Here is a 230,686-nt window from a genome sequence, read left to right as displayed (position 1 = left end):
AGGCGCTGGCCGTCGACCTCGATGGCGTCGATCGGCAGGTTGCGGTCCAGGTCCAGCTCGATCTGCCGCAGCGGCGCGCGCGTGCCGAAGGTCAGCAGCACGTCGCCGCGGATGCTGCGGCTGGCCGGTTCGATGCGCAGGGTGATGTCGGCTTTTTCGAAGTCGAGCGCTTGCTGTTCAAGGCTGCGCTCGGCGCCGGTACCGGTGGTGTACGCGGTCAGGGGCGACTGGGTGGCGCAGGCCGCCAGCAGGAGGGGGAGGCTGGCGGTGGCGATTCTTCTCATGGCGTGCGCAAAGGGGAGGTTGTTGATGTGATCTGGCGAAAGATATCACATGGGCAACCATTGCACCCAGCTTCACTCCCACGCCAGCACCCGTCCCAGGGCGCCAACGCGGCAATTGCCCTCGACGCCCTCCATCCGCCCGCCAGATCCAGGAAATGTCCATCCCGTGGATGCGCCTGGATGGCGACGACCTCCCACTCCAGCCATACTTCTTCGTCAGCAAAGACCGGCGGCAACAATTCCGTGCTGAACCTGATCCCGACGACTTGCGCCAGCGTCGACAGATGGGACGCGACTAAACACCTACAGCCGGCCCCTTACACCACCGAACCCAGCTTAAAGATCGGCAAATACATCGCCACCACCAGCCCGCCAATGAGCGTACCCAGGATCACCATGATCATCGGCTCCATCAGCGACGACAGCGCCGCCACCGCTTCATCGACCTCGTCCTCGAAGAAGTCCGCGACCTTGCCCAGCATGCCGTCGAGCGCGCCGGATTCTTCGCCGATGGCGACCATTTGCGTCACCAGGCTGGGGAACACGTTCACGTTCTGCATCGCCACCGTCAGGCTGGTGCCGGTGCTGACTTCGGTCTGGATGCGGCGGGTGGCGTCGAGGTAGACGGCGTTGCCCGACGCCCCGCCGACCGAGTCGAGCGCTTCGACCAGGGGCACGCCGGCGGCGAACATAGTCGCCAGGGTGCGGGTCCAGCGTGCGATGGTCGCCTTGCGGATGACGTCGCCGAAGATCGGCAGGCGCAGCAGCAGGCGGTCCATGGCTTGCTGCATTTTCAGCGAGCGGCGCCAGGACTGGAAGAAGAAATAGATCGAGCCGAAGAGCGAGCCGAAGATCAGGTACCACCACTCCACAAAAAATTCCGACATGCCCATCACGATCATCGTCGGGGCCGGCAAATCGGCGCCGAAGCTGGCGAACACGGATTTGAAGGCGGGGACCACCCAGATCATGATCACGGCGACCACGATAAAGGCGACCGCCAGGATGGCGATCGGGTAGGTGAGGGCGGACTTGATCTTGCTTTTCAATGCCAGCGTCTTTTCCTTGTAGACGGCAAGGCGGTGCAGCAGGTCTTCCAGGATACCGGCCTGTTCGCCGGCGCCGACCAGGTTGCAGAACAGCGGATCGAAATAGCGCGGGTACTTGCGGAAGGCGTTATTGAGGCTGGTGCCGGTCTCGATGTCACCGCGGATGTCGAGGATGAGCTTGGACATCGATGGGTTCGCATGGCCCTTGCCGACGATATCGAAGGCTTGCAGCAGCGGGACGCCGGCCTTCATCATCGTCGCCAGCTGGCGCGTAAACATGGTCAAATCTTTGTCCGTGATCTTCTTGCCGCTGCGGTAGACGCGCTTCTTGACCTTGGTGACCATGATGCCCTGGCGCCGCAGGGTGACATTCACGATCGCCTCGCCGCCCGCGCGCAGTTCGCCGCGCACGGTCTTGCCGGACTTGTCCTTGCCTTCCCAGGCGTAGACCGCTTCCTTGATTTGCGCGCCGCCGCGGCTGCGGGTGGTGAGGGAGGTTGCCATCATCTAATCCTATTCGTTGGTGCAGCCGAGCACTTCTTCGAGGCTGGTCAGCCCCTGTTTTACTTTCAGCAGGCCCGAGCGGCGCAGCGAGTTGACGCCATCCTTCTCGGCCTGGGCGGCAATCTGCATCGAGTTGCCGCTGGCCAGGATCAGCGCTTCGATGCTTGGGCTGATCGGCATGATCTGGTAGATGCCGACGCGTCCCTTGTAGCCGGACCCGAGGCACCGTTCGCAGCCGACCGGGCCATAGGGTTTCCAGTCATCTTGAAGGTCGCCTTCGCGGTAGCCGGCCGCGAGCAGGGCGTCGCGCGTCATCTCGAGCGGCTGCTTGCAGGTGCACAAGCGCCGCGCCAGGCGCTGGGCCGTGATCAGGATCACCGAAGAGGCGATATTAAAACCGGCCACGCCCATGTTCATCAGGCGCGTCAGCGTCGAGGGCGCGTCGTTGGTGTGCAGCGTACTGAACACCATGTGCCCGGTCTGCGCGGCCTTGATCGCAATGTCCGCCGTCTCCAGGTCGCGGATCTCGCCGACCATGATGATGTCCGGATCCTGGCGCAGGAACGATTTTAATGCGACCGGAAAGGTGAGGCCGGCGCGGTCGTTGACGTTGACCTGGTTCACGCCCGGCAAGTTGATCTCGGCCGGGTCTTCCGCGGTCGAGATGTTAATGCCGGGCTTGTTCAGCACGTTCAGGCAGCTGTACAGCGAGACCGTCTTGCCGGAGCCGGTCGGGCCCGTCACCAGCACCATGCCGTAGGGGCGGCTGATGGCATTCAGGAGCAGGTCGCGCTGGTCGGGGTCGTAGCCGAGCGAGTCGATGCCCATCTGCGCCTGGGTCGCATCCAGGATACGCATGACGGTCTTTTCGCCGAACAGCGTCGGCAGGGTGCTGACGCGGAAGTCGATGGTGCGCGTGGCCGACAGGATCAGGCGCATGCGGCCGTCCTGCGGCACGCGCTTTTCCGAGATGTCGAGCTTGGCGAGCACCTTGATGCGCGAGACCAGCTTGTCGCGGATCGACAGCGGCGGCATCGCATGGTCGCGCAGCACGCCGTCGACGCGCATGCGGATCCGGTAGTATTTTTCGTAGGGCTCGAAGTGGATGTCCGACGCCCCCAGGTTCACGGCGTCCATCAGGATCTTGTTCAGGAAGCGCACGATCGGCGCGTCCTCGACCTCGTTGGTCGCTTCCATCGGCGCCGCTGCCTGTTCTTCTTCGGCGAACTCGATGTCGGCATCGTCGCCGACCATGTCGGCCAGGCTTTGCTCGGAACTCTTGGTCAGGCTTGCCAGTAGCGCCAGCAGGGTGTCGTGGGCGACGATCACCGGCTCGACCGCCGCTTCGCTCTGGAACTTGATCTGGTCCAGCGCTTGCGTGTTGGTCGGATCGGAAATCGCCACCGACAACCGGTTGCCGCGCTTGGCCAGGGCGACTACGCGCTGCGCCGCCATCAGCTTGGCATCGATGGCGCCGGCCGGCAGCGCCTCCACGCTGAAGGTGGCGAGGTCGAGCAGCGGGTAGCCGAAGGTCTCGGCGCAGAAAGCGGCCAGCGTGGCGGCGTCGATGGTGCGCTCGGCGAGGATGGCGTCGATGAAGGCGGTGCGCTCGAGCGTCGCCTTCTTTTGCAAGCCGTCGGCCTGCTGCGCGCTCAGGCGGCCAGCTTGTACCAGCGCGCGCGCAAGTCCGGACATCGGAGTGCCTGGGGTCGCGTGCGGGAGGACTGCTGCCATATGAGCCGTAAGAATAGGGGGAAGGACAAGAGAGCCGCGCGAGGCTGTTTCGAGGCGGCAGACTCCTCGGATGATGCCTACAGGCATCAATTTTGTAAAGCGTTTCGACGGTGAGAGATGCGTGCGCGCCACGTAGACGAAATGCCATGACGCCCCGCGCACGGGAGTTTGTTGGCGTTTAGATTACGGGTGTTGGCGGTACGTCAACCATGTAGGGTGGGCGCCCCGTGCCCACGCGTAAACGTTGCAAGGTGTTGGCTTTGTTTTATAAAAGACCCCGCCAATACGATGCCGGCTTCACGCGTGGGCACGTAATTGAGGCCACTGGCCTCAATTACCCCACCCTACTACCGCAGCGCCAGCCGCGCCGTCCGCCCACCCGGCGCCGGCGCATCCGCCTGCGCGGCCAGCTTGAACACCGACAGCGCCCCATTCAATTGCCCGGTCTGCTCGGTCAGCGATTCGGCCGCCGCCGACGCTTCCTCAACCAGGGCCGAGTTCTGTTGCGTCATCTCGTCCATGCTGTCGATCGCGCGGCCGATGTCTTCGATGCCTTCGCTCTGGCGCTGCCCGGCGAGCGTGATCTCCGCCATGATGTCGTGCACCTTCCTGACCGAGTCGACGATCTGGCCCATCGTCACACCGGCCTGGTCGACCAGCGCGCTGCCGGCGTTGACCTTGGCGACCGAGTCGCCGATCAGTTCCTTGATTTCTTTCGCCGCCGCGGCGCTGCGCTGGGCCAGGTTGCGTACTTCTCCCGCCACGACCGCGAAGCCGCGGCCCTGTTCACCGGCGCGCGCCGCCTCCACGGCCGCGTTCAGTGCCAGGATGTTGGTCTGGAAGGCGATGCCGTCGATGACCGCGATGATCTCGACGATCTTCCTGGCCGAGCTGTTAATGTCGCCCATCGTGCTGACCACGCCACCCACGACTTGCCCGCCACGACTGGCGATGTCGCTGGCCGACACCACCAGCGCATTCGCTTCATTGGCGTTGGCCGCGTTCTGGCGCACGGCGCCGGTCAGTTCGTCCATGGCACGTGCGGTGCGCTCCAGGTTCGAGGCCTGCGATTCGGTGCGGCCGGCCAGGTCGGCGTTGCCGCTGGCGATTTCGGCGCTGGCGACCGCAATCGTCTCGGCCGAGGTCTTGATCTCGGCGACCATCGTCGCCAGGCGCGTGCGCATGTCCTTGAGCGACGCCAGCAGGCTGGTCTTGTCGTGCGCGCCGGTGTGGATCTCCATGGCCAGGTCGCCCGCGGCCACGGCGCCGGCGATCTGGCGCGCATATTCCGGTTCGCCGCCGAGCTGCTGCCAGATGGCGCGCACCACGATCCACGACACCAGCGCCAGCGACGCGACCACCACCAGCGCGGTCAGGATCATGGTCCACAGCACGCGGCGCACGTTCGCTTCGCTGCTGGCGATGCCGGCCTTGAACTGCGCCTTCGCGCTGGCCTGGGTCTGCTCCAGGTCCCTGGTGAGCGTGGCGAGCGTGGTCTGCATTGCCGGCACCACGGCTTGCGGGTCGCCCTGTTCGAGTTCGAGCATGATGCGCGCGGCGGACAGCGCCGGCGCATAGTAGTCGTTGAATTCCTTGAGCAGGCGCGCGCCGTTCGCGGCCTGGCCGTCGATGCGGCCGAACTGTTGCAAGTGGGTGCGGACCGCCTCGGCCTGCTTGCCGACCGCGCCGATGCGTTCTTTGTCGCCTTCGCTGACCGCGTCCATCAGGCCGTCGGTGATGTCCTTCACCTCGAGCGTGAGCGCCTTCGCGGCGTCGAGCACCGGATAGTCGATCCGTTCGGTGGAGTTGATCGATTCCAGGGCCTGGTTGGCGATGGTCGCGGAAATGCCGACGCCGAGGCCGAAGATCAGGGTCGAAATGACCGGTAATGCCCAGATCCTGCGTTTGATGCTCATGTTCTCGTCTCTTTCAACGTGCGGCTGACAATGGATGGCGCAAGCTCCCTGCGCTTTCAGGCGGAAAGCCCTGCCGGCTGATGAGCGGGCAGGGCTGGCTTCTTGATAAAGCGCGCTGTTACGGCGCGCTGAAGACCACCTTGACGCTGGCGTCGACGGCGCTCTTTTCGATGTAGCCGATCGCCTTCGGGTTGGCGGCAACGGCAGCCTTGACGGCGGCGCTGTTGGCGGCTTCCTTCGGCAGCGTGGCCTTGCCGGTGAAGACCAGCTTCGACCACAGGGCCTTAGCCTGCGAGGCTTCCTTGTCGGTCACCTTTTTGTAGAATTCGGCGCGGACCGGCGCGTCTTCCGGCTGGTCGATCGGGGTCATGCTGCTCGATTTACCGAGGAAGAACTGGGCGATCTGCTCTTTCGACAGCGTCGATTCGGCCGCCTTCGGGTTGACCACGACGACGACTTCGGCGAATGCCGGCAGCGAAGCGCCCAGGACTGCTGCGGCGATGGCCGCTTTCAACAGGGTGTGCATGGCGGCTCCTTAAAAGACGAAGTCGATGGCGACGGCGCCGACGGTCACGTCGCGGTTGAAGCCGGGTGCGGCGTTCAGCAGCAGGCCGCTGCCGCTGGCCGGCTTGATGCGGTCGACCTGCGCCTTGAATGCCAGCGACGGGTAGAAGTCCCAGCGCACGCCGATCGAGGTCGTGCTCTGTTCGCCCTGGCCGATGCCGCTGTAGGGCAGGCGGTTGGCGCCGGCGCGCAAGGCGGCCAGGGTCGGGCCGCAGGCGGCCGGATAGCCGGCCGGGCAGGCGGCCGGCACGGCGTTGGCCGGGAAGCCGTCGATCGTCACTTTGCCCTGGATGAAGTAGGGCAGGACCTTGCCGATGCGGTAGCCGCCCATCACGTACCAGGAGGTAGTGTCGTTGACGTAGCTGTCCGTTTTGCGCTTGGCGAATTCGGTCTGGACGACGACGTCGTTCCAGTCCATGCCCAGACCCAGCGAGGTGAACGAGGCTTTCTTGTCGGCCGGGTCGATCTGGTCGGCCATCGCGTTCAGTTGCGGCAAGCGGTAGCCGCTGCCGGCGGCGCGCAGGCCGCCCAGCAGCGTGGCCAGCGTGGCCGAACCGGTGATCGAGATGTCGGCATCGACGCGGCCGAAGCGGGCGGTGAACGGCCCATGTTCGGCGACGATATTCAGGGCCGCCATGTGCTTGCCCTTGCCGGTGACGCCGCCGGCGATCTTCGCTTCGGTGGCGCCATAGGCCAGTTGGCCGGTGACGCTGGTGTCGCCGAAGCTGTGCTGGTACGTCGCGTCGATGCCGTCGAGACTGTTGAACGGCACTTGCGAATACATCTCGCCCGGCGGACGCAGGAAGTTGTTGGCATAGCCGACGTTGCGGTAGTCCGAAATCATGAATGCCGGCAGGCCGATGCGGCCCACGCGCACGCTGAACTGGTCGTTGATGCGGGCCTTGGCGAAGGCCCAGGCCAGTTCGGCGCCGAAGTCGTCTTCGGCATCGCGGCGCACCAGGCCTTGCGCGGTGAACGAGAGCCAGCTGTTGACGCCGATGTCGGCTTGCAGGCCGAGGTTCGAATCGACGCCAGTGCGCGGGCTTTTACGGGCGCCGGCGGCCTGGTTGGGACGGCCGAATTCGGCCTGGTCGGTATTGGTCCAGGTAAGGGCGCCGGTACCGAAGCCGCTGATCTTGACCGTTGGGCCTTGCGCGTCCTGCGCGAAAGCCGATGACAGTGCCAGCGGCAGGGCCAGCACGGCCACAAAAAACTGCTTATTCATAAGACGGCCTGTAACGGATGCAGAGTTTATAAAAGGTACTTCTTGATGAGAGCGTCAGCGCCCGAAAGCGTGATTTGACTGAAATCATTGTATCCACACGGAAAAAGTGATGACAAGCAAAAGCCCACCGCAAGTCAGCAAAACCCGGCGTTACAATGTGTGATGTTGTTTTGTAGAAACAGGAGAAGCGCAGAGTAGTGTATTTACGCTAATTTATTGATTTTTAGCAACTATATAAATCAATTCCACCAGTGCGAAGTGGCGCCCATCTCCGGCAGGCGCGCCTGCACCGCTTCATGGATCAGCCCGGCGCGCACGGCTTGCTCGGCCGTATAGATGCGCGCATTGCCGAACAGGTGAGGGCGGATGTCGTGCGCTTCGGCCGCGCCGCGCGTGGCTTCGTCGTAGATGGCGGCATAGCGTTCGGCGTCGAAGTCGAGGCATTCGCGCCACTCCGACACGCGCGAATGGTCGGCCGCCACCAGGTTGCCGAAGCCCCAGTGCAGCGGGTGCACCAGGAAGCGCGCGCCCGGACAGGCAAAGCGTTTCGCGCCGGCCAGGAAGATGACGACGCCGACCGATTCCACGCTGCCGATATTGAAGGTGGTCAGCGGGATCGGCAGCGATTTCAGGAAGTAATACAGGGCGAAGCCGGAGGTCATGTTGCCGCCTTCGGTCGACATGTGCAGCTCGATCTCGGTGGCCCCGTTCTGCAACGCCTGCAGGCACATGTTGCGCACGCTGCAGGCCGACTGGTGGTTGATCGGTCCGATGAAATGAACAATGTGCAAAGCCATTGGTCCCTCCTGTCGTGAACGCTCAGGATAACAATGTTTTGTCGGAAAAGGGACCTAATAAAACTTCGCCACGGTGCCTCGAATTCCAAGAATGTAGGGTGGATTTGCCATTGAAGCCACTGGCTTCAATGGCTCCACGGCCTTCTTTTGCACGCCTATACGCCAGCAAACACCCAGCGATATGCAAACCGCTTAACTCCCCCGATACGTCGAATACGACCACGGCGTCACTACCAGCGGCACATGATAATTCTGCCCCGGATCGGCCACCCCAAACGCAATCGTCACCCGATCGACAAAACGCGGCTCGGGCAAATCCACCCCTTGCGCCGCAAAATAATCGCCGGCAGCAAACACCAGTTCGTAGCGTCCCGCCTGCAAGGCCTCGCCGGCCAGCAGGGGCGCATCGCAGCGCCCATCGGCATTGGTCGTTGCCTGCACCAGCAGGCGGCGACTGTCGCCGTCAACGGCATACAGCGCGATCGCGACGCCCGCGGCCGGCCGGCCGTGCGCGGTATCGAGCACATGGGTGCTGAGTTTGCCCATCGTTTCCCCTATATGTAGGTGCTGAACCTGTGTATCTGGTCGATCATATACCGGTGCTGATCCATCAATATATGATCGACGATATACCTTTCATTCCCGGCTCCCCCATGCATCCAGATTATCCGCGCGACATGACCGGCTACGGCCGCACGCCACCGCATCCGCAATGGCCGGGCCGGGCGCGCATCGCCCTGCAGTTCGTGCTCAACTATGAGGAGGGCGGCGAGAACTCGACCTTGCACGGGGATCCGAATTCGGAGACTTTTTTATCCGAAATCATAGGGGCGCAAGCTTTTCCGATGCGCCACATGAGCATGGAATCGCTCTACGAATACGGTTCGCGCGCCGGCCTGTGGCGCCTGCTGCGCATGTTCGAAGAGAGAAAGTTGCCGCTGACGGTGTTCGGTGTGGCAATGGCGCTGCAGCGCAATCCGGAAGCGGTGGCCGCTTTCCGCGAACTCGGCCACGAAATCGCCTGCCACGGCCTGCGCTGGATTTCGTACCAGAACGTCGACGAAGCCACCGAGCGCGCCCATATGGCGGAGGCGGTGGCCATCCTGCGCGAGCTGACCGGCGCGGCGCCGCTCGGCTGGTACACCGGGCGCGATTCGCCGAATACGCGGCGCCTGGTGGTCGAGCATGGCGGCTTCGCCTACGACGCCGATTACTATGGCGACGACCTGCCGTTCTGGCAGCAGGTGACGCACATGGGGCCGGACGGCGCCGCGCGCACCACACCGCATCTGGTCGTGCCCTATACCCTCGACACCAACGACATGCGCTTTGCCGCGATGCAGGGTTTTAATTCCGGCACCCAGTTTTTCGATTACCTGAAAGATGCCTTCGACGTGCTATATGCGGAAGGCGACCCGCAAGGCCTGAACGCGCCTAAAATGCTGTCGATCGGCCTGCATTGCCGCATCGCCGGGCGGCCGGCGCGCGCCGCCGCGCTGGCACGTTTCCTCGATTATGTGTTGCAGTACGAACAGGTATGGGTCACGCGCCGCATCGACATCGCCGAGCACTGGAAAAACACCCATCCGTTCGCCGGTTGATATGTCGATTTGACGATAATCAAAATCATTAATTCGATATAGTTGCCCGAGGCCCGGACAGGGTATCCTGCACGCTGCTACCAATCCGAGGCAAGCATGGCCGAACCGATCCGCTTTTATTTCCGCAACGCCGTCCACGAAGTGACCGGCGTGGCGCCGACGCAAACCATCCTGCAACACCTGCGGGAGGATTTGCGCTGCACCGGTACCAAGGAAGGCTGCGCCGAAGGCGACTGCGGCGCCTGCACCGTGGTGGTCGGTTCGCTGGAAAATGGACAACTGGAACTGAAGGCGGTCAATTCCTGCATCCAGTTCACGCCCACGCTCGACGGCAAGGCGCTGTTCACGGTCGAAGACCTGCAGCTGCCCGACGGCCGTTTGCACCCGGTGCAGCAGGCGCTGGTCGAATGCCATGGCTCGCAATGCGGTTTCTGCACGCCGGGGTTCGCGATGTCGCTGTGGGGCATGTATTTGAAACAGGAAGGACAACAGCCTTCGCGCTGCCAGGTCGACGATGCGCTGTCCGGCAACCTGTGCCGTTGCACCGGCTACCGCCCGATCATCGAGGCGGCCGGGCGCATGCTGGAATTGCCGCGCGCCGAATTCGACCGCGCCGCGGTGGCGGATGCGTTGCGGTCGCTGCAGCGTGGCGAATTGCATACGTATGCTTTCGAAGGCCGCAGTTTCCACGCACCGCGCACGCTGGATGAACTCGTCGCGCTGCGCAGCGCCAACCCGCAAGCGCTGATCCTGGCCGGCTCGACCGACGTCGGCCTGTGGGTCACGAAGCAGATGCGCGAACTGAACGACATCATCTACATCGGCAACGTCGCCGAATTGAAATCGGTGGCGGAGCGGGACGGCGTGCTCGAGATCGGCGCCGGCGTCACGCTGCAGGACGCCTACGCGGCCGTCTGCCGCCACTATCCGGCCGAACTGGCGGAGATGTGGCAGCGCTTCGCTTCGCTGCCGATCCGCAACGCCGGCACCCTGGGCGGCAACGTCGCCAACGGCTCGCCGATCGGCGATTCGATGCCCTGGCTGATCGCGCTCGGCGCGCGCCTGGTGTTGCGCGGTGGCGCCGGCGAACGCGAACTGGCGCTGGAAGATTTTTATCTTGGCTACCAGCAGAAGGATTTGCAGGCCGACGAAATCGTCGCCGCATTGCGCGTGCCGCTGCCGCGCACGGAGGTGCGCTTCCGGACCTATAAACTGGCCAAGCGCTTCGACCAGGACATCTCGGCCGTCTGCGCAGCGTTCGCATTGACGCTCGACGGCGCTACCGTCACGGAGGCGCGCATCGCCTTTGGCGGCATGGCCGCAACACCGAAGCGCGCCGCCAGTGCCGAAGCGCTGTTGAACGGCCGTGTGTGGAACGAAGCAGCGCTGCAAGAGGCAATGGCCGCGCTGGCCCAGGATTACGCACCGCTGTCCGACATGCGCGCATCGAGCGCTTATCGCATGAAGACCGCGCAAAACCTGCTGCGCCGCTTCTGGCTCGAAACCCGCCTCGATAATCCGCTGCCGCCAAGCGCAGTCAACGCATTCGCTGCCACGGCGTAAGGAGAGATCATCATGAACGACGCAGGCGCACCAGCAATGAAAGCGGCGGCGTGGGCAGCGGTCGGCCGCGCCCGCCCGCACGAATCGGCAACTTTGCACGTGCTCGGCCAGGCCACCTATACCGACGACATCGCCGAAGTCGCGGGCACGCTGCATGCCGCCTTTGGCTTGTCGAGCAAGCCGCACGCCAATATCGTCGCGCTGGACCTCGCGCCCGTGCGCGCCGCGCGCGGCGTGGTGTCGGTGCTCACCGTCAAAGACATCCCCGGCACCAACGATTGCGGCCCGATCATCCACGACGACCCGATCCTCGCCGACGGCAAGGTGGAATACGTCGGCCAGCCGGTCTTCATCGTGATCGCCGACACCCACGACAACGCCCGCCGCGCCGCGTGCCTGGCGAAAGTGACATACGAAGAACTGCCGGCCATCCTCACTCCACAGGAAGCGCACGCCGTCCAGTCGTATGTGGTGCCGCCGATGCGCCTGGCGCGCGGCGACGCCGCAACCGCATTCGCGAATGCGCCGCACAAGGTCGCCGGCAAGCTGTACGTCGGCGGCCAGGAGCAGTTTTACCTCGAAGGCCAGATCGCCTACGCGATCCCCGGCGAAGACAACGGCATGCTGGTCCAGTGCTCGACCCAGCATCCGAGCGAGATGCAGCACGTCGTCGCGCATGCGCTCGGCCTGCATTCGCACCACGTCGTGGTCGAGTGCCGCCGCATGGGGGGCGGCTTCGGCGGCAAGGAATCGCAATCGGCCTTGTGGGCCGCCGGCGCCGCGATCGCGGCGCACAAGCTGAAGCGTCCCGTAAAACTGCGCGCCGACCGCGACGACGACATGCTCGTTACCGGCAAGCGCCACTGCTTTTATTACGAATACGAAGTCGGCCATGATGACGACGGCCGCATCCTGGCCGCGAAAGTCGACATGGTGTCGCGCGCCGGCTTCTCGGCCGACCTGTCCGGCCCGGTCGCCACGCGCGCCGTCTGCCACTACGACAACGCATACTATTTGTCCGACGTCGACATCCGCGCGGCCTGCGGCAAGACCAATACCCAATCGAACACCGCCTTCCGCGGCTTCGGCGGCCCGCAGGGCGCGATCGCGATGGAATACGTGCTGGATGAAATCGCGCGTAATTTAAAGGTCGACCCGCTCGACATCCGCAAGCTGAACTTCTACGGCAAGACCGAGCGCAACGTCACGCCCTATGGCCAGGCCGTGGTCGACAACGTCATCCACGAACTGGTGGCCGAGTTAGAGACCTCGAGCGAATACCGCGCGCGCCGGGAAGCCATCGACGCGTTCAACGCCAGCAGTTCCGTGCTCAAAAAAGGCCTGGCGCTCACGCCGGTCAAATTCGGCATCGCCTTCAACGTCACCCACCTGAACCAGGCCGGCGCGCTGGTGCACGTGTACGTCGACGGTTCGATCATGGTGAACCATGGCGGCACCGAGATGGGGCAGGGCATCAACACCAAGGTGATGCAGGTCGTCGCGCACGAACTCGGCGTCGACATGGACCACGTGCGCGCCACCGCCACCAATACCAGCAAGGTCGCGAATACCTCGGCCACGGCCGCATCGACCGGGGCCGACCTGAACGGCAAGGCGGCGCAGGATGCAGCGCGCCAGATCAAGGAACGCCTGGCGGCGTTTGCGGCGAAAGAATACGGCGGCGAGGCGGCGGACGTGCGTTTCGCGGCCGATACCGTGTTCGTCAACGCAATGGAAGTGCCGTTCCCGCATCTGGTACAGAAGGCTTACCTGGCGCGCGTGCAGCTGTGGTCGGACGGCTTCTATGCGACGCCCGGCCTGTCGTGGGATGCCAAAACCATGAACGGCCGCCCGTTCTCCTACTTTGCCTACGGCGCGGCGACCGCCGAAGTGGTGGTCGATACGCTCACCGGCGAATGGAAGCTGCTGCGCGCCGATGCGTTGTACGACGCCGGCAATTCGCTCAATCCTGCCATCGACATCGGCCAGGTCGAAGGCGCATTCATCCAGGGCATGGGCTGGCTGACCACCGAAGAACTGTGGTGGAACCCGGGCGGTAAACTCATGACGCACGCGCCGTCGACCTACAAGATTCCGGGCGTGTCCGACTGTCCGCAGGATTTTCGGGTGCGCTTGTTCGAGAACCGGAATGTCGAAGACAGCATCCACCGCTCGAAAGCCGTGGGCGAGCCGCCGCTGCTGCTGCCGTTCTCGGTGTTCTTTGCGATTCGCGATGCGATCTCCTCGGTTGGCGGCCACCAGGTCAATCCGCCCCTGAATGCGCCGGCGACGAGCGAGGCGATCCTCGACGCCATCGCCGCGGTTGAAACCGCAGTCCAGCAGCGCGCGTGATGGACGATTGGCTCACCGCCGCGCTCAGGGCGCCGGCCGTGCTAGTCACGGTCGCCATCGTCGAAGGCTCCGTGCCGCGCGAGCCGGGGGCGAAGATGCTGGTCACGGCGAACGGTTTTGCCGGAACGATCGGGGGCGGGCACCTAGAGCACCGGGCGATCGAGCTGGCGCGCGTGATGCTGCAGGAGGGCGGGGCGCCGCGGCTGGAGCGCTTTGCGCTGGGTCCCAGTCTGGGCCAGTGCTGTGGGGGGATTGCGCACCTGGCGTTCGAGGTGGCGGATCGGGATCAGATGGCCTTGCTCGATGCGCGCCGTCATCTTGATACCTGGCGCATCGTAGGGTGGACGGCTTCGCCGTCCACGCGTTCAACCGGCGGTGGTGCGGTCAAGGAATCGGATGTTCGTACGTTCGTTGAACGCGTGGACGGGAAACCCGTCCACCCTACATCCGACACCTGGGCCTTGTTTGACGGCGATGGCGTTCACATCGCTGGCGATCCTGTTCCCCCCTTCGACCGCGCCTTGGGCACCCACGTCTTCACCGACCCCACCGGCCGCCGCTGGCTCGCCGACGCCGTCTTCGCCCCGCGCGCCCACCTGATGCTGTTCGGCGCGGGCCACGTCGGCGCAGCCATCGTGCGCACGCTGGCCGAGCTGCCGTGCCGCGTCACCTGGGTCGACGAACGCGACGACCTGTTCCCGGCCGAAGTACCCGCCAACGTCACGGTCGAAGCGACCGACATCCCCGAGGCGCTGGCCGAACAGGCCGCGCCCGGCACCACCTTCCTGGTGATGACACACAGTCATGCACTTGACCTGCGCCTGTCAAACGCGATACTGTCGCGTCCCATAATGACGCAACTGAGAGACTGGTTCGGCCTGATCGGCTCCGATACCAAGCGCCGCCAGTTCGAACACCGCCTGCGCGAGCGCGGCATCGCCGACGCGCGCATCGACGCCATGGTCTGCCCGATCGGCCTGCCCGGCATTGCCGGCAAGGCGCCGGCCGTGATTGCCGCCTCGGTCGCGGCGCAACTGCTCACCGTCTGGGAGGCCGCGGCCACCAGCCAACTTCAAGCTTCTTCGGAATCCACCTGATGTCCACCGCACCCAACACCGTGCAAGCCTACCGTGCGAGCTTGCTGCATTTTCACGCCGACCCGGCTTTTACCGAGGACGCGTATGCCTGGCACGAAGACGGCCTGCTGGTCGTCGAAGACGGCCGTGTCAAGGCCGCCGGCGACTATGCACAGCTAGCCGCGACGCTGCCGGCCGGCCTGGCGCCGCACGACTACCGCGGCCAGATCATCACGCCCGGCTTCATCGACACCCACCTGCATTATCCGCAGACGGACATGATCGCCTCCCCGGCGCCGGGCCTGCTGCCCTGGCTGGAAACCTATACCTTTCCGACCGAGCGCCAGTTCGCCGACCCGGTGCACGCCCGCGCCACCGCCGAATTCTTCCTCGACGAGCTGACCCGCTGCGGCACCACCACGGCCGTGGTCTACTGCACCGTGCACCGCGAGTCGGTCGACGCCTTTTTCGAGGCCAGCGAAGCGCGCAACCTGCGCATGGTGGCCGGCAAGGTGCTGATGGACCGGAATTGCCCGGACTTCCTGCGCGACCTGGACGGCAGCATCGGCGAGAGCGAAGCGCTGATCAACAAGTGGCACAAGCACGCGCGCTCGCTGTACGCGATCACGCCGCGCTTCGCGCCTACCTCCAGCCCGGCGCAGTTGGGTGCCATCGCCGAACTGGCGCAAGCCTATCCGGACACCTTCATCCAGACCCACGTTTCTGAAAACCAGGACGAGGTGAACTGGGTACGCGAACTGTATCCGCAGGCGCGCAGCTATCTTGATGTGTACGACGGCTACGGCCTGATGCGCCCGCGCGCACTGTTCGGCCACTGCATCTGGCTCGACGATGAAGACTTCGCGCGCATGGCGGCGACCGGTTCGGCGGCCTCGGTGTGCCCGACCTCGAACCTGTTCCTCGGCAGCGGCCTGTTCGACTTCGAAAAGGCCGACGGCGCCGGCGCCCTGGTCACGCTCGGCACCGACGTCGGCGCCGGCACCTCGTTCTCGATGCTGCAGACGATGAACGAAGCCTATAAAGTGGCGCGCCTGAAGGGCAGCTACCTGCCGGCGCTGCGCATGTTTTATCTCGCCACCCTGGGCGCGGCGCGCGCGATGGACCTGGAAGGCACGATCGGCAGTTTCGCGGTCGGGGCGGAAGCCGATTTCATCGTGCTCGACCCGAAATCGACGCCGCTGCTGGCGCGGCGCAGTGCGCACTGCAATTCGCTGGAAGAGCAGCTGTTCGCGCTGGCGCTGCTGGGGGATGACCGCGCAATCCGCGCGACGTATGCGGCGGGTGTGAAGGTGCACGAGCGCAGTGGGGCGGGTGCCTGAGACGTTATCGGTGTTTTGGGTGTTTGCGCGGGCATGCCCGCCCTACGTTACGCAACGGTCAACAATGTTCGATGTAGACCGGGGTGCTCCGTAGGGCGGGCATGCCCGCGTGAGACTCTGCGCCCCAATATCGTCACGGCCTCCCGCCAGCACAAGAACACCGCATTGCCAATCCGGAACGAAGCCGTTACAGTTGCGCAGCCGCGCCGGCGGCCACGTCAACCCAACACGAAAGTCCTTTCATGCAGAACCTATTGCGCCGCAGCCTGCTCGTTGCCCTGGCTGTCGCCGCCGCGCCAGCCGCTATGGCGAAAGAGCCGGCGACCGCATCGCGCCAGGCCAACGAAGCGGCCACCAGCCGTCATTACGCCGCGCTGATCGCCGGCGCCGAGCCGAAGCTGGCCGAGCTGACCATGTTCTTCACGCAGATGCCCAAGGGCGGCGACCTGCATCACCATTACTCCGGTTCGATCTATGTCGAGCAATACCTCGACTTCCTCGACCGCCAGGGCCTGTGCGTCAACAAGCAGACCTACCGCGTCGAGACCGACAAGGCCAAGGTTGCCGCCGAGCGCGCCAAGGCGCCCAAGGAACGCAACTGCCTGAACAGCACCGAAGTCTATGCCGACGACCACACCTGGCGCGAGCTGGTGCAGCGCTGGTCGAACAAGGACTTCGATAACCACGGCGTGATCAACCCGCCGCCGGACCGCCTGTTCTTCCAGACCTTCGGCTACTTCGGCCCGGTCTCGAACGCGAATTTCGCGGAAGGCCTGCAGGAACTGAAAAAGCGCGCAATCGCCGAAAACGTCAGCTATATCGAGACCATGTTCAAGATGGCGCCGGCCGTCGCCAACGCCGAGTTCGACGACAAGGCCTGGCAGCTGGTGAACGACGACGCGGGCCTGAATGCAGAACTGCAGAAAGCCATGGAAGGCTTCGATCGTGATCCGGCCTTTGCCAAATCGGTCGCCGACTTCGTCGCCAAGATCGACCAGGCCGCCGCCGGCATCGACGATGAACGCTTCACCATGCGCTACCAGACCTACGTGCTGCGTTTGCTGAACCCGTCGCAGGTGTTTTCCTCGATGGTCGCCGCCTTTAAATCCGCCTCGATCGGCGGCAAGGTGGTCGGCGTGAACATCGTCGGCCAGGAAAGCACCAACGTGTCGATGCGTGACTATGCGCTGCACATGAAGATGTTCGGCTTCCTCAAAAAAGCCTACCCGCAGGTCAAGGTGGCCATGCACGCTGGCGAACTTGGCCTCGGCGAAGTGCCGCCGGAAGGACTGAAATTCCACATCGACCAGGCCTTGACGGTGGCCGGCGCCGACCGCATCGGCCACGGCATCGACCTGGCGCACGAAGCGAATGCGCCGGCCATCCTGCGCACCATGCGCGAGAAGGATATCCCGGTCGAAATCAACCTGACCTCGAACGGTTTCATTAGCGGCATCAAGGGCGAAAACCATCCGGTCACCATGTACCGCAAGTACGGCGTGCCGTACGTGATCTCGACCGACGACGCCGGGGTCACGCGCCACACGCTGTCGCAGGAATACGTGCTGTTCGCCAGCCGCTACAAGCCGGACTATGCGGAACTGAAGAAGACTTCGTACAACAGCGTGCGCTACGCCTTCCTGCCGACCGCCGACAAGACGCGCCTGACGCGCCAGCTCGACGCCCGCTTCGCCGCCTTCGAAGCGACGATCGCGAACCTGGCAAAAACCGTTGTGCCGGTACGACGCACGACGAAATAATGAGGTTAATTAACAACGGCAGCACGGCTGCCGTTGTTAAGGCTTTTTCACGATTGCACCTTGCGCTGCACCATCGTGGACACGACAAAAGTTAGCGCAAAGCTAACATCTGTGGCGAGGTCGCCACAGATTCCCGCAGCCGCCATCGGGAATGTCGAAAATATTTATCAAAATATTTCAGTGAAGAATGCCTTCCGTATAATCCCGCCTGTGATTTGCGCGGGGAAATCCTCCTGCAGTACGGCACAAAGCACGGTTTTGGGGCGATTCAGAGGCTGACGCTATAAATACGGAACAAAAAACGTATTTGTCCGGTCCCTGGCACTCATGCATATTCGGTTAGGTAATCAATATGCTTGTTGTTCTTTCAAGGGCGGTAACGGAGGTGACATATTTCCTCCTTACAATCCGCCCGGTCTCACCGATGGCCGTTTGTGCCGTTGCAGGCTCGCAGCAACCAGGGTTGCAGTACTTGTAAAGAGGGAAGCCGTACCACGGCGTCCACATAACTATTAAGTCTATTTTGGGGTTTTAATAATGATCACTCAACAACAGATCCGGCTAACCAAGCTGGCGCTGGCTTTGTCGATTGCGTTGGCGGCAGCGCCGACCTTCGCACAGAACACCACCTCGGCCATCGGCGGCCGGGTTTCGGGTGCGGATGGTGCGCCGGCGGCTGGTGCGGCGGTGCAGATCGTCCACACCGAGTCGGGTTCTGTCAGCAACGTCACCACCGACGCTGAAGGCCGTTACATCGCCCGCGGCCTGCGTGTCGGCGGTCCGTACACGATCATTATCACCAAGAACGGCACCACGGAAAAGCGCGAGAACGTGTTCATCGAGCTGGCCGAAACCGCCGCCATCGATGCGACCCTCGGCCAGCAGATGCAGACCGTGTCCGTGACCACGAACCGCGCGCGCAACGAGATCTTCTCGAACAGCGCGATGGGTTCGGTCACCACGCTGACCCGCGCCGACCTGGAAACCCAGGCTTCGATCAACCGCAACCTGCAGGACTTCGCGCGTTTCGACCCGCGCGTATCGCAGACCGACAAGGAACGCGGCGAGATGTCGGTGGCCGGCCAGAACTCGCGCTACAACTCGATGACCATCGACGGCGTCGCCATCAACGACACCTTCGGCCTGGAAGCCAACGGCAGCCCGACCGCGCGCCAGCCGATCTCGATGGAAGCGATCCAGTCGGTGCAGGTCAACGTCGCCAACTACGACGTGACCCAGCGCGGCTACACCGGCGCCAACGTCAACGCCGTTACCAAGTCGGGTACCAACGTGTACCACGGCGGCGCCTACTACATCGCTCGTAACGACAAGCTGGTCGGTGACCGTTTCAACTCGACCACCGGCGACTACACCGAAGCTCCGGATTTCAAGGAAAACACCAAGGGCGCGTGGGTCAGCGGCCCGCTGATCCAGGACAAGCTGTTCTTCTTCGCCCTGGCTGAAAAGCACGAAAGCAGCCGCAGCTCGCCTGAGTTCAGCGCCATCGGCGCCGCCAGCGGCACCACCGTCGGCATCAGCCCGACCCAGATCGCGCGTATCCGCGACATCGCCCAGAGCCGCTACGGCTTCGACATCGGCAGCAGCGACGTGCCGAGCGGCACCAAGCTGAAGTCGGACGAGCAGACCTTCAAGGTCGACTGGAACATCAACGACGACCACCGCGCCAACTTCCGCTACTCGAAGACCTCGCAGAACGAGCCGATCTTCCCGGGTTTCTCGCAGAGCGGCGTGGCGCTGAGCTCGCAGTTCTACAACCAGGACAAGACCATCGAAACGATGGTGGCCCAGGTGTTCTCGGACTGGAGCGAGAATTTCTCGACCGAATTCAAGGCGTCCCGCCGCGATTATGATTCGGTGCCGATCAACAACGCGCAGCTGCCGACCATGTCGTTCTCGTTCACCGGCCCGCTGCCGTCGGACGCGCCGGCCGGCACCCGTACCGGCACCCGTTTCCTGAACACCGGTACCGAAAGCAGCCGTCACAACAACGTGCTGGGCACCAAGACCATTGACCTGTACGGCGGCGCCAACTACAAGTGGGGCGACCACGAGTTCAAGCTCGGTACCGACTACACCTCGAACAAGGTCTATAACGCGTTCCTGCAGAACATCTACGGTAACTACACGTTCCAGTGCGATAACAACTTCACGTACACCTTCGGCACGATCAATTGCGGCGCTACAGGCACCACCGCGGCCCAGATCGAAGCGGCAATCTACGAGAACTTCCTGCGTGGCCGTCCATCGTCGTACACCGTGCAGCTGCCAGCCACTGGCGGTTCGCTGAGCAACGCGATTGCCCAGTTCACGATGAAGAACACCGGTTTCTTCCTGCAGGATAGCTGGACCGTCAACAAGAACCTGACCATCAATGCCGGCGTGCGCGTCGACATGACCGACGTCGAAGGCCGTCCGCTGCAGAACACCGCCGTGGCGGCGCCGACCATCAACGGTGCCGGCCAGTTTGGCCGCCAGACCGGCGGTTATGGCCTCGACAATCAGCAGACCTTCGATGGCGACAAGCTGTGGCAGCCACGCGTCGGCTTCAACTACAAGTTCGACTCGGCACGTCCAATGCAATTGCGTGGTGGCGCCGGCCTGTTCCAGGGCGCCGCGGCAACCGTCTGGATGTCGAACCCGTTCTCGAACCCGGGCATCGCTACCCGCACGATCACCTGCTCGGCCACCAGCGCGACCCGCTGCCCAACCACCGACGGCACCTTCACGCCTGACGTCAATGCACAGCGTACCGTTGCCGGCGCCACCCCTGCGTCGAACGTCGACATCCTGTCGCCGGACCTGAAGCAGCCATCGATCTGGAAAGCCAACCTGGCGTTCGAACATGAACTGCCATGGTACGGCCTGGTGTTCGGCGCCGAGCTGCTGGCGACCCAGAACAAGAACGCGATCTTCTACCAGAACCTGAACATTGGCGCAGCAACCGCGACCGGTACCGATGGCCGCGAACTGTACTACAACGCGAATGGCCTGTCGGCAAACTGCTACACCTTCACCAACAACACGGTGAACAACGTCACTGGCTGCCAGAACACCAACAAGGCGCGTTCGAACCTGAGCTACGGCAACGTGCTTCTGGCGAAGGGCACCGACAAGGGCGACGCCCAGCTGGTGACCGTGTCCCTGACCAGCCCGACCCGCCAGGGCTTCGGCTGGTCGGTGGCCTACACCCACACCAACGCGACCGAAGTCTCGCCGCTGACCTCGTCGACCTCGAACTCGAACTGGTCGGGCCGTTCGGTCTTCAACCCGAACGAAGAAGTCGCAGCTAACTCGTCGTACCTGGTGAAAGACCGCGTCAATGCGCGTCTGTCGTGGGAAAAGCGTTTCTTCGGCAACTACCGCACCCGTCTGGGCGTGTTCTATGAAGGCCGTGAAGGCAAGCCATACAGCTGGACGGTCAACAACGACCTGAACGGTGACGGCCTGGCCGGTAACGACCTGATGTACATCCCGTCGGCACCAGGTTCGGGTGAAGTCGCCTTCTACGGCACGACCGCCGCGGCACGCGCAGAAGCCGAAGCACGCTTCTGGGATGTGGTCAACAACAACAAGGTCCTGAGCAATGCCAAAGGTGGCGTGGTCGAGCGTAACAAGGACTTCTCGCCATGGACCAACAGCTTCGACGTGAAGATCACCCAGGAAATCCCGGGCTTCTCCGAAAAGCACAAGGCCAGCTTCTCGCTCGACATCCTGAACTTCGGCAACCTGCTGAACAAGAAGTGGGGCCGTATCGAAGAAGTGGGCTTCCAGTCCGCTGGCGCGCAGGCACGCAGCTTCGTCGACTACGTCGGCCTCGATGCACAGGGCCGCTACACGTACGCAGTGCGTAACAACGTGGAAGACCTGGCCGTGCGCCAGTCGAAGGGCGAATCGCAGTGGGCCATCCAGGCAACCGTCAAGTACGAGTTCTAATACTTGATGTCATGCCTGTAAGGTGATGAACGGCCGGTGGCGACACCGGCCGTTTTTTATGGCGGGGCAGGGTGCGATGGGGCTGTAAAGATAGTCGCGCTCTGGCCTACGTGCAATAATTCCGTTTGCCCACGCGGGGCTGTCCCCGTCTTCAATCAGTAAAGGTCATCATGTCCGTTTTTCCGCGCGCCCGCGCCGGTTTGTCCCTGTTGGCGCTGGCCCTGCTGGCCGCCGGCTGCACTACAGCGCCCCGTGCCCCGGTCACCCTGAACCTGGTCGCGATCAACGATTTCCACGGCAACCTCGAGCCGAGCAAATACACCTATACCAGCGCCGCCACGGGTAAAAGCGACACCCTGCGCGCCGGCGGTATCGAAGCCCTGAGCGGCGCGCTGGCGGCCTGGCGTAAAGAAGACAAAGACTTGCTGTTCATCGGCGCTGGCGACCTGATCGGCGCCAGTCCGGCGCTGTCGTCGATGTGGGCCGACGAGCCGAGCATCGAGGCGATGAACCTGCTCGGCCTGCGCCTATCGTCGGTCGGCAACCACGAATTCGACCAGGGCCGCAAGGAATTGCTGCGCCAGCAGGCCGGCGGCTGCGATTCGCCGCGTCCGGCGAAAGCCTGCCGCTTGAACCCGAACTACCGCGGCGCGCAATTTACTTATCTTGCCGCGAATGTGCTCGACAGCAGCACCGGCAAGCCCTTCATGCCCGGCTACCGCGTCGAAGACGTCAAAGGCGTGAAAGTGGGCGTGGTCGGCGCCGTACTGCAGGGCACCGCCTCGGTCGCGGTCGCCTCGGCGATTGCCGGCCTCGACTTCATCGACGAAGCCGACGCCATCAACAAGTCTTTGCCGCAGATGCGCGCCGATGGCGCCAAGGTCTTCATCGCCCTGATCCACGAAGGCGGCCGCACCGACGAGTCGCCCGACCAGCCCGGCTGCAAGGGCTTGACCGGCGGCGTGGTCGACATCGTCAAGCGCCTCGATCCGGCGATCCGCCTGGTCATTACCGGCCACTCGCACCAGGGTTACCTGTGCACGGTGGATGGCCGCGTCGTGACCCAGGCCGATGCGGCCGGGCACCTGCTGTCGCGTATCGCGCTGAAAGTCGATCCAGCCAGCGGCGCGATCGCGGATATCGACGTGAAGAACGTCGTGATGAATCCTGACCTGTTCCCGGCCGATCCAAAAGTGGCCGCCTACTTCGCCGGCGTGAAGGAACGCAGCCGCGCGGCGCTGGCGCGTCCGCTCGGCAAGCTCGGCAAGGCCACGGTTGCGCGCAAGGCCAGCGATGCCGGCGAGTCCCCGCTGGGCAACCTGATCGCCGACGCCGTGCTGGCCGCCACCCGCACCCATGGCGCCCAGATCGGCTTCATGAATAATGGCGGCATCCGCAAGGACCTGGAAACGTCGGATGCCGCGCTGACCACCAATTTTGGTCACGCCCAGGCGGTGCTGCCGTTCGGGAATACGCTGGTGGTGCTGGACCTGACCGGTGCGCAACTGCGCCGTCTGCTGGAGCAGCAGTGGCAGCGTCCGAGCGCGTCCGGCGCCACGGTGCTGCAAGTGTCGCAGGGCCTCACCTACACCTGGGACGAGAAGCGCCCGCTCGGCCAGCGCCTGGTGCCGGGCAGCCTGAAGTTCAATGGCGCGCCGGTCGATGACACTACAACCTATCGCGTGGTGGCGAATAACTTCCTGGCCGAAGGCGGAGATAACTTCCCGGAATTTGCCAAGGGCACCAACCGGGTCGATACGCAAATCATCGATCTCGACGCGCTGAGCGAGTACATCGCTAAAAACCCGGGCACTGGCGGCGCAGCTGCCGGACTGGCCCCAACGGTGCGCATCGATAAAGTGCGCGCGCAATAACGCAATCATGCAGTACTGCACTAACGGAGAATCCATGAAAAAATTAGCCTGTGTCCTCGCGCTTGCCGGCGCCTTCGCTTCGAACGCTGCCCTGGCCTGGGGCGGCGACGGCCACCGCGCGGTCGGCGCCATCGCCGATAAACTGCTCAAGGGCACGAATGCGCAAAAGCAGATCGCCGCCTTGCTGCTGCCGGGCGAGACGCTCGAATCGATCGCCAACTGGCCGGACTGCGTGAAGGGCACGTATTGCGGCCCGCAGTCGCCGGAAATGGTCGAGTACACCAACGCCAATCCGAAGCACAGCGAGTACCACTACACCGACGTGCCGTTCCAGCTCGAGCGCTACCATGACCATGGCGTCGGCACCAGCGACGTCGACATCGTGCAAACCCTGAAGCAGGCCATCGCCGTGCTGCAAGGTAAGACCGATCCGGCCCTGAACCCGCACAAGTTCACCAAGCGCCAGGCGCTGATCCTGCTGACCCACATGACCGGCGACATCCACCAGCCGCTGCACGTGGGCGCGGCCTTCGTTTCCAAGGACGGCAAGTTCGTAGTGCCGAAGACGCATGCGGAAGTCGACGAAGCGGCGATCTTCGACTCGCGCGGCGGCAATAATCTGCTGCTGGACGACGAAAAGCTGACCCAGCTGAGTGCCAACCTGATTCCGCCAGGCGAGCCGAAGCCGATCCGCGAAGGCGTGCCGAAGTCGCTCACAAAACCGTTCCACTCGTACTGGGATAGCACCACGGTCGACTACGCCTTCCGCCGCGTGCAAACCAAAACCCCGGGCCAGTTCGCCCAATTTGCCATCGACAGCAAGCCGGCCATCAAGGCCAACAGTGGCGACCCGACCACCTGGCCTTACCAGTGGGCCGATGACGCGCTGGTGGTGTCGAAATTTGCCTACGCCGACGTGGTGCCGGGCAAGATCACGCCGCAGACCAGCAAGAAGGGCGAGACCTATTACACCTTCGCGCTGGAAGTGCCGACCAACTATCCGGTGCCGAGCTCGCAGATCGCCAAGGAGCAATTGATCAAGGGCGGTTACAAGCTGGCTGAAGTGCTGAAGGCGATTTACGGCTAACAGGTTTGCGCCGAACCGACGGGGGAACACCCCGTCCCTGAACGGGGCCGCAGCGGATCGCTGCCGGCCCCGTTTTTTTGCACGGGCGTTGGTCTGTTCATCCTGTCTTGCCGCTTGGCGCCATTCCGCAGCCTGGGATGACATATTCGCCATAAAGTGCGGCCGGGCTGCCCCGGTGAACGCTAAAATGGCGGTTTCGGCGCGCCGCGCCGTCACTTCCGGATACCGCATGAACCTTTACCTTCTTGCCGGCGCAAGCCTCGTTTGCCTCGCCGCGACCACTGCCCACGCCCAGGTCTCCAACGCGCCTGCCCAGCCGCTCTGGGAAATCGGCCTGGCCGGCGGCGTCGTCAGCACGCCTTCGTATCCGGGCGCCGACGACCGCGAAACGCGCGGCCTGGCGCTGCCGACCGTCATGTATCGCGGCAAGATCTTCCGCGCCGACCAGGGCGGCATCGGCGCGCGCCTGTTCAAGAGCGATACCGCCGAACTCGACGTCGGCCTGGCCGCCTCGCTGCCGGCGCGCTCGGACGACGTCGCCGCCCGTGCCGGCATGCCCAACCTGGGCGCACTGGCCGAATTCGGCCCGCGCCTGAAACTGCGCCTGGCGCGCTTCGATGCGCAAAGCGGCCTGCGCGCCGACTTGCCGCTGCGCGCGGTGACGGAAGTGCGCGGCGGCGTGCGCCACCAGGGCTATACGTTCGAGCCGCGCCTGGTCTACGAACGTCGCAGCCTCGACGGCAAATGGGTATTCGACAGCCAACTGTCCGCAGTCGTCGGCGACGCCAAGATCAACCGTTATTTCTATGAGGTGCGGCCCGAGTACGCCACCGCATCGCGCGCCGCCTACAGCGCCGACGCCGGCCTGATCCTGGTGCGCGCCGGCGTGTTCGCGGCGCGCGTGATCAACCCCGACCTGCGCGCCTATGCCTTCCTGCGCGCCGAAAACTATGGCGCCGGCGCCAACAAGGACAGCCCGCTGCACCTGCGCGACAACAGCGTCTCCGCCGGCTTCGGCCTGTCGTGGACCTTCAAGCGTTCGGCGAGACTCGCCAGCGATTAAGATGTTGGCAGCGGCGCACCGTAGGGTGGACTCTTGAGTCCACGCGGTCGAACCGTGGCATGTCGATAAGACTCTCTCGGTCGGAACAGACTGACTTTTAGCAAGATCTTGTTCCGCCGCAACCCGCACTGATCCCCACACGGAAGAATGGTTGTCTTACGTCCTTCCCTAGAACGATCATGCGCCTCCGCACCCTCTATCTCTGTTACTGCCTGTCCGTGGTCGGCGTGCTGCTCGCGCTGCCCGCCGCGGCCGCCACCTCCGACCCCTGGCTCGACCACAACGGCCGCCTTCCTGCACGCGCCGACCATGCTGGCCCGCTGTTCACGCTCAGCCACGACTACCCGGCCGGACTCCCCGTGCCCGCCATGCTCTGGCGCAGCGCCATCGGCAATGCCCCGATCAGCACCGCGAACGCCGCCGCCTATACCCAGTCCCTGAAAGACCACGTCGCGCGCGACATGGTGGCGCTGCTGGCCGGCGACGGTGACTGGGATGCCGGCCGGCGCGGCTGGTACAACGATCCCTGGCTGGGATCGCAGCGCGAAGCGATCAAGGGCATGCTGGTCGGCGGCGAGCGCATCGACGACAGCATGTTCCCGAAGAGTGGCCTGAGCAAGCCGTTCACGACCTACGTGATCACCTATTACAACCGCACCGGGGCGCAAACCCTGGGCGCCATCTGGCGCGATCCGCATGCGCCGCAGCTGGGCGGAAACGCCACCCAGTATGCCGAAGGCTCGATCACCATCAAACTCGCTTTTACCACCGCCGGCCCCGCCGAATGGCCGGCCATGCGCGGCGCCCTGAGCTGGCCAATGATGATGACGGCCAACGCCACCACCGGCCAGTTCGACCGGGCAACGCTGGGCAGGGGGTACCTGATGCAGGTCGATATCGTGGTCAAGGACACCCAATCGGCGCCGCAGACCGGCTGGGTGTTCACGACCCTGGTCTACGACCGCGCGACGCGCCCGGGCAGCCGCGGCATCTGGGACCAGATGGTGCCGCTGGGTGCGCAATGGGGCAACGACCCGCGCGTGGACAGCGCCGCCAATCCGCGTGCGCCGCTGCAGGAGACCTGGATCAACCCGAACGCGCCGCTGTACGCCACCGAGACGCTCGGCTGGGGAGGGCGCCTGTCCGGACCGAACGACCACGGCGTGAACGACATCTCGGTCCTCACGCAAGGCCGCCGCAGCCTGGTGCGGCGCGCGCCGAATTCGTCTTGCCTCAGTTGCCATGGCAGCTCGCAGTGGAACGCCGCCAATCCGGCGAAAGGGATGGCGTCGTTCCTGATGCCGCTGGTGCCGCCCGAGCCGGGTGGCGCACCGAATGCCGGCGCCCCTTACCTGAATTCGCCCGCGCCCGGCTCCGCCGCCTGGCTGCGCTGGTTCCAGAACCGGCGTGGCGACGAGCCGATGGACACCGGCAGCGTCGCCGGCGACTACGACCTGGCGCTGACCTTCCGCGTGCTGCCGGCCTGGCACCAGGCCAGGAGCGGCAAGAAGCACGCGCTGCAAAAGCTCGACGCCGGCGGGACGGCGCTGCAGCGCGAATGAACTCTGCATGCAGGAGGCGGTAGGGTGGGCGCCCTGTGCCCACGCGGAACGATGCGTCGTGTTATCCCGGATCGCGGTGCGAACAAACAGGCCAACACGATGCAACGTTTACGCGTGGGCACGGGGCGCCCACCCTACATCTATGCCAAAAAAAGGGCGGCCCGCAGGCCGCCCTCGATCAACACCGAACGCGAATCAACGCGACTTCACGAATGGCTTGCCCACCGCCTTCGGCGCCACCGACTTCGCCATCAGGCCGGCCAGCACGATCACGGTCACGACGTACGGAATCATCTGGATCAGCGAGCCCGGGATGCGGCCCACGACCGGCAGGTCGACGCCTTCGATCTGGATCTGCACGGCCGAGAAGAAGCCGAACATCAGGCAGCCGAGCACGGTCTGCACAGGGCGCCAGTTGCCGAACACGAGGGCGGTCAGGGCCAGGTAGCCGGCGCCGGCCGACATGTCGCGCAAGAAGAAGCCACTCTGGACGATCGACAGATAGGCGCCCGAGAACGAGCACAGCACGCCGGCGACCAGCATCGCCAGGTAGCGCGTGCGTTCGACCGAGACGCCGGCGGCGTCGGCCGCATGCGGGTTTTCGCCGCAGGCGCGCAGGCGCAAACCAAAACGGCTGTGGTAGACCACCCAGTGCACGACCGGCAGCAGCAGGAAGGCGAGGTAGACCAGCGGCGAATGGCCACCGAGCAGGCTGTTCCAGATCCAGCCCAGCACCGGCACGCCGGAAAGCAGCTCCGCGCCCGGCAGCACCACGTTCGACAGGCGCGCCGCGCCCAGGTCCGGCGTGCGGCCGCCCTGCTGGAAGATGTACTGGGCGACGACGAAGGTCAGGCCGCTCATGGCGATGTTGATGGCGATGCCGGCCACCAGCTGGTTGCCCTTCTGGGTGATCGACACGAATGCCTGCACCATGGCCAGGGCCACCGAGACCGCGATGCCGGCGGCGATGCCGGCCCACGGGTTTTGCGTCGTGTAGCCGACCGCGGCCGAGACAAAGGCCGAGGCGAGGATCTTGCCCTCGAGGCCGATGTCGACGACGCCGCTGCGTTCGGCGAACAGGCCGGCCAGCGCGGCGAACATCAGCACCGGCGCGTTACGAATCGTCGAGACGACGATATTGGCGATATCAAAGCCTTCCATGTTTATCCCTTGCGTGTTGCGTTGATCAGTTTCAGGACTGCCGGGGCGTAGAAATTCTCCATCGCGCCGCAGAACAGGATGATCAGGCCCTGGATGAAGACAAAGGTCTCGACCGGGATGTTCGGTTTTTCTAGCGACAAGTCAAAACCGCCCTGGATCAGTGCGCCGAACAGCACCGAGGACAGGAAGATGCCGACCGGATGCTGGCGCCCCATCAGGGCAATCGCGATGCCCACGAAGCCGGCGCCGGCCGGGAAGTTCAGGCTCAGGTAGTGGGTCGAACCCATGATCGAATTCACTGCGGCCAGGCCGGCGAGGGCGCCCGAGATCAGCATGGCGACGATGATCATGCGGCTGATGCGCACGCCCGCGTAGTGGGCCGCGTGCTGGTTCAAGCCGGTGGCGCGCAGCTGGTAACCCCAGCTCGAGCGCGAGACCATCACGCCATAGATGACCAGGGCCACGATCGCGATCGGGAAGCCGATGTTCAGCGGCGTGTCGCCGAAGACCGGGAACCAGGTGTTCAGCGTCGGCAGGGCTGCCGCTTCCGAGAACACGCGGCTGGCCGGATTCTGTTCGCCTTCGGGGATCAGGTATTTGACGATGATGAAGTTCATCAGGCTGGCGGCGATGAAGTTGAACATGATGGTCGTGACTACCACGTGGCTGCCGCGCTTGGCCTGCAGGTAGCCCGGCAGGAAGGCCCAGAGGGCGCCGAACAGCGCGCTGCCCAGCATCGCCAGCGGAATCAGGAGCCAGGGCGACAGCGTCGCGTCGAAACTCAGCACGGCCAGGGTCAGGCCCAGGCCGCCGAAATACATCTGGCCTTCGGCGCCGATGTTGAACAGGCCCGCCTTCATGGCGATCGATACCGCCAGGCCCGTGAAGATGAAAGTGCTGGCGTAGAACAGGGTGTAGGCCAGGCCTTCCGGATTGATGACGGCCGAGTCGATCAGGATCTTCATCGATTCGACCGGGCTTTCGCCGAGCAGGTGGATGACCAGCGCGGCGACAAGCAGCGCCGACAGCAAATTCAACAGCGGCAGGACGATCCCTGTCGCCCAGCGTGGCAGTTCGGTGGTTTTCATCTGTTTCATGACTTGTGCATCCCGCCCATCAGGAGGCCGATGCGGGTGGTGTCGAATTCGTCGATATTGAGTTCGCCGGTGACGCGGCCGCCCGACATGACGACGATGCGGTCGGCCAGGGCGCGTACTTCTTCCAGCTCGACCGACACCAGCAGGATCGCCACGCCTTCGTCGCGCAGGCGCAGCAATTGGGTGTGGATCGATTCGATGGTGCCGATGTCGACGCCGCGGGTCGGCTGGCCGACCAGCATCAGCTTCGGCTGTGCCGACACTTCGCGCGCGATCACGACCTTTTGCTGGTTGCCGCCCGAGAGCAGGCCGATGCGCAGGTCCGGATTATTCGGACGCACGTCGAAGGCTTGCAGCAGGTGCGCGCAGCGCTTGGCGATCTTGTCGAAGTCGAACAGGCCCCAGCGGTTCTTGACGCGTTCCTGGTAGCCGAACACGGTGTTTTGCATCACCGAGAAATCCTTGATCACGCCATCGCGCAGGCGGTCTTCCGGCACGTGGCCGATGCCGAGGTTGCGGAAGGTGGCGGGCAAGCCATCGGCATTCGTGCGGCGGCCAAAGGGCAGGGCCTTGCCTTCGAGTTCGATCTGGCCGGAGGTCGGCAGGCGCATGCCGGCCAGGATTTCCATCAGTTCGCTCTGGCCGTTGCCCGAGACGCCGGCGATGGCGACGATCTCGCCGGCACGCACGTTCAGGTCGATGTCGGCCAGCAGCTGGACGCCATTCGCATCTTTCAGCTGCAGGTTTTTCACGTTCAGCACCGGCGCGCCCGGATTGAACGGTTTGCGCGGCAGGTTGCCTTCGATCGGGCGGCCGACCATCATGTTGGCCAGCTGTTCCTTCGAGGTTTCGACGGTCGCCACCGCGCCCGACACGCGGCCGGCGCGCAGCACCGTCACCTGGTCGGTGATGTCCATGATCTCCTGCAGCTTGTGGGTGATCAGGATGATGGTCTTGCCTTGCTCCTTGAACAGGCGCAGGATCTCGAACAGCGACGCCGTTTCCTGGGCGGTCAGGACTGCGGTGGGTTCGTCGAGAATCAAAATGTTGGCGCTGCGGTAGATCTGTTTTAGGATCTCGACGCGTTGCTGGGCGCCCACCGACAGATCGTGGATGGTCGCGAGCGGATCGACGTCGAGGCGGTAGCGGCTGCAGATCTCGCGCAGCCTGGCTTCGACTTCGGCGCGCTTGGTGGCGAGCTTGAAGCCGCCTTCGGCGCCGAGCATCACGTTGTCGAGCACGGTCATGTTCTCGACCAGCATGAAGTGCTGGTGCACCATGCCGATGCCGAGGTCGATGGCTTCCTGGCTGTTGCGGATCGAGCGCGCCTGGCCGTCGATCAACAGCTGGCCACTGTCAGCGTGGTAGTAGCCGTACAGGATGCTCATCAGGGTGGATTTGCCGGCGCCATTTTCACCGATGACGCCGTGGATGGAACCCTTGGCGATCGTGAAGCTGACGTCAGCGTTCGCTTGCACCGGCCCGAAGGCCTTGCTTATGTTGCGAAATTCTACGGCTGGCTGCATAGCGATGAGTAGTGAAAAGTAAATGCTTGTATTCAAAAGCGCGCCGGACCGGAAACCCGGTGCGGCGCGCCTCTTTTGAAACGGAAAAAATCAGACCGGGCAGCTGCTGCCGGCGCGGTAGTCGATGACCTTGATCTTGCCATTGACGATGTCAGCCTTGACGCCGTTCACGCGCTTTTCGATCTCGGGCGAGACCACCTTGCGGTTGTCCTTGTCCAGCACCCAGTCGACGCCGCCTTCTTTCAGGCCCTTGTAGGTCGTGCCACCCTTCCAGGTATTGTTCTTGACCTGCATGAACGAGTCGTAGATCGCCAGGTCGACGCGCTTGACCATCGAGGTCAGCATCGAACCCGGATGCAGGTAGTTCTGGTTCGAATCGACGCCGATCGCCAGCTTGCCCTTCTCTTTGGCCATCTGCAGGGCGCCCATGCCCGAACCGCCGGCAACGGCGAAGACGACGTCGGCGCCGCGGTCGAATTGCTGGCGTGCCAGCTCGCCGCCCTTGGCCGGGTCATTCCAGGCTGCGCTGGTAGTGCCGACCATGTTCGACATGATCTCGATCTTCGGCTGCTGGGCCTTGGCGCCCTGGCTATAGCCGCAGGCAAAGGCGCGGATCAGCGGAATGTCCATGCCGCCGACGAAACCGATTTTCTTCGATTTGGACGCCATGGCGGCGGCGACGCCGACCAGGTAGGAGCCTTCCTGTTCCTTGAACATGATCGAATTCACGTTCGCGCCCGGCGCGATCGAATCGATCAGGACAAATTTGACTTTCGGGAATTCTTTGGCGACCTTGGCCACGGCCTGGGTCTGCGAGAAGCCGATGGCGGCGATCATGTCGAGCTTCTTGCGCGCGAGGCCGCGCATCACCTGCTCGGCCTGGGTATCGCTGTTGGCCTGGACTTCGATGTAGGGGATGTTCGTTTCTTTCTTGAAGCGCTCGGCGCCTTCGAAAGCGGACTGGTTGAACGACTTGTCGAACTTGCCGCCGGCATCGTAGACGATGCCCAGCTTGGGTGCGCCGGCAGGGGCGGCCGCGCTCGCGCTGGCAGTGATGCACAGCGCCGCAATCGTCATGCTGAGTTGCTTGAATTTCATGAATGAGCTCCTGGAATTTCGATATTGTACCCGGCGCAACGGCTGCGTTGGGAGGGACTGCCTAGAGGCAACGCTCGGCACACCATCACGATTCATGCGTGGCGCGGCCATGATGCCGTGCGGATTGTGTCAGTCCCGGACGTTTCATTGGGTTACGATTTGTATCGGAACCTTTCCCAAAAGCGCTGCAGGCGCGAATGTCGCGCCGTCACAACAACTGAGCGGGGAAGGTCGGTCATGCACCGCGTAGCGCCTGAAATGATCTGCGCAGCTCAACCTGTCAAATATGCATCAGCCTGCCGATGCAAGGCAAATACGATTTTACTTGGCAATTTATTCGATGGAAATATAAATGCCGACAACTTTCGGCATTTTTTTCCACTACGCCACAGTTTGGATGAGCTCGGGGGCAGGCAGGGGCTGGCTGAAGCGGCCCGCGAGGAAGCCGGCGATGCGGCTTTGCGTGGCTTCGAGGTAGGGAATGTTCATGTGGTCGGAGCCGGGCACGACGTCGTCGAGGATCAGGTTGGCGAGCTTCTGGCATAACTGGTCGGTGTGCGAATGCGGCACGACATCGTCGTTCTCGGCGCGTAGCACGTAAGTTGGCACCTTCAGCGCCGGCGCATGCTTGATCGACTCGAAGCGGTGGCGCAGCATGTATTCGATTGGCATCGCGCGGAACTTGCGCTTGGCGATCGCCAGGATCGAATCGTAGGGCGTGATCAAGACCACCGAGTGGGCGGCGCGTTCTTTCGCCACCTGCACCGCTACGCCGGAACCGAGGCTGCGCCCGATGACGGCGATGCGGCGCGTGTCGACCTGGCCGAGGGCAGCCAGCCAGTCGAACAGGGTGCAGCCGTCTTCGACCAGTAGGGTTTCATCGGGAATGCCGTGCGAATTGCCGTAGCCGCGGTAGTTCAGCGCCAGTACCGTCATGTTCGGGAACAGATTGCCGGCATCGCGCACGACCCAGGACACTTCTTCGGAGCGGCCGCCGAAATACAGTACGCCGGGATGGATGCCGGGCGTGCGCGGCGTCATCAGCCAGCCGCACAGGCGGGTGCCGTCTCGCGCGCGCAGGACGACCGGCCGGGTACGGTGGCCGCTGCTGCGCGGGCTGTTCACTTCGGGAACGATGGTCGGGTTGAACACCAGCCGGCGCTGGTTCGCGGCGACCGCAGCCGTGAGCCCCAGCCACAACACGCTGGCAAACCCCGCCATTCCCGCCGCCATTTTTTTCGAAGTGTTCATGGATTCAGTCTACCTCGTCGGTAGCAAAGGTTCTGTGCGCCATGTCGCCATGCATTGCAGCATGAATGTTAGTCGTCGGGGAAGTGTGCTTTTCGCTACACAAGGTCGCAGGAGTCAGCCGTCCACCCTACATCCACGGGCCACGATTGTTGCGGGGAGGCCTCGCGGCATCGGGTAACATGGGCAGGTCCCGTGCCAATCCAATCATGAAGGAATCCCCGTGCATTTCCTGCTGACCTATGACCTCGCGCCCGATTACCTGGAGCGCCGCGCCGAATTTCGCAATGCCCACCTGAAGCTGGCCTGGGAAGCGCAGGAACGCGGAGAACTGGTGCTGGCCGGTGCGCTCGACGAGCCGGCCGACACCGCCCTGCTGGTGTTCAACTGCGATTCGCCAGAGACGCCCCAGCTTTTCGCCGCCATCGATCCGTATGTGACCCACGGCCTGGTGCGCGCCTTTCACGTGCGTCCATGGAAGACCGTCGTGGGCGATATCGCTGCCACGCCGGTCCATCCGGAATAGACACACCGCTCGCTCAGCGCGGCACCGTCTTCAACACCAGGTCCTGCGCCGTCACCGCCAGCGCGCCGGCGCCGAAGACGGCGATGCCGCGCGGCGCGTTCAGGCCGCCTGGCAGCGGCCCCAGCACATTGTTCTGGTTGCCCGCCACCCCGATCACGGTGCTGACCGCGTTGGAGATGGTGATCCGGCGGATCGTGCCGTTGCCGGTATCGGCCACGAACAGGCTGCCGGCGCCGTCGAGCGCGAGGCCGGCGGCGCGGCACAGGCGCGCATTGTTTTCCACGCCGTCGGCGCTGCCGCATTGCCCGGCGGCGCCGGCGATCGTGCGTACCTCGCCCGCAGGAGAGATTTCGCGGATGGTCGAATTGGCGGTGTCGGCGACGTACACATAGCCGGCGGAATCGACCTCGATGTCCTGCGGCTCGCAAAAGCGCGCCGCGCCGCCGCGCCCATCGCTGCTGCCGCAGGCGCCCGCCGCCCCGGCAATCGTGGTGACCACATTGGCGCGGTCGATGCGCCGGATCGTATGGTTCAGCGTGTCGGCCACGTACAGGATGCCCTGGCGGTCGATGGCGATGCCTTGCGGCGAGCAAAAGCGCGCCGTACGCGCGTCGCCGTCAAGACTGCCGCATTCGCCGGCGGCGCCGGCCAGCGTGGTGACGGCGCCCGCCGCGCTGATGCGGCGGATGGTCGAATTGCCGGTATCGGTCACGTACAGGTTGCCGTCGGCATCGGCTTCGATCCGGGTCGGTGAACTGAAGCGCGCGCCGCTGCCGGCGCCATCCTGGCTGCCGATGGCGCCGACGCTGCCGGCAAAAGTCGTCGCGACGCCCTGCGGCGAAACGCGGCGGATCGTGGCGCTGGTCTTCTCGGCCACGTAGAGGTTGCCGTCGGGGGCGGTGACGATGCCCTCGGGAGCGTCGAAGCGCGCGTTCGAGCCGGAGCCGTCGAGCGAGCCGCCGCAGGTGGGACACAGGCCGCCGGCGACCAGGAAGATGCCGGGTTCGCCCATGGGAGGCAAGGGGCGATCCGGCCTGTCGTAATAGTCGTCATCGTAGTCCGAATAGCCGAAGCCGATTGCCACCCCACCGCCGCAGGCGGCGAGCGTCCCGCACAGGAAGATGGGACCGAAGCGCCTGGCACAGCGGCGGAAAGCCTGCACACAGGCTCGAAGAGTGGCGTGCAAAACGTCGGGCAGGCCCATGGTGTCTCCTTGTGGATGGCGGGATTCCCCGCCGTTCGTGCCCCGAGATTAATGGCGGGACGTGCGTCACGTATGAGCCTAATCAAGCGTGCGCGGGTGCGCAACGCGATGCGGGTGGGCTGCGGCGGTGAAACCACACAGTGCCCATCTTTTCTGAACGCGTCATCCCAGGATGTTTCGTCCATGCAAACCTGGGTCGGTTACACTCGTGCGGCTAATTACCTGAGCCGGAGAATGCATGCAAGCTGCCGTCAACCTGTGGCCACTGCTGGGCGTGGCCGTCATCGCCGCCGGCTTCCTGCTGCGCGCCAATCCCGTGCTGGTGGTGGTGGCCGCCTGCGGTGTCACCGGGGCCGCCGCCGCGATGCCGCTCATGCACGTGCTCGAGTCGCTCGGCACGGCCTTCCTGAAAACGCGCAACCTGCCGCTGGTGCTGCTGCTGCCGCTGGCGGCGATCGGGCTGCTGGAGCGCTTCGGGCTGAAGGAGCACGCAATGGCGAGCATCGCGAAGATCCGTTCGGCCACAAGCGGACGCCTCTTGATCGTCTATCTGTTCCTGCGCGAAGTATCGGCCGCGGCCGGGCTGACCAGCCTGGGCGGACAACCGTCGATGGTGCGTCCGCTGGTGGCGCCGCTGGCCGAAGGCGCGGCCGAGGCGCGCAATGGCAATCTCTCCGATGCGCTGCGCTACCGCATCCGCGCCATGGCGGCGGCCACCGACAACGTCGGCCTGTTCTTTGGCGAGGACATTTTTGTCGCCTTTGGCGCGATCGTGCTGATGCAGACGATCCTGCGCGCGGAAGGCATCGAGGTCGATCCGCTGCACATGGCCTTGTGGGGTATTCCGACCGCGGTGTGCGCCTTCGTCATCCATAGCTGGAATTTGCGGCGGTTGGACGCCGCCATCCGCCGCGAAGGAGCGGCCAAATGATTTTTTCCCTGTCGCTGCTGTATCTGCTGGTCGGCCTGCTGCTGGCCTTTGTCGCGCTGCTCACCGCCCTCGACCGCGATCACCCGCGCCGCGTCACGTCCGCGCTGTTCTGGGGGCTGTATGCGGCCGTGTACCTGGTCGGCGACTTCATGCCGGCGGCGCTGGCCGGCGCGGTCATGATCGCGATGGCGCTGCTGGCCGGCTGCGGCCTTGTGAAACCGGGCCGGCACGGTACGCTGGAAGAGGGTGCGCGTCGCGCCAGTGCCGCGCGCCTGGGCAACCGCCTGTTCCTGCCGGCGCTGGTGATCCCGCTGGTGACGGTGCTCGGCGCAACGCTGCTGAAGGACTTGCATATCGGCGAGCTGGCCCTGTTCGACAAGGCGCACCTGACCCTGGCCAGCCTCGGCCTGGGCGCCTTGCTGGCGCTGGGCGCGGCCTGCTGGCTGACCCGCGCCAGTCCGCTGCAGGGGGTGCGCGAAGGGCGCCGCCTGGTCGACGCCATGAGCTGGGCGGTGACGCTGCCGCACATGCTGGCCGTGCTCGGCCTGCTGTTCGCTGAAGCCGGTGTCGGCAAGGCGGTGGCGCAAGTCACCACCGCCTGGTTCGCCGTCGATTCGCGCTTCGCGGCGGTGGCCTTGTATTGCATCGGCATGGCGCTGTTCACCATCATCATGGGCAATGGCTTTGCCGCTTTCCCCGTGATTGCCGGCGGCATCGGCATACCCGTGCTGGTTGGACAATACAATGCCAATCCTGCTGTAATGGCTGCCATCGGAATGTTCAGCGCGTATTGCGGCACATTAATGACGCCAATGGCGGCGAATTTTAATATCGTCCCCGCGGCCTTGTTGGAGTTGCCTGACAAAAATGCTGTGATCAAGGCGCAAATCCCGACGGCGCTGCCCTTATTGGCGGCAAACATCGTCCTCCTCTACCTCTTGATGAATCGATAACAGGCCATGAAAAAAATTGTGCTGCTCACCGGTTTCGAACCTTTCAACGGCGCCACGGTCAATCCGGCCTGGGAGGCGGTGCGTTCGTTCAAGGGCTGGATCGACGAGGACTACATGGTCGAAATCCTGCAACTTCCCTGCGTCTTCGGCCAGGCCAACCGGGTCTTGTGCGGCGCCGTCGACGAGATCCGGCCCGACATCGTGCTCTGCGTCGGCCAGGCCGGCGGGCGCGCCGACCTAACGGTCGAGCGGGTGGCGATCAATGTCGACGACGCGCCGATCGTCGACAACGACGGCCAGCAGCCGGTCGACGCACCGATTGCGCCGGATGGGCCGGCCGCGTATTTCGCGACGCTGCCGGTGAAGGCGATCGTCGTTGCAATGCGCGAACGCGACCTGCGCGCCTCGGTGTCGCAGACCGCGGGCACCTTCGTGTGCAACCACGTGTTCTATGGCTTGATGCATCACCTGCAGGACAAGGAGGTCACTGGCGGCTTCATTCACGTGCCGTATTTGCCGGAGCAGGCGGCATCCATCCAAGGCGCGCCGTCGATGGCGTTAACCGACATCATCACTGGATTGAAAGTGGCGATGGAGGTGGCGGTGCGGGGTGGTGATGCCGTAGTCGACGTAGCGGGAGCTACCCACTAATGTAGGGTGGACTCCGTCCACGCGGTACGGCGTGTGATATGTAGCGGCATTTGAAACGAACGGTTCGCACGCGTCACGGATTACGCTTGGTGGCGCCGCATATCAACCGGTGATCCGCGTGGGCGGAGCCCACCCTACGTGCTACGGTGCGCCGCCGTCTCCATCAGGTTTTACTATCTTCAAAAACGCCCGCACCACCGGCGCATCGTCCTGGCTGGTGTACGTAATATACAAATTCGCCGACGGCGCATCCGCCCGGATCGGCACGAACACCACCCCCGGCCAGCCGATGCGGCTGGTCGTCTCCGGCATCAGCGCCACGCCCAAGCCGGCGCCGACCATCGCCAGCAGCGTCTGCGGTTCGGCCGCTTCCTGGAAGATGGTCGGCTGGAAGCCGGCGTTGATGCAGCACTGGATCAGGTAGCGCGGTTCGGCCGACTGGCTCAGGTGCAGGGTCAGCATCGGTTCGTTGGCGATGTCGACCAGGTCGATCGCCTCCCGTCCCGCCAGCGCGTGGCCCTGGTGCACGGCCACGCAGACGTTCTCGCGAAAGCACAGCTCCTGGTGCAGGTGCGCGCTTTTGAGGGCTTCTTCTTCCAGGCGCGGCTCGCGCCAGAAGCCGACGTCGATCTGCTTGGTGCGCAGCGCCTCGAACTGTTCGTCCGGCCCGAGTTCGTGGATGGTCCAGGTCACCTTCGGGAATTCGCTCTGGAAGCGTTCCAATAAACTCGGGATCGGCCCCCACATCGCCGAGCCGACGATGCCCACGCGCAGGCGGCCGACTTCGCCGCGGTCGATCTGGCGGATGGTGTCGATCGTCATGCGCATCCGCCCCAGCAGGTCGGACGCTTCCGCCATCAGCGCCTTGCCGGCCACGGTCAGCTCGAAGCTGCGCGTGGTGCGCGCGAACAGGCGCACGCCGAGTTCGGACTCGAGCTTCATGATCTGCTGCGAGAGCGGTGGCTGCGAAATGTGCAGGCGCTCGGCGGCGCGGCTGAAGCTTTTTTCCTCGGCCACGGCGAGGAAGTATTTCAGCTGTTTCAGGTCGATCGACATGGTTTATAAAAATTATGCATTCAGCGCCACGGCCAGGCGCGCGCCAACCAGGGCGTTGTGTTCGACCAGCGCGATGTTGGTCACCAGGCTGCGTCCTTCGGTCAGCTCCTTGATGCGCGCCAGCAGGAAGGGCGTGACCTTCTTGCCCGTCACGCCCTGTTGATCGGCTTCCTGCAAGGCCTGTTCGGTGATGCGGTCGATTTCATCTTTGGGCATCGCGAACTGCTGCGGCACCGGATTGCTGACCACGACGCCGCCGTTCAAACCGAGTTGCCACTTGGTGCGGATGAAGTTCGCCTGCTGTTCGGCGCTGTCGAGCTGGAAGTCCGCATTGAAGCCGGATTCGCGCGTGAAGAAGGCGGGGAAGCCGGGCTGGCCGACGCTGACCACTGGCACGCCATGCGTTTCCAGGTATTCGAGCGTCAGCCCGATGTCGAGAATCGATTTGACGCCGGCGCAGACCACGGCGACGCTGGTCTGGGCCAGCTCCTGCAGGTCGGCCGAAATATCAAAACTGGTCTCGGCGCCGCGGTGCACGCCACCGATGCCGCCGGTGACGAAGACGTCGATGCCGGCCAGCTGCGCGCAGATCATGGTCGCGGCGACGGTGGTCGCGCCAAGCAGGCGCTGCGACAGCACATAGGCCAGGTCGCGCCGGCTGACTTTGATCGCGTCGGATGCGGTGCCGAGGGTTTCGAGCTGTTCGCTTGATAAGCCGATGCAGATCTTGCCATCCATGATGGCGATGGTGGCCGGCACGGCGCCGGCGTCGCGGATGATTTGTTCAACCTTGCGTGCGGTCTGCACGTTCTGCGGGTAGGGCATGCCGTGCGAGATGATGGTCGACTCCAGCGCGACGATGGGACGGCCGGCGCTGCGGGCGGCGGCGACTTCCGGGGAAAACAGGAGGAATGCGTGCATGGTAGATCCAATCAAACTTGGGTAAGGGCGCCGAAGGTTTCGGGCGTCAGTTGCGGGCAGACCGTCTCGCGGCAGCCGATGGTCAGTTTCGCCAGTTGCAGGCCGCGGCGGCAGGCCAGGGCCAGGTCGCTGGCGCCGTCCTGCAGCGACAGGCAAACGGCGGCGGCAAAGGCGTCGCCGGCGCCGGTGACGTCGACCACCTCGGCCGGCGGCGCCGCCAGATGGTCGACGCCGGCGGCGGTGGTGAACAGCACGCCACGCGCGCCGAGGGTGACGACGACGTCGGCTACGCCCTGCGCCCGCAGTTCGGCGCAGGCGCCAGCCAGGTCGGCGTCGCCATGGAGAACGCGTTTCAAACGCGCGGCCAGTTCGCCTTCGTTCAGGATCAGGAGGCGCACGCCGAGCAGGGAGGCCGGCAGCCGGTTCATCTTCGGCTCCGACACCGCGACGATGACCAGGTCGACGCCATCGCGCGCCGCATCCTGCTGCAGCGTTTCGATGGCATCGTGCGTCAGGTTCAGGTCGGCCACGATCAGCGAGGCGGTGGCGCGCTGCTGCTGGCGCAGGGCGAGGAAGGCCGGGGTGATGCGGTCGTACAGCGCCATGTCGGCCAGGGCGACCGCCATCTGGCCGCCGGCATCGAGCACGGCGGTATAGGTACCGCTGCCGGCATCATCGAGGCGCAGGGCGCCGCGCGTGTCGATGCCGGTTTCCTGGGCGTGGGCGAGCAGGGCGCGTCCGGCCGTGTCGTTGCCGACCGCCGTGATCAGGCTGACCGCCGCGCCCAGGCGCGCCAGGTTCTCGGCGATGTTGCGCGCCACCCCGCCAAACGATTCGATGGCACTGGCCGGGTTCGAGGTACCCATTGCCAAGGGACCCAAAGCGCGCAGCTTGCGGTCGAGATTGGCCGCGCCGACGCAGACGATCGGCCGGTCGTCGGGCAGCACGTAGGCGCGCCCGAGCAGGCGCCGCTCGCGCACCAGGCTGGCGATGTAGCCGGCCACCGCCGAACGCGACAGCTTGAGCTCGGCGGCGATCTCTTGCTGCGCGATGAACGGGTTCGCGCGGATCAAGGCGTACAGCTGTTCTTTTTTCGAGAGTTCGGTCACGGTGAGAGGTGCGCTATTCAACAAATGTTTGTCAATGCTAGACAAATGTTTGGCGCGAGTCAACCGCTACATGTCGACGAGACCCGGACTGAATACCCGACGATTTAGTCGATCGCGATATAAATGAGCAAGAGAAATGGTATTTGCCATACATATCCACGATAATGCATAGTTATACCAATTTCTGGCACTACTGCGCCCCTTCTGCGGCGCCGGGCCACTTCTCCGCAAGCCGTAGTACAAAGCCTCCCTCATTTCAAGAATCACGACAAGGAAACCTCATGTCCAGCAATACCCCATTCGAAGCCGCCGAGATCATTCGCGCCCGCAAACCAGGGTTTGAGCCGCGCGTGGCGATGATCCTCGGTTCCGGCCTCGGCGTGCTCGCCGAACAGATGCTGGACGCAGTCTCGATCAGCTATAGCGAACTGCCGGGCTTCCCGATCAGCACCGTGCACGGCCACGCGGGCGAACTGGTGCTGGGCACCCTGGCCGGCGTGCCGGTCGTCTGCATGAAGGGCCGCGGCCACTTCTATGAAGGCTATGGCGCGAACGTCATGACCTCGGCCGTGCGCACCTTCAAGCTGCTCGGTTGCGAAATGCTGCTGGTGACGAACGCCGCCGGCTCGCTGCGCACCGAAGTCGATGCCGGCAGCGTCGTCGTCCTGACCGACCACATCAACCTGCTGCCTGGCAGCCCGATGGCCGGCCCGAACGACGACCGCTTCGGCCCGCGCTTCTTCAGCATGGCCAATGCCTACGACGCCGACCTGCGCAACCTGGTCAAGGAAACCGCGGCAGCGAAAGACATCACCATCGCCGAAGGCGTCTACCTGGCCGCGCCGGGCCCGAACTTCGAAACCGCCGCCGAAATCCGCGCGTTCCGCACGCTCGGCGCCGACGTGGTCGGCATGTCGGTGGTGCCGGAGGTGATCTCGGCGCGCCACTGCGGCCTGAAAGTGGTCGGCATCTCGGCCATCACCAACCTGGCCGAAGGCCTGTCGCCATTCGCGCTGTCGCACGAGCAGACCCTGAAGTACGCGGCCATCGCGGCGAAAGACCTGGTTACCCTGATCCATTCGTTCACCGAGCGCCTGGGCACCATCCCGCGCGCCGAAGCCTGATTACTGTCGAGGACATCCATGTCACGCGCATTCATCCTCCTGCTTGACTCCTTCGGCCTGGGCGCGCTGCCCGACGCCGACAAATACGGCGATCTTGGTGCCAACACCTTCGGCCACATCGCCGCGTGGGCAGCGAAGGAGGGCAAGCCGATGTCGCTGCCGAACCTCGAGCGCCTCGGCCTGGCCGCCGCTGCCCACAAGGCGAGCGGCGAATGGGCCGCCGGCTTCGATCAGCGCGACGGCTTCAGCGGCGCCTGGGGCGTCGCGCGCGAACAGTCGACCGGCAAGGACACGCAGAGCGGCCACTGGGAAATCGCCGGCGTGCCGGTGCTGTTCGACTGGGGTTACTTCCCGAAGACCGTGCCGTCGTTCCCGCAAGAGCTGACCGATAAACTGCAGGAGTTGACCGGCGTTCCCGGCTGGCTCGGCAACTGCCACGCTTCGGGCACCACCATCATCGACGAACTCGGCGACGAGCACGTCGCCAGCGGCAAGCCGATCCTGTACACCTCGGCCGACTCGGTGCTGCAGATCGCCGCGCACGAAGAAAGCTTTGGCCTCGAGCGCCTGTACGCAGTCTGCGAAGCGGCCTACGAGCTGGTCAAGCCCTACAACATCGGCCGCGTAATCGCGCGTCCTTTCCTGGGCGCGAACGGCAAGTACAAGCGCACCAGCAACCGCCACGACTACGCCGTGCCGCCAACCGCGCCGACGCTGCTCGATCACGTGAAAAACGACGGCGGCGAAGTCATCGCCCTGGGTAAGATCAGCGACATCTTCGCGGCCCAGGGCGTGACGCGCCTGATCAAGGGCGTGGACAACATGGCGCTGTTCGACCGCTTGCTGGAAGTGGCGGACGAAGCGCCGGAAAAGTCGCTGAGCTTCGTGAACTTCGTCGACTTCGACATGCACTTCGGCCACCGCCGCGACGTCGCCGGCTATGCGAATGCGCTGCACGAACTGGATGCGCGCCTGCCCGAATTCATGGCCAAACTGAAGGATGGCGACCTGGTCGTGATCACCGCAGACCACGGCTGCGACCCGACCGCACCAGGCTCGGACCACACCCGCGAACACATCCCGATGATCTTCTTCGGCCCGAACGTGCCGGCGCAGGAACTGCCGACCGCGTCGACCTTCTCCGACATCGGCGCCACGCTGGCCAAGCACCTTGGCGTCAAACCTCTCTCCAACGGAACCGCACTGCTATGACCCAGAACCTGGACTTCAAACGTAACACCGCCGTCGGCCTCGACCTCGGCTGGGTGAACAGTATCAAGGTCAACCGCAATGCGGCCGACCGCCGCGCCGCCAGCCTGGCGAACCGCCGCACGGTGAAAAAGGAATACCAGGCCGCCTGGCTGATCCGCGCCGTGCAGTGCATGGACCTCACCACCCTCGGTGGCGACGACACCCCGGGCCGCGTCGAGCGCCTGTGCATGAAGGCGATGCGCCCGCTGCGCGCCGATTTGATGCAGGCACTGGGCCTGGAGTCGCTCACGACCGGCGCCGTCTGCGTGTACCACGAGATGATCACGCCGGCCGTGAAAATCCTGCAGGGCCGCTTGCCGATCGCCGCCGTGTCGACCGCGTTCCCGGCCGGCCTGTCGAGCCTCGAGACCAAGCTGCGCGAAATCGAGCTCTCCGTCGCCGCCGGCGCCACCGAGATCGACATCGTCATCACGCGCCAGCACGTCCTGACCGGTAACTGGCAGGCGCTGTACGACGAAATGGTCGCCTACCGCGCCGCCTGCGGCGAAGCGCACGTCAAGGCGATTCTCGCCACCGGCGACCTGGTCACGCTGGACAACGTGGCGAAAGCTTCGTGGGTCTGCATGATGGCCGGCGCCGATTTCATCAAGACCTCGACCGGCAAGGAAGGCGTCAACGCCACCATCCCGGTGTCGCTGGTGATGGTGCGTGCGATCCGCGAATACTACGAGCAGACCGGTTTCCAGGTCGGCTACAAGCCGGCAGGCGGCGTGAGCACCGCGAAGTCGGCGCTGCAGTACCTGACCGTCATGAAGGAAGAGCTGGGCAACGACTGGCTGCAGCCGCACCTGTTCCGCATCGGCGCGTCGAGCCTGATGACGGACATCGAGCGCCAGCTCGAGCACTACGTGACCGGCGCCTACTCGGCCGCACATCGCCACGCGCAACCTTAAACACCGAACGGATTCGTCATGCCAACAATTAACGAGATTTTGCAAACTATGGATTACGGCCCCGCACCTGAAAGCACCAAAGAAGCACAGGCGTGGCTGGACCAGCATGGACGCCGTTTCGGCCTCTTTATCGACAACGCGTGGAGCGAGGGCCTTGACACCTTCGCATCGAACAACCCGGCCGATGGCGTCGAGCTGGCACAGGTAACGCAAGCGACCTCGCAAGACGTCGACCGCGCCGTCGACGCCGCGCGCCGCGCGCAGCCGGGCTGGGTCGCGCTGGGTGGCCATGGCCGCGCGAAAATCATGTACTCGATCGCGCGCCTGCTGCAAAAGCATTCGCGCCTGTTCGCGGTGCTGGAAACGCTCGACAACGGCAAGACCATCCGCGAAACGCGCGATGCCGACCTGCCGTTAGCGAGCAGGCATTTCTACCACCACGCCGGCTGGGCCCAGCTGCAGTCGGAGGAATTCGCCGACTACCGCGCCGTTGGCGTGGTCGGCCAGATCGTTCCCTGGAACTTCCCGGTGCTGATGCTGGCATGGAAAATCGCACCGGCGCTGGCCGCCGGTAACACCATCGTGTTCAAGCCGGCCGAGTACACGTCCTTGACCGCGCTGCTGTTCGCCGAAATTTGCCAGCAGGCCGGCATGCCAGCGGGCGTCGTCAACATCGTCACCGGCGACGGCCGCGTGGGCGAAGCGATCGTGAACCACCCTGGCATCGACAAGCTGGCATTCACCGGTTCGACCGAAGTCGGCCGCATCATCCGCAAGGCCACCGCCGGCAGCGGCAAGAAGCTGTCGCTGGAATTGGGCGGCAAGTCGCCGTTTATCGTGTTCGACGACGCCGACCTGGACGCGGCGGTGGAAGGCCTGGTCGATTCGATCTGGTTCAACCAGGGGCAGGTCTGCTGCGCCGGTTCGCGCCTGCTGGTGCAGGAATCGGTCTACGACCGCTTCATCGCCAAGGTCAAAGTACGCATGCAAAACCTGCGCGTCGGTTCGCCGCTGGATAAGTCGAACGACATCGGCGCGCTGGTCGATCCGGTCCAGCAGCAGCGTATCCACGGCCTGGTGGAAGCCGCCCGTGCCGAGGGCTGCGAAATCTGGCAGCCAAGCTGCGCAGCGCCTGCCGCCGGCTCGTGGTACCTGCCGACCCTGATCACCGGCGCCTCGACCTCGGCCGCCGTGGCCCAGACCGAAATCTTCGGACCGGTGCTGGTCGCCATGAGCTTCCGCACCCCGGGCGAAGCCGTCCAGCTGGCCAACAACACCGTGTACGGCCTGGCCGCCTGCGTGTGGTCGGAATCGATCTCGCTGGCGCTGGACGTTGCGCCGCAAATCAAGGCCGGCGTCGTATGGATCAACACGGCGAACCAGTTCGATGCGGCCTGCGGTTTCGGCGGCTACAAGGAATCGGGTTTTGGTCGCGAAGGCGGCAAAGAGGGCATGTACGAGTACCTGACGCCGCTGGCGGAAGATGCACGCCCAGCCGCGCCTATCAAACCTGAACAAGGTAAAGTGCGCGCCTCGGAAGGCGGCAGCCCGTTCGCCGTCGACCGCACCGCCAAGATGTACATCGGCGGCAAGCAGGCGCGCCCCGACGGCGCCTACAGCCGCGCCATCAACGGCGCCAACGGCGCCTTCCTGGCCGACGTCGGCGAAGGCAGCCGCAAGGACATCCGCAACGCCGTCGAAGCCGCCCACAAAGCGGCCGGCTGGTCGAAAGCCACTGCGCACAACCGCGCGCAAGTGCTGTACTACATCGCCGAGAACCTGGCGATCCGCGCCGAGGAATTCGCCGCGCGCCTGACCGCCATGACCGGCGTGCGCGATCCGCAGCGCGAAGTCGCCGCCTCGATCGAGCGCCTGTTCTACTGGGCCGCCTGGTGCGACAAGTACGACGGCGCGGCGCACCAGCCGCCGATGCACGGCATCACCGTCGCCCTGAACGAGCCGGTCGGCGTGATCGGCGTGATCTGCCCGAACGAGAACCCGCTGCTGGGCTTCATCTCGCTGGTCGCTCCGGCACTGGCGTTGGGTAACCGCGTGGTCGCCGTGCCATCGGAAGCCTATCCGCTGTCGGCAACGGACTTGTACCAGGTGCTGGACACCTCCGACCTGCCGGGCGGCGCGCTGAACATCGTCACCGGCAGTGCTGACGAACTGGCACGCACGCTCGCCACCCACGGCGACATCGATGCCGTCTGGCGCCACGACGGTTCGGCCGAGGGCTGCGCCGAAGTCGAGCGCCTGTCGTCGGACACCCTGAAGCGCACCTGGGTCGGCGGCGCCAAGGGCCGCGACTGGTTCGATGCCAAGCAGGCCTGCGGCCGCGTCGTGCTGCAGCATGCGAGCCAGGTGAAAAACGTCTGGATTCCGTACGGCGTGTAAGACAATAAATAAGACGGTCACGTTAGCAAAGTGACCGGTAGGGTGGGCGGGTTCCCCGCCCACGCGGTGATAGTTAGCGGCTCCGATTTCGTGCTCGGTCCGGCATACGTCGACTATCACCGCGTGGGCGGGAGACCCGCCCACCCTACGTCGTTTTAATCAGATGTTAGCGGCAGCGCACCGTAGGGTGGGCGCCCCGAGCCCACGCAGAAGCCAGCGACACGTACTACCAAATTTGAAAGCGAGTACCCCATGTTCCTCCCCCAAGAAATCATCCGCAAAAAACGCGACGGCGGCACCCTGAGCGCCGAAGAAATCCAGTTCTTCGTGCGCGGCATCCCCGGCGGTGAAGTCACCGAAGGCCAGATCGCCGCCCTCGCCATGGCTGTCTACTTCAACGACATGAGCATGGACGAGCGCGTCGCCTTTACCCTGGCCATGCGCGATTCCGGCCAGGTGCTGGAATGGAAATCGATGAACCTGCCCGGCCCGGTGGTCGACAAGCACTCGACCGGCGGCGTCGGCGACGTCGTCTCCCTGATGCTCGGACCGATGATCGCCGCCTGCGGCGGCTTCGTGCCGATGATCTCGGGCCGCGGCCTCGGCCACACCGGCGGCACGCTGGACAAGTTCGACTCGATCCCCGGCTACAGCACCGTCCCCGACCCGGAACTGTTCCGCAAGGTCGTCAAGGACGTCGGCGTCGCCATCATCGGCCAGACCGCCCAACTGGCGCCGGCCGACAAGCGCTTCTACAGCATCCGCGACACCACCGCGACCGTCGAATCGGTGGCGATGATCACCGGCTCGATCCTCTCGAAGAAGCTGTCGGCGGGCCTCGACGCGCTGGTGATGGACGTGAAAGTCGGCAGCGGCGCCTTCATGCCGACGCCGGAAAAGTCGCTGGAGCTGGCCGAGAGCATCGTCAGCGTCGGCAACGGCGCCGGCACCCGCACCTCGGCCATCCTCACTGGCATGGACGAGTCGCTGTGCCACGCCGCCGGCAATGCGGTCGAGGTGCGCGTCGCCATCGACTACCTGACTGGTAAATCGCGTCCGGCGCGCCTGCACGAAGTGACGATGGCGCTGTGCGCCGAAATGCTGGTCATCTCGGGCCTGGCGTCGAACGACCTCGAGGCCCGCGCCAAGCTGCAGGCGGCGCTCGATTCGGGCGAAGCGGCCGAACGCTTTGCGCGCATGGTCGCTGCCCTGGGTGGCCCGGCCGACCTGATGGACAAGCCGGACGCCTATCTCGAAACCGCCCCGGTCATCGTGCCGGCGCCAAGCCTGCGCGCCGGCTACGCTACCGCCGTCGACACCCGCGGCCTCGGCCTGGCCGTGGTCGCGCTGGGTGGCGGGCGCGTGCGTCCGCAGGATGCGATCGACTTCGCCGTCGGCCTGACCGGCCTGATCGAACTGGGCGACAAGATCGAAGTCGGCCAGCCGCTGGCCATGGTCCATGCCCGCACCGTCGAGGCAGCCGAGCAGGCCGTGCGCCAGGTGCAGGCCGCCTACCAGTTCGGCGCGGAGAAGGCAGCCGCCGCACCGATGATCCACCGCACCATTCGTCCGGCATAAGGAACATCATGCGCTACGAAAAACTGATCGAGGAGGCGCGCGCCGCACGCGAACTGGCCTATACGCCGTACTCGAAATTCCAGGTCGGCGCCGCCCTCGAATGCAAGGACGGCCGCATCTTCCGCGGCTGCAACATCGAAAATGCCTCCTATGGCCTGTGCAATTGCGCCGAACGCACCGCGTTCTTTAGTGCCATCGCCCACGGCTACAAGCCGGGCGACTTCACGGCCCTGGCCGTGATCGGCCAGACCGACGGCCCGATCGCCCCCTGCGGCGCCTGCCGCCAGGTCGTGCTGGAGCTGGGCGGCAACGAGCTGCCGGTCGTGCTGACCAACTTGAAGGGCGACATCTTCGAGACGACAGCGGCGGCCCAATTGCCAAACGCGTTTGGTGGGTGGGATTTGAACAAGTAATTGCAGGTGCGCCGATGCCTTCACAGGCATGCGGCTTCATCGTTGGTAAAAGCGCTGCCACGGATTGCCCGTCGCAGCGCTTTTTATTTTGAAAATCGGACCATTCCGAACGGCTGACTTCGCTCTTCCCGACAGCGCTGTGGCGCGCATGATGCACTGAATGCCTGTAGGCAAACGGCCTGATCTTTCTCAACTGCAAACACACGATCCAGACGTGTAATCGCTGGGTTCATTTGTGCGTGCGCATGCAGTCGCAGCGTCGCCGCCATGCATATGCAGCATTCATGGGAGAGATCAATGCCGGACAAATTCGACGCCGCCGGTCTGCTCGCGTCGTTCAACCGATTTACGCAAGACACACGCCTGCTCAGGCTGACCACGCCTGCCGGCGCCGATTTGCTCGCGGAATGCGTGCGTGGCGAGGAGAGCATCAGCCGCGGCTACACCTTCAGGATCGACGCCCTGTCGCTCGACGCCCGCATCCCCCTGAAAAGCCTGCTCGGCCAGCCTGCGCTGCTGCAATTGCTGACCGTCACCAGTCACGACGCGCTGCGGCCATTCCACGGCCACATCACGGCAGCCGAGATGACCGGCGCAAATGGCGGCTTCGCGCGCTACGTGCTGACGCTCGAACCCTGGACCTGCTTCCTCGCGCTCGGTCGCGACAGCCGCATCTTCCAGGATATGACGGTCCCCGACATTCTCGATGTTGTCTTCAAGAGCTATGCAGGCCGCGGCACGCTCGTGCCCGCCTGGCGCTTCGAACTCGCCGACCGCAGCGTGTATCCGCAACGCAGTTTGACGACCCAGTACCAGGAAAGCGACCTGGCCTTTGCCGAACGTCTCATGCACGAAGAAGGGTTGTTCTACTTCTTTGAACACAGCGGGGCGCCCAACAACGCATCGCTCGGCAGCCACACGCTGGTCATCGCCGACCACAACCGCGCCTTCAAGCCGAATGCCCAGCCCACGGTCGCATTCACGCAGCCGGGCGCGGTGATGAAAGCCGACAGCATCGATCGCTGGCGCTTCACATCGCGCCTGTCGACCAATGCGATCGAACTCGGCAGTTGGGACTACCGCACGCTACGCCAGCGCCAGGCGTACATCGGCACAGTGAATTCCGACGCGCCCCTGCTCAGCAGCCGCGATGTGCCCGGTATGTACGCCTGGCCGAACCGCGACCAGGCGCAACGCATCGCGCGCAACCAGATCGAGGCCCTGGAAGCGGCGCAACAGGTGCACACTGCCGCCGGCACGGTCCGCAGCTTCGCCCCCGGCACGACGTTTACGATCCGCGGCCACGCCATGCTTGATGAGTTGGACCATGACGACGCCCGCACGTTCACGATCGTGCGCACGGTTCACCTGATGCATAACAACCTGGGTGCCGACGTACTAAGTAGCGTGGCCAAACTGCTGGGCAAGGGCGTCGTGGCACAGGCCGCCGCGGAAGAACCCGGCGTGCGCGCGATGCGGCCATCAGGCGAAGACCGGCCCCTGTACCGCAACCGCATCGACGCCATTCCGGCCAGCAAGCCATACCGCAGCAGCGGCGCCGACGCGCACGGCCGCCTGTTGCATCCGCGTCCCACCGTGCATGGACAGCAGACGGCGATCGTGGTCGGCCCGCCGCGTGCGGCCATCCACACCGACCGCGACCATCGCATCAAGGTGCAATTTCACTGGGAGCGCGGCGACGCCAGCCACAGCCGTGCCTTGCATCCGCATCCTGACGGGCACACCGGTGCGCCGGGCACTGACAGCGCCGGCACCTGGGTGCGCGTCGCCACGCCGCTCGCCGGCGCCAACTGGGGCAGCCACATGGTGCTGCGCGTTGGCCAGGAGGTACTGATGGATTTCCTCGACGGCGACATCGGCCGGCCCGTCGTGATCGGCAGCCTGTACAACGGCTGCGGCCAGCCCGATGCCCAGCACAACCAGGTGGCATATGGAGGCGGCGCCGCAACCGGCAATGCAATGCCGTGGTTCCCCGGCGAGAGCGCCGGCAATGCACACCCGGCTGTGCTATCCGGAATCAAAACGCAGGCCATGCAGACCAGCCAGGACGGCACTGGCGCCTACAGCCAGCTCGTCTTCGACGACACCGCCGGCAAATCACGCCTGGCCCTGCAACGGCATGCCAAGGCACACGACGGCATGGCCGAACTGAACCTCGGACAGTTGCGCCACCAGAGCGACAACGCTCTGTTGCATCCAACGGGATTCGGCGCCGAATTGAAGACCGCGCAGAGTGCAGCCGTACGGGCAGGGCAGGGATTGCTGCTGTCGTCGGACGCGCCCAATGGCGGCAGCGGCAGCCAGCTCGACACGCGCGAAGCGCTGGCGCAGATCGAAGAGAGCCTGCAACTGCAGACCGGCCTGGCGACCCAGGCGCAGAAGCACAATGCCAGCCTGAAGAATGAGCCGGAACCGGCTGAACTTCTCGCTTTGAAGCAGATGAATCGCAGCATCGAGGTCGTCAACGCGGTCGATGGCGGCGAGCAAGAAAAAGTCGCCGCCTACAGCGAGCTGCACCTTCAACTGTCGAGCCTGGCCGGCATCGTCGCCAGCACACCTGCCGACGTCATCCTTTCGGCCGGCACCACCGGCAGCATCGGCGCCGGGCAGGACATCAACTTTGCCGCGCAAGCTAATTCATCCACGTTGGTCGTTGGTGGGATTAGCTTGTTTACTTATGGGAAAGCATCGAACAAGACGAAGCCGAACCAGGAGGTTGGTCTCAAGCTGCATGCTGCCAGCGGGAAGGTAAGTAGTCAGAGCCAGGATGGGCCAACACGCATAACTGCAGACAAGACTGTCACTGTCGCCAGCATTGCTAAAACTGTAAGCATCGCTGCGGCGGAGCATGTGCTCTTAACGGCACAGGGAGCATATATCAAGCTTCGAGGCGGAGATATCGAACTGCATAGCCCCGGAAAAGTCGATTTCAAAGCATCAGCAAAAGAGCTTGCCGGGCCTCAAAGCAGTTCTTTCCCCCGAACGAAATTTTTTTCAAGCGTTATCAAACCCAGCTCCCTGGTTATCGAACGTCGGTATCACGATGATGAGCCACTCGTCGGAGCTCCGTTCCTTGTTCGGTTCCCGGATGGAACTAGCCGTTCCGGTACCCTCGATGGTGATGGGAGCAGCATCCTGAGTAATGTTCCATCCGGAGCTGCCGAGGTATGGTTCGGTTCGATGCCGGGAGCGTATCGACGGAAGGATATGACGCCTATGCCCAATCATAAGCCTGCTCCCAGCACACGAGATATTGACAGTTTGATTGCCAAATACGCGCCGGACATGAAAGGTAAAGCATGAATGACTCTTCCTCTCCACCCGGCGCCCTATCCGCTAAAAAGTTTAGACTTGCTGCAACTGAGGTTGGGCAGTGGTTATGGGGAACCGTGCAGGGCGCCTTCAACGAAAAGCAAACCGTTTCTCAAATTATTACTGATGCTGTAATCGGCATGATCCCGCTGGTCGGCGACGTCACTGCGGCCCGGGACTTGATCGCCGTTGGTAGCGGATTAGCCAACGATCCACGAAAACGCGAGGAAACGGCCGAGTGGGTTCTCCTCGTCGTATTGATTTTTGCCCTCATCCCCGTCATTGGTGGAGTGATCAAGGGGGTTGGGCGTCTTGCCTTGAATGTGGCGAACAAGAGCGCAGCAAACAGTAAACTTGTTGCGCAAGTAGCTACTGATATCGTTCATTTCCTAAATCGTATCGGGCATAAAAACGCGGAAGCATGGTTTAAGAGCTTGAATATCCTCTCGTATCAAGCCGAAGTTTTGTCGAAGTTCCGTGCGTTCTGCGACGTATTCATCGTCACTACCTTTCGTTATGGGCTACGTTTTCGGTCTGTTTTGCCTAATGGATTTGTAGCGCGAATGGAACAGTTGTCTCGCAGTTTTGAACAACTGAAGATGCTCGGAGACAAGATGATTCCGCTGGCGCTGCGTGAACTTCATTCCCACCTTGAACAACTGCAAAAGCTTGTTCGGTCAGGTGGGAAGCCGGTGCCGAGTAGCACTGATGTAATGCTTGCACAAACTGGAAAAAAAACAATTACGTATGTTGAAGAAGCGAGGTTGTTGGAAGGTAAAACGGCAAAGCTCGTAAGACATGCGGGAAAATACCCGCAAAACCTGGCGCCTGTAAGCAACGCCAAGGAAGTAGCTAAAGTATACAAATATGAGCCTGGATTTCCAAATCTTCTGGACCGTATTTCAGATGACGGAGTTTATTATCCAAAAATCGCTGCTGCATCCGGGCGAATAACGAATGAGATGTTGAGCGGTACAACCGTGTACCGCTCATTCGGGCCAGCAGGTATTACTCATGGGGTCACGGTAGGCGAATCCTATTCCGTAGGAGCCTTTTGGGGATTAGGGCCGGCCCATCTTCCGCGGCAGAGTGGCGTGGTCCAACGGCTGTGCTGGATGAGTGGAACCACAACGGATACTTGTGCATCATGCATATACCATCAAGCGTAAAAGTACCCGGATGCGTCAGTACGGTATCGGAGCAATATAGCAAATCCATTACAGGTCAGTATCTTGAGGGTGGAAGCCGTCAGGCAGTCATTGATTTCAAACCGCCGACCTTTGGCCCGGCAGACTTTGATACTGTCAACAAGCTGGCAAAATCCGGTGGTGGAACGGTTTTGCTCTCGAATGGCATAACTGTCGAGGTGCGCGCCAGTGGATGGAGCGGGCACAACGGAGTCATCGGTTATGGGGAAAATGTTATTCCTTCTGCCTCTGCTGTGGAACGGCTCGGCGTGACCGAAAAGCAAAGCAAAATAGCCCAGCAAACGGCGCAGGCAACGGTCAAGAATGAGCGCGCAAAATAGAGGAAATATAGTGAGTATCTTTAATATATTCAAACCAAAATGGGCTGCAAAGCACATGAGTGAAAATGACCGGCGCAAGCTGTTCTGGTACCTCAAGCGCAAAAGTAGTTATACAGCCTGGGAAGGCAGAGCGGCTGCATTCGATACTTTTGCTGAGGTGTTCGAGCGTCAGGTAAAAGAAGAACCGGTTTTTGTGGAAGCTGGGGTAGATTCAGAATGGGCAACTCACTGGGATCAATTCTATATGCAGGTGTTAAAGGCGCAAGTTTTATATGAACAAGGTTTGGCTCGGCTACGGGTTGGGGACCGCAGCGTATGGCGTTATAACGAGCGCGGCGTGTTTCTTGATGCCTTGAACATTCAAAATTATTGGTGGACCGCCTTGGTCAATCACGGACCATATGGTGATGTACATTTCCAAGGGAAATATGTTGAGGAAATGACCAAAGCGATCGACAACGCGTCGTCGTATGTAAAAGCGACAGCAGGCATTGTAGAATCCATGCAGGCAGAACCTCCAGCACATGAGTTCTGGAGTGAGGAGGCGATGGATCGCCTTATCAGAACTGTGCCATTTCCTGAAAATCTTCCAGACGTTTCAGCGGCTGTTACGGACGTGACTGTTCATACCGGCCATCCGGTACCTTGCTATGGAATCTATGAGCCGCAGGTTCCTGACGGTTGCATGAACTATCTGTTGGAAGGCGCTTTTGCCCCGCAGGCTGTCAATGTGGACGAGGCTGACGGAGGCTTAATCGTACGTCATGCAGTATGGCGCCTGATCTGGGAAGATACTCGGTATCTCGACGGCATAATACCTGTCGAAGAGCAAAGCTACTTCCCGCTCGCAGCACCCATGAAGGCTACGCCCCCCATTTTTGTTGACCACGATCCTCTTATACAGCAAGGCAGCGATCAGTTGGCATCTAGGACGGGAGTTTGGGTACTTGTCCACAAAATTGATGTGCGACAACACTTTCGAGCCGGTGAAAAGCTCCCCCAGTACGAAGGTCGTGACGTTACCTGGATCTGGACTGAAAAGGGCTAAGATCGAATCAGGTCGCCTCTGCATCCATTTCCATCATCCCAAATATATTCCCATCCGGATCCTTAAAATACGCCAGCCACCCAACCCCGGCAATCGCCATCTTCGGCACACACAACATCCCTCCGCAACCTTGCGCCTTCGCCATCGACGCATCGAGGTTATCGACATCGACCGTGATCACAAACGCATTCGGCGACGCCATCGGCCCCGGCCCCGGTCCGGGGCGCGGCAGCAGGCCGCCGTTGATGCCCGGCTGGCTGTCCGGCCCCGTGTTGATCATCCAGTATTCACCCGCCGGGAATTTGGTGAACGACCAGCCGAACAGATTGATATAAAAATCGATCAGCAGCTGCGGCTGGTTGGCGTGGATTTCGAAATGCACTGCGCGTGACATGAAGGCTCCTTTTCAGGCAACGATTCCGGTATCGCGTCGAAGACTCAGGATGACCCGTCGGCCTGCCACGGATCATACGTGCCGACGCTCCAGACATGCCCTTCGAGATCGCGGCAAGTGAAGCCGCGTCCGCCATAGTCTTCGTCGACCAGTGGAATGACGATGGCCGCGCCCGCATTCAGCGCGCGCGCGTGGACGGCGTCGGCATCGGCGACGACCAGATAAATGGTCTGGGTCTGGCGTCCGCCGATCTCGTCGGGCTGGACTAGCATGTCGCCGTAGGCGGAACCGCCGCGCACCGAGCCGAGCATGATCATGGCGCCATCGAGCGCCAGTTCGGCGTGAGCGACGGTGCCGTTTTCGCCGTCGACGACCAGGTGCCGCGTGAAGCCGAACACGTCGCACAGCCAGGCGATCGCCTTGTGGGCATCGCGGTAACGCAAGCAGGGAACGACAGCGGCCATTGCATCCTCCGGTAGCGAAACGTTAACCGATACTACACCCGCCGGCGAGCAACAATCACATCTGCTGGAACAGATGCGAATGATTGCGGCTGACCTCCAGCTCATGCGGGTAATTGCGCACGCGCAGCATCTGGCGCCCGCGCAGGTCGCGCGAGACTTCGGCGATAGCATCCACCCGCACCAGGGTCGAGCGGTGGATGCGCCAGAACTCGTCGGGGTCGAGCTCGTCGGCCAGTTCTTTGAGCGTTTTACGGATCAGAAGTTCGGCCGTGGCCGTTTGCACGCGCGTGTATTTTTCGTCGGACTGGAAAAACAGGATTTCGCGCGTGCTCACCATGCGCAGGCTGCCGCCCACCTGCGCCTGGATCCAGCGCAGGTAGGATGGTTTCGGCTTTGTCCCCTGCTGCTGCAGCAGGCTGCCCAACTGCGCCAGCTGGGCGCCGATGTCCTGCGGCGTTTTCTGCAGGCGCTGGCGCAGGCGTTCGCAGGTGGTGGCGAGGCGCTCGGCGCTGACGGGTTTGAGCAGGTAGTCGATCGCGCCGTGCTCGAAGGCGTCGACCGCGTACTGGTCGTAGGCGGTGGCGAAGACGATGTGGCAGCGGTCGTACAGCTGGCGCGCCGCTTCGATGCCGCCCATGCCGGGCATGCGGATGTCGAGGAAGGCGATCTGCGGCTGGTATTTATTCGCCATTTCCACCGCTTCGATGCCGTTCGAGGCGAGCGCGACGACGTCGAGTTCTGGCCAGACTTCGAGCAGGCGCGCACGCAATTGTTCGCGCATCGCGGCTTCGTCGTCGGCGATCAGGGCGATTGCTCGCATTATGCTCCCTCCATCATCTGGTATGGAATGCGCACCGAGGCGCAGGCGCCGCCGCCGGGCGGGGCTTCGATCACCAGCTCGGCGCGGGTGCCGTACAGCAGGTGCAGACGCTCGCGGATGTTGGCCAGGCCCACGCCGTCGTCTGCATGCAGGTCGATGCCGACGCCATCGTCGCAGACGTCCACGATCAGGATGGCGCCGTCGACCCGTGCCCGTACGGTGATGGTGCCGCCCGCGATCTTCGGTTCCAGACCGTGTTTGATGGCGTTCTCGATCAGGGTTTGCAGCATCATCGGCGGGAAGGGGGCGCTGCCGAGGAAGTCGGGCACCTCGAAGCGCAGCGCGAGCCGTTCCTTCATGCGCGCCTGCATGATCGCCAGGTAGGCGCGCGACAGTTCCAGCTGCTTGCCGAGGGTGGCGCCGCCGTTCGAGCGCATCTGTGGCAGGCTAGAGCGCAGGTAGGCAATCAGGTGGGCGTGCACCTTGGCCGCTTCCGGCGGATCGGTCTCGATCAGGCGGCCGATCAGGGCCAGGGTGTTGAACAGGAAGTGCGGCTCGACCTGGGCCTGCAGGGCCGCCATCTGCGCCTCGGTCAGGCGCCGCTCGAGGGTGGCGACTTCGGCTTTCAAGGTTGCGTCCTTGGCCACCAGTTCGGCGCGGCGCTTGCCGCCGGCCAGGACCTTGATACCGAACGAGATAACGAAATACCAGAGCGCCGGCTCGGGCGTGTTCAGCATGCCGAACAAGACGAGCGTGAGCAGCCAGGTCACGGCCAGCTTGCGCCAGTCGACCACCGCGACCCAGTCGAAAAACGCCCACCACAGCTTGCTCACTTCGGTGAGGGTTTCGCGCATGAGGTCGAGGGCACGGTTGATCTGGCTTGCTTGCATGGTCAGTCCTCGAGCGGGGTGGTCTTGTCGCCGTTGATGGCCAGCACCGCGTATTTGATTGCCAGGAAGATGGCGAACAGCACCAGCGCGGTCGGGATGACGGCGATTGCGCAGGCGGTCAGGAAGGCCGCCAGCAGCAGGGCGGGCCAGGGCAGGGCGGCGAAGGTGCGCAGGCCGCCGCGCAGCAGGCGCAGGCAGCGTGCGGCGGCGTCTTCGAGTTCGGCGGCGAAGGATCGGAAGGTGGTCGTTTTCATGGGTGTGCTCCTCGTGGTGAAGGTTGATGGAGGCACTGTAACCCTGCCGGCATAGGGCGGCGAGCCCCATCCGACGAAGTGCCGGTTCCGCGGGCTAACCGGTAGCGCCGGGCGACGAACGGGACAGCACACGCTCGTCCCGGTAGCGTCTGAGCAGGCCATAGTAAGCGGTATCGGCGAACTCGCCATGGACGAACCAGCGTTCCGGCATGGTGCCCTCGTAGCGAAAGCCGAGGCGTTCCAGCAGGCGCGCCGAGGCCGTGTTGCGCGGATCGATGTCGGCCTCGATGCGGTTCATGTCGAGGTTTATAAAGGCATAGCCGAGCAGCGCATCGAGTGCCTCGAAGGCATAGCCGTAGCCCCAGTGGGCGCTGCCCAGCGCATAGCCGAGTTCGCAGCGCCGGTTCTGCGCGAAGAAGCCGCGCAGGTTGCAGATGCCGATCAATTCATCGGTGGCGGCGAGCGCAATCGCATACCGGCTCAGTCCGCCTTCGCGGTAGGCAAGCATGGCTTCCTCGATCATTTGTTCGGCCTGGGCGAGCTCGGTCCAGGCGCCGGTCGACCAGAATCGCACGACCTCGGCGTCGGAAAACACGCGGAACAGCGCCGCGGTGTCGTTGTGCGTGAACGGACGCAGCCGCAGGCGCGCGGTTGTGAGAACAGGTGGCAGGATGTCGGGCATGACGTTTCTCCATCAGCCTCACGATTTGTTTATCCGCGATGGCTGAGTTTGCGTTAGATCAAAGGCATTGGCATTCTCATACTGGCTGCACGCCGGGTGATTTAGCATGCACCTTCGTCGCGGTTGACTTCGCATATATCCAAATCGATATGACTGCATCAGGGCGCGCGTTTATATTACCGGATCGGCAGGAAGTTTTGCATTTTTGCAACGACGCATGCCTGGATCGGCAGGCCCGGGACTTTACATTCGCGGCGCCGGCGTGCATTGTTAAGATTGCCTCATCGTTTTGACTAAAAACAAGGGAGAGCCTGCATGAACGAGTCCAGACCCGAATCGATGTCCGCCTTCTGGATGCCATTCACGAACAACCGCGACTTTAAGGCCAATCCGCGCCTGCTGGTCTCGGCCGAAGGCATGTACTACAAGGACGTGGACGGCAACCAGATCCTCGACGGCACCGCCGGCCTCTGGTGCGTTCCCTGCGGCCATGCCCAGCCGAAGATCGTCAGCGCGGTGCGCGAGATGATCGGCCAGCTCGATTTCGCGCCTACTTTCCAGATGGGCCACCCGGCCGCCTTCGACCTGGCCGAGCGGTTGATGGACTACACCGGGCACAAGTTCGGGCATGTGTTCTACACCAACTCCGGTTCCGAGGCGGTCGATACCGCGCTGAAGATCGCGCTGGCCTACCACAAGGCGCGCGGCGAGGGCGGGCGTACCCGCCTGATCGGGCGCGAGCGCGGCTATCACGGCGTCGGCTTCGGCGGCCTGTCGGTGGGCGGCATCGGCCCCAACCGCAAGCATTTCGGCCCCTTGCTGCCCGGCGTCGACCACTTGCCGCACACGCACAACCTGCTGAAAAACGCCTTCTCGCGCGGCGAGCCGGACTTCGGTGTCGAACTGGCGGACGAACTCGAACGCCTGGTCGCGCTGCACGATGCCTCGACCATTGCCGCCGTGATCATCGAGCCGGTGTCCGGCTCCACCGGCGTGCTGGTGCCGCCGAAGGGGTACCTGAAGCGCCTGCGCGAGATCTGCACCAAGCACGGCATCTTGCTGATCTTCGACGAAGTCATCACCGGCTTCGGCCGCCTGACGACGCCGTTCGCGGCCGACTATTTCGAGGTCGAGCCGGACATGATGACCACCGCAAAGGGGCTGACTAATGGCGTGATCCCGATGGGCGCGGTGTTCAGCAAGCAGTTCATCCACGACGCTTTCATGGATGCGCCGGCGGGCATCGAACTGTTCCACGGCTATACGTATTCCGGCCACCCGGTCGCCTGCGCCGCCTCCCTGGCCACGCTCGAGGTGTTCAAGGAACAGCAAATACTGGAACATGCCAAGGGCATGCAAGCCTACTGGGAAGACGCGGTGCATGCCTTGAAAGGGCTGCCGCACGTGATCGACTTGCGCACCATCGGCCTGATCGCCGGCATCGAGCTCGAACCGATTGCCGGCAAGCCCGGCGCGCGCGCCTTCCAGGCTTTCAAGAAGGCCTTTGCCGACGGTATCCTGATCCGCACTACGGGCGACATCATCGCGCTGTCGCCGCCCCTTATTCTCGAGAAACAGCACATCGACGAATTGTTCGGCAAGCTGGCTACCGTATTGAAGAACCTGGACTAGAAGAGACAACACATGAATCAACTTGAGGTGATTGGCCACTTTATTGGCGGCCACGTCGTCGACACTGCGGGCGAGCGCTATGCCGACGTGTTCAATCCGGCGCAAGGCGAACCTTGCGCCCGTGTGACGCTTGCCAGTGTGGATGAAGTCAACGCGGCCGTCTTCGCCGCACAGGCGGCATTCCCGGCCTGGGCCGCCACGCCGCCGCTGGCGCGCTCGCGCATCCTGTTCAAATATCTGCAGCTGTGCCAGCAGCACACCGACGAATTCGCCGCGATGATCACGCGCGAACACGGCAAGACCTTCAGCGACGCGCAAGGGGAAGTGGCGCGCGGGATCGAAGTCGTGGAATTCGCCTGCGGCATTCCGCAATTATTAAAAGGCGAATTCACCGACCAGATCGCGCGCGGCATCGACGCCTGGTCGATGCGCCAGCCGCTGGGCGTGGTGGCCGGCATCACGCCATTTAATTTCCCGGTGATGGTGCCGATGTGGATGTTCCCGGTGGCGATCGCCTGCGGCAATACCTTCGTGCTGAAACCGTCGGAACGCGACCCGTCGCCCTCGCTGCTGCACGCGCGCCTGCTGAAGGAAGCCGGGCTGCCGGACGGTGTCTTCAACGTGGTGCAGGGCGACAAGGTGGCGGTCGACGCGCTGCTCGACAACCGCGACGTGCAAGCCATCAGCTTCGTCGGTTCGACGCCAATCGCCGAATATATCTATGCGCGCGGCAGCGCCAACGGCAAGCGCGTGCAGGCTTTGGGTGGCGCCAAGAACCACATGGTGGTCATGCCCGACGCCGACATGGAGATGGCGGTCGACGCCCTGATCGGCGCCGCCTACGGTTCCGCCGGGGAGCGCTGCATGGCGATCTCGGTGGCGGTGGCCATCGGCGACGCCGGCGACAAGCTGGTGGCCACGCTGGCCGAACGCACGAAAAACCTCAAAATTGGCGACGGCATGGGCGCCGGCATGGAGATGGGCCCGGTCGTCACGCAGGCGGCGCGCCAGCGCATCGAGCGCCTGATCGGAGAAGGCGTGGAGCAGGGTGCGACGCTCGTTGTCGACGGCCGTGGCCACCAGGTCGCCGGCTGCGAGAACGGTTTTTTCGTCGGCGGCACCCTGTTCGATCACGTCAAACCCGAGATGAGCATCTACCAGGAAGAGATCTTCGGCCCGGTGCTGTGCGTGGTGCGCCTGCCGGATGTCGGCAGCGCGGTCGAACTGATCAATGCCAACGAGTACGGCAACGGCGTCGCCGTGTTTACCCGCGACGGCGGTGTGGCGCGCGAATTCGTGCGCCAGATCCAGGTCGGCATGGTGGGCGTGAACGTGCCGCTGCCGGTGCCGATGGCCTTTAACAGTTTCGGCGGCTGGAAGCGCAGCATGTTCGGCGACCACCACGCCTACGGCCCCGAAGGCGTGCGCTTCTACACGCGCCACAAGGCGGTGATGCAGCGCTGGCCGAACACGGCGAGTGCCGGCGTCGAGTTCGCGTTCCCGCAGATGAAATAAACCTTACCGCGTAGGGTGGGGTAATTGAGGCCAGTGGCCTCAATGACGTGCCCATGCGGACGTCCGCGTTGCAATACGTCCGAGCATAGGGACGTAGGGTGGGCGGGGTAATGCAGGCCAGTGGCCTGCATTACGGCCCACGCGGTGATAGTTATAGCGAGATCAGCCACACGACAAATCGGAGGACAGGTATCACCGCGTGGACTCAGGAGTCCACCCTACGCCCTTCGATCAAATAGCAGTCCAGCAAAGGTATCGATTCCAGCAGCGTCCGCAACACCAGCAACACCGTATGAAGCAGTCGAACACCAGCACTCCAACAATAAAACAGGGATGCACATGATCGAGACTCTCCAGCACCTGCCACCGGCCGCCGACTCGCACGGCGCGCTCGCGGCGCAATTCACGGACCTGGCGCCGCCCCTGACAGATCGCCAGGCGGCCATCGAGGCGGCCCGCTGCCTGTACTGTTACGACGCGCCCTGCATGCGTGCCTGTCCCACCGGCATCGACGTCGCCAGCTTCATCCGCAACATCCACGACCAGAACATCAACGGCGCCGCCATCGGCATCCTCAAGGCCAACATCTTCGGCGGCAGCTGCGCCCGTGTCTGCCCGACCGAGATCCTGTGCGAGGACGCCTGCGTGCGCAACCACTACGCCGAACGCGAGCCGGTGAAAATCGGCCTGCTGCAGCGCCACGCGATCGACAATGCCAGCTTCGCCGGCCACCCGTTCGCGCGCGCACCCGCGACCGGCAAGACGATCGCCGTGGTCGGCGCCGGCCCCGCCGGCCTGTCGTGCGCGCACCGCCTCGCCATGCTCGGCCACGACGTCGTCGTGTTCGAAGCGAAGCCGAAAGCCGGCGGCTTGAACGAATACGGCATCGCCAAGTACAAGCTGCCCGGCGAATTCGCCCAGCAGGAAGTCGATTTCCTGCTGTCGATCGGCGGCATCGACATCCAGTATGGCCAGGCGCTGGGCGACAACTTGCAGCTGCAGGACCTGCACGCGCGCTTCGACGCGGTCTTTCTCGGCCTCGGGCTCGGCGCCAGTCGCCGCCTCGGCCTCACCGGCGAAGACGCCCCCGGCCTGATGGCCGCCACCGACTACATTGCCGCGCTGCGCCAGGCGAGCGATCTCTCGACCCTGCCGGTGCCGCGCCGAGCGATCGTCATCGGCGCCGGCAATACGGCGATCGACATGGCGGTGCAACTGAAACGCCTTGGCGCCGACGAAGTGACCTTGGTCTACCGGCGCGGCTTCGACGCCATGAGCGCGACCGGCCACGAGATCGAAATCGCCAAGACCAATTTCGTGCGCATCAAGACCTGGGCTTCGCCGCTGGAAGTGCTGTTCGACGAAGGCGGCCGCGTGGCCGGCATGCGCTTCGAGGAAACGCGCATGGACGAGGGACGGCTGGCGCGCACCGGCACCTTTATCGAGATCGCGGCCGACGCCGTCTTCAAGGCCATCGGCCAGGCGATGGCGCCGCCGCCGGAACTCGACGCGCTGGCCCAACATCTCTGGCGCGATGGCGAGCGCATCGCCGTCGACGCCGCGCTGCGCACCAGGGTGCCTGGCATCTACGCCGGCGGCGACTGCGTCGCGCTCGGCCAGGACCTGACGGTGCAGGCGGTCCAGCACGGCAAACTGGCCGCGCTGGCCATTCACAACGACATCGCAGCGGGGGCAGCATGGCCGACCTGAGCATCGATTTTTGCGGTATCAAAAGCCCGAATCCATTCTGGCTGGCCTCGGCGCCGCCGACCGACAAGGCATATAACGTGGTGCGCGCCTTCGAAGCCGGCTGGGGCGGCGTGGTGTGGAAGACGCTGGGCGAAGATCCGCCGGCCGTCAACGTGTCGTCGCGCTACTCGGCCCATTACGGCAAGAACCGCGAAGTCATCGGCTTCAACAACATCGAGCTGATCACCGACCGCAGCCTGGAAATCAACCTGCGCGAAATCACCGCCGTGAAAAAGGCCTGGCCCGACCGCGCGATGGTCGTTTCGCTGATGCTGCCGTGCGAGGAAGCGCCGTGGGCGGCCATATTACCGCTGGTGGAAGCGACCGGCGCCGACGGCATCGAACTGAACTTCGGCTGCCCGCACGGCATGCCCGAGCGCGGCATGGGCGCGGCCGTGGGCCAGGTGCCGGAATACGTGCAGATGGTCACAAGCTGGTGCAAGAAGCACACGCGCCTGCCCGTCATCGTGAAGCTCACGCCGAACATCACCGACGTGCGCGCCCCGGCACGCGCCGCGCTGGCCGGCGGCGCCGATGCGGTCTCGCTGATCAACACCGTCAATTCGATCACCCATCTCGACCTCGACCGCATGATCGCGTTCCCGCAAGTCGGTAACGCCAGCACCCACGGCGGTTATTGCGGTTCGGCCGTGAAACCGATCGCCCTGAACATGGTGGCCGAGATCGCGCGCGATCCGATCACCGCCGGCCTTCCGATTTCCGGCATCGGCGGCATCGGCAACTGGAGAGATGCAGCCGAATTCATCGCGCTGGGCGCCGGTTCGGTGCAGGTGTGCACGGCGGCGATGCTGCACGGTTTCCGCATCGTCGAGGAAATGAAGGATGGCCTGTCGCGCTGGATGGACGAGAAGGGCTATGCCAACATCGCCGCTTTCTCGCGCAAGGCCGTGCCGAACACCACCGACTGGAAATACCTGGACATGAATTACCAGGTGATCGCCCGCATCGACCAGGACAAGTGCATCGGCTGCGGCAAGTGTTTTGTCGCCTGCGAAGATACCTCGCACCAGGCCATCGCGCAATTGGTGCTGGAAAACGGCGCACGCCGCTACGAGGTGATCCGCGACGAATGCGTCGGCTGCAACCTGTGCGAAATCACTTGTCCGGTCGAGGCCTGCATCGCCATGGTGGCGCAGGAAACGGATAAGCCGTACATGAACTGGACGCAGGATCCGCGCAATCCGCGGGCGGAGATCCGGCCGGCGCCGGGCGTGACGGAAGCGGTCGCGGCGATCGAGCCGGCCTGAACGGGGGGCAGGGCGCGGGCGGTTAGCCGCTCGCGCCTGCATAAATGTTTGCGCTACACTGGGTTGAACCAGCAACCTGTTTGGAGATACCCGTTTGGAAAAGTCTACCTTGACGCAACACCCCGTCAGCAACGAACTCTGGAATCACGACCTGGCGCCCACCAGCGCCGCCCAGCGCACCTGGCGCTGGTACCACTTCGCCGCACTCTGGGTCGGCATGGTGATCAGCATTCCGGCCTACATGCTGGCCTCGAGCCTGATCGAAGGCGGAATGTCGGCCTGGCAAGCCGTGATGACCGTGTTCCTCGCCAACGTGATCGTGCTGTTGCCGATGCTCCTGATCGGCCATGCCGGCACCAAATACGGCATTCCCTACGCGGTGCTGGCGCGTGCTTCCTTCGGCACGCGCGGCGCGCGCCTGCCGGCGCTGATGCGAGCGATCGTCGCCTGCGGCTGGTACGGCATCCAGACCTGGTTCGGCGGCAGCATGATCTATACGCTGCTGGGCGTGCTGCTGGGCAGCCCGATCGGTGGCGACAACCTGCCGGGCCTGGGCATCAATGGCGGCCAGCTGGCCTGCTTCCTGGCCTTCTGGGCGATCCAGATGTATTTCGTCGTGCACGGCATGGAGTCGATCCGCAAGCTGGAAACCTATACGGCGCCGCTGAAGATCGCGATCTGCTTCGTGCTGCTGTGGTGGGTCTACGACAAGGTCGGCGGCTTCGGGCCGCTGCTCGACCAGCCTTCGCAGTTCGTCGAAGGCGGCACGAAAGCCGGCCTGTTCTGGTCCGTGTTCTGGCCTTCGCTGACCGCCATGATCGGCTACTGGGCCACGCTGGCGCTGAACATTCCCGACTTCACGCGCTTCGCCAAGAGCCAGCGCGACCAGGTCATCGGCCAGTCGCTCGGCCTGCCGCTGCCGATGGCGTTGCTGGCGGCGCTGGCGGTGACCGTCACCTCGGCCACGATCGTCCTCTACGGTAAAGCCTTGTGGGACCCGGTCGACGTCGCCAGCCGCATGACCGGCGTGGCGGTGCTGGTCGCCTTATTGATCCTGCTGATCGATACCGCCAGCGTCAACCTGGCCGCCAACCTGGTCGGGCCGGCCTACGATTTTTCGGCGCTGTCGCCGCAGCGCATCTCCTACCGTGTCGGCGGCTACATCACGGCCGGCATCGCGCTGGCGATGATGCCCTGGAAAATCCTCGAGTCCTCGCAAAACTACATCTTCATCTGGCTGACCGGCTATTCGGCGCTGCTCGGACCGATCGCCGGCATTATGATCATCGACTATTACTTCATTCGCAAGACCGAACTCGACGTCGGCCAGTTGTACCGCGACGAAGGCGCCTACACCTACCGCGGCGGCTGGAACATCGCCGCGATCGTCGCCTTTGCCGCCGGCGTGCTGCCCAACCTGCCGGGCTTCCTGAACGCGGCCTTGCCGGCCTCGTTCCCGCACGTGAGCGAGGCGTTCAAGACGATCTATACCTATGCCTGGTTCGTCGGCGTCGTCATTGCCGCCATCGTGTACGGCCTGATGATGAAGGGCCGCACGACGCAGGCAGTACGCACGGCGGCCCGCTCTCCAACCTGATTCCCCAACCTGACAATGGAGTGTCCATGACGACGATCATCCGCGGCGGTACCATCGTGAACGCCGACCGCGCTTTCCGCGGCGACGTGCTCTGTTTCGGCGACAAGATCGTGGCCGTCGGCGAGAGCATCGACGCGCCTGCGAATGCCACCGTCATCGACGCGGGCGGCCAGTACGTGATGCCGGGCGGGATCGATACCCACACCCACATGCAGCTACCCTTCATGGGCACCGTCACCGCCGACGATTTCTTTACCGGCACTGCGGCGGGCCTGGCCGGCGGCACCACGACCATCATGGATTTCGTGATTCCCGACCCCAAGCAGCCGCTGATGGAAGCCTGGCGTAACTGGCGCGGCTGGGCGAGGAAAGCGGCCGGCGACTATACCTTCCACGTGGCCGTGACCTGGTGGGACGAATCGGTGCATGCCGACATGGGCACGCTGGTGCGCGAGCATGGCGTCAACAGCTTCAAGCACTTCATGGCGTATAAAAACGCGATCATGGCCGACGACGAAACGCTCGTGAAAAGTTTCAGGCGCGCATTGGAGCTGGGTGCGATCCCGACCGTGCACGCCGAGAACGGCGAACTGGTCTTCCAGTTGCAGCAGGAGCTGCTGGCACGCGGCATCACCGGCGCGCGCGCGCACCCGCTGTCGCGTCCGCCCGAAGTCGAGGCCGAAGCGGCGAATCGCGCGATCGCGATCGCCAACGTGCTCGGCACCCCGGTGTACATCGTGCACGTGTCCTGCGCCGAATCGCTCGATGCGATCACCCGCGCCCGCGCCAAGGGCCAGCGCGTGTATGGCGAAGCGCTGGCCGGGCACCTGGTCATCGACGACAGCGTGTACGCCAGCGAAGACGAGGACTTTGCCCGTGGCCACGTGATGAGCCCGCCGTTTCGCGGCAAGCACCACCAGGCGGCGCTGTGGCAGGGCCTGCGCGGCGGCAACCTGCACACGACGGCGACCGACCACTGCACCTTCTGCGCCGAGCAAAAGGCGGCCGGCGCCGGCAACTTCACGCGCATCCCGAACGGCTGCGGCGGCGTCGAGGAGCGCATGGCGGTGGTCTGGGATGCCGGCGTGAATTCCGGCACCCTGACACCGTCGGAATTCGTGCGCGTCACCTCGACCAACGCCGCCCAAATTTTTAATATGTACCCGAGGAAGGGCGTGATCGCGGTCGGGGCCGACGCCGACATCGTCGTCTGGGACCCGCACGGCAGCCGGACCATCTCGGCCAAAACACAGTTCGCGAAAGGCGGCTTCAACGTCTTCGAGGGCCGCACCGTGCGCGGCATCCCGACCCACACGGTCGCCGCCGGCAAGCTCGTCTTCGAACGCGGCGACCTGCGCGCCGAAGAGGGCGCCGGCCGCCACATCGACCGGCCGGCGTTTACGACGCTGTAGGGTGGACGGCTCTGCCGTCCACGCGTTCAACGAACATCTGCACACCGCACCGCGATTCAACACCGCTTTTTGGAGAAACCATGCCCGACACCCTGCGCATCAACGGCCAACGCCTGTGGAACTCCCTGATGGAACTGGCCCAAATCGGCGCCACCCCGAAAGGCGGCGTCAAGCGCCTCACCCTGACCGACCTCGACCGCCAGGGCCGCGACCTCGTCGTCGGCTGGGCCAGGGAAGCCGGCATGTCGGTCACGGTCGACAAGATCGGCAACGTCTTCATGCGCCGCCCCGGCCGCAACGACAATCTGCCGCCGATCGTCACCGGCAGCCACGTCGACACCCAACCGACCGGCGGCAAGTTCGACGGCAACTACGGCGTACTGGCCGGCATCGAGGTGGTGCGCACGCTGAACGACCACGGCATCGTCACCGACGCGCCCATCGAAGTCGCGTTCTGGACCAACGAAGAAGGTTCGCGTTTCGTGCCGGTGATGATGGGGTCCGGCGTCTTCTGCGGCGCCTTCAGCCTCGAGAGCGCCTACGCGGCGAAGGACGTCGACGGCAAGACGGTGCGCGAGGAACTCGAACGCATCGGCTACCTTGGCGAGGAAGAGCCCGGCGAGCACCCGATCGGCGCCTATTTCGAAGCGCACATCGAGCAGGGCCCGGTGCTGGAAGACGCCGACAAGGTCATCGGCGTGGTGCCGGCGGTGATGGGTCTGTCCTGGTACGACTGCCTTGTTACCGGCATGGAGGCGCATGCCGGCCCGACCCCGATGGGCTTGCGCCGCGATGCGCTGCAGGTGGCCACCACCATCATGCAGGAGGTGGTGGCCATCGCCAACCGATATCCGCCTTACGGCCGAGGCACGGTCGGCATGGTGCAGGTCTTCCCGAACAGCCGTAACGTGATTCCGGGCCAGGTGAAATTCAGCATCGACCTGCGCAACGTGAACGACGAACTCCTGAACACCATGCACGAGGAGATGCTGGCCTTCGTCGCAAGGACGCGCCTTGATACCGGCCTCGGCATCGAGATCGAACGCGTCTCGTACTACCCGCCATGTCCCTTCCATCCCGATTGCGTCGACGCGGTGCGCGCCGCCACCGACAAGCTCGGCTATTCGACGATGGACGTGGTCTCGGGCGCCGGCCATGACGCGATCTATACGGCGCGCGTGGCGCCATCAGGCATGATTTTCGTGCCCTGCAAGGATGGCATCAGCCACAACGAGATCGAGGATGCGCAACCGGCGCACCTGGAGGCCGGCTGCAACGTACTGTTGCACGCGATGCTGCATCGTGCCGGCATACCGGAGCAGGCCGCATTGGCCGAGAACGAATCGGACGCGGGGCTGGCAGCCTGAGGTCCTGGACTGCGGGCTCGGTATGCCCGCGTGCACTAGCCGTGTGAAAACGCGGCTACAATCCCCGCATGCCGAGCAAAACCCCTACCTTTCCCGGTCCGCAGACGGCGCGTGGCGCCGTGCTGGCCGTGCTGCTGTCCGACGACGACCAGACCGGCGCCGAACCGCTGCGCGGCCGCGTCACGCTGGCCGCCATCGTGCGCACCCTGAAGCGCAAGTACAACTGGCCGATCGAGACCACCAGTTTCCCATCCAACGGCGCCGATGGCCGCGCCACCTGGGCCACCGTGTACAGCCTGCCGCCGGCAGTGGTGGCGCGCGCCCTGAACGCGGGCGGGCGCGACTGGCTCAAGAGCCGCACCAGTGCCAGGCGCGTGCCGCCGCCCGAAGTCGAGTAATACGCCGCCGGCGCTGATCCAGGGTTTACACTGGACCTCCACTTTGCCGGAGAGACGCCATGCGCGACCGCGCCGCTGCACCGCCGCACTGGGCCACGCTGGCCCTGACGGCGGCGTCGATGCTGGCCTTTGCCGCCAATTCGCTGCTGTGCCGGCTGGCGCTGGCGGGCGGCGGCATCGATCCGGCCAGTTTCGGCGCGATCCGCATCGTCGCCGGGGCACTGGCGCTGGCGCTGATCGTGCGCCTGCATGCCGGAAGCCACAGCGGACCTGGCGCAGGAACCGGCGGCGACTGGATCTCGGCGGCAGCGCTGTTCGCCTATGTCGCCTTCTTTTCCTTTGCCTACGCCGGCCTGGCGGCGGGGACCGGCGCGCTGATCCTGTTCGGCGCCGTCCAGTTGACCATGTTCGGCTGGGCACTGCGCGGCGGCGAGCGTTTTACGGCGCCGGCCTGGTGCGGCCTGGCGCTGGCGGCGGCCGGTTTGATCTACCTGATGCTGCCGGGCGTGAGCGCGCCGCCCTTGCCGGGCGCGGCGTCGATGGCATTGGCGGGTGCGGCCTGGGGCGTGTATTCGCTGCGCGGGCGCGGCTCCGCCGACCCGCTGCGCGCCACCGCCGGCAACTTCCTGCGCGCGGCGCCGCTGGCGCTGGTGCTGTGGTTGCCGTTTGCCGGCGCCGCCCATGCCGACCGTACGGGCGTCGTGCTGGCAGCCGTGTCGGGCGCGGTCACCTCGGGCGTCGGCTATGCCTTGTGGTACAGCGCACTGCGTGCGTTGACGGCGATGCGGGCAGCGACGGTGCAGTTGTCGGTGCCGGTGATCACGGCATTCGGGGCGGTGCTGGTACTGGGCGAGGCGGTGACGCTGCGGCTGGTGCTTGCCTCGATAGCGATCCTCGGTGGCATCGCCTTGGTGCTGGCGCGGCGAACAAAATAAAGCGTACCGTTGGCTGTCGCGTACCGTAGGGTGGACTCCCGAGTCCACGCGTTTGCAGCGTCGGCTATTCAGCGAACCCGTTATGTTCGGACCGGTAGCGCTCCACGAAGAGCAGCAGGTTTGCAGATGTCGTAACGCGTGGACTCGGGAGTCCACCCTACGTACTACGATGCGCCACTGTTGGTAGCAAGATCAGCCGAGCAGCTTTTCCATGAACACCGACGGAATCTCGACACCCGACCGGTGCGGATACATCTCTTCGCGCACGGCCACAAAGCCGGCGCGCCGGTAGAAGGGCACCGCATTGAGCGACGCCGACAGAAACAGCCGCTTACAGCCCGCAGCACGCGCCGCGTCCTCGACGGCGCCCAGCAGCAACCCTCCGATCCCGCGCCCATGCTGCGCCGGTTCGACGAACACCGCGTCCACCTCGGCGCCGGCGTCCAGCACGGCGTAGCCGAGCACCTGTCCCGCTTCCTCGGCAACCAGGCCGCCGCCTTGCGCCAGCAAGCACTGCAGGGAATCCGGCGCCGGTGCGTCCAGCCAGGCCGTCAGCACGGCTGCGCTGTAATGCCCGGCGCAGGCGGCGGCCACCGCGCGCGTGCGCAGTGCCCAGAGGAGGGCAAGTTCACCAGTGTGTGCCGGTCGCAATTCGATCATGTGTGTTCCTTGACACTGGCATCGATGTCTCTAAGCTGGGCGTGACAGCAATCACCACTTCGCGCCGGCGGCCACGTACGCTTTTCCTGGTGCATGCGCCTCAACCGATGAAGGAGCCACCATGGAAATGATCCATTGCCCGGGCTGTGCCAGCGGCGCCGGGCACGGCAGCACGGCCTGTCCGGTGTGTGGCGCGCCGCGCGCGGCCAGCGCCGCCATCGCCGCGCCACGCAATCCGTTCAAGCTGATCGCATGCTGCGTCCTGTGGGCAGTGGCGTTCTGGTTCGCCTTTCTGTTCCTGGCCGGCGAGCGCCTGGGCGGGTTTCTCCTGCTGGCCTCGATCGGCCTGTCCATCGCCCTCACGGTAGGCGGCAAGCTGCCCGGCACCACCCGGCCTTAAGTTCCGAACCGGCGCAGGAAATCCAGCAGCACCTGCGCCGCCGCTTCGGCATCGTCCGCCGTCATCGTCTCCAGCGGATTGTGGCTGATGCCGCCATTGCCGCAGCGCGTGAACAGCATCGCGACCTCGGTCAGCTGCGCCATCTGCATGGCGTCGTGGCCGGCGCCGGAGAGCAGGTCGAAGCGCGGCAAGCCCTGGCGTTCGACTGCGGCGCCCAGCATGTCCATCAGTCGTGGCGCGCAGGGGGCGGCATCGGCCTCGACGATCTTCCACAATTTTTCCTCGATGCCGCGCCGCGCACAGATCGCGGTGATGCCGGCCAGGATGTCGTCCACCGCCGCCAGGCGCACGGCGTCGCTTGCTGCGCGGATGTCGAGCGACAGGCGGCAGGCGCCGGGGATCACGTTCACCGAACCGGCCGGCACCTCGAGCTGGCCGACGGTGCCGACCAGGGACGCGGTGCCGCCACAGCGTTCTTCGACCAGCAGCACGATTTCGGCCGCGGCCGCGGCGGCGTCGCGGCGCATGCCCATCGGCGTGGTGCCGGCATGGCTGGCCACGCCGCTCAGTTCGACCAGGTAGCGTGAGCTGCCGGCGATCGCCGTCACCACGCCCACCGGCAGGCCGCGCTCGAGCAGCACCGGTCCCTGTTCGATGTGGACCTCGACGAAGCCGAGCAGGTCCTCGGCTTTGCGCGCGATGGCGCCGATCGCGTCCGGGTCCTGGCCCGCGGCGCGGATGGCGTCGCGCAAGGTGATGCCCTCGGCATCGATGGCATCCAGCAGCGCCGGGTCGAACTGTCCGGTGATCGCGCTGCTGCCGAGGAAGGTGCTGCGGTAGCGCACGCCTTCTTCCTCGGCGAAGCCGACCACGTCCAGGTGGAAGGGCAGGCGTTCGCCGCGCGCGTGCAGGTGGGCGACGATGGCGATCGGCAGCAGGATGCCGAGGCGGCCGTCGTACTTGCCGCCGTTGCGCACGGTGTCGTAGTGCGAACCCGTCATCAGCGTCCTGGCCTGCGGGTCGTTCGAGGCGTAGCGGCCGACCACGTTGCCGACCGCGTCGACGTGCGCGTCCATGCCGGCCGCGCGCATCCAGGCGGCGAGCTGCGCGGCCGTTTTTCGGTGCGCCGGCGTCAGGTAGGCGCAGGTGAGGCCGGTGTCGGCGTCGCTCCAGGCGCCGATGGTTTCGCACCAGTCCATGATGCGTTCGCCCAGTTCGGGCTTGACGCCGAGCAGGGCGTTCAGGCGGATCTCGGCGATGCGGTGCACCTGGCGCAGCGCTTCGGCCAGTTCGTCGGCGCCCGTGTTCTTCAGGCGCCGCGCAAAGGTCTCGATGATGCTGGTGCGCGTGAGTCCGCGTCCGGTCGGGCCCTTGACGGCCAGGATGAAGGGAAAACCGAACTTGTCGTTGTAGTCGCGGTTGAGCTGATGCAGGCGCGCGTATTCGTCGGCGCTGCACAGGTTCAGGCCAGAGGCCGCCTGTTCGCCCGTGGACTCTTGCGTGAGTTCGCCGGCGATCGCCGCCTTGCCCGCCAGTTCCGGGTGGGCGCGCAGCAGCGCCAGTTGTTCGTCCGCGCTGGCGGCGTCGACGACCTCCTGCAAGGCGCGTTTCAACCCAGATAATGTAACTAACGGACGCATGTCAGCGGCGCGGGCGGCGATCCAGGGCGAGTGTTCGTAGATGCCGTTGAGCGCGGCGACGAAGGCGGCATCGTCGAGGGTATTCAGGCTTGCAAGCGTGGTCATGGTCGGCCTCGGGTGGTCAAGCGTTCGATGATAAATCCTCCGTGTGCTTCGCTCATAAGGCTGCGCATATAGCGCCAACTGCGCCGCTACTTCGACACCAGCCCCCGCGCCGCCTGGCCCACCAGGTCGCGCAGCCATTTGTGTTCCGACGACTGGTGCACGCGCTGGTGCCACAGCTGATAAAAGCGCATCGGCGGGAATTTCAGCGGCATCGTAAACGTCTTCAGCGGCAGCGTCTTTTCGTAGGAGCGCATGAACTGGCGGCCGGTGGTGAGCACCAGGTCGGTCTGGGTCAGCATGTAGGGAATCAGCCCGAAATAGGGCGACTCGACCGCGATTTTCCTGTGCATGCCCTGGCGTGCGAGGAAGGAATCGATGACGCCGTGGTAGCCCGGCAGCGTCTGCGAGGGCGCCACGTGCGGCAAACTGAGGTAGTCTTCGATGGTCATTGCGTCGGCCGCCGTGCGCCGCGCATACGGGCTGTCGGCGCGCATGGTGCAGACGATCGGGTCTTCGAACAGTTTCGAAATGTGCAGGTGCGCCGGCGGCTCGTCCCAGTTGGCGATCACCAGGTCCATCTCGCCATCGGACAGCATGCGCAGGTAATCGGCGCCGGCGCCCATGCCGTGGATCGCCACCCGGCTGTTGGGCGAGCCGCGCCGCACCGCCGCGACGACGTTCGGCAGGAACTGGGTGTCGAGGTAGTCGGGCGCGGCGATGTGAAAAGTGCGCGCCGCTTCTTCCGGCACGAAGGCGGATTTTTTTACGAACAGGCTCTCGGTTTCGTCGAGGATGCGCTTGGCCGGCTTCAGCAGGCTTTCGCCGTGCTGGGTCGGCACCATGCCGCGCGCACCGCGCACCAAGAGCGGGTCGCCCGTGAGTTCGCGCAGTTTGCGCAGCGAGGCCGAGATCGAGGGCTGCGGCTGGTTCAGTTTCAGGGCCACGCGCGAGACGTTTTTCTCCACCAGCAGCAGGTAGAGGATACGGATCAGGTGAATATCCAGGTGCTGGGGCAGGGCGGACATGTGAATGAGCGTGTTGTATATCTGAACGGGTATGTCGAATATACGCCACCTTTCATGTTGTGCAAAAAGAAATCGGTTTATCTTGAATGAAATTTTGACAAGGACTGCGCATGGACGTGTTCGGACACCTGGCCCCCTATGGCCTCGAATGGCTCAACCTGCTCGTGCGCTGGCTGCACATCATCACCGGCATCGCCTGGATCGGCGCCTCCTTCTATTTCGTCTGGCTCGACAACACCATCAGGCCACCTGCACCCGGCTCCGACCTGGCGCAAAAGGGCGTCGCCGGCGAACTCTGGGCCGTGCACGGCGGTGGCTTCTACAATCCGCAGAAGTATCTCGTCGCTCCCGCTGAACTGCCAAAAGAACTGCACTGGTTCAAGTGGGAAGCGTATTCGACCTGGCTGTCCGGCTTTGCGCTGCTGTTTATCGTCTACTACCTGAACGCGCAGGCGATGATGGTCGACCGCAGCGTGGCCGATCTGTCGAGCGGGCAGGCGGTCGGCATCGGCCTGGGCAGCCTGGTGGTGAGCTGGCTGGTCTACGACCTGCTCTGCAAATCCCCGTTGGGCAAGCATGACCTGGCTTTCGGCGCCGTCATCTTCGTGTTCCTGGTGGCTGCCAGCTATGTGCTCACGCACCTGCTCAGTGGACGCGCGGCCTACCTGCACATCGGCGCCATGATCGGCACCATCATGGTGGCGAACGTCGCCCACGTGATCATTCCCGGCCAGCGCAAGATGGTGAATGCCATGATGGCCGGCCAGAAGCCCGATCCCGTGTACGGCATCCGCGCCAAGCAGCGCTCGGTCCACAACAATTATTTTACGTTGCCGGTGCTGTTCCTCATGATCAGCAACCACTATGCGATGACCTACCGCCACGAACACGCCTGGGCGGTGCTGGCCGTGATCATGGCCGCGGGCGTGTTGATCCGCCACTTCTTCAACCTGCGCCACAAGGGCCGTATCGAGTGGAAGTACCCGGCCGCCGGCGTCGCGCTGCTGGCGGTGCTCGCCGTGCTGATCGCGCCACGCGCACCGCTGGCGCAACAGCCGGGCGTGGACGTCGCCGCCCAGTTCACGCAAGTAAAAACCATCGTCGACCAGCGCTGCGTCAGCTGCCACGCGGCCACCCCGACCCAGCCGGGCTTTGCCGCCGCGCCGGCCGGCGTGATGCTCGATTCGCCGGAACTGGTCGCCCAGCACGCGGCGCGCATCTACCAGCAGACGGTGCAACTGAAGGCAATGCCGCTGGCGAACCTCACCCACATGACCGATGCCGAACGGGCGCAGGTCGGCGCCTGGTTCGAAGCCGGCGCAAAGACTGGAAAATAAGCAGAAAAATAAGCCGGAAAACAAGGAAGACCATGGACACCAAACAGCAGCTCATCGACTGGATCGACGCCCACTTCGACGAACAGGTCGCTTTCCTGCAAGCGGTGGTGCGCATCCCGACCGATACCCCACCCGGCAACAACGCACCGCATGCCGAAGCCGTGGCGGACATGGTGTCTCAGTTCGGCTGGCAGGCCGAGCGCCACGCCGTGCCGCAGCAAGCGGTGCGCGACTACGGCATGGAAAGCATCACCAACCTGATCGTGCGCCGGCCCTACGGCGACGGCGGCCCGACCATCGCCCTCAACGCCCACGGCGACGTGGTGCCACCGGGCGAAGGCTGGACCCATCCGCCCTATGGCGCCGCGATCGAGGACGGCTTCCTGTACGGGCGCGCCGCGGCCGTCTCGAAGAGCGACTTCGCCACCTACATCTTCGCCGTGCGCGCGCTGGAGGCATTGGGCGCGCCGCTGAAAGGCGGGGTCGAACTGCATTTCACCTACGACGAGGAATTCGGCGGCCTGCTCGGCCCCGGCTGGCTGCTCGAACAGAACCTGACGCGGCCCGACCTGGTGATCGCGGCCGGCTTCGGCTACCAGGTCGTCACCGCCCACAACGCCTGCCTGCAGCTGGAAGTGACGGTGCACGGCAAGGCCGGCCATGGCGCCATGCCCGAGACCGCGATCGATGCGCTGCAGGCGGCCACGCGCATCCTGAACGCAATTTACGATCAGTTGCCGGAGTTAAGAAAAATTAAATCGGGCGTACCGGGCATCGACTCGCCGACCATGCTGGTCGGGCGCATCGACGGCGGCACCAACACGAATGTCGTGCCGGGCAAGGTGGTGCTCAAGATGGACCGGCGCATGATTCCCGAGGAAGATCCGGCCGCGGTGGAGGCGGGCGTGCGCGCACTCATCGAGAATGCGGTGGCCGGCCTGCCCGGCATCCGGCTCGAGATCCGGCGCCTGCTGCTGTCGCAGGCGCTGCGCCCGCTGCCTGGCGCCGACGCGCTCGTGGCCAGCCTGCAGCGCAACGCGCAGGCCGTGCTCGGCGAAGCGATTCCCGCCGTCGGCACGCCGCTGTATGCGGACGCGCGCCTGTACGGTGAGCGCGGCATTCCGGCGGTGATGTATGGCGCCGGTCCGCGTACGGTGCCGGAGTCGAATGCGAAAAAGGCGGACGAACGGCTGGCGCTGGAGGATTTGCGGCGGGCGACCAAGGTGGTGGCGTTGACCTTGTTCGATTTGCTGGCGCTGTAATACTGCTGCCGTGCGTTGAACGCGTGGGCGGCGTTCACGCAGCATCGACGCGCATGTTCGGGTATAGCCGTCCACCCTACGGCCTGCTGCACTTGACGTGTGATAACTCGTAGGGTGGGCGTCCCGAGCCCACGCGGATGCTGTGCCCCATTCCGCGTGGGCACGGGGTCCTACGCGGCCCGGCCCACCCTACAGGTAGGTTACGGCTGCCCCGCCTGTCCCGCCTTGCCCAGCGATTCCGTCAGCCGCACCAGCCGGACGAATTCGGCGCGGTAGCCTTCCGTATCGGCGCCGCGCGCGCCGTTGGCGAGGTCGGCGATGTCGGCATAGCTGTAGTCCGCCACCTGCGGCTCGCCGCGCAGGCGCTGGCCGAAGGCGGCGACCGCCACCGCGAAGCGCTGGTCGAGCGGCGCCGCCGCCAGCGCGCTGCGCGCCGACCCGGCGCGGACCGGCTGCTCGACCAGGCGGCTGTTCGACTCGCCCGGCAGCTTGTAGCGCACCCGCACGAAACACAGCTCGTCGCTCTTCGACGCGAACGCAGGCGCAGGCGCGGGCTGCTTGCCGGCGCCGTAGCGCAGCGGATCGACCAGGTTGCCGGCCGCGGCGGCGGGCGTGATCTCGTAGATCGCGGTTACCGTGTGGCCGGCGCCCATGTCGCCGGCGTCGACCTTGTCGTCTTTAAAATCCTGGCGCGACAGCATGCGCGTTTCGTAGCCGATCAGGCGGTAGGCGGCGACGCGCGCCGGATTGAATTCGACCTGCATCTTGACGTCGTTCGCGATCGGGAACATGGTCGAGCCGAGTTCCTCGCCCAGGGCTTTCCTCGCTTCCAGCAGCGAGTCGATGTAGGCCGCGTTGCCGTTGCCCGATTGGGTCAGGCGCTGGATCAGCGCGTCGTTCAGGTTGCCGCTGCCGACCCCGAGGATCGATAAATAGACGCCGCTCTTGCGCTTGTCCGCCACGAATTTTTCGAGTTCGCGCGGATCGGTGATGCCGACGTTGAAGTCGCCGTCGGTGGCGAGGAGGATGCGGTTGACGGCGCCCTTGTCGAAGTGGCGCTCGGCCAGCGCATAGGCGCGCTGCAGGCCTTCGCTGCCGGCCGTCGAGCCGCCCGCGCCGAGGGCGTCGATGGCGTCGATGATCTTCTGCTTGTCCTGGCCGGTGGTGGGTTCGAGCGCCACCGCGGTGCCGCTGGCGTAGGTGACGATCGCGACCCGGTCTTGCGGACGCAGGCCGTCGGCCAGCAGGCGGAAGCCCTGTTTCAGCAGCGGCAGGCGGTCGGGCGGTCCCATCGAACCCGAGACGTCGACCAGCAGCACCACGTTCAGCGGCGGCCGCGCGGCTGCCTGCAGGTCGAAGCCGCGCACGGCGATGTGCAGCAGCTGGTTCTCGCGCTGCCACGGGCTCGGCATCACTTCGGTGGTCAGTGCGAATGGCTGCGCGCGCGTCGCCAGCCGCGGGTAGGCGTAGGGGAAGTAATTCACCATTTCCTCGACCCGTACCGCGGCTGCCGGTGGCATGCGCCCGCCGTTCAGCTGGCGCCGCACGAAGGCGTAGGAGGCCGTGTCGACGTCGCTGCTGAAGGTGGAGACGGGCTGCTCGGCGACCAGCACCGCCTTGTTCGCCTGCGCGTCGGGGAATTTGTCGGCGCCAGGCGCAATGAAGGGCCCGCCATAGATCAGGGTGGGCGAGGGCCGCCCGTAGGCGGAAGACTTTTGCCTGATGGCCGAGCCGGTCACTGTCACCTGTTCCGACGCGACTGGCGCGGGTACAGGTGGCGGTGCGGGCGGTGCCGGCGGCGCGGCCGGGGTGGTCGCAATCGGCTGCGCCGTGTCCACCGGCGTGCCGCAGGCGGCCATGAGAAGGGAAAGTACGGCGAGCGCGGGCAGCGCGGCGGACGGGCGTCTCATGGCGGGGACCTGTGGAAGTTATTGTTCACATAAGATGCGCCGATCGCGGCGCCGATGCAATTGTCGTTACATGTTGTAATCGTTTGCTCCTGCGCGACGGGAACCCGGCGACCAGCCTGGCGTAGCCAGTGTCGCCGGTTCCTGCACCGCCTTACTGCTTGAGCGTGCGCTCGAACAACTTGAAGATGCGTCGGTACTGGTCGAACCAGCTCTCCGGCTGGGTGTAGGCATGGCGCTCGAGCGGGTAGCTCGCCAGTTCCCAGTTGTCCTTCTTCAGTTCGATCAGGCGCTGGGCCATGCGTACCGAGTCCTGGTAGAACACGTTGTCGTCGACCATGCCGTGCGCGATCAGCAGGTTCCCCTGCAGCTTGTCGGCGTACTCGATCGGCGACGAGATCTTATAGGCCTGCGGATCGAGGTCGGGCGTGTTCAGGATGTTGGCCGTGTACTCGTGGTTGTAGGTGGTCCAGTCGGTCACCGGGCGCAGCGCCGCGCCCGACTTGAACATCTCTGGTGCGCGCATCAGGGCCATGAAGGTCATGAAGCCGCCGTAGCTGCCGCCGTAGATGCCGACGTTCGCCGCATCGCCCTGGTGGTTCGCCACCATGTATTTCACGCCGTCCTGGTAGTCGACCAGTTCCGGGTGGCCCATCTGGCGGTAGATTGCGGTACGCCAGTTGCGGCCATAACCCTGTGAGGCACGGTAATCCATGTCGAGGACAATGTAGCCCTTCTCGACCAGCAGGTTGTGGAACATCTGCTCGCGGAAGTAGACCGGGAAGCGGTGATGGGTGTTCTGCAGGTAGCCGGCGCCGTGCACGAACATCACGACCGGGTACTTCTTACCCGCTTCCATCTTGGCCGGACGGTAGAGTTTCGACCAGACCGGGTCGCCGCCGTCGCTCGAAGGCACGGCCACGATTTCCGGTTCGATCCAGGTGCGCGCCTTGTAGTCGGCCGTGCGGGTGTCGGTCAGCTTGGCTGCGGCGCCGCCGCCGGCCGGCACCGTCGCCAGCTGGGCCGGCATATAGCTCGACGAATAGTGCACCAGCAGCGTGCGGCTGTCCGCCGACAAGCTGAAACGCTCGACGCCTGCCAGGTTCGTCACTTCGCGCGTGGCGCCATCCCTGGCGTTCACGGCGCAGACTTCATAGGTGCCCGGATTCTTGCGGTTGCAGAGCATCCAGGCGACGCTGCCATCGGCGTTCCAGCGCACGTCGCCGGCTTCCCATTTGCCGCTGGTGAGCGCGCGCGGACGGCCATCGACCGGCTGGGTGTACAGGTGCGCGTAGCCGCTTTCTTCGGACACGTACCACAGCGTGCGGTTGTCCGGCAGCCAGCCGAAGCCGCTGTTGTCGTAGTTGACCCAGGCCTCGTCGCTGAGGCGGTGCTGTGGGATCAGCCTGGCCGCGCCGAGGTCGATCCTGGCGATCCAGCGGTCCTTGTTGTCGACCGCGCGCAGCATGACGGCGGCCAGCTTGCCATCCAGGCTCCAGCGCACGGCTTCGGCCTCGTCGGCGATGCGCAGCGGGCGGTTGCCCTTCAGGGGATCGAGCTTGGCGGCGGCGCGCAACGTGGCCAAAGGGTCGGCCGCGATGCCGGGCAGGGTGTCGAAGGAGAGGTCCTGCACCTTGTTGGTGCTGAGGTCGATCAGTTTCAAGGCATGCGCGGCCGGGTTGGCGCGCCCGACGCGGGTGCGCTGGTCGTCCATCTCTTCATAGCCCGATTCGGTCACGTAGCGCGGCATCTTGCCGACGCGGCCCTTGTCGGCGCCCTTGGCAGCAGTGACCACGACCAGCCAGCGGCCATCCGGCGACAGGGCGCTGCCTTCGATCGTGACCTTGTCGCCCAGGTAGATTTGGCCGGGGGCGCGGGTCGGATCGAAGCGGCGTTCTTCTTCGGTACGCGCGCGGGCGGCGTCGCGGTCGTCCTTCGCGCGTTTCAGGGTCGTGATCAGGCGCAGCTGCATGTCGCGCAGCGCGTCCGCGTCCGGCACTGCCGGGTCCTTGGCCGCGCGCGGCAGAGCGAGCGGCGCCTGCAGGCGGCTGCTACGGTCCCAGCTGAACCAGTCATGGCCGACGCGGAATTGCAGCGCGCGCTCGTCGCTCGAATATTGCGGGCTTTCGGCCTTGACGCCGCGCGTGACCTGAACCAGTGCACCGCTTCGCAAATCACGCTCGAACAGGTCGCCGTTGCGCACCATAATGGTGCGTGTATGTGCACGGTCGTAGACTACCGCCGGGCTGTCGAGATTGGCCAGGTCGGCATCCGCCACCTTGCGCGCGCCGCCGGCAGCCGCGACGAAGGTATCGCGCAGCTGCGAGCCGGTGCGCTTCTGCTTGAAATACACGTCCTTGCCATTCCACCCCCACCATGCCCCTTCGACCGGGTTGCCGATCCAGTCCGGATGGGCCATGGCCTGGTCGAGGCTGATCGGCGTGGGGGTGGACGTCGGCGCGGCGGCAGCCGGGAGCGCAATCAGCGCACAGAGCGGCGCGGCAAGGAAGGTCAGTGCAGGAATTCGCATCGTGGAAGTCTGGTGAGTGAANGGGATTCCGGGAGCGATCAATAAAAAGCGGCCCCGTACCTATGGGGTACGGGGCCGCCGGATGATCAAGGCGCGGCGTGGATCAGGCAGGCTGCCCTGATTTGCGCGGCAGCAGCAGGGCGATGCGGACGATGACGGCAAGGGCGGCGATGCTGGCATGGAAGTATTCGATTGGCGACATGGTTTTCCTGAAGAGTAGATTGATGTTGCGGTGCAGTATAAATGCCTCCAGGCTATAAATGAACTTTCAGTTTGTGATGCAAGCGATCAGCTTCGTGAATGTTGTTCCCAACGTCTCGCTTTAGATATTGACCGCAGGAATATCGACCCTGCCGGCAACCATATGAACACTGGCGCGCTTCTTGCATGAACGCCACCATGAAACGAGAAGAGAAGCGCGCCGACCCATCGCCCAGCCTGCGCATCGTCGTCGTCACCTGCGGCGAGGTGCGCGCCGGCGACGCCGCCCTGGCCGCGCAGGCTTGCCGCAGTACGGCGCTGCGCGTCGGCTTGCTGGAATCGGGCTACGACATCGTTGCCTCGCTGCCACCGGATATCTTCCTGCCCGAGCGGATCGCCCAGTTGCAGCCCGACCTGATCATCGTCGACAGCGAATCCGACGCGCGCGACGTGCTCGAACACATCGTGATCGCCACGCGCGAGGCGCGCCGCCCAATCGTGCTGTTCACCGAAGACGACAGCGCGGCGACGATGGAGGCGGCGGTGGCGGCGGGCGTGTCGGCCTACATCGTGGCTGGCTTGCGCGCCGAGCGCGTGCGGCCGGTGCTGGACGTGGCGCTGGCGCGTTTCAGGCGCGAACAGAAGCTGCTCGGCGAACTGGCCGACACGCGCCAGAAGCTGGCCGAGCGCAAGACCATCGACCGCGCCAAGGGCGTGCTGATGGCGCGCCACAGCCTCACCGAAGACGAAGCCTATGGCCGCCTGCGCAGCCTGGCGATGAACAAGAACATGAGACTGGCCGAGATCGCGCAGCGCATCCTGGACGTCGAGGACTTGCTGGGCTGATCCGGCGAAAGGAAGCGCATGATTGACAAGGACGTTCACGTCGCCGGTTCGGACCGCCCCGAGAAAGCCGTGCTGCGCATCGGCTTCATGCCGCTGGCCGATTGCGCGCCGCTGGTGATGGCGTCGGTGCTCGGCTTCGACGAGAAATACGGCATCAAGCTGGTGCTGGAAAAGCAGCACTCGTGGTCCGCCATGCGCGACCGCTTGACGAACGGCGAGCTCGATGCCGCCCACGCTTTGTATGGCCTGCTGTACGGCCTGCAGATGGGGATCGGCGGCGCCGCGCGCGACATGGCGGTGCTGATGAACCTGAACCAGAACGGCCAGTCGATCGTGCTCGCGCGCGCCATCGCCGCCGCCGGCGTCACGGACGGCGCCGGCCTGCGCGCGCTGATGCACGCGCAGCCGCGCCGCTATACCTTCGGCCACACTTTCCCGACCGGGAACCACGCCATGTGGCTGTGCTACTGGCTGGCCGCGGCCGGCATCGATCCGATAACGCAGGCGCAGCTCGTCACGGTGCCGCCGGCGCAGATGGCGCCCAACCTCGAAGCCGGCCACATGGACGGCTTCTGCGCCGGCGAACCCTGGAGCCGGCGCGCGCTGATCGAGGCAAGCGGCATGCTGGTCGCACCTAGCAGCCAAGTCTGGCCGGATCACCCCGGCAAGGCGCTCGGCGCGCGCGCCGACTTCGTTGCCCGCAATCCGAACAGCTGCCGCGCGCTGGTGGCGGCCCTGCTGGAAACGGCGCGCTGGCTCGACGCGTCCCCGACCAACCGCGAAGCCGCCGCCGAAGTCCTGGCCAGCCCCGCCTGGGTCGGTGCCGACCTCGCCCTGCTGCGCACCTGCCTGCTGCCGCGCCGCGCCGATTTCCCCGGCCTGCGCTTCTTCGGCGGGGGCGAGGCGACCTTCCCGTGGCTGTCCGACGGCATGTGGTTCCTGACCCAGCAGCGGCGCTGGGGGCTATTACGCGAGGACCCGGCTTACCTGGACGTGGCGTGTGCGGTGAACCAGATCGGGCTGTATCGCGAAGCGGCGGCGCTGGCGGGGGTCGACGTGCCTGCGGCGTTCATGCGCAGCAGCAGGCTGATGGATGGGCGGGTGTGGGATGGGAGCGATCCGGTGAGGTATGCGGGGTCGTTCGATATTCACCAGCGCTGAGCGTAACCCGTGACTGCATGATCTGACCGGTAAGGTGGGCGGGGGAAATCAGTCCCGGGGACTGATTTCCCGCCCACGCGCTCAACGGTCGCTTGCGTCTCGGAACCGATGAGAAAGCGATATCTTCGCAATCTAAAGTTCCCGTACTAACACTTGCCGTCGCTGCTAGCACTGACTGAACGCGTGGGCGGGCAACCCGCCCACCTTACGAGTCAGAGCTCATGCAACACGGTAGAACACCGTACGGCGACAGTGCGCCGTTCCGCATCATTAATGCACATTGTGCACTGCAATAGAGCATCCTCCTTCAAGCCGCCGCCATGCACGCCCCGCACCAGGTCTGGCACGCCTCTTGCAATTACCCCAAACAGGATCAACGGCGATCCCTTCAGTTATAACCGCAGGTCCAACGCTGGACCCGCATCCGGACAACGGCGTCCGCCTCCCTGGTACCACCACCACGGGACGCGGACGCCTTTTTGTTTTCAACCCGAGGGATACCATGGCCAGCAAAGCGAGCAGCATCAGACTCACCGATTTCCACACGCCCCAGATGCGGGCCTTCCACCTGACCTGGGTCGCGTTTTTCATTTGCTTTTTCGCCTGGTTCGCCTGCGCGCCGCTGATGCCGGTCATCAAAGGCGAGTTCGGCTTGTCGGTGGCGCAGATCGCCAACATCAATATCGCCGCCGTCGCCATCACGATTTTGGTGCGCCTGATCGTCGGCCCGCTGTGCGACCGCTACGGGCCGCGCAAGACCTATACGGGTCTGCTGGCCCTGGGCGCGATTCCCGTGCTCGGCGTCGCCTTTGCCCAGAGCTACGAGAGTTTTCTCCTGTTCCGGCTCGGTATCGGCGCGGTCGGCGCCAGCTTCGTCATCACCCAGTACCACACCTCGGTGATGTTCGCCCCGAAAGTCGTCGGTACCGCCAACGCGGCCGCCGCCGGCTGGGGCAATGCCGGCGGCGGGGCGGCGCAGGCGGCGATGCCGTTGCTGCTGGGCGCGCTGCTGATGGCGGGCGTCTCCGAAACCCTGGGCTGGCGCGTCGCATTGATCGTGCCGGGCGTGGCGATGCTGGTGATGGCGGTGGTCTATTGGCGCTATACCCAGGACTGCCCTGCCGGTAACTTCAGCGAATTGCGCGCGGCCGGCATCCCCTTCGAAGGCGGCGGCAAGGGTGGCTGGGCGAGCTTTAAAGCCGCCTGCCGCAATCACCGCGCCTGGCTGCTGTTCGTCACCTACGGCGCCTGCTTCGGCATCGAGATCTTCATCCACAACATCGCCGCCATCTATTACGTCGACCATTTCGGCCTGTCGCTGAAAAGCGCCGGCATGGCGGCGGCCAGCTTCGGCCTGCTGGCGCTGTTCGCCCGCGCCCTGGGCGGCTGGCTGTCCGACCGCTGTGCAGGACGAGCCGGCGGTGACCTCAACAGCCGCGTCACCGTGCTGTTCGTGCTGATGGTGGGCGAGGGCCTGGGCCTGCTGTGGTTCGCGAACGCCGACGGCGTCGCGTTTGCCTTAATTGCTATGTTGTGCTTCGGCCTGTTCACCCACATGGCCTGCGGCGCCACCTATGCGCTGGTGCCTTTCGTGGCGCCGACCGCGCTGGGCGGCGTGGCGGGCATCGTCGGCGCCGGCGGCAATGTCGGCGCGGTGCTGGCCGGCTTCCTCATGAAGGGGACCGGCGACGTGCGCGAGACCCTGATGATCCTCGGCGGCCTGGTCGTCGTCGCCAGCCTGTGCGCACTCGGCGCCCGTTTCAGCAGTACCGCCACCGTCGCTGCCGCAGCGCGGGCGTAAGTAAATCAGGAGAACAGCATGAACGTCATCGTCATCGGCCACGGCATGGTTGGCCACAAGTTTGTCGAATCGCTGGCCGCCGCAGCACCGCACATCCACATCACCGTGCTCGGCGAAGAGCCGCGCCCGGCCTACGACCGCGTGCACCTGTCCGAATTCTTTGCCGGGAAGACGGCGGACGACCTGTCGCTGGTCGCACCCGGCTTCTTCGAGCGCGCCAATCTCGACCTGCGCCTGAATGCCAAAGTGGTCGCCATCGATCGTGCAGGACGCAGCGTCACGCTGGCAAGCGGCGAGGTGCTGGCCTACGACAAGCTGGTGCTGGCCACCGGTTCGTCTCCCTTCGTGCCGCCGGTGCCGGGCCGCGAACGCGCCGATTGCTTCGTCTACCGCACCATCGAAGACCTGGAAGCGATGCGCGAATGCGGCGCGCGCGCCAGTACCGGTGTCGTGGTCGGCGGCGGCTTGCTGGGGCTGGAATGCGCGAAAGCCTTGCGCGATCTCGGCCTGCAAGCCCACGTGGTCGAATTCGCGCCGCGCCTGATGGCGGTGCAGGTCGATGATCCGGGTGCGCGCGTACTGCGCGGCCGCATCGAGGAACTCGGCGTGACCGTCCACACCGGCAAGAACACGCTGGCGATCGTCGACGGCGAAGCCGGCACGCACCGCATGCAGTTCGCCGATGGCAGCCACCTCGACACCGACATGATCGTGTTCTCGGCCGGCATCCGCCCGCGCGACGAACTGGCGCGCGCTTGCGAATTGGCGCTGGGGCCGCGTGGCGGCGTCGCCATCGACGACGATTGCCTGAGCTCCGACCCGCACATCTACGCCGTCGGCGAATGCGCGGCCTGGCGCGGCCAGCTGTTCGGCCTGGTCGCACCCGGCTACGACATGGCGCGTACCGCTGCCCGCCACCTGCTCGGCGCGCCGGGCGGCTTTGCCGGGGCGGACCTCAGCACCAAGCTGAAACTGATGGGCGTGGACGTGGCCAGCATCGGCGACGCCCATGGTGCCGCCAAAGGCAGCCGCAGCGTGCAGTACCTCGACGAGCGGCGCCAGACCTATAAAAAGCTGGTCGTCAGCGATTGCGGCAAGCGCCTGCTGGGCGCGGTGCTGGTCGGCGACGCCGCCGAATATGGCACGCTGCTGCAGATGGCCCTGAACGGCATCGAGTTGCCGGAAGCGCCGGAAAGCCTGATCCTGCCGCAAGCGAGCGGCGCACCGAAGACGGGCCTTGGCGTCGCCGCCTTGCCCGACACGGCCCAGATCTGCTCCTGCAACGACGTCTCGAAAGGAGCGCTGTGCGCGGCGGTGCAGGATGGCGCCACCAGCATCGGCGTGCTGAAAAAATGCACGACTGCCGGCACCGCCTGCGGCGGCTGCGTGCCGCTGGTGACACAGGTGCTGAATTCCGAACTGGCCAAGCAGGGCGTGACCGTCAGCCGCGCGCTGTGCGAGCACTTCGACCACTCGCGCCAGGAACTGCACCACCTGGTGCGCGTCGGCCGCATCAAGAGCTTCGGCGAGCTGCTCGCCAAGCACGGCACGGGCCTCGGCTGCGACGTCTGCAAACCGGTCGCCGCCAACATCCTGGCCTCGACCTGGAACGATTTTGTCTTGAAACCCGAGCACGCGAGCCTGCAGGATTCGAACGACTACTTCCTCGGGAATATCCAGAAGGACGGCACCTATTCGGTGGTGCCGCGCATGCCGGGCGGCGAAGTCACGGCCGACGGCCTGATCGCGGTCGGCATGATCGCGAAAAAGTACAACCTCTACACCAAGATCACCGGTGGCCAGCGCGTCGACCTGTTCGGCGCGAGGGTTGACCAGTTGCCGCCGATCTGGGAAGAGCTGATCGCGGCCGGCTTCGAATCCGGCCATGCCTACGGCAAGTCGCTGCGCACGGTGAAATCCTGCGTCGGCTCGACCTGGTGCCGCTACGGCGTGGGCGACAGCGCCGGCTTCGCCATCGCGCTCGAGAACCGCTACAAGGGCTTGCGCACGCCGCACAAGGTGAAATTCGGCGTCTCCGGCTGCACCCGCGAATGCGCCGAGGCGCAGGGCAAGGACGTCGGCCTGATCGCCACCGACAAGGGCTGGAACCTGTACGTGTGCGGCAACGGCGGCATGAAGCCGCGCCACGCCGAACTGATCGCGTCGAACCTGGACGAGGCGGCGGTGGTGAAGCTGGTCGACCGCTTCCTGATGTTCTACGTGCGCACCGCCGACCGCCTGCAGCGCACCAGCACCTGGCGCGAGCACCTCGAAGGCGGGCTTGATTATCTAAAACAGGTCGTGGTCGAGGACAAGCTGGGCATCGGCGCCGAGTTGGAAGCCGACATGCAGGCGGTGGTGGACACCTATGCCTGCGAATGGAAGAACGCAGTCGAGGACCCGGAAGTACGCAAGCGCTTCCGCCATTTCGTCAACAGCCCGGCGCAGGACGACAATGTCGTCTTCATGCCCGAACGCGGCCAGGTGCGTCCCGCGACGATCGAAGAACGCCGCCGCACCATTCCGATCGCACTTGCCAATTAAGGAGTTCGCCATGCACAGAGATATTCAACTGGGTCACTGGAACGCCGTCTGCGCCTTCGACGACATCGTGCCCGACACGGGCGTGTGCGCGCTGCTGAACGGGCGCCAGGTCGCGGTATTCCGCGTGGGCGAGGAACGCCTGTTCGCGATCGATAACTACGACCCGAATGCCAACGCGGCCGTGCTCTCGCGCGGCCTGGTCGGCAGCCTGGGCGAACGCATCGTGGTCGCCTCGCCAATCTACAAGCACCACTTCGATCTGCAGACCGGCGAATGCCTGGAAGCGCCGGCGCATTCGGTGAGCAATTTTCCCGTGCGGGTCGAAAACGGCACGGTATGGGTAGCCTCATGAAGCCCCGTCTGGTCGTCGTCGGCAACGGCATGGCCGGCATGCGCACGGTCGAGGAGCTGCTCAAACTCGATGCCGGCTTGTACGACATCACCGTCTTCGGCGCCGAGCCGCACGGGAATTACAACCGCGTGCTGCTGTCGCCACTGCTGGCCGGCGACAAGCAGGTCGAGGAGATCATGCTGCATCCGCGCGCCTGGTATGCCGAGCACGGCATCACCCTGCACGCGGGCGACCCGGTCGTGCGCATCGACCGCAAGCGCCGCGTCGTGATCGCCCGTTCCGGCCTGGAGGCGCCCTACGACCGACTGCTGCTGGCGACCGGCTCGACGCCCTTCATGCTGCCGATTCCCGGCAATACGCTGGCGGGCGTGGTCGGCTTTCGCGACCTGCACGACGTCGATACCATGCTCGCCGCGGCGCGCCAGGGCGGACGCGCGGTCGTCGTCGGCGGCGGCCTGCTCGGGCTGGAAGCGGCGCATGCGCTCATGCGGCGCGGGATGGACGTCACCGTCGTCCACGTCGCCTCCAACCTGATGAACCAGCAGCTCGACGGCGAAGCGGGGCGCCTGCTGAAGGAATCGCTGGAACGCACCGGCTTGCGCATCCTGCTCGGCGCCCAGACCAGCGCGATTGCGGGAGCGGACAAGGTGGAAGCGGTGCGCTTCGCCGACGGCAGCGAACTGCCGGCCGACCTGGTCGTGATGGCCGCCGGCGTGCGCCCCAACGTGGCGCTCGGGCGCGACGCCGGCCTGCATTGCGAACGCGCGATCGTCGTCGACGACACGCTGCAAACCTACGACCCGCGCATCTATGCGGTCGGCGAATGCGTCCAGCACCGCCGCGCCACCTTTGGCCTGGTCGCGCCCGTGTGGGAACAGGCCCGGGTCTGCGCCGCCCACCTGGCCGGCGCCGGGCACCGCCGCTACGTGCAGGCCGCCACCGCCACCAAGCTGAAGGTGACGGGCATCGACCTGTTCTCGGCGGGCGACATCGCCGGCGGGGTGGACACCGAAGAGCTGGTGCTGCGCGACCGCAGCGCCGGCGTCTACAAGCGCCTCGTGCTCGACGGGACGCGCGTCACCGGCGCCGTGCTGGTGGGCGACGTCGGCGATGGCCCCTGGTATTTCGACCTGATCCAGCGCGGCGCCGACGTTTCGACATTCCGCGACCGCCTGCTGTTCGGCGAGGCGCTGTGTGCGCCGCCTACTTAAATAAGGAAATCCCATGGACATGACCTTGCCCGTGCAGACCGTGCGCACCACCTGTCCATATTGCGGCGTCGGCTGCGGCGTCACCGCCACCGTACGGCCCGGCAGCATTCCCATTATCGCGGGCGACAAGCAGCACAGCGCCAGTCAGGGCCGCCTGTGCGTCAAGGGCGCGGCCCTGGGCGAAACGCTGGACCTCGACGGGCGCCTGCTGTATCCGACGCTGCGCACGGATGACGGCATGCGCCGCGCCAGCTGGGACGAGGCGCTCGGGCGCATCGCGAAGGGTTTCGCCGACATCATCGCCGCGCACGGCCCCGACGCGGTGGCGCTTTACGTCTCCGGCCAGTTGCTGACCGAGGATTACTACGTCGCGAACAAATTCATGAAGGGCTATGTCGGCAGCGCGAACATCGACACCAATTCGCGCCTGTGCATGTCGTCCAGCGTGGCCGGCCACAAGCGCGCATTCGGCGAAGACCTGGTGCCGGGCTGCTACGAGGACTTCGAACTGGCCGATTTGATCGTGCTGGTCGGCTCGAACACGGCCTGGTGCCATCCGACCCTGTTCCAGCGCATCCTGCGCGCGAAGGAAGCGCGTCCAAGCCTGCGCATCGTCGCCATCGACCCGCGCCGCACCGCGACCTGCGAACTGGCCGACATCCATTTACCCATCAAACCGGGCACCGACGTCTGGCTGTTCAATGGGCTGCTCAGCTACCTGGCGCGGCAGGGGACGCTCGATGCCGCCTTCGTTGCGGCGCATACCGACGGCTTCGAGCAGGCGCTCGCCGCCGCCGACGTCGATTGCAGCGACCCGGCGCAGGTCGCGCGCACCTGCCGCGTCGACCTCGGCCAACTGCTCGCCTTTTACGACGCCTTTGCCGCGACAAGCAAGGTCGTCACCGCTTATTCGCAAGGCGTGAACCAGTCCTCGAGCGGCACCGACAAGGTCAACGCCATCATCAACTGCCACCTGGCCACCGGCCGCATCGGCAAGCCCGGCATGGGGCCGTTCTCGCTGACCGGCCAGCCCAACGCCATGGGCGGACGCGAAGTCGGCGGCCTGGCCAACATGCTGACCGCGCACATGGACCTCGACAATCCGGTCCAGCGCGACGCTGTGAAGGCATTCTGGAATGCGCCGCGCATCGCCGCGAAGCCGGGCCTGAAGGCGGTCGACCTGTTCCGCGCGGTGGAGGAGGGGACCGTCAAAGCGGTGTGGATCATCGCCACCAACCCGCTGGTCAGCCTGCCCGATGCCGACCAGGTGCGGCGCGCACTGGACAAATGCGAACTGGTCGTCGTCAGCGACATCGTCGGCGCCACCGACACCACCGTGTATGCCGACGTGCTGCTGCCGGCGCTGGGCTGGGGAGAAAAGGATGGCACGGTGACCAATTCCGAACGCTGCATCTCGCGCCAGCGCGCCTTCCTGCCGGCGCCGGGCGAAGCGCGCGCCGACTGGTGGGCGCTGTGCGAAGTCGCGCGCCGGATGGGTTTTACTGGTTTCGATTACGAGGGCGCGCACGAGATCTTCGACGAGCATGCGCAGCTGTCAGGCTGGCGTAACGGGGAAGGAGGCGCCGGACTGCGCGTGTTCGATATCGCGGGCATGACGGGCCTGGGCCGTCAGGCCTACGACGCGCTCGAACCGGTGCAGTGGCCGGTGCCGGCTGGCGATCACCGGGGAACGCGCCGCCTGTTCGCCGACGGCCGCTTCGCCCACGCGAGTGGCCGCGCACGCTTCGTCGCCACGCCGCCGCGCCTGCCCGTGCACGCGGTCGACGACGATTATCCGCTGTCTTTGAACACCGGCCGCCTGCGCGACCAGTGGCACACGATGACGCGTACCGGCAAGTCGCCGCGCCTGGCGAACCACGCGCCGGAACCCTTCATCGACCTGCACCCGAACGACGCTTTATTGTGCGGCGTGCGCGAAGGCGAACTGGCGCGCGTCACCAGCCGCTGGGGCGCGATGGTGGCGCGCGTGAGCCACAGCGGCGGCATCGCGCGCGGCTGCGTGTTCGTGCCGATCCACTGGAGCGGCCAGACGGCGTCGGACGCGCGCGTCGGCGCCATCGTCAATCCGGCGGTCGACCCGGTCTCGGGCGAGCCGGAATTCAAGCACACGCCGGTGCGCGTGGAACCCTTCGTGGTCGAGTGGCAGGCCTTCGTGCTGTCGCGTACGGCGCTGGCGGTCGACCGGGTCGCGAACTGGACGCGCGTGCAGGGCGAGGGCTTCGTGCGCTACGAACTTGGCGGACGCGGACCGGCGCATGCCGACTGGGCGCGCGACGTGTTGAAAGTGTCAGGCGAGACCGACTGGATCGAATACGACGATGCCGGTGCCGGCGTCTACCGCGCCGCGCACCTGGTCGAAGGGCGGCTGCAAGCCTGCGTGTTCGTCGCGCGCCGCGGGGCCGCGCTGCCGCCGCGCCAGTGGCTGGCCGGCCTGTTCGCGCAGGAGACGCTGGCGCCGCGCGATCGCGCGACCCTGCTGGCCGGACGCGCGCCGCAGCAGGGACCCGACCCGGGGCCGACCGTCTGCTCCTGCTTCGGCGTGGGGCGCAACACGATCTGCGCGGCGATCCGCGCACAAGCTCTCACGACCACGGCGCAAGTCACGGCTTGCCTGAAGGCGGGCGGCAATTGCGGCTCGTGCGTGCCCGAGATCGGCAAGCTGCTGGTACTGATGAAATCCGAGGAAACTGCAGGAGGAAGGTAATGCAACCCGGGCGCGGCGGGCGCCGGCGACCCGGGTAAGGGAGGGAGGTTTGCGTTCCTGCTGCCGCTGAGGCGGCGAAGACTGAAGCGCGAGGTCCTGCGGGGTGCTGCTACAAATTACAAGTTAGCGGTTCGCCAGCCAGCGCAGTTCCGCGGCCAGGTTCGGCGAGTGCTTCTCGGCGTCGGCGGCCAGGGCAAACAGCTCGGCGCGGCCGGCACGCTCGGAAACGGCGTACGAAGCCTGGCTCGCGCGGGCCTTGCGGGCCGCCAGCCAGCCGCCGTGGGCGGCGAACAGTTGTTCGGCAAAGTTGCGGATGGCTTCGAATGCGCCGTGCGAACGGTTGTTCTGTGCCTGGGTAATCGTTGCTGCGTTCATGAGTCGCTCCAAGGGTAAATACTGTAATGTTGCGGTGCAGTATAAATTCCTTGGGTCAATAAATATACTTTCAGTTCGTGATGTCCACGATAAGCAAGCCGCATATTGGTCGATACGTCAATCTTCTCCGATATCGTCTGCATGCCATCTCTCTCCGACGCCCTTCGCCCCGCCTGTTGATGCTGCAACGCCGCAACGTGTGCTGGGCTCGAACCAGAATGGCATACGTGAATTCAATGAATGCGTGGTGCCGCATGCGATCCGCCTGCCTGCCGCTACATGCGCATTTCGCGCCGGGGCGGGAGCCAAGGTGGCTAGCCGGTATCGCCTGCGTGGACGGTCGGCCCGTCGGCGTATGCGCTCGATGCCAGGAAGCGTTCGTAGGCGGCATGGTCGAGAGGTTCGCTATAGTAGTATCCCTGGCCTACCTGGCAACCCGACTGCAGCAGGAAGTTTTCTTCGTCGACGGTCTCGACGCCTTCGGCGACCACGACCAGCGACATGCTCTTCGCCAGCGTCAGGATCGCATGCAGCAAGGCCTGCTGACGGGTGCCAGCCGCGTTGATCCTGTGGATGAACGAGCGGTCGATCTTGAGCACGTCGATCGGAAAATCGGCCAGGTAGCTCAGGCTCGAGTAACCGGTGCCGAAATCGTCGAGCGCCAGGGACATGCCGAGTTCCTTGAGCTGGTGCAGGCACTTGCCGGCATGATCGACGTTCTGCATCAGCACGGATTCGGTGAGCTCGATCTGCAGTCGTTCCGGGGCGAGGCCGGATGCCGCCAGCCCATTCCGGATGTAGGCGACAAAATCCGGATGACGCAGTTCTTCGGCCGATATGTTGATGGCAATGCTGCCGAATCCTATGTCCTCGTTTATCCAGGACTGCGCCTGCCGGAGCGTTTCATCGAAGACCCATCTGCCCAGCGGGCCGATCAGGCCCGAGGCTTCAGCGCAGGGAATGAAGCGAGTCGGCGCGACCCATCCCCAAACGGGGTGCTGCCACCGCAGCAAGGCCTCGCACCCGTTGGCCTTGCCGTCCGCAAGCCGGATCTTCGGCTGATAGAACAGGCTCAAGCTACCGTCCGTCAAGGCCGCGCGCAATCCGTCCTCCATGAGCCGACGCTCCAGGGTGCGCGCATGCAGCTCTTCAGTGAACACGCAACAGCCATTTCTGCCGTTCGCCTTGATGTTTTGCAGCGCGACGTCCGCATGGTGCAGCACGAGTTCGGCCGTGCTGCCGTGCTGGGGGTAGACCGCGATGCCGACGCTGCATCCGATCCGCACTTCCTCCTCGCCGATCAGGCAGGGCTTGGAGAGTGCCTGGATGATGCGCGTACTGGCCAGCACCGCATCGTCCACGCTCGATCCCGGCGCCATCACCACGATGAATTCGTCGCCGCCCTGCCTGCCGACCAGGTCGATTAGCCGGAAACAGGCGCGTAATCGTTCGGCGACGCTGACCAGCAGCTTGTCGCCGCTGCCATGACCCAGGGTGTCGTTGATCAGTTTGAACTTGTCCAGATCCAGGCACAGCACTGGTATCTGCTGGTGATAGGTCGCCGCGTGCGAAAAACTTTCGTCCAGGTGCTTGTGAATCGCGAAGCGGTTAGGCAAACCGGTCAGGAAATCGTGCCAGGCGAGGTGGTCGACCCGGGCCTGCATTTCATAGGCCTCGGTCGTATCGTGGAAGACCATGACGACGCCCTGGAGCACCCCGGCATCGCTGACGATGGGTGCGCAACAGTCTTCGATCCGGATTTCGGTACCGTCGTGCCGGATCAAGACCGTTCCGGCGGCGAGCCGCACGGTGTGCAGCGTGGCGATCACCTGGTGCACGGCATGCGTCATCGGCGCCCGATTGCCGGCCCCCTGCAGCGTCATGAACTCGGTGACCGGGCGGCCGGCCACCTGGCCTTCGGGAAAGCTCAGCAAGCGGCGCGCGGCCGAATTCAGGAAAGTGATGTCGCCCCGGCTATCCGTGCAGATGACGCCGTCCGCGATCGCCTCGAGCGTCACCGCGGTTTCCTTGTCCGTTTGCTGGTGGAGCAGCCGGGATTGCGCCTGGCGCGCGATGATGGCGAAAATCTGCAACATGACATCGGACGCGGCCATTGCATCATGGAGGTGTCCGGTCGCGCCTGGGGGCAGCGAGGCGGAAGACAACTGCGCCTGCGGACCGGTCGTCCAGATCATGACGGGATGCGGGGCCAACGATGCGATGGTGCCGGCCAGGGCGGCCTGCTCGCCGGCATCGCTTCCCGCAATGTCCAGGATAATCAGGTCGACAATATTCTCGGCAATATAAGCTTTTGCGATGGCGAGATGCGCAGCAAGGATCAGTTGTAAACACGCGCTCGTCGAAGAGCAATCCTTTAGCTGGTTCGAGAACGCAAGGAAACGTGTTTCATCCGCGCTAATAACCAATATGGCATGTCCATCCACTGCCTTCTCCCTGCGCCCAAGCGCCCTGTAAATACTAGCACTCTGTAAGGAAACACAGGGAAATATTATGCAAGATGATTAATACATACAGATTTAAGGAAATAATTCCTGGCGGAATTGTAGCAACGAAGAAGAAGGGGCCTGCGCTGGCGATGGTGCCTGGCTGCCGGACAAAAAATAGCGGATGGAGCATCCGCTTGCTGAAGCTGCTTGGTCGGGGTGAGAGGATTCGAACCTCCGGCCTCTACGTCCCGAACGTAGCGCTCTACCGGGCTAAGCTACACCCCGACTGGTTCGAGGCGCTGACAAACCTGCCTCAGGAAGCATTAATATAATTTTGCTCAGTGGTTCCTGTCAACAGCAAAGCTGCAGAGCTGCAACAGGCTGTCTTTATAGCGACTGTCGGGCAGGTCGGCGATGGCTTCGGCAGCGCGGCGGGCGGCGGTTTCGGCTTCGCGGCGGGTGTAGTCGAGCGCGCCGCTTGAGGTGACGGCGGCCAGCACGGCGTCGAAATGCTGCTCGTCGCCTTGCTCGATGCAGGTGCGCACCAGTTCGCGTTGTTCCGGGGTGCCGTGTTCCATCAGGTAGATCAGCGGCAGGGTCGGTTTGCCTTCGCGCAGGTCGTCGCCGACGTTCTTGCCGATCTCGGCGGCGTCGCCGGCGTAATCGAGCACGTCGTCGATCAGCTGGAAGGCCGTGCCCAGCGAGCGGCCGTATTCGCCGGCGGCGGCCACTTGCGCGGCGCTGGCGCCGGCGACCAGGGCGCCGAGTTCGGCGGCCGCTTCGAACAGTTTCGCCGTCTTCGAGCGGATCACGGTGAGATAGCGCTCGTGGCTGACGTCCGGATCGTGCATGTTCAGCAGCTGCAGTACTTCGCCTTCGGCAATGACGTTGGTGGCGTCCGACAGGATTTGCATGACGCGCATGTTTTCCAGGCCGACCATCATCTGGAACGAACGCGAGTACAGGAAGTCGCCCACCAGCACCGAGGCGGCATTGCCGAACAGGGCGTTCGCCGTCTGGCGGCCGCGGCGCATCGAGGATTCGTCGACGACGTCGTCATGCAGCAGGGTGGCGGTGTGGATGAACTCGACGACGGCCGCCAGTTCATGGTGCGCCGTACCTTTATAGCCATGGGCATTGGCCAGCAACAGCACCAGGACGGGGCGGATGCGCTTGCCGCCGGCGCTGATGATGTATTCAGCGATCTGGTTGACCAGGCTGACTTCCGAATGCAGGCGCTGGCGGATCACCGTGTTGACCGCGTCCATGTCGGTGGCGATCGATTGGGTGATGGTGTTCTGGGCGTGAGGGGTAGCGGCGGACAAGGCAAACCTGCTTCTAATGTTGATGTGCGTGAGTGCGGCGATTATACGACATGCAAGCATACACCGTGCCATTTCGCCAAGCGTCAGTCGTGCGGGACGCGCGCCTGGGTTGCGGCGAGGCGTTGCCGGGAGGCGACGTCAACCAGATGAGGGCCGAGGCTTTTGACGCACGAGATCGAACCGTGTATAATTCCCTGTTCCCCGGCACCAGAGAAGCGCAGCGCGGTCATTGACCGGTCGCCGCCGCAGGGATTTTTATTAAACAATTGATGAGGTTTTCAATCATGTACGCGGTCATAAAAACCGGTGGCAAGCAGTATAAAGTTGTCGCTGGCGAAAAACTTAAAGTAGAACAGATACCGGCAGACATTGGTTCCGAACTCACGATCGATCAGGTCCTCGCCGTTGGCGCGGGCGAGAGCATCAAATTTGGTGCTCCCCTGGTTGAAGGTGCTACGGTTCTGGTGAAGGTCGTTTCCCATGGTCGCCACGACAAGGTCCGCATTTTCAAGATGCGCCGTCGTAAGCACTACCAGAAGCGTCAGGGCCACCGCCAGAACTTCACCGAAATCCAAGTGGTTTCGATCAACGGCTAATTGCCCCTCTCTTCAAAGTCATCAAGGAGTCTTAAATGGCACACAAAAAAGGCGGCGGCACTACCCGTAACGGCCGCGATTCAGAAAGCAAGCGCCTTGGCGTGAAGGTGTACGGCGGCCAGGCGATCACCGCCGGCGGCATCATCATCCGTCAACGTGGCACCCCAGTGCGTCCAGGCACCAACGTTGGTCTGGGCAAGGATCACACCCTGTTCGCGCTGGTCGACGGCACTGTGAAATTCGTCAAGCAAGGCGTCGGTTCGAAGCAGTACGTGACCGTCGTTGCTGCACAAGCTGCTGAAGCAGTCGCAGCCTAAATGACGTTAGCGCCGCCCTGAGCGGCGCATCCTTGTAAGGCGCAAGCCTTCCATCGAAAGGCTCTGCTTACAGTAGAGCCTTTTTAGTTTTTTGGCGGTCAAAATGAAGTTTATCGACGAAGCAAGAATTGAAGTCATTGCGGGCGACGGCGGCAACGGTTGCGCCTCGTTCCTGCGCGAGAAGTTCCGCCCATTCGGCGGTCCCGACGGCGGCGACGGCGGCAAGGGCGGCTCGATCTGGGCGGTTGCGGACCGGAATATCAACACGCTGGTCGACTTCCGCTATTCGAAAACCCACCATGGCCGCCATGGCGAACCTGGCCGCGGCTCCGATTGCTACGGCAAGGGCGCCGACGATGTCTATCTGCGCATGCCGGTCGGCACGCTGATCATCGACAACGTCAACGGCGAGATCATCGCCGACCTGACCGAACATGGCCAGACCGAACTGCTGGCCAAGGGCGGCGAGGGCGGCTGGGGCAACATCCACTTTAAAACCTCGACCAACCGCGCTCCGCGCCAGAAGACCGAAGGCAAGGAAGGCGAACGCCGCGAACTGCGCCTGGAACTGAAGGTGCTGGCCGACGTGGGCCTGCTGGGCATGCCGAACGCCGGCAAGTCGACCTTCATCACGGCCGTGTCGAACGCCAAGCCGAAGATCGCCGACTACCCGTTCACGACCCTGCACCCGAACCTGGGCGTGGTACGCGTGTCGCATGAAAAGAGCTTCGTCATCGCCGACATTCCGGGCCTGATCGAAGGCGCGTCCGAAGGCGCGGGCCTGGGCCACCAGTTCCTGCGCCACCTGTCGCGTACCGGCCTGCTGCTGCACATCGTCGACATGGCGCCGTTCGAAGCCACCGTCGATCCGGTCAAGGAAGCGAAAGCGTTGATCAAGGAACTCGAGAAGTACGACGAGGACCTGCTCAACAAGCCGCGCTGGCTGGTGCTGAACAAGCTCGACGTCGTGCCGGAAGAAGAACGCAAGAAGCGTGTGAAAGACTTCGTCAAGAAGATGGCCTGGAAGGGCCCTGTCTTCGAGATCTCGGCCCTGAACCGCGAAGGCTGCCAGGAACTGATCAACGCGATCTACATGTACCTGGAAACGAAGCGCGCTACCGACCTGCGCGTGGACGAATCGGTGCAGATGACCGAAGAGGCGCGCGGCATCACCTCGATCGATCCGGACGATCCACGTTTCAAAATCCTTGAAGACTAAGGGTTTTCGGCTCACGCGTGCCTGGGCGCGCGGCCAGCTGCTGCAGCTGGTAGCCACCGCCAGTTCGCTGGCGGCGCTCATTGCCATGCTCGACCCGGACCGGGTCGCGACCGCAATGGGCCTGTTTCTCGTTGGCGTGAACGGCTACAGCCAGTTCTACGCCATCTATGTCGGAGTCCGCCTCGCCACCGCGGGGCTGGCTATGCTGGCGGCAAGGCGGGGCGACCAGCCCATCCTCGGCGATCTCGTTGCATTGTTCCTGCTCGCCCAGCCGGCCGGGCGCCTGGTCGCCGCGTTTGCGATCGGCCTGCCGAATGGGTCCTTGTTCGTCGTCAGCGGGATCGAGTTGCTGGCGGGCCTGGCCCTGCTGGCGCTGCGCCCGCGGACCAACCGACTCGTCTCTTGAGAATCGCGCCATGAACTCCGCTTCAACTTCCGCACACCAGTCCGTCATCGCCCCAGCCGGCCGCATCATCGTCAAGGTCGGCTCTTCGCTCGTCACCAACGAAGGCCGCGGCCTCGACCACGCGGCGATTGCGCGCTGGGCCTTCCAGATCTCCGCATTGCGCGCCCTCGGCAAGGAGGTCGTGCTGGTCAGCTCCGGCGCCATCGCCGAAGGCATGCTGCGCCTCGGTTTTACCAGCCGCCCGCACGACATCCACGAACTGCAGGCCTGCGCCGCCGTCGGCCAGATGGGACTGGCGCAAATCTATGAGTCGAGCTTCAAAGCATATGGCGTCAAGACCGCCCAAGTTCTCTTGACCCACGCCGACCTGGCCGACCGCGAACGCTATCTGAATGCGCGCGCCACGCTGACGACGCTGTTGCGCCTGGGCGTGGTCCCGATCATCAACGAGAACGATACCGTCGTCACCGACGAGATCAAGTTCGGCGACAACGACACCCTCGGCGCCCTGGTCGCCAACCTGATCGAAGCGGACGCGCTGGTGATCCTCACCGACCAGCGCGGCCTGTATTCGGCCGACCCGCGCAAGGACCCGGGGGCACGCCTGATCGAACGCGCCCAGGCCGGCGACGCCAGCCTGGAAGCGATGGCGGGCGGCGCCGGCAGCAACATCGGCAGTGGCGGCATGCTGACCAAGGTGCTGGCCGCCCGCCGCGCCGCGCGCTCGGGCGCCCACACGGTGATTGCCTGGGGCCGCGAGCCGGAGGTGCTCACGCGCCTGGCCGCCGGCGAGGCGATCGGCACCGAATTGCACGCCCCGACCACGCGCCTGACCGCACGGCGCCAGTGGATGGTCGACCACCTGCACACGGCGGGCGAAGTCGTGCTCGACGCCGGCGCCGTCCAGAAGCTGACGCAAGAGGGCAAGTCGCTGCTGCCGATCGGCGTGATCGCGGTCAAGGGCGAATTCGGGCGCGGGCAGGTGATCACCTGCGTCAGCGAAGCCGGCTTGCCGGTCGCGCGCGGCCTGACCAGCTATACCAGCAGCGAAGTGCGCCGCATCATGCGCCGCTCCTCGCACGACATCGAAGCCATCCTCGGCTATATCGAAGGGCCGGAACTGGTCCATCGCGACAATCTCGTTCTGCTCTGATTACCATGACTTTCGACCCCGCCGCCGTGGTGCAAGCCCAGCTCGACGCCTACAACGCCAAGGACATCGACGCGCTGATGCGCACCTACGCGCCTGGTGCGCGCCAGTTCGTGCTGCACGGCGCGCTGCTGGCCGAAGGACATGACGCCATCCGGCCGCGTTACCTGGCGCGCTTCGCCGAGCCCGATCTGCACGCGCGGCTGCTCGGCCGCACCGTGCTGGGCAATGTCGTGACCGATCTCGAAATCGTGACGCGCAATTTTCCCGAAGGGCGCGGGACGGTGGAGATGCTGTGCATTTACGAAGTCGTCGACGGGCGGATTCAGGCGGCGTCGTTTGCGACGGGTGTCACCACGATGATCATGGGGTAGTGGGGCTGTTGCCTGTTCTGGTAACGGTCTTCTATATCCGCATGGGCACAAGTGCCCATCCTACGGTCACCGCTAAACCACGAATACGCAACGTATCCCGTAGGATGGGCTCTCGAGCCCATGCGGATCAAACCCACCAATAACGTCACACGCAACAGCGCCACCCCTCTCGCATTCGGGCCTTCGCTCGTCCCGACAGCCAAAACCCCATACCCTTCCGACAACTGTGTTGTGGCAGGCGCACACCTCGCTCACCGCAACCGTTCCGCCTCAGGCTTTTAGTTGCCGCACGGATACATGCAACGGTAGACTGGCCGCACCGCGCCGCCATGCATCCTGCGTGCCCGCGCACCCATACCAGACGCCATCATGAAACTGAGCCGTAAACTTCCCCTCTGCTTTGCCGCCGTCGCCCTCGTGGTGGCCGGTGCCGGCTTTTTCGGCTTGTATGAACTGAACAGTTCGATCTCCACTTACGGTGGTGCGGTCTCCAGCTACAGCCGGGCGCAGCAGGTCGAGGCGCTGCAGTCTACCTTCAAGACCCAGGTCCAGGAATGGAAGAACACCCTCCTGCGCGGCAAGGACGAGGCGGAGCGCGCCAAGTACTGGCAAGCCTTCCAGGACGGCGAGCGCAAGGTGGCGGCGCAGGTCGCCAGCCTGCTGGACACGGTCCCGGCCGGCCAGGAACACGACCTGCTCGCACAGTTCGGCCGCGCCCACCGGCAAATGGGCCAGGAATTCCGCAACGGCTATGCGCAGTTCGAAGCGGCCGGGTTCGATGCCGCCGCCGGCGACGCGGCCGTCAAGGGCAAGGACCGCGCCCCGACCGAATTGCTGGTGCAGGCGCGCGACGTCATCGTCGGGGAAACCGCGCACAGCGTCGCCGAAGCCACTGCAGGCAGCCGTCGCGCCACGCTCCTGAGCCTCCTGGCCATGGTGCTCGGCTCGGCCGCGGCGATCGTGGCCGGGATCGTCGTCTCGCGCTCGATCGTGCGTCCGCTGGGGCGCGCCGTCGAAGTGGCGAAGACGGTCGCCGCCGGCGACCTGCGCGAACGGATCGAGGTCACCTCGAACGACGAAACCGGCCAGCTGCTGGCGGCGCTGCGCGACATGAACAGCAGCCTGCAGCGGATCGTCACCAGGGTGCGCAGCGGCGCCGAGACGATTTCGGTGGCCTCGAGCGAAATCGCCCAGGGCAACCTCGACCTGTCGGCACGCACCGAGCAGCAGGCCGGCGCGCTGGAAGAAACCGCGTCGTCGATGGAAGAGCTGACCTCGACCGTGAAGCAGAACGCCGACAATGCGCGCCAGGCCAACGTGCTGGCGATCAGCGCCTGCGACGTGGCGCTCAAGGGCGGCGCCATCGTCGAGCGCGCGGTGGGCACGATGGCGGCGATCAGCGCATCGTCGAAGCAGATCGTCGACATCATCGGCGTCATCGACGGCATTGCCTTCCAGACCAATATCCTGGCCCTGAACGCCGCGGTGGAAGCGGCGCGCGCCGGCGAGCAGGGCCGCGGCTTTGCGGTGGTGGCGGCGGAAGTGCGCACCCTGGCGCAGCGCTCGGCCACGGCGGCCAAGGAAATCAAGACCCTGATCGGCGGCTCGGTTGCCCGGGTCGAAGCCGGCAGCCTGCTGGTGAACGAGGCCGGCGCCACCATGACCGATATCGTCGCCAGCGTGAAGCGCGTGATGGACATCATGGCCGAGATCAGCGCCGCCAGCAGCGAGCAGGGCGCTGGCATCGAGCAGATCAACCTCGCCGTGACCGAGATGGACACCGTCACCCAGCAGAACGCGGCGCTGGTCGAGGAAGCGGCGGCGGCAGCCCAGGCATTGCGGGAACAGACGGTCAGCCTGAACGGGGTGGTCAGCGTGTTCAAGCTCGATGGCGACGCGGATCTGGATCGCGGTATCGACGACCCGGCTGCGCGCAAGCGTGCGGCGCTGGGCGCCTTGCCGGCGATTATGGGGATGCGCGGTGGGCCTGCGCGCAGCGGCGGGGGCTGGCAAGCGTCGTGAGCCGGTAGGGTGGACGTCTATACCTCTTCGATTTGCGGACCGGCAGCGTTTGCGCCGTCCACGCGTTCAGCCACACGTTGAAACTTCGCGACCGATCATCCGCTGGCTGGACGCGTGGGCGGCGCCAGCACTACTGGTCCACAAACTGAAGAGGTGCAGCCGCCCACCTTACGGGTCTGCGCATCCTTTTCCACGTAAAGATGAGGCCCAAGCAGCCCGCACCGGCATCCACCGCGCGGGCTTTTTTACAGCCGAATCAAGCGTCCGCCAGCACCACCGGCGCCACCGGCGCCGGCGCAATCAGCCCATCCGGCGCCGGCGTCTTGTCGCGGAACTCGCACAGGTCGTTGATGATGCAGTTCCAGCACTTGGGCCGGCGCGCCACGCAGGTGTAGCGGCCGTGCAGGATCAGCCAGTGGTGCGCGTCGTGCAAAAAATCCTTGGGCACGAACTTCAGCAGCTTCATTTCGACCTGGTCGACATTCTTGCCCGGCGCGATGTTGGTGCGGTTCGCGACGCGGAAGATGTGGGTGTCGACCGCCATCGTCGGTTCGCCAAAGGCGGTGTTCAGGACCACGTTCGCCGTCTTGCGCCCGACGCCGGGCAGGGCCTCCAAGGCCTCGCGCGCGCGCGGCACCTCCCCGGCGTGCTGCTCCACCAGGATCTGGCAAGTGGCGATGACGTTCTTCGCCTTGTTGTTGTACAGGCCGATGGTCGAGATATAGGTCTTGAGTTCGTCGACGCCGAGGCCGAGGATTTTCTGCGGCGTGTTGGCAACCGGGTACAGGCGGCGCGTGGCCTTGTTGACGCCGACGTCGGTCGATTGCGCCGACAGCAGCACCGCGATCAGGAGTTCGAACGGCGTCGTGAATTCCAGCTCGGTGGTCGGATGCGGATTGGCGGCGCGAAAGCGCGTAAATATTTCTAAACGTTTGGCCGGATTCATTAGACAGGCTTATCTTTGGACGACGGGTCGGCGACATTGGCGGCGCGCAGGCGCGCCCGTTCCATGGCGGCGGCGATGATGGCGCGCTTGCGTTCCTTCTCCGCCAGTTCTTCCGGCGTGTTGGTCGCTTCGGCCGTGACTTCGCGCATCTTCTCGACCGCCTTGGCGGCCAGGCGTGCATCGTTTTCTTCGCGCTCGCGCTTGAGGCGCTCCATGCGGAAGTCGTGCCGTGCACGGGCGGCATCGGCCGCCCCCTGCGACCAGGCAGCCCAGCCGGTGGCCTCACCGGTCACGGGCACCATGCTGATGCAATCGACCGGGCAGGGCGCCACGCACAGGTCGCAGCCGGTGCACAGGCTGGGCAGGATCGTGTGCATCTGCTTGGCCGCGCCCAGGATCGCGTCGACCGGGCAGGCCTGGATGCATAGGGTGCAACCGATGCACAGCGCCTCGTCGATAAAGGCGACGGGGCGCGGGCGCTCGAGGCCGTTGGCCGGATTGATCGGGATCACGGGGCGCCCGGTTACGGCGGACAGGCGGCGCACGCCTTCCAGCCCACCCGGCGGGCACTGGTTGATGTCGGCCTCGCCGCTGGCGATGGCTTCGGCATAGGGCCGGCATGCCGGATAGCCGCACTTGGTGCATTGCGTCTGCGGCAGCTGGTCTTCGATCAGGTCGGCAAGGGTCTTGGTCACGGCAGGGTAGGGCAAGGCGGGGATCAAAGGCATCATTATCCAATAAATGACCGGCTTGCGCGAAATGCATCGCCGGTGCGCCGCTTGCGTGGGGGAACGTACAGAAACGGCCGCGGCCGCATGGCTTACTGGAAGCCTTGCCGGCTCGCGGCCGGCCCCACCGAGGGAGGAACCCATGAAGAAGAATATTGCACGGGCGATGATCGCCGTCATGCTCGCCGCTAGCCTGCCGGCAATTGCCCAGGACCGCGGTTACCACCAGGACCGCGCCCAGGAACGTCGCGAAGATAGACGCGACTATCGCGATGACCGCCGCGATGACCGCCGCGAAGACCGTCGTGACTATCGCGACGATCGCCGCGACGCGCGCCGCGACATGCGTGACGACCGCCGTGACGACCGGGCGCGCAACCGCGGCGCCGGTCCGCGCCACGACCTCTACCGCGGCCAGCGCCTGCCGTCGAATTACCACAACCGCCAGTACGTCGTCGACAACTGGCGTTCGCACCGCCTCAGTGCACCGCCGCGCGGCCACCACTGGGTGCAGGTCGGCAACGACTACGTGCTGGCGGCGATCGCCACCGGCGTGATTGCCAGCGTGTTCCTGGGTAACTGAGTAGGTAACTGAGTTGGAAACTGAGTCCGTCACTGAACGCGCGCAAACAAGCGGGCATTGATCTTTCGTTAAGTGGCATATCGAACAGAAGTGATCCGGCGGCGATGGCTTAATGGGTCACGGGCCGCGGTACGCGGCTCACCGCCAACAGGAGAACAGAATGAACGAATGGATTATTGCCCCCTTGCTTGAACCCGATCCGACCGGCATCGTGTCGCACACACCGGGCCGCAGCACGGGCCCGGAAGGGGTACCAGGCGAAGAACGTCTCGACGAGCGCCGCCATGGCGACCGCCGCGACAGCCATGACGAGGAAGCCGATCCCGACTTCGGCCGTGGCGAAGACCGGCGCGAGGAAGCGGTCTAAGCGAGCAGTCTAAGCGAGCAGTCTAAGCGCGCGGTATAGGCGCGGCCGCAGGCGCGTGCGCTGAGTTGAACGCTACAAAAAACAATGCCGTCCGGCTTGCGCGGGACGGCATTGTCTATTCTAGGCAGGCACCATCAGAACTTGTAGTTGCCCGTCAGGTAAGCCTGGCGGCCCAGCGGATCCGCATAACGCGGATCGAAGCCGACCTGGTGGCCCGACGAGTTACGCAGCGACAGCGGCGGCTCGCGATCGAACAGGTTCTTGATGCCGGCACGCAGGGTGAGGGCTTCGTTGAACCTGAAACGTGCCTGCCAGTCGAAGGTCGTGAACGATGGCACTTCCAGGCGGAAGTTACGCACGGTCGCGTTGGCGGCAACGTCGCGCACGTCCGCGGCGGCGTCGGTATAGCCGTTACGGTAGTTCACGATGATGCTGTTCGACAGGCTGCCGGTATCGAGCGTCGTGATCAGGCGCGCGATGTTCTTGAACGTCACGGCATTGTTGATGCCGAAGTAGTTCATGCTGTTGGTCCAGTCATCGCTGGTACCCGGACGGGTGTAGTCCGATTTCAGCGTATGCGTACCGTTCAGGGTCGCGGTCAGGTTGCCGAAGCCGAAGCGGTAGCGACCCGTGACGTCCCAGTCGATGCCGCGGTTGTGAGTGCGGCCGATGTTCGTCGACGAGCTGCGGAAGGCCCAGTAGGTGTTGCCGGTAGACGGTTCGGTATAGGTCGTGAACAGGTCGCGGAACAGGACCGGGTTGGCGAAGGCCTGCTGCTCGCTGACTGCCGAGACCGCATCGCGCATCTTCACGTCCCACAGGTCCAGGCCCAGCGACAGGCGGTTGTTCGGCTCGTAGCGGGCGCCGATGGTGAACTGCTTCGAGGTTTCCGGCTTCAGGTTTTCGTTGCCGCTCGAAACCACGTTGTACTGCGTGCGGCCAGGGCGGCACAGGGTGGCATCGGCGATCGGGCATTCGAAGTTGCCTGCCGTGAAGCCTGCGTTGACCAGTGGCTGGGCGATGTCGAGCATGCTCGGCGCCTTGAAACCGGTACCGTAGGAACCGCGGAACAGCAGCTGCTGGGTTGGCTGGTAGCGTGCCGAGATCTTGTAAGTCGACTTCGACTGGTCCTTGCCGAACTTGCGCTTCTGGATCGAGTCGTCGATCGCCGAGATCTTGTCGTAGCGCAGGGCAGCATTCAGCTCGATCTGCTTTGCCAGCGGCAAACGCAGCTCGGTAAAGGCGCCGACGTTGTCGCGCTTCATGTCGTAGGCGGGCGAGGTATTGAAGTTGTAGATGTCGGCCGCGGTTGCATTCGCCTGCTGATCGTAGGCGTACTCGCGGTAGTCGGCACCGACGGCGACGGCGGCGGCGCCACCTGCCATGGCGAACAGTTCGCGCGAGGCGCGCAGGTCGGCCGCCTTCAGGGTGGTCGAGGCTTCGCGGATCGAGCCGTGGAAGATCGAATTCTCGATCAGTTGCTGGGTGGCTGCGCTCTGGGCGCCGATCGGTGCGAACGGGTCGAACGAGCGGTTGGCCAGCATGGCGCGGAACTCGGTGTTCTTCGCGTAGCCGCCGACATAGCGCTCGTCGATGGCGTTCTGCGACCAGGTCAGGGCGGTGTTCACATTCCAGTTCGCCACTTCGATGTCGGCGCCGACGACGGCGTGCTTCGACTCGGTGATGGTCTGGCTGTCGCGGGTGCCCCAGTCGTAGGTGCGGTAGTTGCCGGCCACGCTGCGGATACCGGCGGCGCGCTGGGCAGGCGTCAGGTACGGATTGACGTACTGGGCGAACTCGGCCGAGGTCGGCAAGATCGTGAACGGCGCGGTGTTCGAGGCGATGCGCGCGGTCAGGTCGAAGCGCGAGTAGGCGATGTCCGAGAACACGCTGACGGTATCGCTGAGTTTCAGCGTGCCCTTCAGGAACAGGCTGTCGCGCTTGTTTTCAGGAACGATCTCGACCTGGGTGACGAAGTCGAACGAGCAGTTCTGGATCGCGGCGGTATTCGTCAGGCTCGGGAAGTTCAGTTCCGGGCAATTGCCGTTCTGGCGCAGGTAAGGCGAGAAGGCGGCGGCGGCCACGGCTGGGTTATTGAACGTGACGGTCACGTTGGCCGGGATGGTGGCGGCGCTGGTGCGGTCGTAGATGTAGTTCTTGCCGCCATATTCGAACGGCAGGTAGGCGGTCTTGGCGAAGTCGCGGTCGGTCGCGCGCACCTGGCTCTGGTCGTCGTGGCGATAGCTCAGCAGGACGTTGAAGCCCTGGGTATCGAGGTCGCCGAAACCGTAGGTGGCGGCCACGTATTTCGAATCGCCCGCGCGGTTGCTGGTCGGGGTGCTGTAGTTGGCCTCGATCTCGGCGCCCTGCTGGTTACGCTTGAGGACGAAGTTGATGACGCCGGCGATGGCATCCGAACCGTACAGGGCCGAGGCGCCGTCGGTCAGGATCTCGACGCGTTCGACCGCGCTCAGCGGGATCGCTTGCAGGTTGACCGAGCTGCCCGAACCTTGCGGCGCCAGGCGGCGGCCGTTCAGCAGCACCAGAGTGTAGCTCTCGCCGATGTCGTGGATCGAGGCGCTGACGCGGCCGCCCGAGTTCGAGCCGGCGGCGATGGCCGAAATGGTAAAGCCTTGCATTGCCGGCAGGGTCTGGATCAGCTCGGCCACGTTGGTCGCGCCGGTCTTGGCGATGGTTTCCTGCGACAGGGTCTGGATCGGCAGCGCGCCTTCCACGTTGATGCGCTTGATCGCCGAACCGGTGACTTCGACGCGCTGCATCGGCTGTTCCTGCGCAAAGGCTTGCGCCGCAACCAGGCCCGACAGCAGTCCCAGCGCGAGGCGGACCGAACGTACACCCATCTTTTCTCTGAACATCATTCTCTACCTTCGTTATCAATATTGTGTTGAAGAGCTTCCGGCGCTCCGGGTGGTCTCGACCCGGTCGTCTATGCAAGGCGCCGAAGAAAAGTATGTACAGGTTTTTAAAAATGACGAAGGGAAATTTGTGCTTTTTGGATAGTTTTGTTTTCAGAACACCCGACCCGGTGCGGCACCATTTTCAATAGCGAGCGTAGGTACGGGCGCTATACGATTTCCGTGGACGCAAAAATATGTAATTTTGAGGTGGTGCCGGGACACTAATCGTTGTGTAAAGACAACGTCTTGCTTGGCGTCAGGACTTTATGCTAACGCATGCAAAAAAAATGCCGCTTCGCTGCGGCATTTTTTGAATCTTGGACCGACAGGTCAGTTGAATTCGCGGATGAATTCGCCCAGCTTCGGACAGATCGTCTCGCGCCAGCGGCGGCCCGAAAAGATGCCGTAGTGGCCGGCCTTCGGCGCCACGTAGTCGCGCTTCATGTTGTCCGGGATATTGCTGCACAGCTCGTGCGCAGCCTGGGTCTGGCCGGCGCCGGAGATGTCGTCGAGTTCGCCTTCGATGGTGAGCAGGGCGACCGTCTTGATGTCCTGCGGACGCACCAGCTTGCCGCCGACTTCCCAGGTGCCCTTGGGCAGGCGGAATTCCTGGAACACGGTCTTGATGGTGTCGAGGTAGTACTCGGCCGGCATGTCGAGCACGGCATTGTATTCGTCGTAGAACTGGCGATGGCTTTCCGCCGATTCGTCGTCGCCGCGCATCAGGTGCTGGTAGAACTCGCGGTGCGACTGAGCGTGGCGGCCCGGGTTCATGGCGATGAAGCCAGCATGCTGCAGGAAGCCCGGATACACCTTGCGTCCGTAGCCCGGATAATTGCCCGGCACCGCGTAGATCACGGTGTTCTCGAACCAGGAGAACGGCTTTTCGGTGGCCAGGTCGTTGACGGCGGTCGGCGACTTGCGCGGGTCGATCGGGCCGCCCATCATCGTCATCGTTTTCGGCAGCTTCGGATCGTTGTCGCTGGCCATCAGCGAGATCGCGGCCAGCACCGGCACAGTCGGCTGGCAGACGGAAATGACGTGCACGTCCGGGCCGAGGGCGCGAATAAAATCCTGCACGTAATAGATGTAATCGTCCAGGTGGAACGGGCCGTCGGACAGCGGCACCATGCGCGCGTCGATCCAGTCGGTGATGAAGACGTCATGGTCGGGCAGCAGGGCGCGCACGGTATCGCGCAGCAGCGTCGAATGATGGCCCGACAGCGGGGCGACCAGCAGGACGGTCGGCTGCGCCAGTGCGGCGAAGGCGGCGTCGGACAGGTCTTTCTTGAAATGCACCAGCTTGCAGAACGGTTTCGTGACGAACGCGTGTTCGCGGATGGCGACCGCCTCGCCCTTGATCGTGACCGTGTCGATGCCAAAGGCCGGCTTTTCGTAATCCTTGCCGAGCCGGTACATCAGCTCGTAGCCCGCGGCGATACGCTGCGAGAACGGGGTGTGGGCGAACGGGGACACCGGATTGGAGAACAGCTTCGAGGACGCATCCGCCCATTGCATCAGCGGGGTCAGGAAGGAGCGTTGCATCTCATGCAGTTGATAAAGCATAGTAATTCCTTCGTGTGGTGCGTGTTGCCCGGGCGTATAGTCCGGACCCGTGCGCCTGTCATGGTTGCCGTGTGGGCGTCCATGCCGATGCGCGAAAATTCATCAATCAATTATAGGATAACTTGCTTGACTGGTGGAAATATCCGATTTCGTCACAAGCATATTCGCCCCACGCTTTACCCGGTTATACACCCGATTTCGATAGGCCGTCGGTGATGCGGCACACATAAAAGAAAATGCCCCGGCTAGCCGGGGCATTGTGGTTTCCGTGTAACAGAACGACCGTGCTTATCGATGCGTCATCAGTCGAAAACCGGGGTCTCGACGCCGAGAATCTTGTGCAGCTTCGGCGAGGTCGTCGTGTACTGCATGTGGATCTTCTTGTCGGGGAAGATGTAGGGCGCCGCGCCGAAGGCAGCCAGGGCCGCTTCGTGGAAGCCCGACAGGATCAGCTTCTTCTTGCCCGGGTAGGTGTTGATGTCGCCCACGGCGAAGATGCCCGGCACGTTGGTTTCGAACTTTTCGGTGTCGACCACTTTCAGCTGGCGCCGCTCGATGTCGAGACCCCACTCGGCGATCGGACCCAGCTTCGGCGACAGGCCGAAGAAGACCATCAGCATGTCGAGCGGGACGCGGCGGGTGACGCCGTCGGCGCCGGTGACTTTCACTTCGGTCAATTTACCGTCGGTTTCGTCGAAGCCGGTGACCTGGCCGGTGATCAGCTGCATCTCGTATTCGTCGCACAGCGCCTTCATCTTGGCCACCGAGGCCGGGGCCGCGCGGAAGTCTTCGCGGCGGTGCAGCAGCACGACCGATTCGGCCTTGCCGACGAAGTTCAGCGCCCAGTCCAGCGCGGAGTCGCCGCCGCCGCAGATGACCAGGTTCTTGCCTTCGAACAGCGAAGGGTCCTTGACGCGGTAGTGCAGCTGGCTGCCTTCGAACTTCTCGATGCCGTCGACCTTGATCGTGCGCGCCTGGAACGAACCGACGCCGGCGGCGATGAATATGGTCTTGGTGATGAAGCGGGTACCGGCCGAGGTTTCGACATTGAAGCGGCCGTCTTCGCGGCGCTGCACGGTGGTCACTTCCTGGCCCAGGTGGAAGGTCGGCTCGAACGGCTCGATCTGCTTGAGCAGGTTGTCGGTCAGTTCCTGGCCGGTGCACACGGGCACGGCAGGAATGTCGTAGATCGGCTTGTCCGGGTACAGCTCGACGCACTGGCCGCCGACGGCAGCGAGCGAATCGATGACGTGGGCCTTGATCTCGAGCAGGCCGAGTTCGAAGACCTGGAACAGGCCGACGGGACCTGCGCCGATGATGACGGCATCGGCGTCGATGGCGCCGGCGAACGAACTGTTAGGGGCGATGCTGCCCGCATCGTGGGTGGCATTGATAGTCATGCGCAATGATCCTGTTGATTTTTGAATGGAGCGCGCCGGCTGTTGCTGCATGCCCGCTTGCGATGGCCGCTAGTGTGCCATGGATGACGCGCGCTTGCTGACGGCCGCTAAATCCGGCGCCAGCAAGCGATGGGAGAACGGCTTAGCGGACCAGCTGTTCCAGCTTGTTCTTGACGTCTTTCCACTCTTCCGCCTCGGGCAGGGCCGGCTTGGTCTTGGTGATCGACGGCCAGTTGCGCGACAAATCGGCGTTGATCTTAATGAATTGCTGCTGATCGCCCGGCACGTCTTCCTCTGCATAGATCGCGTTCACCGGGCATTCGGCCACGCACACTGCGCAGTCGATGCACTCGTCAGGGTCAATCGCGAGGAAATTCGGGCCTTCCCGGAAACAATCGACCGGGCATACATCGACGCAGTCGGTATAACGACAGCTGATGCACGATTCGGTGACAACGTGGGTCATAACAGTCCTATCTATGGTGGGGTGCCGCGGCCGTCAGCGCAGGGTGGGGCCGCCAACATGGCAAAGCACTGTATTTTAGGGCAATTCGCCTTTTCCGACAAATTAGGCTTAGACACAAAATATATAAGCAAATGGGGCGCGGGCCGCGCACGCAACCGGAACCGCGCCCGCCTGTCTAACCCAACGCCCGCAAATGCGCCAACAACGCCGGCCAACCGGTCTCGTCGAAAGAACCGTCCTCGATCACCAGCACCGACTGACAGCGTTCGCCATCCTCGACCGTGATTTCCCAGCGCGGCAAATCGGCGCCGACGGCGTGCTTCGGGCCGGGGCCGGAGAAATCGGCTTGCCGCACCAGCGCCTCGAGGGCCGGCCCGTCGGGGCGGCAGGCCGTGTCGAGTTCGACGCAGCGTTCGATGCCGGCGAAACCGCCGGCCATTTTCGCGCGGATCTTCACGACGCTGCCGCCACGGCCTCGATCGCCGCCGCCGCCCCGGTCTGGTCGCCGGACGGCGGCGCCTCGACCGGCAGTTCCTCGCCGGCCGGGCCGTTGCGCCCGCGCTCGGCGCACCAGCGCGCCAGCGCCTGCGCTTCGGCGTCGAGCACGCGTTCGATGTTGTAGTACTCGGCCAGGTTCATGGTGCCGCAGCAAGCGCGCCGGTCCTGCTGGGCGCCGGGCGCGTCGCAGACGACGGCACTGAGGCGCTTGAAGGTGCAGGGTGCGGTGGCACTCGCCGTCGCGACTGGGGCGGGAGCGGGAACGGGCGTGGTCTCGGCCACCTCCGCGCCCACGACTTCGCGGATCGTGAACTGGTGCCGGATCGCCTCGATGTAGGGCGCCGGCTTGCCGTCCTCCACGGCCAGGCGCAGCATTTCGTTGACGACGTCGGCATAGGTGGCGGCGATCTCGGGCGCGGCCACCAGCGCACGCAGCACCAGCCCGCGCAGCCAGGCGGCGACTCGGTGCAGCACGGCGGCATCGTCCTCGAAGGCGGGATTGCGTTCGAGGTCAAAAATGTCGGCCAGGATGTCGTAGACGCCGCCCGTAAACACCTGGGAAATCGCATGCACCTGGGTGCCGGCCTGCGACAGGGTCAGGTCGTTGTCGGCATTCCTCAAACCCGTAGTGCCGCCCAGCGCCAGGCCGAACTGTTCGGCGATGTCGGCCAGGAAGGTCTTGTCGTGCAGGCGCGCCTTGGTCTGGGCCACCACCGCCTCGCACTGGTCGAGCTGCGACAGCGCCAGGAAGATCGCGGTCAGGTCGCCAAAGGCTTCGTGCAGGCCGCCCGTCTGCGGCGGCGCGTCGGCCAGCAGCCAGTGTGGTTTCAAGCCATCGAGCACGGCGTGCCCGGTTTCGTGGGCGACGATGTCGAAGGAGCGGCAGGTGAATACCCGGTCCTTTTGCCCGGAAGGCACGAAGTCGCCGAATTTCAGGCAGTTCTGGGTGCGGCTGTAAAAGGCGTTCATCACGTTCGGCAAGCCGTAGGGGAAGATCTGCAGCGGCGCCGTGTCGATGCTGCTGTTCCATTGCCAGGGCAGCGGCATCTCGGCGCCAGCCGACGACAGCGAACGCTGGTACATGGTCAGCGTCTGGCGCACCACGGCAAAGGTATGGACGGCGTCGAATTGCGGCGTGTCGGGCATGGTGACGAAGTCGCCGAAGGCATTCGGCTCGACCGGGCTGATGCCGGGGTCGCCCGAGGCGATGCGGGCGTCGCGCGGACCGGCCAGCACCACGCCCGGCAGGAAGGCCTTGCGGGTGCCCATGTCGAGCACCGAGGGGTCCTGCTTCCACATCAGCACGCGTGCACCGAAGGCATACGGCAGCGGCACGCTTGATGCAGGTGGCTTTTCCACCGCGCGCGGGGCGCCGGGCTGGTCGAGCAGCTGGGCCGCCTTGCGGTGCTGGCGGTAGGCGGCGCTCGGGGTCGGGATAAAGGCGACCGGAGGCTGGTCGCGTTGGAGGGGAATCGGGTCGTCGGGCAGCAGTGCGCGTTGTTGTTCCATGGCGTGATCCCTGGGGTGATTGAGTCGGCGATTGAGATACATCAGCCGATACTCGCGCCCCCCACGGAAGCGGTTTTGACAAGGATCAATTGCATAGCGGACTGGCATCCCGTCGATGCAACTGGCATCATGGCGGATTGTCTTGCAGATTTTGTTGAAGAAAGGAATCAGATGGCCGACATCCAGATCGTCCAGGAACATAACCTGAGCCCGGAACGGGCACGCGCCGCGGCGCAACAGGTGGCCGACAAGGTGGCCGCCGAATTCGGCATGCAATGGCGCTGGGATGGCGATGTGCTGCGTTTCGAGCGCAGTGGCGTCGAGGGCGCGCTGACCCTGGGAGAACAACGCGCCGCGCTGCAGATCAGGCTGGGATTGCTGATGAGTGCGTTTCGCCCGGCGATCGAGGCGAAGGTGACGGACAAGATGCGCCGGGTGTTCGCGGCGGCGTGAGGCAATGGTAGCCACACTCGGACATAAGGTTCGAAGATCGCTATTGTAGGGTGGACTCCCAAGTCCACGCGGTACAGTGCTTATTCAGCCTGGAACAGCGGATACCAAACCTGGCGCAAATGTTCCTTTTGGGTTTGAGATCGCCGAATCGCAACAGGTGCACCGCATGGACTCGGGAGTCCACCCTACGGATCGCGAGGTGCAACTGTCATGGGCATAGGCGCATTGCGCGCCGGCCCACAAAAGCGGCAGGCTGATCAGCCCTTCAGTTCTTCGATCAAATCGATGTACTGCTGCATGGCGTCCTCTTTCGAGGTGCCTTTTAGGCCATCCCATGCATCGAACTTGGCGCGGCCGACCATGTCGGTGAAACCTGGACGCTCGCCGGTGGCGTCGCCCGACGATGCCTGCTTGAACAGCGCGTAGATCTTCAGCAAGGTCATGTTGTCCGGGCGTTCCGGCAGGTTCTTCGAATCGGCCTGGGCCTGGGTGAACTGGTCTTGCAAGCTCATAAAAACTCCTGTGGTCTGGTTGTGCGATGGGGCATTGACGTTCATGCAATGCGCGCGGCCATCTTAGCGCAGGGGACGGGAGAGGATGCGTTTTCGCGGGGTATTTTAGAGGGGATGCTCAGGGGGGAAGCTCAATGCGGCGCTGCCCCGCGGCGCCAGGCGCGCGGGGCAGGCTTTACTTCAATGACTTAGACGTTCAGCAGTTCGACGTCGAAGATCAGGGTCGCGTTCGGCGGGATCACGCCGCCGGCGCCGCGTGCGCCGTAGCCGATGCTGGCAGGGATGGTCAGACGGCGCTGGCCGCCGACTTTCATACCCTGCACGCCTTCGTCCCAGCCCTTGATCACATGGCCGGCGCCCAGCGGGAACTGGAACGGGTCGTTGCGGTCTTTGCTGGAATCGAACTTGGCGCCGGGGGTGCCGTCGTCGTTGCGCAGCCAGCCGGTGTAGTGGACGGTGACGTAGGCACCGGCTTTCGCTTCGGCGCCTTCGCCGACGACGGTGTCTTCGTATTGCAGGCCAGAAGCGGTGGTAGTGGTGGACATGTTGTTCCCTCGATAATCTGTGAACGGCGATTGTAGTGCATGGCCCGGCAAACCGCCATCGGCGGCCCGCCAGCGGAATCGCGTCTACAATGCATTTTTTGTCATCAGGAGCCGCACGACCATGTCTGTCTCGATCCCGACTACGTGCCGGAGCCCGGCGTGAACGGCGCCCTGACCGCCTGGGCGCGTGCCCTGCGCGCCGGTTTTTCGCCGCGCATGCTGCTGCTGTCGCTGGTGCCGCTGCTGCTGTCCCTGCTGGTCTGGGGCGGCCTGCTGTGGGCCTTCGGGCCGGCGCTGTTCGACTGGCTCGACGCCGTGTTCCGCGAGAACGAATGGTTCCAGAGCGGCGGCAGCTGGCTGTCAACCTTTGGCCTGGGCATGCTGAAAGTGGTCGTGGTGCCGCTGGTGGCGATCCTGCTGCTGTTGCCGCTGATGATCGCTTCCGCGTTGCTGTTCATGAGCATCTTCGCCATGCCGGCGATCGAGAAATACGTCAGCCGCAACCAGTTTCCAAAGCTCGAGCAGAAGGAGGGCGGCAGCTTCGCCGGCAGCATCTGGATGAACATTACCAGCGTGCTGGTGTTCGCGCTGCTGTGGGTGTGCACCATTCCCCTGTATGCGGTGCCGCCGCTGGCAGTGGTGGTACAGGCGGCGCTGTGGGGCTGGGTGGCCTCGCGCGTGATGAGCTACGACGCGCTGGCCGCGCATGCCAGCGCGGCTGAGCGCAAGCAGATCATGCACGCGCGCCGCTGGCCGCTGCTGGGCATCGGCATGGCCTCGGGCGTGCTGGGCGCCTTGCCTGGGATTGCCTGGATGGGCGGCGCGCTGCTGGCGGTGGCGCTGTTTCCTTTCCTGGCGATCCTGTCCGCCTGGCTCTACGTGCTGATCTTCCTGTTCACCGGCCTGTGGTACCAGTACTACTGTCTGCAGGCATTGGACGAGCTGCGCGAACGCCGTCATGAAGGAGAAATCCGCGCCTTGTAGGATGACAATACCGATGCTTGTAGGCATCAATGCCATCCCATTATCTCTGCCGTTGTTTTTTTGCGAAAAAAATCGGGGCAGGTCAAATTTGTTGAACAGGGCTTCGTGCAAAACCTGTTGATGTGGTGGAATGATGACTTGGGCAGCGAAGACCCGCATGAATTTCGGTGCCCAAATACGAACAAAAGACCACTTCAATTACTCGAACAGACCGGCAGCAGGGATGGCGAGCAGGTTGACTAGGGATTGCAGGAAAAACGATTCACACCGGTTAAGCCATCATGGAAAGCACCCGCCGTTTCAAACGGCCACGTAACGTATTTCGCGCCTTGCGCGGACAAGCCGACGGCAATGCCGCGCCCGCAATCGATGCGTCAGCGCAGGAAGCACAGGAAGCGCCGTTGCCGCCGCCCTTGCCCCATCTGTCCCTCGTCACCGAGGCCGCCGACGGCGGCGATGGGTCCGGCAGCACGGCCGAGCCCGAGCACGAAGGCGAACCGCCGAAGGGCAGGGGACGCGGCAAGCTGGTCCTGTTCGGCCTGTTGCTGGTGGTCGTGGCCGCCGGCTCGGCGTATGCGGTCTACGAAACGCGCACCTCGACGCTGCAGGCGAAAATCTTCGCCGGCATGATGAAAGACGTGCACTACCGCATGGAAAAGGGTGCAAGCCCCGCGATCCGCTTCCCGGCCGAGAGCCCGTACGACGCCCGTCTCGGCTATTCGCACATGCCGGCCTTCCTCACCAAGCTGCAGACGCGCGACTACATCATCGACGCCCAGGCGCGCATGTCGCCCAAGATGCTGGAACTGGCCGACCGCGGCCTGTTCGCGACCTACAGCGAAAAGACCCGCACCGGCCTCGAGATCCTCGATTGCCGCAGCCAGCCGCTGTTCGCGACGCGCTTCCCGGAGCGTTTCTACGAGCGCTTCGACGACACGCCGCAATTGCTGGTGCAAAGCCTGCTCTTCATCGAGAACCGCGAGCTGCTCGACCCGGCCTACCCGAAACGCAACCCGGCGGTCGAATGGGACCGCTTCTCGAAAGCCGTGTTCGACAAGTCGCTCTCGGCCATCGGCATCAGCGGCGGCGGCCGCGTGGCCGGCGGCTCGACCCTGGCCACGCAGATCGAAAAATACCGCCACTCGCCGGAAGGGCGCACCGCCTCGCTCGAAGACAAGCTGATCCAGATGGCCTCGGCCACGCTGCGCGCCTACCGCGACGGCGAAGACACGACCAATTCACGCCGCCAGATCGTGCTCGACTACCTGAACACGGTGCCGCTGTCGGCCAAGCCCGGCTACGGCGAAGTCAACGGCATCGGCGACGGCATGTGGGTCTGGTACGGCCGCGACTTCAAGAAAGTCAGCGAAACGCTGAAGGGCCGCATGGACACGCCGGAAGCGGTGCTGGTCTACAAGGAAGCGCTGTCGCTGATGATCGCGCAGCGCCGCCCGGCGTATTACCTCGGCGCCGGCGAAGCCGACCTCGAGACGCTGACCAACAGCCACCTGCGCGTGCTGGCGCAAGCCGGCGTGATCACGCCGCAGCTGCGCGACGCCGCGCTCGCCGTGAAACTGAAACCGGCGCTCGGCTCCGGCGTCGAAGCGCCGGCAGCGAACACCTTTGTCTCGCGCAAGGCCGCGAACGCGGTGCGCAACCACCTCGGCTACCTGCTGGGCGAACCGCGCCTGTACAACCTCGACCGCCTCGACATGTCGGTGGTGTCGACGCTCGACTCCGAAGCCCAGCAAGCCGTCTCGGCCGCGCTGCGCCGCCTGACCACGCCGGAAGCGGCGGCGGAAGCCGGCCTGACCGGCAAGGGCATGCTCGGCAACGGCGACCCGTCGAAGGTGGTCTATAGCTTCACGCTGATGGAGCGCGGCACCAACGTCAACTACCTGCGCGTCCAGACCGACAACTACGACCAGCCGCTCGACATCAACGAGCAGGCCAAGCTCGACCTCGGCTCGACCGCCAAGCTGCGCACGCTCGTGACTTACCTCGACATCGTCGACCAGTTGCACAAGCGTTATGGCGACATGGACCCGAAGGCGCTGCGCGAAGTGCGCATCGATCCGAAGGACCGCCTCAGCCAGTGGGCCGTCGAATACTTCCAGACCTTGCCGGCGAACGCCGACCGTGGCCTGGCGCCGATGCTGGCGGCGGCGATGGAGCGAAAATACTCGGCCAATCCGGGTGAAGGCTTCTTCACCGGCGGCGGCTTGCATTATTTCGGCAACTTCAGCAAGCTCGACAACGGCAAGATCATGACCGTGCAGCACGCGCTGCAGCAGTCGACCAATCTGGTGTTCGTGCGCATGATGCGCGACGTGGCGCGCTACTACATGTTCCAGCTGCCGGGCTCCTCGGCGGCGCTGCTGGCCGACGCCGACGATCCGCGCCGCGCCGAATACCTGGCGCGCTTTGCCGACGCCGAGGGTAAAACCTTCCTGGCCAAGTTCTGGAACAAGTACAAGGGCAAGACCTATCCGGAAGCGCAGGCGCTGCTGCTGGCCGGCGTGCGTCCGGCGGCCTCGAAGCTGGCCGCCGTGCACCGCACGATCGCCCCGAACGCGACGCTGCAGGAATTCGGCGCCTTCATCAATGCCTCGCTGCCGACCAACGAAGTCGACCAGGAGCGCATCGAGAAGATGTACGAGCAGTACGCGCCGGCCAACATGTCGCTCGCCGACCGCGGCTACGTCGCCTCGACCCACCCGCTGGAACTGTGGCTGGTCGGCTACCTGCGCACCCATGCCAAAGCCGGCTGGAGCGAAGCGGTGAAAGCCAGTGTCAAGGAACGCCAGGAGGTGTATTCCTGGCTGTTCAAGACCAACCGCAAGAACGCCCAGGACAAGCGCATCGCCGGCCTGCTGGAAGTCGAATCCTTCCTCAAGATCCACGCCCAGTGGAAGAAGATGGGCTATCCGTTCGACTCGCTGGTGCCGTCGTATGCGACCACGCTGGGCGCGTCGGCCGACCGGCCAGCCGCGCTGGCCGAACTGATGGGCATCATCATCAACGGCGGCGTGAGGAAACCCGTGGAGCGCATCGATTCGCTGCACTTCGCCAAGGACACGCCATACGAGACGCTGGTGAAGCGCGCGCCGAAAGTCGAGCAGGAAGTCGTGCTGGCGCCGGAAGTCGCGCGTGCGGTGGCCAATGCGATCCGCGGCGTGGTCTCGGAAGGCACCGCCAAGCGCGTCAAGACGGCGTTTGCCACGGCGGACGGCAACGTGATTGCCGTCGGCGGCAAGACCGGCACCGGCGACCAGCGCTTCGACGTGTATGCCCGCGGCGGGCGCCTGATCGAGTCGCGTTACGTGAACCGGTCGGCGACCTTTGTCTTCAACATCGGCGAGCGCTTCTTCGGGTCGATGACCGCGTACGTGCACGGTCCGCAGTCGGAAAACTACGACTTCACCAGCGCCTTGCCGGTGCAGCTGCTGGTGACGCTGGCGCCAAGCCTGATGCCGATGATCGAACCGCCGCAGGGCAGCGTGGGTGCGCAGCGCCAGTGTGTACGCTGAATGCAAGCAGGGCGCGCCGGTCCTGCCGGCGCGCCGTCTATTCAACTTGACCGCATGACAATTCCTTTCTGAAACAGATTACACTGGCGGCCCCGTGTATTCGTCCAGAAAGAATCCGCCATGCGTCGTCCGCTGTCCCTTCTTGCGCTGAGCCTGGCGCTTGCCTTTGGCCCCGGCGCCAGCCTGGCCGCCCAGGCCGCCGAGGCTGATGCGCCAGTCGCCAGGCACAACCTGCGTGCCAGCTATACCAAGTACGAATACCGCATCCCGATGCGCGACGGCGTCAAACTCTTCACGGTCGTGTACGTGCCCAAGGACGCCAGCCGCCCCTATCCCTTCCTGATGACGCGCACGCCCTACAGCGCCGGCGTCGAGGCCCAGGGCGAACTGCGCTACGGCGTCGACTGGTTCCCGGAGCACATCGGGCCGTCGCGCGAATTCGAGGATGCCGGCTACATCTTCGTCGAGCAGGACGTGCGCGGGCGCTACATGTCGGAAGGGAAGTGGCAGGAAATGACGCCGCACGGCCAGGCCAAGCGCGCCGCCGGCGAAGGCATCGAAAGCCAGGACATGCACGACAGCGTGGCCTGGCTGTTGAAGAACGTCCCCAACAACAACGGCAAAGTCGGCATCCACGGCATCAGTTATCCGGGCTTTTATACGGCGGCCAGCATCATCGATTCGCACCCGGCGATCAAGGCGGCCTCGCCGCAGGCGCCGGTGACCGACCTGTACATGGGCGACGATTCCTATCACGGCGGCGCCTTCATGCTGGCCGCGAACTTCGGTTTCTACGCCGCCTTCACCGAAGCGCAGAACCCGACCCCGCTGCCCAAGACCTGGGCCGGATTCGACTACGGCACCACCAGCGGCTACGACTTCTTCCTGGGGCACCTGACCCTGTCGAACATCGCCGCCAGCATGAGCCGCGAGCAGCGCGCGCTGTTCATGCCGAACATCGAGCACGACACCTACGACAGCTTCTGGCAATCGCGCGCGATCGCGCCGCACCTGAAGAACATCAAGGCGGCCGTGCTGACGGTGGGCGGCTGGTTCGACGCGGAAGACCCGCAGGGTCCGTTCACCACCTATGGCGCCATCGAAAAACAGAATCCCGGCATCGTCAACAGCCTGGTGATCGGGCCGTGGGTGCATGGCGGCTGGGCGCGCGGCGAGGGCGCACGGCTCGGCCATGTGAACTTCGACAGCGCGACCGCGGCCTGGTTTCGCAAGAAGCTGCAATTCCCGTTCTTCGAACAGCACCTGAAAGGCGTCAAGCCGGCGGCGCCGATTGCCGAAGTCACGGCGTTCGAAACCGGCAGCAACGTCTGGCGCCGCTACAACGCCTGGCCGCCGCAGCAGGCCAAATCGCGCACGCTGTACTTCGGCGCCGGCGGCAAGCTGGCATGGACGCAGCCGGCCGCCGCCGGGGTTGCTGTGATGCCAGCCTACGACGAATACGTGGCCGACCCGCTCAAGCCGGTCCCCTTCATCGGCTATGCCGCTACCGGCATGCCAAAGGAATACATGGTCTCCGACCAGCGCTTCGCCGCGACGCGGCCCGACGTGCTGGTGTATCAAAGCGAGGTGCTGGAAGAAGACGTGACGATCGCCGGCCCGGTGACGCCCAAGCTGTTCGTCTCGACCACGGGGACGGACGCCGACTGGGTGGTGAAACTGATCGACGTGTATCCGTCCGCGTATCCGCAAACGCCTGTTGAGCACAAGGGCGGCGAGGTCGCCGCTCCCACAGTGGAGATGGGCGGCTACCAGCAACTGGTGCGCGGCAATCCGCTGCGCGGCAAGTTCCGCCACAGCTTCGAGCAGCCCGAGCCCTTCGTGCCGGGCAAGGTCGAAGCGCTCAGCTTCGCCATCGGCGACGTCAACCACACCTTCCGCCGCGGCCACCGCATCATGGTGCAGGTGCAGAGCTCGTGGTTCCCGCTGGTCGACCTGAACCCGCAAACGTTCATGTCGATCCCGCAGGCGAAGCCCGAGGATTTCAAGAAAGCGACCCAGCGCGTCTACCGCGCGCCAGCGTCGGCCTCGGGCGTGCAGGTGATGGTGCTGCCGGCGAATTGATGACGCTGTAGGGTGGGCGCCCTGTGCCCACGCGGAACGATGCGTAGACGTTCCATCACAACGGAGCCAACACCGCGCATGCTTTCGCGTGGGCACAGGGCGCCCACCCTACCGTCGACCGGTACAAGGAGGTAGGGTGGTCGGCTCCACAGCACCGGGTGAACATCGTCGGCGTGGGCGGCGTCAAGGCAGCGGTTGTACAGCATTCAGGGTATAGCCGCCCACCCTACGGGTCTGATCTTCATACTACCGCCGGCGCCAGCCCGCGCGCCCCTTTCGCCAGTAGCCGGCGATGCCGCAGCCGCTCCTTCGTTCGCTTCTTGTGCAGCTCTGGCCGGCCGCGTGCATACCAGGGTTGGGCGCCGGGCTGCAGGGCAGTGCGCACCGCGCGCCGGAGCGTGGTTGCCGGGATCGCGTCGATGGCCATCGTATGGAGGCGGCGCGCATCGTCGATGCGGCCGCGGCCTTCGAGCACGCGCAGGACTTTCCTGATTTCGGCGGCATAGTTATGGATGCTCGCCGCGATCCGGGGCGCCCTGGTGTAAGCGCGCATGCGGCGACTGGCGAATTCCCGGTTCAGGAACGCGCTCTCGTCGTGCACCACCTGCTCGGGATCGGACAACAAGCGTTCCGCCAGTGCGAAGTCGCCGACGGCGATCAGGGCCGGCAACACCGCATGCGCATACATCGCTGCCAGGGCCGTGTCGTGCTCGGTCAATTCCAGGAACAGCGTGCGCGTATGCGCCGCCTCGCCCAGGCTGGCGTCCAGCGTGGCGACCCGCCGGAGCAGCGTCCGGTCCGGCGGGCCGGTGCGCAGGATGGCGGCAAGATCGTCGCGCACCCGGGCCAGCGCGGCGTGCGCCGGTGCGTGGTGCCCGGCTAGTTCTCCCCATAAGTACAACGCGCGGTCCAGCGCCGAACGGCCGGGGGAATCCGCGGGTTCCTGCGCGTGCGCGTAGAGCCGGCTGACAAGCGCGAATGCTTCGGCGTAACGGCGCCGGAACATCAGGCGCTGTGCGTCCATCAGGAGCGCGGGCCCGTTCATCATGCCCCGACCCAGGGCAAGCCCGCCTTGCACCAGCCGCCGATCGTCTTGCGGTGGCCTTCGCCATCCTTGTCGCCTTCGAACCCTTCCAGGATGTCGTAAGCATTGGCATAGCCGAGCTCGGTCGCGACGCGCGCGCTGTGGCGCGAACGCACGCCCGAGCGGCACAGGAACAGCAGGATCTCGTCCTTGCCGGCCGCGCCTTCGAGTTGCGCACCGAATTGAGGATTCGGCTGACCGCCCGGGTAAGTCGCCCATTCGACCGCCAGGTGCTGGCCTTCCGGCACCATCACGCGGCCGACCCAGTCGCGCTCGGCATTGGTGCGCACGTCGACCAGTTTCACGTTGGGCGCCGCCTGCAGCAGCATGTAGGCTTCGTCGGGCGTGACCGCACCGGCATAGGGCTGGCCGGGGGCGCGCTCGCGTGCGGCGTCGAGGATCTCCTTGCTTGTCTTCATCGCTGTCCTTGTGAGTTCTGCACCGTACCGGCGCACGCTTGCCGAAACGGTGCACGGTGCATCAAAATGGTGCGCTCATACTGCTTTGCACCACAATGGTGCAAATGATGAGCAGGGCTGCACGGTTGGATATTTCCGGCTTGCTCCTGATTTTATGGTTAAACTCCCCGCGTTCCATAGAAGGATTATGCATTTCTTCATGCTGGAAACGCTGGCATGGTTCCTGCATATATTCCTGCGAGCATGTTGCAGGCAGGCTGACCGGTCCATAAGGACCTCGCCCGTCTGGCGACACCCCAATTTCATTCAGGAGAAACCGCATGGCAAAGACCGCCGCAGATGTGATGCAGATGGTGAAGGACAACGAAGTCAAGTTCGTGGATTTCCGCTTCGCGGATACCCGCGGTAAAGAGCAGCACGTCACCGTTCCTGTGTCGCACTTCGACCTCGACAAATTCGAGTCGGGCCACGCGTTCGACGGCTCGTCGATCGCCGGCTGGAAGGGTATCGAAGCATCGGACATGCTCCTGATGCCGGACCCGTCCACCGCCAACATCGATCCGTTTATGGAAGAAACGACGATCTTCATGCAGTGCGACGTGATCGAACCGTCGGACGGCAAGGGCTACGACCGCGATCCGCGCTCGATCGCCAAGCGCGCCGAGGCGTACCTGAAGTCGACCGGCCTGGGCGACACCGCCTTCTTCGGTCCGGAGCCTGAATTCTTCATCTTCGATTCGATCCGCTGGAAAGTCGACATGTCGGGCTGCTTCGTGAAAATCGATTCGGACGAAGCTTCGTGGTCGACCGACGCGAAAACCGAAGGAGGCAACAGCGGCCACCGTCCGACCGTCAAGGGCGGCTACTTCCCTGTGCCGCCGGTCGACAGCTTCCAGGACATGCGCTCGGAAATGTGCCTGATCCTCGAATCGCTCGGCATCCCGGTCGAAGTGCATCACCACGAAGTGGCCGGCGCCGGCCAGAACGAAATCGGTACCCGCTTCTCGACCCTGGTCGAGCGCGCCGACTGGACCCAGAACCTGAAATACGTGGTCTGGAACGTCGCCCACAGCTACGGCAAGACCGCCACCTTCATGCCGAAGCCGATCAACGGCGACAACGGCTCGGGCATGCACGTGCACCAGTCGATCTGGAAAGACGGCAAGAACCTGTTCGCGGGCGACGGCTATGCCGGCCTGTCGGAAACGGCGCTGTTCTACATCGGCGGCATCATCAAGCACGCCAAGGCACTGAACGCGATCACCAACCCGGGCACCAACTCGTACAAGCGCCTGGTGCCTGGCTACGAAGCACCGGTGAAACTGGCGTATTCGGCCAAGAACCGTTCGGCTTCGATCCGCATCCCGCACGTCGCCAATCCGAAGGGCCGCCGCATCGAAGTGCGCTTCCCGGACCCGCTGGCCAACGTCTACCTGTGCTTCTCGGCGCTGCTGATGGCCGGCCTGGACGGCATCCAGAACAAGATCCATCCGGGCGAAGCGGCCTCGAAGGACCTGTACCACCTGCCGCCGGAAGAAGACAAGCTGATCCCGACCGTCTGCGCTTCGCTCGAGGAAGCCCTGGAAGCGCTGGACAAGGACCGCGAGTTCCTGACCCGCGGCGGTGTGTTCAGCGACGCCATGATCGACGCCTACCTGGAACTGAAAATGGGCGAAGTCCAGCGCATGCGCATGACCCCGCACCCGCTCGAATTCGACATGTACTACTCGTCGTAATCCTTTGTAAATCCGTTGCGCCACGGCATCAAAAGCTGTAAGCGCAGGTAACAAACGCGGGGAAGGCCGGTGGCTTTCCCCGCGTTTTTTTATGGATGCGGTATATTCGGCTCACCTTTATACTGCACGCCCGCCGTGCCGCTGCTACCGATGCGAATGACTACCAGTGTGACCCGTTTTGCCTTGGCTGCCGGCGTGCTGTTCAGCGGCGCGGCCGAGGCCCAGACCACCGTCTACAAATGCGTCGATGCGCAAGGGCGCGTCGAGTTCACCGATACCGGCAAGAAGGGCTGCAAGGCGCTCGACCTGCCCGGCTATATCCCGGCGCCGCCGGAACGCCGTGGCCCGGCGCCGGTCGCGCCGCGTGCGAGTAATCAGGCAGCGGCACCTGCGGCGAGCACGCCGAGTCCCTCGAATTTCCCGCGCGTGGACACCTCGCAGCAGCGCGTCCGCGACGACGACCGCCGCGGCATCCTGAACGAAGAGTTGCGCGCCGAAGAAGCCAAACTGGCCGGCCTGCGCCAGAGCTTCAACAACGGCGAGCCGGAACGCCAGGGCAATGAGCGCAACTACGCCAAGTACCAGGAACGCGTGGCCGGCATGCGCGACGACATCAGCCGCACCGAACGCAATATCGAAGCGCTGCGGCGCGAGATCGCCAATATAAAATGAGTACGATGAACCCGCCCGAGCATCCACCGCAGCCGGGCCGCTTCGCCGGCCTGGAACTGCTGGCTTCCAGCGTGCTGCTGGTCGACGCGCACGACCGCGTGCGCTATGCCAATCCGGCGGCCGAGAACATGCTCGACGCCTCCCTCAAATCGCTGTCGCGCCAGACCCTGGCCGCGCTGTTTTCCAACGGCGACGAACTGGCCGCCCTGTGCGAACAGACCCGCGCCCACCAGTACGCCGACCTGCGCCAGGACCTGGCATTGGAGCGGCCCGGCCGCGAAGTCCTGCACGTGCACTCGATCGCCAGCGCGCTCGACAACGGCGAAGTCCTGATGGAGCTGCGCGAAAACGTCCAGCAACTGAAGCTCGACCGCGAGGAGCGCTTCCTCGACCAGAGCCAGGCCAACAAGGAACTGATCAGGAATCTCGCGCACGAGATCAAGAACCCGCTGGGCGGCATCCGCGGCGCGGCGCAACTGCTGGAGCTCGAACTGCCGCCGCTGCACCTCGGCGAGCTGAAAGAGTACACGCAGGTCATCATCAAGGAAGCCGACCGCCTGCAAACCCTGGTCGACCGCCTGCTGGCGCCGCACCGCAAACCGCATATCGTCGGCGACGTCAACATCCACGAAGTGTGCGAGCGCGTGCGTTCGCTGGTGCTGGCCGAATTCCCCAACGGCCTGAGCATCCGGCGCGACTACGATGCCTCGATTCCCGAGTTCAGGGGCGACAAGGAACAGCTGATCCAGACGGTCCTGAACATCGTCCACAATGCCGCCCAGGCGCTGTCCAGCCGCATTGCGGCGGGCGACGCCGAGATCGTCTTGCGCACCCGCGTGGCGCGCCAGGTCACGCTGGCGAAGGTCCGTTACGGGCTGGCATTAGACTTGCATATCATCGACAATGGACCGGGCATCGCACCGGAGATCCGCGACCGTATCTTCTACCCGCTGGTGTCGGGCAGGGATGGCGGCAGCGGCCTGGGGCTGACGCTGGCGCAAACCTTCGTGCAGCAGCACCTGGGCATGATCGAGTGCGAAAGCCGGCCTGGACTGACGGATTTCCGGATCCTGCTGCCGCTTCCATAAGAAGCGGCCGTGTTTCCGCCGCCGGGTCCAAGACGAATCTACTGCGGAAAGCACGACCTACATGAAACCAATCTGGATTGTCGACGACGACGCATCGATCCGCTGGGTGCTCGAAAAAGCCCTGGCGCGCGAGAATCTTGAAACGCGCAGCTTCGCCAACGCGCGCGACGCCTTGGCCGCCTTCGAAACCGACACGCCGCAGGTGCTGGTATCGGACATCCGCATGCCGGGCGAATCCGGCATCGACCTGCTGCAAGCCGTCAAGGCGAAGCATCCCGGCCTGCCGGTCATCATCATCACCGCCTTTTCCGACCTCGACTCGGCCGTCGCCTCGTTCCAGGGCGGCGCCTTCGATTACCTCGCCAAGCCCTTCGACATCGACAAGGCCGTCTCGCTGATCCGCCGCGCCCTGGAAGAGAGCCTGCGCGAAGCCAGCGTCGAAGCGGCGCCCGCCGAGACGCCCGAGATCCTCGGCCTGGCGCCGGCGATGCAGGAAGTGTTCCGCGCCATCGGCCGCCTGTCGCAGTCGAACGTGACGGTCCTGATCACCGGCGAATCCGGCACCGGCAAGGAGCTCGTCGCCAGCGCCCTGCACAAGCACAGCCCGCGTGTGCAGCAACCGTTCATCGCGCTGAACACGGCGGCGATCCCGAAAGATCTGCTGGAGTCGGAACTGTTCGGCCACGAACGCGGTGCATTTACCGGCGCCCAGGCGATGCGGCGCGGCCGCTTCGAGCAGGCCGAGGGCGGCACGCTGTTCCTCGACGAGATCGGCGACATGCCCTTCGATTTGCAGACGCGCCTTCTGCGCGTGCTCTCCGACGGCCACTTCTATCGCGTCGGCGGCCACCAGCCCGTGAAAGCCAACGTGCGTGTCATCGCGGCGACGCACCAGAACCTGGAACAGCGCGTGCGCGACGGCCTGTTCCGCGAAGATTTGTATCACCGCCTGAACGTGATCCGCCTGCGCCTGCCCAGCCTGCGCGAACGCAGCGAGGACATCCCGCTGCTGGCGCGCCACTTTCTGGTGCAGAGCGCACACCAATTGGGCGTCGAACCGAAGCGCATGAGCGACAGCGCCATGCGCTTCCTCTCCAGCCTGGAACTGCCCGGCAACGTGCGCCAGCTGGAAAACCTGTGCAACTGGATCACCGTGATGGCCCCCGGCCAGACGGTCGAGATCAAGGACTTGCCGCGCGACCTGACCCAGGCGCCGGCGGGCGCATCCTCCTTCGTGGCCGCGCCGGCCGAAGGCGGCGTCCCGGCTTCGGCCCCCTTGACGCTGCCGCCGACGCCGGACGGCTGGATCGGCCTCCTGGAACTGCAGGCCGCCAGCATGCTCAGCGCCGGCCAGTTCGAGGTGATGGACACGCTCGGCAAACAGTTCGAGTCGGCGCTGATCAAGACGGCGCTGAAGCACACGCACGGGCGCAAGAACGATGCGGCCATGCGGCTGGGGATCGGCAGGAATACGATCACGCGCAAGATCGTCGAGTTGGGGATCGACGGCGCCCGCGAAGAGTAGGGCAGGAGCCACATGGTGTAAGCTCTGGTATCGTTGTCCCATCCATTGCACCCATGCTGATCAACTGCGTCGCCTACCAGGAAGGCAAGAAACTGTCCGATATCCCGGTCGAGGATATCAGCGAGTACCTGAAACAACCCGACTGCTTCGTCTGGGTCGCGCTGCGCGATCCGGATGCGGCCGAACTGCTCAAGATGCAGGAGGAATTCGGCCTGCACGAACTGGCGATCGAAGATGCCTCGCGCGGCCACCAGCGCCCCAAGCTCGAGGAATACGACGGCGACTCGCTGTTCACCGTCGTCCATACCGTCAACCTGAGCGGCGACGAGCTGTGCTCGGGCGAAGTGGCGATCTTCGCCGGCCCGAACTACGTGCTGTCGGTGCGGCGCGATTCGGCCCAGGGTTTCCTGGGCGTGCGCGCGCGCGCCGAGCGCGAGCCGCGCTTGCTGAAAATGGGGTCCGGCTTCGTGCTGTATGCGCTGATGGACGCCGTCGTCGACCGCTATTTCCCGGTGGTCGATAAACTCGAATCCGATCTCGAGTCGATCGAGGACCGCATCTTCGGCGGCCAGGGCGCCCAGCGCGACAACATCGAGCGCCTCTACGATTTGAAAAGCAATACGCTGGTGCTGCGCCACGCGGTCATTCCGCTGATGGATGCGGTCGGGCGCCTGCATGGCGGGCGCGTGCCCGCCCTGGCCGAGCATACGCAAGCGTATTTCCGCGATATCCACGACCATTTGCTGCGCATTGCGGGCCGCCTCGATACCATCCGCGACACCATCGCCACCGCGATCCAGGTAACGCTGTCGATGGTCACCATCGAGGAAAACGACATCAATAAAAAGCTCGCCGCCTATGCCGCGATCTTTGCGGTATTCACCGCGTTTGCCGGCGTCTGGGGCATGAATTTCGAATTCATGCCGGAGCTGAAATGGAAGTATGGCTATCCGACGGCGGTATTCATCATGTGCGCCGTCTGCGGCTATTTATATTATCGATTCAAGAAATCGGGCTGGTTATAGCTTAACTGCGCCCCGCCGTCGCCGCGCTGCCCGCCGTGGCGACCACGATCATCCCGATCGCCAGCCACTGCGTCGTGCTCAGGATTTCGCCGAGCACGAAAAAACCCGCCAGCGCGCCCACCGCGGGCCCGGCGCTGACCAGGATGCCGAACACGCGCCGCGGCAGGCGCGACAGCGCCATCATTTCCAGCGAATAGGGCAGGATCGACGACAGCAGGGCCACCACCAGGCCGCCGACCAGCACCTGCGGCGCGAACAGCGCGGCGCCGGCCTGGGCGATCCCGACCGGCACCGTGCACAGCGCGGCCGCCAGCATGCCCCAGGCGACCACGTGGCCGCCGCGCAGGGTCGAGACGCGCTTGCCGAAGACGATGTACATGGCCCAGCAAAAGCCGGCGCCGAGCGCCGCGGCCACGCCGAGCGGATCGAGCGGAGCCGATCCCGCGCTCGGCGCGAGCAGCCACAGGCCGAAGGCGGCGCAGCCGACCCAGACGAAGTCGCGTGCGTGGCGCGAGGACAGCACCACCACCGCCAGCGGACCGATGACTTCGATGGCGATGGCCACCCCGATCGGGATGCGCGCAAAGGCGGCGTAGATCAGCAGGTTCATCATGCCGAGCATGACGCCGTAGATGGCGACGTTGATGGCGTCCGCGCGCGCCAGGCGTGCGCGCCAGGGACGCCAGAAGGCCAGCAGCAGGATGCTGGCCAGGCCCACGCGCGTGGCCGTGATGCCGGCGCTGCCCACCAGCGGGAACAGGCCCTTGGCATAGGCCGCGCCGACGTTCACCGAGATGAGCGAGCCGACGATGGCGAAGAAGGGCGCCAGCACGCCGGCACCGGTCACGGGAGCAGGGGCCTGGGCGCTCAAGCGATCAGTCCTGCAGCGCAGGCACCGGCACGCCCATGGCGAGGGCCACCGCTTCGGCCACGCGGATGCCGTCGATCGCCGCCGACATGATGCCGCCGGCGTAGCCCGCGCCTTCGCCGGCCGGGAACAGGCCGCGCGTGTTCAGGCTTTGCAGGTCGTCGTCGCGGCGCTTGATGCGGATCGGCGACGAGGTGCGCGTTTCGACGCCGGTCAGCACCGCGTCTTCCTTGTAGTAGCCTTTGATCTGCTTATCGAAGGCGACGAAGGCTTCGCGCATGGCGACGATCGCATATTCGGGCAGGGAAGGGGCGAGGTCGGTCAGGTGCACGGCCGGCTTGAAGGAGGGGATCACCGAGCCGAATTCTTTCGAGGCCACGCCGCGCACGAAATCGCCCATCAACTGGCCCGGCGCGTCATAGGTACTTCCCCCTAACAGGAACGCGCGCGACTCGAGTTCGCGCTGGAAGGCGATGCCGGCCAGCGGGTGGCCCGGATAGTCTTCGGGCGTGATGCCGACCACGATGGCGCTGTTGGCATTGCGTTCGTTGCGCGAATACTGGCTCATGCCGTTGGTGACGACGCGGCCTTCTTCGGAGGAAGCGGCAACCACGGTGCCGCCCGGGCACATGCAGAAGCTGTACACCGAACGGCCATTCGAGGCGTGGTGCACGATTTTATAGTCGGCCGCGCCGAGGATCTTGTTGCCGGCGTTCGGACCGAAGCGGCAGACGTCGATCAGCGATTGCGGGTGCTCGACGCGAAAGCCGATGGAAAAGGGCTTGGCTTCCACGTACACGCCGCGGTTGTAGAGCATCTCGAAGGTGTCGCGCGCACTGTGGCCGACCGCCATCACCAGGTGGTTGGTCGGAATGTGCTCGCCATTGGCCAGCACCACGCCGCGCACCTGGCGCACGCCACCGGTGTCGCTGACCACGATGTCGTCCACGCGGGTTTCAAAACGGATCTCGCCGCCCAGCGCCAGGATCTCGGCGCGCATCTGTTCCACCATCTTGACCAGGCGGAAGGTGCCGATGTGCGGCTTGCTGACGTACATGATCTCTTCCGGCGCGCCGGACTTCACGAATTCGGTCAGCACCTTGCGGCCGTAGTGCTTCGGGTCCTTGACCTGGCTGTAGAGCTTGCCGTCCGAGAAGGTGCCGGCGCCGCCTTCGCCGAACTGGACGTTCGACTCGGTATTGAGCTTGCGCTTGCGCCAGAAGCCGAAGGTGTCGACGGTACGTTCGCGCACCACCTTGCCGCGCTCGAGCACCAGCGGATTGAGACCCATCTGCGCCAGGATCAGCGCCACGAACAGGCCGCAGGGGCCGGTGCCGACCACGACCGGGCGCGGCGTGCCGGCCGGCGGACGGGCGGCATCGACGAACTTGTAGCCGGTGTCGGGCGAACGGAGGATGGTAGGGTCCTTCTGCAGGCGCGCCAGCACCGCGGCCTCGTTCTTCACTTCGACGTCGATGGCATAGATCAGGACGATGGCGGCTTTCTTGCGCGCGTCGTAGCTGCGCTTGAAGACGTTGAAGTCGATCAGGTCGATGGCATCGATGCCGAGACGCTGGAGGACCGCATCGCGCAGCGCGTGGTCGGGGTGGTCGAGGGGAAGTTTGAGTTCGTTGATTCGCAGCATGGGAATTCCGGATAGGGCGGCCACTGTGCCGCAGACGACGATGACAGCAGCTGGCAAACGCGTATTTTAACCCGACAGCGGCCTGGCGCCACAGCATGATCGACGCCACCGGCTGGCGCAGCGTGTGAATTTTCATCGATTTTATTGCAATGCAATATAAATCGACTCCCGATCTCATTTCAGTAGATCACGATCATGTGAAATAACGACATTTAAATTGCGCACTCTTATGGTGCGAAATATGTATGTCATGGTGCATATTTACGCTGCACTGCATCAGTTTGGGAAGAATGTTTCGTTGCTCTTAGCTCAATTTTATAACTCTGTTGTTTATATGCACGTCGGAAACAGTTGTTCGTTGACACTAGTACTTTTGCTATGGTTTTATGTTTCGATCAGATAACGTTTGGACGCAATTCAATCGAAATTTGAGGCCGATTAATCTCTCGGCCAAAAATAATGAGGATGTAGTGAGATAGCGCAGTATGGAAGTGGTTTAAAAAACTGTAAAACAAAGCCGATCAATAGAGACGCTATAAAATTAGGAAATCACACACATGTTGAAGAAAACAGTTCTGGTCCGTGCACTGCAAGTCGCGCTTGGCGCTTCGGCAGTCGCGATGGCGGTGACGAATCCAGTCATGGCACAGTCCAATGCCTCCGGTAACATCTACGGCCAGGTCGAGACTGCCGCCGGTACGACGGTCGTCGTCCGTAATCCTGAAACGGGCCTGCGCCGCACCGCGACGCCGGAGGCGAACGGCCGCTACCAGGTCAGCGCGCTGCCAGTCGGCCGCTACATCGTCGAAGTCACGCGCGGTGGCGCGGTCGTCAACACGCTGGAAGTGGACGTCAACGTCGGCCAGGGTACGAATGCATCGTTCACCGCTGCAACCGTCCAGGCCGTTAGAGTGACCGGCCGCCGTTCGCGGATCGACGTTTCGAATACCAACAGTGGTGCTACCTTCACCGCGCGCGAACTGGCCAAGCTGCCAATCACGCCAACGGTTGCTTCGATCATCCAGCTGGCGCCAAACACGACCCGCGGCGACTCGCGCTACGGCGACGGCAATGCGCCAAGCTTCGGTGGTTCGGCTGCATCCGAAAACGCGTTCTACATCAACGGTTTCCCTGTCACCAACGTGCTGTTCCAGGTCGGCGCTTCCGAACTGCCGTTCGGTTCGATCGCCCAGGCGCAAGTGCTGACCGGCGGCTTCGGCGCCGAATTCGGCCGCTCGACTGGTGGCGTCATCAACATCCAGACCAAGAGCGGTACCAACAACTGGGAAGTCGGCGGCAGCGTCAGCACCGAGCCGAACGCGCTGCGCGCGAGCCCGAAGAGCATCTACTATCCGAACAACGGCACGGTCAGCGACGGCAAGCTCTACCTGTACAACAAGGACAACGAGCGTTCGCAGCACATCGCCAGCGTCTTCGTCGGCGGCCCGATCATCAAGGACAAGCTGTTCCTGTTCGCGAACGTCGAGCGTACCCAGACCGACTTCGAAAACACCCGCCTGTCGAGCGACAGCACCGCCGCCATCAACACCGGCTGGGAAGAGCGCAAGGACACGACCAACCGCGCCCTGGTGAAACTCGACTGGAACATCAACGACAACCACCGCCTGGAAGGTACGTACATCCATGACGATCCGAAGTCGGATCGTTCGCACTACGGCTTCAACTACGGTACCGCGGCCGTCAACGGCATCGAGCCGCTGGGTCGCGGCCAGACCAAGAACGGCGGCGCGTACTACGAAAGCTACGGCCCAACCCCGGTGGCGGCACGCGTCGGCGCCGAGATCAAGGTCCTGAACTACACGGGTAACCTGTCGGACGACGTCACCCTGACCGCGATGATCGGCTCGAGCATGACCGAGCACGTGTATGTGCCGTTCAACTTCCGTCCTGGCGTGTTCCAGACCTCGTCGACCCCGACCACGCGCATTCCTGGCCTGAACTACGTGACCGGTCAGCCAGTCAGCGGCAACCTGCTGACCGACGGCGCCTTCGACAAGCAGGACGTCATGTCGTTCAACCTGCAGTACAAGGTCGGCGACCACACGATCCGTGTCGGTATGGACAAGAACGAGATCGAATCCAAGGCCGGCACCAGCCGCGCCGGCGGCGGTACCTGGTCGTACCTGCGTGCAACCAACCCGAACCTGCCACTGGGTTCGCAGGTACGTGCACCAGCCAGCAATGGCGGCTTTGGCGCCCAGGGTTACTACGTCAACAAGATCATCGTGTCCGGCGTGTCGACCCCGACGGTCAACCAGCAGGCGCAGTACATCGAAGATTCGTGGCAAGTCACGAAGGACGTCCTGATCAAGGCCGGCCTGCGTAACGAGCAGTTCACCAACTACAACGGCGATCGCCAGGCATACGTGTCGATGCGTCACCAGCTGGCGCCACGCCTGGGCGTGACCTGGGACGTGATGGGCGACAACTCCCTGAAAGTCTTCGGTAACCTGGGCCGCTACCACCTGCAGATGCCGACCAACGTGGCCGTGCGTGCAGCCGGTGCTTCGCTGTTCACCCAGCAGTACTACACCTACACCGGCATCGACCAGACCACCGGCGCGCCGACCGGCCTGCAGGAACTGTCGGGTGTGACCTCGACCAACAACGAATTCGGCCAGTCGAAAGACCCGCGCACCGTTGCTGCTCAAAACATGAAGTCGCTGTACCAGGACGAGCTGATCCTCGGTTTCGAACGTGCTTTCTCGCCTGACCTGAACTTCGGCGCGAAATTCACCTACCGTAAGCTGCGCTCGGGCATCGATGACTTCTGCGATTCGCGTCCATTCCAGCGTTACGGCATCGCCAACGGCATCGCCGGCGCCGCAGACTTCTCGTCGTCGTGCTTCCTGTTCAATCCAGGCGAAGACAACGACTTCCAGGTCGACTACGGCAGCGGCCAGCTGACCCCGGTCCACCTGACGGCCGAGGAACTGGGCTATCCGAAGGTCAAGCGTACGTATGCGGCGCTGGACCTGTTCGCGGAACACCCGCTGCGTAACGGCTGGTACGGCAAGATCAACTACACGCTGTCGCGCAACAAGGGCAACACCGAAGGCCAGACCCGTTCGGATTCGGGCCAGGCTGACGTGTCGACCACCGCCGTGTTCGACATGCCGGAACTGACGCTGAACGCCGACGGCCTGCTGCCGAACGACCGCAAGCATCAGTTGAAGGCCTACGGCTTCTACCAGTTCACCGATGAAATCAGCATCGGCGGTAACCTGCTGGTCGCCTCGGGCCGTCCGAAGAACTGTATCGGCAACCTGCCTGATGCTTACTACGACGCCCACAACCCGGCAACGGATTACGGTTCGGAGTTCTTCTTCTGCAACGGCGTGGCAACCCCACGCGGTACCCTCGGCCGCCAGCCTTGGGACTTCCGTATCGACATGAACGCCGCCTACAGCCCAGCCTTCCTGAAGGGCCTGGCCCTGAAGGTCGACGTGTTCAACATCCTGAATCGCCAGGGTGCGCAGAACATGACCGAGTCGTATAACAGCGGCGCCGGCGTCAATCCGCTGTACGGCAACGTCATCAGCTACACCGCGCCACGCTCGGTGAAACTGACCGCAGAGTACAACTACAAGTTCTAATCGAAGAACGCGCGGGAGCAACGCTCCCGCATCGTGGATGCTGAAACCGCCGGTGCGAACCGGCGGTTTTTTTTTGCGCCGCCCTCGGCCGCGCGCACGCTAGTCCCCGCTCGCCGCCACCGGTTTCTTCTTCGACCGCACCTGCCTTTTCTCATCGCCTGCGCATTGCCGGGATCGCCGGTGCATGGCTGCAATGCCTGCAGGTGGCTGAATAAACACCCTTTGTAGTAGAACTACATAGTTGAATCAGCGGTGCCCATGATCTGTCTATATTTACGGAAAATTTGCTGTAACAATTGTTCGTCTGTATGTACATAAAACGACTACAAAGGACTCATACCAAGTATGTACATACTGGTTTTTAGGGTTGTGTAGTATTTTTCTGTTGCAGATTTGCACAAATGTAACGCTTCCCGTTGACACATATGCACACGACATGTTTTTATTTGTAAGTTCAGTAACATTCATTCGCCACAGGTGAACGTTGACCAGGTCAACGTGACGGTGAGGGGGAGAAGCTGGGCCGATGCACAGGTCTCTTTGTGGAGACAGAACAGCCGACAGGCTGATAATCAAATAGGAATAGACATGTTGAGAAACAAAGTTTTGGTTCGCGCGTTACAGGTTGCCTTCGCAACCAGTGCTATTACCGTAGCCGTAATGCCGACCGCCATGGCGCAATCGAACGCCTCGGGTACGGTATTCGGCAAGGTCGCCGCCGGTTCGGGCGATACCGTTGTTCTGAAGAGCAACGACACCAACGCAACGCGCTCGGCCACGCTTGACGCAACCGGTAACTTCCGCGTCACCAGTCTGCCAATCGGCACTTACACCGTCACCCTGACCAAGGGCGGCGCCACCGTCGGCACCACCCAGCTGGAAGTCCTGGCTGGCCAGGGCGTCGAAGCGAGCTTCGATGCGCCAGCCGCTGTCGCCGGCACCGCAGGCGTGCAATCGGTCCGCGTGACCGGCCGCCGCAACCGCATCGACGTGTCGAGCTCGAACAACGGCGCGACCTTCACCGCGCGCGAACTCGAACGCCTGCCGATCGGCCGCAACGTCGAATCGATCGTCCAGCTGGCACCGAACACCACCCGCGGCGACCCGAGCTACCCGGCAGGCGCCAGCTTCGGCGGCGGCGGCGCATCGGAAAACGCGTACTACATCAACGGCATGGTCGCCACCAATGCGCTGACCCAGCTGGGCGCGATGGAACTGCCGTTCGGCGCGATCGCCCAGGCACAGATCCTGACCGGCGGCTTCGGCGTCGAATTCGGCCGCTCGACCGGCGGTGTGGTGAACATCACCACCAAGTCGGGCACCAACACCTGGGAAGCCGGCGCCATGGCGTCGATCACCCCGCGCTCGACCCGCGCCAGCTACCGCGATCAGTACTACGCGAACACCGGCGCCTTTGATACCGACGGCACCCTGTACCTGCGCCGCCAGGACAACAAACTGCAGCAGACCCAGACTTCGGCCTGGGTTGGCGGTCCGCTGATCCCCGACACCCTGTTCGGTTTCGTGGCCCTGGAACAGACCAAGTCCGAGTCGGACCAGGTCGTCGGCAGCACGACTTCCACCACGCTGAACAATAGTGGCTTCCGCAATGCGGAAACCACGACCAAGCGCTACTACGGCAAGCTGGACTGGAACATCAACGACAACCACCGTCTGGAATTCACGGCCATCGGCGACTTGCCGAAGACCGATTACGACTACCGTTCGTACGACTACGCCACGCGCGCAGTCGGCTCGACCGTCACTTCGTCGATCCACCAGGAATTCGGCCCGGCCAACGCCAACGGCGGCGAGCTGCAGAGCCTGCGCTATATCGGCAACCTCACCGATAACCTGACGATCAACGCGCTGTACGGCAAGACCCAGTCGCGTCACATCTACGAGCCGGTCGGTTACAACCCGAACCTGCCGCAAGTGTCGGCTGCCGCGGCCAACCGCGCGCCGGGCCTGAGCTATGTCGCCGGCCAGCGCGTCACGAGCACGATTCCACTGAGCGGCTCGAAGGACGACGTCACCTCGAAGCGCCTGGACCTGGAATACAAGCTGGGCAACCACACCCTGCGTGCGGGCCTGGACAACAACAAGGCGGTCTCGACCGGCGCCGGCGAAGCCTACGCCGGTGGCAGCCTGATCCAGTACCAGCGCACCACGACCCCGAACCAGCCGATCAACGTGTCGGGCGGCAGCCTGCCGGCGCTGGCCCAGTTCGGCGGCCTGGCAGCCCAGGGTTACTACGTCCGCAACATCATCTACTCGACCATTTCGAACGCCTATGCCGGCCAGGATGCACAGTACCTGGAAGACCGCTGGCAAGTCACGAAAGACGTCCTGCTGACCGCCGGTCTGCGTCGTGAAGGCTTCTACAACGCCAACCAGGACAACACCAAGTACATCGAGATGAAGAACCAGTACGCCCCACGCGTGAATGCGTCGTGGGACGTGAATGGCGACGCCTCGTTCAAGGTCTTCGGTAGCCTGGGCCGCTACACCATCCAGATCCCGACCATGGTCGCGCTGCGTGGCGCCAACGGCTCGACGTACACCTTCCAGTACTACACCTACAACGGTACCGATGCCAACGGCCTGCCGACCGGCACGACCCAGCTGACCGAACCGGTTTCGAACAACAACGAATACGGCCAGGCCAAGGATCCGAAGACCGTCGCTGCGCAGAACATGAAACCGGCCTACCAGGACGAGTTCACGATCGGCATGGAGCGTGCATTCAGCCCGAACCTGAACTTCGGCGCCAAGGTCACCTACCGCAAGCTGAAGTCGACGATCGACGACCTGTGCGATCCACGTCCGTTCGACGCTTACGCCGAGCGTAACAACATCGACACCTCGAACTATGGCGGTTTCGGTTGCGCCACGTTCAACCCGGGCCGCGGCAACGAGTTCCTGGTCGACTACGCAGGCAACCAGACCTACACCAAGGTCAACCTGAGCGCCGAAGAGCTGGGCTTCGACAAGCCGAAGCGTACCTACGCTGCACTCGACGTGTTCGCTGAACATCCATACCGCAACGGCTGGTATGGCCGCATCAACTACACGCTGTCGCGCAGCCGCGGTAACACCGAAGGCCAGACCCTGTCGGATACCACCAGCGCCCAGGGCGATGTCTCGGCAACCCAAACCTGGGACTTCCCGGAGCTGATGGTCGGTGCATACGGCCTGCTGCCGAACGACCGCAAGCACCAGATCAAGGCGTTCGGTTTCTACGACGTGACGCCTGAAATCACCGCAGGCGCGAACCTGCTGCTGGCGTCGGGCCGTCCACGTTCGTGCTCGGGCGCCGATCCGACCGCCATCGATTCGGGCTACCACTACAACTCGGCAGCGCACTACTGCTTCGGCGCAACTGGCGAAGAGAACACCCTGTCGCCGCGTGGCACCATTGGCCGTCTGCCGTGGGAAAAGACCCTGGACCTGAACCTGGTCTACCGCCCAGTCTTCGCCAAGGGCCTGTCGCTGCGCATGGACGTCTACAACGTCCTCAACGACCAGTCGATCCAGAAGGTCTACGAGGCGTACAACGACGACTATGCACGTGTCGCCACGTACGAAATGCCGTCGTACTTCACCGCACCACGTTCGGCGAAGTTCACCGTCGAGTACAACTACCGCTTCAAGTAAACACGGTAGCCGGATTGTCGCCGCGCGCGCGGCGGCAATACGAACAAAGCCCCCGGTTTCGGCCGGGGGCTTTTTTTATGGTGCGGCCCGTGGCGTGCCGGCGCCGGCGCCGGCGTAACCGGCGCTCAGATGCCGCCCCAGGCTGCCGCCAGCACGGCCAGCGCCGCCAGCCCGGCCGTTTCGGTGCGCAGCACGCGCGGCCCGATCGACATGGGCAGCGCGCCCGCGGCCAGCGCCGCATGCTCTTCTTCCTCGCTCCATCCGCCTTCCGGTCCGATCATCAGCGTCACCGTCTGCGGCTGCGCAGCGCGCGCCCAGGCGGCGAGCGACTGGCCGGCGCGCGGCGACAGCAGGATGCGTTGCGCCGGCTCCGCTGCGCTGCCGATCCAGCGCCCGAACTCCTGCAGCGGCGCCAGCTGCGCCAGCCGGTTGCGCCCGCACTGCTCGGAGGCCGCCACGATCACGCCTTGCCAATGCCCATGGCGTTTCTCGGCGCGTTCGCCGGACAGGCGCACGACGCTGCGCCGCGCCGCCAGCGGCTGGATGGCCGCCACGCCGAGTTCCACCGCCTTTTCGATGATCCAGTCCATTTTCGAGCCTTCCGGCAAGCCTTGGGCGAGCGTAATGGAATAGGGCAGTTCCGCCTCGAACGCCTGGTGCTCCTCGACCCGGGCGCTGGCCCGTTTTTTACCGGCCTCGTGCAGGGTCGCCCGGTATTGCCCGCCGCGGCCGTCGAACAGCGTCAGGGCGTCGCCGGGCTGCATGCGCACCACGTGCAGATGGTGGGCGACCGCTTCCGGCAGGTCGACGAGCGCGCCGGCGGCGAGCGGCGGGGGGCAGTAAAAACGGGGCATGGGATTCCTGCAGGTAAAGGAGGGGAGGGCGCATTGTAAAGCGTGGGCAAGCTGTCACCAATCCTCGGGCGCAGGTCGGCCATGCAGGAACTGCACAGGTCGATCTGTTGTATTTACTAAGGTCATGCACTGTGGATTGACACTGATCAAGTCAAAATGATCATATCTCCTTAGCAAAATTGTCATGCGCTCGCCGTAACGGGCCTGTGTTTTGTCGAGGAAGAGGATCATCATGACGAGAGAAAAAGTGTTGCCGCGCTCCGTACGCCTGATGTTTTCCAGCGCCTTGCTGGCCGGCTTCGGCATCGGCAGCGGCGCCCTGGCCCAGCAACAGAACACCGCCGTCGTCGAAGTCACGGGTACGCGCATGACGGCGCCCGGCTTCAATTCGAACAGTCCGATAGCGTCGATCACGGCCGAAGAAATCCGCGCCACGCAGCCGGTGGCGGTCGAGGAATTCTTCAAGGCGCTGCCGGCCGCGGTACCGGCCATCGGCCCGTCGACCAATAACGGCACCACCGGCGCCGCGACGATCGACCTGCGCGGCCTCGGCACCAACCGCACCCTGGTGCTGGTCAATGGCCGCCGCCTCGTGCCGTTCAGCCTCAACGGCATCGTCGACACCAACGCAATTCCGCTGGCCCTGCTCGGCCGGGTCGACATCCTCACCGGCGGCGCTTCCGTCGTGTACGGCGCCGACGCGGTGGCCGGCGTGGCCAACTTCAACCTGCGCCGCAACTTCACCGGCGTCGACGTCACTACCTCCTATGGCATGACCGGCGACCAGCACGACGCCAAGCGCCGCCGCACCGACGTCACCATGGGCGCCAGCCTCGATGGCGGGCGCGGCAACGTCGTGCTGAGCATCGGCAAGACCCGGGCCGACCCGCTGACCCAGGCCGAGCGCGCCTATGGCATCAACAACCTCAATTCCGTGACCGGCGCCCCGAACGGCTCGGCCACGACCGTCCCGGCGGCGTTCTCCACCAGCGCGGGCACGGCCGGCAATCCGAACGTCCTGTCCGGCGCCTGGCAGATCGATCCGGCCAGCGGCCGCCTGGTGCAGCCGGTGCAGCTGTACAACACCAATCCGGCGAACTATTACGTGACCAGGCTGGACCGTACCCAGGCGACGGCGCTGGCCAGCTACAAGATCAACGATCACGCCGAGGCCTATGCCGAGGTGTTCGCCACCAATAGCGAGGTCGCCGCGTCCCTGGCCGCGACCGGCACCTTCGGCAACACCTTCAATGTCCCGATCGGCAACCCTTATATCCCGCAGGCGGCGCGCGAGCAGCTGTGCGCGCGGCGCGGCATCCCGGCCGTCAACTGCGTGCCCGGCAACGCCACGGTCGTGCCGCTGCTGGTGAACCGCCGTTTCACCGAACTCGGTCCGCGCTACAGCGACTTCGATGCCCGGACACTGCAGTACACGGTCGGCCTGAAGGGAGACATTGCCTGGGACTGGACCTACGACGCCTACTGGAGCCGCGGCAACAGCGACCAGTCGCAGCAGCGCCGCAACTGGGGTTCGCTGGCCAAGGTCGGCCAGGCGCTGAACGCACTGAATACGACTACTTGCGTGGTCAACACCAACGGCTGCGTGCCGCTGAACGTGTTCGGCGCCGAAGGTTCCATTACCCCGGCGCAGGCCGCCTTCATCAACAACAGCGCCTTGCTGAACCAGCGCGTCGAGCAGGACGTTGCCGCCGTCACGCTGGCCGGCAACCTGGGCGACATCCTGCGCAGTCCGTTCGCGCAGGATCCGGTCAGCATGTCGCTGCTGGCCGAGCACCGCAAGGTCACGGCCGGCACGCAGTCGGACGCGGCATCGCAGCTGCAGGGCGAAGTGCTGGGCACCGGCGCGCCCCTGCCGGACCGGTCGGGCCGTTTCTCGCTGAGGGAGTACGCCGTCGAGATGCTGGTGCCGCTGGCAAAGGAGCTGCCGCTCGTGCGCAGCCTGAACATGGAACTGGGCTATCGCCACACGGAATTCTCCACCGCCGGCAGCAAGAACGACTACGGCAGCTGGAAGGCGGGCGGCGAATGGGCGCCGCTGTCGACGCTGCGCGTGCGCGCCATGGTGCAAAAGGCGACGCGCGCGCCGAACGTGAACGAACTGTTCGCGCCGGCCGTCACCGGCCTGTCGAACCTGGCCATCGATCCCTGCCAGCTGGCCAACATCAACCGGGCGGACGCGGCGCGCGCCGGCACGCTGTCGAACCTGTGCGTGCAGACCGGCGTGCCGCTGTCCGAAGTGGGCAGCCTGCCGGCGCCATCGTCGGGCCAGATCAACAACCTTGCCGGCGGCAACACGGCGCTGGGACCGGAATCGGCCAAGACCCGCACCGTCGGCGTCGTGATCGAGCCCTTGCCGCGGCTGGCAATCTCGGTCGATTACTACGAGATCGACATTACCGACGCCGTCTCGTCGCCGTCGACCACCGATATCCTGGAACGCTGCTACAGCGCGGCCCAGAATCCGGGTTTTACCGTGAACGCGTTCTGCGGCATGATCGGCCGCAATACGATCAACGGCACCTTCAACGGCAACGAGGCACGCGGCGTGTTCACGCCCCTGTCGAACCTCGGTAGTCAACGCACCAGCGGCGTCGACCTGAACCTGGCCTACCGCCTGCCCGCCAGCCGCCTCGGCCTGGACGCGCGCTACGGCAACCTCGACATCAGCCTGGGCGCCAACCAGGTCAACCGCTACACCTTCCAGGCGACCCCGTCCTCGGTCGAGCGCGATTGCCTCGGTTACTACAGCGTAGCCTGCAACAACGTCGTGTCGGCGCCGGTCTACAAGCGCAAATTCAACCAGCGGACCAACTGGACGGTGGGCGCCTTTTCGCTCGGCTACAACTGGCGCCATGTCAGCGGCGTGATCGAGGAGCCGGGCGGCCAGGAGTTCCTGCCGGCATTCGCCCGCATCCCGTCCTTCCATACCATCGACCTGAATGCGAGCTGGAACATCAACAAGCACGTGCGCGTGAACCTGGCGGTCACGAATGCCGCCAACAAGAAGCCGCCGATCGTCGGCGGCACGATCGGCGGCACCTCTTTCAACAGCGGCAACACCTTTCCACAAAGCTATGACGCGGTGGGCCGTTACGTGACGCTGGGGGCGTCGGTCAGGTTCTGAGAAGGCAGTGAGGCACGGCTCTGGTAGAATATCGGGCTACGGCCTGACTGGGCCCCGCCGCCTTCCATTCCAGACTTACGACCTCATGACATCTATGCAAACCACCACCCTGATGGCCAACGCGATCCGCGCGCTGGCAATGGACGCTGTCCAGAAAGCCAACTCCGGCCACCCGGGCATGCCAATGGGCATGGCGGAAATCGCCGTCGCCCTGTGGGACAAGCATTACCGCCACAACCCGGCCAATCCAGGCTGGATGAACCGCGACCGCTTCCTGCTCTCGAACGGCCACGGTTCGATGCTGCACTACGCGCTGCTGCACCTGGCCGGCTACGACCTGTCGATGGACGACCTGAAGGACTTCCGCCAGCTGCATTCGAAGACCCCGGGCCACCCGGAAGTGGGCATCACCCCGGGCGTGGAAACGACCACTGGCCCGCTGGGCCAGGGCGTCGCCAACTCGGTGGGCATGGCGCTGGCCGAATGGCTGCTGTCGTACGAATTCAACCGTCCCGGCTTCGACGTCGTCGACCACTACACCTACGCATTCCTGGGCGACGGCTGCCTGATGGAAGGCATCTCGCACGAAGTCGCCTCGCTGGCCGGTACGCTGCGCCTGAACAAGCTGATCTGGCTGTACGACGACAACGGCATCTCCATCGACGGTAAAGTGGAAGGCTGGTTTACCGACGACACGCCGGCGCGCTTCGCCGCCTACGGCTGGAACGTGATCCCGAAGGTCGACGGCCACAACGTCGCCGCCGTGTCCGCCGCGATCGAGCAGGCGAAGCAGTCGGACCGTCCGACCCTGATCTGCTGCAAGACCATCATCGGCAAGGGCGCCCCGAACCTGGAAGGCGGCGACAAGGTCCACGGCGCCCCGCTGGGCGACAAGGAAATCGCGGCCGTGCGCCAGCACCTGGTGTGGGACCCGATCCCGTTCGACATTCCCGGCGAAATCTACCAGGCATGGGACGCCAAGGCGCGCGGCGCCGAACTCGAAGCCGCGTGGAACGCGAACTTCGCCGACTACCGCGCCCAGCACCCGGAACTGGCCGCCGAACTCGAGCGCCGTATGCAAGGTGAGCTGCCGGGCAATTTCCAGGCAACCCTGGACGCGGCCATCGCCACCTGCATCGACAAAAAGGAAACCATCGCCACCCGCAAGGCCTCGCAAAACGCGATCCAGGCGCTGGCGCCGGTGCTGCCGGAATTCCTGGGCGGTTCGGCCGACCTGACCGGCTCGAACCTGACCAACTGGAAAGAGATCGTGGCCGTGCGTTCGGGCATCCCGGGCAACCACATCAACTACGGCGTGCGCGAATTCGGCATGGCCGCGATCCAGAACGGCGTTTCCCTGCACGGCGGTTTCATCCCGTTCGGCGCGACCTTCCTGACCTTCTCGGACTACAGCCGCAATGCGCTGCGCATGGCGTCGCTGATGAAGATCCGCTCGCTGTTCGTGTTCACCCACGACTCGATCGGCCTGGGCGAAGACGGTCCGACCCACCAGTCGATCGAGCACGTCTCGTCGCTGCGCCTGATCCCGGGCCTGGACAACTGGCGTCCGTGCGACACGGTCGAATCGCAAGTGGCCTGGGGCGCGGCAGTGCAGCGCCGCGACGGTCCGTCGACCCTGATCTTCTCGCGCCAGAACCTGCCGTACATGGAACGCGAAGCGGCGCAAGTGGCCGACATCGCGCGCGGCGGCTACGTGCTGCGCGACGCGGCCGATGCGAAAGTGATCCTGATCGCCACCGGTTCGGAAGTCGAGCTGGCGGTGAAGGCTGCCGATGCGCTGGCGGCCGAGGGCATCGCCGCACGTGTCGTGTCGATGCCGTCGACCGACGTCTTCGACCGCCAGGATGCCAGCTACAAGGCAAGTGTGTTGACACGCGGCACGCCACGTGTTGCCATCGAGGCTGGTGTCACCGACTTCTGGTACAAGTACGTCGGCCTGGAAGGCGCGGTCGTCGGTATCGACACCTTCGGCGAGTCGGCCCCGGCGCCGGTGCTGTTCAAGCACTTCGGCTTCACGGTCGAGAACGTCGTGGCAAAAGCAAAGGCCGTCATCGCCGGCTAAGAGATAAAAGGTCGCAGGGCGTCGTAAGGTGGGCGGGTCTTCCCGCCCACGCGTTCAACCCAGGTACGCATCGAGATGCCGCGTGCTGTTGAGCGCACCCTGCCTGCTAACGGTTTTTTTTAATCAGGAGCAAAAAGTATGACCATCAAGGTTGCCATCAACGGCTACGGCCGTATCGGCCGCAACATCCTGCGCGCTTTCTACGAAGGCGGTAAAAAGCAGGATATCCAGATCGTTGCGATCAACGACCTCGGCAATGCCGAGTCGAACGCCCACCTGACCCGCTACGACACCGCCCACGGCAAGTTCCCGGGCACCGTGACGGTCGAAGGCGACACTATGATCGTCAACGGCGATCCGATCCGCGTGTTCGCACAGCGCAATCCTGCGGAAATCCCATGGGGCGAGCTGGGCGTCGACGTCGTGCTGGAATGCACCGGCTTCTTCACCACCAAGGAAAAGGCCTCGGCCCACCTGAAGGGCGGCGCCAAGAAGGTCATCATCTCGGCACCGGGCGGCAAGGACGTCGACGCGACCATCGTCTTCGGCGTCAACCAGGACGTGCTGAAGTCGACCGACACCGTCATCTCGAACGCATCCTGCACCACCAACTGCCTGGCCCCGCTGGTCAAGCCGCTGAACGACGCCATCGGCCTGGAAACCGGCCTGATGACCACCGTCCACGCCTATACCAACGACCAGGTGCTGTCGGACGTGATGCACGAAGACCTGCGCCGCGCCCGTTCGGCCACCCAGTCGATGATCCCGACCAAGACCGGCGCCGCCGCCGCGGTCGGCCTGGTGCTGCCTGAGCTGAACGGCAAGCTGGACGGCTTCGCGATCCGCGTGCCGACCATCAACGTCTCGCTGGTTGACCTGTCGTTCATCGCCAAGCGCGACACCACCGTCGACGAAGTCAACCAGATCCTGAAGACCGCGTCGGAAGGCGCCCTGAAAGGCATCCTCACGTACCAGACCGAACCGCTGGTCTCGATCGACTTCAACCACAACCCGGCATCGTCGAACTTCGATTCGACCCTAACCAAGGTCTCGGGCCGCCTGGTGAAGGTGTCGTCGTGGTACGACAACGAGTGGGGCTTCAGCAACCGCATGCTCGACACCACCGTCGCGCTGATGAACGCGAAGTAATCGGCACGCAGTCATCTGCAAGCTTGCATCAACAATAAACCCGCCATCCGGCGGGTTTTTTCATGTGCGGGTGCTTACGCCTTCGGCCAGGGCGTCAGGATCTCGAAGCCGTTGCTCGTCACGGCGATCATGTGTTCCCACTGCGCCGACAGCGACCCGTCGCGCGTGACCACGGTCCAGCCGTCGTCGAGCTGGGCCACTTCGTCGTCGCCGGCATTGATCATCGGCTCGACGGTGAAGGTCATGCCTTCCTTGAGCAGCAGGCCGGTGTTCGGGCGGCCGTAGTGCAGCACCTGCGGGTCTTCGTGGTAGACGCGGCCGATGCCGTGGCCACAATAGTCGCGCACCACCGAATAGCCGGCGGCTTCGGCGATCTTCTGGATCGCATGGCCGACGTCGCCCAGGCGCGAACCCGGGCGCACGGTGCGGATGCCCGCCATCATGCATTCGAAGGTGGTGTCGACCAGGCGTTTCGCTTCCGGGCTCGGGGTGCCGGCGTAGTACATGCGGCTGGTGTCGCCGTGCCAGCCATCCTTGATGACGGTGACGTCGATGTTGACGATGTCGCCATCCTCCAGGATTTCCTTTTCGCTCGGGATGCCGTGGCAAACCACGCCGTTGACCGAGGTACACAGCGTCTTCGGGAAGCCGTGGTAACCGACGTTGGCCGGCGTTGCCTTTTGCACCTTGCGGATGTACTCGTGGCAGCGGCGGTCGAGTTCTTCGGTGGAGACGCCGGGGACGACGTATTCCGTGATCATTTCCAGGACCTCGGCTGCCAGGCGGCCGGCCACGCGCATCTTCGCGATGTCCTTGTCGTTCTTGAGTTTGATTGCCATAAATAAGAATGTAATCGCTGGACGGGGACGCCAGCTTGTCTCCTATGATAACCGGGAATAAAAAAACGCCGGGCGAGCCGGCGTTTTTAGTTCCCGGAAGGGGAGGATCAGAGCTTGACGCGGATACCTGCGTACCAACGGCGGCCGATCGGATCGTAGGTACCGGCATCGGTTTCGGCACCGGTGTCGCTACCCGGCATGCCCGAGACGATTGCCGGCGGCTTGGTGTCAAACGCGTTGTTCAGACCGAAGTACAGCTCGGTACCTTTTACGAGCTGGTAGGACGCCTGCAGGTCGGTATAGGTACGCGAACCGAACTTGAACGAGCCTGGCGTCAGGCCAATACCGGTCAGGTACTGGTCGTCGAGTGCCGAACGGCCGATGTAGGTCGCGGTCGCGCTGACGCTGACGTCGTTCCACTTGTAGCCGATGTCGAACAGCGCCTTGTTCTTCGGCGCGCCGATTTCACCCGCGAACGGATCGCGGTCGGCACCCGGCAGCGGGACGACATAGCCTTGCTTCACGTAGGTATAGGCCAGCTTGGTCGACAGGCGGCCCGGGCCGACGCGATCGTTCCAGGCGGCGGTCAGGTCGATACCTTCGGTCGTGAAACCACCGGTGTTCGACACGGCGGTGTCGACCAGGTCCAGCGAACCGGCGCTGTTGTTGCCGGTGGCCGCAGGACGGCGGGTGATGAACGAGCACAATGCCGGGTTCGAGCCGCTGTAGCAGCTTTCCAGCGCGTACTGGCGTGGGGTGCTCAGGATGGCGTCGGCGATCTTGATGTTGAAGTAGTCAGCCGTGAAGGTGACACGCTTGAGCAGTTCGATCGAACGCGGGGTCCAGACCACGCCGAAGGTGGTCGAACGGCCTTTTTCGGCCTGCAGATTCTGGTTGCCGCGGTTGTAGCCGCTGACGCCCTGTTCGTCGGGCTGGGTCAGGGTGAACGCGCCGTTGGCGGCGATGTTCGCCCCCACGCCCGGGGCGGCACGGCACAGTGCGTCGTACTGGCCGCTCGAGGTCGCGGTCACGCCAACGCAAGGGTCGATCAGGCCAGACGGGAAGTCCTGGCTCGGCGCCTGGTACAGCTCGTTGATGTTCGGCGCACGGGTCGACAGCGAACGGGTGCCGCGCAGCTTGACGTCGTTCACGACCGTCCACTCGGCGCCGGCGTTCCAGCTGTTGGTGCTGCCGACCGACGAGTAATCGCCATGGCGGAAGGCGCCCAGGAAGTTCAGTTCCTTGACGAACGGCATGTCCTTCAGCAGCGGCACACGGGTTTCGAGGAAGATTTCGCGGACGCTGAATTCGCCTGCAGTCGGCGGCGTCGCGTTGCCGGCGTTCAGGCCGGCCTGGGTCAGCGCGTCCGGCACGGCGCTCGAGAATTCCTTGCGCCATTCGACGCCAGCCGCCACACCCAGCGGGCCGGCCGGCAGATCCCAGACTTCGCCGTTGATCTGGCCGCCCGCCATTTTCTGGGTGGTGCGGGTCAGCAGCGAGCCCGGCGCGGTCACGTATCGCAGCGCTTCCGGAGAAATCGTGTTGAAGCCGAAGACGTTGATCGGCACGCAACCCTGTGTGCGCGCATCGGCGCTGGCGCAGACTGGCGCACCGCCGTTCTCACCCGGAATCGCCTGCAGCGCCTGGGCGAAGTTCAGGACATTGACCTGGCCGGTCCCTTGCTGGGCTTCCTTGGTCTGGCCATAGCCGCCGTAGACTTCATAGTTCCAGGTCTTCCAGGCGTCGAATTCGCCCTTGACGCCGGTGACGAAGCGGAAGGTGTCGCGCTCCGCGGTGCTGCCGCGGGTACCCACTTCCGACAGGCGGCGGGTGAAGTAATAATCAGGGATGCCGTCGCCATCGTTGTCGCTGATGCGGTCGTACAGGTATTGCGGCACCAGCGGGTTCCGGACCAGGGTGCCGTTGACCAGCGAGCCAGCCGGCACCTGGCCGCCAGTCGACGGGAAGATGTCTTCCGCGCCCAGGGCGAACGGTTCGATGGTGGTGGACACGTGGGACGAGGCATAGGTGCCTTCCATGAAGGCACGGGTCTTCTCGTTGATCTTCAGTTCGCCGTTGGTGGCGAACAGGTAGCGCTCGACCGGCACGGCGATCGAACGGAACTCGTTACGGTTGAAGCCGGTGGCCACGCCGCCGTTGGCGCCGTTGGTGTTCACCGGAATGACATTGCCGGCCCTGTCGTAGGTGAAGCTGCCGCTGTCAGGATAGAACGTACCCTGGGGAGCATAGCTGGAGTAGAAAGGACGGGCAACCGTGAAGCCGCCGAGGGACTTGGAGTAGCTGGCGTTCTGGTCGACAGCGGAGCGCTCGCGGTCGCGCGACCACACCTGGCCTTCGCGCGAGTAGCCCAGGTGGCCCATCAGGAAGCCGTCGTCGTTGCTGGTGCCGAAGGTGGCCGAGAACTTGCGCTTCTTGTCGTCGTTCTTGGTGCTTTCGCCCAGTTGGGCATCGAGCATGATGCCGTTGAAGCTGCGCTTGGTGATGATGTTGACCACGCCGGCCACCGCGTCGGAGCCGTAGGCTGCCGAGGAGCCGCCGGTCAGGAGTTCGACGCGCTCGATGAAGTCGGTCGGGATGGAGTTGAGGTCGACTGCGGATTCGCCCGGGATGCCCGACACGAAACGGCGGCCGTTGACCAGCACGAGGGTACGCGAGGTGCCCAGGTTACGCAGGTCGACGGTGGCCACGCCCACGCTGGCGGTCTGGAAAGCCGAGTTGGTGCGGCTGATTGCCGGCGAGCCCATGGTCGGGTTGTCCAGCAGCACCTGCTGCAGGTTGGCTGCGCCCGAAGCGGCGATGTCGGCTGCCGACAGCACCTGCAGCGGCGATGGCGAATCGGCATTCGGCGAGGCGATGCGCGAACCGGTCACCTCGATGCGCTGCATGGGTGTTTGCCCCTCGGCCGCCGCGGCGGCCTGTTGCTGCGCAGCGCCGCTCTGGTTCTGGCCTCCCTGCGTCTGCATCTCTTGCGCGTACGCGGTGCTCATGCCGACAGCCAGGCCGCTCAGGCAGATCACACGGATCGACCGGGACAAAATTGTTTCCATCATTTTGCAACACTCCTCAGTAAAAAATCAGTCAAATCTGTGAGCAAGCCACCGGCCATATTTCTATACCGACCCCACCCGTATTCTTTGCACAATGGTTTTGTGCAAAACGCAACCGGGCAATAGAATCATTCCAGCTATAAGCTTGTCAATTGGACCGACATTCAACTTTGGAAATGTTGCAAAATTGCATAAATAAAAAAGCCTTCAATTGTGTGCACCTTGACGGTGCACTTGCTACGAGTTATTTCTATTGAGGACTTCGTTCACGAAAAGCAGGCATCCCACAAGCGGCGCACCTGTTCGACGTGACGCGCCACCAGGGCGCTCTCGACCCGTGCTTCCTGTCCCTGCAGCCGGCGCTGGTGCTGCAGCTTGCGCATCGCCCGGTAGGCGTCGGCGGCGCCGGCGGCCAGCGTCGCATCGATCAGGCCCGCTTCGGCGAAACGGTGCAGCAGGTTGATATTGCCTGTATTTAAAGTCATTTGCGGGTACGCCGCGGCGTAACGCAGCACCAGGTACTGGACGATGAATTCGAGGTCGATCATCCCGCCAGCGTCCTGCTTCAAATCGAACAATTGTGTCCGGTTCGGCATCGCATCGTGCATGCGCTTGCGCATGTTGAGCACCTCGGCCTTCAGCTGATCGGCTTGCGCGCTGCGGTCGCGCCGCAGCACGTCTTCGCGGATCGCTTCGAAGCGCGCGCCGATCGCCGCGTCGCCGGCGCAGAAACGCGCGCGCGTGAGCGCCTGGTGCTCCCAGACCCAGGCCGCATTCTGCTGGTAGCGCTCGAAGGCCCCGAGCGAGCTGACCAGCATGCCGCTGGCGCCGTCCGGACGCAGCGCCGTGTCGATGTCGAACAGGATGCCGGCCGGGGTGTGCGCGGTCATCCAGGTGATGAAGCGCTGGCCGAGTTTGGCGTAATTCGAGGGCGCCATGTCGTCCTCGTCGTCGAACAGGAAGATGACGTCGAGGTCGGACACGTAGCCGAGTTCCTTGCCGCCGAGCTTGCCGTAGGCGATGACGGCGAAGCGCGGCTCCTCGACGTGGCGCGTGGCGATCGTCTTCCAGGCCCAGCGTACCGTGGCGTCGACCACGACGTCGGCCAGCGCCGACAGGTGGTCGGCCAGGCGCTCGACCGACAGTTCGCCGGCCAGGTCCAGCGCCAGCAGCCGGAACAGCTGGGCGTGGTGGGTTTCGCGCAGGATGTCGAGCTGGCGTTCGGTGTCGCCCAGCGCCTCTTCCAGTGTGGCGTCGAGGATGGCCGCGAGCTGGGCCGGCTCGTCGATGCCGCCGCGGTCGTCGAGCAGCTCGTCGAGCAGGATCGGGTGCAGGGCGAGGAAGGTGGCCGCCCAGCCGCTGGCATGCATCATGCGGATCACGCGCTCCAGGGTGTGCGGATATTCGGACAGCAGCGACAGGTAGGCCGAGCGGCGCGCGATCGCCTCCAGGAAATCGAGCAGGCGTCCAAGCGTGGCGCCATGGCTGCCCACGCCTGCTTCGGCCACCACGGTGGCCACCAGCGGCAGCGCCAGGTTGACCAGGGCCAGCAGGCGCGCGCGGCTGGCGTCGGGCAGGCTCTGCATGCGCGGCGCGGCCCAGGTCGTGGCCAGGCGGCGCGCGCCGTCGGCGGGATCGTCGAAGCCGAGGGTCGCCAGGTGGGCCGTGACGGCGGCGACCGCCTCGGGGTCGGCGGCGATGGCGTCGAGCTCGGCGCGCTCGTCGTTCGGCGGCGCGCTCCTGTCGGCGAACATGTCGTCGAATTGCGCGGCCACGAAGGCGCGCTGCTCGTCGAGGCGGGCGAGCAGGGTGGCGACGTCCGGTAAACCCATCATCTGCGCCACGAGCAGGCGGTCGGCGTCGTTCGGGGGCAGGGTATGGGTCTGGGCGTCGTCCAGGTATTGCAGGCGGTGCTCCAGGTTGCGCAAGAAGGTGTAGGCCTCCAGCAGGCGCTCGACCGTGTCCGGCGTCATCAGCTCGCGCTCCGCCAGCAGGCGCAGGGTGGCGCGGGTCGAGCGTTCGCGCAGGGCCGGGTCGCGCCCGCCGCGGATCAGCTGGAATACCTGGGCCAGGAACTCGATCTCGCGGATGCCGCCGCGCCCGAGCTTGACGTTGTTGCTGCGGTCCGGATGCAGGCGCTCCTGGCGTTTTACTTCGGCGCGGATCTGGGCGTGCAGGTTGCGGATGGCGTCGATGATGCCGAAGTCCAGGTAGCGGCGGAACACGAAGGGGCGCACGATCGCGTCCAGCGCGGCGATATCGTCCCCGGTCCCGGTCACGGCGCGCGCCTTGACCCAGGCATAGCGCTCCCATTCGCGCCCCTGCACGATCAGGTATTCCTCGACCATGTTCAGGCTGGCCGCGAGCGGCCCGGAATTGCCGTTCGGGCGCAGCGCCATGTCGACCCGGAAGGTAAAACCGTCTTCGATGACTTCCGACAGGGCGCCGATCAGGCGCCGCCCGAGGCGCACGAAAAACTCGTGGTTCGACAACTCGCGCTGGCCGGCGCCGGCGGCCGTTTCGCCGTCTTCGGGGTAGACGAAGATCAGGTCGATGTCGGACGAGACGTTGAGTTCGCCGCCGCCCTGCTTGCCCATTGCCAGCACCATCATTTCCTGGGCGCGCCCCGATTCGGCGCCGGTCGGCATGCCGTGCGCCGCGACCAGCTCGGCCATCAGGTCGGCCAGGTGGGTGCGGATGGCGAAGTCGGCCAGGCCGGTCATGGCGCTGACGACTTCATCCAGATCTGACAGGCCCGTCAGCTCGCGCCGGATCAGGGCCGCCAGCAGCAGGTTGCGCAGGCGCCGCATGGCGCGCGGCAAGGGAATCCCGGCGCTTAGCTCGTGCGCCAATAACGCGCCGAAATCCGGGCAAGCCAGCGATAATTGCGCCAACTGGGCGACGCGTTCTTCACGGCCGGGGGCGGCGGCGATCCAGCGTTGGTAGAAGCGCGAGACACAGGGAGAAGCAGACGGAGGGGCACAAGTGGAAGCGGCTGGGGTCATCGGGTAGTCCTGCACGGGTGGAAAAGCGTTCCGGCAGGCAGCATGCGGTAGAATTGCCCGCCGTGCTGCCCCGGTCAGCAGGATGGTTAAGGTAGACGCCGCAATCCTAGCATGCGCTCTTCTTTCGACAAATTTGTTCAACATGCTTACGGCGAGCCTTTTTTATTAGCACCTTGATGCAACATCCGGAACCGCAGGCGCCCGCGGCGCCCGTGCCGCTGGCAGAGCGCTGGCGGCGGTTGCGTGCCGCCTATCGGGTTTGCAACCTGGCTTCGCATCATGTGCTCGGCTTCGTCGTCAAGCTGACGCTGCTGGTCTATTTCGGGCTCGGCATCCTGTTCCTGGCGCTGCGCTACGCGATCCTTCCCAACATCGACCTGTACAAGGGCGACATCGAGCGCGCCGCCAGCCGCGCGCTCGGCAGCCAGGTCGCCATCGCCCGCATCGATGCCAGCTGGAGCGGCCTGAACCCGTCGCTGCTGCTGGGCGACGTCACGCTGACAGATGGGGCCGGGCGCCGGCTGCTGGCGCTGCCCTCGGTGGCGGCCACCTTTTCCTGGTGGAGCGTGTTCGCCGCCGAGCCGCGCTTCGAGACGCTCGAACTGATCCGGCCGCAGCTGGACGTGCGCCGCGGGCGCGATGGCGTGATCCAGGTGGCCGGCATGCGCATCGATCCGAAGGGAGACAAGGGCGGTCCCGGCGGCGACTGGGTGTTTCGCCAGCGCGAGATCGTCATCCGCGAAGGCCGCGTCGACTGGACCGACGCCCAGCGCGGCGCGCCGCCCTTGCGCCTGCGCGAGGTCGGCGTGGTGCTGCAGAACCACTGGACCAGGCACAAGTTCGCCCTGAAAGCCACGCCGCCCGCCGAACTGGCCCAGCCGCTCGACGTGCGCGCCAGCTTCACCCATCCGCGCTTTGGCGGGCGGGCCTCCGACGTCGCGCTCTGGCGCGGCGAGCTGTATGCCGACCTGCGCGAAGCGGACCTGGCCGGCTGGCGCCGCTATGTCGACTATCCGTTTGCGCTGACCCAGGGCCGCGGTTCGCTGCGCGCCTGGATGACGCTCGACCAGGCACGCCTGGCCGGCTTCACCGCCGACCTGGCCCTGGCCGGCGTGGCGGCGCGCGTGAAACCCGACTTGCCGCCGCTGCAGCTGGCGCGCGTCTCGGGCCGCCTGTCGGCCCAGGAAACCCTGTTGCCGGGGAAAGAGGACGGCAAGCCGACCTTCGGCGCCAACGGCCACACCGTGAGCCTGGAAAATTTCACGGTGGCGACGGGCGATGGCCGCGTGCTGCCGCCGGCCACGCTGACCGAAACCTTTACGCCGGCGCGTGCGGGAAAACCGCAGCGGGTGTCGATCCAGGCGCGCGAGGTCGACCTGGCGGCCCTGGCCGAGCTGGCCGCGCAATTGCCCTTGTCAAACCTGCAGCGCCAGGCGCTGGCCGACTTCGCGCCGCGCGGACGGCTGCTCGATTTCTCGGCGTCCTGGGATGGCCAGTACCCGACGCTCGCCGGCTACCGGGTCAAGGGGCAGGTAGCCGGGCTCAGCCTGCAGCCGCAGGCGGCGCGCGTGCTGGTTGCGACCGACAAGCCCGCGACCGCGACCGCCGTGGTGCAAGCGGCCATGCCGGCGCTGCCTGGTTTCGACAACCTGTCGGGCAGCATCGACGCCACCGACAAGGGCGGCAGCATCAGCATCGACGCCAAGGCGCTGGCGCTGCACATGCCGGCCTGGTTCGCGGAGCCGTCCATGTCCCTCGACCGGCTGGCGCTGGGCGCGCGCTGGACCTACCAGCCGCAGCAACAATTGCTGGTCGAAGTCGACAAGCTCGAATTCGCGCAGGGCAGCCTGCGCGGCAACCTGTCCGGGCGCCACCTGCTGCCCCTGGGCCCTCACCATGGTCCCGGCGTGGCCGACATCACGGGCACGCTCGACGGCTTCCAGATCGCCCAGGTCGGGCGCTTCCTGCCGCTGACCACGCCCCCGCACCTGCGCGACTGGCTGAGTTCGGCGCTGCAGGGCGGCATGCTCAACGACGTGCGCCTGCGCCTGCGCGGCGACCTGGCCGAGTTCCCGTTCCGCGCCGATAGCGCGTCCGCGCGCGCGCGCGGCGAATTCCGCGTGGCCGGGCGCTTGAACAATGCCGTGCTCGAATACGCGCCGGGCCACCGCACGCCGGAGAACAAGCCGGCCTGGCCGCTGGCCGAAAGCATCAACGGCAGCATCGTGTTCGACCGCGCGCGCATGGAAATCCATGGCGAGACCTTGCGCACGCTGGGCCTGGACCTGGCCAACGTCAGGGCCGTCATCCCCAACCTCGGTTCGCACGAGATGCTGCTCGATATCGACGGCACGGCCGCCGGCGCGCTGCAGGACTTCCTGCGTTACGTGGCGGCCAGCCCGGTGCCCGGCTGGATCGGCCACTTCACCGACGACACCCAGGGAACCGGCAACGCGCGCCTGGACCTGAAGCTGCAGATGCCCCTGGCGAACCTGCACGAGACGAAGGTGCAGGGCGCCCTGCAACTGCAGGACAACACCGTGCAACTGTTCCCCGACCTGCCGCCGCTGCAGGGCGCGGTCGGCAAGGTCGAGTTCAGCGAGCGCGGCGTGAACCTGAACGGGATCGGCGCCAACTTCCTCGGCGGGCCGCTGGCGCTGGTCGGCGGCACCCAGCGCGACGGCTCGATCGCGATTCGCCTGGCCGGCACCCTGTCGGCCGAGGGCATGCGCCGCACCGCGCCGGTGCCGGCAATGGCGCGCCTGGCCGGCCGCCTGTCCGGCAGCACGCGCTATGGCGGCGCGATCACCGTGCGCGACCACCAGTTGATGGTCACGGTCGATTCCAACCTGAGCGGCCTCGGCCTCGAATTCCCGGCGCCGCTGAACAAACCCGAGGCAGCCGAATTGCCGCTGCGCTTTGTGCTCAATGGCGCGCCCGCCACGCCCGAGGGTGTCGGGCGCGACGAACTGCGCCTGTCGCTGGGCAGCGCGGTGGCCGCGCGCTACGTGCGCAGCCGCGCGCCGCACGGTGCCTGGACGGTCGAACGGGGCGGCATCGGCGTCAACCTGCCGGCGCCGGAACCGGACGAGGGCATGATGATCAACGTCGACATGAAGTCGCTGAATGTCGACGCCTGGCTGGCGGCGGGACGCGCGATCGCCGGTGAAGGCGAAGTGGGTAGTACAAGCGGTGCACCGTCCGCGGCGGGCGGGCCGAATTTCGCCCAATATGTGCTGCCGACCACGATCGCGGCGCGCGCCTCGGAATTGTTCATCAACGAGCGCCGCATGGCCGACGTCGTGGTCGGCGCCTCGCACCGCGGCAGCGCCTGGCAAGCCAACATCCATTCGCGCCAGGCCACCGGCTACCTCACCTGGAGCGAAGGGCAGGGCCAGGGCCTGGGCAAGGTCACGGCGCGCCTGGCCTCGCTCGTGATCCCGGAATCGCAGGCGGCCGAAGTGAAGGAACTGCTCGAATCGAACCGCGGCGCCAGCGCCACCATCCCGGCACTCGATATCGTGGCCGAGCGTTTCGAACTGTTCAACAAGCAGTTCGGGCGCCTCGACCTGCAGGCGAGCAACGTGCAAGCCCTGGCGGGCAGGGAATGGCGCATCGACCGCCTGTCGCTGACCAATCCCGACGGCCACCTGAAAGCGACCGGGCGCTGGCTGACCAAGGATGGCAAGAGCAATACCGGCATGAATTTCACGCTCGACATCCTCGACGCCGGACGCCTGCTCGACCGCCTCGGCTTCCCGGAAACGCTGCGCCGCGGCAAAGGCAAGCTCTCGGGTGATCTGTCTTGGAACGGCTTGCCGTATGCGCTCGACATTCCGACGCTGTCGGGACAGATCGAGCTGAACGTGGGCGGCGGCCAGTTCCTCAAGCAGGACCCGGGCGCGGCCAAGCTGCTCGGCGTGCTCAGCCTGCAAGCGCTGCCGCGCCTGTTGAAGCTCGACTTCCACGACGTGTTCTCGGAGGGCCTGGCTTTTGATGGCATCAGCGCCAACGCCATGATCACGCGCGGCGTCGTCAAGACCGACAACCTCAAGATGCACGGCGTGGCCGCCACCGTGCTGATGGACGGCACCGCCGACATCGCCAACGAGTCGACCGACCTGCGCGTGGTCGTGATCCCGGAATTCAACCTCGGCACCGGGCCGCTGGTGTATGGGCTGGCGGTGAATCCCGTCATCGGCCTCGGTTCCTTCCTCGCGCAACTGTTCCTGCGTGCGCCGGTGATGAAGGCGCTGACGTACCAGATGCGCATCACGGGGCCGTGGAAATCGCCTACCATTACCAAACTCGACAACCCGCCGCCGCGCGCGGCCGCCAAAGCGAAGGAATAAGCCCATGACCCGCGTCGCCGCAGTCCAGATGGTGTCCACCCCCGACGTCGACCAGAATCTCGCCAGCGCGCGCCGCCTGGTGGCCGAAGCCGCCGCCACCGGCGCCACCCTCGTGGCCCTGCCCGAATACTGGCCGATCATGGGCATGAGCGACACCGACAAGGTACGCCAGGCCGAGCCGGAAGGCGCCGGCCCGATCCAGGATTGCATGGCCGAACTCGCTCGACTGCACGCCATCTGGCTGATCGGCGGCACGCTGCCGCTGCGTTCGCACGAATCGGGCAAGGTGCTCAACACCACCCTGGTCTACGACCCACAAGGCGCCGCGGTCGGGCGCTACGACAAGATCCACTTGTTCGGCTTCAACAAGGGCAGCGAATCCTACGACGAGGCGCGCACCATCGTGCCGGGCGAAGCGGTGGGCAGCTTCCAGGCCCCGTTCGGGCGCGTCGGCCTGTCGGTCTGCTACGACCTGCGCTTTCCCGAGCTCTACCGGGCGATGGGCGAATGCGCGCTGATCGTGGTGCCTGCGGCCTTTACCCACACCACCGGCAGCGCGCACTGGGAAGTGCTGTTGCGGGCGCGCGCGATCGAGAACCAGTGCTACGTGCTGGCCTCGGCCCAGGGCGGGACCCATGCGAACGGGCGGCGTACCTTCGGGCACAGCATGCTGGTCGATCCGTGGGGTGAAGTGAAAGACGTGTTGCGCGAAGGGGAGGGCGTGGTGTCGGGTGAGCTCGATCCGGGTTTCCTGGCGTCGGTAAGGGAAAGCCTGCCGGCGCTAAAGCACCGGAAATTATAAAGAAGCCCGGAGCGCTGAGGTAACGTAGGGTGGGCTCCCGAGCCCACGCGTTCGTGTCCCGGCATACCGCACGGTGATCGGAAGCGAACCGGCTCGCACACCGTGGTCATCACTCTTCGCAAATGTTGCGGCATGCATCCGCACGTACGCGTGGGCACGAGTGCCCACCCTACGGTACGCGACTGCCTCCGGCGCGATCGGATTCGCATAGCGTGCACATTCATACCACCTTGCGCCAACACCCGCGTTCGCACCGGTACGATCCGTATAGATATGGCACAATGCCCGCATCCACACGAGACCCACACGCAAAATGACCCCATTCGAACCGAACCTCTCCTCCCTGGCCGTCGCGCGCGACGTGCTACTGACGCCGTTTGGCCTGGACGAAGGCAAGTTGCTGCGCACGCTGGGCACGATGTTCACCCACAAGGTCGACTATGCCGACCTGTACTTCCAGTTCACCAAGAGCGAGGGCTGGAGCCTGGAAGAGGGCATCGTCAAGACCGGCAGCTTCTCGATCGACCAGGGCGTGGGTGTGCGCGCCATCTCGGGTGAGAAGACGGCCTTTGCCTATTCCGACGAAATTTCCGAATCCGCGCTGCTGGATGCCGCCGCCGCGACGCGCACGATCGCACGCGCCGGCGCCGGCCGCGTGAAAGTCGCGGGCGTGACGACGCCGACCGGCGGGCGCTCGCTCTATCTGCCGCGCGACCCGCTCGCTTCGCTCGACGCCACCGCCAAGGTGCGTTTGCTCGAACGCGTCGAAAAGATGGCGCGCGCCAAGGACCCGCGCGTGGTGCAGGTGATGGCGGGCCTGGCCGGCGAATACGACGTGGTGCTGGTGGTGCGCAGCGATGGCGTGCTGGCCGCCGATATCCGCCCGCTGGTGCGCGTGTCGGTCACCGTCATCGCCGAACAGAACGGCCGCCGCGAAACCGGTTCCTCGGGCGGCGGCGGGCGTTTCGACTACGGCTATTTCGACGACGAGATCCTCGAGCGCTACGCCGACGAAGCGGTGAAATCGGCGCTGGTGAACCTGGAAGCGCGTCCGGCCCCGGCCGGCCCGATGACGATCGTGCTCGGACCAGGCTGGCCCGGCGTGCTGCTGCACGAAGCGGTCGGTCACGGCCTGGAAGGCGACTTCAACCGCAAGGGCTCGTCCTCGTATGCCGGCATGATCGGCCAGCGCGTCGCGGCCAAGGGTGTCACCGTGGTCGACGACGGCACGCTGCAGGACCGCCGCGGTTCGCTGAACATGGACGACGAGGGCAATCCGACCCAGTGCACGACGCTGATCGAGGACGGCATCCTGCGCGGCTATATCCAGGACACGATGAACGCGCGCCTGATGAAGATGCCGATCACCGGCAATGCCCGGCGCGAGTCGTTCGCCCACCTGCCGATGCCGCGCATGACGAATACCTACATGCTGGCCGGCGACAAGGACCCGGCCGAGATCCTGGCCTCGGTCAAGAACGGCCTGTACGCGGTCAACTTCGGCGGCGGCCAGGTCGACATCACCAACGGCAAGTTCGTGTTCTCGGCCAGCGAAGCCTACATGATCGAAGACGGCAAGATCACCTATCCGGTAAAGGGTGCGACCCTGATCGGCAACGGCCCGGAAGTCATGAACCGCATCTCGATGATCGGCAACGACATGGCGCTCGATTCGGGCGTGGGCGTGTGCGGCAAGGAAGGGCAGAGCGTGCCGGTCGGTGTGGGACAGCCGACGCTGCGTATCGATGGCGTGACCGTAGGCGGCACGGCGTAAAGCGTGCTGCTGCAATGAACGAATGCCCGGCGCTGCCGGGCATTTTTTTGGTCCATTGATACGTATGTGCTTGACGTAGGGTGGGCGCCCCTGTGCCCACGCGTTACATTGGCGTGACGCATGCGTCCGCGTGGGCCCGGGGGTCCTACGCGGCCCGGCCCACCCTACCGAATTCGCGGATTCATACGTGCGTTGAACGCGTGGACGGCAGAGCTGTCCACCCTACATCCCTTCGATTAGAACTTGTAGGTCAGCCTTGCATACACCGTCCTGCCGAGCGGATCGGCGTAGCGCGCATCGTAGCCCAGCTGGAAGTTGGTGACCTGGTTGGTGAAGGGCGGCTCTTCGTCGAACAGGTTCTTGATGCCGGCCGTCAGTTCGAACATCTTGTTGCCCGTAAATGTGGTGGACAGCGCCCAGGTCGAGTAGTGATCGACGTTGTTGGCGAACTCGGGGGCGACCGAGGTGTTCTGGTCGACGTAGTGCGACATGTAACGGTTCGACAGGTTGAAGGTGTAGTCGCCTTTCACCAGGGTCAGCAGCAGGTTGTGGCGCCAGCGGAACACCGGGGTGGCGTCGGCATAGCGGCCGGCGTTCTGGGTAAAGGCGCCGCCGCGTTCGTTCTGGTAGTCGTACTTGTTGACGTAGGTGCCGTCGAGCGAGAGGCTGAGGTTGCCGAAGGGATTGCGCGGCAGGCGGTACAGCAGCGACAGGTCAAGACCGCGGGTGCGCACTTCGCCCAGGTTGCTGGTGATGTCGAGCACGTAGTCCAGGCGGTTGCCGGCGGCGTTGTAGACGAACAGGTCGCGGTAGCGCTCGAAGTTGGCGAAGATGGTCTGCTCGGCCAGGGCGGAGATCTGGTCTTTCAGCTTGATGTCCCACCAGTCGGCCGACACCGTCAGCGAAGGCAGCGGCTCGAGCACGATGCCGGCGCTCCAGGTACGCGAGCGCTCCGGCTCGAGGTTGGGGTTGCCGCCGCCGCGGATGTTCTGCTGCTGTTCGCAGACGATGTTCGGGTTGGCGCCCGGGATCGCCGTGCCGCCCGGGCACAGCACCGGGTCGTTGTAGGTGTCGGAACTGTTGGTCGTGGTTTGCGGGCCGAACAGGTCGAACAGCGTCGGCGCGCGGAAGCCCTTGTTGAACGAACCGCGCACCAGCAGTTCGCGAGCCGGCTGGTAGCGCAGCGAGACTTTCGGGTTGAAGCTGCCGCCGACGTCGCTGTAGTGGTCGTAGCGCGCCGCGAAGTTCAGTTCCAGGTCCTTGATGACCGGCACGTTGAGTTCGCTGAACACGGCGCCGATGCTGCGCTGGCCCGACTGGTCCTGGGCGTCGGCCGAGCCCGAGCTCGATGCCTGCGAGGCCAGCGCGCGGTTGACGAAGTACTTGGCGCGGTCGCGCCGGAATTCTGCGCCGATGGCGAAGCCGAGCGGGCCGGCCGGCAGCGTCATCAGCTCGCGGCTGGCGCGCGCATCGATGGCGCTGCTGTTGATGCGCGCATGCAGGTACTCGCCCAGCAGCAGGGAATCCTGCAGGTAGGCGGCGCCGGCCGGGCTTTGCGGGCCGAAGGGATTCAGGATCCCGGCGCCGACGCCGTCGATGACGCGCTGGTCGATGACGTAGCCGGCATCGAAGATGCTGCGTGCGCGCCCGAGCGAATGCGAGATCCCGGCGTTGTAGTCCCAGCCGGCCAGCGTGCCTTCGAGGCTGGCCAGCACGCGCACCGTGCTGCTGCTGTCCATGTTGATGCGTCCGCCGGTTTCGGTGGGGCGCCAGCTGATGTCGAGGTTTTCGCCGGTGAGGCCGGGGAAGGCGGGGACAATGCCCGCGCCCGGGTAGTAGGGGCTGGCGCCGGTCATGGTCACGCCGATGTTCGACAGCGGCGGCGGCGCGACGCGCGATTCGGTGGTGTTGCGGCCGAACACGAATTCGATGCTGGCCAGGTGCTCGGGGGTGAGCTGGCGGTTGAACTTGCCCATCGCGCTGTACTGGCGTGTTTTCGGGATGTTGTCGACGTACTGGGTGTAGTCGAATTCGCAGACCGGGTCGTCGCTGGCCGGGGCGGTATCGGGCGACGTTCCCGTTGCGCTGCAGCCGCTGGCGAAATACGGATTGCCGGCGATGCCGAGATCGGAAAAGAAGTTGGCCGGGAAGGTGGTGCGGCTGATCTCGTTCATGCCGCGCTCGGGACGCACGCCGGTGCGCGAGAAGCCTCGGTCGGTCGCGCGCAGGGTGCTTTGCTGGTGGTAGTCGAGCACGCCGAACATGCTGTAGCCGTCCGTGCCGAGGTCGCCCAGGCCGCCCGAGATGTTGATGCGCTGCTCGCTGCCGCCGCCGCGCCGCAGCGGCTCGTAGCCTTCGACGGTGAGGGCATTGCCCTTCACCGAACGGCGGGTGATGAAGTTGATGACGCCGCCGATGGCGTCGGTGCCGTAGATGGCCGAGGCGCCGTCGCGCAGCACCTCCACCCGTTCGAGGGCGGCGATCGGAATGATGTTCAGGTCGACCGTGTCGGCGAAATACGGGTGGTTCGCCAGGCGCCGGCCGTTGAGCAGCACCAGCGTCTTGTCGCCGCCCAGGCCGCGCAGGTCGGCGCTCGAGCGCCCGCCGGTGCCGGAGCCGACTGCGGACGAGCTGACCGTCTGGGTCTGGTTCATCGGGATCGTGTTGAGCACATCCTGGGCCGTGGTCAAGCCCTGCTTGGCGAAGTCGGCGGCGCGGATGGTGGTGATCGGCAGCGAGGCTTCCGACGCGATGCGCTTGATCGAGGAGCCCGTCACTTCGACGCGCTGGATCGGCTGGCCGCCCGTGTCCTGCGCGGGGGTGTCCTGTGCGGCGGCGAGCTGGCAGGCCAGCAGGCCCAGCCCTGCGGCAAGGCCGCCGAACAGCCGGCGCACCGTACGGGACAAGATGGTTTCGTTCATGTCGGCTCCTGAAATCGGGTTGTATGTTCTTGCCCGGGCGCGCAGGCGCGAGGCGGTGAAGTAGTCGAAGCGATGGCGTCGTCAGGCGCGCATGCGCTGCGCGGAAAAGCGGCAAGCCACGTCCGGCCATGCGGCGCCGGACGTGGCCGTTCCTGCGTCAGAACGTGTAGCGCGCCCCCAGGCTGAAGGTGCGTCCGACCGCGCCCGCATAGTCGAGCGGGTTATAGGCCTGGGCGCCGTAGGTCAACGGATCGAGCGGGGCCACCTTGTCGAACAGGTTATCGATCGTGCCGAACACTTCCCAGTTGGGGCGCGGCTTCCAGCGCGCCACCAGGTCGAAGGTCGTGAACGAGGCCAGTTCGCAACCGCTTGGCGCATCCTGCCCGTTGGCGAAGTGGCTGGCGCAGCCATCCGGGTCGCCCTTGAACAGCACGTTGTCGATCGGGCCACGGTAGTTGGCGTTGAGCGACACGCGCCAGTCGCCGCGGTCCCAGGAAGCGCGCAGGTTGACGCGGTGGTCCGGGGTGCCAATGCAGTTGGTGACGTCGCAATTGCCGTGGGTGCCGGCGAAGTCGCGTTCGCTGCCGTCGCGCTCGGTACGCAGCCACTTGTCGAGGTAGGTCCATTTACCGTCGAGCAGCAGGTTGCCGTAGCCCTCGGGCAGGCGCAGCGTATAGCGCGCGTCGACGTCGATGCCGCGTACCTTTGTCGAGGCCGAGTTGACGTAGTTCGCCACCACCGCGGTGATCGCGCCCGGGTCGCCGGGGACGCCCACCTGCGCCGTGCTCGGGTCGCGCGCCACCTGGCCGTTGGCAATGGCGACGTCGGTCAGTTCCTGGTTGATCTCGTTCTTGCGCTTGATTTGCCAGAAGTCGATCGAGATGCTGGTGCGCGGCAGCGGATCCCAGATGATGCCGAAGTTGTAGCTCTTCGAGCGTTCCGGCGACAGCCCCGGATTGGGCGAAGTGATGACCGCGATCGGGCCGGGGTCGCAGGCGATTTGTACACCCAGGGCGCAGCGCAGCGGGTCCTCGGCGGTGGAGAAGGCCGCCAGGCCGCCGACGCCGTTTTCGGCCGCGCTGGGCGCGCGGAAACCCCTGGCGAAGGTGCCGCGCAGGGCCAATTGGCGCGAGGGCTGCCACTTGACGCCGACTTTGGGCGTGTACGAATCGCCCACGTCGGTGAAATGGTCCCAGCGCAGCGCGCCGGTGACCTCGAGGCCGGGCAACACCGGCGCCAGCGCTTCGCCATACAGCGCGAACACGTTGCGCGCGCCGCTGTAGGCCGAATAGCCGAGGCCGATCACGTTGCCGCGTTCGGTGCCGGTGGTGGGGTTCAGCTCGGTCTCCTCGCGCCGCCATTCGGCGCCGACCGCGACCCCGATGGCGCCGCCGGCCAGTTTGCCGAATTCGCGGGTGGCCTTGACGTCGCCCTGGACGATCTTGGTATGGGCATCGCTGCCGATCTTCGGTGCGATCGCCGCGTACACCCCTGGACTGTTGAGGCCGGCGTTCTCGCCGATGCGCCAGACGGTGCCGGGCGGCAGCGCCGCATAGGCGGGACTGGTGGCCAGCGCCGCCGCGATGTTGGCCGCTGTCGGGTCGAGCATGGCGAAGGTGACGTCGCGCTGCAGGTAGCCGTAGCGTTCGTTGGTCACGTTGCTGCGCGAGAACAGCAACGAGGTGTCGAATTCCCAGCCCGCCACGGTGCCGCGTACGCCGGCCAGGGCGCGGATGAAGAAGGAATCGATGTTCGACTGGCGCGGACCGACGTCGCCGGCCAGGTAGCGCAGGCGCGCGGGCGTGCCGAAATACGGGTTGTCGGGGTGGGCCGCGCCGAGCTGGACGCCGGCGTTGCTGACCGGGCCGCCGGGAAAGCCGACGTTGGCGCTGACGGTATTCGGCGTGGTCGATGTGGACGTCTTGCTCGAATACAGGTTCCACTCCGTGTAGGCTTCCATCTCCGCCGGGAGCTTCCAGGTGCCGCGTCCGAACAGGCTGTAGTTCTCCTGCTCGGGCTGCATCTGGTTGTAGACCAGGGTCGAGTCGATCAGGCAGCCGCCGCCGGGGTCGCCCTGCGGGTGGCTGGTGAAGTTGGAACAGGCCGCGCCGGGAAAGGTCTGGGTGAAGCCGCTCGCCGGGTTGAGGCTGCCGCGGTTGAAATAGTCGTTCGTGACCGGGTTGCGCACGTTGCCGTTGATGGCGCTACCGGCGGCGTTGTTGCCGGTAATCGCCCCGGTGCCGCCCAGCGCCTCCTGCGCCGAGTAGCCCCAGTTGCGCAGGTCGATGCGGCCGATGTAGCGGCGGTCGGCGCGGTCGCGCAGCCAGATGTCGTTGCTGCGCTTGAACTCGAAATTGAACAGCGCGTTGTAGCCGTCGGTCTCGAGGTCGCCAATGCCGTGGGTGATGGCGAAGTTCTGCTCCTCGCCATCCCATTCCTTGCTGATGCCGAGCAGCCCGCGCACGGTGGTGCCCTTGAAGTCGCGCCGCAGGATGATGTTGACCACGCCGGCGATCGCGTCGGAACCATAAATGGCGGAGGCGCCGTCCTTCAGGATCTCGACGCGTTCGACCGCGTCGGTCGGGATCACGTTCAGGTCGGCAAACACTTTCTGGCCGTCGTCGGCCAGGCCATAGGAAGCCATGCGCCGGCCGTTGAGCAGCACCAGGGTCGAGGCGGTGCCGAGCCCGCGCAGCGAGATGCCCGAGGCGCCGGCGGCGAAGCCGTTGCCGAAGCTGGTCGGCACCGAGCCCTGGTTGTCCACCGCCAGCGTTTGCAGCAGTTCGGAGACGGTGTTCTTGCCGGAGCGCTCGATGTCGGCGCGGTTGACGGTCAGCACCGACGAAGCGGTTTCGGCTTCGGCACGGCGGATGTTACTGCCGGTGACGACCACGCGCGCCACCGGCCGCTCGGCCGCCTCCTGGGCAGCCGCCGGCGGCGGCGCCAGCAAGACCAGGCCGATCGCGCCGCCGCCCGCGAACAGGCGCCGCACGGATCGGGATAACAAGGTTTCGTTCATTTCCGAACTCCCAGAGAGATGGAGATCCCGGTCCGCGTGGCCGTGGTTGGCCTTGCATGGCCTTTCCTCAAGCATCAGCTCTGGAGAAACTGATCCAATGCAAGGAAACGTGCTGGCCGGACGGGGGCTTGAGGTGACTTTTGCATTGACGGCAACACCTTGTCTGATATCTCTCAATGGTGATCGGAGTGTGCAAAAAGCTGTCGGTTTCACGCAACCACTTGTCTGCAATCGCAGGTGCAAGCCGCCAATGACGCACTGCGACAAATTCCTTGCCAATATTCATAGCCAGGGGTTATAGTCATTTCAACCTTTCTGGGAACCTCCATGCGCCACGCTGCCTTCTTTACCTTTTATTTTTGGTTTAGCCATTCCAGCCTTCAGGCGGTGGAGTAGCGGCAGGGACACGCGACAAGCGACCAGACCGAACACACGAAACCGCCAGCGATGGCGGTTTTTTCATTTGCAGACCAGACAAACGAACGGAGTAACCGCATGCCTCGCACCGACGATTTACGCATCCGCGAAATGAAGGAACTGACGCCGCCCTCGCACCTGATCCGCGAGTTTCCGGTGACGCCGGCGGCCGAGGAAACCGCATCCGCCGCGCGCGTGGCCCTGCACCGCATCCTGCATGGCCAGGACGACCGCCTGATGGTGGTGATCGGACCGTGTTCGATCCACGACCCGAAGGCGGCGATGGAATACGCGCGGCGCCTGGTCGAACAGCGGCGCCGCTTTGCCGGCGAACTCGAGATCGTGATGCGCGTGTATTTCGAAAAGCCGCGCACCACCGTCGGCTGGAAGGGCATGATCAACGATCCCTACATGGACAACAGCTTCCGCATCAACGACGGCCTACGCATGGCGCGCGAGCTGCTGCGCGACGTCAATGAGATGGGGCTGCCGGCCGGCACGGAATTCCTCGACGTGATCAGCCCGCAGTACATCGCCGACCTGATCAGCTGGGGCGCGATCGGGGCCCGGACTACCGAATCGCAGGTGCACCGCGAACTGGCTTCCGGCCTGTCCTGTCCGGTCGGCTTCAAGAACGGCACCGACGGCAACATCAAGATCGCAGTGGAAGCGATCAAGGCCGCTTCGCAGCCGCACCATTTCCTGTCGGTGACCAAGGGCGGCCACTCGGCGATCGTCTCGACCGCCGGCAACGAGGATTGCCATGTCATCCTGCGCGGCGGCAAGGCGCCGAACTACGATGCCGCCAGCGTCGACGAGGCCTGCAAGCAGGTCGCCGGCCTCGGCCTGGCCTCGCGCCTGATGATCGACGCCTCGCATGCCAACAGTTCGAAAAAGCCGGAAAACCAGGTGCCGGTGTGCGCCGACATCGCGCGCCAGATTGCCGGCGGCGACGAGCGCATCGTCGGCGTGATGGTCGAATCGCATTTGCTGGCCGGGCGCCAGGACCTGGTGCCGGGCAAGGAACTGGCGTATGGGCAGTCGGTGACCGATGGCTGCATCGACTGGGAAACCAGCGTCGGCGTGCTCGAGGGCCTGGCAGCGGCGGTGCGCCAGCGCCGGTTGCGCGAGGAATAAAAACCGGCATGGACTTTGTCCGGCGTTTCAACCGGCATATGCCGGACCGCGTGGGCTCGGAGAGCCCACCCTACGGTGCGCTACTGTCATCACTGTATCGTTGGCTGCTGTGTAACGTAGGGTGGGCCGGGCGGCGAACCGCTCTGAGCCCACACGGTCGTACCGTCGCGTACCGCAGCGCCTGAGAACGGCAGGATGCGCGTGCGTTTGGGGCGAACCCAATAAAAAACCCGGCCGAAGCCGGGTTCAGGTTACCGCTTAGTACTGCTTAGTACTGATACCGTGCCCCCACCTTGAAGTAGCGGCCGATGGCGCCGCTGGCGTCCATCGGGTTGTAGCTGAGGCCGCCGTAGGTCAGCGGGTCGAGCGGCGCCACCTTGTCGAGCACGTTGTTGATCGACGCGAACAGTTGCAGGTGGCTGGTCACGTTGTAGCGCGCCGACAGGTCGAGCGTGGCGAACGAGCCGAGGCGGCAGCCGTTCGGGGCGTCGGCGCCGTTGGCGAAGCGCGAGGCGCACAGGTCGCCGTCAAAGGCGACGTTTTTCATCTCGCTACGCCAGTTGGCCGTCGCGCTCAAGCTCAGGGCGTCGCGGTCCCACGAGGCGACCGCGCTGATCTTGTTCTTCGGCGTACCCGCGCAGTTCGAGGTGTCGCAGTTGCCGTGGGTGCCGGCGTACTGGTAGCGCACGGTGGCGGATTCGGCCCGTTCCCAGGAGGAGATGTGGGTCCAGGTCAGGCCGAGCGTGGCGCGGCCGTAGTCGCCCAGGCGGATGCGCTGGCGCAAGTCCAGGTCGACACCCTTGACCTCGGTGAAGCTGGAATTGCGGTAGGGCGCTTTCGACAGCAGCAGGCTGCCCGTATTGGGCTGCACGACGCCGTTCACGACCAGGTTGTTGTCGGCGCGGATCGCGTCCGGCAGCGCCGCCGCTTCGTTGTACGGCATCGGGTTGATCTCGTTGCTGCGCTTGATGCGCCAGCCGTCGAGCGCGATGCTGGTGCCCGGCAGCGGATCCCAGACCACGCCCAGGGTCACGCCTTTCGAGGTTTCCGGCTGCAGCGCGGGATTGCCGACTTTCACAGCGCCGACCGCAACCGCGCAATCGGCCAGGGTGGCGCCGCCGGGGGCCGGGGTGCCACCCGGGCAGCGGATCGGGTCGCGCGCGTTGGCGGTGCCGGTGCTCTGGCTGGCCGGGCCCGATTCGGCCGGTCCCGGTGCGCGGAAGCCTTCCGAATAGGTGCCACGCAGCGCGAAGCTCTGGACCGGGGTCCATTTCACGCCGACCTTCGGCGTGGTCGACGAGAAGTTCTCGTAGCGGTCATAGCGCAGCGCGCCATTGACTTCGACCCCTTTCAAAACGGGCGCAGCGACTTCGACGAACACCGCCTTGATGTCCTGGTCGCCCTGCGCCGCCACGTAGGAGGCGTTGATCGAACCGTTCTCGGTGCCCGACAGGGAAGGATTGTCGAGTTTCTCGCGGCGGTATTCGGCGCCGAAGGCCACGCCCAGGGCGCCGCCCGGCAGCTGCATCAGTTCGCGCGAGGCCTTGAAGTCGAGGATGTCCAGGCGCGTGGTCGAGTGCGAGGTGGCGCTGCGCGCGATCGCCGCGTACAGCGAAGCCGGATTGCGGCCGGCCTGGTTGCCGATGTAGTAGGGGAACAGCGGGCTGGCCGGGTTGCCGAGCGCAGCGGCCAGGGCCGGCATGACCAGCATGTTGCTGTAGTCGAGGTCGAGCGTCGAGCGCGAGTGCACGTAGGCCGTGTCGTAATCCCAGCCATACATCTGTCCCTTGACGCCGACCACGGCGCGCATGAAGGCATTGTCGGCCGAACGGGTCGAGGGGCCGACGTCGAAGGCCGAATAGCGCAGGTTGACCGGCACGCCGTAGGGGTTTTGCGGGTGGTTGGCGGCCAGCACGATGGCGTTGGCGCCAGAGCCGTAGTTGATGACGCCGGTCGGGAACTGGGCGTTCGGCGGGAAGGCGACCGTCGGCGAGACCGATGGCGGGATCAGCGTGAACTCGGTGTCGCGGCGCGAGTAGCCGGCTTCGGCATACAGTTCGTGGCCGCCGCCGAGGCGCTTGCCGAAGCGGGTGTAGAGGTTGATGCCGCTGATCTCGGGCTGCATCGAGCGGAACTGGTCGGCGTACCAGAGGCAGCCGCCGGCCGGGTCTTGCGCGGTCGTGGTCGACAGTGCCGAGCAGCCCGGCAGCGAGACGTAGTTGCCCGTCACCGGATTGCGCAGCGCGCCGGTCGGGGTCGCGCTCGAGGCGCCTGGGGTGATGAAGCCGGCGGCGAACTGGGTGTTCTGCGGATAGCCCCATGGGCGGATGTCGCCGGCGCCGATCCAGTCGCGTCCGGCGCGGTCCTTGTTCATCAGCTCGCGGTTCGAATACGACTCGATGTTGAGCAGGACATTGTAGCCTTCCTGGTCGAGCGTGCCCACGCCCCAGGTGATCGATCCCTTGGCCATTTCGCCGTCGTGGTAGCGCGACTGGCCGACTTCGCCCTTGAGCACCAGGCCGGTGAAATCGCGGCGCAGGATGATGTTGACGACGCCGGCGATGGCGTCGGCGCCATAGGTCGAGGAGGCGCCGTCCTTGAGGATTTCGATGCGCTCGACCGCTTCCATCGGCACGGTGGAAAGGTCGGTAAAGCTCTTCTGGCCATCGTCGGCGCGCGCGAACGGCGCCATGCGGCGGCCGTTGAGCAGCACCAGGGTCGAGGTGGCGCCGAGGCCGCGCAGCGAGATGGCGGTGGAGCCTGCCGCGAAGCCGTTGCCGAAGCCGGTCGGCAGCGAGCCGGCGCCGTCGGCGGTCAGGGTTTGCAGGTATTCGGAGACGGTGCTCTTGCCCGACTTGACGAGGTCTTCGCGGGTGACGACCTGGACCGGCGAGGCGGTTTCGGCGCTGGCGCGCTTGATACTCGAGCCGGTCACTTCGACACGGGCGATCGGCGCGTCCGCCGTCCCGCTCACCTGGGCGAAGGCGGGCAGGGCGAAGGCGCTGGCCAGCGCCATGGAAACGGCTTGCGACATCATTGTTCTTTTATGCATCTCTACTCCAGAAATAGCCAAAGGGAAATTTTTATAGAACATATGCATGTTATTTTTCGGAAAAATCTGGTTCAGACTTTCCATGGATGCGCTGTGCATATGCGATATCGTTTGTCCTGAGTCGAAATGTAGTCGGTTCATTTCGGCGTATTTATAAAAACATGTAGCGAAAGCAACGTCAAGGTAACGTGGATATGCATGACATGGAAACAACACTTTGACATTTGAAACGTGTGGCGATTGACAGCTCAGCGGTATCGGGCATGCGCAGGCGTTGCTGCGGTGCAGCAGATCGAAGTCGCCGGGGGCGACCGATTCAGGGTATGGTTACGCCTTTTGGATACGGCCGGGTGCGCAGGGCGCGTTTGGTAAAAGTATGCTGGCTTACATATTGCGCCGACTCTGGCAGATGCTGCCAACCATGGCGGGCGTCATCTTGCTCGTCTTCGTGCTGTTCAACTGGGTCGGCGGCGACCCGTCCTATCTGCTGGCCGGCAAGATGGCGGACGAGGCGGCGATCGCCAACATCCGCGCCCAGCTCGGCATCGACCAGCCGTATCACGTGCAGCTGTGGATCTTCGTCCAGCAGATCCTCACGTTTGACTTCGGCAACGCCTGGAGCACGGGCGAACCGGTGTCGCACATCATCGCCAGCCGGCTCGGACCCTCGCTGACGGTGCTGGTGCCCCTGACCATCCTCGAAACCTTGTTCGGCATCGCGCTGGCCCTCGGCATCGCCTTCGTGCGCGGCTCGCTCACCGACCGCGCCGTGATGGTGGCCTGCACGGTCGGCATGTCGATCTCGATCCTGGTCTACATCATCGTGTTCCAGTACTTTTTCGCCTACAAGCTGGGCCTGTTTCCGGTGCAGGGCTGGGGCAACAGCCTCGGCGACAACCTGCTGCGTTATGCGCTGCTGCCGATCATCATCGGCCTGGCGGTCTCGATCGCGCCGACGCTGCGCCTGTACCGCAGTTTCGTGCTCGACGAAGTGCACCAGGATTACGTGCGCACCGCGCGCGCCAAGGGCTTGAGCGAACGCCGCATCGTCTGGGTACACGTGCTGCGGAATGCCGCGATCCCGATCATCACCCACGTGATGGCGAACCTGCCGGCGCTGCTGATCGGCGCGTTCTTGCTGGAGCGCTTTTTCGGGATTCCCGGTATCGGACGCGAAGTCATCCTGGCGGTGGAGCGCAGCGATTTTCCGGTGATCAAAGCGATCACCGTGTATGTCGCGGCCGCGACCATGGTCTTCAACCTGTTGGCCGACCTGCTGTATGGCGCGGTCGATCCGCGCGTGCAACTCAAATGAGGGCGGCCGTGATGGAACACGCCGTCTCGCCCGGCCTGTGGACGCTCGCCTGGCGCCGCCTGCGCGCCGACCGCGTCGCGATGGCGGCGCTGGCCGTGGTCGGCGCTTTCCTGCTGATGCTGGTGTTGTCGGGCGCCGGGCTGGTCGCCAGCGACTGGGAAGAGGAGGTGGCGGTGAATTACGCGCCGCCGGGTTTTGTCGGGCCTGACGCCGCCACGGATGCACTGGCGCGCCCGCAGGCGCCGCCGCCGCCGAATGCCTTCGACCCGCTGGCGGAGGAACTCGCGCAGTTGAAGGCTGAGGTGCAAGCCACCCATCCGCCGCGCGCGAAAGCGCTGACGCTGCCCTTCGGCGCCGATAAATGGGGGCATGACGTGCTCAGTAAAACCATCAAGGGCGGCGAGACCTCGATCGTGGTGGGGCTGGTCGCGGCCTTCGTCGCGGTTGCGCTCGGCACCTTGTTCGGCGCCGTCTCCGGCTTTTTCGGCGGCGTCGTCGACGACCTGTTCAACTGGTTCTACAGCATTTTTACCTCAATTCCATCGATCCTGATGATCTTGACGGTTGCCGCCGTGCTCCAGCAAAAGGGCGTGACGACGATCGTGCTGATCCTCGGCCTGACCGGCTGGACCGGCCCCTACCGCCTGATCCGCGCCGAATACATCAAGCACAAGGCGCGCGAATACGTGATGGCGGCCGATGCGATTGGCGCCTCCAGCTGGCGCAAGATGTTCTCGCACATTTTCCCGAACGTCTCGCACGTGGCGCTGGTGCAGCTGTCGATCCTGGTCGTCGGCTTCATCAAGGCCGAAGTCATTTTGTCCTTCCTCGGCTTCGGGGTGCCGGTGGGGACCGTGTCCTGGGGCAGCATGCTGAACGAGGCGCAGAACGAGCTGATTCTCGGTAAATGGTGGCAGCTGGCGGCCGCGGCCGGCGCGATGGCGCTGCTGGTGACGGCGTTCTCGCTGTTCACCGATGCGCTGCGCGATGCGCTCGACCCGAAATTAAAGTGAGCCAGCGATGAGTATGGAACCGACGATGCTGCTGCAGGTACGCGACCTGCGCATTGCCTTTCGCGTCGACAAGAAGAATACGGTCGAAGCGATCAAGGGCATTTCCTTCGACGTGCCGCGCAACGCCACCGTGGCGCTGGTGGGGGAATCGGGCAGCGGCAAGTCGGTCAGTTCGCTGGCCGTGATGGGGCTGCTGCCGGCGGAGACGACCATCGTCGATCCGGGTTCGAGCGTGCTGTTTAACGGGCGCGAGCTGTTGCAGCTGTCCGTGGCCGAGCGCCGCCAGCTGTGCGGCAAGGACATCGCGATGATTTTCCAGGAGCCGATGTCGTCGCTGAATCCGGTGTTCACGGTCGGCTTCCAGATCGGTGAAGTACTGCGCCTGCACATGGGCATGGGCAAGAAGCAGGCGCGTGCGCGCACGCTGGCATTGCTGGAAGAGGTCGGCATTCCCGATCCGGCCAACAAGATCGACGCCTACCCGAGCCAGATGTCCGGCGGCCAGCAGCAGCGCGTGATGATCGCGATGGCGATCGCCTGCGAACCGAAATTGCTGATCGCCGACGAGCCGACCACCGCGCTCGACGTGACGATCCAGAAGCAGATCATGGAACTGATCGCGGCCCTGCAAAGGAAGCACCGCATGTCGGTGCTGTTCATTACCCACGACCTCGGGCTGGTGGGAGAGATTGCCGACCGCGTGATCGTGATGCGCCATGGCGAAGTGCGCGAGGAGGGCAGCGCCGGCCAGGTGTTCGGCGCGCCGCGCGACGCCTATACCCGCGCGCTCTTGCATTGCCGCCCGACCCTGGATAGCCGCCCGGTGCGGCTGCCGGTGATCGACGATTTTTTAAGCGGCCGCAGCGATCCGCTTGCGTCGCTGCCGCAGCGTACGCGCGGCTATGCGCCCGACGACGAGAACGTGCTGGTTGTGAATAACCTGGCCAAGAGTTTTACCCTGCGCGACGGCTTGTTCCGCAAACGCGCGTTTCACGCGGTAAAGGACGTGTCGTTCACGCTGCCGCGCGGGAAAACCTTGGGCGTGGTCGGCGAATCTGGGTCCGGCAAGACCACGGTCGGCCTGACCCTGCTACGCCTGCACCGCGCCAGCGGCGGCAGCGCGCATTTCGACGGACGCGATTTGTTCGCCATGTCGGACCGGGAATACGCGGCCTATAAACGGCGCATCCAGATCATTTTCCAGAATCCATATGCCTCGCTCAATCCGCGCTTCACGGTCGGACAGATCCTGCTGGAACCGATGCGCATCCATGGCATTGGAAGTGACGACCGCGAACGCACCAAATCGGTGCATGCCTTGCTGGAACGGGTCGGCTTGCCGGCGCAGGCGTTCGGCCGCTATCCGCACGAGTTTTCCGGCGGCCAGCGCCAGCGCATCGCGATTGCGCGCTGCCTGACGATGAAGCCGGAAATCCTGGTCTGCGACGAATCGGTGTCGGCGCTCGACGTCTCCGTGCAGGCGCAAGTGTTGAACCTGCTGCAGGACCTGCAGGACGAGTACAAGCTGAGCTACATTTTCATTTCGCACGACTTGTCGGTGGTGCGTTACATCGCCGACCGGGTGATGGTGATGCACCACGGCAGCGTGGTCGAGATGGCGGATTCGGACGCGCTCTACTGCAATCCGCAGCACCCTTATACGCAGTCGCTGCTCGCTGCCATTCCACGCGTTGCATAAAAATTACAGAAGCGCTTACAGGAATCGGCGCCGCCAGCCGGAGATGCGGAATTCCGCTACCATGAAGGGATGTCCCAGCTCACTGTCCTGATCCAGAACTACGGCGTCTTCCTCGTCTTCGGCACCGTGTTGCTGGAGCAGTTCGGCCTGCCGATTCCCGCCTTTCCCGTGCTGGTGCTGGCCGGCGCGATGGCGTTCGAGGGCGGCGCCAGCTGGCAGCTGTGCCTGCTGGCGGTGGTGCTCGCCTGCATGGTGTGCGACTATTTCTGGTTCCGCGCCGGGCGCTTCTACGGCAAGCGCGTGCTGCGCCTGCTGTGCCGCATTTCGCTGTCGCCCGATTCCTGCGTCAACCAGACCGAAGACCGCTTCCGCCGCTACGGCCCGAAGTCGCTGCTGGTCTCGAAATTCGTTCCCGGCTTTAACACCATCGCCGCGCCGATGTCCGGCGCGCTCGGCACCGATACCCGCAGCTTCCTCGGTTTTTCCGTCACCGGCGCGCTGCTCTGGGGCGGTACCGGGATCGCGGTTGGCGCGATCTTCCACGACAGCGTCGACCGTGTGCTCGGCGCCCTGGAAACCATGGGCAGCGCCGCGCTGATGGTGCTGGCCAGCGTGCTGGCGCTGTTCGTCGTCTATAAATATGTCGAACGGCGCCGCCACCGCGCCACCCTGGCGGTGCCGCGCATCGCGATCGCCGAACTGGAGGCGCTGATGGACGGCGGGCACGATCCGCTGATCATCGACGCGCGCAGCGTGACGGCCCAGGCGCTCGAGTCCGCCATTCCCGGTGCGCTGCTGTTCAATACTTGCGAACCGGGCCAGTTGATGGCCGGGCTGGACAAGGACCGGCACATCGTCGTGTATTGCAGCTGCCCCAACGACGTCACGGCGGCGCAGGTGGCGAAGCAATTCCTGGCCAACGGGTTTCACCGGGCACGGCCGCTGCATGGCGGGCTGGATGCCTGGCATGCGCATCATGGGATTGCAGGTGACCCGCAGGTAGCGCCCGGGCCTGCTTGACGTAGTAGGACTACTTTCGTCTTTGGCGCGGCTGTTGTATCACGTAGGGTAGGCTCTCCGAGCCCACGCGGTTCGCCGGTTGCGTAACGCAAACGCCATTCTATTCGCCTCCGTGCATGGTCCCCGGCAGTCAATTACACGCGGATTGCGGACGCGTCGTACCGCGTGGGCTTGGAGAGCCCACCTGCGGTGCACGACGGCCAACAATTTCCTTGTACCTAAACTACAAAATCTGCTTGTCAGTCCGCAAAGAAATCCAGTAAGCTTGGGTCTCCCCCAGCCTGATTCTCTGCAATGACTGCTTCCTTGCCCGCACACCTCGCCCCCCACGCCAGCCCGTTCGATAGCGCGCGCCTGCTGGCCGACGTCGGCGGCACCAATGCGCGCTTTGCGCTCGAGCGGGCGCCGGGGCGCTGCGAGGCGGTGCAGGTGCTCGCCTGCGGCGACCATGCGAGCTTTGCCGACGCCATGCGCACCTACCTGGCCTCGCCCGCGGTGCAGGCCGCCGGCCCGGTGCGCCATGCGGCGGTGGCGATCGCCAATCCGGTCGATGGCGACCAGATCCGCATGACGAACCACCACTGGCAATTCTCGATCGAGGCGGTGCGCCTTGAGATTGGCCTGGAGACGCTGTTGGTGGTCAACGATTTCTACGCCCTGGCGCGGTCGCTGCCGCACCTGCCTGAATCCGGCAAGGTGCAGGTCGGCGGCGTCGCCGCCCGTGCCGGCGCACCGCTCGGTTTGCTTGGCGCCGGTACCGGCCTGGGCGTCTCCGGCCTGATTCCGGCGGGCGGCAACTGGACCGCACTCAACAGCGAAGGCGGGCACGTTACCTTTGCCCCGGCAAACGAACTCGAAGTCGCGATCCTGCAATACGCCTGGCGCGAGTTCGAGCACGTCTCGGCCGAGCGCTTCCTGTCGGGCGCGGGCGTCGAACTGATCTACCGCGCGCTGGCCCACGTGCAGGGCAAGGTGTCGGAAAACCTGTCCGCGCCGGAAATCTCGCGGCGCGCGCTGGCGGGGGAATGCGCCTTGTCGGATCAGGTCGTCGATGTCTTCTGCGGCATGCTCGGCTGCGCCGCCGGCAACCTGGCCGTGACCCTGGGTGCACAGGGCGGCGTGTACATCGGCGGCGGCATCGTGCCGCGCCTGGGCGAACGCTTCGCCGCGTCCCCGTTCCGCCAGCGCTTCGAACAGAAGGGCCGGTTCGCTTCTTACCTGGCCCAGGTGCCTACCTACGTGATCACTGCCGAATATCCGGCTTTCCTTGGGGTGTCCGCCGTTTTGGCGGAAAAACTGTCGGCTTGAAGCCAAAGCGGCCACGCAGCCCTTGCGCAAATGGCCGTTCCTGTGTTTTATCGGTTACAATGGCCCGCAGTTGAAAGAAACGATGTCGATCGCCATCACGGCGCGCCTATCTCAAGGCCGCGTGTAACATCCGCGTTTCGTCGAATCAGTTTCGTCGGAAATCATCTGTAGGCCGCCCGCCTTGCACGCGTGCAGCCCTGTGCGTGGGTCCTGTCCCGCCACCGTTATTCCGCCCGCCGCGTCCAAGCGCGGGCCCTTGATTCCTGTTTAATTAAGCAGCAATGCGTTAGCAGCACTGCGCGAACAGCATTGCGAACCGCGTCGGCGACTGGCCTGCGCTGCGCCCATTCCGGCCAGCCGTCCACCGCTGGACGCTTATTTGTTTGATAGTTTCCTGGCGCGAGCCTGAATAACGTCGAGAATGAAGACTGATGAGGCCAAGCGGGTCCTCGAGACCGCCTTGCTGTGTGCGCGCGAGCCGATGTCGCTGCACGGCATGAAGAAGCTGTTTGCCGACGTCGACGCCAACGGGCGCGTGCTCGGTATTGGCGTCGGCACCGACACCATCAAGTTGCTGCTCGAAGAATTGCGCCACGACTGGCAAGACCGCGGCATCGAGATCGTCAGCCTGGCCTCCGGCTGGCGCTTCCAGAGCCGCCCCGAGATGAAGCCATATCTCGACCGTATCACGCCGGAAAAGCCGCCGAAGTATTCGCGCGCCACGCTCGAGACGCTGGCGATCATCGCCTACCGCCAGCCGGTGACGCGCGGCGACATCGAGGAAATCCGCGGCGTCGCGGTGAACTCGCAGACGATCAAGATGCTGGAAGACCGCGGCTGGATCGACGTCGTCGGCCACCGCGAGGTGGTGGGACGGCCGGCCCTGCTGGGTACGACGAAGCAATTTCTCGACGACTTGGGTCTGGCATCGCTGGGGCAATTGCCTCCGTTAGACAGTATTGCCGACGCCCAGGATGGGCGCAGCCTGGAGGCGCTGGAAGCGGCGCTGCAACAGAATTTTAATAAGACGGACGCGCCTGCGGACGTCGACGAACAAGTTACTTCACCCGTTGAAGTCCCGATACACGACCCGCAACCGGCCTTCGGCGTGGACAGGGTCAACAACATTGATACGAACGATGAATCCAACTGACACCGATACCATGCCTGGCGAACCGGGCAAGGACGAGGCGGCCAAACCGAAACGCCGCACCAAGGCTGCCGCCGCTGCGCCTGCCGCTGACGCTCCTGTTGCAGCCGCTGCCGACACTGCGCCGGCCGCGAAGCCGAAGCGCCGCACCAAGGCGGCCATCGCCGCCGAGGCGGCGGCGAACGCTGCCGCCGTGCCTGCTGTAGCGGCCGCGCCTGCGCCTGTTGCTGCACCTGTTGCCGACGTTGCCCCGGCACGCGTTTCGGTGCGCAAACCGCGCGCACCGAAGGCCAAGCCAGCCGAAGCGCCGGCCCAGGCAATGGACACCTGGCCGCAGCCGGCCGCAACGCCTGCAGCGGCGCCAACGACCGACAACATGGCCGCCGCCGATGCGTCGCGCCCGGAGCCAACCAAGGCCGACGGCCAGCGCAAGCCGCGCGGTCCGCGCCAGATGCGCGAACAGCGCGCCGTGCGCGAAGCGCGCCAGCCGGCGCCGGCCGCCGTGCTGGCTACCGCGCCCGAGGCGCAGGCAGCCGACGCGCAGCCAGCGGCGACCGAGCAGGGCGCCGCCAACGCGGAAGTGCGCCGCGAACCGCGCCAAGGCAAGGGCAAAGGCAAGAACAACAAGGGCACGCCACGCAATGCCCAGCCAAACGGCCAGCCGAATACCCAGGCAGGCGCCCAGCAGGGCGGCCGCGGCCAGGGCGGCAAGCAGGGAGGCAAAGGCAAGCCGGGCGGCAAACCAAATGACGCCGACGCCGTGTTCTCGTTCGTCACTTCGGACGCGTTCGATGCCAACGACGGCGGCCGTGGCCAGCAGTCGAAGGCGGTGCGCCGCGACCTGACCTCGGACGACGACGCGCCGAAGCTGCACAAGGTGCTGGCCGAAGCCGGCCTCGGTTCGCGCCGCGACATGGAAGACCTGATCGTTGCCGGCCGCGTATCGGTGAACGGTGAGCCTGCCCACATCGGCCAGCGCATCCTGCCGACCGACGCCGTGCGCATCAACGGCAAACTCATCCAGCGCCGTGTCAACAGCAGCAAGCCGCCGCGTGTGCTGGTGTACCACAAGCCGGCCGGCGAAATCGTCAGTCACGACGATCCGGAAGGCCGTCCATCGGTGTTCGACCGCCTGCCGACCATGAAGACCGGCAAGTGGCTGGCCGTCGGCCGCCTCGACTTCAATACCGAAGGCCTGCTGCTGTTCACGACTTCGGGTGACCTGGCGAACCGCCTGATGCACCCGCGCTACAACATCGACCGCGAATACGCCGTGCGCACGCTGGGCGAGCTCGAAGAAGGCATGCGCCAGAAGCTGCTGGCCGGCGTCGAGCTCGAAGACGGCCTGGCCAACTTCACGAAAATCGCCGACGGCGGCGGCGAAGGCATCAACAAGTGGTACCGCGTGGTGATCGGCGAAGGCCGCAACCGCGAAGTGCGCCGCATGTTCGAGGCGGTGGGACTCACCGTCTCGCGCCTGATCCGTACCCGTTACGGCGCGATGACGCTGCCCTCGGGCCTAAAGCGCGGCCGTTGGGAAGAGCTGGAAGAAAACGACGTGCGCAGCTTCATGTCCGCGTTCGGGATCGAGAAAAAGGGCGCCGCCGGCGATGGCAAGGGGAAAGGCAAGGGCGGGCAGCAGGCCGATCCGCGCCGTTCCGACGGCAACCGCATCGACCGTGCCGACGCGAATCGCAACGTCGACCCATTCGGTCCGCCGGTGGCGCGCGTCGGCGTGCCGCCGCGCGGCGGCCAGGGCCAGATGCCAACCGGTCGTGGCGCAGGTGCCGGCGGCGGCAAGGGCCGCGGCGGCAATGCCGGCGGCTTCGGCGGCGGTGCATCGGGTCGTCCGGGCAGTGGTGGCGGCAGCAGCCGTCCACGCCAGCCGGATCCGCTGCAGACGACCTTCGGCTTCGGCAACGCCGGCGGTGCGCGCCGCGGCGGTGGCCATGGTTCGCGCGGCGCCGAGCCGGGTTTGCCGCGTCGCGGCCGCAGGGGCTAAATAGTCGAAAAGCCAGGTGCACCGTAGCATGGGCACTTGTGCCCATGCGGATCACCGCTTGAATTATGACGCCGTGTCCTCATGTGGGGTGACCGGGTTCAACGGTAACGTTTTACATGCGGTGCGAACGCGTGGGCTCGAGAGCCCACCCTACGGTGCGCGACGGTTAACGGTGAAGTCTCGGGCCTGTTCGATATCCGCTTTAATATCGTGCGCAGCCGTTGTTGGCTAGCCCATAAAATGGTATGTCGATTGCAGCGTGCCCTCGAATACGTTATAATTTGCAGCCTAATCGAAGTCCTTTCCCAGTATTAAATTGGTGCAAGTGCTTTCATCTGGTTGGGTTGTAAATACAAAAGATGGGCAGATGCCCATTTTTTTTTTGGTAAAACGTTTTAACGCCCTTGGAGAAGTGTCGTGCAGCAGTTTGATTTGATCGCCAAGACAGTCGGTGGCCTCGGCTATGACCTCGTTGATGTTGAACGCGGCGAGCGCGGTGTGCTGCGTGTGTTTATCGATTTCCCGGCTGCCGTCGCGGAAGAGAAGGGCTTGATTACCGTCGAGGACTGCGCAAAGGTGAGTCACCAGTTGTCGCACGTGCTGACGGTGGAGAACGTCGATTACGAACGTCTCGAGATTTCGTCGCCCGGGCTGGACCGCCCGGTGCGCACCCTGGCCGATTTCGAGCGCTTCGCCGGCCATGAATGCACGGTGAAGCTGCGTCTCGCCATGCCGGGCACCGCGAACCGGAAGACCTATACGGGCATCCTGGTCGCGCCGGAAGGCGACAAGATCGGTCTGGAATTTGAAGGTAAGGATGGGCCCGCGTTGTTGGAATTTACGCTGGCCGAATTGGACAAGGCACGGTTGGTGCCGCAGGTGGATTTTAGGAGTCGCAAAGCATGAGTCGCGAAATTTTGTTATTGGTTGATGCGCTTGCGCGCGAAAAAAACGTCGATAAGGAAGTGGTGTTCGGGGCGCTCGAGTTCGCCCTGGCCCAGGCCACCAAAAAACGCTATGAAGGCGAGGTCGACATTCGCGTGAGCATCGATCGCGACAACGGCGAGTTCGAAACTTTCCGCCGCTGGCACGTCGTGCCCGATGAGGCCGGCCTGCAACTGCCGGACCAGGAAATCCTGCATTTCGAAGCAAAAGAACAGATCGCCGACATCGAAGTCGACGAGTACATCGAAGAGCCGGTGGAATCGGTCGACTTCGGCCGCCGCTTCGCCCAGGACACCAAGCAAGTCGTCCTGCAGCGCGTGCGTGATGCCGAGCGCGAACAGATCCTGCAAGACTTCCTCGAGCGCGGCGATTCGCTGGTGACCGGCACGATCAAGCGCATGGAACGCGGCGACGCGATCGTGGAATCGGGCAAGATCGAAGCGCGCCTGCCGCGCGACCAGATGATCCCGAAAGAGAATCTGCGTATCGGCGACCGCGTCCGTGCCTACATCCTGCGCGTGGACCGCAACATGCGCGGCCCGCAGGTGATCCTGTCGCGCACCGCGCCGGAATTCATCATGAAGCTGTTCGAACTGGAAGTGCCGGAAATCGAGCAGGGCCTGCTGGAAATCAAATCGGCTGCCCGTGACGCCGGCGTGCGCGCCAAGATCGCGGTCTTTACCAGCGACAAGCGCATCGACCCGATCGGTACCTGCGTCGGCATGCGCGGTTCGCGCGTGCAGGCCGTGACCGGTGAACTCGGCGGCGAGCGCGTCGACATCGTGCTGTGGTCGGACGATCCGGCCCAGTTCGTCATCGGCGCCCTGGCGCCAGCGAACGTGTCGTCGATCATGGTCGACGAAGAAAAGCACGCGATGGACGTCGTGGTCGACGAAGAGAACCTGGCGATTGCGATCGGCCGCTCCGGCCAGAACGTGCGCCTGGCCTCGGAACTGACCGGCTGGAAGATCAACATCATGACGGCCGAGGAATCGGCCAACAAGGTGGCGCAGGAAACGGCATCGATCCGCACCCTGTTCATGGAAAAACTGGACGTCGACCAGGAAGTGGCCGACATCCTCGTCGAGGAAGGTTTCTCGAGCCTGGAAGAAATCGCCTACGTGCCGATTTCGGAAATGCTGGAAATCGAATCCTTCGACGAAGAAACCGTGAACGAGCTGCGTACCCGTGCCCGTGACGCCCTGGTGACCGAGGCGATCGCTTCGGAAGAGGGCCTGGAAGGCATGGAAGAGCAACTGGTCAACCTCGAAGGCATGGACCGCACGACTGCCGGCAAGCTCGGTCTTGCAGGCATCAAGTCGGTGGAAGCCTTCGCTGGCCTGGCCTACGACGAATTCGGCGCCATCCTGGCCCTGTCGTCGGACCGCGCCCGTGAACTGATCAAGAATGAATTTAATGATGTGACCGACGATGAGATGAAGCTGGTCGACAGTAAATATGATGACCGTGTCAAAGCGCTGCAGGCGAAAGCCTGGAGCCTTGCAGAAACGGCCAAGGCATAATTTGCAAATCTTTATCATCTCCGCGACACATAGAAAAGAGGACTGAATGGCGAGTAACAACGTAGCCCAATTTGCCACCGAACTGAAGATGCCTGCAGATTTGCTGCTGACGCAGCTGCGTTCCGCCGGCGTCGATAAAAGCTCGACGTCAGATCCCTTGTCAAAGGATGATAAGGACAAGCTGCTGAACCACCTGCGCCGTACCCACGGCGCGGCGGATGCGACCGAGAAGAAGAAAATCACGGTCACCCGCAAGGAAACGAGCGAGATCAAGCAGGCGGACGCATCGGGCAAGTCGCGCACGATCCAGGTCGAAGTGCGCAAGAAGCGCACCTTCGTCCAGCGTGACGACCCTGCCCAGGCGCCGGCCGCCGCAGCCCCGGCCGCACCGGTCGTCGACGAAGCCGAAATCGCACGCCGCGAGGAAGAGTCGCGCCGTCACGCCGAGCTCGTCGCCCGCCAGGAAGCCGACCTGCGCGAAAAGCAGGAACGCCTGGCCAAGCTCGAAGCGGAACGCGCCGAACAGGCCAAGGCCGACGAAGAGCAGGCCAAGCGCGACGCCGCCGAAGCTTCCAAGCGCGATGCCGCCGCTGCCGCTGCCGCGAATTCGGCAGCCAGCGAGCAAGCCAAGCAGGCTGCCGCCGACGAAGCCAAGCGCAAGACGGAAGCCGCCGCCAAGGAAGCCGCCGAACGCGCTGCCGCCACCGAGCGTGCACGCAAGGCCGTGGCCGACGAAGTCGCCCAGATCAAGCTGATGATGGCGCAGCCGCGCCGCGTCATCAAGGCGCCGGAACCGGTGCCGCCGCCGGTCGTGGCCAAGCCGGCCGCACCTGCCGGCACGCTGCACAAGCCTGCCGACAAGAAGCCGGCCGACGGTACCGCCGCCAAGCCGGGCGACAAGAAGCCGGGCGACAAGAAGTCGATCAAGTCGGCGAACGTCTCCTCGACCTGGTCGGACGACGCCAAGAAGCGTGGCGCGCCGAGCGGTGCCAAGGGCCGTGGCGCCCCGAGCGCGCCGAGCGGCCGCGACGGCTGGCGTTCGGGTGGCCGTAGTGGTGGCCGCCGTTCGCACGGCGACGACCGCGAAACCAACTTCCAGGCGCCGACCGAGGCGATCGTCAAGGACGTCCACGTTCCCGAGACGATCACCGTGGCCGAACTCGCCCACAAGATGTCGGTGAAGGCGTCGGAAGTCATCAAGCAGCTGATGAAGCTGGGCCAGATGTGCACCATCAACCAGGTGCTGGACCAGGAAACCGCGATGATCGTGGTGGAAGAGATGGGCCACAAGGCCTTCGCTGCCGCCGAGGACGATCCTGAAGCGCTGCTGGCCGACCAGGGCGAACACGCCGAGTTCGAATCGACGGCGCGTGCGCCGGTGGTGACCGTCATGGGTCACGTCGACCACGGTAAAACCTCGCTGCTGGATTACATCCGCCGTGCGAAAGTAGCTGCTGGCGAAGCCGGCGGCATTACCCAGCACATCGGTGCGTACCACGTGGATACCCCACGCGGCATGATCACCTTCCTGGATACCCCGGGTCACGAAGCGTTCACCGCGATGCGTGCCCGTGGCGCCAAGGCGACCGACATCGTCATCCTGGTGGTGGCGGCGGACGACGGCGTGATGCCGCAGACCAAAGAGGCGATTGCCCACGCAAAAGCCGCCGGTGTGCCGCTGGTCGTGGCGATCAACAAGATCGACAAGCCGGGTGCGAACACCGACCGCGTCACGCAGGAACTGGTGGCCGAAGGCGTGGTGCCGGAAGAATACGGTGGCGATTCGCCATTCGTGCCGGTGTCGGCCAAAGTCGGTACCGGTATCGACGACCTGCTCGAGCAAGTACTGCTGCAGGCCGAAGTGCTGGAACTGAAGGCGCCGGTCGGTGCGCCGGCCCGTGGCCTGGTGGTCGAATCGCGCCTCGACAAGGGCCGCGGCCCGGTCGCGACGATCCTGGTGCAATCGGGTACCCTGCGCCGCGGCGACGTGGTGCTGGCCGGTTCGGCGTATGGCCGTGTCCGTGCGATGCTGGACGAAAACGGCAAGGCGATCACCACCGCCGGTCCATCGATCCCGGTCGAGATCCAGGGCCTGACCGAAGTGCCGGCTGCCGGCGAAGAAGTCATGGTCATGGCCGACGAGCGCAAGGCGCGTGAAATCGGTCTGTTCCGTCAAGGTAAGTTCCGCGACGTGAAGCTGGCCAAGCAGCAGGCGGCGAAGCTGGAAAACATGTTCGACCAGATGGGCGAGGGCGAGGTCAAGAACCTGCCGCTGATCATCAAGACGGACGTGCAGGGTTCGCAGGAAGCACTGGTCGGTTCGCTGCAGAAGCTGTCGACTTCGGAAGTGCGCGTGCAGGTCGTCCATGCGGCGGTCGGCGGCATCACCGAGTCGGACGTCAACCTGGCGGTCGCATCGAAGGCAGTCATCATCGGCTTCAACGCCCGTGCCGACGCCCAGGCGCGCAAGGTGGCCGAAGCCAATGGCGTGGACATTCGTTACTACAGCATCATTTACGATGCGATCGACGAAATCCGCACCGCACTGTCGGGCATGCTGGCGCCGGAAAAGCGCGAGACCATCACCGGCCAGGTCGAGATTCGCCAGGTCATCCTGGTCTCGAAAGTCGGCGCGATCGCGGGCTGTCTGGTCACCGATGGCGTGGTCAAGCGTACCTCGTCGGTCCGCCTGCTGCGCAATAACATCGTCATCTGGACCGGCGAGATCGACTCGCTCAAGCGCTTCAAGGACGACGCGAAAGAAGTCCGCGCCGGTCTCGAGTGCGGCCTCTCGCTGAAGAACAACAACGAGATCCAGGTCGGCGACGTGCTGGAAGTGTTCGAAGTGACCGAAGTGGCCCGTACGCTGTAATTTCTCAGCGCGGCCTCGAAAGCGCCATCCGCCGGGCCCCGTGCCCAGCCGATGGCGTTTTTTTATGACTTCCCGACGGCTTATTTTCTATCCGCGTTGGTGGTGCACCGTAGGGTGGGCACTCGTGCCCACGCGTACGCACCTCTGCCTGTCGAACCGCGCGCGCAAGTCCGTACGCCCCGCACACCCCATTCGATGTACCATCATCAAAAAAACATAAAGCAATCACCATGGCAAAACACAGCAAAACCATTCCCCAGCGCGGCCTGCGCGTCGCCGACCAGATCCAGAAAGACCTGTCGGAACTGATCGCCTTCGAGCTGAAGGACCCGCGCGTCGGCATGATCACCCTGACCGAAGTCCAGCTCACGCCCGACTATGCCCACGCCAAGATCTACTTCACCCTGCTCAAAGACAGCAAGGAAGAAGTCAAGCAGACGCTCGAGGGCCTGAGCAAGGCGGCCGGCTACCTGCGCAACATGTTAGGGAAGCGCCTGCACATCCACACGCTGCCGCAACTGCACTTCGTGCACGACACCTCGACCTCGCGCGGCCTGCAGATGTCGGCGCTGATCGACCAGGCGAACGCCGTGCGCGCCGCCGACTTCGACGACGGTTCCGCGTCCGCAGCTGAAGACACCAAGTGAACACCCGTCCGCCAAAAAAACCGCGCGACCTCGTCGACGGCGTCTTGCTGCTGGACAAACCGGTCGGCCTCTCGTCGAACGACGCGCTCATCAAGGCCAAGCGCGTGATGAACGCGAAAAAGGCCGGCCACACCGGCACCCTCGACCCGTTCGCCACCGGCTTGCTGCCGTTGTGCTTCGGCGAGGCGACCAAGTTCTCGCAAGATCTGCTGGAAGCGGACAAGACCTACGAGGCGACGGTCCACCTCGGCATCATGACGAATACCGGCGACACCGAAGGCGAAGCGATCGAAACGCTGCCGGTCGACGTCACGCTCGCCCAGATCGAGGCGGCGCTGGCGCGTTTCCGCGGGCCGATCCTGCAAGTGCCGCCGATGTATTCGGCCCTGAAGCGCGACGGCAGGGCCTACTACGAATACGCGCGCGAAGGCATCACGCTCGAACGCGAGGCGCGGCCGGTGACGATCCACGGCCTCGAACTGATCGGCTACGAGGCGCCGATGCTCAAGATCCGCGTCACCTGCAGCAAGGGCACCTACGTGCGCGTGCTGGGCGAAGACATCGGCGCCGCGCTCGGCTGCGGCGCCCACCTGAACGCGCTGCGCCGCATCCAGGTCGGCGCGCTGACGGCGGAGAGCATGATCACGCTGGAGGACTTGCAGGCGCATGCCGAACCGCTGTCGCTGCTGGCGCCGGTCGATGCCTTGCTGTCGACTTTCCCGTCAGTGGAACTCACGCCGGAACTGGCGAAGCGCTTCCTCAACGGCCAGCGCCTGGCGCTGGGCAAGGAGTCGGTGATGGTGCCGGCCGAGCCGGGCAGGGTGCGCGTGTACTGCGAGGGCAAATTGCTTGGGACCGCGAATTTGCAGGAATACGCGGTGCTGGCGCCCGAGCGCTTGATCGCGGCGGCGCAATAAGCGGTAGGGTGGGCGCCCCGTGCCCACGCGGACAGCAGCGCTGTGTTAGCGGTGTTTTGGGCCACCGGTCACGCGCTTTTCGCGCGAACGCCCTCGTGTTCTAGTGAGCAGGGGACAGGCATCATGACGCACCATTCCGCGTGGGCACGGGCGCCCACCCTACGAAGACAGTCAGCCGGCAATGCCTAAAAACACGCAGGAACTTCGGCAAACGGATTGAAAACCCAGCAACTCATTGAAATTGCGGGCCTTTTCATGAAGCCGTCACATGAAACCTGCTATACTACGCGGTTTCCGAAATCGGCAGCATCGGAACACATCCGCGAGTCCATCCGCAACATCACGCACATCACGCTGAAAATACATGTCAAATACCAAACGCGCAATTCGTAATATTGCAATCATCGCCCACGTTGACCACGGCAAGACCACCCTGGTCGACCAGCTGCTCCGTCAGTCCGGCACCTTCCGTGAAAACCAGGCGGTGGACACCCGCGTGATGGACTCGAACGATCTCGAAAAAGAACGCGGCATTACGATTCTGTCGAAGAACTGCGCGGTCGAGTACGAAGGCACCCACATCAACATCGTCGACACCCCGGGCCACGCCGACTTCGGCGGCGAGGTCGAGCGCGTGCTGTCGATGGTCGACTCCGTGCTGCTGCTGGTCGATGCCCAGGAAGGCCCGATGCCGCAGACGCGCTTCGTGACCCGCAAGGCACTGGCCCTGGGCCTCAAGCCGATCGTCGTCGTCAACAAGGTCGACCGTCCGGGCGCGCGCGCCGACTGGGCCATCAACCAGACCTTCGAACTGTTCGACAAGCTGGGCGCGAACGACGAACAGCTCGATTTCCCGATCGTCTACGCGTCGGGCCTGAACGGCTATGCCGGCCTGGACGAAAGCGTGCGCGAAGGCGACATGAAGCCGCTGTTCGATGCCATCCTGCAACACGTGCCGGTCCGTGACGACAATCCGGAAGGCCCGCTGCAGATGCAGATCACCTCGCTCGACTACTCGTCGTACGTCGGCAAGATCGGCATTGGCCGCGTCAACCGCGGTACCGTCAAGACCGGCCAGGACGTCATCGTCATGAACGGCCCGGACGGCACCCCGATCAAGGGCCGCATCAACCAGGTGCTGAACTTCAAGGGCCTGGAACGCGTGCTGGTCGACTCGGCTGTCGCCGGCGACATCTGCCTGATCAACGGTATCGAAGAAATCGGCATCGGTTCGACCGTGTGCGCACCGGACACCCCGGAAGCGCTGCCGATGCTGACCGTCGACGAGCCGACCCTGACCATGAACTTCATGGTCAACAACTCGCCGCTGGCCGGCCGCGAAGGCAAGTTCGTCACCAGCCGCCAGCTGCGTGACCGCCTCGACCGCGAACTGAAAGCCAACGTCGCCCTGCGCGTGGCGCCGACCGACGACGACACGATCTTCGAAGTTTCGGGCCGCGGCGAACTGCACCTGACGATCTTGATCGAAAACATGCGTCGCGAAGGCTTCGAGCTGGCCGTGTCGCGTCCACGCGTGGTCTTCAAGATGGTCGATGGCGTGCGCCAGGAACCGTTCGAGAACCTGTCGGTCGACGTCGAAGAAGTCAACCAGGGCGGCGTCATGGAAGAACTGGGCCGCCGCCGTGGCGACCTGCAGAACATGGAATCGGATGGCAAGGGCCGCGTGCGTCTCGAGTACCTGATCCCTGCGCGTGGCCTGATCGGCTTCCAGGGCGAATTCATGACCCTGACCCGCGGCACCGGCCTGATGAGCCACGTGTTCCACGAGTACGCTCCGGTCGACAACAGCCGTGGCGAAATGGCCGGCCGTCGTAACGGCGTGCTGATCTCGCAGGACGACGGCGCCGCTGTTGCCTACGCGATCTGGAAACTGCAGGACCGCGGCCGCATGTTCGTGTCGCACAACGATCCGGTGTACGAAGGCATGATCATCGGCATCCACTCGCGCGACAACGACCTGGTCGTCAACCCGATCAAGGGCAAGCAGCTGACCAACGTGCGTTCGTCGGGTACCGACGAAGCCGTGCGCCTGGTGCCGCCGATCCAGATGTCGCTCGAGTACGCAGTCGAGTTCATCGAGGACGACGAGCTGGTCGAGATCACGCCGAAGTCGATCCGCCTGCGCAAGCGCTACCTCAAGGAACACGAGCGCAAGAAGGCAAGCCGCGAGGCGTAATTTGCAAACGGGACCTCGTCCCGTGCGTGGATGATAAAACCGCTGTACCGCATGTGAATGCGGGCAGCGGTTTTTTCGTTCAGGTCACGAAATAGAAGAGAGCGAGCGGCAGCAGCGCCGTTAGGCAGCCCATAACGCCGTACAGCAAGGATGCAGGCGTACGCGACGAGATCGCAAACGCAACGAACGCATCGCGCGCATTGCCATGCCGCAGTCGCGGATGCAGCGCCAGGACGAGCAGCGCAACCGTGCACCCACCGCCGACGCCCAGGGCGAGCGGACGCCAGTCGTTGTTGGCGAAGCCGGCGATCCGGTACGAGGCGCCCGCTCCGATCAACCCGGCAGCAAGCACGAGGTTCGCGATCCGGAGCGTGCCGCGATAACTGGCGAGCAGCCAGGCCGCAGGCTTGTCGCCCGATGCGGTCGGAATCCAGCGTGCCCACAGTTTGGTGAGCCCCAGTGCTACCAGCCCGCCAATGAGGCCGCTGAGGATGGGTCGAAATTCGCCGAGATCCATGCTGTTTCCTGTGATGTCTATACGGTTTTGCGAGTATGGCAGTAATTGATTCTTTGGGCCAATAATGGCGATTGCCTTCCGTTAGGGCGGGCTCATCGGTGCGCGGACATTCGTGCTGGATTGCTAAGATGTCCGCATGCGCATCCTCTGGATTTACCTGAAACCCCACTGGCGCCTCGGCCTGCTCGCCCTGGTTTTCGCCGCCATCTCGCAGGTGCTGGCCCTGGTCGATCCGATCATCTTCGGCCGCATCATCGACCACGTCACCCAACGCGGGGTGGGCCAAAGCGCGGGCGACGCCGACCCCATGCCCTACGTGATGCGCCTGCTCGGCCTGGCGGTGCTGGTCGCCGTGCTGTCGCGCCTGGCCAAAGCCCTGCAGGAATACGTGACGCGGCTGGTGGTGCAAAAGCTGGGCGTGGCGATTTTCAATGACGGCTTGCGCCACCTGCTGCGGCTGAAATTCCAGGAGTTCGAGGATTTGCGCAGCGGCGAGATGCTGTCCTTGCTGCAGAAGGTGCGCGCGGACAGCGAGCGCCTGATCAACACCTTCATCAACACGGCCTTTGCGGCGCTGGTCGGCGTCAGCTTCCTGGCCTGGTATGCGGTGACCAAGCACTGGCTGCTGGTGCCGGTGTTTTTCGTCGGGGTGCTGGTGCTGGGCGGGCTCACGGGGCTGCTGTCGCGCGAGATCAAGACCCAGCAGCGTTCGATCACGCGCGAGACCAACCGCAACTCCGGCTTCATCACCGAGTCGCTGCGCAACATTGAACTCATCAAAAGCCTGGGGTTGACCTTTCCCGAGATTCGCCGCCTGCGCAGCCAGACCGACGCCATCTTTGCGCTGGAGATGGAAAAGGTCAAACGCATCCGGCTGCTCTCCTTCCTGCAGGGTTCGACGCTGAGCCTGTTGAAACTGGCGATCCTGTTCGCGCTGCTGTGGCTGATCTTCCGCGACGTGCTGAGTACGGGCGAACTGATCGCGATGCAGTTCATCTCGGTGTCGATCTTCGCGCCGCTGCAGGAGCTGGGCAACGTCATCCTGGCGCACCGCGAAGCGGAGGCCTCGCTGCTGAACTTCAAGACGCTGATGGACAAGCCGGTCGAGCGGCGCCCGCCCGATCCGGTCGAGGTCGGGCCACTCACCGAGCTGCGTTTCAGCGACGTCCGTTTCCGCCACAAGGGCGCGCCCGAGGATGCGCTGGGCGGCGTGTCGTTCTCGGCCACGCTGGGGCAGACCGTCGCGTTCGTGGGGCCGTCGGGCTCGGGCAAGTCGACGCTGGTCAAACTGCTGGTGGGCCTGTACACGCCGCATGCCGGCGAGGTCTCGTACAACGGCGTGCGCACGACCGACCTGCGTTACAACCGCGTGCGCCGCCAGATCGGCTTCGTGACGCAGGAGACCTATCTGTTCGCGGGGACGATCCGCGACAATATCCGCTTCGTGAAGAGCGATGCGACGGACGAAGAAATCGTCGCGGCAATGCGCGCGGCCTCGTGTGCGTATTTGCTGGAGCGCTCACCCGAGGGCCTCGATACCGTCATCGGCGAGCGCGGCATGAAGCTGTCGGGCGGCGAGAAGCAGCGCCTCTCGATTGCGCGCGCGCTGGTGCGCCAGCCGGCGCTGCTGATCTTCGACGAGGCGACGTCGGCGCTCGATTCGATCACCGAGGAGCAGATCACGAATACCGTGCGCGAGATTTCGGCGCGCGCGGCGCAGATGACCATTTTGATCGCGCACCGGCTGTCGACGGTGATGCATGCCGATACCATCTTCGTGCTGGAGAAGGGGCAGGTGGTCGAGAGCGGGACGCATGCGCAGCTGCTCGAGGTGCGCGGCTTGTATTACGCGATGTGGCGGCAGCAGATTGGGGAGCGGCCGGTGCCGGTGGCCAGCGATGCGGCGATGTGAGTGGCCGGGAGTGGCGTTTCGAGGTGCGGGTGGGGTACCGCGTGGGCGGAGCCCACCCTACGGTTCGTGGATGACGGTGCTGTCGCGGCTTCGGCGGTTTTGTCTGTATTACCGTGTGAACGGCGAGGTCATGGTTTTCGAGGTGCGGGTGGTGTACCGCATGGGCGGAGCCCACCCTACGGTTCGTGGATGACGGTGCTGTCGCCGGCTGCGGCGATCATGTAGGATGGGCTCCGCCCACGCGGTATCACCGCATAATCAGCGGCGACGCCGTTCCTAAGAAACCGTCAACGCAGCCCCAATAAGGCAAGCACCCGCTCGCGGCTGACGCCGACCAGCGCCGAGGTGATCGCCAGCAGCGATTCGTAGTCATGGCTCGCCGCCGTCGAGGCGAAATCCTGCGCCGTGATGGCGAGATCCTCGGCGCTCAGTTCCGATTGAGCGGCGCGCGCGCCGGCGGCGGTCAGCGCCGCGCTGGTGGCTTCCTGCGAGCGGCGCACGCGCTCCAGCGCCTGCACGACGTCGCGCAGGTTCTGGCGCAGGGCTTCGGCGTTGTCGCTGCCGAGGTTCTCGATTTTGAGGTCGGGCGCGATGGCTTCGGTGGCCACGCGGCCGCGGCCGGAGATGGCGATGCTGTCGCGCACCTGCGGCCAGTCGGATTCGGCCGTCCTGAATTCGATGCGGCGCTGGCTGTCGAGACCGGCGCGCACCTTGACCGGCGCCAGCGTGCGGTCGAGACGGGCGGCGATCTGCTCCGCCGTCATCTCGGGCTCGAACGCGGCGGCCAGTTGCGGACCGCCGGCGCCGCCGACCGAGAACGACAGCGACACGGGCGCGGCTGCCTGCAGCGTGGCGGCGTCGAGACCGGTGATGCGAAAGCGCTGCTGCGCCGGGGCGCCGTCGGAAAAGGCGAGTTGCGCATCGACCGAACCGCCGGCCTGGGCGCCGCGCGCGGCAAGCGTCGCGCCCAGCTGGCGCGCCTTGCTTTCCAGGTCGCGCGCGCCGCTCTTCATGCCGGCGAGTTTCGCGGAGAGGGCGGCTTTCACCGATTCGAGCTGGGCGGCGACGCGCTCGAGATAATCGCGTGCCTGCTGGGCGCTGGCGACGTCGCCCTGCAAACGCGCATCGAAGGCGTGCGGGCGGCGCGCCGGCGCCTGCACGGCGGGGCGCACGACCGCACGCGCTTCAGGCGCTTTCTCTGGTACAGGCTGGGAACGCACGAGCGCCGGCGCGCCGGTGGCGGCGCCGGTGTTGAGGTTCGCATTGGTGCTGACTTGCAGTGACGGCGAAGCGGGGCGGAGCGTGTTGTCCATCGATTACAGTGCGGAGAACAGGGACAGCGTGCCGATCCGGCCATACGCCTTGTAGGTGGCTTGCAGGGCCGTGGAATAGCCATTCAGTTCGGTCGCAGCGAGGCCCATGTCGAGCTGGCCGATGTCGGTGATGGCCATCTGGTTCGACAGGCTGACGTTGCCATGGTTCGCGTCGAGCGTATCGAGGATGTTCTGCTTGCCGCCGATGACGGCGATCTTGCTGGAGACCAGTTCGAGCGCATCGTCGAAGCCGGCCAGGTTCGCTTCCAGCACGGCGCGTGTGGCCGGGGCGTTGACGTTCAGGCTTGCGCTGCCGAGCGCGGCGATGGTCGCGTCCAGGCGGTTGAGCAGCTGCTCCATGCCCTTGACGTTGTCGTTGGCGACCTGGGTCAGGCCATTGCCGACCACCACGCGCTGTTCGTTGACGTTGCCGGCATAGCTATAGCGCGCGCCGGCAGGGGCCGCGGCATCGTAGGCCATCGGGGCGGTCGCCGTGTTCGTGCCCGAGAATACGTAGCGGCCTTCCTGGTCGACGCTGTTGGCGCTGAACAGCAGGCTGTCGCGCAGCGCTTCGAGCGGGCTGACCATGGCTTGCAGGTCGGCCGTCGTGTTGCTGCCGTCGAGCGCCCAGACCAGCTGGTCGCGGCCGGCGGCGATGTCGTTCACCATGCTGCCCAGGTAGCCTTCGTTCTTCGACAGGCGGATCTTGATCGAGGCGATGTTGTTGCGGTACTGGCCAATGGCCGCTTCCTCGCGCTGCAGGCGCGAGACGCGCACGCTGTCGACCGGATCGTCCGACGGCACCCCGATGCGCTTGCCGCTGGCCATCTGCTGGGTCAGCTTGCTGAGGCGCTCCTGGTTCAGCGTGAGCGACTGGTTCATGTTCGACTGGTACTGGGCGGTGGCGATGCGCATGATGCTTCCTTAACCCATCATCGCCAGCGTGGCGTCGAACAGGGCGTTAGCGACCGACATGACTTTCATGTTGGCCTGGTACATGTTCTGGTATTCGACGAGATTGACGGCTTCCTCGTCCTGGTTGACGCCGCTGGTGGATTGCCAGTCGTCGACCGCGTGGGTACGCATGGTCTGGGCGGTGGCCAGCGCGGCCCCGTTCTGCTGGCTGATGACGCCGAGCTTGCCGACCAGCTGGGTGTCGGCATCCGACAGCAGCACGGTGCCCAGGCCGGTGACGTTCACGGTCTGGCTGTTGATGCCGACCAGTTTCAACAGGTTGCCGGTGTCGCCCTGCGTGCCGTCGCTGGAGAAGGCGAGGTCGGTCGCCTCGAAGCCGGCGGCCACGCCCAGCATGTTGTTGGCGCCCGCGGTAAAGTTGAACAGCGGCTTGCCGGCGCTGCCGTCCATGGCATAGCCGGCCGTGAGCTGGCTGTTGACCTTGTCGGCCAGCTGGCGGGCGATGTCCTCGGTGCCTTTCTGCATCGGGCGCAGCATGTCCTGTTCGTAGACGCTCAGTCCGCCGAGCTGGCCGCCGAGTTTGGCCGCATCCAGGCCGAAGGTGGTCGAGGCAAAGGTGAGCGTGAAACCCTGGGCGCCGACGCCGCCGACCGTCTTGAGTTCGGCGGCGACGTTGCCGATCACGAGGGCCTGGCCGGTTTTCAGCGAGACGTCGCGTACGCCGCCCGGCTGGTCCGACACTTCCAGCGCCATCTGGCCGGCCAGTTCGTCGATGGCCAGGTCGCGCGCGTCGATCAGCGAGGACGCCGGCGCACCGACTGCGTTCGCCGCCGTGATGCGCGCGTTGAGGGCGGCGATCTTGTTGACGTTGGCGTTGGCCGAGTCGACGATGGCGCTTCTCTGCTGGCTGACCGATTGCTGCTGGGCGTTGTAGACGTTGTTCAGGCTATTGAAGCGCTGGGCCAGCAGGCCGGCGGCGGTCAGCACTTGCTGGCGCAGCGGGGTCGAGGTGGCGTTGTCGCCGGCGACCGCGTTGAGCGAGGAGAAGAACTGGTCGACCGCGCTCGAGAGGCTGGCGCTGTCGTCGCCCATCACGCGCTCGAGCTGGGTCAGGTAGGGCTGCGTCTGCGCGTACTGGCCGGTCTCGCTGGCCGCGCGCCACATCTGCTGGCTTTTGTAACCATCCGAAAAACGCAGCAGCGAGCTGACCTGCACGCCATTGCCGACGGCCTTGCCGCTGGCGTCGGCGCCAACGGCCGACAGCAGGGCGGCCTGGCGGGTGTAGCCCTTGGTTTGCAGGTTGGCGATGTTCTGGCTGGTTGCCGACAGCGCCAGCTGCGAAGCGAGCGCGCCCGACAGCGCGTTGGTCATGATGGTCATGGAGGTCTTTCTCGAGAAACTGGGGCCTACCTTGGACAGGCGACCGGCGGCGTGAAAATATTAAGTGCTGCCGGGCGTATTTTTGGCGGGCAGCAGCTGGCGCAGGATGGCGTCGGCCACGCCGAAAGCGCGCTGGCCGGCCATCTGCTTGGAGAGGATGCCGTCGGCCATGTCCTGCATGTCCCGGTTGACCTTGTCCTTGAAGACGCTGTCCTCGTCGGCCATCTCGCGCGTGGTCGAGCGCATGTCCTTCAGCATTTGCGAGATGAAGAAGCTTTCGAATTCGACGGCGGCCTTGGTAGCTTGGGCGACGTGCGCTTCGTTTTCCGCGGCCGGCGTGACGGCGTCAGGCTTGACGACGCCGGCGCGCGGCAGCAGCGGATTCAGGGGCGTGGTGCGGTCCATCAGATCACCACCAGTTCGCCTTCGATGGCGCCGGCCTGGTCGAGCGCCTGCAGGATCGCCATGATGTCGTCGGGCGTGGCGCCCAGGCTGTTGACGACGTCGATGATCGTCTGCAGCTTGGCGCCTGCCGGCCACTTGAACATCTGGCGCCCGCCGCCCTGGTCGACCGACACTTGCGATTGCGGCGTGACGGCGGTCTGGCCGCGCGACAGGGGACCCGGCTGGCTCACGTTGGAACTTTCCGAAATCACGACCTTCAGCGCGCCGTGCGTGACGGCGGCCGATTTCACGCGCAGGCCGTCAGCGATCACCACGGTGCCGGTGCGCGAATTGAACACGACTTTCGGCACGTCGGTGCCCGCTTCGACCGACAGCGCCGACAGCTTGGCGACAAAGGCCACGCGCTCGGTCGGATTCATCGGAGCGACGACTTCGACGCTGGTGCCGTCGGCGGTGGTGGCGACCTGGCCGAAGCGGCGGTTGATCGCCTCGACCACGTTGGTCGCGGTCTCGAAATGCGGGTGGCGCAGGCGCAGCAGCACTTGCGGGCGGGTGGCGAAATCGGTGGCGATTTCGCGCTCGATCATGGCGCCGTTCGGAATGCGGCCGGTGGTCGGCGTATTCACCGTCACCGACGAGCCGCTGCTGCCGGACGCCGACAGCCCGCCGACCACCAGGTTGCCCTGGGCCAGCGCATAGACTTCATTGTCGGCCGCGCGCATCTGCGTCATCAGGAGCGTGCCGCCGCGCAGGCTTTTCGCATCGCCCAGCGACGAGACGGTGACGTCGATCGCCTGGCCGCGGCGGTAGCCGGGCGGGAAGACGGCCGAGATCATGACGGCGGCGACGTTCTTGTTCTTGGCATCCTGGCCCTCGGGCAGCTTGACGCCGAATTGCTTGAGCATGTTCAGGACCGACTGGCTGGCGAATTTTACTTGCGTCGAGTCGCCGGAACCGTTCAGGCCGACGACCAGGCCGTAGCCGACCAGTGGATTTTCGCGCACGCCCTCGATGCTGACCAGATTGCGCAGCGCCTGGGCGGCCTGCGCGGGCACGGCTGCGGCCAGGCCGAGTACGGCCGCGAATACGATACGGAAAACGAAGGTAGTGCTACGAAATTGAATCATGTTTTTCTTCAAAAGAGCGTTTGACAAAGGCCTCAGGGCAAGGCGCAGCGTCGAAGACAGTACGTTAGTACGGCGAGACGCTGCAACGCCGCCATGGGGCCTTTGTCAAGCGCGTTAAAACGGCATCAAGGGGCCGGTGAAGAAGCGGGTCAGCCAGCCGGCCGAGTTGGCATCGGCCAGCACGCCCTTGGCCGAATAGGCGATGCGGGCATTGGCCACGCGCAGCGACGACACCTGGTTGTCGGCATCGACGTCGGCGGCGCGCACATAACCTTTCAGGCGGACGAATTCTTCGCCCTGGTTCAAGGTCATGTTCTTTTCGCCTGCCACCCGCAGCAACCCGTTCGGCAGCACTTCCTGCACGATCACAGTCAGCGCGCCGGACAAGGCGTTCTGCTGGGTGCTGGTCGCGTCGCCGGCGAAGCTGCGGTCGGCGGAAATGTCGACGCCGGTCTTGCCGAAGGTTTTACCGAGCACGCCCAGCGGGGTCACGCCCACCGTCGAACCCTTGCTGAAACTGGTGCCGGCGCGCTTGCTGGCCTGGGTGGTCTCCTGCAGGATCACGGTCACCACGTCGCCGACGCGGTAGGCGCGCGCGTCCGAGGTCAGCGACAGCGCATCGCTGCTGAACACGCCGCCGGACACGCCGCGCTGGACCGTGCGCGCCACCGGCACCGCATCCTCTTCAGGCGCCGCCGCGATCGGCGCGCGCGTGGCGCAACCGGCCAGCAAAAGCGCGAGCAACCCCGTCATGCTCAATGCCGCTAGGCTGGAACGGATCATTATCGCGCCGCCTGCGCCAGGTATTGCAGCATATTGTCAGCCGCCGACAACACTTTGGTATTCATCTCATACGTGCGTTGTGCGGCGATCATGTCGACCATTTCTTCGACGACCTGCACGTTCGAGCCTTCGAGCGCGCCTTGCTTCAGTTTGCCGAGCGCGCCGTCGCCCGGACGGCCTTCGGTTGGCGCGCCGCTGGCGGCCGTTTCCGAGAACAGGTTCTCGCCCAGCGCCAGCAGGCCGGCCGGATTGACGAAGCCGGTCAGCGTCAGCGCGCCGATTTCGGTGGGCGCCGCCTGGCCGGGAATGGTGGCCGAGACGGTGCCGTTTTCGGCGATGGTGATCGCGGTGGCGTTGTTCGGCACGGTAATTTGCGGCACCAGCGGCAAGCCCGAGGCATTCACCAGGGTGCCGTTGGCATCGATCTGCAGCTGGCCGGCGCGGGTGAAGGCGGCGTCGCCGTTCGGACGGCGCACCTGCAGGAAGCCGTTGCCGGAGATGGCGACGTCGAGCTGCTGGCTGGTGGTTTGCAGCGAACCGTTGGTAAACACTTTCTGGGTGCCGACCAGGCGCGTGCCGTTACCGAGCTGGACGCCGTTGGAGACGGTGTTGTCGGCACTCTGCGCACCCGGCTGGGCATCGACTTGGTAATGCAGGTCTTCGAACACGACGCGGTCGCGCTTGAAGCCGACGGTGTTGACGTTGGCGAGGTTGTTGGCGATGGCTTGCAGCTTGGCGTCTTGCGCCTGCACGCCGGTCTTGCTGATCCACATTGCTGGATTCATGAAATTCTCCTGTCAGCGGGCGTGCTTACGCGCCCAATAAACGGTTGCCCGCTTCATTCATCTTGTCGCCGGCCTGGAACAGCTTCATCTGCAATTCGAAACTGCGGTTCAGGGCCATGGTCGCGACCATCTCTTCGACGGCCGAGACGTTGCTGCCTTCGAGCGAGCGGCCGCGCACGGTGACGTTGGCATCCGCTTCCAGCGGGTTGCCGTTGCGGGCGACGATCAGGCCGGCTTCGTTCTTGGTCAATTCGGGGCCTTCGGCATTCACCAGGCGCAGCTTGTCGATGGTCTGCATCGTGGTTGCGCCTTCGGCCAGCACCGAGATCGTGCCGTCGGTCCCGACTTCGACCGCCGAGTGCGGCGGCAGCACGATCGGGCCGCCTTCGCCCAGCAGCGGGCGGCCGGCCACCGACAGCGCACCGTTGGCGTCGATGTCGATCGACCCGGCGCGGGTATAGGCCTCCTGGCCGCCGAATTCGACCGCGAAATAGCCGCTGCCGGTGATCGCCACGTCGAGCGGACGGCCGGTTTCGCGCACGCTGCCGGGTTTGGTCGAGATGGCGTCGGCCTGGGTCTTGGCCATGTGCACGTCGTCGTAGCCGTAGCCGCCGAGCGAGTTGGTCGTCACCAGTTCGAGGTTGGCGCGAAAGCCCGGCGTGTCCATGTTGGCCAGGTTGTTGGCGTGGACCTGCTGGGCACGCAGCGTGTGCTCGGCGCCGGAGACGGCGGTGAAGATCAGTTTATCCATGGTGCGTCAGCGCTTAACCGAGGGCCTGCATCAGGGTTTGCATCATCTGGTTCTCGGTCGTGATGACCTTCGAGTTGGCCTGGTAGTTACGCTGCGAGGTCATCAGGCCGACCAGTTCCGAGGTGATGTCGACGTTCGAGCCTTCGAGCGAGCCGGTATTGAGCTTGCCGGCCAGGCCCGCGCCCGGGGTGCTGAACAGGGCCAGGCCCGAGGCGGCATTCGCCTGCCAGCTGGTGTCGCTGGTGGCGGTGAGGGCGCCTTCGTTGCCGAAGGTGGCCAGGGCGATGGTGCCGACGGTCTGCTTCTGCTCGTTGCTGTAGCGCGCCACGACGGAGCCGTCCGCCGCCAGCTCGACGCCGACGTAGGTGCCCGAGGCATAGCCGTCGGTGCTGTTGGTGGTGCTGGTCGCTTCGCCGGCGAACTGGGTGGTGCCGGTGTAGTCGATCGAGAAGTTGATCGGCGCCGCGCCGTTGGTCGGGGTCAGGGTCAGCGCGCCGCTGCCCGTCGCCGCCGGCAGCTGGCCGAGGGCGTCGAAGTTCAGCGTTTTCGTGGCGGCCGGCGCCGCGCCGTCGAAGCCGTAGTGCACGGTGACGCTGTTGCTGGCGCCCTTGACGAAGTACTGCGACACGGTGTGCTGGGTGCCGAGCGAATCGTACAGGACCGATTGCTTGACCATGTTGTAGCTGTCAGGCTTGCTGGCGTCGAAGGCCGCGTTGGTGGGCGGCGCCCAGTCGGCCGACAGGTTGCCGACGAAATTCACGCCGGTCGAGGCCTTGGCGGCGATCTGGCCGGTCGGGATCTTGATGTCGCCCATGGTGCCGAGCGTGCCGTTCACGGACGGGCCATAGCCCTGCACCTTGCGGCCGACGGCGTCGATCAGGTTGCCGTTGTTGTCGGCTGCGAAAATGCCGACGCGGCTGTACGACATCGTGCCCTGGCTGTCGCGGCTGACGAAGAAGCCGCGGCCTTCGATGGCGGCGTCGAGCGAGCGGCCGGTCGATTCGACCGAACCGTTGGTGCCGATATTCTGGGTCAGCGAACCGACCGAGACGCCGTTCGCCTGCTCGCCGGCGTACATGGCGGAGAAGTTGGCGCGGCTGCTCTTGAAGCCGTAGGTGCTCGAGTTGGCGATATTGTTCGAGACGGCTTCCAGCTGCTCGTTGATGGCCTGGATACCGGAGAGGGCGATGTTGAAGCTCATGTCACGTTCCTTGAATTAGTTGGCGGCGACCGTGGCGGCCTTGCCGTTGAAACCAGTGATGGCGGACGGGTCGACGTCGCCGACGCCAGCCACCTGCAATACGACGGCGCCGGTGCCCGACAGGCGCACGCTGTCGACACGGCCGGCGAGTTCGACCGGGACCGCGGCACCGTCGGCGCTCCGGGCCGCGATCGCGTAGCTGCCCGGGGCCAGGCCGAGGGCGGCCGGGTCGATGGTGAATGGTTGTGCGCCAGCCGTGTGGAACGGCAGCGACAGGGTATGTGCCTGGCCATCGGCGCCAGTCAGCACCAGGCTGGTGGCGCTGCTGGCCGACGGCAGCCGGACGCTGCCCGCTACCGGCGCGCCGTCCAAGCGCACGCGGTCGGCGGCGACGGTCACAGTCGATCCCACCTGGCCGCCCATCGCCAGCACTTGCAGGCTTTGCAGCACGCTGGCGCTGGCGCTGGTGGTTTTGGAGAGGCTTTGCAAGGCTTCGGTTTGCGACAGCTGCGACAGCTGGTTGACGAACTGGCTCGGGTCCGACGGCGCCAGCGGATCCTGGTTGCGGATCTGGGCCACGAGCAGCTTGGTGAACATGTCCTTGTTGGCGGAGACGTCGGCACTGGTCGAGACGGCATCGGCCCTGGTGGCGGTATTGTTCGGGCTTGCGAGGGAATTATTGGTTAGCATGCGGTCAGCCTTCGCCCAGTTTCAGCAGCGACTGCTGCATCGATTTGATCCGGCCCAGCACCTCGACATTGGTCTCGAAGGCGCGCGAGGCGGACATCATGTCGGCCATTTCGGCCACGGAATTCACGTTCGAGTAGACGACCATGCCTTCGGCGTTGGCCAGCGGGTTGCCCGGCTCGTAGACCTTGCGCACCGGGTCGGCGCTTTGCACGACGTCGAGCACCTGTACGCGCCCGCCGGCGTCGTTTTCCATCACGGCGGCAAAGACTGGCTTACGGGCGCGGTAGGCTTCGGCTTCCGACGGCGCGGCGGTGTCGGCGTTGGCCAGGTTCGAGGCGATGGTGTTGAGGCGCACCGACTGCGCCGTCATGGCCGAACCGGCGATGGTGGAGATATCCTTGAAACTCATATTTGTTATTGCCCCGCCTTTATTGACCGCTGATGGCTTTTTGCAGGCCGCGCAGCTTCATGTTGATGAAGGTGAGGCTGGTCTGGAAGTCGGAAGCGTTTTGCGAGAACGCGGCCTGCTCGACGCCGATTTCGACGGTATTGCCGTCGGCGCTGGGGTGGAAGGGCACGCGGTACAGGGCTTCGCCGTCGCCCAGCGACAGTTCGCCATTTTCGTCCGCGGCACGTTCCTGCATCACCGCAGCGAAGTCGAGGTCGCGCGCCGTGTAGCCTGGCGTGCTTTCGTTGGCGATGTTCGCGGCCAGCACACGGGTACGCTCGGCGCGCACGTTCAGCGCTTCGGCGTGGACTCCCAGTGCGTCCTTAAAATTAATCGTCATGGTCGATCTCCGTCGTGAACTGCAGTGTGTTTCGTTAGAATGGGGCACTCTTTGATGTCGGGGTTTGTCGCAATGATTGTTCGTGCCGCTCGTTTTATGGTCCTGCCTATGGTCTTGCCGATGCTGCTGGCTGCGCTGCAGGCAGCCGCCGCGCCCGCCGTCCTTTCCATCACCAGCCAGGTCGAGGAGGCTGCCCGCGCCCAGCTGGAAGCACAGGCCGCCGCGTCGGGACTGACCGACGCCCAGTTCGACCTCACGGTCGTGCCGCCGCGCGTGGCGCCTGCCTGCCAGGGGCCGGTCCAGGTCGATACGGTCGATACCCGCCAGGCGACGCGCATGCGCTTTGCGGTGCGCTGTCCCGGCCCTGGCGCCGCCCGGCTCGAATACATCGTCCGGGCCCGCATCTCGGCATCGGTGGTGGTCCTGGCGACGCCAGTTGCCGCCAACGAGATGATTGCCGACGCTCATCTTACCGTAGGGCAACGTGACATTACCAGGATTGCGGACCCCGTGACGGTCCCAAGCGATGCAGTAGGGCAATCCAGCCGCAGAATGTTGCGCGCGGGCGACGTTCTGCGTAACAGTTCGTTAACGGCGCCGGTCGTGGTCAAACGCGGAGATGCGGTGGTGATGATTGCGCGGATCGAAGGGATCGAAGTCAGCACGGCCGGCGAGGCGCTGGACGCCGGTGCGAAAGGCGCAACGATCCGGGTGAAGAACAGCAGCAGCGGGCAGACGCTGCGCATGCGCGTGGTTGCGCCCGGTACGGTCGAGCCGGTCGACAGCGTGCGCGTCAGCCGTTAGATCCCTGCAGCTTGCCGGCCAGGCGCGCCAGCTTGGCGGCGTAGGCCGGGTCGGTGGCATAGCCCCCTTTGGCCAAGCCCTGGGCAAAGGCATGGGCATCGCTGCCGGCGCCGATCGCGCCTTTGTAGCGCGGGTTATCGAGCAGCATTTGCGCGTAGTCGCGGAAAGCGGCGGCGCCGTCCGGATAGGCACGGAAGCGCTCCTTCGTTTTGATGGCGGCGCCGCCGACGTATTCGGTGGTGGTCGATTCGGCCACTGCGCCATCCCACTTGCCGCCCGCCTTGATGCCGAACAGGTTATGGCTGCTGTCGCCGCCCGCGTTGCGGATCGGGCGCTGGCCCCAGCCCGATTCGAGTGCGGCGTGTGCCTGCACCAGTTCCGGGGCGACGCCGAGTTTGTCCGCGGCTTCGCGCGCCCATGGCGCGATGTTGTCGAGGAAGGCTTGCTGGTCGTCGCTGTTCGAACCCGCGTCGGCGTCCGGCGCGGCCAGCACCGCGGCGGCGCTGCGCGCATGCCACAGGCTGCCTTCCGGCGTCAGCGCGGGCGTGGACGCGCCGCCGCCGTTCTGGATGAAGTTGGCGACTTCACCCTGGACGTCGGCAAAGGCGCGCCCGAAACCGCTGCCGCCGCCGATGGCGCCCGTTGGCCGGGTCGGGGCGGTCGGCAGTGTGGCCGAAATGGCGCTTGTCGAAAAATCAGCGTGGCGCATAGGTACCATCCGAATCATGCAGCACGCGCTGCATCACCGTGAATTGTTCGGCCAGCAGGTTGCCGTTACGGGTGGTGGCGCCCTTGCAGGCGACGACCAGGCGTTCCAGTTCGGTCCATGCGTTCGCCAGCCTGGCGCGGCCGGGTTCCGGCTGGGCCGCGATGAAGCCGGCCATCGTGCCGTCAGCGCCGTGCAGGGCGCGCACCAGCGCCACGCGCTGCTTGCGGCGTGCCTCCATTGCATCCAGGGCAGGCGTCAGTTCGGCGGCCAGGGCACCGAGTTCGGCGCCCTGGTGGCGTAGCGCGGCCTGGAACTGGCGTTCGAGCAGGGCGTGGATACTCTGCGCGGCATCGAGATCCTGCGTGACGCCATCGGCCAGGGCGGCCACCGCTTGCTGCCGAGTCATCCGAGGCAACTGCGGGCTCATCCGCGTCCTCCATGAAAACGCTGGATCAGGCCGGCGAGGCGCGCCGGGTCGAACGGCAGCTCGCCCTTGGCCAGCGCGTCGCGCAGTTCGGCCACGCGCGCGGCGTCGAAGTCGGGCAGGGCGGCCAACGCCTTGGCGGCCGGCTGCAGCACTTCCGATTGCAGGGGAGCGTTGCTTGCCGCCGCCGGTGCTGCCGCAGATGCTGCCGCCGGCGCTGCGCCGCCGATCGCAGGCGTCATGGCCGGGGTGACGTTGGGTGCGCCGGTTCCAGTGATTTTCATGCGGGGTCCTCGGGTTTTCGATTGAATCGTCATGCTTACTTCGCCAGTTGGCCGCGCAGCGACGCGGTGTCGTCAGCCGCCTTTGCTGGCATCGCTGCCTTGCCGGGTGCGCTGACCGACACGCCTTCGAGCAGGGTTTCGGTGGCGCCCGGCGCGCCGAACATCGCCGCCACCGAGCGCGATTGGGCGCGCGTCAGGATCATCAGTTCGATGCGGCGGTTGATGCCGGCATCGGTACGTTTGGCGTCGAGCGGCGCGCGGTCGGCCATGCCGACCACCTGCAACACGCTGTCGCCGCGCATGCCCCCTTGCAGGAGCTGGGCGCGCGCGGCCATCGCACGGTTCGAGGACAGCGACCAGTTCGACATGCCGGTTTTTTCGGCGAAGGTGTATTGTACCGAGTCGGTATGGCCGACGATCAGCATCTGGTTTTCCATCTGCGCGAACAGCGGCGCCATCTTTTGCAGCAGGCGCGCGAAACGCCCGGTCGGCAGCGCGCTGCCGCGCATGAACATGCCCTGGCGGTCGGTATCGTGCAACATGACGCGCAATCCGTAAGGCGTGATTTCCGCTTGCAGGTTGGCCGCCAGGCCGGCGTCTTCGCTCATCTTTTCCAGCTTTTTCGACAGCACGTCGAGGTCGGCCGGCGAATCGTAGGTGACGCGCGCCTCGGCCGCCGCTGCGCCGGTACCCGCGGCAGGGCCGGGTCCAGTACCGTCATGCAGCGTCGGGAAGCGTTCGATCAGGCTGCCGCGCGGCTCGGTTGCGATCGACGGCCGGTCGCCCGGGCCTTCGAGCTGGCCGGCGGCGGCATCCTTCATCATGTTCTGCACCGCTTCCTTTTCGCGCGCGGCCATCAGCCACAGCACCAGGAACAGCGACAGCAAGGCCAGGCAAAAGTCGGCGAACGCGACTTTCCAGGCGCCGCCGTGCTCGTCGTGGTCGTGCTTGCCGCCGCCACGCTTGATGATGGTCTGTTCGTGCTGCTTGTCGTTCGGCTTGGACACTGCTTACCCCGTCATGCGGTCGCCCGTGCGGCGCCGCTTGTTCTGCGATTCGTCTTCGCCGCCCATGGCATTGATCCACTGCTCGAGCTGGGCGAAGCTCGGCTTCGTGTTCAGCTGGATCAGGCGCCGGCCGGCGTCGATCGCCAGCAGGGCGGGCTTGCCGGCCACGTGGGTGCACAGCACCACCTTGACGGTTTCCATGGTCGAGGCTTCGCCGTTGACCAGCTGCTTCATCATGTTCGACAGCGGGTCGAGCAAGCCGTAGCAGAAGAAGATGCCGATGAAGGTACCGACCATCGCCGCGCCGACCTTTTCGGCGATCGCGCCCGAGTCGGCGCCTTCGGCCACCGAGTACATGGCCATCACGATGCCGAGGACGGCGGCCAGGATGCCGAAACCGGGCATGCCTTCGGCGATTTTATGGAGCGACTTCGACGGCTGCATGAGTTCTTCGTGGATGGCGCCGAGTTCCTGTTCGAGCACGCCTTCGAGTTCGTGGGCGTTGATCTTACCCATCGCCATCAGGCGGAAGTTATCGACGATGAATGCCAGCAGCTTCGGCTCGTCCAGGATGCGCGGATAGCGCTGGAAGATCGCGCTGTCCTTCGGCGCCTCGACGTGGGCATCAAGGGCTTTCAGGCCGCCGGCGGCCAGTTGCAGCAGTTCGTACATCAGCAACAGCAGCTGGCGCTGGAATTCCGAGTCGTGCTTTTTACGCGAGGCGATTTTTTTCAGCTGGTGCGCCATTTCGGTCAGCACGTGCTTTTCGTTGCCGATCACGAGGGCGCCAAAGGCGGCGCCGACGATGATCAGGATTTCAATCGGGTGCCAGATCGCAGTGACCGTGCCGCCCATCAGTGCGAAGCCGCCGAACACGCAGCCGAGCACGATGAAAATACCTAGGAATTGCTGCATGACAGGCCTTTCTGGAGGAGGGTCATATTTATTGTTGAATTATTCTTAACGCGCCCCGAGGGCCGCTTTCATCTTGGCCAGCGCGCTCTTGTTGAGCTGGCAGACGCGGGCGTCGGACAGGTCGAGCACGGCGGCGATTTCCTTGTAGCTGAGCTCGAACTCGTAGATCATCTGGATCACGCGCTGCTCGCGCTCGGACAGCGCGCCCAGTGCCTGCTCCAGGCTACGGCGCACCAGGAAGGCTTCTTCCGGGCCGGGCGTGCTGTTGGCCGGATCGAGCGCTTCCTGCAGTACTTCGTCGAAGCTCATCATCTCTTCGGCGCCGTCGTCCAGCAGGTGCTGGTGGTAGGCTTCCTGGGTAATGCCGAGCGCATCGGCGGCTTCCTGCGCGGTCGGCTCGCGGCCGAGCGAACGGGTAAGCGCACGCAGGCCATCGCGCACGCGGTGCGCATCCTGGCGCACGGCGCGTGGGCGCCAGTCCTGGCGGCGCAGCTCATCCAGGATGGCGCCGCGGATGCGCAGCGACGCGAAGCTGCCGAAGCCGGTGTCGGGCGCGCCATAGCGGCGCAGCGCTTCCAGCAGGCCCATCAAGCCGATCTGCTCCATGTCCTCGCGCGACATGACGCCCGACACCTGCGAGTTCAACTGGCGCACGATGCGCTTGACCAGCGGCGCGTAGGCCACCAGGTGCTGCTGCTCTTCGCGTGCGCTCATGCCGGCGCAGGCCTGCTGGTATCCGCCGGCGCAGGCAGCATCGGCGTAGTCACCGTAATTGTCTGAAAAGGCCACGTGGTCCCCGGCCGTCATTCGACGATCAGCTTGCCGATCATGACTTCGCCGAACGGCTTTTCCCGTTCCTCGCTGGCATAGTTGGCGTCGAAAGTCTTGTTCAACTGTGCGGCGACCTGTTCGACGGTCATGGTCGAGGCCTGCGCCATCGTGAAGCTCGACAGCGAGCGCACGGCGATCGCGCGCAGCAGCGGCAGGTGTTCCTTGGTCGGCTTCTCGCCCTTGGCGTCGGTGGCCAGCACCAGGTCGGCCGACAGGTAGTGCGTGCTCGCCTCGTTCGGGGCGCGGCGCAGCATCACGATGACCTTGTCGAGCGTGACGTACTTGGGCGGCGCGTCCGACTTTTCCTTTTTCGGCGCGGCCTTGGCGGCGGCTTCAGCGCCATGCGCCGGTTCCTGCGACTTCATCCACCACATGGCGCCACCGGCCGCACCCGCGGCCACCAGCACGACGGCGACGACGCCGATCATCATCTTGAGCTTGCTGTTCATTGATCTTGTCTGGGTTATTCTTGATTGATTAACTGCGGCCCTGGGCGCGACCGCTCAGTGAGAGACCGTCCAGCGAGAACGACGAAAATCCGCTGTTTGCTTCGGCCAGGGCGTTGCCTGGGTTTTGCTCCTGCTGACGCCCATCCTGCTGGCGCCCGCGGCCTTCGCCGCCGGCGAACATCGGCGCGCCGTTGGCGGCGCGCGGCGTCGGGACAATGTTGACCGACACGTCGCTGAACTGGCGCTGGGCCAGGTCGCTGCGCAGGCTTTCGCTGACCGTTTGCAACTGGCGCAGCACTTCGCCATGGGTTGCCGAGATCTGCACCTCGAGCGAACCGGCGCTGTGGCGGATCGCGATTTCCACGCGGCCCAGCATCGGCGGTTCGAGGCGGATCACGGCCTGCTCGGCCTTGTTGCCGACCTGGAGTTGCAGGCGTTCGCCAAGCGCTTCCTGCAAGGTCTGGCGCCAGGCGGTCGGCGGACCCGCCAGCGTGACGGTATCGGCCGTGCGTGGCGCCGTGCCGGCGGCCGGTGCGCTTGTGCTCGCCATGCCGGCGATGTTGGCGGCGCCACGCTCGGTGACCGGTGCGGCCTGGTCTTGCGGCGTGTCGCCGTTTGCTGCCGATGTGTCGGCGGCAAGCGCGGCCGGTGCCGTCTTCGCGACCGCTGCCTGGACTGGCGTTTCCACCAGCGGCAGGGCAGGGGCGGAGGCAGGCAGGGCGGCAGCCGGCAGGGCAGCCAGTTCGGCGCGGCCTTCGCGGCCGGATGCAGCACTGCCCGGCGACGGCGAAACCTCGGTATCGGCAGCCGGCGCCGATTCTTTAGCGGCCGGCAGGGCCGAAGCGCCAGGCAAGGCGGCAACGACCGCCGCCAGCGTCGCCTGGGGAGTGGAAATGAGCGGCATCAGCGGCATCGGCATCGCCATCGCGCCCAGCAGGGGCGTATCGGTTGCCTGCTGTTCTTCGACAGGGATGTCGTCCGCCGCCGGCGCGCCATCGGTTGCAGCGACAGCGGTAGTTGCGTCAACGTCAGCCGGCGCCAACTGGTCCAGGCCGAGCCATTGCGCGAAAGCGAGCGCCGGTTGGGCGGGCGCCGGTTGGACGGCGTCCACAGTACCAGGCATTGCGGCGGCCGCGTCAAATGGAGCCGACGCAGCCGCATCGTTCGCCCCCTTGGGGGCAGGCGCCGGCCCGTTCAGGTTAGTCAGTGTCAGGTTCATTCTTGGTGTCCAGCCGTTTCCATGTCGCCGGCGAGCGCGTACGCCATCCAGCCATCCTTGTTGTCGCGCATCCCGGCAAGCCGGGCGCCGAGCGCATCGAGCGCGTCGGTGCAGGCGGCGGCGGCGCCGTCATGGGCCGCGCGCAGCTGCGCCAGCGCGGCCAGTTCGGTGCGGTTCCAGGCGCCGCGGGCGGCGAGCGCCGCCAGTTGCGGCGCCAGCGCGGCGGCGAGGGCGCCCAGGCGCTCCCAGTCGCCCGTTGCGCCGGCTTCCTTGAAACCCACGGCGAGCCTGCCGATCGCAGCGCTCCTAGGCATTGCGGGCCTGTACGCCTTGCCAGCCCTGGCGGATCGTCGTCAACACGCCGACCACGTCGTCGACCATGGCCGGGTCCATCTTGATGCCGGCGCCTTGCAGGCGCGACGAGCAGAAGTCATACAGGTTGGCCAGGTTGACGACGGTGTCGCCGCCGCTGTCGAAGTCGAGCGAGCTCGACAAGCCGTTGATGATCTCGCAGCATTTGTCGATGCCGGCCGCTTTCTGTTCATAGCGCTTGCCGACGATGTGGGCGCGCACGCGCGCCAGTTCGTCGAGCAGGCCGTCGGTCAGCAGCAGGACGAGTTCGACCGGAGTCGCGCGCGAGGTTTGCGAGTCGAGATTGACCGCATGGTAATTACCGTAGGCTTCTTGATAGGACATGGCGATGAGTTAGGCTTGAAGTTTAGTCTTTGGCGCTGCTGAACAAACTGTCGAACAGCGAGGTGTTATAGGACATATTGCTTTGAACGGATTGCAGTTGGGTGAACTGCGCCAGGTAGCGCGCATAGGCGCTGTCGTACTGTTTGTCGAGCGTGGTTTGCCGTTCCGCCAGGTTGCCTTGCAGCTTGCTGATGGCATCCTTGCGGCTGCCGATCTGGCCATTCGCGCTGCTGGTCCAGAGCTTCAGGTAGCCGTCGAGCTGGCCCGCAATGCCGCTGGCGCCCGTCGTGGAACTGCTGCCGATCAGCGTATCGAGGCCGGTCGGATTCAACGCCAGCGCCTTGTTCAGGCGGGTGCTGTCCAGCGTCAGCGTGCCCTGGCGGTTGGCGGTGATGCCGAAATTCGCAAGACTGCTGGCGCCCGTGCTGCGCAAGGCGTTGACCATGCGGTCGCGCAGGGCGCGCACGCCGCTGTCGCCGGCAAAGGCGCCGGCTTCGCCGCCGCCTTTCGGGTCGCCCGGGCTGACCAGGCCGTCGATGGCCGTTTTCAGCTTGTTGTAGGCGTCGACGAAGGCCTGGGCGTTCGCCGCCGTCCTGGTCGCGTCCGACGCCACCGTCAGCGTCACCGGCGCGCTGCCCGCGGCCTGCGCCTTCGTCAGCGTCATGGTGACGCCATCGATCACGGACAGCGTATTGCTCGCCTGGCGGATTTCGGTACCGCCGGCGGAGCCGACGCGCACCACGGCGTCGAGTGCCGGCGCCAGTTCGTTGCGCGTCCCGCCCAGCCTGGCCGCAAGACCGGCATCGGTGCCCGTGCTGCCGACCGAAATGGTGTTCGCCGCGCCCGTCGTCTTCGAGGTCAGCACCAGTTCCGAGGTGGTCCCGGTGGTCACGACCGCCGCCGACATGCTGGTGTTATCGGCCGCGCCGTTGATCGCCGCCGCCAGCTCGCGCACGGTCCAGTTGGCCTTGGTGCCGAGGTCGACCGAAAACGAACTCGCGCCCACTCCCAGGGTCAGCGAACCGCCGCCGGCGAAATCGGTCATGCCGCCGTACGAGACCTTGTGCGCGCTGGCGACCTGCTCGACAAAAAAGCTGTAGCTGCCCGGCGCTGCGTTCGCCGTCGCGCTGGCGCTGGCGATGGCGGTGTCGCTGAAGACCGCGCTGCTGGCCGAAATCGTCTTGTTCAGGCCCGTCAGCGCGGCAAGGCTGCTCTGGAAGGCGCTCAGGGCCGAGCCGAGCGTGGACAAGCCTTTTTCGGTAGCGGTCGCCTGCGCGCCCTGGCGCGTCAGGATCGCCTGGCGTCCGGCCGTGAAGGATTCGGCCAGGGCCTGGGCGGTCGTCGCCGGATCGTAGTTGGTGGAAATGCCTGCCATATTGTTGTTCTCCTTGAAATTCGGGACCTACGCCCGGCCCGCCAGCCACGACTGGGTGGCGATCTCGTCTTCGCGCTTGCGCGCGGCACGATCCTGCTCGCGCGCCAATGCGTCCTGCTGCTGCTCGAGCACCTTGCCGAGCAGTTCGCGGCGGGTCCATGCCTGCGCCAGGTTGCGCTGCGAAACCGCCATGTTCGCCTCGTGCAGTTGCAGGTCGGTGCGGTGGGTGTCGGCCAGCGCGAACACGGCCTGCTTGTACTGGCCGCAGTTCAGCGCCAGGGCGGGGGCAAGCTTGCCAGAGGCGCCACTGCCTTCGGCCAGCGCGTGCAGGCGCTCGAGGTTGGCCGCATAGCGCGCACGCGTCGCTTCCTGGCGGGCGAGTTCGGTCTGCAGCTTGTCGACCTCGGTACTGCGCAGCTGCACCAGCGTGCCCAGGCTGTGGATCTGGTCGCGACGGTTCATAGTTCCAACCTCATTGCATCATTCCCTGCAACTGCGGTACGCAGGCGTCGAGCGGCGCGCCTTCGCGCGTGCCCTGGCACAGGAAGGCTTCGATGTGCGGCTGCAGGCGCACCGCGCGGTCGGTTTCCGGATCGGCGCCCGGCGTGTAGGCGCCCAGCGGAATCAGGTCGCGCACGCGCGCATGGCGCGCCAGCGACGCCTTCAGCTTGCGCGCCGCGTTCGAATGCTCGGGCGTGACCACTTGCGCCATGCAGCGGCTGATCGACTGGGCGACGTCGATCGCCGGATAGTGGCCGCGCTCGGCCAGTTCGCGCGTGAGCACGATGTGGCCGTCCAAAATCGCGCGCGCCGTGTCGACCACCGGATCCTGCTGGTCGTCGCCTTCGGCCAGCACGGTATAGATCGCGCTCATGCTGCCCTCGGCGTGCTCGCCATTGCCGGCCGATTCGACCAGCTGCGGCAGGTTCGAGAACACCGATGGCGGATAGCCGCGCGTGGCCGGCGGCTCGCCCAGCGACAGCGCCACTTCGCGCAGCGCCATCGCGTAGCGGGTCAGCGAATCGACCAGCAGCAGCACGTTCTGGCCGCGGTCGCGGAAGTGCGCCGCGATCGAGTGGCACAGTTCGGTCGCCATCACGCGCATCATCGGCGATTCGTCGGCCGGCGCCACCACCAGCACCGCGCGTTTCAAGCCTTCCGGTCCGAGCGACTTCTCGACGAATTCGCGCACCTCGCGGTTACGCTCGCCGATCAGGCCGACCACCACCACGTCGGCCACGGTCTGGCGCGTGATCAGGCCGAGCAGCACCGATTTGCCGACGCCGGAACCGGCCATCAGGCCGACACGCTGGCCTTTACCCAGGGTCAGCATCGAATTGATCGCGCGCACGCCGACGTCGAGCGGCTCGTCGACCGGGGTCTTGCGCAGCGGGTTGACCTTCGGCGGGGTAAAGTTCAGCGGCTGGTCGCCGCCGAGGCGGCCCAGGCCGTCGATCTCTTCGCCGAGGCCATTGACCATGCGGCCCAGCCACGACGGGCCGATCATCAGACTGGCTGCGGTTTTTTCGGGCAGCACGCGCGCGCCGGTGGCCAGGCCATTCGCCTTCTTGAACGGCATCAGGTAGGACACCTTGTCGCGAAAGCCCACGACCTGCGCATCGAGCCAGCCGCCGTCCTCGAGTTCGACGCGGCAACGCTGGCCGGTGTGCAGCTTGCAGCCGACCGATTCCAGCAGCAAGCCCTGCGCGCCGACCAGGCGGCCGGTGGGGGTGGCGACCGGTACCGCGTCGATGTCGAGCGAACGCAGGGTCTCGAACAGGGCCGTCATGCCGCGTCTCCTGCGCTGGCGGCGACGGCGTCGCGGACTTGGTCCATGCAGGCGGCCAGGCGGCCCTGGCAGCCGGCGTCGACTTCATGGTCGCCCGCCTTGACGCGGATTTCGCCCGCCACCAGCGACGGGTCGGCGAGCAGGTTCCACTTCCTGGCACGCTTCGGATCGAGCTCGGTCACGCGTTTGAGTTCCTCGGGGTTCATCAGGACTTCAACCGTGTCGCGCGCCGGCGGCATCGCGGCCAGGGCTTCGTCGACCAGGGCCAGCAGCTGGGTCGGCTGCAGCGCCAGTTCGGCGCGGATCACCTGGCGCGCGATCTTGCCGACCAGGTCGACGACTTCCTTGCGCTGGGCAGTCTTGAAATCGCTTTTCAGTTTTTTCAGGGCGCGCAGGGCGGCGTCGACCGGTTTGCCGATCTGGTCGAGATGGGCCAGCGCCTGGGCGCGGCCTTCATCCAGGCCGCGCTCGATGCCCTCGGCCTGGCCGCGTGCAAAACCTTCGGCGCGCGCCGCTTCATAGCCGGCGTCGTAGCCATCCTGCTGGCCCTGGCGGTAGCCGGCGGCCAGTGCGCTGTCCCAGTCTTCCTGTGAAGGTGTACCAATAAGCGTGCCATTGCCGCCGGCGGGCATGGTGCCGTTGGCGGCGCGCACCTGGTGCAGCGGCGGAAAGTGATAGGGCCGGAACTGCTTCATTCGGCGGTGGCCTCGGCGAACAACTGCACGTCGATCTCGCCGGCGTCGGCCAGCGCCTTGACGGCCACCATGATGTCCTTGCGCGTCTGCTCGATGCGCGACATCGGCACCGGGCCCGAACGGCGCATCAGGTCTTCGAACGATTGCGCCTGGCGCTTCGGCATCGCCATCAGGATCGCGTCGCGCAGGGCCGGCTCGGCGCCTTTCAGCGCGATTGCCCACTGCTCGAGCGGAATGTCGTCGAGCAGGCGCGTGATGACCTGTTCGGTCTGGCGCGACAGGATGAAGAAGTCGTACATCGACATCTCGATCTGGGACACGACGTCCGGATCGTGGGCGCGCAGCAGTTCGACCATGCCGGCGCGGTTGTTCGGCAGGCGGTTCAGGATCTCGGCGACCTGGCGCACGCCTTCGACGCTGGCACTTTGCGTGTCGAGCGCGGACAGGCAGCGCGTGACCAGTTCTTCGAGTTCCTGCAGCAGGTCGCGGTCGATCTCGTCCAGGCGCGCCAGGTTCAGCAGCACCAGGTCGCGGCTGTTTTCGGGCAGCCCCTCGATGATCTGGCCGGCCAGTGCAGGCGACAGGAAAGCGAGGAACACGGCCTGCATCTGCACGTGTTCGTGCGAGATGAATTCGGCCAGCCACTTCGGAGAAGCGTACTGCAGGCGCGCCATCATCGGGCGGATCGCGTCGCCGTAGATCGTGTTCAGGACGCTGTTGGCGATGTCGCTGCCCAGCGCCAGGTCGAGCGAGCGCTTCAGGTAGGTGCGCGAGGCGCCGTGCAGGCCACTCTGCTCGCGGTAGTCGTCGAAGAAGTTCTGGACCGCGTACTTGACCGAATCGACCTTGATGCCGCTCATGCGCGACATTACCTGGGTCAGTTCGATCAGTTCGTCGCGCTCGAGGCAGCGCAGCACCGCGGCGGCCGGCTCTTCGCCGATCGACAGCAGGACGATCGCAGCTTGCTCGACGGGGGTCAGGACCGCGCCCTCGGCGTTATTGTTCAGTTCGGCCATGTTTTTTCTGCACCCATTGTTTGACGACTTCGGCAACGCGCTCCGGCTCTTTACCGGCCAGCACTTTGAGGTGATCGACCATCACATCGACGGCGGAGCCGGCAGGAGGCAGATCGTAGTTTTCGAGCAGCGGCACGACGGCGGCGGCGCCTGTGCTGTTGGTGCCCACTGCGGCAGCAGGCAGCGCCGCGGCAGTCATGAGCGGAGCGGCAGCAGCGGCATTCGGCAGCGCTGCGGCTGGCGTGCCGTTACCTTGAGCACCCGGTGCAGGCAGCGCCGGCGTCATCCGCGCCGTGACCGTGCGCAGCATCGGACGCGCCAGCAGCAGGTAGGCGAGCAGGGCGCCGACGATCCAGAGGCCGTAGCGGACGGCGTCGACGATGGTGTCGCGCTCCTGGTACCACGGTTCAATCGGGGCCAGGGCCGGGAAGGTCAGGCTCGATACGGCCAGCACGTCGCCGCGCGCCTGGTCGATGCCGAGGCCGCCGCGCAGGATCTTGTCGATGTTCGCAAGCTCGGCAGGCGTGTAGCCGGCCTTGGCATTCGCCGCGCTGGCGTTGTTCAGCACCACGGCGACGGACAGCTTGCGCAGACGGCCGCGCGAACGCTTGATCTGGGTGATCGCGCGGTCGTAGGCGTACTGGCGGGTGGTCGCGTTCTTGCGCGAGTTGTTGTTGTCGTTGGCTTTGTCGGCGGCAGCAGCGGCGCCATCGGCGGCCGGCGCGGCAGGAGCGGCCGGATCGGCAGGCACCGGCGGACGGTTCGACAGCGTGCCCGGCACACCCATCGCCAGGCGGCTCTTTTCCAGCTCTTCGCGCATCGCTTCGCTGGTGACCTTTGGCGCTTCGCCGTATTTTTCCTGGGTTTCCTCGATCTTGTCGTTGTCGATGTCGGCGGTGACGCTGACCTTGAAATTGTTCGCGCCGAGCACGGGGCCGAGCAGCTCGTTGACGTTGGCGCGCACTTCGTTCGACACGCGCAGCGCGGCGGCATCGCCTTGCGACGCGCCGTCGAAACCTTCGCTCAGGTCCACGCGCGAAGACAGGTAATTACCGGCCTGGTCGACCAGCGACACGCGTGCGGGCGACAGGCTGGCCACGCTGCCCGACACCATGTTGACGATCGCGGCGATCTGCTCGTTGCCGAGCGTCTTGCCCGGTTTCGTCGCGATCACGACCGAGGCCGAGCTCTGGTCCGAGGCGCCGGCAACGAAGGAATTCGATTTCGCAATGGCCAGGTGCACGCGCGCCGACGCGATCGCGTCGAGCGTCAGGATGCTTTGCGCCAGTTCGCCCTCCAGGCCGCGGCGGAAGCGCACGTCCTGCACGAATTGCGACACGCCCAGCGGATCGTTCTTGTCCATCAGCTCCAGGCCGGCCGGCAGCTGCGCGGTCACGCCCTTGGCGGCGAGCAGCATGCGCACCTTGCCCAGCTGGCCGGACGGCACCATCACCTGGCCGCTGTCCGGATGGATGCGGTAGGGGATCTGCTCGGCCTCGAGCACGGTCATCATGTCGCTGGCCGCGACTTTTTCGCGGGCGCCGAAGACCGGTTTGTAGTTGGCCTGGTCCTGCCACATGAACATCATGACGGCGGCGGTGATGACGACGGCCAGCACCAGCAGCGGGGTCAGGTTGTTGCGCAGCGCAGGGGACATCGCACCGAACCTGGCGCCGCCGAAGGCATTCTTGAGTTTTGCAATCACGTTGGGATTTTCCGTTGAGCGTTACAGGAATGGTCGAATCAAACCGGCAGCTTGATCAGTTCATCCATTGCGCCCATCACCTTGTTACGTACCTGCATCAGCATCGAAAAGGACAGGCTGGCTTCCTGGCTGGCGAGCATCGCGCCGACCAGGTCGTCGCTTTTGCCGCTGTCGACGTCGGCCATCTTCACGGCGGCGGCCTGGTCCTGGGCATCGACACCCTGAATCGCATTCTTCATTGTTTGGGCGAAAGAGAAGTCGGTATGCGTTGCAGGCGTTGCCAGTTCGACAGATGGTGCAATCGCCAGGCGCTGCGCTTCGTTTGTCAGTGCAGCAAGGTCGGCTTTGATCTGGCCGGCTAATTCAATTCCCATTTGTTAAATCCTATGCGTTCGATGTGGGCTTCGATGTGGCCTATGGGTAACAGGCTGAGTAGTTTTTTTGCGACATTTGACGATCAAAATTAATCTTCTTCACGGCAAATGTTAAATCCTGCGCATGTAAAACCTGCATCGAATGGCGATTCAACATCCGGCAGATTTCACGCTTTTCCCTCGTGGAAGGGCTTGGTTACTTGGGGAGCGGCGCAAATGAAGATACGATCTTACCGTAGGGCAACGGGGAATTCAAAGCGGAATATGGAGTGAGCCGAAACACCTAAGGGGGTATAATTGTTGCCTTCGAGAATGAAATAGAAACATGCGTTTCAATCTCATCAATTCGCCTCATCAAATCCGTATATATGCCGCGCATTTATGCCACTTAACAATTCAACTGTTCAAGAGCGTCCGCATCAAGTGCTCGATCCGACCCTGTTGGGCCGGCCCGTGCATTTATTGCCGACCTTTGCGGCTGCCTTTGCCGAGGACATGACAGCCATGTTGTCCGCACCGGGCTGGCGCCGTTACTGGAGCAGCTTCGAACTGGCGCAAGTCGCGTTCGAGCGGGCGCCCGACAGCAGTGCCTTGCGCTGGCTCGGCATGGGCGGCGCGCATGGCGTCGCCGCCGTCGCCTTCGAACGCGCCCTGCTGGTGGGCCTGCTCGAGGCGCGCTACGGCGGCAAGGGTCCCGCCAGGCCGCTGCGCGATCCGGCAGGGGAGCGCGTGACGGCCACCGAGGAGCGCCTTGCGCTCACGCTGACGCAGCAGTTGTTCGAAGTACTGGCGATGCGCGTGCGCGTCGCCGCCAGCGCCGCCGGCGTGGAAGTCGAGCGCCGTGCCGCGGCGTCCGCCGCCACGGCCGTGATGCCGGCCGCGGCGCCTGCCAGGAACGCCTGGGTGCTGGCCATTACGCTGCGCGAGCCGCAGGGTGGCGGCACGGCGCGTTGTTACATGGCGCCGGACGCCCGCATGATGGGGCTGATCCTGCAGGCGCTGCAGCCGGAACGTCCACAGCGTGCGGCGCGTCCCGGCGAATCGATCGGCACCAGCCTGAAGGTCAAGCTCGACGGCCGCCTGGTGACGCACGAAATCACGCTCGAAGCCTTGTTCGGACTGAAGGTGGGCGACGTGATCCCGGTTTCCGTCGGCCGCGCCGACGTCCTGCTCGACGACGCCCGCCTGTTTACGGCGGCGGTCGCCGAGCACAAAGGCAAGCTGTGTTTAACCTCTTTTGAAGACGCTGAATAAATGGACATGAACCTCAACGATCAACTGGCCGACGACCTTCTCATCGACGACAACGTGGAAGTGGGCGCTCCTCCCCAAGGTTTTGCAAATAAGCCACGCCTGCCGCAGATGATGCGCCGTATCCCGGTGACCCTGACGCTGGAAGTGGGCTCGGCCCGCATCTCGCTGCAGGACCTGATGGACCTGGGCCCGGCGAGCGTGCTGCCGCTGGACGCGGTGGCCGGCGAGCCGCTGGTCATCAAGGTCAACGGCGCCCCGATCGGGCGCGCCGAAGTGGTGGTCGCGGGCGAGCAGTACGGCCTGAAAGTGATCGATCTCGACGGCCTGAACCTGGACGTCATCACGGCATGAGTGTATTGAAGAGCGGCGCACTGCGTCGCGGTGCTCCAGCTGTATTGCTGGCGGGCGCCGCTCTCGTTATCTGCACACCGGCCAGCGCCCAGGACCTGATGGCCGGGGTCATACCCGGCGCGAATACCGGGATGAGCGTCAAGTCGCAGATCCTGGTCCTGATGACGCTGCTCGGGCTGCTGCCCGTGCTGGTCATGATGACCACCAGCTTCACGCGCTTCGTGATCGTGCTCTCCCTGCTGCGCCAGGCCCTCGGCCTGCAGCAGGGTTTACCAAGCCGCGTCGTCACCGGCATCGCGCTGATCCTGACCTTGCTGGTGATGCGCCCGATCGGGGTGCAGGTCTGGAACGAAGCCTTTCTCCCGTACGACCAGAACAAGATTGGCCTCGAGCAGGCTTTACGGACAGCCGAAGTGCCGCTGTCGCGCTTCATGCTGGCGCAAACCAGCAAGAGCGCGCTGGCGCAGGTTGCGCACCTGGCTGGCGAAGCGCCGAACCTGAAGCCGCAGGACCGCGCCTTCACCGTCAAGCTGGCCGCATTCGTCCTGTCGGAACTGAAGACCGCATTCCAGATCGGCGCCATGCTGTTCATTCCCTTCCTGATCATCGACCTGGTGGTGTCCTCGGTGCTGATGGCGATGGGCATGATGATGCTCTCGCCGCTGGTCATTTCGCTGCCCTTCAAGCTGCTGCTGTTCGTGCTGGTGGATGGCTGGACGCTGACCGTCAACACGCTTGTGGGCAGTATCCACGGCTACTAACGGAGTTCCTGAATGAGTCCCGACATTGCGGTCGACCTGGTCGCCGAAGCGCTGCGCGTGGTGATGCTGCTGGTGCTGGTGCTGGTGGTGCCGGGCCTGTTGATCGGCCTGGTGGTGGCGCTGGTGCAGGCAGCCACCCAGATCAACGAACAAACCCTGAGCTTCCTGCCGCGCCTCCTGGTGACGCTGGCGGTGCTGATCCTGGCCGGCCACTGGATGACCGGCTACCTGATGGATTATTGCGTGTCGGTGTTCCAGCGCGCCGCCACCATTGCAGGCTAGATGGACTTCGTCAGCTATCTGCTGCCGCTGATCGGCGCGCTGTGGTGGCCGTTCTGCCGCATCATGGCGCTGCTGTCCTCGGCGCCGGCCATCGGCGACGGCATGGTGCCGATCCCGGTGCGCGCGCTGCTGTCGCTGGTGCTCGCCTTTTTAATGCTGCCGCTGACGAAGAACATGGCGATGCCCGACCCGTTTTCGCTCGCCGGCGTGGTCGCCATGTTCGAGCAGGCGGTGATCGGCGGCGTGCTGGGCTTCGCGCTGCAGTTCGCCACCTCGGCCATCTCGATGCTGGGCTTCCTGGCGTCCAGCCAGATCGGCTTTTCGATGGCGCAGATGAACGACCCGGTCAACGGCCAGCAGTCCGACGTGATCTCGAGCCTGATGTCGCTGGTGGCGATTTTTGTCTTCTTCGCCATCGACGGCCACCTGCTGCTGGCCACCATCCTGGGCCAGAGTTTTCATGCCTGGCCGGTGGGGCAGGGCTTGTCGGCGATGACGCTGCAGGCGGTGGCGCTGAACCTGGGCTGGGTGTTCGCCGCAGCCATGCTGCTGGCGCTGCCGATCGTGTTCTCGACGATGGTGGTGCAGATCGGCTTCGGCTTCCTGAACCGCGTGGCGCCCTCGCTGAACCTGTTTTCGCTGGGCTTTTCGCTGGTGACCCTGTTCGGTTTGATGATGCTGGTGCAGCTGGTGCGCTTCATCCCGGAACACTACATCCAGATTACGAACGCGGTACTCGAAATGCTGCAGCAACAGATGAGGGCAGCCCGTGGCTGACAACGGCGACAAGACCGAAAAGGCTTCAGCCCAGAAGCTGAAAAAGGCGCGCGAGGAAGGGCAGGTCGTCCGCTCCAAGGACTTGTCGACCGCGATCGGCATCCTGGTCAGCCTGAAGGTGTTTTCGATGATGCTGCCGGATTACCTGGAGTCGTTCCGCTCGCTGTTCCGGCTGGTCTACGTGCCGCTCGGCGAAACCGGGGCCATCGAGAATGCGATGTCGGTGGTCTTCATGGCCGCCGCCATGCTGTTCGTGAAGATGGTGCTGCCGCTCGCGGTGGTGCCGCTGGCGATCGTCATCGGCGGCCTGGTGCCGGGCGGCTGGATCATGTCCGGTAAAAACATGGTGCCCAAGGCGGAGCGTTTGAGCCCGATGAAAAACCTGGGCAACCTGGTCAGCCAGAAGCACCTGATCGGCTTTGCGACTTCGGTGGCCAAGGCGACCGTGCTGGGCTTCGTGCTGACCCACGTGACGCGCTCGAGCGTCTCGGCCTATGTCGACCTGCAGCGCATGCCGCTGGGCGACGCCATCGTGCGCGGCGGGACCATGATGTTCGACGCCCTGTTCGCGCTGGTGGCGGTGTTCGTGATCTTCGCCGTGCTCGACGTGCCGATCCAGGCTTTCCAGTTCGCGAAAAACCAGCGCATGAGCAAGCAGGACCAGAAGGACGAGCACAAGACCAGCGAAGGCCGGCCGGAAGTGAAAGGGCGCATCCGCCAGCTGCAGCGCCAGCTGGCCCAGCGCAACGTGAACAAGACGGTGCCGACGGCGGACGTGGTGATCGTCAACCCCGAGCACTATGCGGTGGCGCTGAAGTACGACACCGACCGCGCCGAGGCGCCGTTCGTGGTGGCCAAGGGCGTCGACGAGATGGCCTTGTACATCAAGAGCGTCGCCGCCAAACACAAGATCGAGACCGTGACGCTGCCGCCGCTGGCGCGCGCGATCTACAACACCAGCCAGGTGCAGCAGCAGATTCCGGCCCAGCTTTACCAGGCCGTCTCGCAGGTGCTGAACTATGTGCTGCAATTGAATGCTTTCCGCGACGGCCGGCGCCAGGCGCCGCCCCGGATCCCGACTGACGTGGCCGTGCCACACCATTTGAGCGAGGTTTCCGCTTCATGAATTCGTTGAACGCCTTTGTCGCCGAACTGCGGCGCCAGAAGTACGCCGCCCCGGTCTTCATCCTGATGCTGCTCGGGATGATCATGCTGCCGCTGCCGCCGGTCCTGCTCGACGTCCTGTTCACTTTCAACATCGTGCTGTCGCTGATCGTGATCCTGGTCGCGGTGAGTGCGAAGCGTCCGCTCGACTTCTCGGTGTTCCCAACCGTGATCCTCGGCACCACGCTGATGCGCCTGGCCTTGAACGTCGCCTCCACGCGCGTGGTCCTGCTGCATGGCCACGAGGGCACGCACGCGGCCGGTAACGTCATCGAATCCTTCGGCAACGTCGTCATCGGCGGTAATTTCGTGGTCGGCCTGGTGGTGTTCATCATCCTGATGATCATCAACTTCGTCGTCGTCACCAAGGGTTCCGAGCGGATCTCGGAAGTGTCGGCGCGCTTTACGCTGGATGCGCTGCCCGGCAAGCAGATGGCGATCGACGCCGACCTGAACGCGGGCCTGATCAACCAGGAAAAAGCGACCCAGCGCAGGAAAGACGTCGCCGCCGAAGCCGACTTTTATGGCGCGATGGACGGCGCCTCCAAGTTCGTGCGCGGCGACGCCGTCGCGTCGATCCTGATCCTGATCATCAACCTGATCGGCGGTATCGCCATCGGCGCGCTGATGTACGACCTGCCGCTGGGCGACGCCTTCCGCGTGTATGCGCTCTTGACCATCGGCGACGGCCTGGTCGCGCAGATCCCGGCGCTGCTGTTATCAAGCGCCGCCGCGATCCTGGTCACGCGCATCGGCGAAGCCGGGGACCTCGACAAGCAGGTCGGCAGCCAGCTGCTGGCGCAGCCGCCGACGCTGTTCGCCGCTGCTGGCGTGATGGTCATCCTGGCCCTGATCCCGGGCATGCCCTTCTTCACCTTCGCCGTGTTCGCGGCGGCGCTGGGCTATGCCGGCTACCGCCTGCACACGCGCGTGCAGCCGGCCGATACGAGTGGCGTGGCCGCCATCGAAGCGGCGCTGCGCGACGACCGCGCGCCGGAACTCGACTGGGAACAGCTGCCGGTGGTGCAGCCGATCTCGGTCGCCGTCGGTTACAAGCTGGTGAACATGGTCGACAAGGCGCAGGGCGAGCAGCTCACCAGGCGCATCAAGGGCATCCGCCAGAGCCTGTCCGAATCGATGGGCGTGCTGCTGCCCGCGATCGGCGTGCGCGACGACCTCGCCTTGCGTCCGTCGCAGTATTCGGTCAGCCTGTCGGGCGTGGTGGTGGCCGAAGGCGAAGTGCATCCCGAGCACCTGATGGCGATCCCGTCGCCGAACGTGTATGGCGAACTCGATGGCATCCCCGGCCTGGAACCCGCCTTCGGCATGGCCGTGACCTGGATCACGCCCGACCAGAAGGGCCATGCGTTGGGTCTCGGCTACCAGGTGGTCGAAGTACCGAGCGTGATCGCGACCCACTGCTCGAAGGTGATCCGCGACCACCTGCACGAACTGTTCCGCCACGAAGACGTGCCTGCCTTGATGGAGCGCCTGACCGCCTTGTCGCCGAAGCTGGCGGGGGCGCTGGAGAAGGCGCTGAACCATACCCAGCTGCTGCGCGTGTTGCGCGTGTTATTGGCGGAAGGCGTGTCGCTCAAGGACATCGTCGTCATCGGCACCACGCTGCTCGATGCTTCCGAGACCACCAAGGATCCGATCCTGCTGGCGGCCGAAGTGCGTTGCGCGCTGCGCCGCCAGATCGTGTCGACCATGTTCGGCAAGAAGAAGGACATGCCGGCCTTTAATTTGTCGGCCGAACTCGAGAACATGCTGCTCGGTTCCCTGAACCAGGCGCGCCAGAGCGGCGGCGGCAAGGTCGCGCTGGATAACTACCCGATCGACCCGCAACTGCTGTCGCAACTGCAGATCAACATGCCGGTTGCGCGCGAACAGATGAAAGGGCAGCACACGCCGCCGCTGCTGCTGGTGCTGCCACAGGTACGGCCACTGCTGGCGCGTTACGCCAAGCTGTTCGCGCCTGGGTTGAATGTGTTGTCGTATAACGAGATTCCCGAGAACCGGGAAGTATCGATCGTGGGGACGGTGGGGTAAGCATGCGGTGTAACGCGTGGACTCGAGAGTCCACCCTACGAGGATGTGAAAAAATCGCCATGGCTGCGTTGCCTCGTCTCGCCGTACCCTCGTACTCTTCGACTCGGCGCCTTGCCCTGACGTTTTTTTCACACCCTCTACGAATACCAATGATCGTAGGGTGGAGTCCCGACTCCACGGGGGTTACATGTGCCTACCATCACCGTCACGCCCGGATGAAATATTCTTTCACTAAACCCACTTCGATGAAATAAAATTTCACCCCTGCGCCGGCAACATCAACGCCAGCTCCGCCACCGCCTGAAACACCGGCAAGGTCAACACCTGCGCCGCATCCTCCGCCGCCAGCAGCGCATGCGCCGACCCCGCCGGCGCAATCCCCGCCTTGAAACTCCAGCGCACCACGACCAGGCCCGCACGCGCCACCGCCGCATCGAGCGCCGGCTGCAGCGCGCGCAGGCGCGCCAGGGCATACGCATCCGGCACCGCCAGTTCGATCGCCACGCCGCCCGGCGCCGGCTCGACCTGCAGTGCGACGTGGGTGCCGTCGGCCAGCGCCAGTTCCAGCCGCAGCGCCGCCCGCGGACGGCGCCGGCGCCCGCCACCGCCATCGGCGCCCTTGCGCACCACCTGCAGATGCTGCGCCTGGGCGCTGCCCGCATGCACCGTGAAGCGCCAGGCATCGGCCGGCAACTGGCCGTCGACCGGGCGAGCTGGCGCGCGTCCCTCCTGGCCGGCGAGCAGCAGCAATGGGGGCAGGGCGCCGGCGCGCGTCCGCCATTCGCGTTCGGCCAGGGTCGCGCCATAGGTGCCGACCATCGCACGCCAGTTGCCGGCCAGCGTGCGGCCATCGGCCTGCGAGAAGACCATCTGGCGCGTCATGAACACCTGGTCGGGCCGCATCGCCAGGCCATCCGCATGCTCGGCGCCGGCGGCGGCTTGCGGAGGGGCCAGCGGCTGCGCTTGCGGCAGCGGCAGCTCGGCCTGGGCGGCGGCAAAGGCGACCGGCGCGATCGCGGCAATGGCGTTGGCCTGTAACGGCGGCGTGACCGGAGGCAGCAGGGGAGCGGAGAGCGAGAGTGGGTTCATGGCGCGATCCAGGTAAAAAAAGGCCAGCCTTGACGCGGCTGGCCCATGATACGTCCGGCTAAGTTCAGCCGGCGCTAGCCCTGATTACTGCAGCAGCGACATCACCATCGACGACATCTGGTTGGTCTGCTTGAGCATCGCGGTACCCGCCTGCATCAGCATCTGGCTCGAGGTCATCTTCGCGCTTTCGGTGGCGAAGTCGACGTCCATGATGCGGCCGGCGGCGGCTTGCGTGTTGGTGCTGATGTTCGACAGGTTGTTGTAGACGTGATCGAGGCGGTTCGAGGTCGCGCCGATCTTCGAGCGCAGCGTGCTGACCGAGTCGATCGCCTGCGACAGCTCGTCGATGGTGGTGTTGGCATTGCTCACGCCGAGGGCGTCGGTGGTGCCGCTGATGTCGGTGCCGACGGTCGAGGCGCCGGCAGCGGCGGTGGTGCCGCCCGAGAAGCGGGTGCTGGTGGCGGTCAGCTTGGTGTGCACGTCCGTCAGTTCGGTCGTGAAGTTGCCGGTCATGGTTTCGGCCTTGTCGGCGCCGATCTGGAAGGTCAGCGAGGTCGCGAGCTTGCCGTCGTCCTTGTGCAGCAGCGCGGTGCCGCCGAACTTGGTGTTCTTCATGATGTTGCCGAGTTCGTCAGCCAGCGAGTCGTACTCGGCTTGCATCGCGGTGCGGTCATCCTTCGACGACGAACCGTCGGCGGCCTGGGTCGCCAGGTCTTTCATGCGCACCAGGATGTTGCCGGTTTCGTTCAGGGCGCCTTCGGCGGTTTGCAGCATCGACACCGAGTTTTGGGTGTTGCGCATGGCGACGGCCATGCCGCTGGTCTGCGACTTCAGGCGGGTGGCGATCTGCAGGCCGGCGGCGTCGTCGCTGGCCGAGTTGATGCGGAAGCCGGTCGACAGGCGGGTCATCGTGGTCGACAGCTTGTTCTGGGTCGACGACAGGGAATTTTGTGCGGACAGCGAGGCGGCGTTGGTGTGAAGGCTCAGCATGGTTGGCTCTGTATCTTTGGTTGGTCAATGAGCAGTTCAGCTGCTCTCACAAGTACAAGACGACCGTTCTCATGCGTTCATTAAATTCCACATGGAAATAATTTGAAGTATTTTTCCTACCCGCCTTCTACGCAAAAAAAAGCCAGCCGAGGAGCGGCTGGCTTTTGCTGTATCCGACCAGGCAGGCCGGAAGCGCTTGCGATTACTGCAGCAGCGACATGACCATCGACGACATCTGGTTGGTCTGCTTCAGCATCGCGGTGCCCGCCTGCATCAGCATCTGGTTCGAGGTCATCTTCGCGCTTTCGGTGGCGAAGTCGACGTCCATGATGCGGCCGGCGGCGGCTTGCGTGTTGGTGCTGATGTTCGACAGGTTGTTGTAGACGTGATCGAGGCGGTTCGAGGTCGCGCCGATCTTCGAGCGCAGCGTGCTGACCGAGTCGATCGCCTGCGACAGCTCGTCGATCGTGGTGTTGGCGTTGGTCACGCCGAGGGCGTCGGTGGTGCCGCTGATGTCGGTACCGACGGTGGTGGCGCCGGCTGCGGTGCCGCCCGAGAAGCGCGCGCTGGTGGCGCCGATCTTGGTGTGCACGGCGGTCAGTTCGGTCGTGAAGTCGCCGGCCATGGTTTCGGCCTTGTCGGCGCCGATCTGGAAGGTGACCGATGCGGCCAGCTTGCCGTTTTCCTTGTGCAGCAGGGCAGTGCCGCCGAACTTGGTGTTCTTCATGATGTTGCCCAGTTCGTCAGCCAGCGAGTCGTACTCGGCTTGCATCGCGGTGCGGTCATCCTTCGACGACGAACCGTCGGCGGCCTGGGTCGCCAGGTCTTTCATGCGCACCAGGATGTTGCCGGTTTCGTTCAGGGCGCCTTCGGCGGTTTGCAGCATCGACACCGAGTTTTGGGTGTTGCGCATGGCGACGGCCATGCCGCTGGTCTGCGACTTCAGGCGGGTGGCGATCTGCAGGCCGGCGGCGTCGTCGCTGGCCGAGTTGATACGGAAACCGGTCGACAGGCGGGTCATCGAGGTCGACAGCTTGTTCTGGGTCGACGACAGGGAATTTTGTGCCGACAGCGAGGCGGCGTTGGTGTGAAGGCTCAGCATGGTTGGCTCCGGTTAGTGGGGTTCAAGGAGCAGCTCATCTGCTCTCACAAGTACAGGACGACCGTCCGCAGCGGTTCATTAAATGCCGTACGGAAATTTTTTTAATTTATTTTTCCGGGTGGTCTTGAGCGAACGGTGTGGCAAAGGTGTAGCAAGATCGCCGACATCCCACCCTCCAGATCGCCGCTAATCTTGCCGCACGTAAACACCTCCCTCTATAATGGAAGGCAGGAATACCGTCTTCGCCCGCCATCCTGCACGACGCAACATCCGCGTCCCGCCCCCTCATCAGCAAAGGTTCGTCATCATGGGAAAACCCAGCAAAGGCGCGCGTTTCACGCCTGCCAATCCAGCCGCGGCACGTGCGGCGGCACTGTTTACGGAAGGCGTGACGCTGCACCAGAACGGCCAGCTCGGGCGCGCCATGGCCGCGTACGAACAGGTGCTGCGCCTGGTGCCGAAACATGTCGAGGCCTTGCACCATACCGGCATCCTCGCTTTCCAGGGCGGGCATTACCAGGACGCGTCGCGCTTCATCGGCTCCGCCATTGCGCTCAGCCCCAACATGCCGGCCGCGCATGCCAACCTCGGCAATGCCCTGAAGGAGCTCGGCCGCTACGACGAAGCGCTGGCCAGCTACGAACGCGCGCTGGCGCTGCAGCCGGGCGACGCCGACACGCTGTATAACCGCGGCACCGCACTCCAGACCCTGGCCCGCTACGACGAGGCGCTGGCCAGCTTCGCGCGCGCCCTCGCGCTCAATCCGAACGACGTCGACGCGCTCAACAACCAGGCCGTGGTCCTGCACGAGCTGGGTCGCAACGACGAAGCGCTCGCCAGCCTGGACCGCGCCCTGGCGCTGAACCCGCTGTTTGCCCATGCCGCCAACAACCGCGGCAACGTCCTGAAAGACCTCGGCCGCTTCGAGGAAGCACTGATCAGTTACGAGTCGGCCCTGCTCGCCAGCCGCGAGTTCGCCGACGCCTGGTACAACCGCGGCATCATCCTGCAGGTGCTTGGCCGTCCGGAGGATGCGCTGGGCAGCTACGACAACATGCTGCAGCTGCACCCCAACTCGGCCGCCGCCTGGCACAACCGCGCGCTGGCCCTGCAAGTGCTCAAGCGCCGTCCCGAAGCGCTGGCCAGTTGCGAGCGCGCCCTGGCGCTGCAGCCGGACAACCCGGAAATCCTGCGCCACCGCAGCCGCTTGCTGGCGCAGCTGCACCAGCATGACGCCGCCCTGGGCAGCCTCGACCAGCTGAGCGCCCGGCGTTCCGACGATCCGAAGACCCTGCACCTGCGCGCCCAGACCCTGCGCGAACTCGGCCAGCTCGACGCCGCGCTGGCCAGCATCGACCGCGCGCTGGCAGCCGAGCCGAACCGCTACGAATACCTGCTCACGCGCGGCACGCTGCTGCGTTCCATGCTGCGCTACCCGGAAGCCCTGGCCTGTTTCGAAGAGACGCGCGCGCAGCGCCCGGAGGCCGCGGCGAGCCACACCGATTGCGGCATCGTGCTGGCCGACCTCGGCCGCTTCGAGGAAGCCGGCGCCGCCTACGACCAGGCGCTGGCACGCGATCCCGGCTTCGCGCTGGCGCGCTGGAACCGCGCGCTGCTGAACCTGCTACTCGGCGACTTCACCGGGGGCTGGCAGGATTACGAAGCGCGCTGGAACGTCGAAGCGCTCGGCGTGTTCCATGAAAAGCGCGACTTCGACGTGCCGCTGTGGCTTGGCGCCGAGCCGCTGGAGGGCAAGACCATCCTGCTGCACGCCGAACAGGGCCTGGGCGACACGCTGCAGTTCTGCCGCTATGCACCCCTGGTCGCGCAGCGCGGCGCCCGCGTCATCCTGGAAGTGCAGCCGGCGCTGGTCGACCTGCTGCGCAGCCTGCCGGGCGTGCACCAACTGGTGGCCAAGGGCGATCCGTTGCCGCCGTTCGACTTGCATTGCCCCCTGCTGAGCTTGCCGCTGGCCTGCGGCACCCGGCACGACGCCATTCCCGATCCGGGCGCCTACCTGGCGCCGAGTGCGGCCAAGCTGGCCGAATGGGCGGCATTACTGGGCGAAAAGACACGCCCGCGCGTCGGCCTGGTATGGAGCGGCAATCCGCACCACCGCCTCGACCGCTACCGCAGCCTGCCGTTTTCGGTGATCGCCGGCCTGGTATCGGATAAATACGAGTTCGTCTCGCTGCAGAAAGAACTGCGCCCACTCGACAAGATCGTGCTGCAGATGAAGCGCAACGTGCGCCATGCCGGCGAACGCCTGAACGATTTCGCCGACACGGCCGCACTGGTGGCGCAGATGGACCTGGTCATCACGGTCGACACCAGCGTTGCCCACCTGGCCGGCGCCATGGGCAAGCCGGTCTGGATCCTGCTGCCGGGCGGCACCCTGGCCGACTGGCGCTGGCTGTGCACGCGCACAGACAGCCCCTGGTATGGCAGCGCCCGCCTGTATCGCCAGGAAACGGCAGGGGACTGGACACCGGTGGTGGCGCGCATTGCGGCCGATCTCGCTGCGCAGTTCGGCTAAGGCCGGCCAGCGGCGCCACGGCCGTCGCCGAGGCAAACCACGCGCCCGGCCTGTTCGCCGGGCTGCCCTGACGGGCAGGATTACCTGCGCGCGCGCGCCTTGACCATGTCGCTCATCCCCTCGAGGTACTTGACGAAAGCGAAGAGCGGGAACTGCTGCTGATAGTCGCGTGCGAATTCGCGGCAGCGCGCGCGGTGGGCATCGGGCGACTGCATGACACGCTCTGCCCGGGCCCGTAAGCCGCCAGGCGCACCGTCGAAGAACAGCTCGCCGTAGTCGCCGCCGAGGAAGGTCTCGTACGCCCAATTCGACCCCATCAGGAAGCCCGACCGGTTGCCCATCGCCCGCAGGGTACGGTCGTGCAACGCATCGCCGATCGGCGCCGCGTCGATGATGCCGTACCGGGACGCAAACTGGAAAGCGTTGTCCGACATGGCGTCGAACGCGAGAAACTCGTGATGGCGATTCTGCCTGAGCCGGAAACGCTCCCACCCCCGGCCATAGATCTTGAGCGGCACATCGGCCAGGTCGTTGACGATGTGCTCGGCGACCATGTTGCGATAAATCTTGTCGAGCAGCATATGGATGTGCACGCGTACCGCCAGCTCGGTGCTCTGCAAGTCCTCGCGCAGCGCCGCCATCATCTCCGGATCGAGCATGCCGTCGATGATGTCGTGATGATTCGTGCGATTGCCATTCCTGAATTCACCGATGATCGCGTCCGCGGCGTTGAGCAGGAAGCTTGCCACCCGGCGCTCCGTCGCCCCGCGCCAGCCGTCCAGGGTCGTGTCGAGATCGTCGAGATTCTTGGGCAAAACGAAAAAATCTCCCTCGAACCGGCCCTGCACACCGTCCTCGAACCAGACCGGCGTCTGGTAGAAAGTTGCAGTAGTCTCGCGTGGATAGTGCATGTTCGCGAACATGGCGAACGAAGCCACGCTGTAGATATGCTGCACCCATGGCGACATGGCCTTGTGATTGCCAGGCATGTGGCATGGATGGTCGCCGTGATAGCAGAGTACCGGCACCTTCAGCTGGTCCCACAAGGTGGTGGCGTCGGTGTCGGTAGCGCCGATCTGCGAGCCCACGCCCTGCCACAAAATGACAAAATCGATGCCCTTGTTGTTGATGTCAGCCAGCGCGTTCATCAGCGAATCATCCAGATTCACGATGTGCGTCGGACGCCCCATCTGTTCGAAGGCCCGCTTCGCGCATTCGCTGAAATAAGTAAAGGGATCGTTCTCTCCCCCGCGCCAGTTGATGATTACGATGCTCATAGTGTTGGAGATAATGTTGAAGTGGGGGGAGTGGTGCGAACTGCCATCGGTTCGCACAACGGTATGGCCGGGATGCGTTGCTGCCGCCATTCTAGATGGAAGGGGAGTGGCAATGCAATCGGGCAGCATTGTCCCTTGCACGCGTTCTTGCCGAAGAGCGCTTGCGAGCTTGTCTACAGCGTGGCAGTCGACGGGTCTTGCAAGCTCATTCCAGGTCTCACCGACAAGCACCGCCCCCTGCTGCCGCAGTACCGCTCCCGCAAGCGCAGCGGTCCAAGCCGCCGCGCTGACTCTTCTTCGTCAAGAATGAACTGCGTGTGACGGAGTTTGCTCGGCTGCCATCGGGTGTCTGGTCATCTGAAACTCCTCAGCAGCATGCCGGCCGGCTCCAAGGCCAGCGTTCCCCTGTGTACGTTCCAGAAAACTAGCGGACAAGAACTGCAGCATCCATTTCTTTGCAGGCAACTCAAATAGTTTAAATATCGCGATGCTGAGAAGAATGCTGCCAAGGACATAGGCAGCAGCGCGTATGACGTCGATACCACCACCCGAGGTCTCGAATATCTTCTGACCATACATGATCACAATCCGGTGAATCATATATAGCGAGAAGCTTGCTTCTCCGAGAAGGACCAAAGCCTTGCCAGAAATTATCCGAGAGGCCAGCCCGTTTTGCCATGCGAAGGAAAGAATCACAAACCCCATCGGTGCCAGGTAATACAGGTCGAAACGGCTACCTTGGGAAATAGAATGCGAAAGCAACGCAGCGATAGCCAGGGCGCTAAGTGACAATACCTGAGCCGCCGTGGCAGTACGATTACTTATCGGGCCGACTGAAGAAAAAAGCCGGTGAAGCAATATGCCAGCAATGAAATCGGCAAGGCGGAGGGGAGGGAAGATGTACAGCAAAAATTTATTCTGCGAGTCCGCATCGATAGAAATCCCTGCCTTCAGACATAGCAGAGCCGTTGCTGTCCATAGTAGAGTCCGCGACCGGAGAGTGATTAGTAGAGGGAAAGCAAGGTAGAAAAAGAGCTCTACCGATAGGCTCCATGCTGGAGTATTAAACGAGAAATACCAGGTAGATCGAGGCACCCAGGCCTGCAGAAGCGCCAAGTTGACCGCAAGCGACCCCACTAACGTAGAACCAGATTCTTGCCTCCATATTAACGACAAAGGCAACGCTATGAAGGCGGTTAATAGATGGATGGGAAAAATCCGGGCAATTCTTGCATGGACAAACTGTTGAGTTCCACCTCTGCCCGTGCGCATTTTGTCCGAATATGAATGGGAGAGGATAAAGCCAGAAAGCACGAAGAAGAAGGTGACGCCGACGTACCCCTCGCGAAAAATGCTCCGGGCAAGCCAGGATATAAGGCTAATCTTGTTCTCGTCGAGAAACTCTAGGTGGCTTAGCACGACCATGAGTGCCGCAACAAATCGAAGAGAGGTTAGGGAATTGAGTTGCATAGATGAGCAAAAGATGAGTAGGATCTGAATGTAAGACAAATCCTACAAAATCTCAACTCTTACCGTGTCGTCTTGACAACATGTACGGCACGTGATGTAGCTGGCTGAAGCGTGTCGAGGTTGTCATTAAGCCCCATTCAGCTCCAAAAGGAAACAGCCACTTATTTCTAAGTAGCTGTTTTTTAAAGGCTAGTCGGCAGAGGCGGAGGGAATCGAGCTCTCGTCCGCCACCTTGAGCGCTGTACTATGGATCTTTTCTGAAAACAACTCATCTATTCATGGCAAATGGCAGTTCGAATTTCGTTCATTAGATGTTGATGTAGTGGTCTAATGCCCCCGGACACCTCGATAGGTGGATAATTCACCTTCGAAGGAGTTTACATGACC

General features: G+C 64.7%; 182 protein-coding genes and 1 tRNA gene (1 of these 183 cut by a window edge). 94 read left to right on the top strand and 89 right to left on the bottom strand.

What is annotated here, in order from left to right:
- From IFT60_RS04085 to uraH, 8 genes are all read right to left on the bottom strand, one after another.
- On the bottom strand, nucleotides 1–284 hold the 5' portion of the coding sequence (locus IFT60_RS04085; protein WP_192049764.1) for a M1 family metallopeptidase. 1,429 nt of this gene lie to the left of the window's left edge; only the first 284 of its 1,713 coding nucleotides appear in the window; the start codon lies at nucleotides 282–284; its stop codon lies off the left edge, out of view.
- 317 nt (nucleotides 285–601) lie between these two features.
- Nucleotides 602–1,837, bottom strand: a complete 1,236-nt coding sequence (locus tag IFT60_RS04080) for a type II secretion system F family protein (RefSeq protein ID WP_192049762.1) — start codon at nucleotides 1,835–1,837, stop codon at nucleotides 602–604.
- 9 nt (nucleotides 1,838–1,846) lie between these two features.
- Nucleotides 1,847–3,532, bottom strand: a complete 1,686-nt coding sequence (gene pilB / locus IFT60_RS04075; protein ID WP_229510675.1) for a type IV-A pilus assembly ATPase PilB — start codon at nucleotides 3,530–3,532, stop codon at nucleotides 1,847–1,849.
- Nucleotides 3,533–3,918: 386 nt separating this feature from the next.
- On the bottom strand, nucleotides 3,919–5,487 hold the full coding sequence (locus IFT60_RS04070) for a methyl-accepting chemotaxis protein (protein ID WP_192049757.1): 1,569 nt from the start codon (nucleotides 5,485–5,487) through the stop codon (nucleotides 3,919–3,921).
- Nucleotides 5,488–5,605: 118 nt separating this feature from the next.
- A complete protein-coding gene (locus tag IFT60_RS04065; RefSeq protein ID WP_192049755.1) occupies nucleotides 5,606–6,013 on the bottom strand; it encodes a hypothetical protein in 408 nt (135 codons plus the stop codon).
- A gap of 9 nt (nucleotides 6,014–6,022) precedes the next feature.
- The gene (locus IFT60_RS04060) at nucleotides 6,023–7,276 is read right to left on the bottom strand and encodes a hypothetical protein (RefSeq protein WP_192049753.1); all 1,254 of its coding nucleotides are present in this window, start codon (nucleotides 7,274–7,276) and stop codon (nucleotides 6,023–6,025) included.
- 239 nt (nucleotides 7,277–7,515) lie between these two features.
- Complete coding sequence (locus IFT60_RS04055; protein ID WP_192049751.1) at nucleotides 7,516–8,073, bottom strand: ClpP family protease; 558 nt, start codon at nucleotides 8,071–8,073, stop codon at nucleotides 7,516–7,518.
- Nucleotides 8,074–8,265: 192 nt separating this feature from the next.
- The gene (uraH, locus tag IFT60_RS04050) at nucleotides 8,266–8,619 is read right to left on the bottom strand and encodes a hydroxyisourate hydrolase (protein ID WP_192049749.1); all 354 of its coding nucleotides are present in this window, start codon (nucleotides 8,617–8,619) and stop codon (nucleotides 8,266–8,268) included.
- Nucleotides 8,620–8,726: 107 nt separating this feature from the next.
- Between uraH and puuE the strand changes: the two genes are divergently transcribed.
- The 11 genes from puuE (at nucleotide 8,727) to IFT60_RS03995 (ending at nucleotide 27,305) form a co-directional block, all read left to right on the top strand.
- Nucleotides 8,727–9,674 (top strand): allantoinase PuuE, encoded by a 948-nt coding sequence (gene puuE, locus IFT60_RS04045; protein WP_192049747.1) that lies wholly within the window; start codon nucleotides 8,727–8,729, stop codon nucleotides 9,672–9,674.
- A gap of 96 nt (nucleotides 9,675–9,770) precedes the next feature.
- On the top strand, nucleotides 9,771–11,237 hold the full coding sequence (gene xdhA / locus IFT60_RS04040; protein ID WP_192049745.1) for a xanthine dehydrogenase small subunit: 1,467 nt from the start codon (nucleotides 9,771–9,773) through the stop codon (nucleotides 11,235–11,237).
- Nucleotides 11,238–11,249: 12 nt separating this feature from the next.
- A complete protein-coding gene (xdhB, locus tag IFT60_RS04035; RefSeq protein WP_192049743.1) occupies nucleotides 11,250–13,589 on the top strand; it encodes a xanthine dehydrogenase molybdopterin binding subunit in 2,340 nt (779 codons plus the stop codon).
- Nucleotides 13,589–14,686, top strand: coding sequence for a xanthine dehydrogenase accessory protein XdhC (gene xdhC / locus IFT60_RS04030; protein WP_192049740.1), 1,098 nt, complete (start codon nucleotides 13,589–13,591; stop codon nucleotides 14,684–14,686). The genes xdhB and xdhC overlap by 1 nt, the downstream gene beginning before the upstream one ends.
- The gene (gene guaD, locus IFT60_RS04025; protein ID WP_192049738.1) at nucleotides 14,686–16,005 is read left to right on the top strand and encodes a guanine deaminase; all 1,320 of its coding nucleotides are present in this window, start codon (nucleotides 14,686–14,688) and stop codon (nucleotides 16,003–16,005) included. Before xdhC ends, guaD begins: the two co-directional genes overlap by 1 nt.
- A gap of 242 nt (nucleotides 16,006–16,247) precedes the next feature.
- Nucleotides 16,248–17,765 carry an amidohydrolase family protein gene (locus IFT60_RS04020; RefSeq protein WP_192049736.1) on the top strand — a complete coding sequence of 506 codons (1,518 nt, stop codon included), beginning with the start codon at nucleotides 16,248–16,250 and terminating at the stop codon, nucleotides 17,763–17,765.
- 537 nt (nucleotides 17,766–18,302) lie between these two features.
- On the top strand, nucleotides 18,303–21,719 hold the full coding sequence (locus IFT60_RS04015; RefSeq protein ID WP_192049734.1) for a TonB-dependent receptor: 3,417 nt from the start codon (nucleotides 18,303–18,305) through the stop codon (nucleotides 21,717–21,719).
- Between the two features lie 170 nt (nucleotides 21,720–21,889).
- Nucleotides 21,890–23,593, top strand: coding sequence for a bifunctional metallophosphatase/5'-nucleotidase (locus tag IFT60_RS04010; RefSeq protein ID WP_192049732.1), 1,704 nt, complete (start codon nucleotides 21,890–21,892; stop codon nucleotides 23,591–23,593).
- 34 nt (nucleotides 23,594–23,627) lie between these two features.
- Nucleotides 23,628–24,680, top strand: a complete 1,053-nt coding sequence (locus tag IFT60_RS04005) for a S1/P1 nuclease (protein WP_192049731.1) — start codon at nucleotides 23,628–23,630, stop codon at nucleotides 24,678–24,680.
- Between the two features lie 229 nt (nucleotides 24,681–24,909).
- Nucleotides 24,910–25,743: a MipA/OmpV family protein gene (locus IFT60_RS04000; protein WP_192049729.1), complete on the top strand. Its 834-nt coding sequence runs from the start codon at nucleotides 24,910–24,912 to the stop codon at nucleotides 25,741–25,743.
- Nucleotides 25,744–25,922: 179 nt separating this feature from the next.
- The gene (locus tag IFT60_RS03995) at nucleotides 25,923–27,305 is read left to right on the top strand and encodes a hypothetical protein (RefSeq protein WP_192049727.1); all 1,383 of its coding nucleotides are present in this window, start codon (nucleotides 25,923–25,925) and stop codon (nucleotides 27,303–27,305) included.
- 195 nt (nucleotides 27,306–27,500) lie between these two features.
- On the opposite strand, the gene IFT60_RS03990 is transcribed toward IFT60_RS03995, so the two are convergent.
- From IFT60_RS03990 to IFT60_RS03970, 5 genes are all read right to left on the bottom strand, one after another.
- On the bottom strand, nucleotides 27,501–28,466 hold the full coding sequence (locus IFT60_RS03990) for an ABC transporter permease (protein WP_192049725.1): 966 nt from the start codon (nucleotides 28,464–28,466) through the stop codon (nucleotides 27,501–27,503).
- Nucleotides 28,467–28,468: 2 nt separating this feature from the next.
- A complete protein-coding gene (locus tag IFT60_RS03985; RefSeq protein WP_192049996.1) occupies nucleotides 28,469–29,554 on the bottom strand; it encodes an ABC transporter permease in 1,086 nt (361 codons plus the stop codon).
- Nucleotides 29,555–29,559: 5 nt separating this feature from the next.
- Nucleotides 29,560–31,089 carry an ABC transporter ATP-binding protein gene (locus tag IFT60_RS03980; protein ID WP_192049723.1) on the bottom strand — a complete coding sequence of 510 codons (1,530 nt, stop codon included), beginning with the start codon at nucleotides 31,087–31,089 and terminating at the stop codon, nucleotides 29,560–29,562.
- A gap of 90 nt (nucleotides 31,090–31,179) precedes the next feature.
- A complete protein-coding gene (locus IFT60_RS03975; RefSeq protein ID WP_192049721.1) occupies nucleotides 31,180–32,187 on the bottom strand; it encodes a BMP family lipoprotein in 1,008 nt (335 codons plus the stop codon).
- Between the two features lie 381 nt (nucleotides 32,188–32,568).
- Nucleotides 32,569–33,438, bottom strand: coding sequence for an alpha/beta hydrolase (locus IFT60_RS03970; protein ID WP_192049719.1), 870 nt, complete (start codon nucleotides 33,436–33,438; stop codon nucleotides 32,569–32,571).
- A 220-nt stretch (nucleotides 33,439–33,658) separates the two neighbouring features.
- On the opposite strand from IFT60_RS03970, the gene IFT60_RS03965 reads away from it, so the two are divergent.
- On the top strand, nucleotides 33,659–33,961 hold the full coding sequence (locus tag IFT60_RS03965; RefSeq protein ID WP_192049717.1) for a YciI-like protein: 303 nt from the start codon (nucleotides 33,659–33,661) through the stop codon (nucleotides 33,959–33,961).
- 13 nt (nucleotides 33,962–33,974) lie between these two features.
- Here the strand turns inward: IFT60_RS03965 and IFT60_RS03960 are convergent, their stop codons facing one another.
- Complete coding sequence (locus IFT60_RS03960; RefSeq protein ID WP_192049715.1) at nucleotides 33,975–35,165, bottom strand: NHL domain-containing protein; 1,191 nt, start codon at nucleotides 35,163–35,165, stop codon at nucleotides 33,975–33,977.
- A gap of 238 nt (nucleotides 35,166–35,403) precedes the next feature.
- On the opposite strand from IFT60_RS03960, the gene IFT60_RS03955 reads away from it, so the two are divergent.
- Genes IFT60_RS03955 through pcp form a run of 3 tightly spaced genes read left to right on the top strand, consistent with a single transcriptional unit; the run spans nucleotide 35,404 to nucleotide 37,700 of the window.
- Nucleotides 35,404–36,096 (top strand): DUF969 domain-containing protein, encoded by a 693-nt coding sequence (locus IFT60_RS03955; RefSeq protein WP_192049713.1) that lies wholly within the window; start codon nucleotides 35,404–35,406, stop codon nucleotides 36,094–36,096.
- Entirely contained in the window at nucleotides 36,093–37,049 is a 957-nt protein-coding gene (locus IFT60_RS03950) for a DUF979 domain-containing protein (RefSeq protein WP_192049711.1), read from the top strand. The genes IFT60_RS03955 and IFT60_RS03950 overlap by 4 nt, the downstream gene beginning before the upstream one ends.
- A 6-nt stretch (nucleotides 37,050–37,055) precedes the next feature.
- Nucleotides 37,056–37,700, top strand: coding sequence for a pyroglutamyl-peptidase I (pcp, locus tag IFT60_RS03945; RefSeq protein WP_192049709.1), 645 nt, complete (start codon nucleotides 37,056–37,058; stop codon nucleotides 37,698–37,700).
- 141 nt (nucleotides 37,701–37,841) lie between these two features.
- Here the strand turns inward: pcp and IFT60_RS03940 are convergent, their stop codons facing one another.
- Genes IFT60_RS03940 through IFT60_RS03930 form a run of 3 tightly spaced genes read right to left on the bottom strand, consistent with a single transcriptional unit; the run spans nucleotide 37,842 to nucleotide 40,807 of the window.
- Nucleotides 37,842–38,756, bottom strand: coding sequence for a LysR family transcriptional regulator (locus tag IFT60_RS03940; protein ID WP_192049707.1), 915 nt, complete (start codon nucleotides 38,754–38,756; stop codon nucleotides 37,842–37,844).
- 12 nt (nucleotides 38,757–38,768) lie between these two features.
- Nucleotides 38,769–39,677 carry a pseudouridine-5'-phosphate glycosidase gene (locus IFT60_RS03935; RefSeq protein WP_192049705.1) on the bottom strand — a complete coding sequence of 303 codons (909 nt, stop codon included), beginning with the start codon at nucleotides 39,675–39,677 and terminating at the stop codon, nucleotides 38,769–38,771.
- An 11-nt stretch (nucleotides 39,678–39,688) separates the two neighbouring features.
- Nucleotides 39,689–40,807 (bottom strand): carbohydrate kinase, encoded by a 1,119-nt coding sequence (locus tag IFT60_RS03930; RefSeq protein WP_229510674.1) that lies wholly within the window; start codon nucleotides 40,805–40,807, stop codon nucleotides 39,689–39,691.
- Nucleotides 40,808–41,067: 260 nt separating this feature from the next.
- Here IFT60_RS03930 and xapA point away from each other — a divergent pair, with 260 nt between their 5' ends.
- The 10 genes from xapA (at nucleotide 41,068) to IFT60_RS03880 (ending at nucleotide 54,372) form a co-directional block, all read left to right on the top strand.
- On the top strand, nucleotides 41,068–41,910 hold the full coding sequence (gene xapA, locus IFT60_RS03925; RefSeq protein ID WP_192049703.1) for a xanthosine phosphorylase: 843 nt from the start codon (nucleotides 41,068–41,070) through the stop codon (nucleotides 41,908–41,910).
- 18 nt (nucleotides 41,911–41,928) lie between these two features.
- Nucleotides 41,929–43,122 carry a phosphopentomutase gene (locus IFT60_RS03920; protein ID WP_192049701.1) on the top strand — a complete coding sequence of 398 codons (1,194 nt, stop codon included), beginning with the start codon at nucleotides 41,929–41,931 and terminating at the stop codon, nucleotides 43,120–43,122.
- A complete protein-coding gene (deoC, locus tag IFT60_RS03915; RefSeq protein ID WP_192049699.1) occupies nucleotides 43,119–44,075 on the top strand; it encodes a deoxyribose-phosphate aldolase in 957 nt (318 codons plus the stop codon). Before IFT60_RS03920 ends, deoC begins: the two co-directional genes overlap by 4 nt.
- Before the next feature lie 18 nt (nucleotides 44,076–44,093).
- Entirely contained in the window at nucleotides 44,094–46,472 is a 2,379-nt protein-coding gene (locus IFT60_RS03910; protein ID WP_374011012.1) for an aldehyde dehydrogenase family protein, read from the top strand.
- A gap of 252 nt (nucleotides 46,473–46,724) precedes the next feature.
- Complete coding sequence (gene deoA / locus IFT60_RS03905; protein WP_192049697.1) at nucleotides 46,725–48,050, top strand: thymidine phosphorylase; 1,326 nt, start codon at nucleotides 46,725–46,727, stop codon at nucleotides 48,048–48,050.
- 8 nt (nucleotides 48,051–48,058) lie between these two features.
- The gene (locus IFT60_RS03900) at nucleotides 48,059–48,463 is read left to right on the top strand and encodes a cytidine deaminase (RefSeq protein ID WP_192049695.1); all 405 of its coding nucleotides are present in this window, start codon (nucleotides 48,059–48,061) and stop codon (nucleotides 48,461–48,463) included.
- Between the two features lie 297 nt (nucleotides 48,464–48,760).
- Nucleotides 48,761–51,787, top strand: a complete 3,027-nt coding sequence (tssI, locus tag IFT60_RS03895) for a type VI secretion system Vgr family protein (RefSeq protein ID WP_192049693.1) — start codon at nucleotides 48,761–48,763, stop codon at nucleotides 51,785–51,787.
- Nucleotides 51,784–52,965 carry a hypothetical protein gene (locus IFT60_RS03890; RefSeq protein WP_192049691.1) on the top strand — a complete coding sequence of 394 codons (1,182 nt, stop codon included), beginning with the start codon at nucleotides 51,784–51,786 and terminating at the stop codon, nucleotides 52,963–52,965. Before tssI ends, IFT60_RS03890 begins: the two co-directional genes overlap by 4 nt.
- A complete protein-coding gene (locus IFT60_RS03885; RefSeq protein ID WP_192049689.1) occupies nucleotides 52,944–53,324 on the top strand; it encodes a hypothetical protein in 381 nt (126 codons plus the stop codon). The genes IFT60_RS03890 and IFT60_RS03885 overlap by 22 nt, the downstream gene beginning before the upstream one ends.
- A 55-nt stretch (nucleotides 53,325–53,379) precedes the next feature.
- A complete protein-coding gene (locus IFT60_RS03880) occupies nucleotides 53,380–54,372 on the top strand; it encodes an Imm71 family immunity protein (protein WP_192049687.1) in 993 nt (330 codons plus the stop codon).
- 7 nt (nucleotides 54,373–54,379) lie between these two features.
- Here IFT60_RS03880 and IFT60_RS03875 read toward each other — a convergent pair whose 3' ends face one another.
- From IFT60_RS03875 to IFT60_RS03850, 6 genes are all read right to left on the bottom strand, one after another.
- On the bottom strand, nucleotides 54,380–54,766 hold the full coding sequence (locus IFT60_RS03875; RefSeq protein ID WP_192049685.1) for a VOC family protein: 387 nt from the start codon (nucleotides 54,764–54,766) through the stop codon (nucleotides 54,380–54,382).
- Between the two features lie 44 nt (nucleotides 54,767–54,810).
- Nucleotides 54,811–55,230: a VOC family protein gene (locus IFT60_RS03870; protein ID WP_192049683.1), complete on the bottom strand. Its 420-nt coding sequence runs from the start codon at nucleotides 55,228–55,230 to the stop codon at nucleotides 54,811–54,813.
- 55 nt (nucleotides 55,231–55,285) lie between these two features.
- On the bottom strand, nucleotides 55,286–56,050 hold the full coding sequence (locus IFT60_RS03865) for a LytR/AlgR family response regulator transcription factor (RefSeq protein ID WP_192049681.1): 765 nt from the start codon (nucleotides 56,048–56,050) through the stop codon (nucleotides 55,286–55,288).
- Nucleotides 56,050–56,940 carry a sensor histidine kinase gene (locus IFT60_RS03860; protein WP_192049679.1) on the bottom strand — a complete coding sequence of 297 codons (891 nt, stop codon included), beginning with the start codon at nucleotides 56,938–56,940 and terminating at the stop codon, nucleotides 56,050–56,052. Before IFT60_RS03860 ends, IFT60_RS03865 begins: the two co-directional genes overlap by 1 nt.
- Nucleotides 56,941–56,942: 2 nt before the next feature.
- Nucleotides 56,943–57,194: a hypothetical protein gene (locus tag IFT60_RS03855; RefSeq protein WP_192049677.1), complete on the bottom strand. Its 252-nt coding sequence runs from the start codon at nucleotides 57,192–57,194 to the stop codon at nucleotides 56,943–56,945.
- Nucleotides 57,195–57,288: 94 nt separating this feature from the next.
- On the bottom strand, nucleotides 57,289–57,876 hold the full coding sequence (locus tag IFT60_RS03850) for a GNAT family N-acetyltransferase (RefSeq protein ID WP_192049675.1): 588 nt from the start codon (nucleotides 57,874–57,876) through the stop codon (nucleotides 57,289–57,291).
- 315 nt (nucleotides 57,877–58,191) lie between these two features.
- On the opposite strand from IFT60_RS03850, the gene aptA reads away from it, so the two are divergent.
- The 9 genes from aptA (at nucleotide 58,192) to IFT60_RS03805 (ending at nucleotide 69,749) form a co-directional block, all read left to right on the top strand.
- Nucleotides 58,192–59,508 carry an omega-aminotransferase AptA gene (aptA, locus tag IFT60_RS03845; protein WP_192049673.1) on the top strand — a complete coding sequence of 439 codons (1,317 nt, stop codon included), beginning with the start codon at nucleotides 58,192–58,194 and terminating at the stop codon, nucleotides 59,506–59,508.
- Between the two features lie 12 nt (nucleotides 59,509–59,520).
- A complete protein-coding gene (locus IFT60_RS03840; protein WP_192049671.1) occupies nucleotides 59,521–61,023 on the top strand; it encodes a CoA-acylating methylmalonate-semialdehyde dehydrogenase in 1,503 nt (500 codons plus the stop codon).
- A gap of 339 nt (nucleotides 61,024–61,362) precedes the next feature.
- On the top strand, nucleotides 61,363–62,733 hold the full coding sequence (locus tag IFT60_RS03835; protein WP_192049669.1) for an NAD(P)-dependent oxidoreductase: 1,371 nt from the start codon (nucleotides 61,363–61,365) through the stop codon (nucleotides 62,731–62,733).
- Complete coding sequence (preA, locus tag IFT60_RS03830; protein WP_192049667.1) at nucleotides 62,721–64,040, top strand: NAD-dependent dihydropyrimidine dehydrogenase subunit PreA; 1,320 nt, start codon at nucleotides 62,721–62,723, stop codon at nucleotides 64,038–64,040. Before IFT60_RS03835 ends, preA begins: the two co-directional genes overlap by 13 nt.
- 109 nt (nucleotides 64,041–64,149) lie before the next feature.
- Complete coding sequence (locus tag IFT60_RS03825) at nucleotides 64,150–65,637, top strand: NCS1 family nucleobase:cation symporter-1 (RefSeq protein ID WP_192049665.1); 1,488 nt, start codon at nucleotides 64,150–64,152, stop codon at nucleotides 65,635–65,637.
- Between the two features lie 26 nt (nucleotides 65,638–65,663).
- Entirely contained in the window at nucleotides 65,664–67,049 is a 1,386-nt protein-coding gene (hydA, locus tag IFT60_RS03820) for a dihydropyrimidinase (RefSeq protein ID WP_192049663.1), read from the top strand.
- A gap of 80 nt (nucleotides 67,050–67,129) precedes the next feature.
- Nucleotides 67,130–68,416 (top strand): Zn-dependent hydrolase, encoded by a 1,287-nt coding sequence (locus IFT60_RS03815; protein WP_192049662.1) that lies wholly within the window; start codon nucleotides 67,130–67,132, stop codon nucleotides 68,414–68,416.
- 68 nt (nucleotides 68,417–68,484) lie between these two features.
- Nucleotides 68,485–68,814 carry a hypothetical protein gene (locus IFT60_RS03810; protein WP_192049660.1) on the top strand — a complete coding sequence of 110 codons (330 nt, stop codon included), beginning with the start codon at nucleotides 68,485–68,487 and terminating at the stop codon, nucleotides 68,812–68,814.
- A gap of 59 nt (nucleotides 68,815–68,873) precedes the next feature.
- Nucleotides 68,874–69,749, top strand: coding sequence for a DMT family transporter (locus tag IFT60_RS03805; RefSeq protein WP_192049658.1), 876 nt, complete (start codon nucleotides 68,874–68,876; stop codon nucleotides 69,747–69,749).
- Nucleotides 69,750–69,941: 192 nt separating this feature from the next.
- Here IFT60_RS03805 and IFT60_RS03800 read toward each other — a convergent pair whose 3' ends face one another.
- On the bottom strand, nucleotides 69,942–70,409 hold the full coding sequence (locus tag IFT60_RS03800) for a GNAT family N-acetyltransferase (protein WP_192049656.1): 468 nt from the start codon (nucleotides 70,407–70,409) through the stop codon (nucleotides 69,942–69,944).
- 121 nt (nucleotides 70,410–70,530) lie between these two features.
- On the opposite strand from IFT60_RS03800, the gene IFT60_RS03795 reads away from it, so the two are divergent.
- The gene (locus tag IFT60_RS03795) at nucleotides 70,531–70,809 is read left to right on the top strand and encodes a hypothetical protein (RefSeq protein WP_192049654.1); all 279 of its coding nucleotides are present in this window, start codon (nucleotides 70,531–70,533) and stop codon (nucleotides 70,807–70,809) included.
- Here the strand turns inward: IFT60_RS03795 and IFT60_RS03790 are convergent.
- Complete coding sequence (locus IFT60_RS03790; RefSeq protein ID WP_192049652.1) at nucleotides 70,806–72,554, bottom strand: allantoate amidohydrolase; 1,749 nt, start codon at nucleotides 72,552–72,554, stop codon at nucleotides 70,806–70,808. The two genes, IFT60_RS03795 and IFT60_RS03790, sit on opposite strands and share 4 nt — an antisense overlap.
- An 86-nt stretch (nucleotides 72,555–72,640) precedes the next feature.
- Nucleotides 72,641–73,579 (bottom strand): LysR substrate-binding domain-containing protein, encoded by a 939-nt coding sequence (locus tag IFT60_RS03785; protein ID WP_192049650.1) that lies wholly within the window; start codon nucleotides 73,577–73,579, stop codon nucleotides 72,641–72,643.
- A gap of 110 nt (nucleotides 73,580–73,689) precedes the next feature.
- Between IFT60_RS03785 and IFT60_RS03780 the strand changes: the two genes are divergently transcribed.
- Complete coding sequence (locus IFT60_RS03780) at nucleotides 73,690–74,916, top strand: urate hydroxylase PuuD (RefSeq protein WP_192049648.1); 1,227 nt, start codon at nucleotides 73,690–73,692, stop codon at nucleotides 74,914–74,916.
- A 32-nt stretch (nucleotides 74,917–74,948) separates the two neighbouring features.
- Nucleotides 74,949–76,178, top strand: a complete 1,230-nt coding sequence (locus IFT60_RS03775; protein ID WP_192049646.1) for a M20/M25/M40 family metallo-hydrolase — start codon at nucleotides 74,949–74,951, stop codon at nucleotides 76,176–76,178.
- A gap of 200 nt (nucleotides 76,179–76,378) precedes the next feature.
- Here IFT60_RS03775 and IFT60_RS03770 read toward each other — a convergent pair whose 3' ends face one another.
- Together IFT60_RS03770 and IFT60_RS03765 are read right to left on the bottom strand one after the other, a co-directional pair.
- Nucleotides 76,379–78,088 (bottom strand): vWA domain-containing protein, encoded by a 1,710-nt coding sequence (locus tag IFT60_RS03770; protein ID WP_192049644.1) that lies wholly within the window; start codon nucleotides 78,086–78,088, stop codon nucleotides 76,379–76,381.
- A 151-nt stretch (nucleotides 78,089–78,239) separates the two neighbouring features.
- Nucleotides 78,240–80,615 carry a S9 family peptidase gene (locus tag IFT60_RS03765; RefSeq protein ID WP_192049642.1) on the bottom strand — a complete coding sequence of 792 codons (2,376 nt, stop codon included), beginning with the start codon at nucleotides 80,613–80,615 and terminating at the stop codon, nucleotides 78,240–78,242.
- Between the two features lie 399 nt (nucleotides 80,616–81,014).
- Here IFT60_RS03765 and IFT60_RS03760 point away from each other — a divergent pair, with 399 nt between their 5' ends.
- The 7 genes from IFT60_RS03760 (at nucleotide 81,015) to IFT60_RS03730 (ending at nucleotide 91,456) form a co-directional block, all read left to right on the top strand.
- Nucleotides 81,015–81,662 carry an ANTAR domain-containing response regulator gene (locus IFT60_RS03760; RefSeq protein WP_192049640.1) on the top strand — a complete coding sequence of 216 codons (648 nt, stop codon included), beginning with the start codon at nucleotides 81,015–81,017 and terminating at the stop codon, nucleotides 81,660–81,662.
- Nucleotides 81,663–81,680: 18 nt separating this feature from the next.
- A complete protein-coding gene (locus IFT60_RS03755; protein WP_192049638.1) occupies nucleotides 81,681–82,823 on the top strand; it encodes a CmpA/NrtA family ABC transporter substrate-binding protein in 1,143 nt (380 codons plus the stop codon).
- A gap of 502 nt (nucleotides 82,824–83,325) precedes the next feature.
- Entirely contained in the window at nucleotides 83,326–84,624 is a 1,299-nt protein-coding gene (locus IFT60_RS03750; RefSeq protein ID WP_192049636.1) for an MFS transporter, read from the top strand.
- Nucleotides 84,625–84,642: 18 nt separating this feature from the next.
- Complete coding sequence (gene nirB, locus IFT60_RS03745) at nucleotides 84,643–87,168, top strand: nitrite reductase large subunit NirB (protein ID WP_192049634.1); 2,526 nt, start codon at nucleotides 84,643–84,645, stop codon at nucleotides 87,166–87,168.
- A gap of 10 nt (nucleotides 87,169–87,178) precedes the next feature.
- Entirely contained in the window at nucleotides 87,179–87,520 is a 342-nt protein-coding gene (gene nirD / locus IFT60_RS03740; protein WP_192049632.1) for a nitrite reductase small subunit NirD, read from the top strand.
- Nucleotides 87,517–88,731, top strand: coding sequence for an NAD(P)/FAD-dependent oxidoreductase (locus IFT60_RS03735; protein WP_197986205.1), 1,215 nt, complete (start codon nucleotides 87,517–87,519; stop codon nucleotides 88,729–88,731). Before nirD ends, IFT60_RS03735 begins: the two co-directional genes overlap by 4 nt.
- Before the next feature lie 13 nt (nucleotides 88,732–88,744).
- Nucleotides 88,745–91,456, top strand: coding sequence for a nitrate reductase (locus tag IFT60_RS03730; RefSeq protein WP_192049628.1), 2,712 nt, complete (start codon nucleotides 88,745–88,747; stop codon nucleotides 91,454–91,456).
- Between the two features lie 123 nt (nucleotides 91,457–91,579).
- Here IFT60_RS03730 and IFT60_RS03725 read toward each other — a convergent pair whose 3' ends face one another.
- The 4 genes from IFT60_RS03725 to ispB form a co-directional block, all read right to left on the bottom strand.
- A complete protein-coding gene (locus tag IFT60_RS03725) occupies nucleotides 91,580–91,831 on the bottom strand; it encodes a hypothetical protein (RefSeq protein ID WP_192049626.1) in 252 nt (83 codons plus the stop codon).
- A 314-nt stretch (nucleotides 91,832–92,145) separates the two neighbouring features.
- Nucleotides 92,146–94,275, bottom strand: a complete 2,130-nt coding sequence (locus IFT60_RS03720) for a putative bifunctional diguanylate cyclase/phosphodiesterase (protein WP_192049623.1) — start codon at nucleotides 94,273–94,275, stop codon at nucleotides 92,146–92,148.
- A gap of 211 nt (nucleotides 94,276–94,486) precedes the next feature.
- Nucleotides 94,487–94,563 (bottom strand) — tRNA-Pro (locus IFT60_RS03715).
- A gap of 53 nt (nucleotides 94,564–94,616) precedes the next feature.
- Nucleotides 94,617–95,603: an octaprenyl diphosphate synthase gene (gene ispB / locus IFT60_RS03710; RefSeq protein ID WP_267874555.1), complete on the bottom strand. Its 987-nt coding sequence runs from the start codon at nucleotides 95,601–95,603 to the stop codon at nucleotides 94,617–94,619.
- A 284-nt stretch (nucleotides 95,604–95,887) separates the two neighbouring features.
- Here ispB and rplU point away from each other — a divergent pair, with 284 nt between their 5' ends.
- The 7 genes from rplU (at nucleotide 95,888) to IFT60_RS03675 (ending at nucleotide 101,687) form a co-directional block, all read left to right on the top strand.
- Nucleotides 95,888–96,199, top strand: a complete 312-nt coding sequence (gene rplU / locus IFT60_RS03705; RefSeq protein WP_082493710.1) for a 50S ribosomal protein L21 — start codon at nucleotides 95,888–95,890, stop codon at nucleotides 96,197–96,199.
- Between the two features lie 35 nt (nucleotides 96,200–96,234).
- Nucleotides 96,235–96,516 (top strand): 50S ribosomal protein L27, encoded by a 282-nt coding sequence (gene rpmA, locus IFT60_RS03700; protein WP_192049619.1) that lies wholly within the window; start codon nucleotides 96,235–96,237, stop codon nucleotides 96,514–96,516.
- 103 nt (nucleotides 96,517–96,619) lie between these two features.
- Entirely contained in the window at nucleotides 96,620–97,735 is a 1,116-nt protein-coding gene (gene obgE, locus IFT60_RS03695) for a GTPase ObgE (RefSeq protein WP_192049617.1), read from the top strand.
- The gene (locus IFT60_RS03690; RefSeq protein ID WP_192049615.1) at nucleotides 97,725–98,141 is read left to right on the top strand and encodes a hypothetical protein; all 417 of its coding nucleotides are present in this window, start codon (nucleotides 97,725–97,727) and stop codon (nucleotides 98,139–98,141) included. The genes obgE and IFT60_RS03690 overlap by 11 nt, the downstream gene beginning before the upstream one ends.
- Nucleotides 98,142–98,151: 10 nt before the next feature.
- Complete coding sequence (gene proB, locus IFT60_RS03685; protein ID WP_192049613.1) at nucleotides 98,152–99,294, top strand: glutamate 5-kinase; 1,143 nt, start codon at nucleotides 98,152–98,154, stop codon at nucleotides 99,292–99,294.
- A gap of 5 nt (nucleotides 99,295–99,299) precedes the next feature.
- Nucleotides 99,300–99,665, top strand: coding sequence for a nuclear transport factor 2 family protein (locus IFT60_RS03680; protein ID WP_192049611.1), 366 nt, complete (start codon nucleotides 99,300–99,302; stop codon nucleotides 99,663–99,665).
- A 369-nt stretch (nucleotides 99,666–100,034) separates the two neighbouring features.
- A complete protein-coding gene (locus IFT60_RS03675) occupies nucleotides 100,035–101,687 on the top strand; it encodes a methyl-accepting chemotaxis protein (RefSeq protein ID WP_192049609.1) in 1,653 nt (550 codons plus the stop codon).
- Between the two features lie 256 nt (nucleotides 101,688–101,943).
- On the opposite strand, the gene nth is transcribed toward IFT60_RS03675, so the two are convergent.
- Together nth and rsxB are read right to left on the bottom strand one after the other, a co-directional pair.
- Complete coding sequence (gene nth, locus IFT60_RS03670) at nucleotides 101,944–102,633, bottom strand: endonuclease III (RefSeq protein WP_192049607.1); 690 nt, start codon at nucleotides 102,631–102,633, stop codon at nucleotides 101,944–101,946.
- Complete coding sequence (gene rsxB, locus IFT60_RS03665; protein WP_192049605.1) at nucleotides 102,633–103,361, bottom strand: electron transport complex subunit RsxB; 729 nt, start codon at nucleotides 103,359–103,361, stop codon at nucleotides 102,633–102,635. Before rsxB ends, nth begins: the two co-directional genes overlap by 1 nt.
- 142 nt (nucleotides 103,362–103,503) lie before the next feature.
- Here rsxB and IFT60_RS03660 point away from each other — a divergent pair, with 142 nt between their 5' ends.
- Both IFT60_RS03660 and IFT60_RS03655 read left to right on the top strand, forming a co-directional pair.
- On the top strand, nucleotides 103,504–103,944 hold the full coding sequence (locus tag IFT60_RS03660; RefSeq protein WP_192049603.1) for an RcnB family protein: 441 nt from the start codon (nucleotides 103,504–103,506) through the stop codon (nucleotides 103,942–103,944).
- A gap of 160 nt (nucleotides 103,945–104,104) precedes the next feature.
- Entirely contained in the window at nucleotides 104,105–104,311 is a 207-nt protein-coding gene (locus IFT60_RS03655) for a hypothetical protein (RefSeq protein WP_192049601.1), read from the top strand.
- Nucleotides 104,312–104,445: 134 nt separating this feature from the next.
- Here IFT60_RS03655 and IFT60_RS03650 read toward each other — a convergent pair whose 3' ends face one another.
- The 6 genes from IFT60_RS03650 to IFT60_RS03625 form a co-directional block, all read right to left on the bottom strand.
- A complete protein-coding gene (locus tag IFT60_RS03650; protein WP_192049599.1) occupies nucleotides 104,446–107,190 on the bottom strand; it encodes a TonB-dependent receptor in 2,745 nt (914 codons plus the stop codon).
- Nucleotides 107,191–107,559: 369 nt separating this feature from the next.
- Complete coding sequence (locus IFT60_RS03645) at nucleotides 107,560–108,795, bottom strand: polyhydroxyalkanoate depolymerase (RefSeq protein WP_192049597.1); 1,236 nt, start codon at nucleotides 108,793–108,795, stop codon at nucleotides 107,560–107,562.
- A gap of 302 nt (nucleotides 108,796–109,097) precedes the next feature.
- Nucleotides 109,098–110,195: an NAD(P)/FAD-dependent oxidoreductase gene (locus IFT60_RS03640; RefSeq protein WP_197986204.1), complete on the bottom strand. Its 1,098-nt coding sequence runs from the start codon at nucleotides 110,193–110,195 to the stop codon at nucleotides 109,098–109,100.
- Nucleotides 110,196–110,337: 142 nt separating this feature from the next.
- Nucleotides 110,338–110,661, bottom strand: a complete 324-nt coding sequence (fdxA, locus tag IFT60_RS03635; protein WP_192049595.1) for a ferredoxin FdxA — start codon at nucleotides 110,659–110,661, stop codon at nucleotides 110,338–110,340.
- Nucleotides 110,662–110,836: 175 nt separating this feature from the next.
- Nucleotides 110,837–111,118: a protealysin inhibitor emfourin gene (locus IFT60_RS03630; RefSeq protein ID WP_192049593.1), complete on the bottom strand. Its 282-nt coding sequence runs from the start codon at nucleotides 111,116–111,118 to the stop codon at nucleotides 110,837–110,839.
- Entirely contained in the window at nucleotides 111,115–112,668 is a 1,554-nt protein-coding gene (locus IFT60_RS03625) for a gluzincin family metallopeptidase (RefSeq protein WP_192049591.1), read from the bottom strand. Before IFT60_RS03625 ends, IFT60_RS03630 begins: the two co-directional genes overlap by 4 nt.
- Before the next feature lie 171 nt (nucleotides 112,669–112,839).
- Here IFT60_RS03625 and IFT60_RS03620 point away from each other — a divergent pair, with 171 nt between their 5' ends.
- The gene (locus IFT60_RS03620; protein ID WP_192049588.1) at nucleotides 112,840–113,121 is read left to right on the top strand and encodes a polyhydroxyalkanoic acid system family protein; all 282 of its coding nucleotides are present in this window, start codon (nucleotides 112,840–112,842) and stop codon (nucleotides 113,119–113,121) included.
- Between the two features lie 257 nt (nucleotides 113,122–113,378).
- Here IFT60_RS03620 and IFT60_RS03615 read toward each other — a convergent pair whose 3' ends face one another.
- Both IFT60_RS03615 and IFT60_RS03610 read right to left on the bottom strand, forming a co-directional pair.
- Entirely contained in the window at nucleotides 113,379–113,633 is a 255-nt protein-coding gene (locus IFT60_RS03615) for an acyl-CoA-binding protein (RefSeq protein ID WP_192049586.1), read from the bottom strand.
- 188 nt (nucleotides 113,634–113,821) lie between these two features.
- The gene (locus tag IFT60_RS03610; RefSeq protein WP_192049584.1) at nucleotides 113,822–114,178 is read right to left on the bottom strand and encodes an FKBP-type peptidyl-prolyl cis-trans isomerase; all 357 of its coding nucleotides are present in this window, start codon (nucleotides 114,176–114,178) and stop codon (nucleotides 113,822–113,824) included.
- Nucleotides 114,179–114,337: 159 nt separating this feature from the next.
- Between IFT60_RS03610 and IFT60_RS03605 the strand changes: the two genes are divergently transcribed.
- The 3 genes from IFT60_RS03605 to IFT60_RS03595 all read left to right on the top strand — a co-directional run bounded on the left by IFT60_RS03605 (nucleotide 114,338) and on the right by IFT60_RS03595 (nucleotide 120,774).
- Nucleotides 114,338–115,162, top strand: a complete 825-nt coding sequence (locus IFT60_RS03605) for an EI24 domain-containing protein (protein WP_192049582.1) — start codon at nucleotides 114,338–114,340, stop codon at nucleotides 115,160–115,162.
- 281 nt (nucleotides 115,163–115,443) lie between these two features.
- Complete coding sequence (locus IFT60_RS03600) at nucleotides 115,444–118,692, top strand: transglycosylase domain-containing protein (protein WP_229510673.1); 3,249 nt, start codon at nucleotides 115,444–115,446, stop codon at nucleotides 118,690–118,692.
- Between the two features lie 120 nt (nucleotides 118,693–118,812).
- Entirely contained in the window at nucleotides 118,813–120,774 is a 1,962-nt protein-coding gene (locus IFT60_RS03595; protein WP_192049580.1) for a CocE/NonD family hydrolase, read from the top strand.
- Nucleotides 120,775–121,015: 241 nt separating this feature from the next.
- Here IFT60_RS03595 and IFT60_RS03590 read toward each other — a convergent pair whose 3' ends face one another.
- The 3 genes from IFT60_RS03590 to IFT60_RS03580 form a co-directional block, all read right to left on the bottom strand.
- On the bottom strand, nucleotides 121,016–121,822 hold the full coding sequence (locus IFT60_RS03590; RefSeq protein ID WP_192049578.1) for a hypothetical protein: 807 nt from the start codon (nucleotides 121,820–121,822) through the stop codon (nucleotides 121,016–121,018).
- Nucleotides 121,819–122,277, bottom strand: coding sequence for a rhodanese-like domain-containing protein (locus tag IFT60_RS03585; protein WP_192049576.1), 459 nt, complete (start codon nucleotides 122,275–122,277; stop codon nucleotides 121,819–121,821). Before IFT60_RS03585 ends, IFT60_RS03590 begins: the two co-directional genes overlap by 4 nt.
- A 61-nt stretch (nucleotides 122,278–122,338) precedes the next feature.
- On the bottom strand, nucleotides 122,339–122,599 hold the full coding sequence (locus IFT60_RS03580) for a hypothetical protein (protein ID WP_192049574.1): 261 nt from the start codon (nucleotides 122,597–122,599) through the stop codon (nucleotides 122,339–122,341).
- On the opposite strand from IFT60_RS03580, the gene glnA reads away from it, so the two are divergent.
- From glnA to corA, 5 genes are all read left to right on the top strand, one after another.
- Nucleotides 122,598–124,013, top strand: coding sequence for a type I glutamate--ammonia ligase (glnA, locus tag IFT60_RS03575; RefSeq protein ID WP_192049572.1), 1,416 nt, complete (start codon nucleotides 122,598–122,600; stop codon nucleotides 124,011–124,013). The two genes, IFT60_RS03580 and glnA, sit on opposite strands and share 2 nt — an antisense overlap.
- Before the next feature lie 168 nt (nucleotides 124,014–124,181).
- On the top strand, nucleotides 124,182–124,685 hold the full coding sequence (locus tag IFT60_RS03570; protein WP_374000398.1) for a DUF4124 domain-containing protein: 504 nt from the start codon (nucleotides 124,182–124,184) through the stop codon (nucleotides 124,683–124,685).
- A 5-nt stretch (nucleotides 124,686–124,690) separates the two neighbouring features.
- Nucleotides 124,691–125,773: a nitrogen regulation protein NR(II) gene (glnL, locus tag IFT60_RS03565; protein ID WP_192049985.1), complete on the top strand. Its 1,083-nt coding sequence runs from the start codon at nucleotides 124,691–124,693 to the stop codon at nucleotides 125,771–125,773.
- Between the two features lie 61 nt (nucleotides 125,774–125,834).
- Entirely contained in the window at nucleotides 125,835–127,298 is a 1,464-nt protein-coding gene (ntrC, locus tag IFT60_RS03560) for a nitrogen regulation protein NR(I) (protein ID WP_192049570.1), read from the top strand.
- A gap of 53 nt (nucleotides 127,299–127,351) precedes the next feature.
- Nucleotides 127,352–128,323, top strand: a complete 972-nt coding sequence (gene corA, locus IFT60_RS03555) for a magnesium/cobalt transporter CorA (protein ID WP_192049569.1) — start codon at nucleotides 127,352–127,354, stop codon at nucleotides 128,321–128,323.
- A gap of 1 nt (nucleotide 128,324) precedes the next feature.
- Here the strand turns inward: corA and IFT60_RS03550 are convergent, their stop codons facing one another.
- Both IFT60_RS03550 and IFT60_RS03545 read right to left on the bottom strand, forming a co-directional pair.
- The gene (locus IFT60_RS03550; protein ID WP_197986202.1) at nucleotides 128,325–129,194 is read right to left on the bottom strand and encodes an EamA family transporter; all 870 of its coding nucleotides are present in this window, start codon (nucleotides 129,192–129,194) and stop codon (nucleotides 128,325–128,327) included.
- 4 nt (nucleotides 129,195–129,198) lie between these two features.
- Nucleotides 129,199–130,836, bottom strand: coding sequence for an NAD(P)/FAD-dependent oxidoreductase (locus tag IFT60_RS03545; protein ID WP_192049568.1), 1,638 nt, complete (start codon nucleotides 130,834–130,836; stop codon nucleotides 129,199–129,201).
- Nucleotides 130,837–131,477: 641 nt separating this feature from the next.
- Here IFT60_RS03545 and IFT60_RS03540 point away from each other — a divergent pair.
- A complete protein-coding gene (locus IFT60_RS03540) occupies nucleotides 131,478–134,453 on the top strand; it encodes a TonB-dependent receptor (RefSeq protein WP_229510672.1) in 2,976 nt (991 codons plus the stop codon).
- A 660-nt stretch (nucleotides 134,454–135,113) separates the two neighbouring features.
- Nucleotides 135,114–138,110: a TonB-dependent receptor gene (locus IFT60_RS03535; RefSeq protein WP_229510671.1), complete on the top strand. Its 2,997-nt coding sequence runs from the start codon at nucleotides 135,114–135,116 to the stop codon at nucleotides 138,108–138,110.
- Nucleotides 138,111–138,235: 125 nt separating this feature from the next.
- Here the strand turns inward: IFT60_RS03535 and IFT60_RS03530 are convergent, their stop codons facing one another.
- On the bottom strand, nucleotides 138,236–138,964 hold the full coding sequence (locus IFT60_RS03530; protein ID WP_192049565.1) for a 16S rRNA (uracil(1498)-N(3))-methyltransferase: 729 nt from the start codon (nucleotides 138,962–138,964) through the stop codon (nucleotides 138,236–138,238).
- A gap of 232 nt (nucleotides 138,965–139,196) precedes the next feature.
- On the opposite strand from IFT60_RS03530, the gene IFT60_RS03525 reads away from it, so the two are divergent.
- The 3 genes from IFT60_RS03525 to gap all read left to right on the top strand — a co-directional run bounded on the left by IFT60_RS03525 (nucleotide 139,197) and on the right by gap (nucleotide 145,341).
- Nucleotides 139,197–142,109: a TonB-dependent receptor domain-containing protein gene (locus IFT60_RS03525; protein ID WP_197986201.1), complete on the top strand. Its 2,913-nt coding sequence runs from the start codon at nucleotides 139,197–139,199 to the stop codon at nucleotides 142,107–142,109.
- An 85-nt stretch (nucleotides 142,110–142,194) separates the two neighbouring features.
- Nucleotides 142,195–144,192 carry a transketolase gene (tkt, locus tag IFT60_RS03520; protein WP_192049563.1) on the top strand — a complete coding sequence of 666 codons (1,998 nt, stop codon included), beginning with the start codon at nucleotides 142,195–142,197 and terminating at the stop codon, nucleotides 144,190–144,192.
- Nucleotides 144,193–144,330: 138 nt separating this feature from the next.
- Nucleotides 144,331–145,341 carry a type I glyceraldehyde-3-phosphate dehydrogenase gene (gene gap, locus IFT60_RS03515; protein ID WP_192049560.1) on the top strand — a complete coding sequence of 337 codons (1,011 nt, stop codon included), beginning with the start codon at nucleotides 144,331–144,333 and terminating at the stop codon, nucleotides 145,339–145,341.
- Nucleotides 145,342–145,415: 74 nt separating this feature from the next.
- On the opposite strand, the gene map is transcribed toward gap, so the two are convergent.
- The 3 genes from map to glnE all read right to left on the bottom strand — a co-directional run bounded on the left by map (nucleotide 145,416) and on the right by glnE (nucleotide 152,253).
- Nucleotides 145,416–146,180, bottom strand: a complete 765-nt coding sequence (gene map, locus IFT60_RS03510) for a type I methionyl aminopeptidase (protein ID WP_192049558.1) — start codon at nucleotides 146,178–146,180, stop codon at nucleotides 145,416–145,418.
- Nucleotides 146,181–146,287: 107 nt separating this feature from the next.
- A complete protein-coding gene (locus IFT60_RS03505) occupies nucleotides 146,288–149,236 on the bottom strand; it encodes a TonB-dependent receptor domain-containing protein (RefSeq protein ID WP_229510670.1) in 2,949 nt (982 codons plus the stop codon).
- Nucleotides 149,237–149,514: 278 nt separating this feature from the next.
- Nucleotides 149,515–152,253: a bifunctional [glutamate--ammonia ligase]-adenylyl-L-tyrosine phosphorylase/[glutamate--ammonia-ligase] adenylyltransferase gene (gene glnE, locus IFT60_RS03500; RefSeq protein ID WP_192049554.1), complete on the bottom strand. Its 2,739-nt coding sequence runs from the start codon at nucleotides 152,251–152,253 to the stop codon at nucleotides 149,515–149,517.
- 176 nt (nucleotides 152,254–152,429) lie between these two features.
- On the opposite strand from glnE, the gene IFT60_RS03495 reads away from it, so the two are divergent.
- From IFT60_RS03495 to tldD, 3 genes are all read left to right on the top strand, one after another.
- Nucleotides 152,430–156,605 (top strand): YhdP family protein, encoded by a 4,176-nt coding sequence (locus IFT60_RS03495; RefSeq protein WP_192049552.1) that lies wholly within the window; start codon nucleotides 152,430–152,432, stop codon nucleotides 156,603–156,605.
- A gap of 4 nt (nucleotides 156,606–156,609) precedes the next feature.
- Nucleotides 156,610–157,407: a carbon-nitrogen hydrolase family protein gene (locus IFT60_RS03490; RefSeq protein ID WP_192049550.1), complete on the top strand. Its 798-nt coding sequence runs from the start codon at nucleotides 156,610–156,612 to the stop codon at nucleotides 157,405–157,407.
- Between the two features lie 313 nt (nucleotides 157,408–157,720).
- Entirely contained in the window at nucleotides 157,721–159,181 is a 1,461-nt protein-coding gene (gene tldD / locus IFT60_RS03485; RefSeq protein ID WP_192049548.1) for a metalloprotease TldD, read from the top strand.
- A 236-nt stretch (nucleotides 159,182–159,417) separates the two neighbouring features.
- On the opposite strand, the gene IFT60_RS03480 is transcribed toward tldD, so the two are convergent.
- Nucleotides 159,418–162,102, bottom strand: coding sequence for a TonB-dependent receptor (locus IFT60_RS03480; RefSeq protein ID WP_192049545.1), 2,685 nt, complete (start codon nucleotides 162,100–162,102; stop codon nucleotides 159,418–159,420).
- A gap of 157 nt (nucleotides 162,103–162,259) precedes the next feature.
- Nucleotides 162,260–165,121 (bottom strand): TonB-dependent receptor, encoded by a 2,862-nt coding sequence (locus tag IFT60_RS03475; RefSeq protein ID WP_192049543.1) that lies wholly within the window; start codon nucleotides 165,119–165,121, stop codon nucleotides 162,260–162,262.
- 495 nt (nucleotides 165,122–165,616) lie between these two features.
- Here IFT60_RS03475 and aroG point away from each other — a divergent pair, with 495 nt between their 5' ends.
- Complete coding sequence (gene aroG / locus IFT60_RS03470; protein ID WP_192049541.1) at nucleotides 165,617–166,675, top strand: 3-deoxy-7-phosphoheptulonate synthase AroG; 1,059 nt, start codon at nucleotides 165,617–165,619, stop codon at nucleotides 166,673–166,675.
- A 268-nt stretch (nucleotides 166,676–166,943) separates the two neighbouring features.
- On the opposite strand, the gene IFT60_RS03465 is transcribed toward aroG, so the two are convergent.
- Entirely contained in the window at nucleotides 166,944–169,727 is a 2,784-nt protein-coding gene (locus IFT60_RS03465; RefSeq protein WP_229510669.1) for a TonB-dependent receptor, read from the bottom strand.
- Nucleotides 169,728–170,103: 376 nt separating this feature from the next.
- On the opposite strand from IFT60_RS03465, the gene IFT60_RS03460 reads away from it, so the two are divergent.
- The 13 genes from IFT60_RS03460 (at nucleotide 170,104) to typA (ending at nucleotide 188,335) form a co-directional block, all read left to right on the top strand.
- Nucleotides 170,104–171,042: an ABC transporter permease gene (locus tag IFT60_RS03460; protein WP_192049539.1), complete on the top strand. Its 939-nt coding sequence runs from the start codon at nucleotides 170,104–170,106 to the stop codon at nucleotides 171,040–171,042.
- Between the two features lie 11 nt (nucleotides 171,043–171,053).
- Nucleotides 171,054–172,055, top strand: a complete 1,002-nt coding sequence (locus IFT60_RS03455) for an ABC transporter permease (protein WP_229510684.1) — start codon at nucleotides 171,054–171,056, stop codon at nucleotides 172,053–172,055.
- Between the two features lie 7 nt (nucleotides 172,056–172,062).
- Nucleotides 172,063–173,754, top strand: coding sequence for an ABC transporter ATP-binding protein (locus tag IFT60_RS03450; protein WP_374000387.1), 1,692 nt, complete (start codon nucleotides 172,063–172,065; stop codon nucleotides 173,752–173,754).
- A gap of 69 nt (nucleotides 173,755–173,823) precedes the next feature.
- On the top strand, nucleotides 173,824–174,774 hold the full coding sequence (locus tag IFT60_RS03445) for a DedA family protein/thiosulfate sulfurtransferase GlpE (protein WP_192049537.1): 951 nt from the start codon (nucleotides 173,824–173,826) through the stop codon (nucleotides 174,772–174,774).
- Between the two features lie 294 nt (nucleotides 174,775–175,068).
- A complete protein-coding gene (locus IFT60_RS03440; RefSeq protein WP_192049536.1) occupies nucleotides 175,069–176,082 on the top strand; it encodes a glucokinase in 1,014 nt (337 codons plus the stop codon).
- A 421-nt stretch (nucleotides 176,083–176,503) separates the two neighbouring features.
- Complete coding sequence (scpB, locus tag IFT60_RS03435; protein WP_192049535.1) at nucleotides 176,504–177,235, top strand: SMC-Scp complex subunit ScpB; 732 nt, start codon at nucleotides 176,504–176,506, stop codon at nucleotides 177,233–177,235.
- A complete protein-coding gene (rluB, locus tag IFT60_RS03430; RefSeq protein ID WP_192049534.1) occupies nucleotides 177,222–179,234 on the top strand; it encodes a 23S rRNA pseudouridine(2605) synthase RluB in 2,013 nt (670 codons plus the stop codon). The genes scpB and rluB overlap by 14 nt, the downstream gene beginning before the upstream one ends.
- A gap of 417 nt (nucleotides 179,235–179,651) precedes the next feature.
- Entirely contained in the window at nucleotides 179,652–180,140 is a 489-nt protein-coding gene (rimP, locus tag IFT60_RS03425; protein WP_192049533.1) for a ribosome maturation factor RimP, read from the top strand.
- Nucleotides 180,137–181,702, top strand: coding sequence for a transcription termination factor NusA (gene nusA, locus IFT60_RS03420; protein WP_192049532.1), 1,566 nt, complete (start codon nucleotides 180,137–180,139; stop codon nucleotides 181,700–181,702). Before rimP ends, nusA begins: the two co-directional genes overlap by 4 nt.
- A 46-nt stretch (nucleotides 181,703–181,748) precedes the next feature.
- Nucleotides 181,749–184,574: a translation initiation factor IF-2 gene (gene infB, locus IFT60_RS03415; protein ID WP_192049531.1), complete on the top strand. Its 2,826-nt coding sequence runs from the start codon at nucleotides 181,749–181,751 to the stop codon at nucleotides 184,572–184,574.
- A gap of 230 nt (nucleotides 184,575–184,804) precedes the next feature.
- Nucleotides 184,805–185,221, top strand: a complete 417-nt coding sequence (gene rbfA, locus IFT60_RS03410; RefSeq protein ID WP_192049530.1) for a 30S ribosome-binding factor RbfA — start codon at nucleotides 184,805–184,807, stop codon at nucleotides 185,219–185,221.
- Nucleotides 185,218–186,138 (top strand): tRNA pseudouridine(55) synthase TruB, encoded by a 921-nt coding sequence (truB, locus tag IFT60_RS03405; protein WP_192049529.1) that lies wholly within the window; start codon nucleotides 185,218–185,220, stop codon nucleotides 186,136–186,138. The genes rbfA and truB overlap by 4 nt, the downstream gene beginning before the upstream one ends.
- 364 nt (nucleotides 186,139–186,502) lie before the next feature.
- Nucleotides 186,503–188,335, top strand: coding sequence for a translational GTPase TypA (gene typA, locus IFT60_RS03400; protein ID WP_192049528.1), 1,833 nt, complete (start codon nucleotides 186,503–186,505; stop codon nucleotides 188,333–188,335).
- 79 nt (nucleotides 188,336–188,414) lie between these two features.
- On the opposite strand, the gene IFT60_RS03395 is transcribed toward typA, so the two are convergent.
- Nucleotides 188,415–188,852: a hypothetical protein gene (locus tag IFT60_RS03395; protein WP_192049527.1), complete on the bottom strand. Its 438-nt coding sequence runs from the start codon at nucleotides 188,850–188,852 to the stop codon at nucleotides 188,415–188,417.
- Between the two features lie 136 nt (nucleotides 188,853–188,988).
- Between IFT60_RS03395 and IFT60_RS03390 the strand changes: the two genes are divergently transcribed.
- Complete coding sequence (locus tag IFT60_RS03390) at nucleotides 188,989–190,764, top strand: ABC transporter ATP-binding protein (RefSeq protein WP_192049526.1); 1,776 nt, start codon at nucleotides 188,989–188,991, stop codon at nucleotides 190,762–190,764.
- 287 nt (nucleotides 190,765–191,051) lie between these two features.
- On the opposite strand, the gene IFT60_RS03385 is transcribed toward IFT60_RS03390, so the two are convergent.
- The 12 genes from IFT60_RS03385 to flgB all read right to left on the bottom strand — a co-directional run bounded on the left by IFT60_RS03385 (nucleotide 191,052) and on the right by flgB (nucleotide 200,902).
- On the bottom strand, nucleotides 191,052–192,077 hold the full coding sequence (locus IFT60_RS03385) for a hypothetical protein (protein ID WP_192049525.1): 1,026 nt from the start codon (nucleotides 192,075–192,077) through the stop codon (nucleotides 191,052–191,054).
- A 3-nt stretch (nucleotides 192,078–192,080) separates the two neighbouring features.
- The gene (flgL, locus tag IFT60_RS03380; protein WP_192049524.1) at nucleotides 192,081–192,992 is read right to left on the bottom strand and encodes a flagellar hook-associated protein FlgL; all 912 of its coding nucleotides are present in this window, start codon (nucleotides 192,990–192,992) and stop codon (nucleotides 192,081–192,083) included.
- 9 nt (nucleotides 192,993–193,001) lie between these two features.
- The gene (gene flgK, locus IFT60_RS03375; RefSeq protein WP_192049523.1) at nucleotides 193,002–194,372 is read right to left on the bottom strand and encodes a flagellar hook-associated protein FlgK; all 1,371 of its coding nucleotides are present in this window, start codon (nucleotides 194,370–194,372) and stop codon (nucleotides 193,002–193,004) included.
- A gap of 60 nt (nucleotides 194,373–194,432) precedes the next feature.
- On the bottom strand, nucleotides 194,433–194,777 hold the full coding sequence (locus tag IFT60_RS03370) for a rod-binding protein (protein WP_192049522.1): 345 nt from the start codon (nucleotides 194,775–194,777) through the stop codon (nucleotides 194,433–194,435).
- Nucleotides 194,777–195,904, bottom strand: a complete 1,128-nt coding sequence (locus tag IFT60_RS03365; protein ID WP_192049521.1) for a flagellar basal body P-ring protein FlgI — start codon at nucleotides 195,902–195,904, stop codon at nucleotides 194,777–194,779. Before IFT60_RS03365 ends, IFT60_RS03370 begins: the two co-directional genes overlap by 1 nt.
- A 114-nt stretch (nucleotides 195,905–196,018) precedes the next feature.
- Nucleotides 196,019–196,657: a flagellar basal body L-ring protein FlgH gene (gene flgH, locus IFT60_RS03360; RefSeq protein WP_229510668.1), complete on the bottom strand. Its 639-nt coding sequence runs from the start codon at nucleotides 196,655–196,657 to the stop codon at nucleotides 196,019–196,021.
- Between the two features lie 29 nt (nucleotides 196,658–196,686).
- Entirely contained in the window at nucleotides 196,687–197,472 is a 786-nt protein-coding gene (flgG, locus tag IFT60_RS03355) for a flagellar basal-body rod protein FlgG (RefSeq protein ID WP_192049519.1), read from the bottom strand.
- 25 nt (nucleotides 197,473–197,497) lie between these two features.
- Nucleotides 197,498–198,223: a flagellar basal-body rod protein FlgF gene (locus tag IFT60_RS03350; RefSeq protein ID WP_192049518.1), complete on the bottom strand. Its 726-nt coding sequence runs from the start codon at nucleotides 198,221–198,223 to the stop codon at nucleotides 197,498–197,500.
- 13 nt (nucleotides 198,224–198,236) lie between these two features.
- Nucleotides 198,237–199,424 carry a flagellar hook protein FlgE gene (locus tag IFT60_RS03345; protein ID WP_192049516.1) on the bottom strand — a complete coding sequence of 396 codons (1,188 nt, stop codon included), beginning with the start codon at nucleotides 199,422–199,424 and terminating at the stop codon, nucleotides 198,237–198,239.
- Nucleotides 199,425–199,439: 15 nt separating this feature from the next.
- Nucleotides 199,440–200,114 (bottom strand): flagellar hook capping FlgD N-terminal domain-containing protein, encoded by a 675-nt coding sequence (locus IFT60_RS03340; protein ID WP_192049514.1) that lies wholly within the window; start codon nucleotides 200,112–200,114, stop codon nucleotides 199,440–199,442.
- A 4-nt stretch (nucleotides 200,115–200,118) separates the two neighbouring features.
- Complete coding sequence (flgC, locus tag IFT60_RS03335; protein WP_192049512.1) at nucleotides 200,119–200,523, bottom strand: flagellar basal body rod protein FlgC; 405 nt, start codon at nucleotides 200,521–200,523, stop codon at nucleotides 200,119–200,121.
- A 19-nt stretch (nucleotides 200,524–200,542) separates the two neighbouring features.
- Nucleotides 200,543–200,902: a flagellar basal body rod protein FlgB gene (flgB, locus tag IFT60_RS03330; RefSeq protein ID WP_192049510.1), complete on the bottom strand. Its 360-nt coding sequence runs from the start codon at nucleotides 200,900–200,902 to the stop codon at nucleotides 200,543–200,545.
- 120 nt (nucleotides 200,903–201,022) lie between these two features.
- Here flgB and flgA point away from each other — a divergent pair, with 120 nt between their 5' ends.
- On the top strand, nucleotides 201,023–201,706 hold the full coding sequence (gene flgA / locus IFT60_RS03325; protein WP_197986210.1) for a flagellar basal body P-ring formation chaperone FlgA: 684 nt from the start codon (nucleotides 201,023–201,025) through the stop codon (nucleotides 201,704–201,706).
- On the opposite strand, the gene flgJ is transcribed toward flgA, so the two are convergent.
- The 17 genes from flgJ to fliE are packed head-to-tail and all read right to left on the bottom strand — an operon-like array spanning nucleotide 201,696 to nucleotide 215,194.
- The gene (flgJ, locus tag IFT60_RS03320; RefSeq protein ID WP_192049507.1) at nucleotides 201,696–202,415 is read right to left on the bottom strand and encodes a flagellar assembly peptidoglycan hydrolase FlgJ; all 720 of its coding nucleotides are present in this window, start codon (nucleotides 202,413–202,415) and stop codon (nucleotides 201,696–201,698) included. The two genes, flgA and flgJ, sit on opposite strands and share 11 nt — an antisense overlap.
- A complete protein-coding gene (flgN, locus tag IFT60_RS03315) occupies nucleotides 202,402–202,821 on the bottom strand; it encodes a flagellar export chaperone FlgN (RefSeq protein ID WP_229510667.1) in 420 nt (139 codons plus the stop codon). The genes flgJ and flgN overlap by 14 nt, the downstream gene beginning before the upstream one ends.
- A gap of 17 nt (nucleotides 202,822–202,838) precedes the next feature.
- Nucleotides 202,839–203,123 (bottom strand): flagellar biosynthesis anti-sigma factor FlgM, encoded by a 285-nt coding sequence (gene flgM / locus IFT60_RS03310; protein WP_192049505.1) that lies wholly within the window; start codon nucleotides 203,121–203,123, stop codon nucleotides 202,839–202,841.
- A 35-nt stretch (nucleotides 203,124–203,158) separates the two neighbouring features.
- Complete coding sequence (locus IFT60_RS27015; RefSeq protein WP_192049503.1) at nucleotides 203,159–204,130, bottom strand: flagellar motor protein MotB; 972 nt, start codon at nucleotides 204,128–204,130, stop codon at nucleotides 203,159–203,161.
- Nucleotides 204,131–204,133: 3 nt separating this feature from the next.
- Complete coding sequence (gene motA / locus IFT60_RS03300) at nucleotides 204,134–205,045, bottom strand: flagellar motor stator protein MotA (RefSeq protein WP_192049501.1); 912 nt, start codon at nucleotides 205,043–205,045, stop codon at nucleotides 204,134–204,136.
- A 45-nt stretch (nucleotides 205,046–205,090) separates the two neighbouring features.
- Nucleotides 205,091–205,852 carry a FliA/WhiG family RNA polymerase sigma factor gene (locus IFT60_RS03295; RefSeq protein WP_192049499.1) on the bottom strand — a complete coding sequence of 254 codons (762 nt, stop codon included), beginning with the start codon at nucleotides 205,850–205,852 and terminating at the stop codon, nucleotides 205,091–205,093.
- The gene (locus tag IFT60_RS03290) at nucleotides 205,849–206,325 is read right to left on the bottom strand and encodes a flagellar basal body-associated FliL family protein (RefSeq protein ID WP_192049497.1); all 477 of its coding nucleotides are present in this window, start codon (nucleotides 206,323–206,325) and stop codon (nucleotides 205,849–205,851) included. Before IFT60_RS03290 ends, IFT60_RS03295 begins: the two co-directional genes overlap by 4 nt.
- Before the next feature lie 28 nt (nucleotides 206,326–206,353).
- The gene (locus IFT60_RS03285) at nucleotides 206,354–207,544 is read right to left on the bottom strand and encodes a flagellar hook-length control protein FliK (protein ID WP_192049494.1); all 1,191 of its coding nucleotides are present in this window, start codon (nucleotides 207,542–207,544) and stop codon (nucleotides 206,354–206,356) included.
- The gene (locus IFT60_RS03280) at nucleotides 207,541–207,858 is read right to left on the bottom strand and encodes a hypothetical protein (protein ID WP_192049492.1); all 318 of its coding nucleotides are present in this window, start codon (nucleotides 207,856–207,858) and stop codon (nucleotides 207,541–207,543) included. The genes IFT60_RS03285 and IFT60_RS03280 overlap by 4 nt, the downstream gene beginning before the upstream one ends.
- Nucleotides 207,851–208,240, bottom strand: coding sequence for a flagellar export chaperone FliS (gene fliS / locus IFT60_RS03275; RefSeq protein ID WP_192049489.1), 390 nt, complete (start codon nucleotides 208,238–208,240; stop codon nucleotides 207,851–207,853). The genes IFT60_RS03280 and fliS overlap by 8 nt, the downstream gene beginning before the upstream one ends.
- A gap of 22 nt (nucleotides 208,241–208,262) precedes the next feature.
- A complete protein-coding gene (gene fliD / locus IFT60_RS03270) occupies nucleotides 208,263–209,615 on the bottom strand; it encodes a flagellar filament capping protein FliD (protein ID WP_192049487.1) in 1,353 nt (450 codons plus the stop codon).
- A 27-nt stretch (nucleotides 209,616–209,642) separates the two neighbouring features.
- A complete protein-coding gene (locus IFT60_RS03265) occupies nucleotides 209,643–210,077 on the bottom strand; it encodes a flagellar FliJ family protein (protein ID WP_192049485.1) in 435 nt (144 codons plus the stop codon).
- A gap of 10 nt (nucleotides 210,078–210,087) precedes the next feature.
- Nucleotides 210,088–211,404, bottom strand: coding sequence for a flagellar protein export ATPase FliI (gene fliI, locus IFT60_RS03260; protein WP_192049483.1), 1,317 nt, complete (start codon nucleotides 211,402–211,404; stop codon nucleotides 210,088–210,090).
- Nucleotides 211,401–212,099 (bottom strand): flagellar assembly protein FliH, encoded by a 699-nt coding sequence (fliH, locus tag IFT60_RS03255; protein WP_192049481.1) that lies wholly within the window; start codon nucleotides 212,097–212,099, stop codon nucleotides 211,401–211,403. Before fliH ends, fliI begins: the two co-directional genes overlap by 4 nt.
- Nucleotides 212,096–213,115: a flagellar motor switch protein FliG gene (locus IFT60_RS03250; protein WP_192049478.1), complete on the bottom strand. Its 1,020-nt coding sequence runs from the start codon at nucleotides 213,113–213,115 to the stop codon at nucleotides 212,096–212,098. The genes fliH and IFT60_RS03250 overlap by 4 nt, the downstream gene beginning before the upstream one ends.
- Nucleotides 213,096–214,820 (bottom strand): flagellar basal-body MS-ring/collar protein FliF, encoded by a 1,725-nt coding sequence (fliF, locus tag IFT60_RS03245; protein ID WP_374000374.1) that lies wholly within the window; start codon nucleotides 214,818–214,820, stop codon nucleotides 213,096–213,098. The genes IFT60_RS03250 and fliF overlap by 20 nt, the downstream gene beginning before the upstream one ends.
- A gap of 38 nt (nucleotides 214,821–214,858) precedes the next feature.
- Nucleotides 214,859–215,194, bottom strand: a complete 336-nt coding sequence (gene fliE, locus IFT60_RS03240; protein ID WP_192049476.1) for a flagellar hook-basal body complex protein FliE — start codon at nucleotides 215,192–215,194, stop codon at nucleotides 214,859–214,861.
- A 423-nt stretch (nucleotides 215,195–215,617) separates the two neighbouring features.
- Here fliE and IFT60_RS03235 point away from each other — a divergent pair, with 423 nt between their 5' ends.
- The 7 genes from IFT60_RS03235 to IFT60_RS03205 are packed head-to-tail and all read left to right on the top strand — an operon-like array spanning nucleotide 215,618 to nucleotide 221,835.
- Nucleotides 215,618–216,448 carry a FliM/FliN family flagellar motor switch protein gene (locus IFT60_RS03235; RefSeq protein ID WP_192049474.1) on the top strand — a complete coding sequence of 277 codons (831 nt, stop codon included), beginning with the start codon at nucleotides 215,618–215,620 and terminating at the stop codon, nucleotides 216,446–216,448.
- On the top strand, nucleotides 216,449–216,799 hold the full coding sequence (locus IFT60_RS03230) for a FliM/FliN family flagellar motor switch protein (RefSeq protein WP_192049472.1): 351 nt from the start codon (nucleotides 216,449–216,451) through the stop codon (nucleotides 216,797–216,799).
- Nucleotides 216,796–217,560, top strand: a complete 765-nt coding sequence (fliP, locus tag IFT60_RS03225; RefSeq protein WP_192049470.1) for a flagellar type III secretion system pore protein FliP — start codon at nucleotides 216,796–216,798, stop codon at nucleotides 217,558–217,560. The genes IFT60_RS03230 and fliP overlap by 4 nt, the downstream gene beginning before the upstream one ends.
- Nucleotides 217,561–217,572: 12 nt before the next feature.
- On the top strand, nucleotides 217,573–217,842 hold the full coding sequence (fliQ, locus tag IFT60_RS03220) for a flagellar biosynthesis protein FliQ (protein ID WP_192049467.1): 270 nt from the start codon (nucleotides 217,573–217,575) through the stop codon (nucleotides 217,840–217,842).
- Nucleotides 217,843–218,619, top strand: a complete 777-nt coding sequence (fliR, locus tag IFT60_RS03215) for a flagellar biosynthetic protein FliR (RefSeq protein ID WP_192049465.1) — start codon at nucleotides 217,843–217,845, stop codon at nucleotides 218,617–218,619. It abuts the gene before it with no gap.
- Complete coding sequence (locus tag IFT60_RS03210; RefSeq protein WP_192049463.1) at nucleotides 218,612–219,745, top strand: flagellar type III secretion system protein FlhB; 1,134 nt, start codon at nucleotides 218,612–218,614, stop codon at nucleotides 219,743–219,745. Before fliR ends, IFT60_RS03210 begins: the two co-directional genes overlap by 8 nt.
- The gene (locus tag IFT60_RS03205) at nucleotides 219,742–221,835 is read left to right on the top strand and encodes a flagellar biosynthesis protein FlhA (RefSeq protein ID WP_192049461.1); all 2,094 of its coding nucleotides are present in this window, start codon (nucleotides 219,742–219,744) and stop codon (nucleotides 221,833–221,835) included. The genes IFT60_RS03210 and IFT60_RS03205 overlap by 4 nt, the downstream gene beginning before the upstream one ends.
- A 258-nt stretch (nucleotides 221,836–222,093) precedes the next feature.
- Here the strand turns inward: IFT60_RS03205 and IFT60_RS03200 are convergent, their stop codons facing one another.
- The 3 genes from IFT60_RS03200 to IFT60_RS03190 all read right to left on the bottom strand — a co-directional run bounded on the left by IFT60_RS03200 (nucleotide 222,094) and on the right by IFT60_RS03190 (nucleotide 225,016).
- Nucleotides 222,094–222,924, bottom strand: coding sequence for a hypothetical protein (locus tag IFT60_RS03200; protein WP_192049458.1), 831 nt, complete (start codon nucleotides 222,922–222,924; stop codon nucleotides 222,094–222,096).
- A gap of 84 nt (nucleotides 222,925–223,008) precedes the next feature.
- Nucleotides 223,009–223,914 (bottom strand): flagellin N-terminal helical domain-containing protein, encoded by a 906-nt coding sequence (locus IFT60_RS03195; RefSeq protein WP_192049456.1) that lies wholly within the window; start codon nucleotides 223,912–223,914, stop codon nucleotides 223,009–223,011.
- A 202-nt stretch (nucleotides 223,915–224,116) separates the two neighbouring features.
- A complete protein-coding gene (locus tag IFT60_RS03190) occupies nucleotides 224,117–225,016 on the bottom strand; it encodes a flagellin N-terminal helical domain-containing protein (protein ID WP_192049454.1) in 900 nt (299 codons plus the stop codon).
- A gap of 307 nt (nucleotides 225,017–225,323) precedes the next feature.
- Here IFT60_RS03190 and IFT60_RS03185 point away from each other — a divergent pair, with 307 nt between their 5' ends.
- A complete protein-coding gene (locus IFT60_RS03185; RefSeq protein ID WP_192049453.1) occupies nucleotides 225,324–227,552 on the top strand; it encodes a tetratricopeptide repeat protein in 2,229 nt (742 codons plus the stop codon).
- 80 nt (nucleotides 227,553–227,632) lie between these two features.
- Here the strand turns inward: IFT60_RS03185 and IFT60_RS03180 are convergent, their stop codons facing one another.
- Both IFT60_RS03180 and IFT60_RS03175 read right to left on the bottom strand, forming a co-directional pair.
- Nucleotides 227,633–228,829: a hypothetical protein gene (locus IFT60_RS03180; protein WP_192049451.1), complete on the bottom strand. Its 1,197-nt coding sequence runs from the start codon at nucleotides 228,827–228,829 to the stop codon at nucleotides 227,633–227,635.
- Between the two features lie 300 nt (nucleotides 228,830–229,129).
- Nucleotides 229,130–230,299: an acyltransferase family protein gene (locus IFT60_RS03175; protein WP_192049449.1), complete on the bottom strand. Its 1,170-nt coding sequence runs from the start codon at nucleotides 230,297–230,299 to the stop codon at nucleotides 229,130–229,132.
- Nucleotides 230,300–230,686 lie beyond the last annotated feature (387 nt).

The sequence above is a fragment of the Massilia sp. CFBP 13721 genome (genome assembly GCF_014842025.1).
In the GTDB taxonomy this organism is placed as follows: domain Bacteria; phylum Pseudomonadota; class Gammaproteobacteria; order Burkholderiales; family Burkholderiaceae_D; genus Telluria.
Note: the sequence above shows the minus strand (reverse complement) of the source record. Positions and strands in the feature narration are given on the sequence as shown.

Excerpts from the sequence above, each read along its gene's own strand:
- IFT60_RS03935 (WP_192049705.1), bottom strand. The coding sequence starts at position 39,677 with ATGCACGCATTCCTCCTGTTTTCCCCGGAAGTCGCCGCCGCCCGCAGC.
- fliS (WP_192049489.1), bottom strand. The coding sequence starts at position 208,240 with ATGTCCTATCAAGAAGCCTACGGTAATTACCATGCGGTCAATCTCGAC.
- fliQ (WP_192049467.1), top strand. The coding sequence starts at position 217,573 with ATGAGTCCCGACATTGCGGTCGACCTGGTCGCCGAAGCGCTGCGCGTG.
- aroG (WP_192049541.1), top strand. The coding sequence starts at position 165,617 with ATGCCTCGCACCGACGATTTACGCATCCGCGAAATGAAGGAACTGACG.
- preA (WP_192049667.1), top strand. The coding sequence starts at position 62,721 with ATGGCCGACCTGAGCATCGATTTTTGCGGTATCAAAAGCCCGAATCCA.
- IFT60_RS03855 (WP_192049677.1), bottom strand. The coding sequence starts at position 57,194 with ATGAAAACGACCACCTTCCGATCCTTCGCCGCCGAACTCGAAGACGCC.
- IFT60_RS03795 (WP_192049654.1), top strand. The coding sequence starts at position 70,531 with ATGGAAATGATCCATTGCCCGGGCTGTGCCAGCGGCGCCGGGCACGGC.
- fdxA (WP_192049595.1), bottom strand. The coding sequence starts at position 110,661 with ATGACCCACGTTGTCACCGAATCGTGCATCAGCTGTCGTTATACCGAC.
- IFT60_RS03975 (WP_192049721.1), bottom strand. The coding sequence starts at position 32,187 with ATGAAATTCAAGCAACTCAGCATGACGATTGCGGCGCTGTGCATCACT.
- flgH (WP_229510668.1), bottom strand. The coding sequence starts at position 196,657 with ATGACGGGGTTGCTCGCGCTTTTGCTGGCCGGTTGCGCCACGCGCGCG.
- proB (WP_192049613.1), top strand. The coding sequence starts at position 98,152 with ATGAACTCCGCTTCAACTTCCGCACACCAGTCCGTCATCGCCCCAGCC.
- IFT60_RS04020 (WP_192049736.1), top strand. The coding sequence starts at position 16,248 with ATGCAGAACCTATTGCGCCGCAGCCTGCTCGTTGCCCTGGCTGTCGCC.
- IFT60_RS03985 (WP_192049996.1), bottom strand. The coding sequence starts at position 29,554 with ATGAAAACCACCGAACTGCCACGCTGGGCGACAGGGATCGTCCTGCCG.
- flgA (WP_197986210.1), top strand. The coding sequence starts at position 201,023 with ATGCTGCTGGCTGCGCTGCAGGCAGCCGCCGCGCCCGCCGTCCTTTCC.
- IFT60_RS03545 (WP_192049568.1), bottom strand. The coding sequence starts at position 130,836 with ATGCTGCGAATCAACGAACTCAAACTTCCCCTCGACCACCCCGACCAC.
- IFT60_RS03190 (WP_192049454.1), bottom strand. The coding sequence starts at position 225,016 with ATGCTGAGCCTTCACACCAACGCCGCCTCGCTGTCGGCACAAAATTCC.
- IFT60_RS03885 (WP_192049689.1), top strand. The coding sequence starts at position 52,944 with ATGCATATACCATCAAGCGTAAAAGTACCCGGATGCGTCAGTACGGTA.
- IFT60_RS03835 (WP_192049669.1), top strand. The coding sequence starts at position 61,363 with ATGATCGAGACTCTCCAGCACCTGCCACCGGCCGCCGACTCGCACGGC.
- IFT60_RS03365 (WP_192049521.1), bottom strand. The coding sequence starts at position 195,904 with ATGATTCAATTTCGTAGCACTACCTTCGTTTTCCGTATCGTATTCGCG.
- IFT60_RS03790 (WP_192049652.1), bottom strand. The coding sequence starts at position 72,554 with ATGACCACGCTTGCAAGCCTGAATACCCTCGACGATGCCGCCTTCGTC.
- guaD (WP_192049738.1), top strand. The coding sequence starts at position 14,686 with ATGTCCACCGCACCCAACACCGTGCAAGCCTACCGTGCGAGCTTGCTG.
- IFT60_RS04000 (WP_192049729.1), top strand. The coding sequence starts at position 24,910 with ATGAACCTTTACCTTCTTGCCGGCGCAAGCCTCGTTTGCCTCGCCGCG.
- IFT60_RS03175 (WP_192049449.1), bottom strand. The coding sequence starts at position 230,299 with ATGCAACTCAATTCCCTAACCTCTCTTCGATTTGTTGCGGCACTCATG.
- IFT60_RS03655 (WP_192049601.1), top strand. The coding sequence starts at position 104,105 with ATGAACGAATGGATTATTGCCCCCTTGCTTGAACCCGATCCGACCGGC.
- IFT60_RS03455 (WP_229510684.1), top strand. The coding sequence starts at position 171,054 with ATGGAACACGCCGTCTCGCCCGGCCTGTGGACGCTCGCCTGGCGCCGC.
- deoA (WP_192049697.1), top strand. The coding sequence starts at position 46,725 with ATGTTCCTCCCCCAAGAAATCATCCGCAAAAAACGCGACGGCGGCACC.
- obgE (WP_192049617.1), top strand. The coding sequence starts at position 96,620 with ATGAAGTTTATCGACGAAGCAAGAATTGAAGTCATTGCGGGCGACGGC.
- IFT60_RS03960 (WP_192049715.1), bottom strand. The coding sequence starts at position 35,165 with ATGGGCCTGCCCGACGTTTTGCACGCCACTCTTCGAGCCTGTGTGCAG.
- IFT60_RS03250 (WP_192049478.1), bottom strand. The coding sequence starts at position 213,115 with ATGGCCGAACTGAACAATAACGCCGAGGGCGCGGTCCTGACCCCCGTC.
- IFT60_RS04065 (WP_192049755.1), bottom strand. The coding sequence starts at position 6,013 with ATGCACACCCTGTTGAAAGCGGCCATCGCCGCAGCAGTCCTGGGCGCT.
- IFT60_RS03800 (WP_192049656.1), bottom strand. The coding sequence starts at position 70,409 with ATGATCGAATTGCGACCGGCACACACTGGTGAACTTGCCCTCCTCTGG.
- IFT60_RS03725 (WP_192049626.1), bottom strand. The coding sequence starts at position 91,831 with ATGAACGCAGCAACGATTACCCAGGCACAGAACAACCGTTCGCACGGC.
- IFT60_RS03490 (WP_192049550.1), top strand. The coding sequence starts at position 156,610 with ATGACCCGCGTCGCCGCAGTCCAGATGGTGTCCACCCCCGACGTCGAC.
- IFT60_RS03390 (WP_192049526.1), top strand. The coding sequence starts at position 188,989 with ATGCGCATCCTCTGGATTTACCTGAAACCCCACTGGCGCCTCGGCCTG.
- IFT60_RS03995 (WP_192049727.1), top strand. The coding sequence starts at position 25,923 with ATGCGCCTCCGCACCCTCTATCTCTGTTACTGCCTGTCCGTGGTCGGC.
- glnA (WP_192049572.1), top strand. The coding sequence starts at position 122,598 with ATGGCAAAGACCGCCGCAGATGTGATGCAGATGGTGAAGGACAACGAA.
- IFT60_RS03900 (WP_192049695.1), top strand. The coding sequence starts at position 48,059 with ATGCGCTACGAAAAACTGATCGAGGAGGCGCGCGCCGCACGCGAACTG.
- IFT60_RS03680 (WP_192049611.1), top strand. The coding sequence starts at position 99,300 with ATGACTTTCGACCCCGCCGCCGTGGTGCAAGCCCAGCTCGACGCCTAC.
- flgK (WP_192049523.1), bottom strand. The coding sequence starts at position 194,372 with ATGACCATCATGACCAACGCGCTGTCGGGCGCGCTCGCTTCGCAGCTG.
- IFT60_RS03340 (WP_192049514.1), bottom strand. The coding sequence starts at position 200,114 with ATGCTAACCAATAATTCCCTCGCAAGCCCGAACAATACCGCCACCAGG.
- IFT60_RS04015 (WP_192049734.1), top strand. The coding sequence starts at position 18,303 with ATGATCACTCAACAACAGATCCGGCTAACCAAGCTGGCGCTGGCTTTG.
- flgB (WP_192049510.1), bottom strand. The coding sequence starts at position 200,902 with ATGACGATTAATTTTAAGGACGCACTGGGAGTCCACGCCGAAGCGCTG.
- IFT60_RS03195 (WP_192049456.1), bottom strand. The coding sequence starts at position 223,914 with ATGCTGAGCCTTCACACCAACGCCGCCTCGCTGTCCGCACAAAATTCC.
- ntrC (WP_192049570.1), top strand. The coding sequence starts at position 125,835 with ATGAAACCAATCTGGATTGTCGACGACGACGCATCGATCCGCTGGGTG.
- motA (WP_192049501.1), bottom strand. The coding sequence starts at position 205,045 with ATGCAGCAATTCCTAGGTATTTTCATCGTGCTCGGCTGCGTGTTCGGC.
- IFT60_RS03580 (WP_192049574.1), bottom strand. The coding sequence starts at position 122,599 with ATGCGGTTTCTCCTGAATGAAATTGGGGTGTCGCCAGACGGGCGAGGT.
- IFT60_RS03880 (WP_192049687.1), top strand. The coding sequence starts at position 53,380 with ATGAGTGAAAATGACCGGCGCAAGCTGTTCTGGTACCTCAAGCGCAAA.
- uraH (WP_192049749.1), bottom strand. The coding sequence starts at position 8,619 with ATGGGCAAACTCAGCACCCATGTGCTCGATACCGCGCACGGCCGGCCG.
- IFT60_RS03920 (WP_192049701.1), top strand. The coding sequence starts at position 41,929 with ATGTCACGCGCATTCATCCTCCTGCTTGACTCCTTCGGCCTGGGCGCG.
- IFT60_RS03370 (WP_192049522.1), bottom strand. The coding sequence starts at position 194,777 with ATGGACCGCACCACGCCCCTGAATCCGCTGCTGCCGCGCGCCGGCGTC.
- fliH (WP_192049481.1), bottom strand. The coding sequence starts at position 212,099 with ATGAAGCAGTTCCGGCCCTATCACTTTCCGCCGCTGCACCAGGTGCGC.
- IFT60_RS03450 (WP_374000387.1), top strand. The coding sequence starts at position 172,063 with ATGAGTATGGAACCGACGATGCTGCTGCAGGTACGCGACCTGCGCATT.
- IFT60_RS03970 (WP_192049719.1), bottom strand. The coding sequence starts at position 33,438 with ATGAACACTTCGAAAAAAATGGCGGCGGGAATGGCGGGGTTTGCCAGC.
- IFT60_RS04005 (WP_192049731.1), top strand. The coding sequence starts at position 23,628 with ATGAAAAAATTAGCCTGTGTCCTCGCGCTTGCCGGCGCCTTCGCTTCG.
- fliE (WP_192049476.1), bottom strand. The coding sequence starts at position 215,194 with ATGGGAATTGAATTAGCCGGCCAGATCAAAGCCGACCTTGCTGCACTG.
- hydA (WP_192049663.1), top strand. The coding sequence starts at position 65,664 with ATGACGACGATCATCCGCGGCGGTACCATCGTGAACGCCGACCGCGCT.
- IFT60_RS04055 (WP_192049751.1), bottom strand. The coding sequence starts at position 8,073 with ATGGCTTTGCACATTGTTCATTTCATCGGACCGATCAACCACCAGTCG.
- rbfA (WP_192049530.1), top strand. The coding sequence starts at position 184,805 with ATGGCAAAACACAGCAAAACCATTCCCCAGCGCGGCCTGCGCGTCGCC.
- IFT60_RS03620 (WP_192049588.1), top strand. The coding sequence starts at position 112,840 with ATGGCCGACATCCAGATCGTCCAGGAACATAACCTGAGCCCGGAACGG.
- IFT60_RS03200 (WP_192049458.1), bottom strand. The coding sequence starts at position 222,924 with ATGAACCCACTCTCGCTCTCCGCTCCCCTGCTGCCTCCGGTCACGCCG.
- map (WP_192049558.1), bottom strand. The coding sequence starts at position 146,180 with ATGGCAATCAAACTCAAGAACGACAAGGACATCGCGAAGATGCGCGTG.
- IFT60_RS03525 (WP_197986201.1), top strand. The coding sequence starts at position 139,197 with ATGACGAGAGAAAAAGTGTTGCCGCGCTCCGTACGCCTGATGTTTTCC.
- IFT60_RS03650 (WP_192049599.1), bottom strand. The coding sequence starts at position 107,190 with ATGATGTTCAGAGAAAAGATGGGTGTACGTTCGGTCCGCCTCGCGCTG.
- IFT60_RS03440 (WP_192049536.1), top strand. The coding sequence starts at position 175,069 with ATGACTGCTTCCTTGCCCGCACACCTCGCCCCCCACGCCAGCCCGTTC.
- IFT60_RS03475 (WP_192049543.1), bottom strand. The coding sequence starts at position 165,121 with ATGAACGAAACCTTGTTATCCCGATCCGTGCGGCGCCTGTTCGCGGGC.
- IFT60_RS03780 (WP_192049648.1), top strand. The coding sequence starts at position 73,690 with ATGGACGTGTTCGGACACCTGGCCCCCTATGGCCTCGAATGGCTCAAC.
- IFT60_RS03600 (WP_229510673.1), top strand. The coding sequence starts at position 115,444 with ATGGAAAGCACCCGCCGTTTCAAACGGCCACGTAACGTATTTCGCGCC.
- IFT60_RS03595 (WP_192049580.1), top strand. The coding sequence starts at position 118,813 with ATGCGTCGTCCGCTGTCCCTTCTTGCGCTGAGCCTGGCGCTTGCCTTT.
- gap (WP_192049560.1), top strand. The coding sequence starts at position 144,331 with ATGACCATCAAGGTTGCCATCAACGGCTACGGCCGTATCGGCCGCAAC.
- tssI (WP_192049693.1), top strand. The coding sequence starts at position 48,761 with ATGCCGGACAAATTCGACGCCGCCGGTCTGCTCGCGTCGTTCAACCGA.
- IFT60_RS03590 (WP_192049578.1), bottom strand. The coding sequence starts at position 121,822 with ATGATGAACGGGCCCGCGCTCCTGATGGACGCACAGCGCCTGATGTTC.
- IFT60_RS03875 (WP_192049685.1), bottom strand. The coding sequence starts at position 54,766 with ATGTCACGCGCAGTGCATTTCGAAATCCACGCCAACCAGCCGCAGCTG.
- nusA (WP_192049532.1), top strand. The coding sequence starts at position 180,137 with ATGAGTCGCGAAATTTTGTTATTGGTTGATGCGCTTGCGCGCGAAAAA.
- IFT60_RS03180 (WP_192049451.1), bottom strand. The coding sequence starts at position 228,829 with ATGAGCATCGTAATCATCAACTGGCGCGGGGGAGAGAACGATCCCTTT.
- flgC (WP_192049512.1), bottom strand. The coding sequence starts at position 200,523 with ATGAGTTTCAAGGATATCTCCACCATCGCCGGTTCGGCCATGACGGCG.
- IFT60_RS03865 (WP_192049681.1), bottom strand. The coding sequence starts at position 56,050 with ATGCGAGCAATCGCCCTGATCGCCGACGACGAAGCCGCGATGCGCGAA.
- IFT60_RS03750 (WP_192049636.1), top strand. The coding sequence starts at position 83,326 with ATGGCCAGCAAAGCGAGCAGCATCAGACTCACCGATTTCCACACGCCC.
- flgJ (WP_192049507.1), bottom strand. The coding sequence starts at position 202,415 with ATGCGCCACGCTGATTTTTCGACAAGCGCCATTTCGGCCACACTGCCG.
- IFT60_RS03285 (WP_192049494.1), bottom strand. The coding sequence starts at position 207,544 with ATGAACCTGACACTGACTAACCTGAACGGGCCGGCGCCTGCCCCCAAG.
- IFT60_RS03815 (WP_192049662.1), top strand. The coding sequence starts at position 67,130 with ATGCCCGACACCCTGCGCATCAACGGCCAACGCCTGTGGAACTCCCTG.
- IFT60_RS03460 (WP_192049539.1), top strand. The coding sequence starts at position 170,104 with ATGCTGGCTTACATATTGCGCCGACTCTGGCAGATGCTGCCAACCATG.
- IFT60_RS03765 (WP_192049642.1), bottom strand. The coding sequence starts at position 80,615 with ATGCGAATTCCTGCACTGACCTTCCTTGCCGCGCCGCTCTGTGCGCTG.
- IFT60_RS03675 (WP_192049609.1), top strand. The coding sequence starts at position 100,035 with ATGAAACTGAGCCGTAAACTTCCCCTCTGCTTTGCCGCCGTCGCCCTC.
- nirB (WP_192049634.1), top strand. The coding sequence starts at position 84,643 with ATGAACGTCATCGTCATCGGCCACGGCATGGTTGGCCACAAGTTTGTC.
- xdhB (WP_192049743.1), top strand. The coding sequence starts at position 11,250 with ATGAACGACGCAGGCGCACCAGCAATGAAAGCGGCGGCGTGGGCAGCG.
- IFT60_RS03445 (WP_192049537.1), top strand. The coding sequence starts at position 173,824 with ATGTCCCAGCTCACTGTCCTGATCCAGAACTACGGCGTCTTCCTCGTC.
- IFT60_RS03730 (WP_192049628.1), top strand. The coding sequence starts at position 88,745 with ATGGACATGACCTTGCCCGTGCAGACCGTGCGCACCACCTGTCCATAT.
- IFT60_RS03265 (WP_192049485.1), bottom strand. The coding sequence starts at position 210,077 with ATGAACCGTCGCGACCAGATCCACAGCCTGGGCACGCTGGTGCAGCTG.
- rsxB (WP_192049605.1), bottom strand. The coding sequence starts at position 103,361 with ATGCCTTTGATCCCCGCCTTGCCCTACCCTGCCGTGACCAAGACCCTT.
- IFT60_RS03295 (WP_192049499.1), bottom strand. The coding sequence starts at position 205,852 with ATGACGGCCGGGGACCACGTGGCCTTTTCAGACAATTACGGTGACTAC.
- IFT60_RS03860 (WP_192049679.1), bottom strand. The coding sequence starts at position 56,940 with ATGCAAGCAAGCCAGATCAACCGTGCCCTCGACCTCATGCGCGAAACC.
- IFT60_RS03645 (WP_192049597.1), bottom strand. The coding sequence starts at position 108,795 with ATGCTTTATCAACTGCATGAGATGCAACGCTCCTTCCTGACCCCGCTG.
- glnL (WP_192049985.1), top strand. The coding sequence starts at position 124,691 with ATGAACCCGCCCGAGCATCCACCGCAGCCGGGCCGCTTCGCCGGCCTG.
- IFT60_RS03610 (WP_192049584.1), bottom strand. The coding sequence starts at position 114,178 with ATGTCCACCACTACCACCGCTTCTGGCCTGCAATACGAAGACACCGTC.
- IFT60_RS03950 (WP_192049711.1), top strand. The coding sequence starts at position 36,093 with ATGATTTTTTCCCTGTCGCTGCTGTATCTGCTGGTCGGCCTGCTGCTG.
- scpB (WP_192049535.1), top strand. The coding sequence starts at position 176,504 with ATGAAGACTGATGAGGCCAAGCGGGTCCTCGAGACCGCCTTGCTGTGT.
- flgG (WP_192049519.1), bottom strand. The coding sequence starts at position 197,472 with ATGAATCCAGCAATGTGGATCAGCAAGACCGGCGTGCAGGCGCAAGAC.
- infB (WP_192049531.1), top strand. The coding sequence starts at position 181,749 with ATGGCGAGTAACAACGTAGCCCAATTTGCCACCGAACTGAAGATGCCT.
- rluB (WP_192049534.1), top strand. The coding sequence starts at position 177,222 with ATGAATCCAACTGACACCGATACCATGCCTGGCGAACCGGGCAAGGAC.
- IFT60_RS03465 (WP_229510669.1), bottom strand. The coding sequence starts at position 169,727 with ATGCATAAAAGAACAATGATGTCGCAAGCCGTTTCCATGGCGCTGGCC.
- IFT60_RS03805 (WP_192049658.1), top strand. The coding sequence starts at position 68,874 with ATGCGCGACCGCGCCGCTGCACCGCCGCACTGGGCCACGCTGGCCCTG.
- IFT60_RS03940 (WP_192049707.1), bottom strand. The coding sequence starts at position 38,756 with ATGTCGATCGACCTGAAACAGCTGAAATACTTCCTCGCCGTGGCCGAG.
- corA (WP_192049569.1), top strand. The coding sequence starts at position 127,352 with ATGCTGATCAACTGCGTCGCCTACCAGGAAGGCAAGAAACTGTCCGAT.
- IFT60_RS03840 (WP_192049671.1), top strand. The coding sequence starts at position 59,521 with ATGAATCAACTTGAGGTGATTGGCCACTTTATTGGCGGCCACGTCGTC.
- nirD (WP_192049632.1), top strand. The coding sequence starts at position 87,179 with ATGCACAGAGATATTCAACTGGGTCACTGGAACGCCGTCTGCGCCTTC.
- fliR (WP_192049465.1), top strand. The coding sequence starts at position 217,843 with ATGGACTTCGTCAGCTATCTGCTGCCGCTGATCGGCGCGCTGTGGTGG.
- glnE (WP_192049554.1), bottom strand. The coding sequence starts at position 152,253 with ATGACCCCAGCCGCTTCCACTTGTGCCCCTCCGTCTGCTTCTCCCTGT.
- IFT60_RS03625 (WP_192049591.1), bottom strand. The coding sequence starts at position 112,668 with ATGGAACAACAACGCGCACTGCTGCCCGACGACCCGATTCCCCTCCAA.
- fliP (WP_192049470.1), top strand. The coding sequence starts at position 216,796 with ATGAGTGTATTGAAGAGCGGCGCACTGCGTCGCGGTGCTCCAGCTGTA.
- deoC (WP_192049699.1), top strand. The coding sequence starts at position 43,119 with ATGACCCAGAACCTGGACTTCAAACGTAACACCGCCGTCGGCCTCGAC.
- IFT60_RS03990 (WP_192049725.1), bottom strand. The coding sequence starts at position 28,466 with ATGGAAGGCTTTGATATCGCCAATATCGTCGTCTCGACGATTCGTAAC.
- IFT60_RS03385 (WP_192049525.1), bottom strand. The coding sequence starts at position 192,077 with ATGGACAACACGCTCCGCCCCGCTTCGCCGTCACTGCAAGTCAGCACC.
- IFT60_RS04080 (WP_192049762.1), bottom strand. The coding sequence starts at position 1,837 with ATGGCAACCTCCCTCACCACCCGCAGCCGCGGCGGCGCGCAAATCAAG.
- IFT60_RS03290 (WP_192049497.1), bottom strand. The coding sequence starts at position 206,325 with ATGAACAGCAAGCTCAAGATGATGATCGGCGTCGTCGCCGTCGTGCTG.
- IFT60_RS03185 (WP_192049453.1), top strand. The coding sequence starts at position 225,324 with ATGGGAAAACCCAGCAAAGGCGCGCGTTTCACGCCTGCCAATCCAGCC.
- IFT60_RS03585 (WP_192049576.1), bottom strand. The coding sequence starts at position 122,277 with ATGAAGACAAGCAAGGAGATCCTCGACGCCGCACGCGAGCGCGCCCCC.
- IFT60_RS03870 (WP_192049683.1), bottom strand. The coding sequence starts at position 55,230 with ATGGCCGCTGTCGTTCCCTGCTTGCGTTACCGCGATGCCCACAAGGCG.
- IFT60_RS03810 (WP_192049660.1), top strand. The coding sequence starts at position 68,485 with ATGCCGAGCAAAACCCCTACCTTTCCCGGTCCGCAGACGGCGCGTGGC.
- IFT60_RS03980 (WP_192049723.1), bottom strand. The coding sequence starts at position 31,089 with ATGCAGCCAGCCGTAGAATTTCGCAACATAAGCAAGGCCTTCGGGCCG.
- nth (WP_192049607.1), bottom strand. The coding sequence starts at position 102,633 with ATGAATCCGGCCAAACGTTTAGAAATATTTACGCGCTTTCGCGCCGCC.
- IFT60_RS03735 (WP_197986205.1), top strand. The coding sequence starts at position 87,517 with ATGAAGCCCCGTCTGGTCGTCGTCGGCAACGGCATGGCCGGCATGCGC.
- fliD (WP_192049487.1), bottom strand. The coding sequence starts at position 209,615 with ATGGCAGGCATTTCCACCAACTACGATCCGGCGACGACCGCCCAGGCC.
- IFT60_RS03640 (WP_197986204.1), bottom strand. The coding sequence starts at position 110,195 with ATGACTATCAATGCCACCCACGATGCGGGCAGCATCGCCCCTAACAGT.
- IFT60_RS03345 (WP_192049516.1), bottom strand. The coding sequence starts at position 199,424 with ATGAGCTTCAACATCGCCCTCTCCGGTATCCAGGCCATCAACGAGCAG.
- aptA (WP_192049673.1), top strand. The coding sequence starts at position 58,192 with ATGAACGAGTCCAGACCCGAATCGATGTCCGCCTTCTGGATGCCATTC.
- tkt (WP_192049563.1), top strand. The coding sequence starts at position 142,195 with ATGACATCTATGCAAACCACCACCCTGATGGCCAACGCGATCCGCGCG.
- IFT60_RS03530 (WP_192049565.1), bottom strand. The coding sequence starts at position 138,964 with ATGCCCCGTTTTTACTGCCCCCCGCCGCTCGCCGCCGGCGCGCTCGTC.
- puuE (WP_192049747.1), top strand. The coding sequence starts at position 8,727 with ATGCATCCAGATTATCCGCGCGACATGACCGGCTACGGCCGCACGCCA.
- flgL (WP_192049524.1), bottom strand. The coding sequence starts at position 192,992 with ATGCGCATCGCCACCGCCCAGTACCAGTCGAACATGAACCAGTCGCTC.
- IFT60_RS03230 (WP_192049472.1), top strand. The coding sequence starts at position 216,449 with ATGGACATGAACCTCAACGATCAACTGGCCGACGACCTTCTCATCGAC.
- IFT60_RS03760 (WP_192049640.1), top strand. The coding sequence starts at position 81,015 with ATGAAACGAGAAGAGAAGCGCGCCGACCCATCGCCCAGCCTGCGCATC.
- flgN (WP_229510667.1), bottom strand. The coding sequence starts at position 202,821 with ATGACTCGGCAGCAAGCGGTGGCCGCCCTGGCCGATGGCGTCACGCAG.
- IFT60_RS03660 (WP_192049603.1), top strand. The coding sequence starts at position 103,504 with ATGAAGAAGAATATTGCACGGGCGATGATCGCCGTCATGCTCGCCGCT.
- IFT60_RS03615 (WP_192049586.1), bottom strand. The coding sequence starts at position 113,633 with ATGAGCTTGCAAGACCAGTTCACCCAGGCCCAGGCCGATTCGAAGAAC.
- fliI (WP_192049483.1), bottom strand. The coding sequence starts at position 211,404 with ATGACGGCCCTGTTCGAGACCCTGCGTTCGCTCGACATCGACGCGGTA.
- rpmA (WP_192049619.1), top strand. The coding sequence starts at position 96,235 with ATGGCACACAAAAAAGGCGGCGGCACTACCCGTAACGGCCGCGATTCA.
- IFT60_RS04010 (WP_192049732.1), top strand. The coding sequence starts at position 21,890 with ATGTCCGTTTTTCCGCGCGCCCGCGCCGGTTTGTCCCTGTTGGCGCTG.
- xdhA (WP_192049745.1), top strand. The coding sequence starts at position 9,771 with ATGGCCGAACCGATCCGCTTTTATTTCCGCAACGCCGTCCACGAAGTG.
- IFT60_RS03205 (WP_192049461.1), top strand. The coding sequence starts at position 219,742 with ATGAATTCGTTGAACGCCTTTGTCGCCGAACTGCGGCGCCAGAAGTAC.
- IFT60_RS03910 (WP_374011012.1), top strand. The coding sequence starts at position 44,094 with ATGCCAACAATTAACGAGATTTTGCAAACTATGGATTACGGCCCCGCA.
- rplU (WP_082493710.1), top strand. The coding sequence starts at position 95,888 with ATGTACGCGGTCATAAAAACCGGTGGCAAGCAGTATAAAGTTGTCGCT.
- IFT60_RS03850 (WP_192049675.1), bottom strand. The coding sequence starts at position 57,876 with ATGCCCGACATCCTGCCACCTGTTCTCACAACCGCGCGCCTGCGGCTG.
- IFT60_RS03535 (WP_229510671.1), top strand. The coding sequence starts at position 135,114 with ATGCCGACCGCCATGGCGCAATCGAACGCCTCGGGTACGGTATTCGGC.
- IFT60_RS03890 (WP_192049691.1), top strand. The coding sequence starts at position 51,784 with ATGAATGACTCTTCCTCTCCACCCGGCGCCCTATCCGCTAAAAAGTTT.
- xapA (WP_192049703.1), top strand. The coding sequence starts at position 41,068 with ATGTCCAGCAATACCCCATTCGAAGCCGCCGAGATCATTCGCGCCCGC.
- IFT60_RS03280 (WP_192049492.1), bottom strand. The coding sequence starts at position 207,858 with ATGCCTAGGAGCGCTGCGATCGGCAGGCTCGCCGTGGGTTTCAAGGAA.
- IFT60_RS03755 (WP_192049638.1), top strand. The coding sequence starts at position 81,681 with ATGATTGACAAGGACGTTCACGTCGCCGGTTCGGACCGCCCCGAGAAA.
- pcp (WP_192049709.1), top strand. The coding sequence starts at position 37,056 with ATGAAAAAAATTGTGCTGCTCACCGGTTTCGAACCTTTCAACGGCGCC.
- IFT60_RS04070 (WP_192049757.1), bottom strand. The coding sequence starts at position 5,487 with ATGAGCATCAAACGCAGGATCTGGGCATTACCGGTCATTTCGACCCTG.
- xdhC (WP_192049740.1), top strand. The coding sequence starts at position 13,589 with ATGGACGATTGGCTCACCGCCGCGCTCAGGGCGCCGGCCGTGCTAGTC.
- pilB (WP_229510675.1), bottom strand. The coding sequence starts at position 3,532 with ATGTCCGGACTTGCGCGCGCGCTGGTACAAGCTGGCCGCCTGAGCGCG.
- tldD (WP_192049548.1), top strand. The coding sequence starts at position 157,721 with ATGACCCCATTCGAACCGAACCTCTCCTCCCTGGCCGTCGCGCGCGAC.
- IFT60_RS03540 (WP_229510672.1), top strand. The coding sequence starts at position 131,478 with ATGGCACAGTCCAATGCCTCCGGTAACATCTACGGCCAGGTCGAGACT.
- IFT60_RS03770 (WP_192049644.1), bottom strand. The coding sequence starts at position 78,088 with ATGAGACGCCCGTCCGCCGCGCTGCCCGCGCTCGCCGTACTTTCCCTT.
- IFT60_RS03785 (WP_192049650.1), bottom strand. The coding sequence starts at position 73,579 with ATGTCCGCCCTGCCCCAGCACCTGGATATTCACCTGATCCGTATCCTC.
- flgM (WP_192049505.1), bottom strand. The coding sequence starts at position 203,123 with ATGAAAATCACTGGAACCGGCGCACCCAACGTCACCCCGGCCATGACG.
- IFT60_RS03955 (WP_192049713.1), top strand. The coding sequence starts at position 35,404 with ATGCAAGCTGCCGTCAACCTGTGGCCACTGCTGGGCGTGGCCGTCATC.
- IFT60_RS03775 (WP_192049646.1), top strand. The coding sequence starts at position 74,949 with ATGGACACCAAACAGCAGCTCATCGACTGGATCGACGCCCACTTCGAC.
- typA (WP_192049528.1), top strand. The coding sequence starts at position 186,503 with ATGTCAAATACCAAACGCGCAATTCGTAATATTGCAATCATCGCCCAC.
- IFT60_RS03395 (WP_192049527.1), bottom strand. The coding sequence starts at position 188,852 with ATGGATCTCGGCGAATTTCGACCCATCCTCAGCGGCCTCATTGGCGGG.
- IFT60_RS03480 (WP_192049545.1), bottom strand. The coding sequence starts at position 162,102 with ATGAACGAAACCATCTTGTCCCGTACGGTGCGCCGGCTGTTCGGCGGC.
- IFT60_RS04060 (WP_192049753.1), bottom strand. The coding sequence starts at position 7,276 with ATGAATAAGCAGTTTTTTGTGGCCGTGCTGGCCCTGCCGCTGGCACTG.
- IFT60_RS03350 (WP_192049518.1), bottom strand. The coding sequence starts at position 198,223 with ATGGATAAACTGATCTTCACCGCCGTCTCCGGCGCCGAGCACACGCTG.
- IFT60_RS03495 (WP_192049552.1), top strand. The coding sequence starts at position 152,430 with ATGCAACATCCGGAACCGCAGGCGCCCGCGGCGCCCGTGCCGCTGGCA.